Raw genomic sequence first — 230,686 nt, 5'->3', positions numbered from 1 at the left:
GTGATCCGGGCCGCCAGGGCTGGCGCCGGTGCTCCCTGCCATTTTTGCCGGCGCCAGCGTCCATCAACGGCTGACAGGCGCAAAGCCATCCGCGACTGTCGTTGGACTGCTGGATTCGGACCCGGGATCCGGTTCACGCGCGCGGGTCGCGGGCTGGATCTGCGTTGTCCGGCCAGTTCGACGTGAAGATCCAGTCGAGGCCGTCCTCCCCAGCGGTGTCCAGGTGGGGAGCGCGGCGCAGGCCGGCGCGTACGGCGACCTTGAGCGACGCCGTGTTGTCGGGTCGCACTCTTGCGACGAGGGGCCGGTCGGGCAGGTGCGTGGTTGCCCAGTCGACGACCGCGGTGGCGGCCTCGGTGGCGATCCGGTTTCCCCAGGCCGAGGGGTCGAGGCGGTAGAACAGGTTCAGGATGGTGAGGCCGTGTAGCTCCATCAGCTTGATGCCGCAGAAGCCGAGCGGCTGGTCGCTCGGCACGTGGCCACGGACCGTCCAGTAGCCGAAGCCATTCCGGTGCCAGTGTCCGTCCCACCTCTGGTAGAGCTGCTCAGCTTCGGTGCGGCTGGCGAGCGCGTCGCCAGGGTTGTGCGCGCAAGCCCGCGGATCGCTGTGGACCCGGTGGATGGCGTCGATGTCGGCGGGCGTTGGGCGGCGCAGCGACAGCCGCGCGGTCCGCAGCTCCTCGCTGTTGGCAAGGTCGGCGTGGCCCATGTCTGGATCCTTTCCTTCCGGCGTTGCCGCGTCGGGGTTCCACGCCGGACGGGCTCTGCCTGTTCCAGGGCCTCGGCGGGCGGGGACCTGGCCGTGGGCGAGCCCATCGTGGCCTTCTCCGGCTCCCACCCCATGATCGCCGATGGCGCCCCCGGCGGCGGGTTCGGCGGCCTTCAGGCCGGGTATCGACGCCACCGGTGAGTCGTACCCGGGCCTGCAATGGTGACATGGATTCGTGAAATATTCCGTCTGAGCTGCGGATATAAGCGTGCGGCGCGCAAGGGTTCGAAACCTGAATGGGATTCATGAACGAGGGTCGTTAGGTTGAATCCCGTACCCGCTGGAACGGAAATGCCAGGTCGAAGCCCGTCTGCTCCAAATCGATGAGGCGGCCTTCCGCTTTTCGGGTGAGAAATGCGCCGAGGTGGCGTAGCGGTCCACCGGATTGGGTGGGTCGAGATGCGGAGTTCCATCACCGCCGTCGGTACGGGCCGGGACACCGGATCCCATCCCGGTGACCTGAATCGCCCGTGGATCGGGGTGTTGGCCCGGTACACGGGTTTACCGAAAGTCGTCCCGTCCGTTCCGAATTCGCTGATCTGTCCGTCGCCGGCAACCCGCCAAGCCCGAGATGTCGATCAACAAGGCGGCGGCCAATGCGTGTCCGCTCCGCTCGCCGGACGCCGACGCGGTGCAGGTCCAGCCATGATCCCCTCGATGCCCGTCGTCTTGGCGTTGTCGCAGAGGTGACGGGCAACCAGGGGTCCGGGTGTGCCGGCGCCCTCGGCGTGACATGTCGGCCCCGACGGCGCCGAGCGAATCGCCACGTGGGCCGGGACGTGACCATAAACCACGCCTTGGGATGAGCCTCCGGCCCGTTGGGGGCGGTCGATGTGCCCGGAGCCGAGGCGAGCGCGTCACGGGCCCGCGCGGGGACGTCGTCCGGCCATGCCCGCCACCCTCTCGTGGTCGGGCGGTGATCCCATATTCTGTCGACCATCCGGTAGGCTCGCAGGTGTCGGAAGTGTCTCTCCCTAGGGGATTCTGGCAGCTGTCGCAATCACGATTTTCCTTTGCGTGGCAGGCGCTTCGGTCCTAATTTAGGTTTCACAATTCGGTTACAAGATTACGCTCCGGTAAATGTCCGGGGTCTGGTATGGACACTGAAACGCGGGATTCCGAGGGTCGCGACCCGATCGCGGTGGCCGAGCAGAAAGACGGGCCACCGCGTCGTCGATCGCATCCTTTGTCAGGCGTGGGCGGCCGCTGGGGGGTGGTGGCCGGCCGATGCGACCTGCGGGCCCGACGCACCGGTGCAGGCGCAACCCCGGGGGGGAAAGTCAAGGGATGCCATGGAACCGCTGATCGAACGTGAAGTGGAGCTGGCGACGCTGAACGCGTACCACGCCGACGCGGCGGGCGGCGGCGGGTCCGTCGTGCTCGTCACCGGGGCCGCGGGCACCGGCAAAACCACACTGTTGCAGGCGTTCACCGAGCAGGTGGCCCGAGCGGGCGGCCTGGTTCTGACCGCCGCCGGGGTGCGGGCGGAAAGCACCCTGCCGATGGGATTGCTCACCGAACTGTTCGCGGCGCTGCCCGCGTCGGCGGCCGGGCGGTTCGCCGGGCTTCTCGACCAGGCGGCGGCCGTACCGGGGCCGGTCAGCAGCCGCACCATGCGCGGTGTCTGGGAGGCGCTGCGGGAGCTGTCCGACGAGACCCCGGTGCTGGTGGCGATCGACGACATCCAGCACGCCGACGCCGCGTCGCTACAGGTCCTGCTGTCCATCGTGCGGCGGGTACGCGGCGCACGGGCGCTGGTCGTGCTCGCCGAAACCGAGTACTCGCACCGGGCCAGCCCGCTGTTCCGGGCCGAACTGCTGCGGGAGCCCGCGTGCCGGCACATCCACCTGGCCCGGCTCAGTCCCGACGGGGTCGGTCGCCTCGCCGGACCGGGGCTCGACTCGGCGACAACCACCGAACTGGCCGAGCTGAGCGGCGGCAACCCGCTGCTGGCGCACGCGCTGCTGTCCGACCACGGTCGGGTGCGGCGGGAGGCGGACCAGCACACGCCGGGGCTGGTGGTCGGGGACGCGTACGGGCAGGCGGTGCTGTCGTGCGTGCACCGGTTCGAGCCGGTGATGCTGACCGTGGTCAGCGGCCTGGCGGTACTGGGGGAGCCGGCGACGCCGGGGACGCTGGCGCGGATGCTGGAGGTGGACGCGGCCGACGCGGCCTGGGCGCTACAGGGGTTGCAGGAGATCGGGCTGGTGGACGCGGGCCGGTTCCGGCACCAGGCGGCGGCGGCCGCCGTACTGGACAGCATGACCGGTGCGGAGCGCGCCCGGTGGCACCGGCGGATCGCCCGGGTGCTGCACGACGACGGCGAACCGGCGGCCGTGGTGGCCCGGCACCTGATCGCCGCCTCGCACGTGGCCGAGGAGTGGGCCCTGGCCGAGCTGCGGGAGGCGGCCGAACAGGCCGACCTCGGCGACGACGTGGACTTCGCGGTGCAGTGCCTGGAGTTGGCGATGACCGCTGCGCGTACCGAGCCGGAGCGTGCGGCGATCACGATGCGGCTGCTGCGGGTGCAGTGGCGGGTGAACCCGGCGACGGCCGCGCGGCACCTGGAGCCGCTGACCGAGAACCTGCTCGAAGGGCTGCTGCCGCCCGGCGACGCCTCGGTGATCCTCCGGGCGCTGTGCTGGCACGGCAACCTGGCCGCGGTCGAGCGGGTGCTCGGGGTGGCGGCGGCGTCGGAGGCGTGCTTCGACCCGGAGGTGCTGGCCCGGTTGCGGATCGCGCAGCAGTGGCTGCGGGTGTTCTGCCCGTCGCTGCTGGCGAGTACGCCGGCCGTTCCCGCCGCGGAGGTGTCGCCGATCTTCAGTCAACTCGTGCAGGCGGCGACGGCGCTGGCCGAGGGGCTGACCCGGGACCCGGACGCCGACACCGTGACGGTGGCCGAGCAGATGCTCCAGGGCGGCCGGCTCGACGACGACAGCTTCGACTGGATCGAGGCGGCGATGCTGACGCTGGTCCACGCCGACCGGGCCGACCGGGCCGCGCTGTGGTGCGGGCCGCTGTTCGAGCAGGCCGCGGCCCGGGGTGCGGCGACCTGGCAGGCCCGGCTCGCCGCGGTGCAGGGCGAGATCGCGCTGCACCAGGGCGACCTGGCGGCGGCGGAGCGGTGGGCGCACGCCGCGCTGACCCTGATCCCGGCGCGCGGCTGGGGGGTCGCGATCGGCGGGCCGCTGGCCACGCTGATTCTCGCCGCGACCGAGTCCGGCCGGTTCGAGCAGGCCGCGCGACAGCTGCGCCGGGCCACCCCGCCGACCATGTTCCAGACCCGGTACGGGCTGCTGTACCTGCACGCGCGGGCGCAGTACCACCTGGCGACGGGGCGGCTGCACGACGCGCTGGTCGACTTCCTCAACTGCGGTGAGCAGATGGAGCAGTCGGGTCAGCAGCCGACCGGTGCCGCGCCGTGGCGGATCGGGGCGGCCACGGTCTACCTGCGGATGGGCGAGGACGACCTGGCCCGGCAGCTGGTGGGAGAGCTGATGCACCAGCCGAGTACGGCCAGTTCCCGGGCGGCGGCCCGGCGGCTCCTGGAGGCCGCGGGTGACCTGCCGCAGCGGCCGGGCACGTTGTGGGCGTCGGCCCAGCTGGCGCCGCCGGCGGCCCGGATCCCGGCGCAGCGCCAGGATGGCTCCGCCGGGTGGGTACGCCCGCAGCAGGCGCTGCTGCACCACACCGGGACCGTCCTGACCGGTCCGGACACCCCCTTACCGGAGTCGGACGAGAACGCCGACCCGCCGCCGGACGGATCGGGCGACGGGACCGTACTGCTCAGTGACGCCGAACGCCGGGTCGCCGAGCTGGTCGCCGTCGGTCATACCAACCGGGAGGTGGCGCAGGCGCTGTTCATCACCGTCAGCACGGTCGAGCAGCACCTGACCCGGGTCTACCGCAAACTCAACCTCAACGGCCGTTCGGACCTGTCGGTACGGTTCCGGCTCGATCCACCCGAACCGTCGTGAGCTTGTCGGCAGGGGGGATGCCCGCGCCGGTTTAGGGGGTGCCCCAACGGCCTTTAGGGGCCGTGTGCCCTGGCGATGGCCACATCGCCGTGACTTAGATGAGTTTCGGCCCGGCCGCCCGCGCCGTCCCCCGTGGACCGTGCCGGAAATGCGGTCGGCACAACGAAGGGACAGCGAGTCGATGGCGGGACCGACCGACGGCGGTGCGTGGATCCGGCGGTTCCACCCGGCCCCACAGGCGAGCACCCGGCTGATCTGCCTGCCGCACGCGGGTGGTTCGGCGTCGTACTACTTTCCGGTGTCGCGGGCGTTGTCGCCACTGCTGGACGTGCTGGCGATCCAGTACCCGGGGCGGCAGGACCGGCGCGGCGAGCCGTGCGTTGACGATCTGCGTACGCTGGCCGACCTGCTGGTGCCGCTGCTGCTGCCCTGGACGGACCGGCCGTTCGTCCTGTTCGGCCACAGCATGGGCGCGACCCTGGCGTTCGAGGTCGCCGTCCGGCTGGCGCAGCGCGGGATCACCCCGCACGGGCTGTTCGCGTCGGGGCGGCGCGCGCCGTCGTGCTTCCGTGACGAGCGGGTGCACCTGTACAGCGACGCCGAGTTCATCGCCGACCTCAAGGGGCTCAGCGGCACCGATCCGCAGATGTTCGACGACGAGCAGGTCGTGAGCATGATCCTGCCGGCGCTGCGCAGCGACTACCGGGCCGCGGAGACCTACCGCTACCGGCCGACGCCGCCGCTGGCCTGCCCGGTCGTGGCGCTCACCGGTGACACCGACCCGCAGGTCACCATCGACGAGGCGGGTACCTGGGCCGAGCACACCACCGGCCCGTTCGCGCTGGGCGTCTACCCCGGCGGGCACTTCTTCCTGAACGAGCACGCCCCGGCGGTGCTGGACGTGATCCGCGACCACGTCGCCAGGCGCCCGCTGAGCCTGCCTCGGTCGGCCACCGCCGGTTGACCGTCGGCACCCCTACTCCGGGCCCCGCGGCACCCCCCTAACCATCGGCCGGCTGCAACAACCAGGGAGAAGTCCGGTGAGTGAGAACGAGCGGCTGTTGCAGTACCTGCGCCGAGCCACCGCCGACCTGCGCGAGAGCCGCGCCCGGGTGGCCGAGTTGGAACAGCGGGTCTCCGAGGAGCCCGTCGCGATCGTCGGCATGGCCTGCCGGTACCCGGGCGGCGTCACCGCCCCGGAGGACCTGTGGCGGCTGGTGCAGCGGGGCGTGGACGCGGTCGGGCCGTTCCCGGCCGACCGGGGCTGGCCCGGCGGCATCCACGATCCCGAGCCGGGTACGGCGGGGCGCACCTGCGCCGTCGAGGGCGGTTTCCTCTACGACGCGGGCGACTTCGACCCCGACTTCTTCGGGATGAGCCCGAACGAGGCGCTGGGCACCGACCCGCAGCAGCGCCTGCTGCTGGAGGTGTGCTGGGAGGCGGTCGAGCGGGCCGGTATCGACCCGGCGACGTTGCGCGGCAGCGCCACCGGCGTGTTCTGCGGGCTGATGTACCACGACTACGCGCTGGGCAACGGTGCCGCCGGCACCAGCAGCGGCAGCCTCGCCAGCGGTCGGGTTGCGTACACGATGGGTCTGGAGGGTCCGGCGGTCACCGTCGACACGGCCTGCTCGTCGTCGCTGGTCGCGACGCACTGGGCGGTGCAGGCGCTGCGCCGGGGCGAGTGCTCGCTCGCGTTGGCGGGCGGCGCCACGGTGATGTCCAGCCCGGACATGTTCGTCTACTTCAGCGAGCAGCGCGGCCTCGCCCTCGACGGGCGGTGCAAGTCGTTCGCGGCCGCCGCCGACGGCGTCGGGTGCAGCGAGGGAGCCGGGGTGCTGCTGCTGGAACGGCTCGGCGACGCGATCGCCAACGGGCACCCGGTGCTGGCGCTGATCCGTGGCTCGGCGGTCAACCAGGACGGCGCGTCGAGCAGCCTGACCGCACCCAACGGCCCGTCGCAGCAGCGCGTCATCCGGCAGGCACTGGCCGACGCGCGGCTGGGCTTCGCCGACGTCGACGTGGTCGAGGCGCACGGCACCGGGACCCGGCTCGGCGACCCGATCGAGGCGCAGGCGCTGCTGGCGACGTACGGGCAGGACCGGCCCGCCGACCGCCCGGTGCTGCTCGGGTCGGTGAAGTCGAACATCGGGCACACCCAGGCCGCCGCCGGGGTGGCCGGTGTGATCAAGATGGTCGTCGCGATGCGCCACGGCGAGGTGCCCCGCACGCTGCACGTGGACGAGCCGAGCCCGTATGTCGACTGGGCCGCCGGGAACGCCGCCCTGGTCACCGAGACGGTGCCGTGGCCGGGCACCGGCCGGGCGCGTCGCGCCGGGGTGTCCGCGTTCGGCATCAGCGGCACCAACGCGCACCTGATCCTCGAACAGGCACCGCCCGCCGAACCGGCGGGCCGGGAGCCGGCACCCGCCGCGCCGGTGGCCGGGACGCCGCTGGTGCTGTCGGCGCGTACCGAGCAGGCGTTGCGGGCGCAGGCCGGACGGTTGCACGAGCACCTGGCGGCCACGCCCGGGGCGTCGCTGCACGACGTCGGCCTGACGCTGGGCGGCCGGTCGGCGTTCGTACACCGGGCGGTTGTGCTCGCCGCGGACCGCGCCGACGCGCTGGCGGGCCTCGCGGCCGTCGCGGCCGCGATGCCCGTCGCGCAGGTCAGCACCGGTGCCGCCGGCACCGGCGGCACCGCTTTCCTGTTCGGCGGGCAGGGCGCGCAACGCGTGGGCATGGGCCGCGGCCTGCATGCGGCGTTCCCGGCGTACGCGGCCGCGCTGGACGCCGCCGTCGCGCACCTGGACCAGCATCTCGACCGGCCATTGCGCGACGTGTTCTGGGGCGACGACCAGGAGCTGCTGAACCGCACCGGGTACGCCCAGTGCGCCCTGTTCGCCATCGAGGTGGCCCTGTTCCGGCTCCTCGAAAGCTGGGGCGTACGCCCCGACCACCTGGCCGGGCACTCGATCGGCGAACTGGCCGCCGCACACGTCGCCGGGGTGTGGTCGCTGGCCGACGCGGCCCGCCTGGTCGCCGCGCGGGGGCGACTGATGCAGGCCCTGCCGCCCGGCGGCGCCATGATCGCCATCGCCGCCACCGAGGCGGAGGTCACGCCGCTGCTGTCGGAGGCTGCCGGCCTCGCCGCCGTCAACGGCCCCGCCTCGGTGGTGGTGTCCGGTACGGACGACGCCGTCACCGCCGTCGCCGCGCACTTCGCGGCACTGGGCCGGCAGACCACCCGGCTGCGGGTGTCGCACGCGTTCCACTCGCCGCTCGTGGAGCCGATGCTCGCCGAGTTCGCCGCCGTCGCCGCCACCCTCGAATACCACCCGCCGACCATCCCCGTCGTGTCGACCATGACCGGTCGGCCGGCGAGCACGGCCGAACTCTGCGACCCCGACTACTGGGTGTCGCACGTACGTCGCCCGGTCCGGTTCGCCGACGCGGTACGCGCCCTGCACGACGACGGCGTCACCAGCTTCGTCGAACTCGGCCCCGACGGGGTGCTGACCGCGCTCGGCACACAGGTCGGCGTCGAAGCCGTGTTCACGGCGCTGCTGCACCGTAGCGCCGACGAGCCGAGGTCGCTGGTGGCGGGGCTGGCCCACGCGTACGCGCACGGCGTCGGGGTGACCTGGCCGGCGCTGTTCACCGGACACGGGGCGCGACTGGTGGACCTGCCCACGTACGCGTTCCAGCGTCGCCGGTTCTGGCTGCCGATCCGGTCCGGCGGCGCGGACCTGGGCGCGCTCGGGGTCCGGGACACCGGACACCCGCTGCTCGGCGCCGCCGTCGAGCTGCCGGACGGCGGTGTGCTGCTCACCGGCCGGATCGGGATCGACGAACAGCCGTGGCTCGCCGACCACGAACTCGACGGCGTCACCGTGCTGCCCGCCGCCGCGCTGCCCGGCCTGGCCCTCTCGGCCGGGGCACTCGTCGGCTGCGACACCCTGCGCGAGCTGCGGTTGGACGCCCTCCTCGGGCTGCCCGCGCAGGGCGGCCTGGCGCTGCGCGTACAGGTTGGGGCGCCGGACCCCGACGGACAGCGCATCGTCACGATCCACAGCGCACCCGAGGCCGGCACCGGCGACTGGACCCGGCACGCGGCCGGCACCCTCACCGGGGCGGCCGGGCCGGCGCCCTCGGCGCTGCCGTGGCCACCGGCGCACGCCACGCCGATCGACGTCACCGCCGCCTACGCCGCACTCGCCGGACGCGGCCACCGGCACGGCCCGGCGTTCCGGGCGGTCACCGCCGCCTGGCGGCGCGACGGCGACCGGTACGCCGAACTCACCCTGCCGCACGACGTCACCGCCGACGGGTACGGCGTCCACCCGGTGCTGCTCGACGCCGCCCTGCACTGCCGCCTGGCCGACGGCGACACCATCCGCCAACCGGTCATCTGGCACAACCTCACCCTGCACGCCGACGGCGCCACCCGGCTACGGGTACGGCTGACCGGCGACGGCGTCCTGCGGGTCACCGACGCCACGGGTGCGCCGGTGCTGTCCGGCACGGTGACCCTCGGCGTCGCCGAGCTGCCGCCACCGCCCGCACCACGGACCGGTGACGCGATGTTCGACCTGCACTGGCCGACCGTCGAACTGCCCGAAGCCGGTGCGCCGCTGCCGCCCTGGACCCGGCCGTCCACGGACGAACCAGCCCCGGCGGCGCTGCTGTTCACCTGCCCGCCCGAGCCGGGCGACGTGCCCACCGGGGTCCGTGCGGCCACCGGCCGGGTGCTCGCCGGGTTGCAGGACTTCCTCACCGAGGACCGATACGCCGCCTCCCGGCTGGTGGTGCTGACCCACGGCGCGGTGCCGGTCGACGGGGCCGACGTCACCGACCTCGCCGGTGCGGCCGTCTGGGGCCTGGTCCGCGCCGCGCAGGCCGAACACCCCGACCGGTTCGTGCTGGTCGACTCCGACGGCACCGCCGAGTCGTCGGCGCCGCTGCTGGCAGCCGTTGCCGCCGCCGGCGAACCGGAGGTGGCGCTGCGCAGAGGGATCGCGCGGGTACCGCGCCTGACCGGAGCGGCACCCGACGCCACCCCCGCCATCCGGTCCGGACCGGCGACAACGTTCTCCGAGCGGGGAACCGTGCTGGTCACCGGCGGCACCGGCGGACTGGGCGCGCTGGTGGCCCGGCACCTGGTCACCGCGTACGGGGTGCGGTCGGTGGTGCTGACCTCCCGGCGCGGACCCGACGCACCCGGCGCGGACGAACTGGAGAAGGAACTCACCGGCCTCGGCGCGCAGACCCGGATCCTGGCCTGCGACGTCGCCGACCGGGCCTCGGTCGACACCCTGGTCGCCGGCATTCCCGACCTGACCGGGATCGTCCACGCGGCCGGTGTCCTCGACGACGGGGTGATCGGGGCGCTCACCCCGGACCGGCTGGCCGACGTACTCGCCCCGAAGGCCGACGCCGCCTGGCACCTGCACCGGGCCACCCGCGACCGGGACCTGACCGCGTTCGTGCTGTTCTCGTCCGTGTCCGGCACCCTCGGCGGCCCCGGACAGGGCGCGTACGCGGCCGCCAACACGTTCCTCGACGCGCTCGCCGCACACCGACGCGCCGCAGGTCTGGCGGGCCAGTCCCTGGCCTGGGGCCTGTGGGCGGGCGCGGGCATGGGCGGCGAACTCGGCGACGCCGACCGGGCGCGGCTGCGCCGCCAGGGCATCCCGCCGCTGTCCGTCGACACCGGCATCGCCCTGTTCGACCACGCGATTGCCACCGACCGGGCGTACCTGGCCCTGGTCGACCTCGACCTGCGTACCCTCGCCGAGGCGGGGCAGTTGCCCGCTACCCTGCGCGGCCTCGTCCGTACCCGGCCCCGGCGGGCCGGCGAAACCGCCGATCGGCTGCGCGCCGAACTGGCCGGACGACCCCCGGCCGAGCGGCTGACCGTCCTGCTCGACCTCGTCCGCACCCACGCCGCCGTGGTGCTCGGACACCCGGGCCCGGCGGCGGTCGCACCCGAACGCGCCTTCAAGGACCTCGGGTTCGACTCGCTCAGCGCGGTGCAGTTCCGCAACGGACTCACCGACGCCAGCGGGATCTCGCTGCCGACCACCCTGGTCTTCGACCACCCGACCGCCCGCGCCGTCGCCGAGCACCTCGACGGCGTACTCGCCCCCACCGGGGCGGGCGCCGTCGACACCCTGCTGTCCGAGGTGGACCGGCTCGAAGCCGCGCTCGCCGCGTACGGCCCACAGGCCGACGCACACACCCGCGTCACCGCCCGCCTGGAGGCGCTGCTGCGCGGCTGGCAGGACAGCCACGGTGGTGACCCGGCCGACCCGGCGGCACCGGCTCTCGACGAGGCCACCGACGACGAACTCTTCGCCGCGCTCGACAGCGAGCTGGGCGTCTCCTGACACGGCACACCGCCCGGCGCCCGGCGCCGGCAGGCTCGACAAGCGGATGAGGTTGGACATGTCTCAAGACGACAAGCTGCGGGACTACCTGCGGCGGGCCACGGCCGACCTGCAACAGTCCAAGCGCAGGCTGCGCCAGGCCGAGGCCAAGGACCACGAGCCCATCGCGATCGTCGCCATGGCCTGCCGCTACCCGGGCGGCGTCAGCACCCCCGAACAGCTGTGGGACCTCGTCGCCCAGGGCCGCGACGCGATCACCGAGTTCCCGACCGACCGGGGCTGGCACCTCGACGGACTGCTCGCCGGGGACGGCGAGCAGTCCGGCACCAGCTACGTCAACCAGGGCGGGTTCGTCTCCGGCGTCGCCGACTTCGACGCCGAGTTCTTCGGCATCAGCCCCCGCGAGGCGATCGCCACCGACCCGCAGCAGCGGCTCATGCTCGAAGTCTGCTGGGAGGCCGTCGAACGGGCCGGGATCGACCCGGACTCGCTGCGTGGCGAGCCCGTCGGCGTCTTCGCCGGCTCCGGCGTACAGGACTACCAGCACCTGGTGGCGGTCCTGCCGGAGTTCGCCGAGGCGTACATGAGCACCGCCAGCGTTGCCGCCGTCATCTCCGGCCGGGTGTCGTACGCCCTCGGCCTGGAGGGCCCGGCGCTGACCGTCGACACCGCCTGCTCGTCGTCGCTGGTCGCACTGCACCTGGCCATGCAGTCCCTGCGCCAGCGGGAATGTCGCCTCGCCCTGGCCGGCGGCGTCATGGTCATGTCCACGCCGTCGCCGTTCGTCGCCTTCAGCCGCCAGCGTGGGCTGGCGCCCGACGGCCGGTGCAAGGCGTTCTCCGACGCCGCCGACGGCACCGGATGGTCCGAGGGCATCGGCATGCTGCTGCTGGAACGGCTCTCCGACGCCCGGCGCAACGGCCACCGGGTGCTCGCCGTGCTGCGCGGCTCCGCCGTCAACCAGGACGGCGCCAGCAACGGCCTCACCGCCCCCAACGGCCCCGCACAGCAGCGCGTCATCCGCCAGGCACTGGCCAACGCCCAGGTCACCGCCGACCAGATCGACGTCGTGGAGGCCCACGGCACCGGCACCACCCTCGGCGACCCGATCGAGGCACAGGCACTGCTCGCCACGTACGGGCAGGACCGGCCCGCGGACCAGCCACTGCTGCTCGGCTCGATCAAGTCGAACATCGGCCACGCCCAGGCCGCCGCCGGGGTCGGCGGTGTGATCAAGATGGTCCAGGCGATGCGCCACGGCCTGGTGCCCAAAACGCTGCACGTCACCGAGCCGTCCCGGCACGTCGACTGGTCCGCCGGCCACGTCGAACTGCTCACCGAGGCTGTGAGTTGGCCCGAACACGGCCGCCCGCGCCGGGCCGCGGTGTCGTCGTTCGGCATCAGCGGCACGAACGCGCACATCATCATCGAGCAGGCGACCGCCGACGTACCGGCCGAGGAGGGCGACGAGCCGCCGGCCGAGCAGACGCTCACGGCCACCTGGCCCGCCGGGGTTCCGCTGCCACTGCCGGTGTCCGGCCGGGGCCCGGACGCGCTGCGGGCGCAGGCCGCCCGCCTCGCGTCCTTCATTACCGGTACGCCGGACGGGGCGCTGCCGGACGTCGCGTTCTCCCTCGGCACCACCCGATCGGCGCTGGACCACCGCGCCGTCGTCCTGGCCGCCGACCGGGCGTCGGCATTGGCCGGACTGGCGATCCTGACCGGCGACGCGGACGCCCCCGCGGTGACGGTCGTCCAGGGCCAGGTCCGTCCCGGTGCGACGGCGTTGTTGTTCACGGGTCAGGGTGCGCAGCGTCTCGGTATGGGTCGTGAGCTGTACGCGTCGTTCCCGGTGTTCGCGTCGTCGTTTGACGAGGTGTTGGCGGAGTTCGATCAGTATTTGGATCGTCCGCTGCGGGAGGTGGTGTGGGGCGACGACCAGGAGTTGTTGAATCGGACCGGGTACGCCCAGTGTGCGTTGTTCGCGGTGGAGGTGGCCCTGTTCCGGCTGCTGGAGTCGTGGGGTGTGCGGCCGGATTTTGTGGCTGGGCATTCGATTGGTGAGTTGGCGGCTGCGTTTGTGGCGGGTGTGTGGTCGTTGGCGGATGCGGTGCGGTTGGTGGCGGCGCGTGGTCGGTTGATGCAGGCGTTGCCGTCGGGTGGGGTGATGGCGTCGATCCGGGCGACCGAGGCGGAGGTGCTTGCTCGGCTCGGGGACGTGCCGGTCGGTGTCGCTGCGGTGAACGGTCCCGAGTCGGTGGTGGTGTCCGGAGCCGAGGATGCCGTGGCGGCGGTGGTGGCTCACTTCGAGGGCCTCGGCCGGCGGGTCTCGTGGCTGAAGGTGAGCCACGCGTTCCATTCGCCGTTGATGGATCCGATGTTGGCGGACTTTGCGGAGGTGGCGCGGGGGTTGTCGTACGCGGCTCCGAGGATCCCGTTCGTGTCGAATCTGACCGGTGCTCTGGCGACGGTGGATGAGTTGACGTCGCCTGATTACTGGGTGCGGCATGTTCGTGAGGTGGTGCGGTTCGCCGATGGTGTGGGTGCGTTGCGGGATCTTGGTGTGTCGCGGTTCGTTGAGGTGGGTCCGGACGGGGTGTTGACCGGGCTGGTGTCGCGCCTGCTCGATGACGCGGCGGTGGTGGCGACCGTACGGGCCGGGCGGGTCGAGTCGGAAACCGCTGTTGCCGCATTGGCTCAGTTGCACGTGTGGGGTGGGACGGTGGACTGGGCGGGGTTGTTCGCCGGGTCCGGTGGGTCGCGGGTGGACCTGCCGACGTACGCGTTCCAGCGGCAGCGGTACTGGTTGCAGGGCGAGCAGGTGACCGGCGACGTGACCGCCGCCGGCCTCGAAACCGCCGACCATCCACTGCTCGGTGCGGCCGTCATGCTCGCCGAGTCCGACAGCGTCGTCCTCACCGCGCGGCTGTCCGCACAGACCCACCCGTGGCTGGCCGATCACCGGGTCGGCGGCGCGATCCTGTTCCCCGGCACCGGTTTCGTGGAACTGGCCGTACGCGCCGGTGACCAGGTGCGCTGCGGCCTGCTGGACGAGCTGACCATCGAGGCGCCGCTGGTGTTGCCCGCTCATGGTGCGGTCCAGGTGCAGGTCGCCGTCGGCGCCGCCGACGACCGGGGAACCCGGCCCGTCACCGTCTACTCCCGGCGCCACGACCTGCTTGACGACCAGTCCTGGACCCGCAACGCCACCGGCGTGCTGTCCACCGGCGAGCAGCAGCCCGAGCCGATCGGCGCCTGGCCGCCGCCCGGAGCCCAGCCCGTCGACCTGACCGGGATGTACCAGCGGTTCACCGACGCCGGGATGGCGTACGGGCCCGTCTTCCAGGGCCTGACCGCCGCATGGACGCTGAACGGGCAGGTGTACGCCGAGGTCGAACTGCCCGACGCCGCGCACGCCGACGCGGAGCGGTTCGGGCTGCACCCCGCCGCGCTCGACGCCTGCCTGCACGCCGCCACCCTCACCGACACGATCGGCGAGCAGGTCGTGCTGCCGTTCGCCTGGTCCGGTACGACCCTGCACGCGACCGGTGCGACCCGGTTGCGCCTGCGGCTGACCCCGAACGGATCCGGGGCGCTCCGGCTCGACATCGCCGACGGCGCGGGTGACCCGGTCGCCACCGTCGCCGCGCTGACCCTGCGGCCCGTCGCGATCGAACAGCTCACCGCCGTCGGCGCCGGGGTGCACGACGCGCTGTACCGGATGTCCTGGACACCCGTGCCCACGGCCGGGGCGGTGCCCGCCGCCCGGTGGGTCGACTGGCACGACCTCGACACCACCCGGTCGGTGCCCACCACCGTCGCCTACCGCTGCCCCGAACCCGCCGGCCCCGCAACCATTGCCGGCGGTGACACCGGACCCGTCGCCGACGGCGACACCGGAACCATTGCCGACGGCGACACCGGAATCGTCGCCGATGCGCACCGGATCACGGCCGACGTGCTTGCCGTCGTGCGGGACTGGCTCGCCGACGAGCGCTACGCCGCCGCCCGCCTGGTGGTGCTCACCCGGCACGCGATCGGCGCCAGGGACGGCGAGGACGTCGACCCGCGTCACGCCGCCGTCTGGGGCCTGCTGCGCTCGGCGCAGTCCGAGCACCCGGGACGGTTCGCGCTCGTGGACACCGACGCCACGCCCGCCACCGAACACGCCCTCGCCGGACTCGCCCTGACCGGCGACCCGCAACTCGCGGTGCGCGACGGGGTCGCGTACGCGGGCACGCTGGCCCGGCTGCCGCGTACGATCGCCACCGCAGCGGTGTTCACCGGCGGCGGGACGGTGCTGGTCACCGGCGGCACCGGTGGCCTGGGCGCGCAGGTCGCCCGGCACCTGGTCGAACACCACGGGGTACGCCGGCTGCTGCTGGCCAGCCGCCGGGGCGACCGGGCACCGGACGCCGGACGGCTGCGCGCCGACCTCACCGCACTCGGCGCCCACGTCACCATCGCCGCCTGCGACGTCGCCGACCGCGAAGCGCTGACCGGGCTGCTCGCCACGATCCCGGCCGACCAGCCGCTCACCGCGGTCGTACACACCGCCGGTGTGCTGGATGACGGTGTGCTCGACGGGCTCACCCCGCAGCGGCTGGCCGCGGTACTGCGGCCCAAGCTCGACGCCGCCTGGCACCTGCACGAGCTGACCGCCGCGCTGCGGCTCGACGCGTTCGTGCTGTTCTCCGCATTCGCGGGCCTGCTCGGTGCCCCCGGACAGGGCAGCTACAGCGCCGCCAACACGTTCCTCGACGCGCTTGCCGCGCACCGGCGCGCCACCGGGCTACCCGCGCACTCCCTGGCCTGGGGTCTGTGGTCGGACGAGGCCGGGATGGCCGTGAACCTGCGCGGAGCCGATCGCTCCCGTATCTCGCGTGGCGGCGTGTACTCCATGTCGTCGGCCGAGGCGCTCGCACTGCTCGACGACTGCCTGCGTACGCCGGAAGCCGTTCTTGTGCCGGTCAAGCTGGACCTGGCCGCGCTGCGCGAGCGCGGCGGCGACCTGCCCGGCCTGCTCCGGGGCCTCGTCCCGGTGAGCCGCCGACGCAGCACCGGCGCCGCCGTCGGCGGTAGCACGCTGCAACGGCAGCTCTCCGCACTGCCCGCCGACGAGCGCGAACCGATGCTGCTGGACCTGGTACGCGAACGCGTCGCGCAGGTGCTCGCGTTCGGATCACCGCGCGCCGTCGCCGCCGACCGTGCCTTCACCGAACTCGGCTTCGACTCGCTGACCGCCGTCGAACTGCGCAACGCCCTGCACGAGGTCACCGGGCTACGGCTGCCCGCGACGCTGGTGTTCGACTATCCGACCCCGCAGGCGCTGGCCCGGCACCTGCTTGACGAGGTCGTCGGCGCGGCCCCCGCGACGGTCGTGACGTCGGTGGCAGCCGCCGCCGACGAGCCGATAGCGATCGTCGGCATGGCCTGCCGCTATCCGGGTGGGGTGAGCAGCCCGGAGGAGCTGTGGCGGCTGGTCGCCGACGGTGTCGACGCGATCTCGGAGTTTCCCGCCGACCGGGGCTGGGACCTGGACCGCCTCTACGACCCGTCGGGGGAGCGGCCGAACACGTCGTACACCCGCGAGGGCGGCTTCCTGCACGACGCCGCCCTGTTCGACCCCGGTTTCTTCGGGATCAGCCCGAACGAGGCGCTGACCATGGACCCGCAGCAGCGGCTGCTGCTGGAGTGCGTGTCCGAGGTGTTCGAGCGCGCCGGTGTCGACCCGTCGTCACTGCATGGCAGTGCGACCGGTGTCTACGCCGGCATGATGTACCACGACTACGCCGCCAACAGCAGCACCGGCGCGATCGCCTCCGGCCGGGTCTCGTACGTCTACGGCCTGGAGGGCCCGTCGGTCACCGTCGACACGGCCTGCTCGTCGTCGCTGGTGGCGCTGCACCTGGCCGCGCAGGCACTGCGGTCGGGGGAGTGCTCCCTCGCGCTGGTCGGTGGGGTGGCGGTGATGGCGACGCCGGAGGTCTTTGTCGAGTTCAGCCGCCAACGCGGCCTGGCCGCCGACGGCCGGGCCCGTTCGTTCGCCGACGGCACCAGCGGTACCAGCTGGGGCGAGGGCGCCGGTGTGCTGCTGGTCGAGCGGTTGTCCGACGCCGTTGCCAACGGTCACGAGGTGTTGGCGATCGTTCGTGGTACGGCGGTCAACCAGGACGGTGCGAGCAACGGTCTGACCGCTCCGAACGGTCCTTCGCAGCAGCGGGTGATTCGTCAGGCGCTCGCGAACGCGGGCCTGTCGGCCGCCGACGTGGACGCGGTGGAGGCGCACGGCACGGGTACGACCCTGGGTGATCCGATCGAGGCGCAGGCGTTGATCGCGACGTATGGGCAGGACCGGTCGCCGGACAGTCCGCTGTGGTTGGGGTCGATCAAGTCAAACCTGGGTCATACGCAGGCTGCCGCCGGTGTGGCGGGTGTGATCAAGATGGTGCAGGCGATGCGCCACGGGGTGCTGCCCAGAACCCTGCACGTGGACGAGCCGTCGCACAACGTGGACTGGTCGGCGGGTGCGGTTGAGTTGTTGACCGAGTCGCGGGACTGGGTGGTGAACGGTCGTCCCAGGCGAGCGGGGGTGTCGTCGTTCGGGATCAGCGGCACCAACGCGCACGTCATCCTCGAACAGGCGCCCGCGACGGGCGTGAGCACATCCGCCGGGACAACTCCGCCGTACGCCGTACCGCTGCTGCTGTCGGCCAAGACCGCCGCCGCGCTCCCCGATCAGGCAGCCCGCCTGCTGGCACACCTACGGGCCCGCTCCGAGCAGGAACTGCTCGACACCGGCCACACACTCGCCGGCCGCCCCGGCTACGAGTACCGCGCCGCCGTGCTCGCCGGTGACCGTACGAGCGCACTGGCCGGACTCGCGGGACTCGCGGGCGTGGCCGGCGACGCGGACGCCCCCGCGGTATCGGTCGTCCAGGGCCAGGTCCGTCCCGGTGCGACGGCGTTGTTGTTCACGGGTCAGGGTGCGCAGCGTCTCGGTATGGGTCGTGAGCTGTACGCGTCGTTCCCGGTGTTCGCGTCGTCGTTTGACGAGGTGTTGACGGAGTTCGATCAGTATTTGGATCGTCCGCTGCGGGAGGTGGTCTGGGGCGACGACCAGGAACTGCTGAACCGGACCGGGTACGCCCAGTGTGCGTTGTTCGCGGTGGAGGTGGCCCTGTTCCGGCTGCTGGAGTCGTGGGGTGTGCGGCCGGATTTTCTGGCTGGGCATTCGATTGGCGAGTTGGCGGCTGCGTTTGTGGCGGGTGTGTGGTCGTTGGCGGATGCGGTGCGGTTGGTGGCGGCGCGGGGTCGGTTGATGCAGGCGTTGCCGGCCGGCGGGGTGATGGCCTCGGTGCAGGCGACCGAGGCGGAGGTGCTTGCCCGGCTCGGGGATGTGCCGGTGGGGATCGCGGCGGTGAACGGTCCGGAGTCGGTGGTGGTGTCCGGGGCGGAAGATGCCGTGGCGGCGGTGGTCGCGTACTTCGAGGGTCTGGGTCGGCGTGTTGGCCGGTTGCGGGTGTCGCACGCGTTCCATTCGCCGTTGATGGATCCGATGTTGGCGGACTTTGCGGAGGTGGCGCGGGGGTTGGCTTTCTCGGCTCCGAGGATCCCGATCGTGTCGAATCTGACCGGTGCGCTGGCGGCGGCGGATGAGTTGACGTCGCCTGATTACTGGGTGCGGCACGTTCGTGAGGCGGTGCGGTTCGCCGATGGTGTGGGCGCGTTGCGGGATCTTGGTGTGTCGCGGTTCGTTGAGGTGGGTCCGGACGGGGTGTTGACCGGTCTGGTGTCGCGCATCCTGGACGACGCCCCGGTCGCGGCGATCATGCGGGCCGGTAGGGCCGAGTCGGAGACGGTTGTCGCTGCTCTGGCTCAGTTGCATGTGTGGGGTGGGGTGGTGGACTGGGCGGGGTTGTTCGCCGGGTCCGGTGGGTCGCGGGTGGACCTGCCGACGTACGCGTTCCAACGGCAGCGGTACTGGCTCGACACCCGCGACTACCTGCTCGGATTCTGGCCCACCGGCGGTGACCTCGCCTCCGCCGGCCTGGGCGAACTGGACCATCCGCTGCTCGGCGCACTCGTCGCCGCGCCGACCTCCGACGGGCTCGTGCTCACCGGCCGACTCTCGCTGGCCGCCCAGCCGTGGCTCGCCGACCACGCCGTCCTCGGCACCGTGCTGCTGCCCGGCTCCGGCCTGGTCGAACTCGCCGTGCAGGCCGGTGACCGCATCGGCTGCGACCTGCTGGAGGAACTCACCCTGCAAGCCCCGTGCGTACTGCCCGAGCACGGTGGGGTTGCCGTACAGGTTGTCGTCGGGGCTCGCGACGAGACGGGCCGCCGCCCGCTCGCCGTGTACGGCCGGATCGACGATGCCGGCCAGGACACGCCGTGGACCCAGCATGCCGCTGGCGTACTCACCACCGGTGCACCCGAGGCCGGCTTCGACCTGGCACAGTGGCCGCCGGCCGGGGCCGTACCGGTCGACACCGCCGACGCCTACCCCCGGCTGCTGGACCGGGGTTACGCGTACGGGCCCGTGTTCCGGGGGCTCACCGCGGCGTGGCGGGCCGGTGACGACGTGTACGCCGAGGTGAACCTGCCCGAGCAGGCGCACGACGACGCCGACCGGTTCGCGCTGCACCCGGCGCTGCTCGACGCCGCCATGCACGCGGCGCTGCTCGATGACGGTGCCGACGCCGTGCTGCCGTTCGCGTGGACCGGTGTCGTCCTGCACTCCGGCGGCGCGCGGTCGCTGCGCGTACACCTGACCACCTCGTCCCGCAACGCGCTCGTGTTGCGACTCGCGGACGCCGCGGGACGGCCGGTCGCCACCGTCGGATCGGTGGCGGGCCGTCCGGTCTCCGCCGAGCAGCTCGGCAGCACCGCCCCGGAGCCGCTCTACGCGATCGAGTGGACCCCGCTCGCCGTGCCGGCGACCGCCACGGTCCTCACCGGCTGGCCGGAGGACGAGACGACCGAGGTCGGCGGGGACATCGTCCACAGCTGCCCGCAGGTGCCGGGCGAGCCGCCGCACGCCGCGTACGAGAGCACCACGGGAACGCTGGGTGTCCTGCGGTCCTTCCTGGCACAGGACCGGTTCAGCGGATCACGGCTGGTCGTCGTGACCCGGAACGCGGTGCCGGTGGACGGCACCGACGTCGACCTCGCGCAGGCCCCGGTGTGGGGCCTGGTGCGCGCGGCCCAGGCGGAGAACCCCGACCGGTTCCTACTGATCGACTCCGACGGCACCGACGCGTCGACCGTGCTGCTGGGAGCCGCCGTCGCCACCGGGGAACCCGAGATGGTGCTCCGGGACGGCCTGGCCCGGGCGCCTCGCCTGGCCCGCGTCGTGACCACGCCCACGCCCCCGCTCGCGACCACGCCCCCGCTCGCGACCACGCCCCCGCCCGCGAGCACGCCCGCGACTGCGCTGGCGGGCACCTCCGCGAGCACACCCGCCGCCCCGGTGTTCTCCGGGGAGGGCACGGTGCTGGTCACCGGTGGCACCGGCGGGCTCGGCGCGCTCGTCGCCCGGCACCTGGTGACCGCGTACGGCGTGCGCTCGCTGATGTTGACCTCCCGTCGGGGCGCTGCCGCGCCCGGTGCCGTGGAGCTGCGGCGGGAGCTGGAGGCGCTTGGCGCACGGGTGCAGGTAGCCGCCTGCGACGTGTCCGTCCGGGCCGCCGTCTCCGACCTGCTCGCGGGCATCCCCGATCTGTCCGGTGTGGTGCACGCGGCCGGAGCCATGCACAACGGCCTCGTCGGCACGATGACCGACGAGCAGGTACGGGACGTGTTCGCGCCCAAGGCCGACGCTGCCTGGCACCTGCACGAGCTGACCTTGGGCCGGGACCTGTCCGCGTTCGTCCTGTTCTCCTCGGCCGGCGGACTGGTGCTCGCCGCCGGGCAGGCCAACTACGCCGCCGCCAACGTGTTCCTCGACGCGCTCGCCGCGTACCGCCGCGCCGCCGGGCTGGCCGCGACGTCGCTCGCGTTCGGCCTGTGGAGCGTCGACTCCGGTCTCGGCCACACCGACAGCCCCGGCGGCTCGCTCGCCGACACCGAGCAGCGCATGCGCCGCCTCGGCCTGCCCGCGCTGACCGTGGCCGAGGGCCTGGCCGGGTTCGATGCCGGGCTGGCGTCGGGCCGGGCGGCGGTCGCGCCGCTGCGGGTGGACGTGCCCGCGCTGCGGGCCCGCGCCGACACACTGCCGGCGCTGCTACGCGGCCTGTCGGGCCCGCGCCCGCGCCGCGGCACCGCCGTGGTGGGGGATACGGGTACGTCCAACGCCCTCGCGGCCCGCCTGGCCGGGGTGGCGGAGGCGGATCGTGCGGGTGTGGTTCTTGATGTTGTGCGGGTGCATGCGGCTGCGGTGTTGGGTCATTCGGGTGCGGGTGCGATTGAGCCTGGTCGGGCGTTTGGTGAGTTGGGTTTTGATTCGTTGAGTGCGGTGGAGTTGCGGAACCGTTTGCAGGACGCCGTCGGGGTGCGGTTGCCGGCGACGTTGGTGTTCGATTTCCCGTCGGCGTCTGCCGTGGCGGCGCATGTGTTGGGTTTGGTCGCGGGTGTGGTGCGGGCGGTGGCCCCGGTCGCGGTCACGGGTGTCAACGCGGATGAGCCGGTCGCGATTGTGGGTATGGCGTGTAGGTATCCGGGTGGTGTGGACAGTCCGGAGAGTTTGTGGGGTTTGGTTGCGAACGGCATTGACGCCGTCGGTGATTTTCCGGTGGATCGGGGTTGGGATCTGGCCGGAATTTATGACCCTTCCGGGGTGCGGCCGAATACGTCGTATACGCGGCGGGGTGGGTTTCTTTATGATGCGGCGGGGTTTGATGCTGGTTTCTTCGGGATTAGTCCGAATGAGGCGTTGGTGATGGATCCGCAGCAGCGGTTGTTGTTGGAGTGTTCGTGGGAGGCGTTGGAGGGGGCGGGTGTTGATCCGGGGTTGTTGCGGGGGTCGGGGACGGGTGTGTATGTGGGGGTGATGTATCACGATTATGGGTTGGGTGTGTTTGCGGGTTCGTCGGCGGGTGGGAGTTTGGTGTCGGGGCGGGTGTCGTATTCGTTGGGGTTGGAGGGGCCGTCGGTGACGGTGGATACGGCGTGTTCGTCGTCGTTGGTGGCGTTGCATTTGGCGGTGCAGGCGTTGCGGTCGGGTGAGTGTTCGTTGGCGTTGGCTGGTGGTGTGGCGGTGATGGGTTCGGCGGATATGTTTGTGGAGTTTTCCCGTCAGCGGGGGTTGGCGCCGGATGGTCGGTGTAAGTCGTTTTCGGCGTCGGCTGATGGTGCGGGTTGGGCCGAGGGCGTTGGGGTGTTGTTGGTTGAACGGTTGTCGGACGCGATCGCGAACGGACACGAGGTCCTGGCGATTGTTCGTGGTACGGCGGTGAATCAGGATGGGGCGAGTAATGGTTTTTCGGCGCCGAATGGTCCGTCGCAGCAGCGGGTGATCCGGCAGGCGCTCGCGAACGCCGGGTTGACCTCCTCCGATGTGGACGCGGTGGAGGCGCATGGTACCGGCACCACGCTCGGTGATCCGATCGAGGCGCAGGCGGTCATCGCGACGTACGGTCAGGACCGGCCTGCGGACCGGCCGTTGTGGTTGGGGTCGATCAAGTCGAACATGGGTCACGCGCAGGCGGCGGCTGGTGTCGCGGGTGTGATCAAGATGGTCCAGGCGATGCGTCACGGGGTCCTACCGAAGACGTTGCACGTCGACGCCCCGTCACCGAACGTGGACTGGACCGCCGGCGCGGTGGAGTTGCTGACCGAGGCCCAGCCCTGGCCGAGCAACGGGCACCCCCGGTGTGCGGGCATCTCCTCCTTCGGCATCAGCGGCACCAACGCCCACATCGTCATGGAGGAGGCACCCGCCGCACCCGTCGTGGCGCAGCCGGTGGTGACTGAACTCCCGCTCGCGCTTCTGCCGCTGTCCGCCAAGACAGAGCCCGCCCTCGCGGCACAGGCAGCGTCGCTGCACCACCATTTGACCGGACACCCCGACCTGCGCCCACTGGACCTCGGTTACGCCACCGCGACCACCCGGGCCACCTTCGAACACCGAGCGGTCGTACTCGCCCCGGACCGTACGTCCGCGCTGGCCGGGCTCGCGTCACTGGCCGGTCTCCCACCGGTAGCCGCGCCGGACGCGCTCGTCCACGCGACGGCGCCGGGTGACACCGCGCCGGCCGTCGTCAGCGGATCACCGCGTCCGGGATCCACCGCGCTGTTGTTCACGGGTCAGGGCGCGCAGCGGATCGGCATGGGCCGTGAGCTGTACCCGTCGTTCCCCGTCTTCGCGTCGTCGTTTGACGAGGTCCTGTCCAGTTTCGATCAGTACCTGGACCGTCCGCTCCGGGAGGTGGTGTGGGGTGACGACCAGGGGTTGTTGAACCGGACCGGCTACGCGCAGTGTGCGTTGTTCGCCGTTGAGGTGGCCCTGTTCCGGCTGCTGGAGAGCTGGGGTGTGCGGGCGGACTACCTGGCCGGGCACTCGATCGGTGAGTTGTCCGCCGCGTACGTGGCGGGGGTGTGGTCGTTGGCGGATGCGGTGCGGTTGGTGGCGGCGCGCGGCCGGCTGATGCAGGCGCTGCCGGACGGTGGGGTGATGGTCTCGATCCAGGCGACCGAGGCCGAGGTTGTCGAGGCGCTGCTCCGGGTGCCCGGCACCGAGGTCGGCATCGCCGCCGTCAACGGTCCGCAGGCGGTCGTCGTCTCCGGGCAGGGCGACGCGGTCGCCGTACTGGCCGCGCAGTTCGAGGCATCGGGTCGGCGGGTGTCCCGGCTGAAGGTGTCGCACGCGTTTCACTCGCCGCTGATGGACCCGATGCTCGCCGAGTTCGAGCAGGTCGCACAGAGCTTGACCTACCACTCTCCGACGATCGCCATGGTGTCGAACCTGACCGGTCGGCCCGCCGATCCCGACGACCTCACGTCGGCGCGCTACTGGGTCCGGCACGTACGGGAAGCGGTGCGCTTCGCCGACGGCGTCGACGCGCTGCGGGAACTCGGCGTGTCCCGGTTCGTGGAGATCGGGCCGGACGCCGTGCTGACCGGACTCGTGTCGCGGATGCTGGACGACGCTTCGGCGGTCGCCACCATCCGGGCCGGACGCGCCGAATCCGGCACCACCCTCACGGCGCTGGCCCAGCTGCACGTCTGGGGCGCGACCGTGGACTGGGCCAGGCTGTACGCCGGCACCGGCGCGACCAGGGTCGGCCTGCCGACGTACCCGTTCCAGCGGGAGCGGTACTGGCTGTACGCCGACCGTACGGCCGGCGACGTCACCGCGGCGGGCCTGGAGGAAACCGATCATCCCCTGCTGGGCGCGGCCGTCGTGCTCGCCGAGTCCGACACCGCGCTGCTGACCGGCCGCCTGTCGACCGCGTCGCACGGTTGGCTCGCCGACCACGCCGTGCTGGGCAGCGTGCTGCTGCCGGGGACCGGGTTCGTCGAACTCGCCCTGCACGCCGGTGACCGGGTCGGCTGCGACCTGCTGGAGGAACTCACCCTGCACGCACCGCTGGTGCTGCCCGACCAGGACGCACGCGCGATCCAGGTCAGCGTCGGCGCGGCGAGCCCGGACGGGCGGCGTACGGTGACCGTCCACTCCGGGACCCGGGACACCGCGTCACCGTGGACCCTGCACGCCGAGGGGGTGCTGGCCCCGACCGCCCCGACGCCCGGTTTCGACCTGGCCCAGTGGCCACCCGCCGGAGCGGTGCCGGTGCCGCTGGACGACGCGTACCAGCAGCTTGCCGAGCGCGGTTACGGCTACGGGCCGGTGTTCCGGGGGCTCACCGCGCTGTGGCGTACCGGCGAGCAGTTGTTCGCCGAGGTCACGCTGCCGGAACAGGCACACGGGGACGCCGCCCGGTTCGGGCTGCACCCGGCTCTGCTCGACGCGACCATGCACGCGCTCGCGCTCGGCGGCCTGGAGGACGGCGCCGACGCCGCGCGTACCGTGCTGCCGTTCTCCTGGGCCGGGGTGTCGCTGCACGCCGTCGGAGCGACCGCGCTGCGGGTGCGGCTCACCCCGACCGGCCGGGACGCGCTGCGTCTGGAACTCGCCGACCGGTCCGGCCTGCCGGTGGCGTCGGTGCGGGCACTGACCCTGCGACCGGTCTCCACCGAGCAACTCCTGGCCCGTGGGACGTACCACGAATCGGTGTTCGAGACCCACTGGCGGCCGTGTCCGCTGCCCGAGTCGACCGGCGCGACGGTCCCCGCCCGGGACACCGTCGGCGCCGGCCCGGTCCCGCCGGTCGTGGTCTTCGAGGCGTACGGTCTCGGGGTCGACGTCCCGGCGGCGCTGCGGGACGTGACGTCGCAGACCCTCGCGGTCCTGCGTGACTGGTTGTCGCAGGACCGCTTCGCCGGTGCCCGGCTGGTCGTGCTGACCAGGGACGCGGTGTCGGTCGACGGGTCCCCGGTGACCGACCCGGCCGGCGCTGCCGTGTGGGGCCTGGTGCGTTCCGCCCAGGCCGAGAACCCGGACAGGTTCACGCTGGTCGACACCGACGGTACGACCGCGTCCACGGCGGTACTCGCCGCCGCGGCGGCCACCGGCGAACCGGAACTCGCACTGCGCGACGGTAGCGCCGCCGTACCGCGCCTGGACCGTGTCCCGGTGCACACCGGCGAACCGGCCCGGCCCGCGTTCTCCGACCGGGGCACGGTGCTGGTCACCGGCGGCACCGGTGGCCTGGGCGCGCTCGTGGCCCGGCACCTGGTGACCGCGTACGGGGTGCGTTCGCTGGTGTTGACCTCCCGCCGGGGGCCGGCCGCGCCGGGCGCCGGGGACCTGCGCGGGGAACTGGAGTCGCTCGGCGCCCGGGTACGCGTGGTCGCCTGCGACGTCGCCGACCGCGCGGCCGTACGGGAGCTGGTCGACGGGATCCCGGACCTGTCCGGCGTGGTGCACGCCGCCGGGGCGCCGGGCAACGGCCTCATTCCCGACCTCACCGCCGAACTGGTAGACGAGGCACTGCGGCCCAAGGCCGACGCCGCCTGGCACCTGCACGAGGCCACCCGCGAGCACGAACTCTCCGCGTTCGTGCTGTTCTCCTCGGCGGGCGGCCTCGTCCTCGCCGCCGGCCAGGGCGGCTACGCCGCCGCGAACACGTTCCTGACCGGCCTCGCCGAGCACCGGCACGCCAACGGCCTGCCGGCGACCGCGATGGCGTTCGGCCTGTGGGACACCGAAACCGGCCTCAGTGGCCTGCTCACGGCGGCCGACCGGGCCCGGATGCGGCGACTGGGCCTGCCGGCCCTGTCCGTCGCCGACGGCCTGGCCGGGTTCGACGCGGGGCTTGTCTCCGGGCGGGCGGTCGTGGTCCCGATGGGGGTCGACGTGGCCGTGCTGCGTGGACGCGGCGACGTCCTGCCCGCGCTGCTGCGCGGACTCGGCGGGACGCGTACGCGCCGGAGCGCGGCGGCGGCGGTGGGCGCACCCGGCGGGCCGGCGGCCCGGTTCGCGGCGCTGCCCGAGACGGAACGCGAGGGTGCCGTGCTCGACGTGATCCGGGCGCAGGCCGCGGCGGTGCTCGGGCACGCCGGGCCGGCGGCCATCGAACCCGACCGGGCGTTCGGCGACCTCGGCTTCGACTCGCTGAGCGCGGTCGAGCTGCGCAACCGGCTACAGGAGGCGGTCGGGGTACGGCTGCCCGCGACGCTGGTCTTCGACTACCCGTCCGCGGTCGCGGTGGCCCGGCACGTGCTGTCCCTGCTGTCCGGCGTACGCGTCGACCTGCCGGCCGTGTCGGCGACGGTCGGTTCCGACGACGCGATAGCGATCGTCGGGATGGCCTGCCGCTATCCGGGCGGGGTGAGCAGCCCGGAGGAGCTGTGGCGGCTGGTCGCCGGTGGGGTGGACGCGGTCGGGGACTTCCCGGCCGACCGGGGCTGGGACGTCGGCCGCCTGCACGACCCCTCCGGTGAGCGCCCCGGCAGCTCCTACACCCGGCACGGCGGTTTCCTCTACGACGCCGCCGACTTCGAGCCCGGTTTCTTCGGGATCAGCCCGAACGAGGCGTTGTCGATGGATCCGCAGCAGCGGTTGCTGCTGGAGTGTTCGTGGGAGGCGCTGGAGCGGGCCGGGATCGATCCGCCGTCGCTGCGTGGCAGTGCGACCGGTGTCTACGCCGGCATGATGTACCACGACTACGCGTACAACAGCAGCACCGGTGCGATCGCCTCCGGCCGGGTGTCGTACACGTTCGGCTTCGAGGGCCCGTCGGTCACCGTCGACACCGCGTGCTCGTCGTCGCTGGTGGCGCTGCACCTGGCCGCGCAGGCGTTGCGGTCGGGGGAGTGCTCGCTCGCGCTGGTCGGCGGGGTGGCGGTGATGGCGACGCCGGAGGTTTTCGTCGAGTTCAGCCGCCAGCGTGGTCTGTCGGCCGACGGGCGCTGCAAGTCGTTCGCGGCGTCCGCCGACGGCACCGGCTGGGCCGAGGGTGCGGGGGTCCTCCTGGTCGAGCGGCTGTCGGATGCGATCACCAACGGTCACGAGGTGTTGGCGATCGTGCGTGGTACGGCGGTCAACCAGGACGGTGCGAGCAACGGTCTGACCGCTCCGAATGGTCCTTCGCAGCAGCGGGTGATCCGTCAGGCGCTCGCGAACGCGGGCCTGAGCGCCGCCGACGTGGACGCGGTCGAGGCGCACGGCACGGGTACGACGTTGGGTGATCCGATCGAGGCGCAGGCGTTGATCGCGACGTACGGGCAGGACCGCTCGTCGGACAATCCGCTCTGGTTGGGGTCGATCAAGTCGAACATGGGTCACGCGCAGGCCGCCGCCGGTGTGGCCGGTGTGATCAAGATGGTGCAGGCGATGCGCCACGGGGTGTTGCCGAAGACGTTGCACGTGGACGAGCCGTCGCACAACGTGGACTGGTCCGCCGGTGCGGTTGAGTTGTTGACCGAGTCGCGGGACTGGACGGTCAACGGTCATCCCCGGCGAGCGGGGGTGTCGTCGTTCGGGATCAGCGGCACCAACTCGCACGTCATCCTCGAAGAGGCCGCGCCACGGCCCATGCAGCCCGTCGCGGCGCCCCTGCCGTCGGTGCCGCTGCTGCTCAGCGCGCGTGGCGTGGACGCGCTGCGCGAGCAGGCCGGGCGACTGCGTGAACACCTCGTCGTACTGCCCGAGTGGCGTGGTGACGACGTCGCCCGTACGCTCGCCGGCCGGCCGCTGTTCGACCACCGGGCCGTCGTGTGGGCCGCTGACCGGCACACCGCGCTCGCCGAGCTGGCCGCGCTGGCGACCGGTCAGGGCAGCGGCGCGGTCGCCACCGGCATCGCGAAGACCGGCGCCACCGCCTTCCTGTTCACCGGCCAGGGCGCGCAGCGGATCGGCATGGGCCGTGAGCTGTACGCCGCGTTCCCGGTGTTCGCGTCCGCGTTCGACCAGCTCCTCACCGAGTTCGACACTCACCTCGACCTCCCCCTGCGTGACGTGATCTGGGGCGACGACCAGGAGCTGCTGAACCGGACCGGGTACGCCCAGTGCGCCCTGTTCGCCATCGAGGTGGCGCTGTTCCGGCTCCTCGAAAACTGGGGTGTGCGGCCGGACTTCCTGGCCGGTCACTCGATTGGTGAGCTGGCCGCCGCGTACCTGGCGGGTGTCTGGTCACTGCCGGACGCGGTTCGGTTGGTGGCGGCGCGGGGCCGGTTGATGCAGGCGCTGCCGGACGGCGGGGTGATGGCGTCGATTCAGGCGACCGAGGCCGAGGTCGGCGAGCTGCTGTCGACGGTCGCGGCCGAGCCCCGACCCGTACGCAAGCGGGCAGCCGGCGGCCGGCGTGCCGCCCCGGCGGGCGGTGCGACAGTGGACCTGGTGGGGGTCGCGGCCGTCAACGGGCCGGAGTCCGTGGTGGTGTCCGGGGCGGAACAGGCCGTCGCGGCGGTGGTCGCCCACTTCGAGGGGCTCAACCGGCGGGTCTCGTGGCTGAAGGTGAGCCACGCGTTCCACTCGCCGCTGATGGAGCCGATGCTCGCCGAGTTCCGCAAGGTCACGCAGGAGCTGTCCTACCGGGAGCCGACACTGCCGGTGGTGTCCAACGTGTCCGGCCGCCTCGCCGAGCCCGACGAGCTGACCGACGCCGAGTACTGGGTGCGCCACGTGCGGGAGGCGGTGCGCTTCGCCGACGGCGTGAGCACGCTGCGGGAACTGGGCGCCGCCCGGTACGTCGAGATCGGTCCGGACGCCGTACTGGCCGGACTGGTCACCAGGATGCTCGGCGACGTCGGCGCGGTCGCGACCGTACGGGCCGGACGTGCCGAGGTCGACACCACCCTCGCCGTGGTGGCGCAACTGCACCTCCGGGGCGGGGCGGTGGACTGGGCCAGGCTGCTCGGTACGCCCACCACCCGGCTGGACCTGCCGACGTACCCGTTCCAGCGGCAGCGGTTCTGGTTGCAGGTCGACCGGGGTGCCGCCGACGCCGGCTCGTCCGGGCTCGACCCGGCCGAGCACCCACTGCTGAGCGTCGTGGTCCCCGAACCCGACGGCGAAGGGGTGGTGCTGACCGGGCGGCTGTCCACCGAAGCCGTTCCGTGGCTGGCCGACCACGCCGTACTCGGCACCGTCATGGTGCCCGGCACCGGCCTGGTCGAGCTGGCCCTGCACGCCGGCCGCCAGGTCGGCGCCGGGACCCTGGAGGAGCTGACCCTCCAGGCCCCGCTGCTGCTGCCGGCGCACGCCCCGGTCGCGGTGCAGGTGCGCGTCGGCACGCCGGACGCCGCCGGTCGGCGCCCGGTCACCGTCCACTCCCGGCCGCAGGGCGCGGCCGCCGAGGTGCCGTGGACCAGGCACGCCGACGGGACGCTGGCGATCGACACCGGTACGCCCGGCACCGACGACCTGACCTCGTGGCCGCCGCCGGGTGCCGACGGGATCGACGTCACCGGCGCGTACGAGCTGCTGGCCGAGCACGGCTACCGCTACGGGCCGGCGTTCCGGGGACTGCGCGCCGCCTGGCGACGCGGCGACGAGATCTTCGCCGAGGTCGCGCTGCCCGCCCCGGCCGCCGACGAGGCGCACCTGTTCGGGGTGCACCCGGCGCTGCTCGACGCGGCCCTGCACGCGCCGATGCTGACCGCCGACGCGGGCGGGCAGGCGATGCTGCCGTTCTCCTGGACGGGCGTGACCCTGCACGCCGCCGGGGCGGCCGTGGCTCGGGTCCGGCTGACCCCGACCGGGCCGCACGCGTACGTCGTCACGCTCGCCGACCGGGCCGGCCGCCCGGTGCTGACCGTCACCTCGCTGGTCTCCCGCCCGGTCGCCGCCGAGCAGCTCACCGGCCCGGTCGACGGCGCGAACGCGATGTTCCGCCTGGACTGGGCACCGCTCGCGGTGACGACCGCCGCCGGCCCGGAGCCGGTGGCGTGGGCGGACCTGCCCGCCGCCGGGGCCGTTGCGCCGCTGGTGCGCTACGACTGCGCCCGCCGCACACCCGGCCCGGCCGCCGCCCGCCGGACCACCTCGGAGGTGCTGGTGGTGCTGCAACGCTGGGCCGCCGAACCCCGCTTCGCGCAGTCCCAACTCGTCGTCGTGACCAGCGGTGCGGTGCCGGTGGGGAGCGTCGACGTGGACGTCACGCAGGCGCCGGTGTGGGGCCTGGTACGCGCCGCGCAGGCCGAGCACCCGGGCCGGTTCACCCTGGTGGACACCGACGACCCCGCCGGGAGCGCCGGCCCGGTCGCCGCCGTGCTCGCCGCCGGTGAACCCGAGGCAGCCGTACGCGGCGGCGCGGTGTGGGTGCCCCGGCTGGTCCGGGCCACCGGCTCGGGTGAGCCGGTCCCGCTGGACGGTGGGACCGTCCTGGTCACCGGCGGCACCGGCGGGCTCGGCGCGCTGGTGGCCCGGCACCTGGTCGGCGCGTACGGGGTGCGGCGGCTGCTGTTGACCGGTCGCCGTGGACCCGACGCGCCCGGTGCGGCCGAGTTGCGGGCCGAACTGGAGGCGCTCGGCGCCGACGTCACGATCGCGGCCTGCGACGTGTCCGACCGGGCCGCGCTCGCCGCCCTGCTCGACACCGTGCCCGCCGACCAGCCGTTGACCGCGGTGGTGCACGCGGCGGGGGTGTTGGACGACGGCGTGCTCGGCTCACTGACCCCGGACCGGATCGGTACGGTGTTCGCGCCGAAGGCCGACGCGGCGTGGCACCTGCACGAGCTGACCGGCGACCTGACCGCGTTTGTCATGTTCTCCTCGGTCGCCGGCACGCTCGGCGGCCCCGGTCAGGGCAATTACGCCTCGGCGAACGGGTTCCTCGACGGGCTGGCCGCGCACCGCCGGGCGGCCGGGCTGCCCACCTGGTCACTGGCCTGGGGGCTGTGGAGCGGCGTCGGCATGGGCGGCGAACTGGACGACGCCGACCTGGCCCGGATGGCCCGGCAGGGCTTCCCCGCACTGACCGCCGACGCCGGGCTCGCGCTGCTCGACGCCGCCCTGTGCACCGACGACGCCTGCCTCACGCTGACACCGCTGGACCTCGGGGTGCTGCGGGGGAGGGCGGCCGCCGTACCGACGGTGTTGCGTGGGCTGGTCCGCGCCGGCCGACCGGCCCGGTCGGAGGCGGCGGCCGGGGATGGTGCCGCGCTGTTGCGCCGCCTCGCCGGACTGACCGAGCCGGAACGCCGCGACCTGCTGCTCGACCTGGTACGCGCCCAGGCGGCGGTCGTACTTGGGCACAGCGGCCCGGCCGCGATCGACCCCGAGCGGGCGTTCAGCGAGCTGGGATTCGACTCGCTGAGCGCGGTCGAGTTCCGCAACAGCCTCAACCAGGCCGTCGGGCTGCGGTTGCCCGCGACGCTGGTGTTCGACTATCCGACCGCCGGGGTGCTGGCCGAGCACCTGGCGACCGAACTGGACCCCGGCGCCGGTGATCCGGCCGGGGCCCAGGAGGAGCAGGTACGCCGCATCCTGCAAGCCATCCCGCTGCATCGGCTGCGCGACGCGGGCCTGCTCGACAGCCTGCTCGAACTGGGCGGGGCACGGGCCGGCCGGGCGACCGAGCCGGACACCGTGGCCGAGGGCGGATCCATTGACGACATGGACGTGGAGAGCCTGATCAGCATGGCGTTGGACGGCTCCGACCGTGACGAGACAGGGGAGTGATGGCGGGCATGTCCGGCTCGGACCAGAAACTACTGGAGGCGCTGCGCGCCTCGCTGAAGGAGACCGAGCGGCTGCGTACGCAGCAGCGCAAGCAGGCTGCGGCGGCCCGTGAACCGATAGCGATCGTCGGGATGGCCTGCCGCTACCCGGGCGGGGTGAGCACGCCCGACGAGCTGTGGCGGCTCGTCGCCGACGGCGTGGACGCGGTCGGCGCGTTCCCGGACGACCGTGGCTGGGACCTTGCCGACCTGTACGACCCGACGTCGCAGCGCCCGAACACGACGTACACCAACGAGGGCGGGTTCCTGTACGACGCCGCCCTGTTCGACCCGGCGTTCTTCGGCATCAGCCCGAACGAGGCGATGTCGATGGACCCGCAGCAACGGCTGCTGCTCGAATGCTCGTGGGAGGCGCTGGAGCGGGCCGGGATCGACCCGGCGACGATCAGGGGCAGCGCCACCGGCGTGTACGCCGGGATGATGTACCACGACTACGTGCACAACAGCAGCACCGGCGCGATCGCGTCCGGGCGGGTGTCGTACACCCTGGGCCTGGAGGGTCCGTCGGTGACGGTCGACACGGCCTGCTCGTCGTCGCTGGTCGCGCTGCACCTGGCCACCCAGGCGCTGCGCTCGGGAGAGTGCGACCTGGCGCTGGTCGGCGGTGTCGCGGTGATGGCCACCCCCGAGACGATCATCGAGTTCAGCCGCCAGCGGGGCCTGTCGCCACGGGGACGGTGCAGGTCGTTCGCTGCCGCCGCCGACGGCACCGGCTGGGCCGAGGGCGCGGGCATGCTGCTGGTCGAGCGCCTGTCCGACGCGGTCGCCCACGGACGCGAGATCCTCGCCGTGGTACGCGGCACGGCCGTCAACTCCGACGGCGCGAGCAACGGCCTGACCGCCCCGAACGGCCCCTCGCAGCAGCGGGTCATCCGCCAGGCGCTGGCCAACGCGCAGGTCGGCGCCGACCAGGTCGACGTCGTGGAGGCGCACGGCACCGGCACCACGCTCGGTGACCCGATCGAGGCGCAGGCGGTGATCGCAACCTACGGGCAGGACCGGTCGACCGACCATCCACTCTGGCTCGGCTCGATCAAGTCGAACCTGGGCCACACCCAGGCCGCCGCCGGTGTGGCCGGTGTGATCAAGATGGTGCAGGCGATGCACCACGGGGTGCTGCCGAAGACGTTGCACGTGGACGAGCCGTCACGCAACGTGGACTGGACCGCCGGGGCGGTCGAACTGCTCACCGAGGCCCGGCAGTGGCCGGTCAACGGGCATCCCCGGCGCGCCGGCATCTCGTCGTTCGGCATCAGCGGCACCAACGCGCACGTCATCGTCGAGCAGGCACCCGAGGCGGCGCCTGCCGATCACGCACCCGAGGCGGCCGTGACACCGCTGCTGCTGTCGGGGCGTAGCCCACAGGCGCTCGCCGGGCAGGCCGGGCGGCTGCTGGCGTACCTGCGGGAACGGCCGGGGGTGCCGCTGCCGCGGGTCGCGCGGGCGCTGGCGACCTCGCGGGCCGCGTTCGAGTTCCGTGCCGCCGTCGTCGGTCGGGACCGCGATCACCTGATGACCGGACTCGCCACGCTGGCCGGGGACGAGCCGCCGGCCGACGCCGCACCGACCGCGACCGTGATCCGGGGTCAGGCCCGCCAGGGCGCGACCGCCTTCCTCTTCACCGGCCAGGGCGCGCAGCGTCTCGGCATGGGTCGCCAGTTGTACGCGTCGTTCCCGGTGTTCGCGTCCGCGTTCGACCAGATCCTCACCGAGTTCGACACCCACCTCGACCTCCCCCTGCGTGACGTGATCTGGGGCGACGACCAGGAGTTGTTGAACCGGACCGGTTACGCCCAGTGCGCCCTGTTCGCCGTCGAGGTGGCCCTGTTCCGTCTCCTGGACGACTGGGGTGTACGCCCGGACTACCTGGCCGGTCACTCGATCGGTGAGTTGTCCGCCGCGTACGTGGCGGGTGTCTGGTCGTTGCCGGACGCGGTCCGGTTGGTGGCGGCGCGCGGTCGGCTGATGCAGGCGTTGCCGCCCGGTGGGGTGATGGCGTCGATTCAGGCGACCGAGGCCGAGGTGCTTGCCCGGCTCGGGGACGGAACGGTCGGGATCGCCGCCGTCAACGGCCCGGAGTCGGTCGTCGTCTCCGGGGCGGGGGACGCGGTCGCGGAGGTGGTCGCGTACTTCGAGGCGCTGGGTCGTCGGGTGAGGCCGCTGGCGGTGAGCCACGCCTTCCACTCGCCGCTGATGGACCCGATGCTCGCCGGGTTCGCCGAGGTCGCCGGCCGGCTGTCGTACGCCGAACCGGCGATCCCGATCGTGTCGCACCTGACCGGCCGGCTCGCCGCGCCGGGCGAACTGACGGCCCCGGACCACTGGGTGCGGCACGTACGCGAACCAGTGCGCTTCGCCGACGGTGTCACCACCCTGCTCGGGCTGGGTGTGCTGCGGTTCGTGGAGGTCGGACCGGACGCGGTGCTGAGCGGGCTGGTCGCCCGGATGCTCGACGACACCCCGGCGGTCCCGACCGTCCGAGCCGGACGCGACGAAGCCGAGACGGCCGTCGCCGCCGTCGCCCAGCTGCACGCCTGGGGCGGCGGCGTGGACCGGGCGAAGCTGTTCGGCCCGGCCGGCGGTGGGCACGTGGACCTGCCGACGTACGCCTTCCAGCGGGAACGGTTCTGGCTGACGGCCGAGCCCGACACCGGTGACGTACGCGCGGCGGGCCTGGAGTCGGCCGACCACCCGCTGCTGGGGGCGGTGGTGCCGTCCGCCGAGACGGACACCGTACTGCTGACCGGTCGGCTGTCGCCCACGTCGCCCGGCTGGCTGGCCGACCACGTCGTGCAGGGCAGTGTGCTGCTGCCCGGCACCGGGTTCGTGGAGCTGGCCCTCCAGGCCGGTGACCGGGTCGGCTGCGACCTGCTGGAGGAACTGACCCTGCACGCCCCACTCGTGCTTGACGGCGACGCACCGGTACGGGTACGCGTCGAGACCGGTACGTCCGACGCCGACGGCCGCCGGTCGGTGACCATCCGTTCGGCCGGCGACGGTGGCTCGTGGACCGTGAACGCCGAGGGCCTGCTCGGCACCCGCGCACCCGCTCCGGCCGACGACCTCGGGCAGTGGCCGCCGCCCGGCGCGACCCCGGTCGAGCTCGACGGCGCGTACCAGGCCCTCGCCGAGCACGGCTACGCGTACGGGCCGGTGTTCCGGGGGCTGCGCGCGGTGTGGCAGTCCGGTGCCGAGGTCTTCGCGGAGGTGACCCTGCCCGCCGGGGAGGAGTCCGACGCGGCCCGCTGCGGACTGCACCCGGCGCTGCTCGACGCGGCCCTGCAAGCGCTCGCGCTGGTCCGCGGCTCCGAGGGCGGTCCGGCCGTGCTGCCGTTCGCCTGGTCGGGGGTGACCCTGCACGCGACCGGCGCGACGGCGCTGCGGGTGCGGATCGCCTCGACCGGCCCGGACAGCGTCACCATCTCCGCCGCCGACGGTACGGGCGCCCCGGTGCTCTCGGTCGGCGCGCTGGTGTCCCGCGCGGTACGGCCAGGACAGCTTGCCGCCGCGTCCGGGGTGGACGCCCTGTACCGGGTCGACTGGGTGCCCACGGAACTGCCCGCCGCGACCGGCCCCGCGCCGGTTCACCACGGCGAGTCCGGCCGTGCCGCCACCGCTGCGGAGGTGGTCCTGTTCACCTGCGACGTGCCCGACGCGCCGGTCCCCGAGGCGACCCGCGTCGTCACCGCCGGGGTCCTCGCGGTGCTACAGGGCTGGCTGCTCGACCCGAGGTTCGCCGCGTCGCGGCTGGTGGTGGTGACCCGTGGCGCGGTGGCTCTGCCCGACGAGGACGGCGTCGACCCGGCCGCGGCGGCGGTGTGGGGTCTCGTACGTTCGGCTCGGGCGGAGAACCCGGACCGGTTCCTGCTGGTCGACACGGACGGCTCAGCGGACGCGACGGCGCTGCTCGCCGCGGTGGCCGCGTCCGGCGAGCCGGAGTTGGCGCTGCGCGGGGCGATCGCGCGGGTGCCGCGACTGACCCGCGTCGCGACCGAGCCGCGCACCGACCGGGGCACCGCCAGAGGCAGCGACCCGGACGCCGGGACGGCGCCGGCCGACCCCGGTCCGGGGTCGCCGCGTTCGACCGTCTCGGGCCGGTCCGCACCCGACTCCGAGCCCGCCGCCGGCCCGGTTTTCTCCGGCGCCGGGACGGTGCTGGTCACCGGCGGCACCGGCGGTCTGGGTGCGCTGGTCGCGCGGCACCTGGTCACCGCGCACGGGGTACGGTCGCTGGTGCTGACCTCGCGCCGGGGGCTGGCCGCTCCGGGCGCGGCCGAGCTGTCCCGGGAGCTGTCGGCGCTCGGCGCACGGGTGCGGATCACCGCCTGCGACGTGGCCGACCGGGTCGCCGTACGCGATCTCGTGGTGGAGATCCCGGACCTGTCCGGGGTGGTGCACGTCGCCGGGGTGCTCGACGACGGCGTCGTCGGGGCGCTGACCGGGCCCCGGCTGGCCGGGGTGTTCGGCCCCAAGGCCGACGCCGCCTGGCACCTGCACGACGCCACCCGAGGTCGGGACCTGACGGCGTTCGTGCTGTTCTCGTCGGTCGCGGGCACGCTCGGCGGCCCCGGCCAGGGTGCGTACGCGGCCGCGAACGTGTTCCTCGACGCGCTCGCCGTACAGCGGCGGGCGGCCGGGTTGCCGGGCCTGTCCCTGGCCTGGGGGCCGTGGAACACCGGCATGGCGGGCACGCTCGCCGACGCCCACCGGTCTCGGCTGAGTCGCTCCGGGCTGGTCGCGTTCACCCCGGAACAGGGCCTGGCGCTGTTCGACACCGCCCTCGCCGCCGATTCGGCGGTGCTGGTCGCGGCCCGGTTCGAGCTGGCCGGGGCGGAGGCCGGGGAGGTGCCGCCGCTGCTGCGCGGCCTGGTCCGGCGTACCGTCCGCCGGGCCACGGCCGGGTCGGGCCCCGGCGACCTGGTGCGGCGAATGGCAGGCCGCGACGACGCGGAGCGCCTGAGCATCCTGGTCGACCTGGTACGCGGCCACGCCGCCGCGGTCCTCGGCCACACCGGCCCGGATGCGGTGGCGCCCGAGCGGGCCTTCAACGAGCTGGGCTTCGACTCGCTCAGCGCGATGGAACTGCGCAACAGCCTCGGTACGGCGACCGGGCTGCGGCTGTCGCCGATGGTCGTCTTCGACCACAAGCACCCGACGCAGCTCGCCGAACACCTGCTGGCCGAACTCGGCGCCCCGACCGGCCCCGAGCCGCAGCGCGCGGGGCGGCAGTCCGACACGGTGACCGACTGGTTCCGGGCGGGGGCCCGCTCCGGGAACCTGGAGGGCAGTTGGGAGCTGCTGCGCGCGGTGGCCCGGCTGCGGCCGGCGTTCGACGCCGACGAGCCGCCGCCGGTCCCGGCACCGGCGGTGCTCGCCACCGGCACCGGCGGGCCACGGTTGATCTTCGTCAACACGCCGATGGCGACCACCGGCGTGCACCAGCACGCCCGGCTCGTCGCCGCGATGACCGGCGGGCGACCGGTGTCGGCGATCCCGCTGACCGGGTTCGCCGAGCACGAGCCGCTGCCGGCGACCACGGACGCGGCCCTGGCCGTACTGGCCGCCAGCGTCCGCCGGGCCGCCGACGGGGAACCGTACGTGCTGGTCGGCTACTCCTCCGGCGGCCTGCTCGCGTACGCCGTCGCGGCCCGACTCGAAGCCGAGGACGACGGCTCCGGACCCGTCGGGGTGGCGTTGCTGGACACGTTCCGGGTCAGCCAGGACGACGTCGGGCCGCTCCAGGAGCTGGTCTTCGGGCTGCTGGAACGGGAGCAGAGCTTCGGCGGCTTCGACAGCGCCCGACTGTCCGCGATGATCCGCTACGGCGAGCTGCTGGCCGGGATAGCGCTGCCGCCGGTCGCCGCGCCGGTGCTGTTCGTGCAGTGCACCGAGTCGTTCTTCGCCGAGGTCGGTGCCGAGCACGCCGGTGCCGAACAGGTCGGTGCCGGACAGGCCGGTTCGGACGGCTGGCGTACGGCGCCCTGGGAGCCCACGCACACCCTGTGCCCGGTGCCGGCCAGCCACTTCACCCTCGTCGAGGAACGCGCCGAGGTCGCCGCCGGGGCCGTCGAGACCTGGCTCGCCACGATCGGAGAACAGTGATGAGCTTGCCCCCGAACGCCAAGGGCGTGATCCCCTTCGGCGAGTACCGGACCTGGTACCGGATCACCGGCACGCCCGGCGGTGACCGGCCCGCCGTCGTGGTGGTGCACGGCGGGCCGGGCAGCACCCACGACTACCTGCTGAACCTGTCCGGCCTGGCCGAGCGGGGCTGGCCGGTGGTGCACTACGACCAAATCGGCAACGGCGGCTCCACCCACCTGCCCGACAACGGCCCGGACTTCTGGACCGTACGGCTGTTCCTCGACGAGCTGGACAACCTGCTGCACCGGGTCGGCGTCGCGGACAACTACGTCCTGTACGGACAGTCCTGGGGTGGCATGCTCGCCGCCGCGCACGCCGCGACCCGCCCGGCCGGGCTGCGTGGACTGGTCGTCGCGAACTCGCCGGCGTCGTACCCGCTGTGGTTGGAGGAGATGAAGGTCCTGCGCGACGCGCTGCCCGACGGGACCAACGACACCCTGCTGCGGCTGGAGGCGGCCGGGCAGACCAGCTCCGACGAGTACTTCCAGGCGCTGCTGCCGTTCTACCAACGACACGTGTGCCGGCTGGACCCGTGGCCGCGCGACTACATGGCCTCGTTCTACGAGATCTACAACGACCCGACGGTCTACTACACGATGAACGGGCCGAGCGAGTTCCACGTCATCGGGACCCTGCGGGACTGGGGGGTGGAGGACCTGTGCCCGGACATCGCCGTACCGACGCTGCTGATCTCCGGCCGGTACGACGAGGCCACCCCGCGTACGGTGCAGCCGTTCGCCGACCTGATCCCCGACGTGCGCTGGGAGATCTTCGAGGAGTCCAGCCACCTGCCGCACCTGGAGGAGCCGGAACGGTTCGTACGGGTGCTCACCGGGTTCCTCGACGGCCTGCCCGACCGGGCGGGTTAGGGGCCGGTAGGGGTTCATCCGATGGTATCGATCCAGCCACACTCGGTGTCAATTCCGCGAACAGGGAGAAGCTGATGGAAACCACCCGGACGACAGGGCTCAGCGCGATGGTCTTCCCGGGGATGGGGCCCACCCCGTTCGCGACCGTCGCCAAGTTCCTCCTGGTCAACAAGCATGCGCGGGCACTGCTGACGACCGCCGACGACGTGCTGGGCTACTCGGTGTTCGACCGGCTCCGGGAGACCGACGGCGACTACTCCGAGGCCGCCCAGGTCGCCTTCCTGGTCACCTGTCTGGGCATGGCGCAGTGGGCCGAGGCCGAACTGGGGGTGACCCCTGCCGTCTGCACCGGGCCCAGCTTCGGCGCGAAGGCCGCGACGGCGTACTCGGGTTCGCTGAGCTTCGCCGAGGTGGTGCGGCTGACCGCCGACCTGGCCCGGTGCGAGCACGACTACTTCGCCCAGCACCACAGCGACGTGGTCACCCACTCGTTCCTGCGTACGCCGCCGCGGCTGCTCGCCGAGGTGCTGCGCGAGCTGGAGGAGCTGGGCGAGCCGTACGAGATCTCGTGTTACGTCGACGAGGACTTCTACATGGTCTCGCTGCGGGAGGCGCGGCTGGAGTGGTTGCAGCAGCGGCTGCGGTCGGCCGGCGGGCTGCCGCTCTACACGATGCGTCCGCCGATGCACTCGGCGGCGTTCGCGCCGCTGCGTGAGCGGGTCGAGCGGGAGATCATGCGGGACGTCGTGTTCGCCGATCCGGCCCTGCCGATCGTCGCCGACCAGGACGGCGCGGTGCTCACCACCGCCGCCGAGGTGCGCAAGCTGCTGCTGGACGGGATCGTGCGGCCGGTGCGCTGGCCGGAGGTGGTGGCGTCGCTACAGCGCCAGGGGGTGGACACGGTCCACATCGCCGGGCCGGACAGCATGTTCGGCCGGGTGCGGGCCACCAAGCGGGCGTTCACGACGGTCGACCTGCACCCGCGGCTGGCGTTGCGCCCCCGGCCGCGGGCGGCGGCTGCCTGACCGGGCGGGCCCGGCCGGGCGGTTCAGATCGCCGGGGCCAGGAGTTTGGACAGCTCGCCCCAGAGCACGGCCGGGGTCGCGAACGTCTCCAGGCTCAGTGCCTCGTCCATGAACCGCACGTCGTAGTGGCTCTCCAGGGCGGTCATCAGCTCGACCACGCCCATCGAGTCCAGACCCAGATCGCGCAGATTGGTGTCGGCGGAGAGCGCCCGACCGGCCGGCTGGAACGGCAGGAACGAGCTGACGAGTTCCTCGAACTGTTCATCCCACATGAGACACCCGCATTCGTCGGTGACGGCTGGCCTCGACATAAGCCCATCGCCGCGCGGCCACACAACCCCAGGTGACCCCCTATTCCCTCGGAGGACCCCCGATGACCGGCGACGCCGATCCCGCGCTGCACGCGCGTTTCCTGCGCGGGCTCGCCAGCTCACCCGACCGCGACGCGCTGCGGGTCGGCGGGCGTGCTGTCACCTACCGTGAGCTGCACGAGTTGGCGTCGCGGTGGGCCGGGACACTGCTGACCGCACTGCCGGTGACCGCACTGCCGGGTCCGCGGCCGGCGGTCGGGGTGCTGGCCACCAAGGACATCATCGCGTACGCGGGTGTGCTGGCCGGCCTCTACACCGGTGCGGCCGTGGTGCCGCTGCACCCCGACTTCCCGCCCGCCCGTACCGGGGCCATGCTGGCGGCGGCCGGGGTGTCCGTGGTGCTCGCCGACGACCGGGGCCTGGCCGTGCTTGAGGAGTTGGCCTCCACCGGTGTCGACGTGGCGGTGTACGCGCCGGACCTGCCCGATCCCGACCCGGCCACGGCGGTACGGCGGATCGTCGCCCACCCCGGCGACCGGCTGGCCGAGCCCCGGCCGGTGAGCGGTTCCGATACCGCGTACGTCCTGTTCACGTCGGGGTCGACGGGGCGGCCGAAGGGGGTGCCGATCAGCCACGCCAGCACCCGCCACTACTTCGACCTGATGTCCACCCGGTACGGGTTCACCTCGTCCGACGTGTTCTCGCAGACGTTCGACCTGAACTTCGACTGCGCCATGTTCGACCTGTTCTGCGCCTGGGACGCGGGTGCGGTGGTGCAGGCGGTGCCGGCGGCGGCGTACCGGTCGCTGCCCCGGTTCGCCGCCGACACCGGCCTGACCGTGTGGTTCTCCACCCCCAGCGCCATCGCCCTGATCCGCCGGATGGGCGGCCTGGCCCCCGGCGGGCTGCCCGGCCTGCGCTGGAGCCTGTTCGCCGGTGAGGCGCTCAAGGCCGCCGACGTCGCCGACTGGTTGGCGGCGGCCGACGCGTCCACGGTGGAGAACATCTACGGGCCGACCGAGCTGACGGTGACCGTGTCCGGGCACCGCTGGGACCCGCGACGCTCGCCCGACCTGTGCGTCAACGGGCTCGTGCCGATCGGCGCGGTGCATCCGGGGCACGACCACCTGCTGCTGGCACCGGACGGCGGGATCGCGGCCGACGAGGGTGAGCTGTGTGTCACCGGGCCGCAGATGACCGCCGGATACCTCGACCCGGCCGACGACGAGGGCCGGTTCCTGAAGCGCGACGGCAGGCTGTGGTACCGCACCGGGGACCGGGTCCGGCGGCTGCCCGGCGACGAGCTGATCTACCTGGGGCGGCTGGACGCGCAGGTGCAGGTCGGCGGCGTACGGGTCGAGCTGGCCGAGATCGAGCACGCGTTGCGCGGCTGCGACGGCGTACAGGATGCGGCGACCGTCACCCGGTCGGGTGAGCGCGGCACCGAGCTGGTGGCGTTCTACACCGGGCGGCCGGTGCCCCCGGTGGACCTGGCCCGCCGGCTGCGGCAGACCCTGCCCGCCGCGATGGTGCCCCGCCAATACCGGCATCTCGACGAGTTCCCGCTCAACCCCAACCGCAAGATCGACCGGTCGCGGCTGGCCGCCGAGGCCGCCGAGCCGGGGACGGACTAGGGGTACGCGGCCCAACTTAGGGGTGTGAGCGGCGCGGACCGGCTGGATAGCTTCTCGACGGACGGGTGTCGGTGTCGACCGTCGCGCGTCGGTCCTGCTGCGAACGGAGAGCGTCATCGTGGATCCCCGGGACGGCCGGTCAGCCGGAGCCGCAGCCCCACCGAGCCTGGTGCACGAGCTGCTGGACGACACCGCGACGCGTACGCCCGACGCCGTCGCCGTGGTCGACGCGGTCGGCGAGCTGACCTACCGCGAGTTGGCCCGGCTGAGCGTGGGCTTCGCGCACTGGCTGCGCGGGCGCGGTGTCGCGGCCGGGGAGCGGCTGGTGACGCAGCTGCCCAGCGACCGCCGGCTGGTAGCGATGTTCTACGGGGCGTCGCGGGCCGGCGTGGTGTTCGTGCCGCTAAACCCGGCGATGAAGGAGTTCCACCTGGTGTCGGTGTTCGCCAACGCGCAACCGGCGCTGGTGCTCGCCGACGCGCCCTCGGTCGGGCGGCTGGGGCGGATCAGCCCGGCGCCGGTGCACGACCTGGCCGAGATCTGGGACGAGGTGCGGTCGCTGGCCGACCGGCCGGCGGAGCCGGTCGAGGTGCGCCCCGACGACGTCGCCGTACTGATCTACACCTCGGGCAGCACCGCCGCGCCGAAGGCGGTCATCGGCCCGCACGCGCAGGTCGTCTTCGCCTGCCGCGCCATCCAGCAGGTGCTCGGCTACCGGCCCGACGACGTGGTGTTCTGCCGCTTCCCGCTGTCCTGGGACTACGGCCTCTACAAGGTGCTGCTGTGCTGCCTCGGCGGCAGTCGGATCGTGCTGGCCGGCGAGGAGTCCGACCTGGTGCTGCTCAGCCGGATGCGGGAGACCGGTGCGACGGTGGTGCCGATCGTCCCGTCGCTCGCCACCATGATCACCACGATGGCGCCCCGGCACCGCGAGCTGCCCCGGGTACGGATGTTCACCAACACCGGCGCCGCGTTGCCGGCCACCACCATCGCCGCGCTGCGAGAGTTCTTCCCCGGCACGCGGGTGGTGCGCCAGTTCGGGCAGACCGAGTGCAAGCGGGTGTCCATCATGCCGCCCGAGCGCGACGGCGAGTTGCCGCTGTCGGTCGGTCTGCCGCTGCCCGGCACCACCGTGCACATCCTGGACGACGACGGTGCCCCGGTGCCCACCGGCGACGTCGGCGAGATAGTGGTCAGTGGCCCGCACGTCATGCCCGGCTACTGGCGCATGCCGGAGCTGTCGGCGCGTACGTTCCGTCCCGACCCGGACGGCGCCGGCCCGCGCCTGCACACCGGTGACTACGGATGCCTCGACGCCGACGGCTACCTCTACTTCGAGGGGCGCCGCGACGACATGTTCAAACGCAAGGGCATCCGGATGGGCACGCTGGAGATCGAGGCGGCGGCCATGGACATCCTCGGCGTACGCGCGGCGGCGGTGCTGCCCCCCGACGGCGACCGCGACCTGGTGATCTTCGTGGAGAGCGACGACCTCGCGCCGCACGTCGTACTGAAGGAGCTGGCCCAGCGGCTGGAACTGGCCAAGGTCCCGGCGATCTGCCGGGTGCTGCCACAGCTGCCGATGACGCTGCACGGCAAGAACGCGCGCGACGCGCTGACCCGACTGCTGGACGGAGAGCCGGCATGACCCGCCACGCCGCCCTCGCTGCCCGTTACGGCACCCCGCTCTACGTCTACGACCTCGACGAGGTCGCCCTGGCCCGGCACGAGCTGTTCACGGCACTGCCGGACGGCGCCGAGCTGTTCTACGCGTTCAAGGCCAACCCGCATCCGGAACTGGCCCGAGCGCTGCGCGAGGGCGGCGAGCGCGGCTGCCGCGCCGAGATCAGCTCCACCGGTGAACTGGCCGCCGCGCTGACCGCCGGTTACCGCGCCGAGGAGTGCCTCTACACCGGACCCGGCAAGACCATCGGCGAGTTGCACGAGGCGATCGGTCGCGGCGTACGGGTGTTCTCCACCGACTCGGTGACCGACGTACGGCGGGTCGGCGCGGTCGCGGCGGCCCACGGCGTCGTCGCCGACTGCCTGCTGCGGATCAACAGCGCCGACGCCAGCGCCACCACCAGCATCCGGATGACCGGCACCCCGTCACAGTTTGGCTTCGACAGCGAGACCCTGGCCGAGGCGATGCCGTCGCTGCGCCGGGCCGACGGGGTACGGCTGGCCGGCATGCACCTGTTCCCGCTGAGCAACGCCCGCGACGAGGACGCCCTGATCGGCGAGTTCGAGCACACCATCGAGCTGGCCGCGCGCCTGTCCGCCGCGCTGGAGCTGCCGCTGCGGCTGCTGGACATCGGCGGCGGATTCACCGCCCCGTACGGTGTGCCCGGTCGTCGTGGGTCGTACCCGAACCTGCGCGACCGGCTGGAGACCGCGCTGGACCGGCACCTGCCGGGCTGGCGGTCCGGTGCGCCCCGGATCGCGTTCGAGTCCGGGCGGTTCCTCGTCGGCGCCGCCGGCACCCTGGTCACCGAGGTCAGCAACGTCAAGATCAGCCGGGGACGTCGTTACGTCATCGTGGACGCGGGCATCAACACCTTCGGCGGCATGTCCGGCCTGGGCCGGCTGATGCCGGTCGCGGTGGCGCTGGAGCTGGAGCCGGACGGCCCGACCGAGCGGGGCACCCTCGTTGGCCCGCTGTGCACCCCCGGCGACCTGCTCGGCCGGGAGATCGCGCTGCCCGCCGACCTGGAACCCGGCGACCTGGTCGAGATTCCCAACACCGGCGCGTACGGGGTGACCGCCAGCCTGCTGATGTTCCTGGGCCGCCCGGCGCCGCTGGAGGTGCTGCTGCGGTCCGGCGAGGTGGTGTCGGCGTCGCGGATCGAGCACCACCGCTCCCACCAGCCGGTGCCGTACGCGCGAACGGTGGTCGAGGCCGGTGCCCTCGGCTGAGCCCGCCGCCGCCCGCGGCACCGTGATCGTCAGCGGCCTGGTCTCCGACGCGCACACCTGGAACCTGGTGTTCCTGCAACTGCTGCTGGAGGAACAGGGCTACCGGGTGGTGAACCTGGGCCCGTGCGTACCCGAGCAACTGCTGGTCGACGAGTGCGCCCGGCTGGCCCCGACGCTGGTGGTGCTCAGCAGCGTCAACGGACACGGCTACGCCGACGGCCTGCGCGCGATCGCCGCCCTGCGGGCCGCACCGGAGCTGGCCGGGCTGCCGGTTGTCATCGGGGGCAAGCTCGGCGTGTCCGACGACGACTCCGGGCGGGCCCGCGAGCTGGCCGAGGCCGGCTTCGACTCGGTGTTCACCGGCGGGCCCGACGAGCTGACGCAGTTCGCGGGCTACCTGACCCGGCTGCGGCCGGGGTCGGCGCCGGCCGACGCGCCCGCGGTCGCGGCGTGAGCGGACTCCGGTCGCCCCGCGCCGACGTGCCGGCGCCGGGCGGTACGCCGGTCGACTTCGGCGCGTTCGTCCGGGCCGCCGCCGCGCGCGGGGAACTGGTCGTCCAACCCCGGATGGGGTTCGGCGCCCCGGCCCGGATGCGGTTCGGTCTGGCCGCGACGAAGGCCGCCCGAGCCACCTCCGTCGGCACGATCACGCTGGACAGCTACACCCGGGTCGGCGACCTCGCCGCGGCCTCGGCCGCGCTGCGCGACGGTACGCCGCTCAACGGGTACCCGATCGTCACCCACGATCCGGCGGTCACCGGGCAGGTGCTCGCCGGGATCCGGGACGAGACGTTCCCGGTGCAGGTGCGGCACGGGTCGGCGGTGCCCGGTGACATCTTCGCGGCGCTGACCGCCCTGCGGATCAACGCGACCGAGGGCGGCCCGGTGTCGTACTGCCTGCCGTACGGGCGTACGCCGCTGGCGGTGTCGGTGCGCAACTGGGCCGACTGCGCGGCGCGGTTCGCCGGGCTGCGCGAGTTGGGTGTCGAACCGCACCTGGAGACGTTCGGCGGGTGCATGCTGGGCCAGCTCGCCCCGCCCGCGCTGCTGGTGGCGCTGAGCGTGCTGGAGGCGCTCTTCTTCCACCAGCACGGGGTGCGCAGCGTCTCGGTCAGCTACGCCCAGCAGGTCAACCAGGACCAGGACGTCGAAGCCGTGTACGCGCTGCGCCGGCTCTGCGCCCAGCTGCTGCCCACCCCGAACTGGCACGTGGTGATCTACGCGTACATGGGTGTCTACCCGCAGACCGACGAGGGCTGCTACCGGCTGCTGGGTAAGGCGGCCGAGCTGGCCCGCGCCACCGGATCCGAGCGCCTGATCGTCAAGACCGTCGCCGAGGCGCGGCGCATCCCGACCACCCAGGAGAACGTCGCCGCCCTGGAGTACGCCGCCGCGGTCGCCGCCCGTACCGCCCCCGACACCGGTCGCGACGGCGGCGAGGCGGCACCGGTGTACCGGCAGGCGCGGGCCCTGATCGACGCGGTGCTCGAACTCGACTCCGACATCGGCCGGGCACTGCTGGCCGCGTTCGCGCGGGGCTACCTGGATGTGCCGTACTGCGTGCACCCCGACAACGCCGGGCGGGCCCGCAGCTACCTGGACGAGCAGGGCCGACTGGACTGGGCCGACCTCGGCGCGCTGCCGCTGGCCGGGCTCGTCGACACCGCCGGGCGGCGCGGCCGGGTCACCTCGGCGGGCCTGCTGGCCGACCTGTCGTACGTGCGTCGCCGCTACGACGGGGAGCCGGCCCCGCCCCGCTGAACCGGGGTCACCCCTCACTGTGGCGGGTCGACCTTTCAGGGGTCGGCTAGGGGTGGAGCGGGTCACGGCGGCCTGCTTACCGTGCCGCGTACGTGCGTGTTCGCCAGTTCCGGCCGAGGCCCGTCCGCGTTCTCGCGGCGGGTCGGGGAGAGTGTGGGTGCTTGCAGTGAGCGACTCCAACAGCTTCGTGACGGGGCCGGACGCCGACGGAACCGCCCGGCGGGCCGCACTGGCCGCCCGGCTCGCCGGGCTCGCCGCACCGGACCAGAATCGCGAACTGGTGGCGCTGGTCTGCGCGCAGACCGACGCCGCGCTGCGCCACTCCCGGCCCGACGAACAGCCCCGGGTCGAGGCGTACACCTCGTTCCGCGACCTCGGGGTGGACTCGCTGGCCCTGGTCGACCTCCAGGCGCGGCTGAACGAGGCGACCGGGCTGGCCATGCCGCCGACGGTCGCGTTCGACCATCCCACCCCGGCGCTGCTCGCCGAGTACCTGCGTACCCGGTTGTTGGGCCGGTCCGCCGAGGTGGCGCAACCGGCACCCCGGCCGGCGGACGCCTCCGCCGCCGACGACCCGGTGGTGGTCGTCGGCATCGGCTGCCGCTTCCCGGGTGAGATCTACTCCCCGGAGGACCTGTGGCGGTTGGTGGCCGAGGAACGCGAGGTGCTGGCGCCGTTCCCCACCGACCGGGGCTGGGACCTGGACAACATGTTCGACGCCGACCCCGGCGCGACCGGCCGCAGCTACGTCGACCGGGGCGGCTTCCTGTCCACCGGCACCGGGTTCGACGCCGACTTCTTCGGCATCAGCCCGCGTGAGGCGCTGGCCATGGACCCGCAGCAGCGGGTGGTGCTGGAGACGGCGTGGGAGGCCCTGGAACGGGCCGGTATCGACCCGCTGCGCCTCAACGGCAGCCTGACCGGCGTCTTCGTCGGCGCCGAGGTGCACGAGTACGGCCCGCGCGTGCACGAGGCCCCGGAGGGGCTCGACGGCTACCTGATGACCGGCAACGCCCCGAGCCTGGCCTCCGGCCGGGTCGCGTACGTGCTGGGCCTGGAGGGGCCGGCGGTCACCGTGGACACCGCCTGCTCCGGCTCGATCGTGTCGCTGCACCTGGCCGTGCAGGCGCTGCGCCGGGGCGAGTGCGATCTGGCGCTGGTCGGCGGTGTCGCGGTGATGGGCAGCCCCGGCATGTTCACCGCGTTCAGCCGCCAGCGGGGCCTGGCCCCGGACGGGCGGGTCAAGGCGTTCGCGGCCGCCGCCGACGGCACCGGCTTCGCCGAGGGCGTGGGCCTGCTGGTGGTGGAGCGGCTGTCGGCGGCCCGCCGCCGGGGGCACCGGGTGCTGGCCGTGGTCCGTGGCTCGGCGGTCAACTCCGACGGCGCCAGCAACGGCCTCACCGCCCCCAGCGGCACCGCCCAGCAGCGCCTGATCCGTCAGGCCCTGGCCGACGCCGGGTTGCGCCCGGCCGACGTGGACGTGGTCGAGGCGCACGGCACCGGCACCACGCTGGGCGACCCGATCGAGGCGCAGGCGATCATCGCCACGTACGGGCAGGACCGTCCGGCCGGCAGCCCGCTCTGGCTCGGCTCGGTCAAGTCGAACCTGGGCCACACCCAGGCGGCCGGTGGGGTCGCCAGTGTGATCAAGATGATCATGGCGATGGCGCACGAGACCCTGCCCACCACCCTGCACGTTGACGCCCCGTCGCCCAACGTGGACTGGACCGCCGGCAACGTACGGCTGCTCACCGGCCCGGTGGACTGGACCGCCGTCGGGGACCGCCCGCGTCGGGCGGGGGTGTCCGCGTTCGGCATCAGCGGCACCAACGCCCACGTCATCCTGGAACAGCCCCCGGCCGAGCCGGAGCAGCCGGCCACCGCCACGTACCCGGCCGCGCCCGCCGCCGTGGTGCTGTCCGCCCGGCACCCCGACGCGCTCCGCGCCCAGGCAGGGCGGGTGCTGTCCCTGCTGGACACCACCGCCCCGGACCTTACCGACCTCGGCTACTCCCTCGGCGCGACCCGGGCGGCGCTGCCGCACCGCGCCGTCCTCGTCGCCGACGACGCCGACGAGCTGCGCCGCGCGCTGACCGCCCTGGCGGCGGGCGAACCCGCCGGGCACACCGGTACGGCCACCAGCGGCGGCACCGCGTTCCTGTTCACCGGCCAGGGCAGCCAGCGGCCCGGCATGGGCCGGCGCCTCTACGAGACCCACCCCGTCTTCGCCGACGCGCTCGCCGAAGCCATCGGCTACCTCGACCTGCAACTCGACGTCTCCCTGTGGGATGTGCTGTTCGCCGCCGAGGACACCGCGCCGGCGCGGCTGCTGGAGCAGACCCGTTACGCCCAGCCCGCCCTGTTCGCCGTCGAGGTCGCCCTCTACCGGCTGCTCGAATCCTGGGGCGTACGACCCGACTACCTCGCCGGACACTCGATCGGCGAGATCGCCGCCGCGCACGTCGCCGGGGTGCTGTCCCTGGACGACGCCGCCACCCTCGTCGCCGCCCGTGGCCGCCTGATGTGGCAGCTACCCGAGGGCGGCGCCATGGTCGCGGTGCAGGCCACCGAGGACGAGGTCACGCCGCTGCTCACCGACGGCGTCACCGTGGCCGCGGTCAACGGCGACAACTCCGTGGTGCTTTCCGGCGTACGGGAGCAGGTGCTGCGGCTGGCCGACCGGTTCGCCGAACAGGGCCGGCGGACCAATCGGTTGCGGGTCAGTCACGCCTTCCACTCCCCGCTGATGGAACCGATGCTGGCCGAGTTCCGCCGCGTCGCGCAGGTCCTCACGTACCACCCGGCCCGGCTGCCGATCGTCTCCACCGTCACCGGCCTGCCCGCCACCGACGACCAGCTCGGCTCACCCGAATACTGGGTCGAGCACGTGCGCGCGGCAGTACGCTTCCGCGACGCCGTACGCCGCCTCGCCGACCAGGGCGTGGACACGTTCCTCGAACTCGGACCCGACGCGGTCCTGTCCGGCCTGGGACCCGGCTGCCTGCCCGCCGACACCTCCGCGATCTTCGTCCCGGTGCTGCGCCGCGACCGCGACGAGCCGCGCGCCCTGGTCGACGCGGTCGCCGCCGTACACGTGCGCGGCGGCGCCGTCGACTGGGCCGGCTTCTACACCGGGCGCGGTGCCCGGCGCCTCGACCTGCCGCCGTACCCGTTCCAGCGCAGGCGGTTCTGGCTCACCCCGGTCACCGGCGGCGACGCCACCGGACTCGGCCAGTCCGCCGCCGAGCATCCGCTGCTCGGTGCGCTGGTCGGGCTGGCCGGCGACGACGGGCTGGTGCTGACCGGACGGCTGTCGCTGCGTACCCACCCGTGGCTGGCCGACCACGTGATCGGCGGCGCGGTGCTGCTGCCGGGCACCTGCTACCTGGAGTTGGCGATCCACGCCGGTGACCGGGCCGGCTGCGGCACAGTCGAGGAACTGACCATGGCCGCCCCGCTGGAACTGCCCGCCGCCGGCGGTGTCGCGGTGCAGGTCGCGGTCGGTGCGGCGGGGGCGGACGGTCGACGTACCGTCGAGATCTGGTCTCGACCGGACGCGGACCCGGACGGCTGGACCCGGCACGCCGGCGGCGTGCTCGCCCCGGCCCCGACCGGCGTCGCCGCCGATTTGACCGCGTGGCCGCCGCCCGGCGCGCAGCCGATCGACGTCGGCGGGCTCTACCCCGGCCTCGCCGGGCAGGGCTACGGGTACGGGCCCGTGTTCCAGGGCGTGCGCGCCGCCTGGCGGCTCGGCGGCGAGGTGTACGCCGAGGTCGCGCTGCCCGAGGCAACCCGGAGTCAGGCCGCCTCGTACGGTCTGCACCCGGCGCTGCTCGACGCGGCCCTGCACCTCACCGACCTCGCCACCGGCCCCGACGCCGGCACCGCCCGCGATGGGCGCACCCGGTTGCCGTTCGCCTGGACCGGCGCGACCCTGCACGCCGGTGGCGCGAACGCGCTGCGGGTCCGGATCACCGCCACCGGGCCCGACGAGGTGAGCCTGCACCTGGCCGACCCGACCGGCGGGCCCGTCGCGACCATCGACTCCTACCTGGTCCGTCCCGTCGCCGCCGACCGCACCGGCACCGGCCCGGTCCGGCGCGGCAACCTGCACGCGGTCCGGTGGACCGACCTGACCCTGCCGGCGGTCCCGGCCACGACACCCGTCGAGATCGGACACCTCGGCGACGGCCCGGTGCCGGCCTTCGTGCTGGCCCGGATCGACCCGCCGGCCACCTCCGGCCATGTTGCCGCCGTCGACCCCGCTGCCGCCGACGCGGCGAACGCCGTCCACGCGGCCCCCGACGACCTGCCGGCGGCGGTGCGCGCGGCGACGGCGCGGACGTTGACGCTGATCCGGTCGTGGCTGGCCGACGAACGTTACGCGCGGGCCACCCTCGTCATCGCGACCCGCGCCGCCGTCCCGGCCGCCGGCGCCGCCGTCGACCTGGCCCAGGCCCCGGTCTGGGGCCTGGTGCGCGCCGCGCAGGCCGAGCACCCCGGCCGGTTCGTGCTGGCCGACCTCGACACCGACACCATCCCGCCGGTGCTGGCCGCCGCGTTGGCCACCGGCGAGCCCGAACTCGCCGTACGCGGCACCGCCGCCTACGCGCCCCGCCTGACCCCGCTCGAAGCCACCGCCACCCCGTGGCGGCACGGCGACGGCACCGTCCTGATCACCGGCGGCACCGGCGGCATCGCCAGCCACCTGGCCCGGCACCTGGTGACCGTGCACGGCGTACGCCACCTGCTGCTGGCCGGTCGCCGAGGCCCGGCCGCCCCCGGCGCGACCGACCTGCGCGCCGAACTCGAACGGCTCGGCGCGTCGGTGACCGTCGCCGCCTGCGACACCGCCGACCCGGTCGCGCTGCGCGCCCTGCTCGACCGGATCGACCCGGCGCACCCGCTCACCGGCGTCGTGCACGCCGCCGGGGTGCTCGACGACGGCCTGCTCGGCACGCTCACCCCGGACCGCCTGGACGCGGTGCTCCGGCCGAAGGTGGACGCCGCCTGGCACCTGCACCAACTCACCCGCGAACACCCACTGCGGATGTTCGCCCTGTTCTCCTCGACCGCCACCCTGTTCGACAACGCCGGCCAGGCCGGCTACGCCGCCGCCAACGTGTTCCTCGACGCGCTCGCCGCGCACCGGCACGCGGCGGGGCTGCCCGCCACGTCGCTGGCCTGGGGCCTGTGGAGCGACGCGGGCGGCATGGGCGCCGGGTTGGACGACGCCGCCCGGCGCCGGCTGGACCGCTCCGGTGTGCTGTCCCTGACCGCCGCCGACAGCCTGCCGCTGTTCGACGACGCCCTCGGCTGCGGCGAACCGGCGGTGGCCCCGGTCCGCCTCGACCTGCCCGCCGTACGCCGTCGCACCGACGGTGTCCCGGCGCTGCTGCGCGGCCTGGTCCGCCCGCCGGCCCGCCGCGCCGCCCAGGCCGCGCCGCCGGCCGCCGGGGACGCCTTCGCCGGGCTCGACGCCGGACAGCGCCGGGACGCGCTGCTCACGCTGGTCCGGCGGCACGTCGCCGAGGTGCTCGGCCACGACGGCGCCACGGCGATCGGCCCGAGCCGCCCGTTCACCGAGATCGGCTTCGACTCGCTGGCCGCGGTGGAGCTGCGGAACCGGCTCAACGCGGCAACCGGCCTGCGGCTGACCGCCACCCTCACGTTCGACTACCCGACCCCGGCCGCGCTGACCGCGTACCTCGACGGGGTCCTGCGCGGGGCGTCGGCCGTACCGGCGCGGGCCGTGGCCGCCGCGCCGCGCGACACCGACGACCCGATAGCGATCGTGGGCATGGCCTGCCGCTACCCCGGTGGGGTCAGCTCGCCCGAGGACCTGTGGCGGCTCGTCGCCGACGGCGTCGACGCGGTGTCGCCGTTCCCGGCCGACCGTGGCTGGCCCGCCGACCTGTACGACCCGACCCGCACCGTCGCGGGCCGCAGCCACACCCGCGAGGGCGGCTTCCTGCACGACGCCGCCGAGTTCGACGCCGCGTTCTTCGACATCAGCCCCCGTGAGGCGCAGGCCATGGACCCGCAGCAGCGGCTGCTGCTGGAGGTCGCCTGGGAGACTCTCGAACGCGCCGGGATCGACCCGCACACGCTGCGCGGCAGCGACACCGGTGTCTTCGCCGGCGTCATGTACCACGACTGGGGCCTGCGGCTGGGCCCGATGCCCGAGGAGGTCGCCGGTTACCTCGGCAACGGCAGCCTGGCCAGCGTCGTGTCCGGCCGGGTCGCGTACGCGCTGGGCCTGGAGGGGCCCGCCGTCACCGTCGACACCGCCTGCTCGTCGTCGCTGGTCGCGCTGCACTGGGCGGCTCAGGCGCTGCGCGGCGGCGAGTGCTCGCTCGCCCTGGCCGGTGGCGTCACCGTCATGTCCACCCCGGACACCTTCGTCGACATGAGCCGCCAGGGCGGGCAGGCCCCCGATGGGCGCTGCAAGTCCTTCGGCGCCGGGGCCGACGGCACCGGCTGGGCCGAGGGCGTCGGCGTACTGCTGCTGGAACGGCTCTCCGACGCGCGGCGCCACGGCCACCGGGTGCTGGCCCTGGTACGCGGCTCGGCCGTCAACTCCGACGGCGCCTCGAACGGGCTCACCGCCCCCAATGGGCCGTCCCAGCAGCGGGTCATCCGGCAGGCGCTGGCCTCGGCCGGGCTCGACACCGGCGACGTCGACGCGGTCGACGGCCACGGCACCGGCACCACCCTCGGTGACCCGATCGAGGCGCAGGCGCTGCTGGCCACGTACGGCCAGGGCCGTGCCGAGGGCAGCCCGCTCTGGCTGGGCTCGGTGAAGTCGAACCTCGGCCACGCCCAGGCCGCCGCCGGCGTCGCCGGTGTGATCAAGATGGTCCAGGCGATGCGGCACGGCGTACTGCCCCGCACCCTGCACGCCGACGAACCGTCGCCCGAGGTGGACTGGTCCACCGGTGCGGTCGCGCTGCTGAGCGACCGGGTCGACTGGCCGCGGACCGGCAGGCCGCGCCGGGCCGGGGTGTCGTCGTTCGGCATCAGCGGCACCAACGCCCACGTGATCCTGGAACAGGCTCCCGCCGCCGACCCCGTGCCCGCGACGGCCGCCCCCACCGGCCCGCTGCCGTGGGTGCTGTCGGCCCGCTCCCGGCAGGCCCTCGCCGCGCAGGCGGCCCGACTGCGCGAGGCACTGCCCGGCACCGACGCCGCCCCGGCCGCCATCGCGGCGGCGCTGGCCACCACCCGCGCCGCCCTCGAACACCGGGCCGTTGTCGTGGGCGCCGACCTCTTCGAGGCCGTGTCCGGGCTGGACCGCCTCGCGGGCGGCGAGGGCATCGCCGACGAGGCGGGTCCGGGCCGCCTGGCCATGCTGTTCACCGGTCAGGGCGCGCAGCGTCTCGGCATGGGCCGCGAGCTGTACGCCGCGTACCCGGTCTTCGCGTCGGTGTTCGACGAGGTCCTCACCGAGTTCGACACCCACCTCGATCGCCCGTTGCGTGACGTGATCTGGGGCGAGGACCAGGAGTTGTTGAACCGGACCGGTTACGCCCAGTGCGCCCTGTTCGCGGTGGAGGTGGCCCTGTTCCGACTCCTCGACGACTGGGGTGTGCGGCCGGACTACCTGGCCGGTCATTCGATCGGTGAGTTGTCCGCCGCGTACGTGGCGGGGGTGTGGTCGTTGCCGGACGCGGTCCGGTTGGTGGCGGCGCGCGGTCGGCTGATGCAGGCGTTGCCGTCCGGTGGGGTGATGGCGTCGATCCAGGCGACCGAGGCCGAGGTCGCCGAGGTGCTTGCCGGGGTCGGGGACGAGACGGTCGGCATCGCGGCGATCAACGGTCCGGAGTCGATAGTGGTCTCCGGGGCCGGCGACGCGGTTCTCGCGGTGGTGACGCACTTCGAGGGCCTGGGTCGACGGGTCGGCTGGCTCAGGGTGTCGCACGCCTTCCACTCGCCGCTGATGGACCCGATGCTGGCCGAGTTTGCCGAGGTCGCCGCCGGCCTGGACTACGCGCCGCCGACGATCCCGATCGTGTCGAACCGGACCGGTGCCCCGGTCACGGCCGACGAGCTGACCTCACCGGACCACTGGGTCCGGCACGTACGCGAGCCGGTGCGGTTCTCCGACGGCGTACGCGAACTGGCGGCGCACGGCGTCACCACCATGATCGAGATCGGCCCCGACGCGGTGCTGTCCACGCTCGGCCGGCACACGGTCGACGACGACGTGGCCTTCGTCAGCCTGCAACGGCGCGGCCGCCCCGAGGCCGGGGAACTGCTCGCCGGGGTCGGCCGGGCCTATGCCCGGGGGCATCACGTCGACTGGGCCGCCTACTTCGCCGGGCAGCACACCGGCACGGTCGACCTGCCGACGTACGCCTTCCAGCGCCGTCGCTACTGGCTCGACAGCGGACTCGCCACCGCCCGCGACGTCACCTCCGCCGGCATCGACAGCGTCGAGCATCCGCTGCTCAGCGCCGTCATCGCCACCCCGGACAGTGGGGGAGTGGTGCTCACCGGGCGGCTGTCGCGCGACAGCCACGGCTGGCTGTCCGACCACGAGGTGCTCGGCGCCGTACTGCTGCCCGGCACCGGTTTCGTGGAGCTGGCCCTGCGGGCCGGGCAGGAGGCCGGCTGCGCCCGGATCGAGGAGCTGACCATCGAGGCGCCGCTGCTGCTGCCGGCCACCGGCGGGGTGTCGGTGCGGGTGGTGGTCGGTCCCGACGGCGACGGCTCGCGGCGGCCGGTGCACATCCACTCGCGCGCCGAGCACGGCGACCGCTCCTGGCTGCGCCACGCCACCGGAACCCTCAGCCCGGCACCCGGCAGCACACCCACCGCGCCGCCGACCGCCTGGCCGCCCGCCGGCGCCACCCCGATCGGCGACGACGCCTACCGGCGGCTGGCCGCACGCGGCTACCGCTACGGTCCGGTCTTCCAGGGACTCCAGCGGGCCTGGCGGCACGGCGACGACCTCTGGGCCGAGGTCGCGCTGCCGCAGTCCGCCCGGGCCGACGCCGCCCGGTGCGCGCTGCACCCGGCGCTGCTCGACGCGGCGATGCACGCCGACCTGCTGGACGACCAGGACAGCACGCTGCTGCCGTTCGCCTGGACCGGCGTCAGCCTGCACGCCACCGGCGCCACCACACTGCGGGTGCACCTGCGCCGGCTGCGCGGCGACGAGCTGACCGCGATCACCGTCACCGACGACGCGGGACACCCGGTCCTGTCCGTGGACGCGCTGGCCTCCCGGCCGGTGTCCGCCGCCCAACTCGACCGGGCCGGGCAGGCCGCCGCCCTGTGGCGGCTCGACTGGCAGCCCGCCGCGACCCCGGCCACCGTCGACGGTGACCTGGCCACCCTCGCCGACGCACCGCCCGCCACGGCGGCGGTGCTCGCCGTCGGCACGCCCGCCGGGGACGTGCCCACGGCGGTGCGTACGGTCACCCACCAGGTGCTGGGCTCGCTGCACGCGTGGCTCGCCGACGAGCGTCACGCCACCGCCACCCTGCTCGTGCTCACCACCGGTGCCGTCGCCGCGACCGGCGCCGACACCGTCGACCCCGTCCAGGCCCCGGTCTGGGGACTGGTACGCGCCGCCCAGGCCGAACACCCCGGCCGGTTCGTGCTCGCCGACACCGACGGCACCGACGCCTCGACCGCGCTCGCCCCGGCCGTCGCCGCCGGCACCGAACCGGAGGTGGCACTGCGCGCCGGGAAGGTGCTCACCCCCGGGCTGAACCGGATCGAACCGGCCCCCGTCGCCGGCCCGTGGGCGGGCGACGGCACGGTGCTGATCACCGGTGGGCTCACCGGCATCGGCGCGCTGATCGCCCGACACCTGGCCGCCGAGCACGGCGTACGCCACCTGCTGCTCACCGGGCGGCGCGGCCCGTACACCCCCGGTGCCGCCGAGCTGCGCGCCGACCTGGCCGCGCTCGGTGCCGACGTCACCATCGCCGCCTGCGACGTCGCCGACCGGTCGGCGCTGGTACGGCTGCTCGCCGACGTGTCGGCCGAGCACCCGCTCACCGCCGTCGTGCACGCCGCCGGCACCGCCGACAGCGCCCTGGTCGACGCGCTCACCCCGCAGCGCCTGGACACCGTGCTCGCCCCGAAGGTCGACGGTGCCTGGCACCTGCACGAACTCACCCGCGACCTGGACCTGCGCGCCTTCGTGCTGCTCTCCTCGGCCGGCGGCACCGTGCTCGCCGCCGGCCAGGGCAACTACGCCGCCGCCAACGTGTTCCTCGACGCCCTCGCCGCGCTCCGGCACGCCGAGGGACTGCCCGCGGTCGCGCTCGGCTACGGCATGTGGGCGCTGGACAGCGGTCTCGGCGCCGAAATCACCGACGCCGACCTGGACCGGGTGGCCCGGCTCGGCCTGCCCGCGCTGACCGCCCCGCAAGCCCTGGCGCTGCTCGACGCCGCCCTGTGCGGTACGGACCCGGTGGTGCTGCCGCTGCGCGTCGACCACGACGCGTTGCGCGCCCGTACCGGTGAACCGCCCGCCGCGCTGCGCGGCCTGGTCCGGCCCCCGGCCCGGCGCGCCAACCCGGCCGGCACCGCCCCGGGCAGCGGTGCGTTGCGCGGCCGGCTGACCGGTCAGGGTGCGGCACAGCGGCGACGTACGCTGCTCGAACTTGTCCGTGGCGCGGTGGCCGGGGTGCTCGGCCACCCCGACCTCGACGCCGTCGGCCCCGACCGGGCGTTGCGCGAACTCGGCTTCGACTCGCTCGCCGCGGTCGAACTGCGCAACGCCCTCAATTCGAGCACCGGCCTGCGGCTGCCCGCCACCCTCGCGTTCGACCATCCGACCGCCCGCGCCATCGCCGAGCTGATCGACACCACCTTCGGCGGGTCGGCGACCGGCCCGGCCGCGCCCACCGCCGTTCCCGTCACCGCCGCCGACGACCCGATCGCGATCGTCGCGGTGAGCTGCCGGTTCCCGGGCGGTGTCCGCTCCGCCGAGGACCTGTGGCGGCTCGTCGCCGAGGGCCGCGACGCCGTCGGCGAGTTCCCCGGCGACCGTGGTTGGGACATCGATTCCCTGTACGACCCGGAGCCGGGCCGCGCCGGGCACACCTACGTACGCGAGGGCGGGTTCCTGTCCGGCGCGACCGAGTTCGACCCCGAGTTCTTCGGCATCATGCCCCGCGAGGCGCTGGCCATGGACCCGCAGCAGCGGCTGCTGCTCCAGGGCTCGTGGGAGGCGTTCGAGTCGGCCGGGATCGACCCGACCACCATGCGCGGCAGCAACACCGGCGTGTACGTCGGCGTCATGTACCACGACTACGGCAGCCGCCTGCCCGAGCCGCCCGAGGACCTCGCCGGTTACCTCGGCAACGGCAGCGCCGGCAGCATCGCCTCCGGCCGGGTCGCGTACGCCCTCGGGCTGGAGGGGCCCGCCGTCACCGTCGACACCGCCTGCTCGTCGTCGCTGGTCGCGCTGCACATGGCCTGCCAGGCGCTGCGGTCGGGCGAGGTGTCGATGGCGCTGGCCGGTGGCGTCACCGTGATGCCGACCCCGGACATCTTCGTCGACTTCAGCCAGCAGCGCGGCCTGTCCGCCGACGGCCGCTGCCGCGCGTTCGCCGGGGCGGCCGACGGCACCGGCTGGGCCGAGGGCATCGGCCTGCTGCTGGTCGAGCGCCTGTCCGACGCCCGCCGGCTGGGTCACCCCGTGCTCGCCGTGGTGCGCGGTTCGGCGATCAACCAGGACGGGGCGTCGAACGGGCTCACCGCCCCCAACGGGCCGTCCCAGCAGCGTGTCATCCAACGGGCGCTGGCCGGCGCCGGGCTGTCCGTCACCGACGTGGACGCCGTCGAGGGCCACGGCACCGGCACCCGACTCGGCGACCCGATCGAGGCGCAGGCACTGCTGGCGACGTACGGGCAGGGGCGGGCCGGGGGCAGCCCGCTGTGGCTCGGCTCGATCAAGTCGAACATCGGTCACGCCCAGGCCGCCGCCGGGGTCAGCGGTGTGATCAAGATGGTGATGGCGCTGCGCCACGAGCTGCTGCCCCGTACGTTGCACGTCGATGAGCCCTCGCCGCAGGTCGACTGGGCCACCGGAGACGTACGGCTGCTCACCGAACCGGTGCCGTGGCGGCGCGACGGCCGGCCCCGCCGTGCCGGCGTCTCCTCGTTCGGGCTCAGCGGCACCAACGCCCACGTCATCATCGAGGAGGCCCCGGCCGACCCGGACGCGGCGCCGGCCCCGACGCCGCGACCCGCCGGCCCGGCCGTGCCGCTGACCGTGTCGGCCCGCACCGCCGCGACCCTGGCCGAACAGGCCGACCGCCTGCACGAGCACCTGCTCGGCAACCCGGCCCTGGACCTCGCCGACGTCGGCTACTCGCTGGCCGCCGGACGCGCCATGCTGGAGCACCGGGCCGTCCTGCTGGCCACCGACCGCGCCGCCGCGCTCGCCGCGCTGCACGACCTGGCCCGGGGCCAGGAGAGCACGGCGGCGACCGTCGTCACCGGCACCGCCGTCGGTGACGGGCTGACCGCGTACGCGTTCTCCGGTCAGGGTGCGCAGCGCGCCGGCATGGGCCGCGGCCTGTACGCCGCCTACCCGCCGTTCGCCGCCGCGCTGGACGAGGTCTGCAAGCACCTCGACCCGCTGCTCGGGCGCTCGCTGCGGGACCTGATGTTCGCTGACGCCGACGACCCGCAGGCCGAGTTGCTGCACCAGACCGCCTACACGCAGAGCGCGCTGTTCGCCTACGAGGTGGCCCTGCACCGGCTGCTCGTCGCCTGGGGCCTGGCCCCGGACGTCGTGCTCGGGCACTCCGTCGGTGAGATCGCCGCCGCGCACGTGGCGGGCGTGTTCACCCTCGCCGACGCGTGCGCGCTCGTCGCCGCGCGCGGCCGGCTCATGGGGGCCCTGCCGGCCGGTGGCGCGATGGTCGCCGTACAGGCCACCGAGGACGAGGTGACCGGCCTGCTCACCGGTCGGGTCGGGGTCGCCGCCGTCAACGGCCCGCACTCGGTGGTGCTCTCCGGTGAGGAGGGTGGCGTCGCCGAGGTGGCCGCCCGGTTGGAGGCGATGGGCCGACGCACCACCCGCCTGCGCGTCTCGCACGCGTTCCACTCGCCGCTGATGGAACCGATGCTGGCCGGGTTGGGCGAGGTCGCTCGCACCCTGTCCTATCACGAGCCGCTGCTGCCCGTGGTGTCGAACGTGACCGGGGCGCTCGCCGCACCCGGCGAGCTGTCCGCACCCGGTTACTGGGTGCGCCACGTACGCGACGCGGTCCGCTTCGCCGACGGCGTCGCCGCCCTCGACGGGCTCGGGGTGACCCGGGTGCTGGAGATCGGCCCCGACGCGGTGCTCACCGCACTCGTGGCGAGCGTGCCGACCAGCCTGGACCGGCTCGTCGTGCCGACCGCCCGGCGCGGCGTCGACCCGACCGAGGTGCTGCTCACCTCCCTGGCCCGGCTGCACTGCGCGGGTGTCACCCCGGACTGGGCGGCGCTGTTCGCCGGCGCCCGCCGCGTCGAGCTGCCCACGTACGCCTTCGAACGGCGCCGGTTCTGGCTCGCGGCGCCCGCCGGCCGCACCGCCGACGTGGTCGACCTCGGCCAGGCACCCGCCCGTCACCCGCTGCTCAGCGCCGTGATCGCCGATCCGGAGACCGACGGGGTGGTGCTCACCGGCCGGCTCAGCCTGCACACCCAGCCGTGGCTCGCCGACCACGACGTGCTCGGCACCGTGCTGCTGCCCGGCACCGGCTACGTCGAACTGGCCGTACGCGCCGGGGAGGAGGTCGGCTGCCCCGTGATCGACGAGCTGACCATCGAGGCGCTGATGCCGCTGCCGCGTACCGGGGGAACCGCCGTGCAGGTGACCGTGGGTGGGGCCGACGCGTCCGGGCGCCGGTCGGTGACCGTCCACTCCCGCGTCGAGGACGCCGCCGCGCACGTGCCGTGGACCCGCCACGCCTCCGGCGTGCTCGGACCGGTCGGTGACCGGGTGCCCACCCCGTCGACCGAGGCGTGGCCGCCGCCGGGCGCGCAGAGCGTCGACATCACCGATGTCTACGACTACCTGACCAGCCAGGGCTACCACTACGGCCCGATGTTCCGGGGCCTGAAGGCGGTCTGGCGCCGGGACCGGGAGATCTTCGCCGAGGTCGCGCTGCCCGACGACGCCGCCGACCAGGCCGCCGGGTTCCGGGTGCACCCGTCGCTGCTCGACGCCGCGCTCAGCGCCACCGACTTCCTCGGCGGCCGCAAACCGCAGGACATCGGCGCGTCGCAGCTGCCGTTCGCGTGGACCGGCGTCTCCGTACATCACGGCGGCCTGGCCCGGTTGCGGGTCCGGATCAACTGGGTCGGTTCGGACAGTTCCGTCGGCTCCGACGCCGTACGCCTCGACCTGTCCGACACCGCCGGCAACCCCGTCGCCACCGTCGAGTCGCTGGTCGTACGCGCGGTCACCCCGGACCGGGTCGCCGCCGCGGCCGCCGCGTCCACCGGCACCCGGCTGCACGAGTCGCTGTTCCGGGTCGGCTGGACCAGCCTGCCCACCGGCACCGCACAGGACGCCGTCGCCGGGGACTGGGCGGTGCTCGGTACCGACACGTTCGGCCTCGGCCTGCCCGTACACGCCGACCTCGGCGCGCTGGCCGCCGCGATCCCCGTACCGCAGCTCGTGTTGCACGACGTCAGCGCGGCGCTCGCCGGGTCCGGGCCGGTACCGCCGCCCACGGCCGGTGTCCGGGCGGCGCTCGACCACGTGCTCACCCTGGTCCGGGCCTGGTTGGCCGACAACCGCTGGCAGCGTTCGCGGCTGATGCTGGTCACCCGTGGCGCGGTCAGCGTCGACGGGATTCCCGCCGACCTGGCCCAGGCGCCGGTGGCTGGCCTGATCCGGGCCGTCCAGCAGGAACACCCGGACCGGATCCTGCTCGTCGACCTCGACGACGGCGCCCGGATCACCCCGCCGCTCGCCGCTCTCGGCGAACCCGAACTCGCCGTACGCGGCGCCGACGTGCGGGTGCCCCGGCTCACCCCGGTGCCCGCCGTCGACACCGAACGCAGCACCGCGCCCTGGGACCCGTCCGGCACCGTGCTGGTCACCGGTGGCACCAGCGGCCTCGGTGCCCTGGTGGCGCGGCACCTGGCGACCGTCCACGGCGTACGCCAGCTGCTGCTGACCAGCCGCAGCGGCGCGGCGGCCCCGGCTGCCGCGGGCCTCGTCGCCGAACTGACCGCGCTCGGCGTGCACGTGCGGGTCGCCGCCTGCGACGTCGCGGACCGCGCCGACCTGGCCGAGCTGCTCGCGGCCGTGCCCGCCGCGCACCCGCTGCGCGGGGTCGTCCACGCCGCCGGGGTGATGGACAACGCGCTCACCGAGCAGATCACCGCCGAGCAGGTCGACCGGGTCCTGCGACCCAAGGTCGACGGTGCCTGGCACCTGCACGAGCTGACCGCCGGGCTCGACCTGACCGCGTTCGTGCTGTTCTCCTCGATCTCCGGGCTTGCCCTGGGCGCCGGGCAGGGCAGTTACGCGGCGGCCAACCGGTTCGCCGACGCGCTGGCCGCGCACCGCCGCGCCGAGGGCCTGCCCGCCACCGCCCTGGTGTTCGGGCTGTGGACCACCCAGACCGGCCTCGGCGGCCCCGGCCTCGACGTCGGGCAGGAGGAGCAGCGCCTCGTCCGCCTCGGCATGCCGCCGATGTCGTCGGCCGAGGGGCTGGTGCTGTTCGACGAGGCCGTGGCGATGGACGAACCGGTGCTGGTGCCGATGCGGGTCGACCCGCCCGCGCTGGCCGCGAATGCGTCGGCCGTCTCGGCGATCTTCCGTGAACTCGCCGGCCGCGCCGTTACCCGGCCGGTCCGGGCCGGCACGCCGGCCCCGGCCCGCCCCGCCGCCGCCCCGGCGGCCAACACCGCCAGCCTGGAGCAGCGCCTGGCCGGTCTGTCACCCGCCGAGCGCGACCAGGTCCTGCTTGATCTGGTACGCACCCACGTCGCCGCCGTACGCCACGACGAACCGCACGCCATCGACGTGCAGCGCGGCTTCACCGAGATGGGACTGGACTCGCTGGCCGCGATCGAGCTGCGTAACCGGTTGCAGGCCGCCGCCGGTATCCGACTGCCCGCCACCCTGATGTTCGACTACCCGAATCCGGTGACGCTGGCGGCTTTCCTGCTCACCGAACTGCTGCCGGGCCTGCCCGCGCCGGCCGCACCGCTGGACGACGACGCGGTCCGGGCCCTGCTGGCGTCGCTGACCCCGGCCGCGCTGCGCGCCTCCGGCCTGCTCGACAGCCTCGTCGCGCTGGCCGGCCCGTTGGCCACGCCCGACCCGGCCGCGCGAGCGACCACCGACAACAGCGACGCGATCCAGAACATGGCCGTCGACGACCTGGTACGGGCCGCGCTGGCCGGCACCGACGCCGACTGAGCCGGGGAGGCTGAGTAACCGTGAGCACTTCCGTCGACCAGATCGTCGAGGCGCTGCGTAAGCAGATGCTCGAAAACGAGCGCCTCAAGCAGCAGAACGCCCGGTTGACCGCGGCCGCCAGCGAACCGATAGCGATCGTCGGCATGGCCTGCCGCTACCCGGGCGGGGTCAGCTCGCCGGAGGGCCTCTGGCAGCTCGTACGCGACGGCGACGACGGCGTCAGCGGGTTCCCCACCGACCGGGGCTGGGATCTGGCCGGCCTGTACGACCCGGAGGCCGGCGCGCTCGGGCGCAGCATCGCCCGCGAGGGCGGCTTCCTCTACGACGCGATGGACTTCGACGCCGACTTCTTCGGCATCTCGCCCCGCGAGGCGATCGGCCTCGACCCGCAGCAGCGCCTGCTGTTGGAGGCGTCCTGGGCGGCGATCGAGCACGCGGGCCTCGACCCGCTGACCCTCAAGGGCAGCCGCACCGGCGTCTTCGCCGGTGTCATGTACCACGACTACGGCTTCGGTACCAGCGACGGCAGCCTGGTCACCGGCCGGGTGGCGTTCACCCTCGGGCTGGAGGGGCCCGCCGTCACCGTCGACACCGCCTGCTCGTCGTCGCTGGTCGCGATGCACTGGGCGGCCGAGGCGCTGCGTCGGGGCGAGTGCACCATGGCGCTGGCCGGCGGCGTCACCGTGATGACCACCCCCGACATGTTCGTGTACTTCAACGAGCAGCGTGGCCTGGCCCGCGACGGGCGCTGCAAGTCCTTCTCCGCCGAGGCCGACGGCACCGGTTGCTCCGAGGGCGTCGGCATGCTGCTGCTGGAACGCCTCTCCGACGCCCAGCGCAACGGCCACCCCGTACTCGCCGTGATCCGGGGCTCCGCGATCAACTCCGACGGCGCGTCCAGCGGCATGACCACCCCGAACGGCCCCGCCCAGCAGCGCGTCATCCGCCAGGCGCTGGCCAACGCCGGGCTCTCCGCCGCCGATGTCGACGCGGTCGAGGCGCACGGCACCGGCACCCGCCTCGGCGACCCGATCGAGGCGCAGGCGCTGCTGGCCACGTACGGGCGGGAGCGGCCCCCGTCGGGCACACCGCTGCTGCTCGGCGCGCTGAAGTCCAACCTCGGCCACACCCAGGCCGCCGCCGGTGTGGGCGGTGTGATCAAGATGGTGCAGGCGATCCGGCACGGCGCGCTGCCGCGCATCCTGCACCTGGATGAGCTGTCGCCGCACGTGGACTGGAGCGCGGGGGCGGTCGAGCCGCTGCGGCAGAATCGCGACTGGCCGCAGACCGGCAAGCCGCGCCGCGCCGGGGTGTCGTCGTTCGGCATGAGCGGCACCAACGCCCACGTCATCATCGAGCAGGCGCCGGCCCCGGCCGACGCCGAGGCCGCGCCGACTCCGGTCGTGGCGCTGCCCGTCGTACCGCTGCCGCTGTCCGCGCGTACCGGTGTGGCGTTGCGGGGCCAGGCGACCCGGCTGCTGGCGCACCTGCGCGACGGCACCTTCGAGCTGGCCGACGTCGGCGCCTCGCTGACCGCCCGTACCCCGTTCGAGCACCGCGCGGTGGTGCTGGGCACCGACCGGGCGTCGGCACTGGCCGGACTGGCGGCATTGTCGGGGGCGGAAACCGCCGGCCCGGTCTCGCTGGTACGCGGCCAAATCCGCCCCGGTGCGACGGCGTTGTTGTTCACGGGTCAGGGTGCACAGCGTCTCGGCATGGGTCGTGAGCTGTACGCGTCGTTCCCGGTGTTCGCGTCCGCGTTCGACCAGATCCTGACCGGGTTCGATTCCCACCTCGACCTCCCCCTGCGGGAGGTGGTCTGGGGCGACGACCAGGAACTGCTGAACCGGACCGGGTACGCCCAGTGCGGGTTGTTCGCGGTCGAGGTGGCCCTGTTCCGGCTCCTCGAAAGCTGGGGTGTGCGGCCGGACTATCTGGCCGGTCACTCGATTGGTGAGTTGGCGGCTGCCTATCTGGCGGGTGTGTGGTCGTTGGCGGATGCGGTGCGGTTGGTTGCCGCGCGGGGCCGTCTGATGCAGGCGTTGCCGTCGGGTGGGGTGATGGCGTCGATCCGGGCGACCGAGGCGGAGGTGCTCGCCCGGCTCGGAGACGTGCCGGTCGGTGTCGCTGCGGTGAATGGTCCCGAGTCGGTGGTGGTGTCCGGAGCCGAGGATGCCGTGGCGGCGGTGGTCGCGTACTTCGAGGGTCTGGGTCGGCGTGTCAGCCGGTTGCGGGTGTCGCACGCGTTCCATTCGCCGTTGATGGATCCGATGTTGGCCGAGTTCGCGCAGGTCGCGCGGGGGTTGACCTTCTCGGCTCCGAGGATCCCGATCGTGTCGAACCTGACCGGTGCGCTGGCGACGGCGGATGAGCTGACGTCGCCTGACTACTGGGTGCGGCACGTACGTGAGGCGGTGCGGTTCGCCGATGGTGTGGGCGCGTTGCGGGATCTTGGTGTGTCGCGGTTCGTTGAGGTGGGTCCGGACGGGGTGTTGACCGGTCTGGTGTCGCGCATCCTGGACGACGCCCCGGTCGCGGCGATCATGCGGGCCGGTAGGGCCGAGTCGGAGACGGCGGTCGCTGCTCTGGCTCAGTTGCACGTGTGGGGTGGGACGGTGGACTGGGCGGGGTTGTTCGCCGGGTCCGGCGGGTCGCGGGTGGACCTGCCGACGTACGCGTTCCAACGGCAGCGGTACTGGCAGGAGTGGGGGCCGGCGGGCCTCGACGTCGGCTCCGCCGGGCTGGAGGCCGCCGACCATCCGCTGCTCGGCGCGACCGTGGTGCTCGCCGAATCCGACGGTCTCGTGCTCACCGGCCGGCTGTCGGTGTCGGCGCAGCCGTGGCTCGCCGACCACGCCGTGTTCGGCAACGTGCTGCTCCCCGGTACGGCGTTCGTGGAGCTGGCGCTGCACGCCGGTGACCGCGTCGGCTGCGACCTACTGGAGGAGCTGGCGCTGCACGCGCCGCTGCTGCTCACCGAGCGCGGCGCGGTCCAGGTGCAGGTGGTCGTCGGGCCCGCCGGCGACGACGGGCAGCGTACGGTGCGCGTGCACTCGCGTACGCAGGACGACGCCTTTGTCGGGCCGTGGACCCTGCACGCCGAGGGGGTGTTGACCTCCGGCTCGCCCGGCTCGCCCGCCGACCTGACGCAGTGGCCGCCGGTGGGCGCCGTACCCGTGGATCTGGACGGCGGTTACGAGCGGCTGCTGGCACGCGGTTACGCCTACGGGCCGGTGTTCCGGGGTCTGCGTGCCGTGTGGCGGCGCGGCGAGGAGATCTTCGCCGAGGTCGCGCTGCCGGAGCAGGCGCAGTCCGACAGCGGGCGCTTCGGCATGCACCCGGCCCTGCTCGACGCGACCATGCACGCCGAACTGGTCGCCGCCGACGGCGACGGTTCGACCGTGTTGCCGTTCGTGTGGCGCGGGGTGTCACTGCGCGCCTCGGGCGCCTCGGCGGTGCGCGTACGCCTCGCGCCGACCGGCCCCGACAGCGTCTCCCTGACGGTGGCCGACCCGACCGGTGCGCCGGTCATGTCGGTGGCGTCGATGGTCGGTCGGCCGGTCACCGCGGCCCAGCTCGCCGCCGGTGCCGACGCGGACCTCACCTACGCGGTCGAGTGGACCACGGCACCGGCGGTCGACGCCGCGCCGCCGCCGATGGTGGACTGGTCGCGGCTGCCCGACGGCGACGACGTGCCGCAGACGTCCGTGGACCGGTCGCGGCTGCCCGACGGGGGCGACGTGCCCGAACTGGTCCGCTACCCGGTCCCGGTGACGACGGCGGACGTGCTCGACGGCATGCGTGCCGCGCTGGCCGCGACCCTCGACGTGCTGCGGCAGTGGCTCGCCCAGGATCGGTTCGCGGGCTCCCGACTGGTGGTGGAGACCCGGAACGCGGTGCCGGTGGACGGCTCCGACGTGGACTTGGCACAGGCCCCGGTGTGGGGTCTGGTGCGCGCCGCCCAGGCGGAGAATCCGGGCAGGATCGTGCTGGTCGACTCCGACGGCACCGCCGAGTCGTCGGCGCTCGTCGCGGCCGTGGCCGCCGCCGGTGAGCCGGAGGTGGCGTTGCGCGCGGGCGTGGCCCGGCTGCCCCGCCTCACCAGGGCCACCACCCCGACCGCGACGGCACGCACCGGGGCGCACCGGGACGCCCCGGTCGAGGCCGAAGGGCCGTCCCTGGATGCTGCGGTCGAGGCCGAACCGGTACGGGCCGGCACGGTGTTCACCGCCGAGGGCACGGTTCTGGTCACCGGCGGCACCGGCGGTCTGGGCGCGTTCGTGGCCCGGCACCTGGTCACGGCGCACGGCGTACGGTCGCTGGTGCTGACCTCCCGACGCGGTCCCGCCACCCCCGGTGCGTCCGGCCTCGCCGACGAGCTGACCACGCTCGGCGCCGACGTGCGGATCGTCGCCTGCGACGCGGCGGAACGCGACGCCGTACGTGCGCTGGTCGACGGCATCGCGGACCTGTCCGGCGTCGTGCACGCCGCCGCCACCGCCGAGAACGCGCTGATCACCGACCTGACCACGGGTGCGCTCGACGCCACCCTGGCGCCCAAGGCCGACGGTGCGTGGTACCTGCACGAGGCGACCCGGGATCGGGAGTTGTCGGCGTTCGTGCTGTTCTCGTCGGCCGGTGGGCTGGTGCTGGCGGCCGGTCAGGGCGGGTACGCCGCCGCGAACGTGTTCCTCGACGGCCTCGCCGCGCATCGACGGGCTGCCGGACTGCCCGCGACCGCGCTCGCGTTCGGCCTGTGGGCGGGCGTCGGCCTCGGTGCCGGCCTGTCCGAAGCCGACGTCGCCCGTACGGCCAGGTCGGGTCTGCCCCCGCTGTCGCCGGCCGACGGCCTGCGCTCCTTCGACGCGGCCCTGGCCTCCGATCTCGCGCTGGCGGTGCCGTTGCGGGTGGACCTAGCGGCATTGCACGGCCGCTCGGATGCCGTACCGGCGCTGCTGCGTGGCCTGGCCGGACCGCGTTCGCGCCGGACCGCCGCCTCCGTCTCGGGTGCCGGGGCGACGACCGGCCTGGCCGCCCGCCTGGCCGGGGTGGCGGAGGTGGATCGTGCGGGTGTGGTTCTTGATGTTGTGCGGGTGCATGCGGCTGCGGTGTTGGGTCATTCGGGTGCGGGTGCGATTGAGCCTGGTCGGGCGTTTGGTGAGTTGGGTTTTGATTCGTTGAGTGCGGTGGAGTTGCGGAACCGTTTGCAGGATGCGGTGGGGGTGCGGTTGCCGGCGACGTTGGTGTTCGATTTCCCGTCCGCCTCTGCCGTGGCGGCGCATGTGTTGGGTTTGGTCGCGGGTGTGGTGCGGGCGGTGGCCCCGGTCGCGGTCACGGGTGTCAACGCGGATGAGCCGGTCGCGATTGTGGGTATGGCGTGCCGGTATCCGGGTGGTGTGGACAGTCCGGAGAGTCTGTGGGGTTTGGTCGCGAACGGCATTGACGCCGTCGGTGATTTTCCGGTGGATCGGGGTTGGGATCTGGCCGGGATTTATGATCCTTCGGGGGTGCGGCCGAATACGTCGTATACGCGGCGGGGTGGGTTTCTTTATGATGCGGCGGGGTTTGATGCTGGTTTCTTCGGGATTAGTCCGAATGAGGCCCTAGTCATGGATCCGCAGCAGCGGTTGTTGTTGGAGTGTTCGTGGGAGGCGTTGGAGGGGGCGGGTGTTGATCCGGGGTTGTTGCGGGGGTCGGGGACGGGTGTGTATGCGGGGGTGATGTATCACGATTATGGGTTGGGTGTGTTTGCGGGTTCGTCGGCGGGTGGGAGTTTGGTGTCGGGGCGGGTGTCGTATTCGTTGGGGTTGGAGGGGCCGTCGGTGACGGTGGATACGGCGTGTTCGTCGTCGTTGGTGGCGTTGCATTTGGCGGTGCAGGCGTTGCGGTCGGGTGAGTGTTCGTTGGCGTTGGCTGGTGGTGTGGCGGTGATGGGTTCGGCGGATATGTTTGTGGAGTTTTCCCGTCAGCGGGGGTTGGCGCCGGATGGTCGGTGTAAGTCGTTTTCGGCGTCGGCTGATGGTGCGGGTTGGGCCGAGGGCGTTGGGGTGTTGTTGGTTGAACGGTTGTCGGACGCGATCGCGAACGGACACGAGGTCCTGGCGATTGTTCGTGGTACGGCGGTGAATCAGGACGGTGCGAGTAATGGTTTCTCGGCGCCGAATGGTCCGTCGCAGCAGCGGGTGATCCGCCAGGCGCTCGCGAACGCCGGGTTGACCTCCTCCGACGTGGACGCGGTGGAGGCGCATGGCACCGGCACCACGCTCGGTGATCCGATCGAGGCGCAGGCGGTCATCGCGACGTACGGTCAGGACCGGCCTGCGGACCGGCCGTTGTGGTTGGGGTCGATCAAGTCGAACATGGGTCACGCGCAGGCGGCGGCTGGTGTCGCGGGTGTGATCAAGATGGTCCAGGCGATGCGCCACGGGGTCCTACCGAAGACGTTGCACGTCGACGCCCCGTCACCGAACGTGGACTGGACCGCCGGCGCGGTGGAGTTGCTGACCGAGGCCCAGCCCTGGCCGAGCAACGGGCACCCCCGGCGTGCGGGCATCTCCTCCTTCGGCATCAGCGGCACCAACGCCCACGTCATCGTCGAACAGCCGCCGGCCGGGTCCGCCGAACCCACCCCCGACCCGGACGAGCGGGTCACGCCACTCACCGTGTCAGGGCGTACGCCCGAGGCACTGTCCGCCCAGGCCGCACGCCTGCTGTCGGTCTTGCAGCAGCAGCCCGAGCCCCGGCTAGTCGACATCGGATACGCGCTGGCCACCACCCGTGCCGCGTTCGAGCACCGGGCGGTGGTCGTCGCCGAGGACCATGCCGCCGCCGTACGCGGCCTCGCCGCCCTGGCCGCCGGCGACCCCAGCGTCAGCGCCGTACGCGACACGGCTCGCTTCGGCGCGGTGGCGTTCCTGTTCACCGGCCAGGGTGCGCAGCGCATCGGCATGGGGCGCGAACTGCACGCCGCGTACCCCGTCTTCGCGGCCGAATTCGACCGGGTCCTCGCCGCGTTCGACCCGCACCTGGACCTGCCCCTGCGCGACGTGGTGTGGGGCGATGACCAGGAGCTGTTGAACCGGACCGGGTACGCCCAGTGCGCCCTGTTCGCCGTCGAGGTGGCCCTGTTCCGGCTCCTCGACAGCTGGGGTGTGCGGCCGGACTACCTCGCCGGCCACTCCATCGGTGAAGTCGCCGCCGCACACGTCGCGGGCGTCTGGTCGCTGGCCGACGCGGTACGTCTCGTCGCCGGGCGCGGCCGGTTGATGCAGGCCCTGCCCACGGGCGGGGTGATGGCCTCGGTCCAGGCATCCGAGGCCGAGGTCGCCCGGTGCCTGGCGGACCTGCCCACCGGGACCGCCGACCTGGCCGGCATCGCCGCGATCAACGGACCCGAGTCCGTCGTGGTCTCCGGCGCCGAGGCGGCGGTCGACCTGATCGGCGCCCACTTCGTCGCGCTCGACCGACGGGTGACCCGGCTGAAGGTCAGCCACGCGTTCCACTCGCCGCTGATGGAACCGATGCTCGCGGACTTCCGCAAGATCGTCGAAGGTCTGTCCTACCGCGAGCCGGCGCTGCCCGTCGTGTCCAACCTGACCGGCGGTCTCGCCGAGCCCGGCGAGCTGACCTCGGCCGAATACTGGGTGCGCCACGTCCGGCAGGCGGTCCGGTTCGCCGACGGGATCCGTGCCCTCGCCGACCGGGGCGTCACCAACTTTGTCGAACTCGGCCCCGACTCCACCCTGTCCGGCCTCGGCGAACGCACCGTACGCGGCGAGGCGGTGGCGTTCGTCCCGCTGCTGCGTCGCGGCAACGCCGAGGAACGCGAACTGGTCGCGGCGATCGCCCGCTGCCACACCCGAGGCGTGACCGTCGACTGGTCGGCGCTGTTCGCCGGGCGCGGCGCCCGCCGCGTCGACCTGCCGACGTACGCCTTCCAGCGGCAGCGTTACTGGATCGGCGCGGCGCCGACCGGCGCGGTCGGCGCGGCCGGGCTGCAAGCGGCCGACCACCCGCTGCTGGGCGCGACGGTGCATCTGGCCGAGTCCGGCGGCGCGGTGCTGACCGGTCGCCTGTCCACCTCGGCGCAACCGTGGCTGGCCGACCACGCCGTGCTCGGTACGGTGCTGCTGCCCGGCTCGGCCTTCGTGGAGCTGAGCATCCAGGCCGGCGACCAGGTCGGCTCCCCGGTGCTGGAGGAGCTGACCCTGCGGGCGCCGCTGACCCTGTCCGCTCACGACAGCGCGCAGACACAGGTCACCGTCACCGCCGTGGACGCCGACGGGCGGCGTTCGGTGACCGTGCACTCCCGTCCGGCGGCCGGTGACCCCTGGACCCTGCACGCCGAGGGTGTGCTGTCCGCGCGGCCCCCGGCGGTGGACGGCGACCTGACGCAGTGGCCACCGGCCGGCGCGACCGCCCTCGACGTCGGCACCGCGTACGAGCTGCTGGCGCAGCGCGGGTACGCGTACGGGCCGGCGTTCCGGGGGCTGACCGCTGCCTGGCGCCGCGACGCCGAGGTGTACGCCGAGGTGACCCTGCCGGAGTCGGCCCGCCCCGAGGCGGCCCGGTTCGGGCTGCACCCGGCGCTGCTCGACGCCGCCATGCACGCCTCGTTGCTCGCGGACGACACCGAACCGGTGCTCCCGTTCGTGTGGCGGGGCGTGACCCTGCACGCGTCCGGCGCGTCCACGGCCCGCGTCCGCATCGCGCCGACCGGTCCCGGCAGCGTGGCACTGACCATCGCCGACCCGGCCGGCGCGCTCGTCATGTCGGTCGGGTCGATGGTCGGCCGGCCGGTCGCCGCCGGGCAGCTCGCCCCCGACAGCACCGCCCCGCTGCTCGGCCTGGACTGGGTCACGTCCCCGGCACCGGCCGCCGGTGCACCACCGGCCCGCTGGGAGGACCTGTCCGCCGACGGCCCGGTGCCACCGATCGTGTGGTACGTCGTACCGACCTCGCCGGAACCGGTGCCGGTGGCCGTACGCGCGGTGTCGGCGCGGGTTCTCGCGACGCTTCGCGACTGGCTGACCGGTGCGCGTTACGCGGGTTCGCGGCTGGTCGTACAGACCCGTGGTGCGGTGCCGGTCGACGGTGCCGACGTGGACCTGGCACAGGTCGCGGTGTGGGGGCTGGTCCGGGCCGCCCAGGCGGAGCACCCCGGCCGGTTCGCGCTGGTGGACTCCGACGGCGTACCGGAATCGACGGCGCTGCTCACGGCCCTGTCCGGCGAGCCGGAGGCCGCGCTGCGCGCGGGCCGCCCGCTCTTGCCACGCCTGGTCCCGCTGCCCACCCCGGCCGCCACCCCGCTCGTCACCCCGGTCACCCCGGCCACCGCGGCCAACCAGGTCAACCAGGTCGTCACCTCGGTCCCGGCGTTCTCCGGGGACGGTACGGTCCTCGTCACCGGCGGGACCGGCGGCCTCGGCGCGCTGGCCGCCCGGCACCTGGTCGAGGCGCACGGCGTGCGCTCGCTGGTGCTCACGTCACGCCGTGGGCCCGCCGCCCCCGGCGCCGCCGAGCTGCGTGACGAACTGTCCGCGTCCGGCGCCCACGTCCGCGTCGTCGCGTGCGACGTCGCCGACCCGGCCTCGGTGCGTGACCTGGTCGACGGCATCCCCGACCTGTCCGCCGTCGTGCACGCCGCGGGCGTGCCCGGCACCGGCCTGATCACCGACCTCGGCGCGGACGCGCTCGACGCCACCCTGGCACCGAAGGCCGATGGCGCCTGGTACCTGCACGAGGCGACCCGGGACCGGAAACTGTCGGCGTTCGTGCTGTTCTCGTCGGCCGGTGGGCTGGTGCTGGCGGCCGGTCAGGGCGCGTACGCCGCCGCGAACGTGTTCCTCGACGGGCTCGCCGCCCATCGGCGGGCCACCGGGCTGCCCGCCACCGCGCTCGCGTTCGGGCTCTGGGACGGCCAGGGCCTCGGCGCCGCACTGTCCACGACCGACCTCGCCCGGCTGGCCCGGTCCGGGCTGCCCGCGCTGACCGTGGCCGAGGGGCTGGCCGGGTTCGACGCCGGCCTGGTCTCGGAGCGCGCCGTCCTGGTCCCGCTCCGGTTGGACCTCCCGGCGTTGCGTGGCCGCGCCGACGACGTACCCGCGCTGCTGCGCGCACTGACCGGCCCGGCTCGGCGTACCGCCGCCACCGTGGCCACGAACCCGGTGTCGGGTCTGGCCGCACGGCTCACCGACCGGTCCGAGGCCGAGCGCGAGGCCCTGGTCCTCGACCTGGTACGCGGCCACGCCGCCGCCGTGCTCGGGCACCCCGGACCGGACGCGATCGACCCCGACCGGGCCTTCGGCGAGTTGGGCTTCGATTCGCTCAGTGCGGTGGAGCTGCGCAACCGGCTCCAGGAGGCGGCCGGCGTACGCCTGCCCGCCACCCTCGTCTTCGACTACCCGTCCGCCGTCGACGTGGCCCGGCACGTACTGGCCCTGGTCGCGGGGGTGGTGCGGGCGATCACACCGGTGGTGGCGGCGACGACGGGCTCCGGCGAGCCGATAGCGATCGTCGGGATGGCCTGCCGCTATCCGGGCGGGGTGAGCAGCCCGGAGGAGCTGTGGCGGCTGGTCGCCGACGGGGTGGACGCGGTCGGGGACTTCCCGGCCGATCGGGGCTGGGACGTGGGCCGGCTCTACGACCCGTCGGGGGAGCGGCCGAACACCACGTACACCCGGCACGGCGGGTTCCTCTACGACGCCGCCGCCTTCGACCCCGGTTTCTTCGGGATCAGCCCGAACGAGGCCCTGGTCATGGACCCGCAACAGCGCCTGCTGCTGGAGTGCTCCTGGGAGGCGCTGGAGCGGGCCGGGATCGACCCGGCGGCGCTGAAAACGTCGGCGACCGGCGTCTACACCGGCGCCATGTACCACGACTACGGCACCGGCAGCAGCGGCGGCAGCCTGGTTTCCGGCCGGATCTCGTACACCCTCGGGCTGGAGGGTCCGTCGGTCACGGTCGACACGGCCTGTTCGTCGTCGTTGGTCGCGTTGCACCTGGCGGCGCAGGCACTGCGGTCGGGGGAGTGCTCCCTCGCCCTGGTGGGCGGCGTGGCGGTGATGGCGACACCGGAGATGTTCACCTACTTCAGCACCCAGAAGGGCCTGGCCCCGGACGGGCGCTGCAAGTCGTTCGCCGCGTCCGCCGACGGCGCCGGCTGGGCCGAGGGCGCGGGCGTCCTCCTGGTCGAGCGGCTGTCCGACGCCGTCGCCCAGCGTCACGAGGTGTTGGCGATCGTGCGCGGTACGGCGGTCAACCAGGACGGTGCGAGCAACGGTCTGACCGCTCCGAACGGTCCTTCGCAGCAGCGGGTGATCCGGCAGGCGCTCGCGAACGCGGGTCTGACCGCCGCCGACGTGGACGCGGTCGAGGCGCACGGCACGGGTACGACACTGGGTGATCCGATCGAGGCCCAGGCGTTGATCGCGACGTACGGGCAGGACCGGCCTGTCGACAGTCCGCTGTGGCTCGGTTCGATCAAGTCGAACATGGGTCACACCCAGGCCGCAGCGGGTGTGGCCGGTGTGATCAAGATGGTGCAGGCGATGCGCCACGGGGTGCTGCCCAGAACCCTGCACGTGGACGAGCCGTCGCACAACGTGGACTGGTCGGCCGGCGCGGTTGAGTTGTTGACCGAGTCGCGGGACTGGACGGTCAACGGTCATCCGCGCCGCGCGGGGGTGTCGTCGTTCGGGCTCAGCGGCACCAACGCACACGTCATCGTGGAACAGGCCCCGTCGGTCACCACCGAGCCGACCGAGCCGGACAGCGCCGAAGGCGGCGGCTGGCCACCCGGTGTGCCCGTACCGCTGGTGTTGTCCGGGCGTGGCGCCGCAGGGCTGCGCGGCCAGGCGGCCCGCCTGGCGACGGCCCTCGCCGCCACGAACGGTGAGCGGCTGCTCGACACCGCGTACTCGCTGGCACTGACGCGTTCACCGCTCGAACACCGCGCGGTGCTGCTCGCCGCCGACCCCGCCGCGGCGGCGGCCGGGCTCGCGGCGTTCGCCGCCACCGACGAGACGCGGCGGTCGGTGCCGTCCGGCGTGCCGGTGGTCGACGGCCAGGTCCGCCAGGGCGCGACCGCCTTCCTCTTCACCGGCCAGGGCGCGCAGCGTCTCGGCATGGGTCGCCAGTTGTACGCGTCGTTCCCGGTGTTCGCATCCGCGTTCGACCAGATCCTCACCGAGTTCGACCTGCACCTCGATCGCCCGTTGCGTGACGTGGTCTGGGGCGATGACCAGGAGTTGTTGAACCGGACGGGTTACGCCCAGTGCGCCCTGTTCGCCGTCGAAGTGGCCCTGTGCCGTCTCCTCGAAAACTGGGGTGTACGCCCGGACTACCTCGCCGGTCACTCGATCGGCGAGTTGTCCGCCGCGTACGTGGCGGGGGTGTGGTCGTTGCCGGACGCGGTCCGGCTGGTGGCGGCGCGCGGTCGCCTGATGCAGGCCCTTCCGCCCGGCGGGGTGATGACGTCGATTCAGGCGACCGAGGCCGAGGTGCTCGCCCGGCTCGGGGACGGAACGGTCGGGATCGCCGCCGTCAACGGCCCGGAGTCGGTCGTCGTCTCCGGGTCGGGGGACGCGGTCGCCGAGGTGGTCGCGTACTTCGAGGCGTTGGGTCGTCGGGTGAGGCCGCTGGCGGTGAGCCACGCCTTCCACTCGCCGCTGATGGACCCGATGCTGGCCGAGTTCGCCGAGGTCGCGCGGACCCTGACCTTCACCGCACCGGTGATCCCGATCGTCTCCAACCTGAGCGGCGCGGTGGCGACGGCCGAGGAGCTGTGCTCGGCGGACTACTGGGTGCGCCACGTCCGCGAGGCGGTACGTTTCGCCGACGGTGTCGACGCGCTGCGCGAGTTGGGCGTGTCCCGGTTCGTGGAGATCGGCCCGGACGCGGTCCTCACCGGTCTGGTGTCCCGCCTGCTCGATGACGCGCCCGTGGTCGCGACCATCCGGGCCGGTCGCGACGAGCCCGAGACGACCCTCGCGGCACTCGGCCGCCTGCACACCTGGGGTGCCGCCGTCGACTGGGCGAAACTGTTCGCCGGTTCCGGTGCCCGCCGGGTGGAGCTGCCGACGTACGCGTTCCAGCGGCAACGCTTCTGGCAGGAGTCCGGTACGGAGCCCACCGACGCCACCGCGCTGGGCATGCAGACCGTCGAGCACCCGATACTGCGTGCTCTGGCGTCCGCCCACGGCGACGGCGTGGTGCTGACCGGTCGACTGTCCCGTACCGCCCCACCGTGGCTGGCCGACCACGCCGTACGGGACACCGTGCTGCTGCCCGGCACCGGGCTGGTGGAACTGGTGCTCCAGGCCGGCGCCCAGGTCGGCTGCGACCACCTGGCCGAGCTGACACTGCGCGAGCCGCTGGTCCTGCCCGCCGCCGTCGGGCTCGCCGTGCGGGTCACCGTTGGCGCGGCCGATGACGCCGGGCGGCGTGGCGTCGCCGTGCACTCCCGGTCCGGGGACGACCCGTGGACCACCCACGCCGAGGGTCTGCTGACCGGCGACCGGGTGATCGCCGGCCCGGAGTTCGCGCAGGCGTTCGCCGTCTGGCCGCCGCCGGACGCCACCGCGGTGGACCTGTCCGGCGGCTACGCCCGGCTGGCCGAGCGCGGCCTCGGCTACGGTCCCGCGTTCCAGGGGCTCACCGCCGCCTGGCAGCGCGGATCGGAGATCTTCGCCGAGGTCACCCTGCCGGCCAGGGAGGCGGCCGAGGCCGGCGGGTACGGCCTGCACCCTGCCCTGCTGGACGCGGCGCTGCACTCCGCCATGCTCATCGGTGCGCCCACCGAAGCCATGCTCGGCGGTGCGTCCACCGAAGCCATGCTCGGCGGTGCGTCCACCGAAGCCATGCTCGGCGGTGCGGCCACGGAACCCGTCCGGCTGCCGTTCGCCTGGACCGGCGTCACCCTGCACGCCACCGGCGCGACCGTGCTGCGGGTCCGAATCGTCCAGACCGGGGACGAGACGATCACCCTGATCGCCGCTGACCCGGCCGGTGGGCCCGTACTGACCGTGGATGCCCTGGCGACCCGGCCCGTTGCCGCCGACAACCTCCTCGCGGCCGAGCGCCGCACCGACGACCTGTACGAGCTGCGCTGGTCGCCACTGACAGCACCGCTCGGGGATGGCGGTCCCGCCGTACGACACTGGGCGGATCTCGGTGAGGGTGCCGACGTACCGCCGATCGTGCTGCTCCCGGTCGTGCCGCTCCCCGGCGACGGCACGCCGGACGTGGTGACCGCAGCGCTGCACGACGTGCTCGGCGTGGTGCAGCGTTGGCTGTCCGAACCGCGCTTCACCGGTTCGCGGCTGGCCGTGCTGACCTCGGGTGCCGTCGCGGTGGGGAGCACCACACCGGAGCCGGTGGATCTGGCCTCGGCCGCGATCTGGGGTCTGGTGCGTTCGGCCCAGTCGGAGCATCCCGACCGGTTCCTGCTCGTGGACGCCGACGCGTCGGTGGACCCGACCCTGCTGTCCGCACTGGCGGCCAGCGGCGAGACCCAGGTGGCGGTGCGCGACGGTGCCGCGTACGGGGGTCGGCTGGTCCGGGCGTCGGCAACGGACGGACAGCCGGCGTTCGGTCCGTCCGGCACGGTGCTGGTCACCGGTGGCACGGGTGGGCTGGGCGCACTGGTCGCCCAACACCTGGTGACCGCGCACGGCGTACGCCGGCTGTTGTTGACCAGCCGGCGCGGCCCGGACGCGCCCGGCGCGGCGGACCTGCACGCGGAGCTGGCGGCGCTCGGAGCCGAGGTGACGATCACCGCGTGCGACGTGTCCGACCGCGACGCGCTCGCCCGGCTGCTGGCCGGGGTGTCGGGCCGGCACCCGCTGACCGCCGTCGTGCACACCGCCGGCGTCCTCGACGACGGTGTGCTGGACGCGTTGACCCCGCAGCGGATGGACGCGGTGTTCGGGCCGAAGGCCACGGCGGCGTGGCACCTGCACGAGCTGACCCGCGACCTCGGGCTGTCCGCGTTCGTGCTGTTCTCCTCGGTGGCGGGGGTGCTCGGCGCCCCCGGCCAGGGCAGCTACGCGGCCGCCAACGCGTTCCTCGACGCGCTGGCGGCGCACCGCCGGGGCGCAGGGCTGCCCGCGCAGTCGCTGGCCTGGGGCCCGTGGGCCGCCCCCGGCGGGATGGCCGGCGCGTTGACCACCGCCGACCAGACCCGGATGCGCCGCACCGGTATCGCGGCGCTCACCGCCGAGCAGGGCCTCGCCCTGCTGGACGCGGCCACCGCCTCGGGCACGCCGATGCTGGTCGCGGCCAGGTTCGTGCGGCCGGTGCTGGAGCGGCTCGCCACCGAACCCGGCGGCCTGCCGTCGCCGCTGCTCGGCCTGGTCCGCCGCCGCCCGCAGCGCGCGGCCGCGTCCGCCGGGACCGCCGCCGGACGCCTGGCCGCGCTGCCCGCCGGGCAGCGCCGACCGGCCCTGCTCGATCTGGTACGCGAGCACGCCGCCGTGGTGCTCGGGCACCCCGGCCCGGCCGCGATCACGCCCGGTCTGGCGTTCGGGCAGCTCGGCTTCGACTCGCTGAGCGCGGTCGAGTTCCGCAACCAGGTGCAGGCGGTGCTCGGGCTGCGCCTGCCCGCGACGCTGACCTTCGACCACCCCACGCCGGAGGCGCTGGCCGGTCGGCTGCACGACGAGCTGTTCGGCGCCGCCGAGCAGGACGTCGCGGTGTCGGCGACGGTGGCGTCCGGTGAACCGGTGGCGATCGTCGGGATGGCCTGCCGCTATCCGGGCGGGGTGAGCAGCCCGGAGGACCTGTGGCGGCTCGTCGCCGACGGCGTGGACGCGGTGTCGCCGTTCCCGGCCGACCGGGGCTGGGACGTGTCCCGGCTCTACGACCCGGTGCCCGGCCGCCCCGGCCGCTCGTACGTCGACTCGGGCGGATTCCTGCACGACGCGGCCCTGTTCGACCCCGGTTTCTTCGGGATCAGCCCGAACGAGGCGTTGTCGATGGACCCGCAGCAGCGATTGCTGCTCGAATGCTCGTGGGAGGCGTTGGAGCGGGCCGGTGTCGACCCGTCGTCGTTGCGCGGCACTGCGACCGGTGTCTACGCCGGCATGATGTACCACGACTACGCGGGCAGCAGCAGCACCGGCTCGATCGCCTCGGGTCGGGTGTCGTACACCCTCGGGCTGGAGGGTCCGTCGGTCACCGTCGACACGGCCTGTTCGTCGTCGCTGGTGGCGCTGCACCTGGCCGCGCAGGCACTGCGGTCGGGGGAGTGCTCCCTCGCCCTCGTCGGTGGTGTCGCGGTGATGGCAACCCCGGAGACGTTTGTCGAGTTCAGCCAGCAGCGTGGCCTGTCCGCCGACGGCCGTTGCAAATCGTTCGCGGCGTCCGCCGACGGCACCGGCTGGGCCGAGGGCGCGGGCGTTCTCCTGGTCGAGCGCCTGTCCGACGCCGTCGCCAACGGCCACCAGATCCTCGCGATCGTGCGCGGTACGGCGGTCAACCAGGACGGTGCGAGCAACGGTCTGACCGCTCCGAATGGTCCGTCGCAGCAGCGGGTGATCCGTCAGGCGCTCGCGAACGCGGGCCTGACCGCCGCCGACGTGGACGCGGTCGAGGCACACGGCACGGGTACGACCCTGGGTGACCCGATCGAGGCGCAGGCGTTGATCGCGACGTACGGGCAGGACCGCTCGCCGGACAGTCCGCTGTGGCTCGGTTCGATCAAGTCGAACCTGGGTCACACCCAGGCCGCCGCCGGTGTGGCTGGTGTGATCAAGATGGTCCAGGCGATGCGCCACGGTGTCCTGCCCAGAACCCTGCACGTGGACGAGCCGTCGCACAACGTGGACTGGTCGGCCGGCTCGGTTGAGTTGTTGACCGAGTCGCGGGACTGGACGGTCAACGGTCATCCCCGGCGAGCGGGGGTGTCGTCATTCGGGATCAGCGGCACCAACTCACACGTCATCCTCGAACAGGCCCCGCAGGTCAGCGCGCCGGACCGCCCGACCGCGCCCGAGGACGTACTTCCGCTGGTGCTCAGCGCACGTACGCCACAGGCCCTGCGGGAGAACGCCGCCGCACTGCTGGCGTATTTGCGTGAACGGCCGGAGCAACCGCTTGCCGACGTCGGGGCGACGCTGGCCGCCGGCCGTGCCGTATTCGAGTACCGAACCGTCATCGCCGCCCGTGATCGCGACGAGGCCCTGTTCGAACTGGCCGAACTGGCCGCGCTCGCCGACCCGGCCACCACCGTCGCCGGAGCCACCGCGTTCCTGTTCACCGGCCAGGGCGCGCAGCGCCTCGGCATGGGCCGCGAGCTGTACGCATCCTTCCCGGTGTTCGCGTCGTCATTCGACCAGATCCTCACCGAGTTCGATCCCCATCTCGACCTCCCCCTGCGTGACGTGATCTGGGGCGACGACCAGGAGTTGCTCAACCGGACCGGCTACGCCCAGTGCGCCCTGTTCGCCGTCGAGGTGGCCCTGTTCCGGCTACTGGAGTCGTGGGGCGTACGCCCGGACTTTCTGGCCGGTCATTCGATCGGTGAGTTGTCCGCCGCGTACGTGGCGGGGGTGTGGTCGTTGCCGGACGCGGTGCGGTTGGTGGCGGCGCGCGGTCGGCTGATGCAGGCGCTGCCGTCCGGTGGGGTGATGGCGTCGATTCAGGCGACCGAGGCCGAGGTGCTTGCCCGGCTCGGGGACGGAACGGTCGGCATCGCCGCCGTCAACGGTCCCGAGTCGATAGTGGTGTCCGGGGCCGACGACGCCGTTCTCGCGGTGCTGACGCACTTCGAGGGCCTGGGTCGGCGGGTCAGTCGGCTCAGGGTGTCGCACGCGTTCCACTCGCCGCTGATGGATCCGATGCTCGCCGAGTTTGCCGAGGTCGCCGCCGGCCTGGACTACGCACCGCCGACGATCCCGATCGTGTCGAACCGGACAGGTGCCCCGGCCACGGCCGACGAGCTGACCTCACCGGACCACTGGGTCCGGCACGTACGCGAGCCGGTGCGGTTCGCCGACGGTGTGCGGGCCCTGTCCGAGCTGGGCGTGACCCGGTTCGTCGAGGTCGGACCCGACGCCGTACTGACCGGGCTGGTCACGGCGATCAATGCCGACACCGAGCCGCCGGTACGCGCGTTCGGGCTCCAGCGGCGCGACGGCTCCCCACGGCACCGCCTGGCGACCGGGCTCGGCGCCGCCTTCGCCGCCGGGCTGCCCGTCGACTGGACGGCCTGGTACGCCGGGCGCGGCACCCGCCTGGTGACCCTGCCGACGTACGCCTTCCAGCGCGAGCACTACTGGTCCGACGCCGCCCCGCTGGCCGGTGGGGAGGCCGCCGGGCTGGGCCAGGACGCGGCCGAGCACCCGATGCTCGGGGCGGTGGTGGCGCTGCCGGACACCGGCGGTGCGGTGCTGACCGGACGGATCTCCCGCAGCACCCAGCCGTGGCTGACCGACCACACCGTGCTCGGGGTGGTACTGGCACCCGGTACGGCCCTGGTCGAGTTGGCCGTCCGCGCCGGTGACCAGGTCGGCTGCGACGTACTGGAGGAACTGGCGCTGCGGGCGCCGCTGCTGTTGCCCGAGACCGGGGCGGTGCAGGTGCAGGTCGGTGTCGGCGGCCCGGACGACTCGGGCCGACGGACGGTGCGGGTGCACTCCCGGCGACAGGATGCCGGACCGGCCGAGCCGTGGACGCTGCACGCCGAGGGGGTGCTCGCCACCGGCGCCGAGGTGCCCGACGTCGACCCGGAGCCGTGGCCGCCCACCGGTGCGGACCGGGTGGACGTGTCCGGCGCGTACCGGGAGCTGGCCGCGCGCGGCTATGCGTACGGGCCGGTCTTCCAGGGCCTGCGGGCGATGTGGCGGCGCGGTCCGGAGCTGTTCGCCGAGGTGGAGCTGCCCGAGCAGGCGCGGGCGGACGCGGCCCGGTTCGGGCTGCACCCGGCCCTGCTCGACGCCGCGATGCACCCGGCGCTGCTCGGTGACGGCGCGGAGGTGCTGCTGCCGTTCGTGTGGAGCGGGGTGTCGCTGCACGCGGCGGGCGCGTCCGCGCTGCGCGTACGGATGACGCCGACCTCGGCCGACGCGGTCGCCGTAGCGGTCGCCGACGGCGCCGGACGTCCGGTGCTGACTGTGTCGTCGCTGGTCTCCCGCCCGGTGACGCCCGACCAACTGGGCGTCGTCGGCGGCGGTGAACCACTGCTGCGGGTCGAGTGGACCCCGCTGACCGTGCCGCAGGATGGCCCGCCCACCGTGGACCGGGCGAGCCTGCCCGCCACCGGGCCGGTGCCGCCGCTGGTGCTGTTCACCGTGCCCGCAGCCGCCACGATGCCGGACGACCTGCCCGCCGCCGTACGCGAGGTGGCGGCCCGGACGCTGGACGTGGTCCGGTCGTGGCTGGCCGAACCGCGTCACGCCGACGCGCGGCTGGTCGTGGTGACCCGGGGCGCGGTGGCCGTCGACGGCGAGCCGGTCCGGCTCGACCAGGCGCCGGTCTGGGGTCTGGTACGCGCCGCCCAGGCCGAGAACCCCGGCCGCCTCACACTGATCGACACCGACGGCACGCCCGCGTCCACGGCCGTACTCGCGGCGGTGGCCGGCACCGGCGAGCCGGAGGCACTGCTGCGCCACGGTGTGGGCCGGGTGCCCCGGCTGGTCCGGGTCCCGGCGTCGACGTCCACCCCGGACGGTTCGCCACTGGGCGACGGCACGGTGCTGGTCACCGGTGGCACCGGCGGGCTGGGCGCGGCCCTGGCCCGACACCTGGTGACCGCGTACGGCGTGCGGAGTCTGGTGCTGACCAGCCGCAACGGCCTGCGGGCGCCCGGTGCGGGCGCGCTGCGCGACGAACTCGCCGGGCTCGGCGCCGACGTACGCGTGCACGCCTGCGACGTGTCCGACCGGGACGCCGTGGCGCGGCTGCTCGACACCGTCCCGGACCTGTCGGCGGTGGTGCACGCGGCCGGCGCGGCGGACAACGGTGTCATCGCCTCGGTCACCGCGCAGGCCCTGGACACCGCACTGGCGGGCAAGGCCGATGGTGCCTGGCACCTGCACGAGCTGACCGCCGACCGCAAGCTGGCCGCGTTCGTGCTGGTCTCCTCGGCGGGCGGGTTGGTGCTGGCCGCCGGCCAGGCCGGGTACGCCGCCGCGAACGTGTTCTGCGACGCGCTCGCCGCGCACCGGCGGGCCGGCGGCCTGCCCGCCACGTCGGTGGCGTTCGGCCTGTGGGCCGGCACCGGCATGGGCGAGCGGCTGTCCCCGGCGGACCTGGCCCGGATGCGGCGGCAGGGCCTGCCCGCGCTGACCCCGGCCCAGGGACTCGCGCTGTGGGACGCCGCGCTGGCCTACGGCGCCGATCCGGATGCGGGTCGGGCGCTGGCGGTGGCGCTGCGGGTGGACCCGTCCGCGCTGCACACCCGTGGGGGTGAGCTGCCCGCGCTGTTGCGCGGCCTGGCCCCGGCCACCCGGCAGGCGGCCGGCGACGGTGACGCGGGGGCGCTGCGCCGCCGACTGGCCGAGCTGACCGCCGACCAGCGGGTACGGGCGCTGACGGACCTGGTCCGGGCGCATGCGGCGGCGGTGCTCGGGCACGGGCGGGCCGAGCAGATCCCGGCCGACCGGGGCTTTGTGGACCTGGGCTTCGACTCGCTGGCGGCGCTGGAGTTGCGGGGGCGGCTCGCGGCGGCGACCGGGCTGCGGCTGCCGCCGATGCTGATGTTCGACTACCCGACCCTGGACGCGGTCGCCGAGCACCTGCGCGGCGAGCTGTTCGGGCACCAGGCGCCGGCGACCGACCTCAGCGAGGCGACCGCGGACGAGCTGTTCGACCTGCTCGATCGCGAGCTGGGCGGCGACCGGTGACGCGGCGCTCAGCCGGCCCGGCGGGTGGCGATTCGGGTGGCGACCCCGTCGAGCACCAGGTCCAGCCCGAATTCGAAGATCTGGTCGACGCTGAAGTGGAAGTTGTCCTGGCTGGTGGTGCGTTCCAGCATCGGGAACGAGCCGGACGCCAGCATCCCGGCGAGGGTGTCGTCCTGGGACTTCAGCCACTGTTCGTCGGTGATGCCGGTGTTCTGCAACGCCTCGGCCTCCAGCTCGAAGTTCACCGCGAAGCCGCGTACGTAGCTGAACGTGGTGATGTGCACGTACAGGATCGTCATCGGGTCGAGGCCGACGCCGTCGAGTGCGCGCAGCGCCCATTCGGTGTGCGCGAGCGCGTGCGGGGACGGTTGCGGGCGGGTCAGCGACATGACGTGTACCAGCCACGGGTGCCGTCGGTGGATCGACCATTGCAGCTGGGAGATCAGCTTCAGTCGGGAGCGCCAGTCGGCGGGTGGCGGATCGGGCAGCGCGGTTTCACCGAACGCCGCCTCGGCCATCAGCAGGACCAGGTCGTCCTTGCTGTCGACGTACCGGTAGAGGCTCATGGTGGCGACGTCGAGCTCGGCGGAGATGCGCCGCAGCGACAGCGCGGCCAGGCCCTCCCGGTCGGCGATGTCGACGGCCCGCGCCACTATGCGCTCGGTGCTGAGTTCCTGTTCGGTCTCGCGGGCGCGGCGGTGGCGTACGGTGCGCGCCGGGGCGTCGGGCGGCGCGCTCGCGCTGACCACGGTGCCGGAGCCGGCCGAGGTGGACACCAGTCCCTCCTGGCGCAGCGCGGCCAGCACCTTGCTGGCGGTGGCCATGGCCACGCCGTGTTCGGCCATGATCTGACGGGTCGAGGGCACCCGGTCACCGGGCCGCAGTTGCCCGGACGTGATCCGGTCGCGCAGCCGCGCGACGATCCGCAGGTACGGCGGGTCGGGAGGGCTCGCGGCGTTCGGCGCCATGTTTACCTCTTTGCGGCTGCGCGGGCGCGCGTGCACTAGTGCACGCTCCGCCGAGACTAACCGACGTCCCACCCCCCGCCCCCAACCGACAGGCCCTCACCAACCCCCACCCCCCGTGCAGTTTCCGGTTAATGCACTAGTGCAGGGAAAGGATTAAGTCGTGTATTTGCAGCACATTGCACGGATGAGCGGCTAAGTTTACCCTGTACGTGAACCTGGGCATCGTAGCTTGGCGATCTGGCCTGACGCGCTGCCGCGGCCTGCTGCCGCACGATCCGGCGAGCTGAAAATCCTTGCGCCGCCGAATCGACTTTCGACTTTTTCTGTAGGAGTAGATCGTTGAAGACCGTGAACCTGTCGCTCGGCCGGAGAATGGAGCCAGGCAAGTGACGACCCTCAGCCACAACGGAAAGGCCGGCAGCCGCGAGTGGATCGGTTTCACCGCGCTGCTACTGCCGCTGCTGTTGGTGTCGATGGACGTGTCGGTGCTCTACTTCGCCGTCCCGTACATCGCGCAGGATCTTGAGCCGACCAGTGTGCAGCAACTGTGGATCTTCGACATCTACGGGTTCGTGCTCGCCGGTCTGCTGATCACCATGGGTGCCGTCGGTGACCGCATCGGACGGCGCAAACTGCTGCTGATCGGTGCCGCCGCGTTCGGAGCGGCGTCACTGCTGGCCGCGTACTCCACATCGCCGGAAATGCTCATCACGGCTCGGGCCCTGCTCGGGGTCGGCGGCGCGACCCTGATGCCGTCCACTCTGGCGCTGATCCGCAACATGTTCCACGACGAGAAGCAGCGCAACACCGCCGTCGCGGTGTGGACCGCGGCGCTGTCCGGTGGGGTGGCGCTGGGGCCGGTCATCAGCGGCCTGCTGCTGGAGCACTTCTGGTGGGGCTCGGTGCTGCTCATCAACGTGCCCTTCATGGTGCTACTGCTGGTGCTCGCCCCGATCCTGGTGCCGGAGTTCAAGAACCCCGACCCGGTGCGGTTCGACTTCCTCAGCGCCCTGCTGTCGCTCGGCGCGCTCCTGCCGATCATCTACGGCATCAAGGAACTGGCCGCCGACGGCTTCGACCAGGTCCCGCTCTACTACATCGGCGCCGGGGTGCTGCTCGCCGTGCTGTTCGTGTGGCGCCAGATCGTCAAGCCCGGCTCGCTGATCGACATCGACCTGTTCAAGCGCCCTGCGTTCAGCGGCTCCATCGCGGTGAACCTGCTGGCCATGTTCGCGATCGTCGGCTTCGCGGTGTTCCTCACCCAGTATCTCCAGCTCGTCCGGGGGATGAGCACGCTGGAGGCGGCGCTGTGGAGCCTGGTGCCGTCGCTGGGCACCGGCGGTTTCGCACCGGCCGCGGCGGCGATCGCCCGCAAGGTCAACCGGGCGTTCGTGATGGCCGGTGGGTTCGTCATCGCGGCGATCGGCTTCGCGGTGCTCACCCAGACCGAGGTCGACTCGCCGCTGTGGATCGTGCTGGTCGGCGCGGCCTGCTACGCGGGCGGTCTGGTCGCCGTGATCGCCCTGGTCACCGGCATCGTGCTCGGTGTCGCCCCGCCGGAACGGGCCGGTTCCGCCTCGGCGCTGCTGGAGTCGGGCACCGAACTCGGCGGCGCGCTCGGCATCGCCATCCTCGGCAGCGTCGGCACGGCCGTGTTCCGCGACGAGATCGTCGGAACGCTGCCGACCGGCCTGCCCGCCGAGGCGGCCGCGGCGGCGGAGGAAACCCTCGCCGGGGCCACGGTCGTCGCCGGGCAGCTACCCGGCGAGGTCGGCGAGACGGTGCTCGCGGCGGCCCGCGCGGCGTTCGTGTCAGGTATGGACACCGTCGCGTTCACCGCCGCCGGTGTCATGCTCGCCTCGGCCGTCGTCGCCATCGTCGTGCTCAAGAGCGTCGGCGCCATCCCGGCCGCGCCGCCCGTGCCGGCCGACGAGCCGGAGCCGGAAGCGGCGCAGCCGGTCAGGGTGGACTGACCGACGACCCCTACCCGCGATGCACGGGCCGGCTCGCCGGCCCGTGCATCGCCGCGTCCGGCCGGACCGAGCCGCCCCGGCGGGAGTGAGCCGCGTCAATCCGGACTGACCGGCACCGGCCGACGATGGAGAATGACGACATGACCGCCGGGACCCTGTACGCGATCAGCGACCTCCACATCGCCTACGCCGAGAACCGCGACCTGCTCGCCCGGATCCAGCCGCCCTCGCCCGACGACTGGCTGATCGTGGCCGGTGACGTCGCCGAGGTGTTCGCCGACGTCGTCGGTGCGCTCGCGCTGCTGCGTGAACGGTTCGCGAAGGTGATCTGGGCACCGGGCAACCACGAGCTGTGGACGGTCGCCCACGATCCGGTGCAGACCCGGGGCGAGCAGCGCTACCTCGACCTGGTCGACCGGTGCCGCCGGATCGACGTACTGACCCCCGAGGACGAGTACGCGGTGTGGGACGGCACCGGTGGACCGATCGCCATCGCGCCACTGTTCCTGCTGTACGACTACTCGTTCCGGATGCCCGGCATGACGACCAAGGCGCAGTCCCTGGCGTACGCGTACGAGACCGGGGTCGTGTGCAACGACGAGATGCTGCTGCACCCGGACCCGTACCCGAGTCGGGAGCAGTGGTGCTGGGCCCGGGTCGAATATTCCCGTGCCCGGCTGGAGGCGCGTGACCCGGCGGTGCCGACCATCCTGGTCAACCACTTCCCGATGGTCCGCCACCCCACGGACATCCTGCGCTACCCGGAGTTCGCGCAGTGGTGCGGCACCGAGCTGACCGCCGACTGGCACCGGCGCTACGGCGCGGTCGCCTCGGTCTACGGCCACCTGCACATCCCACGCACCACCTGGCATGACGGCGTGCCGTTCCAGGAGGTGTCGCTGGGCTACCCGCGCGAGTGGAAGCCCCGTCCGGCCCCGCCGTCGCTGCTGCGTCCGGTGCTGACCTCGGCGACGCCCGGCTGAGCGTCGCCGTCGGCCGCCACCGTCACGCCCGCAGGTAGGTGAGCACCGCCAGTACCCGCCGGTGCTGGTCGGTGTCCTCCACGAGCAGGCCCAGCTTGGCGAAGATGTTGCGTACGTGCTTTTCCACCGCGCCCTCGCCGATCAGCAGTTCCCGGCTGATCGCCTGGTTGGACCGGCCCTGCGCCATCAGCGCCAGCACTTCCCGTTCCCGGTTGGTGAGCGTCTCCAGCGGGTCGCGCGGACGGCGGACCATCAGCTGTGCCACCACCTGCGGGTCGAACACCGTCCCGCCCGACGCCACCGTACGCAGCCCGGCGAGGAAGTCGTCCACGTCGATCACCCGGTCCTTGAGCAGGTAGCCGACCCCGCCGGCCCCGTCGGCGAGCAGGTCGTGGGCGTAGGACAGCTCGACGTACTGGGACAGGACCAGGATCGGCGTGCCCGGCTGCTGGCGGCGGGCCTCGACCGCGGCGCGCAGCCCCTCGTCGGTGAACGTCGGCGGCATCCGCACGTCCACCACGGACACGTCGGGGCGGTGTGCCGCTATCGCCCGGAGCAGGCTCGGCCCGTCGCCGACCTGCGCGACGACCTCGTGGCCGAACTCCTCCATCAGCCGGACCAGACCCGAGCGGATCAGCACCGCGTCGTCGGCGACAACTACGCGCATGGCACCCGCGCGCCGATCACGGTCGGTCCGCCGTCGGGCGACTGTACGGTCAGCATCCCGTCCACCGCCCGCAGCCGGTCGTGGAGCCCGGCCAGCCCGTGGCCCTTCGCCACGTGGGCGCCGCCCCGACCGTCGTCGGCGACGAGCAGCAGCAGGATGTCGCCGTCCTGGCGCAGGCTGACCACTATCCGGTCGGCCTGGCTGTGCTTGGCGCTGTTGGCCAGCGCCTCGGCGACCACGAAGTAGACGGTGTTCTCCACCGCGGCCGGGTACCGCTGGTCGACGGTGACGTCCAGCTCGACCGGGATGATGGCCCGCGCGGCCAGCGCCGCCAGCGCCGGTGCCAGCCCGCGGTCGGTCAGGATCGGTGGGGCGATGCCACGGGAGAGGGTACGCAGCTCGTCCAGCGTCTCGCGGGTCTGCGTGATTGCCTCCTTCAGCGACGCGTCGGCGGCCTTTGGGTCACGGGCCAGTTCACGGCGTACCCGGGACAGGTCCATGGCGAGGCTGACCAGCCGCTGTTGGGGCCCGTCGTGGATGTCGCGCTCCAGCCGGCGCAGCGCGGACGCCTCGGCCGACACCGCCGCCGCCCGGCCCTCGGTCAGGTCGTCGATGCGCTCCTCGTATTCGGACAGTCCGGTGAGCAGTAGCCGGCTGATGCCGCCCTGCAACGCGGTGGTGCCGCGCAGCACCAGCGGCAGGGTCACCACGGCCACCACGCCGACGGTCAGGTGGAACAGGATGCGGGTGCCGATCCCGTCGCCGAGACCGATCAGGTCGGGTACGTCGGTGTAGTCCGGGATCCGGTCGAGGATCCACCCGAACAGCGGGTACGCCAGACCGTAGAGGGCTATCGACCACCACGCCACCGCGAGCGAGAACGTCACCACCGCTATCGGTAGCACCAGGATGCCGTGCAGCAGGTCCAGCCAGCTCTGCAACTGGGTGGTGGGGTGCCACAGCCGCTGGAACCAGTTCGCGGTGGGCCGGTGCCGGCGGTAGCGGACCGGCGCGAGCGGCCGGTTGACCGCGTCGGCCAGGGCCCGGCGCTGCAACTGGGCGAATGTCCTGGCCACGGCGAAGGTGCCGAACATGATTCCGACGCTGACCACCCCGAGGATGGCCGTGCCGATGCCCAGCGCGAGGCCGGTCACCAGCAGCACGCTGCCGACGAGCGCGAGCGGGAAGGTCAGCAGCAGGTAGCGGGTGTCGCGGCCGAGCCGCCCCACAATGGATCGCATGGACAAGAAGCTACGGCCCGTGTGCGGGCCGGTCCATCTGGTGAACTGTCCGCCGATGGTAGGGCCAGCCCTACCATCGCCGGGCTGCTCCGATTAGCGTCCGGATCGGCGGGTAGTCGGCCGTGTGGGTAACAGCGAGATCCAGGATCATGGGCTGCTGGCCGACGGCCGGGCCGCCGCGCTGGTGGACCGTACGGGTTCGGTGAACTGGTGGTGTCCGTCCCGGTTCGACGGACCATCGGTGTTCTGCCGGCTGTTGGACGAGGACGGCGGGCACTGGTCGATTCGCCCCCGTGACCCGTTCCGGGTGAGCCGTGCGTATCTGGAGGGCAGCCTGGTCCTGCGTACGGTTTTCACCACCGAACACGGTTCGGTGGCGGTGACCGACCTGCTCGCGCTGGAGCCCGGGGTCCGGGGACATCAGATCGGCCGGCGATCCCCCGGTGTTCTGGTCCGGGTGGTGGAGGGCCTTTCCGGCGTGGTGCCGCTGGAAATGTCATATTCGCCCCGCTTTCAATATGGTCGGGTACACGGGTACCTGGTGCGGCGGGACGAGGCGCTCGTCGCGACCGCCGGTGCTACCACGTTGACCATGACCGGCAGCGTGCCGATGAAGAACGACAACGACGACGCCACCGCCCGGTTCCGGGTGGGGACGGGCCAGCGGGAAACCTTCATGCTCGCCTACACCCCGACCTACGGCGAAGCGCGACCGCTGACGCTCGGCGCCCCGCAGGCGGTCGACGAGACGGTGGAGTCGTGGCGGTCCTGGGCGCGGCTGCACGAGTACCAGGGGCGCTACCGGGAGCAGGTTCGGCAGCACGCACTGGTCCTGCAAGGGCTCACCTACCAGCCGAGCGGGGCGATCGTCGCCGCCGCGACCACCTCCCTGCCCGAGCAGATCGGCGGCGACCGCAACTACGACTACCGGTACGCCTGGCTGCGCGACTTCAGCATGACGCTGCACGCGCTCTGGGTGGCCGCCTGCCCCGACGAGGCGAACCGGCTGTTCAGCTGGGTGGCCTCGGCGGTCGGCCAGGTCGGCGACCGCCCCGTACCGATCATGTCCGATGTCCAGGGCGAGCGGGACATCTCGGAGCGAAAGGTCGACACTCTGCGTGGCTATGCGCAGAGCAGGCCGGTCTGGATCGGCAACGAAGCCTGGCGGCAGCGCCAGCTCGACGTACTCGGTGAGGTGTTGGACGCGGCCTGGCTGCTGCGCGACTACCTCGACCCCATGCCGGACGAGGTACGCGACCTGCTCCGCAGTCTCGCCGACCGGGCGGCCACCGCCTGGCGTGAGCCGGACGCCGGCATGTGGGAGGCGCGCGACGCGCAGCGGCACTACCTCTCGTCGAAGGTGTTCTGCTGGGTGGCGCTGGACCGGGCGGTGCGGTTCGGTGAGCGGATCGGTGACACCGGTGACCTGGCCCGGTGGAGTCGGGCGCGGGACGAGGCGCGGGAGACGATCCTGCGTGACGGCTGGAACGACGAGGTGGGTGCGTACACCGGCGCCTTCGGTTCCGATCAGCTCGACGCGAGCGTGCTGGTCATGCCGATCGTCGGGTTCCTACCGGCGACCGACCCCCGGATGCGAGCCACGATGGGGCTGATAGTGGATCGGCTCTCGCACGGGGGCCTGATCCGGCGGTGGGACGGTGACCCGGCGGCCTTCTTCCTCTGTTCGTTCTGGATGGTCACCTGCCTGGCGCTGGCGGGGGAGCGGGACCGGGCCGCCGCGCTGTTCGAGAACCTGGCCGACAGTGCCAACGACCTGGGGCTTTTCGCGGAGCAGATCGACCCGTTCACGGGCGCGCAGTTGGGGAACTTTCCGCAGGCGTTTTCGCACATCGGACTCGTCCTCGCGGCCTGGCAGATCGACACCGCGTCAACCGGCGCGATGACCGCCGAAGGAGGCAACTGATGACTGGACGGCTCGACGGAATGACCGCGCTGATCACCGGCTCCGACTCGGGAATCGGACAGGCCACCGCCATCGAGTTCGGCAAGGAGGGTGCCGACGTGGTGGTGCATTACCTCAACGACCACGACGGCGCGGAACACACCCGGCAGCAGGTGGAGCAGTCCGGCCGGCGGGCGATCGTCGTGCAGGGCGACATCAGCGACGAGCACCAGGTGGGGTCGATGTTCGACGACGCGCTGGCCGAGTTCGGCACGCTGGACGTGCTGATGAACGACGCCGGGGTCGACGCCTCCGGTATCCCGGTGATCGATCTGGACACCGAGACCTGGGACCGGGCGATCCGGACCAACGTGTACGGCGCGTTCTTCTGCTCCCGGCGGTTCGCCCAGCACCGACGCGACCAGGGCGGCAAGGGGAAGATCATCAACATCACCTCGGTGCACCAGGAGGTGGCCCGCGCCGGTGGCTCCGACTACGACACTAGCAAGGGCGCCCTGCTCAACCTCTCGAAGAGCATGGCCCTGGAACTTGCCCCGATGCAGATCAACGTCAACAACATCGGCCCCGGAATGGTCCTCACGCCGTTCAACCAGAAGGCGATCGACGACCCGGCGTATCTGGCGGAGCAGGTGAAGAGCATTCCGTGGGGGCGGGCCGCGCAACCCTCCGAGATCGCCCGACTCGCGGTCTTCCTGGCCAGCGGCGACGCGGAGTACGTCACCGGCTCGACCTACTTCATGGACGGCGGGCTGATGCAGAACCAGGGCCAGGGTGCCTGACCGCTCACCGGACCCGTAGGCGCCTCGTCGCCTGCGGGTCACGCCTCGACAGGGCTCTCCGGCGTTGTCCGGGCCGGGTCCGGGCGTCTCTGCGCTCGGCCGGTCCGGGTCCGGGTCTGACGCCGGCCGTGGGGCGGGGTTGCCGGACCGTACGCAGGTAGGAGTATCCCTGCACGGCGAGCGAGATCACGCAGCCGGGAATGAAGCCCTGCTGGGCGGTCAGGACCGCGTACGTCACCCAGCACACCTGCACACTCGCGCCGATCAGCCAGCCGATCCCGTGTCCCCGGCCGACGGCCAGGAGGGCGCTGACCTGAAATCCGGTGAGTATCCACGCCCAGCCGGGACCCAGTCCGAGACCGCTCTCGTGGCGGGTCGCGGTCATCGCCATCGAGAGCGCGACGCAACCGCAGAGAGCTATGAGTACGGTTCCGACCACAGATTTGCGCACAGTCGCGTCACCTCACCCAGACCAACGAAGGACGGGCCATCCCGACCACGTACGTCGCTCGTCACGGCTGGCCGTTCAGTCCTGCCGGTTCAGTCCTGCCGGTCGGGGACCTCCTCGTAGGCGTCCGGTACGCCGTCGGCGTCGGTGTCGCGTTCCTCGATCTCGCGTACCCGCTGGTAGTGGCGGTTGCGAGCACGCAGCACCACGGTCGCCAGCAGCGCGGCGGCCAGCGAGCCGAGCAGTACGCCGATCTTGGTGTGTTCGTCGCGCTCGGTCCCCGACCCGAACGCCAGTTCGCCGATGAGCAGGGACACGGTGAAGCCGACCCCGGCGAGCAGGGCGAGGCCGACAACGTCCCACCAGCTCAGCCCCTCGGCCAGGCGGGCCCGGGTGAACCGCTGCACCAGCCAGGTCGCGCCGGACACCCCGATCGCCTTGCCGGCGACGAGGCCCACGGCAACGCCGAGGGCGACCGGGTCGGTGAGGGTGGTGCCGAGTCCGCCGGCGCCGCCGACGGACACTCCGGCGGCGAAAAACGCGAATACGGGTACGGCGATCCCGGCCGACAGCGGGCGGAACCGGTGTTCGAAGTGTTCGGCGAGTCCCGGCCCCGGTCCCTCGGCCCGACGGATCACCGGCACGGTGAAGGCGAGCAGCACACCGGCGACGGTGGCGTGGATCCCGGAGGCGTGGACCAGCCCCCAGGTGAGCGCGGCCAGCGGCAGCAACAGCCACCACGAACGCACCCGCCGCCGCACCAGGTAACCGAACAGGGCCAGCGGCAGCAGGGCCAGCACCAGCGGGATCGGTTGCAGTGAGCCGGTGTAGAACAGCGCGATGATCAGGATCGCGATCAGGTCGTCGACCACGGCGAGGGTGAGCAGGAAGGTCCGCATCGCCGCCGGGAGATGGGTGCTGATCACGCCGAGGACGGCGAGGGCGAACGCGATGTCGGTGGCGGTCGGGATCGCCCAGCCCGCTAGGTCACCGTCCGGGCCGGCATTGAACCCGACGTAGATCAGGGCGGGGACGGTCATCCCGCCGATCGCGGCGGCGACCGGCAGTGCCGCGCGGCGAGGGTCCCGCAGGTCACCGGCGACGAACTCACGTTTCAGTTCCAGGCCGGCGACGAAAAAGAAGATCGCGAGCAGCCCGTCGGCGGCCCACTGGCCGAGGCTGAGATCCAGGTGCAGGGCGGCGGGTCCGAGACGGGTCGCGCCCAGCTCCCGGTAGGCGTCGCCCCACGGGGAGTTCGCCCAGGCCAGCGCGAGGATCGCCGCCGCGAGCAGCAGCACGCCGCCGACCGTCTCGGTACGCAGGATGTCGCCGACCCGGCGTACCTCCGGCCAGCTGCCGCGCCCGAACAGGCTGCGGTTGGGACGGCCGGGGTGCGTGGACATGCGGCTCCTCGAAAAGGGGTCGGCGAAGTGACCGCCGACCAGACTTCCCGGCACACCTGCCCCGTACCCTACCGGTCCCGACGTCGACGCCGGGACGATCCCGGTCCCCGGTCCCCGGCCGCTGGTCGGTGCCCGCGTCGACCCGGCCAGCATGACGGCGCACCCCCGCCATCGACGCCGTCGGGGCACCGCAGGCGAACGCATAATGCATCAATCTCGTACACCATCTTTGATGTACGCACGCAAAAGAAGATGTACGAGTCAAAAGCGTTAGTTTCCCTGGCGGCGCCGGGCTGCTGTCCCACCGACGAAAAACGTCATTCTCTATTTCTCTCCCAAGGGTCCGCTTCTTGAGAAAGAAAAGAGAATGACGTTCTTTCGTCACCGCCGTCGGCGGGTGGTGCCCGCTACGAGTGTTTACTGCTGCTTTGCCAGCCCGACGAACGCGCGCCACGCCTCCGGCCCGAAGGTCAGCGCGGGCCCGGTGACGTCCTTGCTGTCTCGCACACCCACGACGCCGGGGAGGTTCTTCGCTACCTCGACGCAGGTGGACCCGCCGTTGCCGCTACGGGTCGACTTGCGCCAGATGGCGCCGGTCAGGTCTGCCATGTCGCTCCCACTTCCTTGATCAGGGCGAGGGTCTGCTGAGTGGGCAGGGCAACCGCCCTGAGGGCCTCCCACGCCGCTTCGAGGGTATCAATGTCGTCCTGCTTGCTCGCAACGTCCGCGCGAACCAGATTGTCCAGGTGTCCCGCCGCGCCGAACGGGCCCTTCGTCAGGATGAAGCCACCGGCGAGTCCGATGTGTCCCCCGACGCTCAGCGGCACCACCTGAATATGGATGTGGGGTCGCTCGGCAAGCTGAGCGAGATGGCGGCTCTGTTCGGCCATCACCGCATGACCACCGACATTGCGGCGTAGAGCCGCCTCGTCCAGCATCGCGAAGAACTGCGGCGGGCGAGGCCCGGACAGGATGGCCTGCCGCTCGATCCGGGACTCGGTCCGTTGCTCCACCTCGTCAGCAGGCATCAACCCGCCCCATTCGAGAATCGCCCGGGCGTACGCCTCGGTTTGCAGGAGGCCGGGTACGAGATTGGGTTCGAACCACCGGAGCAGCCGCGTCTCGCGCTCATGTTCGATCCACTCACGTAACCAGGTCGGATCGCGGCGTTTCAGTACGTCCGGCCAAAGGTCCTCTACGTTCCGATTGACGAGCGCCGCGACCTGGGTGCGGTGCCGCGTCTGCGGAATCCGACCGGGGGTCACCCATTTGGCCGCAGTTTTCGGATCTACTCCTATCTGATCTGCGAGGGACTGTGCGGTGACGCCAGCCTCGATCATGGCCAGCTTGAAGGCTTGGTTCATTCCAGCTCCCAATTGGATGGACCAATCATTGTGAGAACCTACCGCAACGTTGTGTATTGATTCCACCACGGGAGGCAGGGTGTTTGTAGAACTGGCGTGGTCGGTGGAGGTTCGAGCCCGGCGGTTGCGTCAGCGGGGGCGCTCCCGAGGGGAGGTGGGAGCGCCCCTTCCCACAGCTCATAGGAGGTGTCGAGAGTGTTTCTGGTTCGCCGTTGGTGGGGCTCTGTCCGGCTGTGGTCCCTCGGGTCTGCCGCCGCACCGCAGCCACCTTTACCACCGCCATCCGCCCGCCCGCTGTGGGCTGGTCCGACGCTGTTTCTGGGGCCGTTGCTGACGTTCGGGCAGCGCACGATCTACCGCCTGCCCCGCAACGGGGGCCGTCATGTTGGATGAGCCGTTGGTCAAGGTCGGTGATGTGTTCACGATCGATCCGACGTCGTACCTGCTTGGTCATGGGCCGTTTGAGTGGCCCGAGGGTTGGCAGGACCTGCGTCTGCGGGTGACGCACTACCCGGTGGACGTGGAGTTGGGTCGTACGGATTGGGTTGCCCTGGTGGGGATCGAGTTGGGTCCGGACGGTGAGCGGGTGGCGGGTTGGGTTGGTGTTGTGCGAACGACTGCGCTTCCGGGTTATCGCCGGCCTCCGTGTCCGTTCGGGTGTGTGCGGTGTCCGACCGCGAGCGACCCGAGTCGGTGGTCATGACGCGACGACGTGCCGGCCCCGCGTACTACCGCGCCTGCCGCGCGACATTCACCCCGCCGTTCGAAATGGAGGCACACCCCGTGAGTAACGACGAGACCAACCCGACCCCCGACCCGGAGATCTCCGGCGAGGGGCTACCTGACCTGCCCCCGGCTCCCGGTACGCGGCGGCGCTTGCCCGACGAGGGCAGGTACGACGAGAAGCGTCGGACCGTTCCGATGGAGTTGTTCTCGATCGGGATGTCCGGGCGTATCCGGCGCAACCCGACGGGGTGACCGGTGGGCGGGGAATTGAGTATCGAGACGTTGAAGTGGATCGCTCGGAGTGAGGTCATGCGGCACCGTAATTCGCGCCTCTGGCGGCCGGTCTGCCTCCATTGCACCCAGTACGGATGTCCGTATATGGATCGTGCGATCGAGTTTCTCCAGGCTCTCGCGCGGGACGTGTGCACCGGTACGCAGGACGGTGCAGAGGAGGGCGAATTGTGAGTCGGCAGGATGAGCCGTTGACGAGGGCCGGGATCTGGTGGGCGGTCGGTATGACGCTTCGGGGGCATGTCAATGGGCGGCGGTGTCCGCAGTGTCGGGCGGATGGGTGCGCGCAGTTGGCCTGGGCGCAACGCGAGCGCCAAACAATGGCCCCGGTGGCAGCAGTGGCGCCGGTGGCCCGGTGACGGACGGGCCGCTTACCCCGGCGGCGGAGGAGCCGCTTACCCCGCCGCCGGATGGGCCGCTGTGCATGAACTGCGGCGGCGACCGCACCAAGTGTGACCGGTGCCGGGGCTGGGTCAAGCCGGGGTCGAAGTCGTGGCTGCCGTGGGCGCCGTGCTCGTGCCCGTGCTGGTCACGAAAGACACGGCCGCCGGCCCCGACGGTACCGATGATCGAGATCGGTAAGCGTCGTGGCTGAGCCGGACCGGTCGACGCTGACGAAGGTGACGGTCAACCTGGCGCCGCGCGCGGTCGACGCACTCGCCTCGGCGTGCGCCCGCACGAGGGACACGAAGACCGACACGATCAACCGGGCCCTGGTCGTCTTCGACCTGGTCCTCGACCTGACGGAACAGAGCAGGGGAAGCCTCACCGTGCGGAACCCCGATGGCGGCACCGAGCGGGTTCACCTGCTCTGATCGGAGAAAACGAACGTGGAACACGACTCGAACGACGTCCCGATGGGCGCCCCGCACCGCCCCGGTGCCGACTGGCACTGCCGCGACGACAGCGAAGAATGGCCCTGCCAAGTCTTCAAGCGCCGCATGTGGTCCCTCTACCAGGGAAATCGGCCCCGGCTGACCGAGGTGATGGGCGGCTTCCGCGACAAGGCAACAGCCGACCTGAACAACCTGACCGCCGAACAGGCCGAAACCCGCTTCACCGGATGGGTCCACGACCCACCGATCAGATACACCCGACGCTCGATCTAGCCGAATAATTCCTACCCCTGGCTGGCTGTCGTCCCCCGCCGCCCTCAAAAGCCACAGAACCCGCAGATCGAACCACTCCCATCCGCCACACACCAGACGGCGCGACGATCTTGCAGTTGTGGTGGCGAACAAATCCGGATGAGGCCCCTAATCCGGGCACCACAAGTGCAAGATCGTCGACGAGGTCGCGGCCGCCCCGACGCCAGAGCTGCCTAACGCCCCACCCGGTAGACGTCACGGGCACCGTACCGGGGGGCTGGGTATCGGTACCCAGCCCCCGGGTCAGCGCGGGCTAGGAATGCGCCTTGTCGACGTACCCGATCTCCTCCAGCTTGTCGCCAATGAGCCGGTAGGTGGCCGTCCGCTCGATCACCAACTCGATCATCGAGGCGTCGTCGGGTCGGGTCAGGTAGACCACCTGCGCCTGGCCGGCACTGATGGTGACCTTCTCGATCGGGGTGCGGTCGCCGAGATCGACCGTGCCGACATAGGCCGGGGCGCCCTTGACGTTGCGCCAGAGCACGATGCCCCAGAACTTGCCCGTCCCGCCGCCGTCGAGCATGATCGCGCGCAGCGCGTCGGCGGCGCCGTCGCCGGTCAGGTCACCGATCGCGCACGGCGGTTGCAGGGCGACCACCACGCCGTCCTCACCGGCCCAGCGCCCCTCGGTCAGCGGGATCGGGTCGGCGTAGTTGTTGTACGGCACCTTGGTGCTGCCCAGCTCCGATTCGGCCACCTGGTCGCAGGTCAGCGCGGGGACCTTCGCGGGCGGCGCGGCGGGCGGCGAGACGTTGTCGTTCGCGCTGCTGCCGTCGCCGAACGGCGGGTCGGCCACCGGCGAGTCCGACGGCATGGTCGCGCCGTCGGGGCCCGGTGCGGCGCCGCCGTCGATCTCGATTGTGCACCCGCCCGCCACGAGGACCAGGGCGAGCGCGGCCAGCGGCAGCAGCGTCCTGCGCATGGTTGTTCCTTTCGATGAAGTGGGCCGCAGCGTAGTGCGCCCCCGCCACTGCCGGACCGCCACCGCGTTTTTGTCGCGCGGGCCGGCGTCGAGGCCCCACAACGCCGCGACCTGGTCGAGGGTGAGTGCCCTGGCGGTGTCCACGGCGACGGCGTCCAGATGAGACGACAGCCAAGCTCCGCGCGGCGATGCCCGGCATCGTCAGGGCGTGAGCCATTCGGTCATCTTGTCGGTGAGGTCCACCTTATAGGGAAGACCTCGCAGGTCCTCTGCGGTCGCATCCAGGCCGCGAGCCCGAGCTCGCTCGGCCAGCCATGACCAGGGCTGTTCCTGCTCCATCGCGGATTCTTCGTCGTCGGGAAGCACGGCGTTCAAAATATACTGGGTGATGCTTTCCCGAGTCTCGACGAGCGGAACGACACCACCCGGGGCACGCGCCGACCGTCCTCCACCATCGCGAACTCACTGACTATGAGGCTCCGGGCGTCACGACCGGCCCCGCTTGCGGCGGTGGTCGCGGCGGTCGGCTCGCGGCGTGGACCCGAGGTCGGGCGTCTTGTAGGTGACCACGGGAATTGTGCTGGCCACCGGCGTGGCCAGGTCGTGGTCGACCAGGTCGGTGATCACCTGCTCGATGCGCTTGTAGGCCGTCGGGGCCTCCTCGAAGAGCAGTTGCCGGTCGCCGCACACCACGAGCGACCCCACCGGCGTACGGCGCAGTTCCTCGATTGTGTGCTTCGCCCGACCCCGGCGCAGGGCGTCGGCGCGGGACATCTTGCGGCCGGCGCCGTGCGCCACGGAATGGTTGGCCTCCGGTCCGGCATGCGCGGCCACCAGGTAGGAGGGGGTGCCGCGCGTACCGGCGATGAGCACGTCCCGGCCGTCACCCGGTGCCGCGCCCTTGCGGTGCAGGTAGACCCCGTCACGGATCTCGACCAGGTTGTGGCACTGGTCGACGATCGGGGCGGTGGGCTCGGCCCCCAGGGCGTGGGCGACCCTGGCCGCCATCAGTCGCCGGTTGAGTGACCCCCACCGTACGGCGTCGTCGTGCATCGCCAGGTAGGCGGCCGGGTCGGGGGCGGGGCCCGCGCCGTGGACCGAGGTGTGCGCCCGCAGGATCTGCTCGCCCAGCCCTCGGGAGCCGCTGTGGACGATGAGGACCAGGTCGCCGGGGGCGAGCCCGAGCCGGGTCGCGTGGTCCGGCTCGAAGACGGTTTCGATCCGGGCCAGCTCCACGAAGTGGTTGCCCCGGCCGACCGTTCCGAGGCCGTCGAGGTGGCCGGCGGGAACCTCGCCCGCCACGGGGAGCGGCGAGCCGGGCGAACACAGCACGTCCCAGGCCGGGTCGTCGGCGTCCTCCTTGGGGCTCAGCGCGCGGTCGAGGTCGGGGAACCGGGCGGCGAGCCGCGCGGGTACGGGGCGCTTCAGCCTGATCGGGAACACCGCGATACCGCAACCGATGTCGGAGCCCACCAGGAACGGGTACAGCACGGTCGACGCCATGGCGGCGCCGATCGGGGCGCCCTTGCCGGGGTGCAGGTCCGGCATGGCGGCGACGTGGATCATGCCGTCGAGGGCGGCCACCCGGTGACACTGGTCGACCGCGTCAGACTCGATCCAGCTCGTCGGGGAGGCGAACACCCTGACGGTGGCCAAACCCGTGGTCGGCGTGGACTGGGGCAGAAAGTGTTGCTGAGACAAGGACGTTCCACTTCTCGGAGAAGAGGGTACTGGGGCCTCCGGAGTGGTCACGGGGCCCGGAGGCTACGGGGAGCGGTCCGTCAGAACGTCATGGCGATCACGGTGCCCGAGCCCGTCGCGCCCGGCAAGCGGTTTTCCGCCGGGGGGAGGAGGGTCAGCGGGAGGCTGCTCGGTCGCGTTCCGCAGGCCGATTCCGTACCGTCGGACGAGGTCGACCGGGTCGCGCCGCTGGTGGGCGGCGGAGGTCGGCTGGGTTCGGACCGGGTCTGAGCGCGTCCTCGGCGTCGGCAGCGGGTTCGGCGGCGGGGCCGGTGTGGACGGGGTCGAGTTGTTCCCGGTCGGCCGCCTCGCGCCAGCGTCGGCGCCAATCCTGCTGGTCGCCGCCGCACGCCTGGACCAGGGCCAGGGTCACCGGGAGCGAGGGCAGGCTGAATCCGCTCGTCGCGGCGGACAGCACCGAGGGGGAGAAGCCGGCTCGTTTGGCGAGTTCGCGGTAGGACGGGCTGCCGGCCCGGAGCCGAAGCTGCCGCAGGCTCACCGCGAACTCCGCGACGGGTCCGTCGGCCGGATCCAGCGGGCGCTCGGGTCGGCCCATCACAAAATCCCCCTGTCGTTCTGGTTCTCCGCCCCGGACAACGCATCGATACTGACAGATGTATTGGGCTCGGTGGTCCAACCGAGACCCAACTCACAGGACCGGCGGCGCCAGTGCCGGCAGCGGCACCCGCAGGAACACCGCGCCGCGCAGGTCCAGCCAGCCGCTCGTCGGGGTACGGACCAGGCGCAGCACCACCTCCTCGCAGTCCGGGCAGCGGGCGACCAGGCCCGGCGCGTGCGAGTAGACCCGCAGTGCGGCGAATGGTCTGGTCGAGCCGCAGGTGGCGCACTGCTCACTGGCGGCGCTGAGGTCGACGGCGAAGATCTCGCGCAGCGGGCCGGCGAGCATGTTCCCGTCGATGTACTGGTCCGTCATCTCAACCTCCGGTAGGGCCGAACCGTTCGGTCTTGACCCGCTGGGCGTCGTGACCGACGGCCACCAGGGAGTCGGCGACGGCCTCCACGAGGCCGGTCGGTCCGCAGACGAAACACTGCGGTTCGCGCTCGGGTGGCCAGCCGCGTTCGCGGATGTCCTCGGGCCCGATCCGGTGCGGTTGTCCGGGCCAGCCGTCCGGTGCCTGTCGGGTGTAGACGTAGCTGATCTCCAGCCCCTGGTCGTCGGCGGCCCGGTGGCGCAACTCGTCGGCGAAGTAGACGTCCCGGTCCGTCCGGACCGAGTAGATCAGCCGGAACGGCACCCCACTGCCGGTCGCCCGCCGGGCCCGGACCATCGCCATCAGCGGCGCGATGCCCGAGCCACCGGCGACCAGCAGCACCGGCGCCGGTTCCGTCGGTCGCCAGACAAACCAGCCGCCGACCGGTCCGCGGATCTCCACCGGGTCGCCGACGGAGAAAACATCGATAAGGTACGGCGACACCTCGCCGTCGGGCACCCGCTGCACGGTCAACTCGACCGTGTTCCCGTCCGGGGCCGACGAGATCGAGTACGAACGCTCGGCCTGATAGCCGTCCGGTGCGGTGAGGCGTACGTCGACGTGTTGACCGGGTACGTGTCCGGGCCAGTCGTCCACCGCCAGCACCAGCGTGCAGGCGGTGGCGGTTTCCCGGCGCCGTTGCACCAGGTGGGCCACGTGCCACATGGCCATCGTCAGTCGCCCTGGTAGCGCTGCTCGCGCCACGGGTCGCCGTAGTCGTGGTAGCCGGCCGTCTCCCAGAAACCCGGCTCGTCGGTCGACAACAACTCGATCCCCCGCACCCACTTCGCCGACTTCCAGAAATACAGGTGCGGCACCAGCAGTCGGGCCGGACCGCCATGCTCGGCCGGCAACCCACCGCCCTCGAACTCGTGCACGATCCACGCCTGACCGCCGAGCAGGTCCGCCAGCGGCAGGTTCGTCGAGTAACCCCCGTACGAGTGGACCAACGCGAACTTCGCGGCCGTCTCCACCCCGCCCAGCAGGACGTCCAGCGACACACCCCGCCAGTTGGTGCCCAACTTCGACCACCGGGTCACACAGTGGATGTCGACCGTCGGCGTCTCCTGCGGCAACGCCAGCATCTCCGCCCACGACCACCGATGCTCGACCCCGCCCTCCGAGGTCACCGCGAACTCCCAGGTATCCAACGACACCCGAGGCGTCGGTCCCGCCGACAACACCGGGAAATCCTCGGTCAGGTACTGCCCCGGCGGCAACGCCGGCTGCGACGACCTCGGCCGACCCTGGAAACCCGGCGAAACAATACCCATTACCTACTTCTACCCTCCCCACTCCCTCCACCCCGCCCCAACGCCGCGACGATCTTGCAGTTGTGGTGGTGAACAAATCCGGATGAAGGCTCTATTTCGGGCGCCACAAGTGCAAGATCGTCGGGGAAGTCGGGGAGCGGGTGCTGCTGGTGGCTCTTCGAGGTCGAGCAGCATTCGTTTGCGGGGTAGGCCACCGGCGTATCCGGTGAGTTTGCCGTCCCTGCCGACCACTCGGTGACACGGCACCAGTACGGACACCGGGTTGTGGCCGACGGCCTGCCCGACCATCTGTGCCAGCGACCTGTTGCCCAACTCGTCGGCGAGCGCGCCGTACGTGGTGGTGGCGCCGTACGGGATCTCCCGCAGCATCGCCCACACCCGCTGCTGGAAGGCGTTGCCGACGAGCGCGAGCGGGATGTCGAAGCCGGTACGCCCGCCGACGAGGTACTCGTGGAGTTGTCCGGCGGTCGCGGTGAACAGGGCGTCCGAGTCGGCGTCCACGTACCCGCCGAGCATTTCCGCTGTCGGCGGGTACCAGTGGTGCGGGAAGTAGAGGCCGACGAGGTTCTCGTCGTCGGCGACGAGCGTGATCTGTCCCAGGCCGGTCTCGACCAGCGTGTGTCGCGTCGCCATCGTCCGCTCCTTCGCTCCCTGTCCTCCGGTAAGTCTTTCCACCTCCGCCGCGGGGCGGCTCGGCGGCCCCCGCGACGCTTCCGGGATATTGACGTGTTTGGTTCGTCTGATTACTATCCTGTTTCAGGAAAGCGCTTTCCTGTGCTTCTCCGTCTGCCGGAACTCCGTCCCCAGCCCCGGGACCCGGACTGTCCGGCACCCCTCAGGGAGGTCCCTCATGGGCGTACGCGTCCCCACGCGCCCGAAGTTACGTTCCACCTGGCCCCTGGTTGCCGGCGCGGTCGCGGCGATCACCGCCGGCGCGGTGCTCTTCGCACCGGTGGCCAGCGCCGCTACCGTCTTCAGCGCGGGATTCGAGGACGGCAGCATCAGCGGCTGGTCGAAATCCGGCGGCACCTGGGCGGTGGTCACCGACGGCTCACGGGCCGCCCAGCAGTCCAAGGCCGACGCCGAGAACGCCCGGCTGTTCAACGCACCCACCACCCTGACCGACTACACCGTCCAGGCCAGGGTCAAGCCGCTGAGCATCGGCTCGAACGGCTTCGTCGGCCTGCTGTCCCGGGCCAACGGCTCGACCGTCTTCTACCGACTGGCGCTGCTGCCCGGCCGGGTCGAACTACAGGCGGTGCAGGGCAGCTCGGTCACGGTCATCGGCGGCTCGACCCGTACGGTGTCGAACGGCACCTGGTACACGCTCTCGATCACCACCGCCGGCTCGACCGTCAGCGGCTCGATCGACGGTGCCCAGGTCGCCTCCGGCTCCAGTTCCGTGTCGGCCTCCGGCCGGATCGGCTTCCAGACCTCGTACGCCTCCGCGTCCTTCGACGACGTCGTGGTCACCACCGGCGGCACCACCCCGCCGACCAGCCCCACCCCCACCCCCACCCGCCCGAGCGCCACCCCCACCGGTCCCGGCACGCCCACCCCCACACCACCGGCCACCGGGACCCCGACACCGCCGCCCACGGGCCCGCCGGGCAGCGCGAACGGCCTGGTCGGCTTCGCCACCCTGAGCGGCTACGGCCGTACCGGCACGAACGGTGGGACCGGCGGTGCCACGGTGACGGTCGGCAACTACGCGCAGCTCGCGGCGGCCGTGGCCGACGACGTACCCCGGATCGTGCGGGTGTCGGGCACCATCACCGGCGGCGGCGACGCGATGCTCGACGTCGGCTCGAACAAGACCATCATCGGGGTCGGTTCGACCGCGACGATCAGCGGTTTCGGGCTCGACGTCAACGGCTGGGGGCCGGAGGAGGTGGCCTGGGGTGGTGACCTCTGCGACCCCGCCGAGCGGGACCGCTTCACCCCCGTCCAGAACGTCATCATCCGGAACCTGTCGTTCCGGAACTCGGCCGACGACTCGGTGAACGTGCAGTGCTACTCCCACCACGTGTGGATCGACCACAACACGTTCTATCCGGCCAACGACGGGTCGGTGGACATCAAGCGCGGCTCCGACCTCGCCACCGTCTCCTACAACCGGTACGCCGGCACGGACAAGTCGATGCTGCTCGGTCACAGCGACAGCAACGCCGCCCAGGACACCGGCTACCTGCGGGTCACGTACCACCACAACTGGTTCGACGGGTCCAACACCCGCCACCCCCGGGTCCGGTTCGGCTACGCCCACGTGTACGCCAACTACGTGAGCGTCGACGACTACTTCATCGGCCTCGGTGTCGAGGGCAGGATCTACGCCGAGAGCAACTACGTCGAGGGTGCGAAGACCATCACCGAGGACTTCGGCAACGCCCGGCTCACCTGGACCGGCAGTAACTTCTACGACCCGGCCACGATCACCCGGGCCAACGACAGCGGCAAGACGATGGAGGACTGGCTGCGCGCCGACGGCAGCGTCGCCGCACCGCCGTACAGCTATTCGGCCGGATCAGCGTCCTCCACCCCGCCGTCGGCGGGCGCCGGCGTCGGCGGCGCGGACATCGTCCCGTAGGAACCGGCCCGTCGGCCGCGGACGGGTGTGGTGGCTGGTGGCTATTCCACCGGCTGGCCGGCCACCACCACCCGGCCGGTGGTCGTCACCCCGGACATCGCCCAGGTGTTGTTCTGCGTGGTCTGGCCCGACGCGGTGTGGATCGGCCCGTAGGTATGGTGCAGCCCGAAGGTGTTGCCGGTGAGCACGACGTCGGTCGGCAGCGGGCCGTCCGGCGGGGCGGTGTCGAGGGTGTAGTTGCCCCCGTCGAGGTAGGAGTCGACCAGGTGTACCCGCCGGATCTGGTCCGGGACGCTCGACTGGTAGGTCAGGATGAGCCCGCCGGACGCCCGCGAGTCGACCGACGCCTGCGCGGTTGTCGGGTCCTCCCCGGTCTGGAGACTGAAGCTGTTGATCGAGCAGCGGTCGAGCAGCACGCCGCCGATGCCGCCGTCGACCTGGACGCAGTCGGAGTGGCTGCCCGGATACCGCTGCACGTCGCCGAACCAGCAGCGGGTGAAGGTGTGCGCGAACCCGGTCGCGGGCGCGGTGCCCGGTTTGAGGTAGACGTTGTCCGTGCCGCCGAGGAAGAGGGTGTCGGTCGCGTCGGTCTGACCGTTGCCCCAGGACGCCAGGCTCTTCGTGTTCGGCGAGCGGGTGATGATCCGGCAGTTGCGCAGGGTCAGCTTCCGGCCCAGATCCCGCTGGTGCTTGATGGTGTACGCGGCGTTGCCCTGGTCGAGGCTGCCGACGATCTGGCAGTTGCTCAGCGTCACGTCGTGGCGTACGTCCAGGTAGCCGGCGATGTCGAGGTTCTCGAACACCTGGCCGTCACGGGTGGTGACGATCGGGCCCGAGGCGACCAGTGGACCGGTCGGGCCGATGTTGGTCCGGGTGAGCTGCTGCCCGTGAGTGATGCCGATCTCGTACTGCACGGTGACCGGTGCCGAGAGCACACCGGAGGCCGTGTTCCGCAGCCGTACGGTGACGCTGGCCATCACGCGACGCTGGTGAGGACGAAGGTGGCACCCGTACGGGCGATCTGGGTCCAGGTGCGGGTGCCGGAGTCGGTGGCGACCGTCTGCAACTCGTCCAGGATGGTCGGCACCACCACCGGTACCGAGGTGGCGCCGGTGGCCCGGCTGCGTACGGACAGGGTGATCTCGATCATTTCCTCGTCGGCGTCGGCACCCACCACGGTCAGGATCATGATCTCGCCCGGGGCGTAGGCGCTCTTGTTCAACGTGGCGCTGGTGATGGTCGGAGCAGCCATGGTGGTTCCCTTCGACGGTCGGTCCGGGTCTGGCGATCTGCCCAGCCCCAGCCAACGCCCGATATGTAGCTGTCCGGAAGCACTCTGTATAGATCGCGACGATCCGTGCCTGTTTTGTGACCAAGTCAGGCATCATGAGCTGCGCAAACGTGCTCGTAGGGGTGTCCGGCGAGTTGGCCCGGTGGGTGGTCACCGTCGCGGTCGGCCGCCCGCACCCCGCCAGGAGACCCGGCCACCGGTACGGCGAGAATCGGCGGGTGCCTGTCCACGAGATCATCGACCCCGACGACGAGCGGATCGCCGACTACCGGGCGCTCACCGACGTCGAGTTGCGTACCCGCTGGGAACCGCCGCACGGACTGTTCATCGCCGAAGGTGAACTGGTCCTGCGCCGGGCGATACGGGCCGGCTACCCGCCGCGCTCGTTCCTGGTGGACGCCAAGCGGGTCGACCAGCTCGGTGACCTGGACACCGGGGAGGCCCCGGTCTACGCCGCCAGCCCCGACGTGCTGGAACGGGCGACCGGCTTCCACGTGCACCGGGGCGTGCTCGCCTCGTTCCACCGACGGGAGCTGCCGACCGTGGCCGAGGTGCTCGCCGCCGCCCGCCGGGTGGTGATCCTCGAAGACGTGAACAACCACACCAACCTCGGCGCGATCTACCGGGGCGCGGCGGCGCTCGGCATAGACGCCGTCCTGCTGTCACCGACCTGCGCCGATCCGCTCTACCGGCGCAGCGTACGGGTCAGCATGGGGGAGGTCTTCGCGGTCCCGTACGCCAAGTTCGAGCGGTGGCCGGCGGGCCTGGACCAGGTCAGGGAGGCGGGCTTCACCGTGCTCGCCATGACGCCGGCGCCGGACGCCGTACCGATGCAGCGGCTCACCCCGGCGCAGCGGGAGCGGGCGGCGCTGCTGCTGGGCGCGGAGGGCCCCGGCCTCACGGCGGCGGCGCAGGCCGCCAGCGACGTGAAGGTGTCCATCCCCATGCGCCGTGGGGTCGACTCGTTGAACGTGGCCGCGGCTGCCGCCGTCGCCTTCTGGGAACTGGGCCGCGACGACCCGCTCTGATCGCGGTTGCCCGGCCGGGCGGTAAAGTGGGCGAGCGCCCACCGTTGATTCGGGTGGGCCGGATGTCACGAAAGCGGGGGACGCGCGGTGCCGACCGGGGTGGCCATCCGCGACGTACGCGAGCAGCTGTTCGACGCCGCCGAGCGGGTGCTGCTGCGGGACGGCCGCAACGCCCTGACCAGTCGGGCGGTCACCACGGAGGCGGGCTGCGCCAAGGGCGTCCTGCACCGGCACTTCGCCGACTTCGACGCCTTCCTCACCGACTTCGTACTGGACCGGATCGGCCGGATCGACGCGCGGACCGGCGCTCTGCGCGGGTCCGCCGGAACCGGCACCGTCGCCGACAACCTCACCGCCGCGCTGACCGCCCTGTTCGAGTCGGCCGCCGTGGCGATCGTCGGTCTGATCACCGCCCGCGACGAACTGCGGGCCCGACTGCGCCGGGACCTGCCGGCCGGTGTCCCGGTGCTGACCGAGGCCGCGGAGCTGGTCGCCGCCTACCTGGTCGAGGAACGGGACCTGGGTCGCATCACGGCCGATGCCGACGTCGACACGCTCGCGGCGATGCTGATCGGAACCGCACACCTGCTCTTCGCCGACCGGTTCGGCACCCCGCCGGAGGCCGAGGGCGTACGCAGAATCGTGACCACCGTCCTCGTCGGCGTCGGGCCGCGACCGTAGTCGGACCGGCGGCCGGCGGTGGCCCGGCCCGATCGAGCGGGACCGCCCCGACGGCGTGCCCGGCCACGTCCCGGTGCGTCCGTGGCGCAGGGCCGCAAAATCGTTGGACAACACGTACACCCATGGCAGACGTTGACGGGATGAACCAGGACGAGATCTGGGACGTCTACGCCGCCCGCCGCTACGACACGCCGGAGACCGGCATGTTCGCGCCCGAGGTCCTCGGGCCGACCGTGGACCGCCTCGCCGAACTCGCGGGCGGGGGACGGGCGCTTGAGTTCGCCGTCGGAACCGGCCGGGTGGCCGTCCCGCTCGCCGGACGGGGGGTCTCCGTCACCGGCATCGACCTGTCCGGTCCCATGATCGACCGGTTGCGGACGAAGGCGGACGAGGCGACGATCCCGGTGATCGTCGGCGACATGGCGACCACCACCGCGCCGGGGACGTACGCGCTCGTCTATCTCGTCTACAACACGATCGCCAACCTGCTCACCCAGGCCGAGCAGGTCGAGTGCTTCCGCAACGCTGCCCGCCACCTCGGCCCCGGCGGCCGGTTCGTGATCGAGCTGTGGGTGCCCGAGCTGCGCAAGCTCCCACCCGGGCAACAGGCCACGGTCTGGCACTGCGAGCCCGGCTACATCGGCCTGGACACCTACGACGTCCTGCGCCAACACGTCGTGTCGCACCATTTCACGTTCGACCGGAGCAGGCGGGCCGAGCTGTCCCGTACCCCGCACCGCTACATCTGGCCGGCCGAACTCGACCTGATGGGCCAGCTCGCCGGGTTCGAGCTGGAAAGCAGGCACGCGGACTGGGCCGGGGCCGAGTTCACCGCCGAGTCCCGTTCCCACGTCTCGGTGTACCGCGTACCGCCGGTGGCGTAGCCGGGTCGGCGGGTGTGCCGTTCGGCGCGGCGGTTAGCCTGTGCGGGTGCAGGCGGCGGTGTTCCGGAGGAACCTCGATGGCTGACGCCGACGACGTCCGCCGGCTGGCGCTGGCCCTGCCCCACGTGGTCGAGATCGACAGCGACGGCTTCGACTTCCGGGTCGCCAACAAGGGGTTCGTGTGGTCCTATCCCGAGCGGCGGCCCGGTAGGCCGCGCCTGATCCGGACCGACATCGCGGTGCTGTACGTTGGCGACGAGGCCGAGAAGCAGGCGCTGCTCCTCGGTGAGCCCGAGGTATTCTTCACGACCCCCGCGTACGACGGGTTTTCCCTGGTCATGCTGTGGCTTGAACGGGTGGACGTCGACCGTCTGACGGAACTCGTCACCGACGCGTGGCGGATGTGTGCCCCGGCCCCGCTCGTCGGCGACCTCGACGCCGGCCGTTCCTGATCTTCGGCCTCGTCCAAGATCCACCGTTTCACCAGTTTTCCACCCGTCGACTCGTCGTTGCCACGCCGCAGACAACGGCGACGACCATTTCCGCTCTTGACACACAATGACGTTGAGGGCAAAGTCCCGCCCACCAAAGAAGCGCGTTTTTGCAAATTGTTTGCGCAAACCTGTTTGCATACCTGGCGAGACAGGTGGGTGACCGTGTACGACCCACTGAGGTCCTACTCCGGCAACGGCTGTGCCGACCTCGCTTGCCGTGCCTGCCGCGCGGGGACGATCGCGTGACGACGGGACGGCCGCGCTTCCACATCACCGCGCCACGCAACTGGATGAACGATCCGTGCGGTCCTGTCTACCGGGGCCCCTGAACGTGGAGATGGCTCGTTCGCCACGAGCACGGATGCTCCCGCGCGCGCCTCGATCGGGGCGGGGTGCTTGTGCTGGCCTGCGTCGTACTGCTCCAGTGGACCCGTGGCCTCGGGGGGCCGGAAAGCGTCGTGCCCCTGTTCTATCTTTCTCCGGTGAATCCCCGAAATGTGAAGATCCTCGATCAGATTCGCGCCGAAGCGCTTGAACGGAGCATCCCGGTCGCCGACGTGGAGCGGTGGATGGAGCTGGCCCGGCCGTGCGCGCTCCTGACCGAGGACGGCGACGGGCCGGTCGTGGGCCGGTTCGGCGGTCCCACGATGCTGCCCGCCGACGCCGAGGCACCCCGGTTCCCCCTCCTCGTCACGATCGACTGCGCGGCCCTTCCGGCGGACGTGACGGATCTTCCGCTGCCGTCCGACGGCCGGCTGCTGTTCTTCGGCTATCCCGAGTCGAACGGCATGGGCGAGGTGAGGTACGTCCCGGCCGGCGCGGCAGTCGTGGAACGAGAGCGGCACCCTTCCTTCTTCCCACCCGACGACGAGGAGTTCGCCTGGGTTCACCGCGACCTCCCGTACGGCGAACTGCACCTCACGGCCGACGTCTCGCTGCCCTTCGTCGGCACGGTCGAGCTCTCGGAGTCTCCCTGGTCCGCACCACTGCCGGGGCATCCCCACGCCGAGGAACTGGCCCGGGTGTGGGAGGACCAGTGGAGCAGGGCGCCACTGCTGGTCGGCGGCTACGGCACGGACTACAACGGCGGGGACGCGGTTGCGGTGGCTGCCACAGCCGCGTCCGAGGCCGAGCGGGGAGGCTACCGGCCGGGCCGCGCGATCTCGTCCAACGTGGATCACTGGGTGCTGCTGGCCCAGTGCAACGTCAGCCGGCCCGGCGCCGGCGCGGCCGTCTTCTGGGCCATCCAACGCGACGACCTGATCGCACGACGCTTCGACCATGCGGAGGTCGTCGTGGACTGGAATCCCTGAACCGGGCTCGGAGAATCCGGCCCGGACGGCTTCGGACGGTGCGAGCGGCAGGCGGTGGGACATGCGGGTGACGATGACGAGCGTCGCGGCACGGACCGGTCGGGTGAACGAGGACTTCGCCGGCGCCGTGACCACGGCGGCGGTGCTGGTCGACGGTGCCGGAATCCCCGGCACCGAGTCGATCTGCCGGCACGGCGTGGCCTGGTACGCGAGCCGCCTCGGCGGAAACCTGCTCGGCCTCCTGTCGCTCGTGCCGGAGCGCAGCCTCTCCGCGCTGCTCGCCGAGGCCATCGAGCGGGTGACCGACGATCACCGGAGCACCTGCGACGTCGCCGACCCGATCAGCCCGTCGGCGGCCGTGGCGATCCTGCGCCTGTCCGACGGCCACGTCGACCACCTGGTGCTCGGTGACGCGGTCCTCGTGCTCGACCGGACGGACGGGGTGCCGTTCGTCGTCTCCGACCCCCGAGAGGTGATCATCAGCCGGTCGTACGAGCCCGCGCTGGCGGCCGCCCCCGAGGGTGGCGACGAGTACCACCGGATCCTGCGGAGGCTGCGCGCCAATCGGAACCGGTCGGGTGGCTTCTGGGTGGCCAAGGACGAGCCCCGGGCGGCGGACGAGGCGGTCACCGGCAGGTGTTCGATCTCCGAGCTGACCGGTGCCGTCCTGCTCAGCAACGGAGCCAGCCGCATGGTGGACCGGTTCCGGCTCGCCGACTGGCCGGCGGTCATGGCCGTGCTGGCGTCGAGCGGGCCTGCCGAGGTCATCCGTCGGGTCCGGCAGGCGGAGGCGTACCACGCGGTGGCGGCCGACGACGCGACGATCGCGCACTGCACCGACCTCGGCGAGACCTGATCCGTCCTAGCCGAGCCCGCCGGGCCGACCCCGCCCGACCGCCCGCGCCGCGTGTGGTCGCCCGAACCCCGGACGGTACGGTGACCAGCGTGTTCCCTACCGTCCGTGAGGTGCTCGCCCTCGACCCGGTGCGACACGGCGGACCCCGGCTGGTGGCCGGGCAGGACGGTCTGGACCGCCTCGTCCGCTGGGTGCACGCGGCCGAGGTGCCCGACATCGCCGCGCTGCTCAACGGTGGTGAGTTGGTGCTCACCACCGGGATCGGCCTGCCCGGAGACGACGCCGGGCTGCGCGCCTTCATCGGCGAGCTGGCCGACGTCGGGGTCTCCGGGTTGCTGGTCGAACTCGGCCGGCGGTACCCGACCAGCGTGCCCAGGGTCATGATCGCGGCGGCCGAACGGCGCGGGTTGCCACTGGTGGAATTACGCAGAGTGACGCCGTTCGTCCGGATCACCGAGGCGGTGCACGCCCTGATCGTCGACGCCCAGCTCACCGAGCTGCGTGCCACCGAGGAGATCCACCAGCGGTTCACCGACCTGTCGGTGGAGGGGGCCGAGCCGGCCGAGGTGGTCCACCAGGCGGCCCGGCTGGCCGGGTGCCCGGTGGTGCTGGAGAACCTGTCCCGGCAGGTGCTGGCCTACGACACGGCGGGGGAGCGGGCCGAGCTGCTGCTCGGGAGCTGGGAGCAGCAGTCCCGGCGGATCCAGCCGGCCGGACGGACCGCGTACGACCAGGATGCCGGGTGGCTGGTGACCACGGTGGGTGCGCGCGGGCAGGACTGGGGGCGGCTGCTGCTGCGCTGGCCCGGCGCCGACCTGGCACCGGGCACGGCGTCCCCGGCAACCCCGGCCGCGCCGCCGACCCGGCTGACGATCCTGATCGAGCGGGCCGCCTCGACGCTGGCGCTGGGCCGGCTGATCCGGCGCGACGCCGAGGGCCTGGAACGGCAGATCCACCGTAACCTGCTCACCGCCCTGCTCGACCATGCCCGCCCGGTGGACGAGGTGGCGCTGCGGGCGCGGGCGCTCGGGGTGACGCTGGACCGCCGGCACCTGGTCGGGGTGGTGGTCCGGCACCGGGCCGACGAGGCCGGCACGCCGCTGGCCCAGGCCCGGCTGCGCGACCTGGCCGACGCGGTCGGCCAGGCGCTGCGCGAGGCCGAGCTGACCGGGCTGGCCAGCGCGTTGGACGACCAGGCGGTGGGGGCGCTGCTGGCCCTGCGCGACCCGGCGGCCGAGGACCGGTCACTGGCCGCGTTCGCCGCCGCGTTGCACCGGGTACGCCGGGACGCCGCCCCGCCCGGACCGGGCGGCACCGCCCCGGACGCGGTGATCGTGGCGGCCGGTTCGGGCGTCGACTCGCTCCGCGAGGCACGCCGGTCACTGGTGGAGGCCCGCCAGGTCGCCGACGCGGCCCGTCGCGGACGGCACGACCTGACCGTCTTCCGGTTGCCGCACGTCGGGCTCGCCGGCCTGCTGCACCTGCTGCGCGACGAGCCCCGGCTACAGACCTTCGTCGAGCGGGAACTCGGCCCACTGCTGGCCCACGACGCCGAGCACCCGAGGGAACGGCTGCTCGGCACGCTGCGGGCGTACCTGGACCATGGGCGGAACAAGTCGGCGGCGGCGACCGCCGCACACCTGTCCCGGCCGGCTTTCTACGAGCGGCTGGCCCGGATCGCCCGGATCCTCGACGTCGATCTCGACGCGGTGGACGACTGCCTGTCGCTGCACGTGGCCCTGCTCGCCCTGGACGCGGTCCGAGACACCTGAAACCGGGCGCCGGGGTCCGCCGCTACTCCTCCAGGGCGGCGCGGGCCTTCGCGTACGCCGGGGGGACGAAGTGCGGTCCGCCGGGGGTGAACACGTCCGAGGTCGCCGCCGTCGCCCACGCGGCCGACGGCACCGCCGCGACCAGCGCCCGTACGACCGGCGCGTCCCGCCACTGCTCCTGCTCGGCGATCAGCCCCAACGCGACCACCGACTCCTCGACCTCACCGACGCACTCGAACGGCTTGTGCGCGTCGATGCCGAGCAGCTCCAGGTAACCCGGCACCTGCAACGGGTCGGCGAGCAGATCCACCCCGAAGATGTGGACCAGCCGCTCACGGCCGACGAACGGGGCCAGCGCCAGGAAGACGAACCGGCACTTGGGGCAGTCGCCGCACCAGCGGGCGGTCGGGTCGTGCAGCCGGAACGCCTTGTTGCAGCTCGTCACCACGTCGTCGTACCGGTCGAACTGGGCGAACAGCCTGGCGATGTGCAGCTCCGACAGCGGGCGCAGCAGCGAGAAGTACGGCTCGGTCAGGCCGGCGTGACCGGCCAGGGCCGCCCGCAGCAGTCCCTCGGCCTCGACGCCCTTGGACCACTGGTGGTTGATCTCGTGACCGTTCCAGATCAGGTTCGGGTCGGACGCGGAGCGCTCGTTGGACATCACCACCGGTCCGAGACCGTGCAGCACGGCCGTGGCCACCGCGATCAGCGAGTTGATCGCGGTCACCGGGATGTGCCCGTTGCGGGCCCCGGCGGCGTTGAGTTCGAACAGTGCCGGGTCGATCCGGCGGCGGGCGGCCAGCGCGCCGAGCCCGGACGCCCGGTTCACCGAGACGATCACCGGATTCGGGTTGACCGAGAACGGGACCGGATCGAAGCCACCCCGACGCAGCGCCTCCAGGCTCACGATCGAGTCCTTGCCGCCGCCGACCGCACAGAGCGGACGACCGTCGGAGTTGTCCAGCGGGGTCGGCTCCGGCACCCGCCCGGCCGGCACCTCCGGCGCCAGCTCCAGCACGTACGGCAGGTCGTTACGGTAGGCGTACTCTGCGAGGCCCTTTGTGTAGACGGCGGTGACCAGCGCGACGGCGGCCTCGCCCAGCGGCGCCGGCGCCAGCAGCCGGGGCGGCGCGGCGGCCTTGTAGTAGCTCACCCCGGCGACCAGGTGCAGCAGCTCCAGCACCCGGCGGAAGGTGGCCTCGGTGGCGGCCGTCGGCGCGATCGCCGGCACCGGGAAGGTGATCACCTCGGTGAACCGCTGCTCGCCGTCCGGGCCGGACAGGGCGTAGTCGAACGATGCGGTACCGGTGGCGAGATCGACCGAGTACGACGGGAACGAGAAGTCGGTCATCTGCCTGAGTTGTCCGTTGCGCACAGGCCATAGTAGTCCCGCCCGGCGGGCCCGTGGATCATAGCCGGGCGATCCGTCCACCGGTCGGGCCGGCCGCTGTTGCCGGCACCGCCTACCCTCGGCCCTGCTGTGACAAAGGGCGCTTTTGTACCGGGCGGGTGGTCGATGACGGAATACCGGGTGCCGCGACGAGTCGCTCGGGCGGGTCGGTCGACCCGCCGGCTGACCCGGCTGGTGGCCCACACCGACCCGGTCGCGCTGGCCGGCATCGGACTGTCGGTGGCACTGTCCGTCGCCCTCGACCTCACCGGTGCCGCCTCCGGCGTCGAGTCGCTGTTCGCCGCCCTGCTGGGCATCACGATCTCGCTGCTGGTCGACTCGATCGCCCGCGCCGAACGCCGGTTCGAGCTGCGCGCGCTCACCACCGGGGCGCCCTGGCTGACCGAGGCGCTCGCGTCGATCGTGACCGGCACCCGCGAGGCGGTCGACCACTACCCGGACAGCCGGGTCGCCGCCGAGGCACGCCGACGGTTCGACCGGCTCCGGGTCGAGACCGAGCAGTTGCGCGCCGGCCGGATCGTCCGTCCGGGCAGGGACTACGAGGACCTGATCGAGGCGACCCGGGACTGTACCGGGCGGCTCGACGCGATGACCAACGTGACACCCTGGGCCGGCGGCGAGCCGGACTGGTGGGGCAGCGACATCGGGCGCCACTACTGGACCCTCAACCTGGAGGCGCTCGCCCGCGGGGTCCGGATCAGCCGGATCTTCGGCTACCACCGGCTCACCGACGAACTGCGCGAACTGGTCGACGAACAACGCCGGGCCGGCGTACGGGTCGGTCTGCTGCCCTGGCGCTCGGTGGACCGGAGCCGGAACCTCAACCTGGCACTCTGGGACGGTACGAGTGCCTGGGAGGGCCGGATGACCCCGCACGGCGAGATCGCCGAGAACGTCTTCTCGGTCAACACCGACGACCTGGACCGGCTGTACACCGCCTACCGGACCTGTGCCCGGGTCGCGACCTTCACCGACTGACATGCCCGGCCGACGACCGAGCCTCCCGCCGCCGGTGCGCCGGTCATGAGCTGGACCACGGTGCTCGTCGTCGCCGCCGTCGTGTGGCTGGTCAGCCTCATCCGCTCGGTACGCTGGCGCGCGTTCGTCTACAGCCTGCCGCTGCCGATGACGATCGCGCTGGCCGGCAGCGACTTCCCGGTGGACGGCACCCAACTGCTCGGCGTGGTCGCCCTGAACCTCTTCTTCCTCACCGTCACCGTGTGCCACCACCGGCTCCGGGTGCCGATCCTGCTGGCCGACCTGCTCGGGCTGGCCGTCTACCTGGGGCTGAGCGCGGCACTGCTGCGGGTCGCGCCGCTGCCGTTCGTACCCGTCCTGGTCGGGGTCGTCGGGCTGTGGCTGGTGGTGATGCTGCTGCTGCGCCGGTGGGCCGGACCGCTGCCACCGGCTCCGCGACGGCACCCGCTGCCGGCGCTGCTGCGACTGCCGGTCATCCTCGCCGGCTCGACCGTGGCCGTGCTGCTCGGTCAGCAACTGCGCGGCATGGTCGTCACCTTCCCGTACTCCGGGGTCCTGGTCGCCGTCGAGAGCCGGCGTGACCTGGTCGAGTTCAGCCGCCACTTCGTCGGCAACAGCCTCGCCCTGGTCGGGTTCCTCGCCGGATACCACTGGCTGGCCGCGAACCCACAGCCGGTGGCGCTGGCCGGGGGCTGGGCCGGTTACGCGCTGACCGCGCTCCTGCTGCGACTGCCGCGCTGGTCGACGGCGCGGTCGACTGCGCGGTCGACTGCGCGGTCGGCGGTTTCCGGTTCCACAGCGGACGGGATGCGGCCGGGCTGACGGAGTGTCAGTGCCGGGTCCGGTACGCGCTACAGGGTGGCAGTTGCCGGGGACGGTGGATCGATGAAAGCGTGCAGTCATCCGCGTACCCGGGTGAAGGGTGTGATGACGATGGCCACCGACGACCTGCTGGCGCGGCACCGAGCCGTGCTGCCGTCCTGGATGCCGCTCTACTACGAGGAGCCGATCGAGCTGGTCTCGGGCTCGGGGCGCCGGGTCACCGACTCGACCGGACGCAGCTACCTGGACTTCTTCGGCGGTGTACTGACCAACATGATCGGCTACGACATCGCCGAGGTCCGCGACGCGGTCGCCGGCCAGCTCGGCACCGGCCTGGTGCACACCTCCACCCTCTACCTGATCCGTCAGCAGGTCGAGCTGGCCGAGAAGATCGCCCGGCTCTCCGGCATCCCGGACGCGCGGGTCTTCTTCACCAACTCCGGCACCGAGGCGAACGAGGCGGCGCTGCTCGTCGCCACCAACTTCCGCCGGTCGCACCAGATCCTCGCCGTGCGCAACAGCTACCACGGCCGGTCGTACGCGACCATGGGCATCACCGGCCACCGGAGCTGGTCGGCGAGTTCGCTGAACCCGTTGCAGGTGAGCTGGCTGCACTCCGGCGACCGGATGCGCGGGCTGCTTGCCCGGCTGGACCCGGACGAGCGCCTCGACGCGGCAGTGGACGACCTGCGCGAGGTGCTGGCCACCCAGACCAGTGGGGACGTGGCCTGCCTGATCGCCGAGCCGATCCAGGGCGTGGGCGGGTTCGTCCACCCACCGGACGGTCTGCTGGGCGCGTACAAGAAGGTGCTCGACGAGTCGGGCATCCTGCTCATCTCCGACGAGGTGCAGACCGGCTGGGGGCGTACCGGGGAACACTTCTGGGGCTACCAGGCGCACGACGTCGTGCCCGACCTGCTCACCTTCGCCAAGGGCATCGGCAACGGGTTCGCCCTGGCCGGGGTGGTCGGGCGGGCGCCGGTGCTGGAGGCGGTCCAGGGGATCAGCTTCTCCACCTTCGGCGGCAACCCGATCTCCACCGCCGCCGGCAACGCGGTGCTGGACTACCTGCTCGACCACGACCTACAGGGCAACGCCGAGCGGGTCGGCGCGATCCTGCGCGAGGGCCTGGTCGAGGTGGCCCGCGGGTACGACATCGTCGGCGAGGTACGCGGCAAGGGCCTGATGCTGGCGATCGAGTTCGTCCGGCCGGGTAGCCGAGAACCCGACCCGGCAAACGCCGTACGGGTCTTCGAGGAGTGCCGCCGAGGCGGACTACTCGTCGGCAAGGGCGGCCTCTACGGCAACGTACTCCGAATGGGCCCACCCCTCACCCTCACCGAAGCAGAGGCCCGAGAGGGCCTGGAAATCCTCCACACCGCCATCACCACCGCCTCCACCCACTAACCGCCCGCCCCCCGCGCCCCGCCCCCGCCCCGCCCCCGCGCCCCGCCCTCCCGCCCCCGCCTCGTCGATCTAGGGCAAATGGTGGTGATTGGAGATCCACTAACACGTATTTGCCCTAGATCGGCGGGGGTCTGGGGGCGGGGGGCGTGGGGGTGGCGGGGGGCGTGGGGGTGGGGCGGGTGGGGGGGATTTGAGGCGGCGGAGGGTGGCGGATCCGGTTAGGTAGCTGATCAGGGCGGCGGTGGGTAGGCCGAGTGGTTCCGGTGAGTCCTTCGCGGTCAGGCTGTTTTGCAGCAGGGCGGCGACTACGGCGGCCAGCGCGGCACCGGTGAGTACGGACCGTGGTGTCGTGCGGCTCAGTACGGCGTCGATCCGGTGCGTCGGCCGTCCAGCTCGGGGGAGGGGCGCGGCGGGTCGTCGCAGGGGTACGGCAGGTCGTCGCGGGGGTACGGCGGGTCGTCGCCGGATCGGTCTGAGGGGTAGGAACCGGGAGCGGGGGCCACCGGTCTCGATCGGGCTGAAGATCGCCACCAGCAGGGCCAGCAGCATGGTCAGCGCGACCAGCCAGGGCAGCCGCCAGAGCCACCAGGTGCCACTGCCCACGGTCGGGGTGGGCAGCGTGTCCAGCGCGTCCAGCGCCCCGACCAGCAGCACCGCCGCGGTGATGTGCCAGAGGAAGATCGTCAGCACGACCGCGTTCGCCGCCACCACGGCCAGCCACGGTCGGGGTCGGCGCAGCCAGCGTTCCGCCGGGGCGCGCAGCAGCAGGATGAGGCCGAGTTGCCAGGTCGCGTTGGCCAGCAGGGCGAGGCTCGGCGGGGACATGTTGTGCAGGCGCTCGCCCGGAATGTTGACCATGCTGATCGGGTACGGCCCGGCCAGCGTCAGCGCCAGCAGCACGGCGAAGCCGCCGAGCAGCAGCCGGACGCCGACGCCGGGGCCCATCGGCAGCCGGGTGCGCGACAGCTCGCGCCCGGCCCGTCCGGCGCCGGTCCGCGTGTCCCGCCAGGCATAACCGAGCTGGTGTACGGCGAGCCAGCCGAACAGGAAGTTGCCGCTGCCGTACCACTCCGGACCGGACAGCCGGGCCAGGTCGCCCCCGACCACCAGCACCAGCAGCAGCAGCGGTACGGCGAGCCCGAAGCGCCGGTGCAGCGCGTACGTCACCGGGGCCAGTGCCACCACGGTCAGGTACGCGGCCAGGAACCAGAGCGGGATGGTGGCGAACCAGATCACCGGGCGTACCTGATCGGCGTCCGCCCCGATCACCTGCGAGCCCAGCGCCGAGGCGGCCAGCACGACGATCAGTGCCGTGGTCGGCCGCAGCAGTCGCCCGCACCGGTCCAGCAGCCAGTCGACCGCCCGATCGCCCTGCCGCTGGTGGCTGCTCAGCGAGGCGGCGTTGGCGTACCCGCCGACCAGGAAGAAGATCGGCATGACCTGGAACAGCCAGGTCCCCGGCCGGGCGGCGGGGAGGTCGACCAGGGCCGAGTGGCCGGTGAGCCGGCCCGACCGGTCGTAGTCGATCACGATGATCAGCCAGTGGCCGATCACCACGGCGGCGATCGCCAGGGCGCGTAGCAGGTCGAGGTAGCGCTCGCGTTCGGCGGGGGTGTTCGCGGCGAGTCGGTTCAGGCCGCGCCACGGGTGAGCCGGCCGACGCCGCATATGACCAGGCTAGTACCGCTACGTCAGGTTTACCGGGGCTTGGTGGCGCGAATCGGCCGGCGGGGCACCGCCGCCTGACTCGTCGGCCCGGACCACCCGCGACCTCGGTCCGAGATTTGTCGCGTCCGAGCACCGCCACCTCTTCGGGACGCAGATCGTCAGGTCGCCGAGTTTCGCGATCGAGTCGTTCCGGCCATTCCTGTGCGGCCCGACGTGCCGCGCCGCCCGGTGACTCGTCGATGCCGTCCACCAGGATCAATGTTCGGCCATTGTGCGGCAACTGGCGTACCCGCCCGTCCGGCATCACGTCGGCGGCGGGCGGGTCGATGGCGCGGGGAAATTCGGCAGGGTGACAAGAAGACGATCGGCGGAGCGGGATGAAACAGCACGTGGTCGTTCCACCGGACCATACTGCCGGCAAAACACCCGGGAACTGCGCACGGGCAGCCAGCCCGGCAGCGCTGTCCCACCGCTGCCGGGCTCGCCGATGGGAATGGTCGGGCGAGGTCGAGTGTCTCCCGTACGGCATCGATGGCGGCAATCATCTCCTGTTTCGGTAGCCGTATGGTTTTCCCGCCCATCAGGGTGGCGAGTTTTCGACACAACCGTCGAAGAAGGGTTCGATCGATCGCTGTTCGAGGCGGTTGTCGAGGCGTACCCGGTCGGTGGGTGGTCGCGGTTTTGACCACCGCACCGGCGAGGCCGACGGGGTCCGTGGACCTCGGCACCTCGGGCATCCGCGGCTCGAACGGGGTCGGCCCGACGGGCGGGCGGCGCCCTCGTGAGCGGGGTGGTGACGGAGGGCTGGAGGGTCGACGGGCGGGAAGCGGTGGGCCGTGTGAACGATCGTGACCGATGCGATCGAGGTCGATGCGGGACCCGGCACGGGAGGGTCGGACCGACCCGACAGGTGCCTTCGGACGCCGTACCCCGATGCTGTTCTTGCTGGTCGGCGGCGTGCGGGCGGGTACGGACCGGGCCGTTCGAGTCGATCATGAGCGAGGTAACGGTTTGAAAACTTCGCCCACAGTCTTGACACGGAGGGGGTGTTAGTAAGAACTTTTACCACTAACAGTTAACACTCTTTCCGGAAGGCGTTCACATGGTCGATCACGAGGTGGACACCGCCGCGCGCACTGCGGTGGTCGACGCCGAGGCGTTCGACCGGCGACTTGCCGCCGGACTCTCCCCGAGCGACAGCGTCCTGGTCCGGGTCCGCTCCCGGCTGCCGGAGTTCACCGGCGCCCTGCAACGGGTCGCCGAACAGGTGCTCGCCGACCCGGAGGCCGCCGCCCGCGCCACCATCGTCGAACTGGCCGAACGCAGCGGCACCTCGCCGGCCACGGTCACCCGGTTCTGCCGGGCGATGGGCTTCGAGGGCTACGCCGACCTGCGGCTGGGCATCGCCGCCGAGACCGGTCGGGCGCGCTCGGCCGGCTGGACGGTCGACATCGGCCGGGAGATCCAGCCCGGCGACCCGCTGGAGCGGGTGCTCGGCCAGATCATGGCCGCCGACACCCAGGCCATGCACGACACCGCCACGCTGCTCGACCTGCGCGAGGTCGAGCGGGCCGCCGAGGCGATCGCCGCCGCCACCCGGGTGAACATCTTCGGCGCGAGCGGCAGTGCCCTGGTCGGCGCCGAGATGCAGTTCAGCCTGCACCGCATCGGGGTGGCCGCTTGGTCCTGGCACGACGTGCACGAGGGGCTGGCCAGTGCCGCCCTGCTGCGCGACGGCGACGTCGCGCTGGGCATCTCGCACACCGGTGAGACCCGGGAGACGATCGAGATGCTGGCCGAGGCGGGCAGCCACGGCGCGACCACCGTCGCGCTGACCAGCTTCCCCCGCTCGCCGCTGGCGGAGCTGGCCGACATCGTGCTGCTCACCGCCAGCCAGGCCACCACCTTCCGCCCGGACGCGCTCTCCGCACGGCACCCGCAGCTGGTCGTCCTCGACCTGCTCTACATAGCGGTCGCCCAGCGGACCCACGACCGTGCCCACTCGGCGTTCCAGCGGACCGCGCGGGCGGTCGGCGGGCACAAGGCGGCAAAGGAGGTACGGGGATGAGCGACCACGGCCACCCCGGCGGACCGATCGGGGCGAACGAATGATCAGCATGCAGGGGTACGCCGACGCGTTCCGCCCGGTGCTCGACCGGCTGCTGGACACGCAGGTCGACGGGGTGGGTCGGGCGGCCGACCTGATCGCCGACAGCCTGCGCGGCGACGGCGTGCTCCAGGCGTTCGGCGCCGGCCACTCCGAGGCGTTCGCGGCCGAACTGGTCGCCCGCGCCGGCGGTCTGGTGCCGACCAACCAGCTCTCGCTGAGCGACCTGGTCCTGTTCGGGGACGCGGCACCGGAGGTGCTGGTCGACCCGAAACTCGAACGCGACCCCACCATCGCCCACCAGATCTACGCGCTCGCGGCGCCCCAGCCGCGCGACGTGTTCGTGGTGGCGTCCCAGTCCGGCATCAACGGCTCGGTCGTCGAGCTGGCGAGGCTGGTGAAAGAACGCGGTCACGACCTGATCGCGGTCACCTCGGTCGAGCACACGGCACGGGTCGCTCCACGGCACCCATCCGGTCAACGGCTCGCCGACATCGCCGACGTCGTGCTGGACAATGGCGCGCCGTACGGTGACGCACTGCTGCCGCTTGACGGCGGCGGCGCGGTCTGTGCGGTCTCCTCGGTCACCACCGCGCTGCTGGCGCAGATGTTGACCGCGGAGGTCGTACGACGGTTCCACGTCGTGGGAGAGGTACCCCCAATTTACCGATCCGCGAACGTCCCCGGCGGGGACGAGCACAACACCGCCCTGGAGTCGCGGTACGCCGGACGTATCCGGCGAACCGCCTGACCCTGACATTTTGTGGCGACGACGAAACCTAACCGAGGAGACGAAGATGTCTGTAACCCCCGACAGTCCGTCGGATCTCAGCCGCCGCGTCGTACTACAGCGGGCGGCGGCGGCTGGCCTGCTCGCCGTTCCGGCGGCCGGCCTGCTCAGCGCCTGCGCCACCGGCGGTGACGACGAGACGCAGGAGCAGAGCGAGGGCACCAAGAGCGCCGAGAACCCCTTCGGCGTCAAGGAGGACGCCGCGCTTGAGGTGGTCATCTTCAACGGTGGCTATGGCGACAAGTACGCCACCGACGTGCACGAGCCGCTCTACAAGGCGAAGTTCCCGAAGGCGACCATCAAGCACGAGGCCAGCCAGGCCATCTCCACCGTGCTCCAGCCCCGGTTCGCCGCCGGCAACCCGCCGGAGTTCGTCAACAACTCCGGTGAGAAGTCGCTGGACTTCGGCGCCCTGGTCGCCGACGGTCAGCTCCAGGACCTGACCGAGCTGTGGGACGCCCCGTCGGTGGACGACCCGTCGAAGAAGGTCCGGGACACGGTCGTTCCCGGCACCATCGACGTCGGTACGTTCAACGGCAAGCCGTACGTGCTCAACTACGTCTCCACCGTGTTCGGCCTCTGGTACTCCGGCAAGCTGTTCAAGGACAACGGTTGGGCTCCCGCCAAGACCTGGGAGGAGTTCACCGCGCTGCTCGACAAGATCAAGGCCAAGGGCATCACCCCGTTCGGCTACGCCGGTGCGAACGCGCCGTACTACGTCTGGAACGTGATCCTCACCCACGCCGCCAAGATCGGCGGGCCGGACGTACTGAAGAACATCGACAACCTTGAGGACGGCGCCTGGACGGCCGAGCCGGTCAAGCAGGCCGCGGCGGCCTGGGCCGAGATCGGCGCCAAGTACCTGGACAAGAGCTTCGAGGGGCTCAAGCACACCGACGTGCAGCTGCTCCAGAACCAGTACAAGGTCGGCTTCTACCCCAGCGGTGACTGGCTGGAGAACGAGCAGGCCAAGGACACCCCGCCCGGCTTCGAGTACCAGATGATGCCGTTGCCGAGCCTGACCGCGTCGGACAAGCTGCCGGCCGGTGCGGTCCGGGCCACCGCGGCCGAGGGCTACTTCGTCTCGGCCAAGAGCGCGAACCCGCGCGGCGCGCTGGAGTACATGCGTCAGATGCTCTCCACCGCCGGTGCCAAGGGCTTCACCGAGGTGGTCAAGTCCGCTACGGTCGTGACCTCCGGCTCCGCCGGTTACGCGTTCCCGCCCGGCGTGGCCAGCTCGCAGGCCGCGCTCGCCGCCGCCGGCCCGAACGTGGTGAACCTGTTCTTCGACGGCTGGTACAAGGAGCTGGACACCGAAGCCCGGACCGCGACCAACGAGCTGATGTTCGGTCGGATCAAGGCCGACGCGTTCTGCGACCGGATCCAGAAGAAGGCGGACGCGATCAAGAAGGACGCTTCCGTCACCAAGTTCAAGCGCTGATCGGAGCGTAGGTCATGCGGCACGGCAAGTATCCATTCGTGATCGGCTTCCTGGCCGCTCCGGTGCTGTTGTACTCGGTCTTCGTGATCGCCCCGTACGCCCAGGCGTTCCAGATCTCGATGACCAGCTGGAGGGGATTCTCTGCCCCGAAGTGGGTGGGCTTCGACAACTATCGACTGTTGGCCGAGGACAACCGCTTCTGGCAGGCGATCCAGCATCACCTGGTACTACTGCTCGCCCTGCCGCTGATCACCATCGCCATCGCCCTGTTCTTCTCGTTCATGCTCAACGTGGCGGGAAAGAGCAGCGGAGGCAAGCGGTCGGGGGTCTGGGGATCGAAGTTCTACCGGGTGGTGTTCTTCTTTCCCCAGGTCCTCGCCGTGGCGATCATCGCGGTGCTGTTCCAGACGGTCTACCGGCCGAACGAGTCCGGTCTGATCAACGGCGTACTGATGAAGATCGGCCTGGATCCCATCCTGTTCCTGGTCAACCCCAACATCGCGCTCTGGTCGATCCTCGGGGTGCTGGTCTGGCAGGCGGTCGGCTTCTACGTGGTGCTCTTCTCGGCCGGCATCGCGTCGATTCCGGGTGAGATCTACGAGGCCGCCGAGATGGACGGGGCCACGCGGGTCACGCTCTTCTTCCGGGTGACCCTGCCGTTGCTCTGGGACACCCTCCAGGTCGCCTGGGTCTACCTGGGCATCGCGGCGTTCGACGCGTTCGCGATCGTGTCGGTGCTCTCGGTCGACAACGGCGGTCCGGACGGGGCGACCACCGTCCTGGGGCTGGAGATCTACCGCAACGCCTTCACCTACTCCAAGTTCGGGTACGCCTCGGCGATGGGTGTGGCGCTGTTCTTCCTGACCATCACCTTCGCAGTGTTCACGCTGCGGGTAACCAAGCGGGAAAGCGTCGAGTACTGATGGGTACACAGCTGACCACGACCAGGACCGACCAGCCGGACGGTCCCGGCTCCCGACCCCTCCCGCCGGTGGAGAAGCCCCGACGAGGCAAGGGGACCGACCGGAGCGGGGCGAGCCTGCTCAACGGCGTGGGCCACCTGGCGCTGTTCTTCTGGGCAGTGATCGTGGTGGTGCCGATCATCTGGGTCTTCCTTGCCTCGTTCAAGAACACCACGGAGATCTTCAGTAGCCCCTGGACCCTGCCGGCGGAACTGCGCTGGGAGAACTGGGGGCGGGCCTGGACCAAGGCGCACGTCGGCCGTTACTTCCTGAACAGCGTGCTCGTGGTCAGCTGCGCCACCTTCCTGACCATGCTGCTCGGTTCGATGGCCGCGTACGTGCTGGCCCGGTACAAGTTCTGGGGCAACCGGTTCATCTACTACCTGTTCGTCTCCGGCCTGGCCTTCCCGGTCTTCCTGGCCCTGGTGCCGCTCTTCTTCGTGGTGCGCAACCTGGGGCTGCTGGACACGTACACCGGTCTGGTGCTGGTGTACACCGCGTACTCGTTGCCGTTCACCGTCTTCTTCCTGGTCGCCTTCTTCCGTACCCTGCCGAACTCGGTGGCCGAGGCGGCGATGATCGACGGCGCGTCGCACACCCGGCTGTTCTTCCAAGTCATGATGCCGATGGCGAAACCCGGTCTGATCAGCGTGACGATCTTCAACATCATCGGTCAGTGGGCGCAGTACCAGCTACCGCTGGTGCTCGTCTCCAGTGCCAAGGACAAGTGGGTGCTCACCCAGGGCATCGCCGACATCTCGGTCAACGCCGGGTACGAGGCTGACTGGTCCGGCCTGTTCGCCGCGCTCACCATCGCCATCCTGCCCATGATCATCGTGTACGCGATCTTCCAGCGACAGATCCAGTCCGGCCTGACCGCCGGCACGGGCAAGTAGCGGCCCCGCGTACCCGCGTTTTTGCTCTCAGGTCCGCAAGCCCCCTGAGACAACGAACCCCCGGCCACACCTCGCGGTGTGCCCGGGGGCTTTCGTCGTTGTGGGGCTACTTCACCAGCCGGGCGAACCGGGCCCAGTCCGCCGGAGCGAACGTCAGCGCGGGGCCGTCCGGGTCCTTGCTGTCCCGGACGCCAACGACGCCGGGGAGGTTGGTGGCGACTTCATAAGTGGGTACGTCGATGCCGAGTTCGTCGGTCTGACCCTGTGCCGTGTCGTTGGAGACAAAGCAGCGGCCCTAATCGTTGTCCAGACATCGATGAAGCCTGTCCAGGCCTTGGTCGATGCGGTGCGTGTCGATCATGCCGTACCCGAAAGCGATGCCCGGCGCATCGGCGGCCGCCATAGCGATTTCCGGGAAGCTCGCTACACCGACCCCGGCCGCCCTGGCCCGGATGACCGCGTCAGAGGCGGAGGCTCCCCGCACTATCGCGCTGAGGTGCAGGCCGACCGAAGACGGCACGGCCGTGAGGTGCGCCGACAGGGGGCCGGCGAGCGCCGCCGTGATGCGTTCGTGGCGCTGGCGGTAAACGCGGCGGACCCGACGCAGGTGCTGGGCGTACATGCCTTGCTTGATGAATTCCGCCATGGCGGCCTGAATGGGCAGGTTGGTGTGCCAGTCGGTGACGAATTTGGCGGCGTGCAGGGCGTGGCGTATCGACGGCGGATGAAGCAGGAAGCCTAGCCGCAGGGTGGGGAGCAGGACTTTGGAGAAAGAACCGACGTAGAGGACCCGGCCGCTGCGGTCGAGGCTGTGCAGCGGCTCAAGCTGCTGTTCGGTGTAGCGGAACTCGCTGTCGTAGTCGTCCTCGACGATGGCTGCGTCGTGTCGTCGCGCCCACGCGAGCAGTTCGATGCGGCGCTGTAGCGACAAGGCCACGCCGGTCGGGTACTGGTGGGACGGCGTCACGTAGACGAGCCGCGCGTCCGTGGGCAGCGCATCGACAATCAGGCCCTGGTCGTCGACCGGGACGCCGGTCACTCGGATGCCCTGGGACTCCCACACGAGTCTCGGCGGTGCGTAGCCGGGTTCCTCGACCGCTGCTGTGGCGCCAGGTTCGAGCAGCACTCGCCCGATCAGGTCGAGCGCCTGCTGCGCGCCGGAGGTGACCAGCACATCCTGCGGATGCGCCTCGATGGTCCGGGCCGTGCGCAGGTGATGGGCGATCAGGGTACGGAGTCCGACGTGGCCGGCCGGCTCGGCGGGCAATCCGGTGCCCACGGCCGACGGCTGAAACTGGTTGGTCAGCAGCCGGCGCCAGGCTGCGTACGGGAACAGCCGCGCGTCGGGCGCGCCGACCCGGAAGTCGAACTCTGGTACTTCGGCGAAGTCGGGCGGGACCGGCAGCGGCGACCAAACCGCGCGCGGAGTGAGAGGGCCGAACGGCGACCGAGGCACCGCCGACTCCCCGAGGGGCAGAGCATTGACGAAGGTCCCGGCACCGGCCCGCCCGGTCAGAAAGCCCTCGGCGACCAGCCGCTCATAGGCGGTCGTCACCGTGTTGCGTGAAACCTTGAGCTGCTCGGCCAGTGCCCGGCTGGATGGCAGCGCCTCGGCCGGACGCAGCCGCCCGTCCAACACGGCGTCGCGCAGCTGCGCATAGACCTGTCGCGTCAGACCTTCTGTGCGGTCCAGCCGGATAGCTACCTCCATGTCCCAAGATCCTAAGTGGCACCGTCAAGCCGCCATCGAATTGGCTCTGGGAAGAGAACGGCGGGACTTCTACGGTGGTCGGTAGGCAATGTGAGCGCATCGGCCACCCGGCTCGTCGGTCCCGTGTGTGCGCCACGATCAGTGCAGGACAGATCACGCCCATAACAAACGCAAACGACAGGATCGGGGAGAGCAATGGAGAAGGTTGTCATCCGGGGCTTAGCGCTCTCGGTACTAATTGGCGGGGCTCTGGTGGCAGGGAGCCCCGCTTGCGGCATCGATGCAAAGGAGGAGCTGTGCGCCTAGCAAACATCTCACGCCGGGTCGTCACCATCTTGTCGGCGATGATTGTGCTCTTAAGCGGAACCGCGACGGCCGCGGCCGCTCACGCGACGGCCGATGGCGCTACGGTTCTGGCGGCCTGGGACTGCCCTGCCGGCAATCTTTGCGTCTGGAACGGATATGACGGCACGGGATCCCGTTGTAGCTGGTCGGACGCGGACAACGACTGGGGTGCCGCCCCGGTTACCTGTTCGTGGGCGCCGTACAACAAAGTAAAGTCCATCTACAACCGTGGGCAGAGCACCTCCTTCCTGGGGGTGATGCTTTACACAAGTGCCAATTACCCCTCTGCCGGTATCTGGGGTTGCGAAGCCCAAGGCAGTTCGTTCTCCTTCATTTCGGGCATTAGCGACGGGGTCTGGTTGGCGTCACATCGTTGGACCAATAGTTTCCCGTACTGTACCTGACGCTGCACGCGTCTCACGTCGTATGCGTGTTGCGCGCTTGACGTGCGGCCCAGACGGAAAGGAGCCCCGGCGCAGACGTGCCGGGGCTTCCATCCGAACGTCAAAGGTGAGGAGATGTGACGCACTGCGGCGTGAATCATCATCGCGGTCATCTCAGGGCGACAAAGTGACCCCCCGGCCCTGGAGGCCCATGGTCCCACTCCGCGTTGACCATACAGTGGACCAGGGCCTGTTTCTTAAGCCGGCTAGTGCCTCGTCTTGCAACGTTGAATGGGTAATCCGCTGGTTCCGGTGGGATGTCGGGCAAGCTGTGCCTTCCAGGTTGTGGGAGGTGGTGGCGGATGGGCAGACGCCCGGAAGTGTTCGTGCGGGATCTGTCGATGGCCGAGGGTCAGCGGTTGCAGCGGATCACTCGGACGGCGAAGGACCCGGTCAGGCTGCGCCGGGCGATCGTGGTGCTGATGTCGGCGCAGGGCCAGCCAGCCCCGGACATCGCGCATCTGCTCAAGGCCACCGATGACTACGTACGCCAGGTGATCCACGCGTTCAACGAGCGGGGGTTCGACGCGCTGAACCCAAAACGGAGCGGGGGCACACCGAACAAGATCGATGAGCAGACCCGAGCCTGGATCTGCGCGATCGCCCGGTGTGACCCCCGTTTCCTGGGCCAGCCGTTCTCCTGCTGGTCACTGCCCAAGCTGCGCGACTACCTCATCACCGCCGGGCGGGTCACGACGATCAGCGTCGAGACGGTACGGCGGATCCTGCACGAGCGCGGTGTGTCGTGGCAGACGACGAAGACCTGGAAGGCCAGCACCGACCCCGAGTTCACGGCCAAGATGCGCCGGATCCTGGACCTCTACGACCACCCGCCACCCGGAAGCCGGGTGATCTGCGTAGACGAGTTCGGAGCGCTGAACCTGCAACCACGCCCGGGCAGGGCCTGGCAGCCGCGGGGTCAGCCGGTCCGGCTGCGCGCCACCTACCACCGTGACCACGGCGTCCGACACATGATCGCCAGCCTCGACCTGACCACCGGGAAGATCCACTACCGGATCCGGGACCGGAAACGGTCGATCGAGTTCCTCGACTTCCTCAAGACCCTGCGCCGCCGCTGGCCCGGCCAGACACTGCACCTGATCCTCGACCACTTCTCACCGCACAAGCATCCGAGCGTGCGCGCCTGGTGCCAGGACAACGACGTCGACCTGGCGTTTCTACCGACCTACAGTTCCTGGCTGAACTGGATCGAGGCCGAGTTCGCAGCCCTGCGCTACTTCGCGCTCAACGGCACCGACCACCGCACCCACACCGAGCAGGACACCGCGATCGGCGACTACATCCGCTGGCGTAACCACCACGCCAAACCGAAGACCGGATACGCCATCAACTCCAAGATCCGGCACCCCGATTACCCCTTCAAGGCCGCATGACGAGGCACTAGCCCACGAAAACGGGACCGCCCACCGCCGCGCCGTTACCCACGTCGCACTGCCCGGCCCAGCCGACCGAACATGTCGGAGGGGCCGGGCAGAATCGCCTCCGTGCTGGTGGCGGTGATACCCGACGAGGGCGGCGGGGGCGAGTGGCAGCCCCTGCGTGCGGACGGCAGCCCGGCCGGGGCGGCCGAGCCGGTGGCCGACCTGGCCGCCGCGATCGCCGAGCGCGAGGCCGGGGAACGTCCGCGCTGGGTCTGGCCGTCGACCGCCGCGAGCTATCCGGCGCTGCGGCGGGCCGGCGTACGCGTCGACCGCTGTCACGACATCGAGCTGACCGAGGCGCTGCTGCTGGGTCACGCCGGCCGGTGGGGCGAGCCGCGCTCGCTCGCCGCCGCTCGGGCCCGGCTGTCCGGGGCACCGGTGCCCGCCGACCCGGCGCCGAGGGCGGCCACCCCGCCGGGCAACGCACAGGCCGCGCTCTTCGAGCCGGTTTCGCAGACCCCGGCGATGGGCCTGGACGCGCTGGTCGCGGTCTACGCCGACCAGCATGCGCGGATCGAGGCGACCGCCGAACCGGGCCGGTTCCGCCTGCTTGTCGCGGCCGAGTCGGCCGGGGCGCTGATCGCGGTCGAGATGGCCGCCGACGGGCTGCCGTGGCGCGGCGACGTGCACGACGAACTGCTGCTGGAGCTGCTCGGTGAGCCGTCGCCGGTCGGTGGGCCGCCGCGCCGGTTGGTCGAGCTGTCGGCCGGGATCGCCGCGGCGTTCGGGGTCCGGCAGCTGCACGCCGAGTCCCCGGCCGAGGTGCAACGCGCCTTCGCCCGCGCCGGGATCGAGCTGCCGAACACCCGGGCCTGGGTGCTGCGCGGGGTGGACCACCCGGCCGTGCCGCTGCTGTTGGAGTACAAGGAGCTGTACCGGATCTGGACCGCGCACGGCTGGGCCTGGCGGGACACCTGGGTGCACGGCGGGCGGTTCCGGCCGGAGTACGTTCCGGCCGGTGTCGTCTCCGGCCGCTGGGCCACCCGGGGCGGGGGAGCGTTGCAGATCCCCAAGGTGGTCCGGCGGGCGGTGCGGGCCGATCCGGGCTGGCGGTTCGTGGTCGCCGACGCCGGCCAGCTGGAGCCGAGGGTGCTTGCCGCGGTCTCCGGTGACGCCCGGCTGGCCGCCGCCGGTGGCGCCGGTGACCTCTACGCCGCGCTGGCCCAGGACTCGTTCGACGGTGACCGGGCCAGGGCGAAGCTCGCCCTGCTCGGCGCCATGTACGGCCAGACCGGTGGGTCCGCCATCCCGGCGTTGGCGGTGCTGCGGCGCAGCTACCCGACCGCCTTCGAGTATGTGGAGAGCGCGGCGCGCACCGGGGAGGCGGGTGGGCTGGTGCGGTCGTGGCTCGGCCGGACCTGCCCGCCGTCGTCGATCGGGCTGCGCGAGGACGGCGAGGGCGCGGACTTCGAGGTGCGGGCCGAGGCCGACCCGTTCGGCCCCCGGGCCCGGGCCGCCGCCCGCTCGCGGGGCCGGTTCACCCGCAACTTCGTCATCCAGGCGACCGCCGCCGAGTGGGCGCTGACCCTGCTCGCGATCCTGCGTGGGGGGCTCGCCGGCACCGCCGCCCAACTGGTCTTCTTCCAGCATGACGAGGTGCTGGTGCACTGTCCCGAGGAGCAGGCGGCCGAGGTGGTGGAGCTGGTCCGGGCGGCGTCGGACCGGGCCGGGCGGTTGCTGTTCGGGGACACCCGGGTCCGCTTCCCGGTCGACGTTTCGGTGGTTGATTGCTACGCTGACGCGGCGTAGTTCCGAATTTGCCCTTTTGGTGCCGATACCTCAGCCCGAGCCGGTCGTTGGGCCCGGTGTGCGTACGACGTCGTCGTAGGCCGGGTGGAAGGGTGACGCAGCTGAGTCGGATCGCAGGAATGATCATCGCCGCGGGCGGGGGACGCCGGATCGGTGGCCCGGAGGCGTTGCTGCACCAGGGTGAGCGGCCGCTGGTGAATCAGGTGCTCGACAGCGTACGGGACGCCGGGTGCGACCCGGTCGTGGTCGTGCTCGGTGCCGCCGCCGACCAGGTACGCGCAACCGCCGACCTGTCCGACGCGACGGTCGTGGTGAACCGGTCCTGGGGGACCGGGATCGGCTCCTCGATGCGGATGGGGCTGGACGCCCTGACCGCCCCGGACATCGAGGCGGTGGTGGTGGTGCCGGTGGACATGCCCGGCCTGACCAGCGCGGCGATCCGCCGGGTGACCGCGTTGCCCTATCCGGACGTGCTGGTCTGCGCCACCTACGCGGGGCTGCGCGGCTATCCGATGCTCTTCGGCCGGCGGCATTGGGCCGGGATCGCCACCCTGGCCAACGCCGACGTCGGCGCCCGGCCGTACCTGCTCGCGCACAAGCACCAGATCGTCGACATCGCCTGCGACGCGGTCGCCGACGGGAGCAGGGTGGACTCGCCCGAGTTGATGGCGCACTGGGGGCTGACCGTACCGGTGCCGGCCCAGCGGGTCGCGGTCTGACCCGTACCGAAGTCGAGCGGTCTGACCCGTACCGACGCCGGTCGGTCCGACCCGGACCGACCGGAGCGGTCCGATCAGGACCGCTCCACGTCGGGACCGAGGCGGGTTCGGGTCAGACCTCGATGTTGAACCGGGACAGCACCGTCGGCGCGACCAGACCCAGGGCGGCCAGCAGCGACACCACCGTGAAGGCGGTACGCAGCACCACCGTCTCGACCTTGCCGCCGACCTCGACCGCGATCTTGTTCGGCAGGCCGATCATCCACCACATCCGCCGCTTGATCGGGATCGGCCAGAGGATCGGTACGCCCGCGCTGGTGATGAAATCGCCCATGATGTGGACGAAGCAGCCGACGCCGACCGCCAACCCGATCATGGGATAGCCCCGGTCACCGGGCAGGTGCAGGAAGGTGAAGTACGCCGCCGCCGCCGACACCAGGGTCACGATCACCCAGCCGGCCTTCTTGGCCCACTCGTCGAACAGTCCGCGCAGCGCCAGCCCGATCATGAAGAACAGGATGCCGATGACGGCCCACTTGCCGTACGCGGTGCACAGGGCGGTGGTGCCCCAGCCGACCAGGAAGGTGAACGGCAGCGTGTGGGTCAGCGTACGGTGCCCGTTCTTGCGATCGGGGTCCTTGCTCAGCTTGGTGGCATGGTAGACACCGAGTGAGATCTTCTCCATCACCTCGGCGAAGAAGAGCGACACCACGCCGAAGGTGCGGGCCACCGTCGCGCCACCCTGGTTGCGGGTGACCTTGCCGGACATGTCGAGGTCGGGGAAGAGCGCCCCGCCGGCACAGACCGCGGTGCCGACCGCGATCGCCAGCGGCGACTGCTCGTAGTCGGCGAACTGGTACAACCCCCAGGAACCGGCGAGCCAGACGGCGGCGCCGGACAGTGCATGGGACGGTCCCATCATGATGTGCGTCCTCCCCAGGATCACCCCACGTAGCGCGATCACTTTGCCAAACGCGACGTCCACAGGCAATCACCGGGACCCGGCAATCTGTCGACAACGTCGGGATGACGACGCGGGACCGGTCCAACTTGACCGGTGGGGCGGGACCGGCTACCCGGCCGGGCGGAAACTGAGCCGCAGCATCGGCAGGTAGACCCGATTGACCTGCCAGTCGAACTCGGGCGTCAGCCAGGCGATGGTGTACGCGCGCGACGGCGAGGTGTGGAACAGCATCCGGTTGGTGTGCACCTGCTTGCCGGCGGCGTTGGTCCATCGACACTCCCACTCGGCCCCACCCCCGTGGAAGTCGAGCGGTCCGATGTTGACCAGGGAGTAACCGGGCAGCGCGCCCCGGTCGGTGAGCCGCGCCTCCTCCGCCCGCCAGTACGCCTGCGCGTCCGAGGTCGGATCGGTGGACGGGTCCACACTGAGCACCCGTGGGCCGTCCGGTTCCTGGAAGCAGACCACCGGCCCGTCGTTGAAGACCCGCCAGCCGATCGGGGCCGCGATCCGGAACCCGGACGGGTCGCCGTACCAGGTCCAGCCCGGCACCAGCGCGTACCGTTCACCGGACGGCGGTGGGCCCTCGGTGACCCGGGTGGTGACGTCGGACCGCGCCGAGCAGGGAAACGCCGGTGCCGGTGGTGGCGGTGACGGGGGAGTCGGGCTCGCACCCGGCACGACCGCGCTCATCCGGTCCGCGTCCTGTCTGGCCTGCACGGTCAGTGCGGTACCCAGGGCGGCGAGCAGGACCAGGCCGGCGGTGACGGCGGTCGCCGCCCGCCAGCCGGGCCGACGCCGTACGCCGGGCGGGGTGCTGAAGGCGATGCTGGTGGCCGAGCCGGCCGATGGTGGTGTCTCCACCGGCACGACCGGTGCCGCCGGTGCCGGCTCGCGGGCGGGTTCGGGGCGACGCGGGCGGGCGAGCGGGTGGCGCGGCGTCCTCGGCCCGGCGTCGGTGATCCGGCGCAGCAGGCGGTCGACCTCGTCGGCGGTGAGCCGCTGCCGGGGGTCGCGGCGGAGCAGGCCGTTCAGCACCGGACGGAGTGGACCGGCCCGCCGCGCCCGGTCCGGTGGGGCCACCGCCAGTGCGGTCAGGGTCGCCATCGCGGTCGAACGGGCGTACGGCGAGCGGCCCTCCACCGCGGCGTAGAGGGTGGCGCCCAGGGACCAGAGGTCGGCCTCGACGCTGGACCTGCCCTCGGCGGCGCGCTCCGGTGCGACGTACTGCGGGGAGCCGAGCACGATGCCGGCCCGGGTCATCGCGCCGTCGCCACCGTCGACGGTGGCCAGTCCGAAGTCGGTGAGCACCACCCGGCCCTCGTCGGAGATGAGCACGTTGTGCGGCTTGACGTCGCGGTGCAGCACCCCGGCGTGGTGCGCGGCCCGCAGCGCGGCCAGCACCTCCCGGCCGATCTCGGCGGCGCGCAGCGGCGGGAACGGTCCCTCGGTCTGGAGCACCTCCTGCACCGACCGGGACGCGACGTACTCCATCACTATCCACGGGGTGTCGCCGGTGTGGATGACGTCGTAGACGCGTACGACGTTGGGGTGGTTCAGTCGGGCGGCCGTGCGCGCCTCCCGGAGCGTGCGTCTGCGCAGGTCCTCGCGTTCGGACTCGGTCATCCAGTCCGGTGGCACGATCTCCTTGACCGCCACGTCCCGGTGCAGCATCTCGTCGCGGGCGAGCCAGACCCGACCCATCCCGCCCCGGCCGACGGTGTGCAGCAGGCGGTAGCGCCCAGCGATAAGCACCTGCTGCACGTCACGATCCCCCATCCGCCACCCGCCGTAAACGATAGCCAGCCGTGGGGCGGTTGGACATCCTCCGGACCAGTGAACCGACCGCCGGTCAGCGGATTGTCGCTGGTGGACGGGGGTGCGACCGGGCGGGGGGTGGGCTCAGCAGGCGGCTCCGTTGAGGGCGAGCAGGTTGCCCTCGGGGACCACCATCCGTCGGGGAACCTCGACCGGTCGGCCGGCGGTGGCGCCCGCCTCGCGTACGGCGCTCGCGTAGGTGGCGGCGGTCCGGGCAGCGATCGCCGACCAGCCGTACCGTTCGCTGACCATGGTCCGGGCCCGCCGGGCCACCCGGCGGGCGAAGACCCCGTCGGCGAGCAGGGTGTCGACGGCGCCGGCCAGTGCCTCCGGGTCGCTGTGCGGGAAGGTCACGCCGGTGACGCCGGGTTCGACGATCTCGGCCAGCCCGCCGGTGGCGGCGACGGCGAGCGGGGCACCGGCCGCGGCGGCCTCCAGCGCCACCATGCCGAACGGTTCGTAGAGGCTGGGCACCACGGTCGCGTCGGTGGCACCGAGCACCGCCGGCAGTTGGCTCTCGTTCATGAAGCCGACGAAGTTGACCGCCTGGTCGAGCCGGAGCCGGTCCGCCTCGTGCTGCAACTCGTTCCGGTACGGTCCGTCGCCGGCGATCACCAGGCGCAGTCCGGGGTGCCGCTCGCGCAGCCGGGGGATGGCGTGCACCAGGTGCTGGACGCCCTTCTCGTAGACCAGCCGGCCGGCGAATCCGATCAGCGGCCCGTCCCCGGCGAACCTGGCCCGAGCCGAGGCGACCGCCCTCGGCTTGGCGTGCCAGGCCCGGTCGTCCACCCCGTTGGGTACGACGTCGATTTGGGTGGTGGGGAGGTTGAAGAGGTTGTTGACCTGGTCGCGCATGTAGCCGGAGCAGGTGATGACGCGGTCGGATTCGTGGCTGAGCCACCATTCCATGGAGTGGATGGAGCGGTTCATGTCGCCGGGGAGCCAGCCTTGGTGTCGGCCGGCTTCGGTGGCGTGGATGGTGGTGACGAGGGGGATGTCGAGGTGTTCTTTGAGGTTGATGGCGGTGTGGGCGACGAGCCAGTCGTGGGCGTGGATGACGTCGTAGCCGGTGCTGGTGTTGTTGGCGCGGAGGGCGGCGCGGGTGAGGGTGTGGTTGAAGGCCATGGTCCAGGCGAGGAGGGAGTCGGTGGCGAGGGGGAAGGTGACGGGGTCTTCGGGGGCGCGGATGATGCGGACGCCGTCGGCGTATTCCTCGTAGGGGGTGTTGTCGGCGTGGCGGGTGATGACGGTGACGTCGTGGCCGGCGGCGGCGAGGGCGACGGAGAGGGCGTGGACGTGTCGGCCGAGTCCGCCGACGAGGACGGGTGGGTATTCCCAGGAGAGCATCAGAATCCGCTGCCGACGAGCCGACCGGATGTCTATTACCTCGGCGTTCGGTGACATGGACCGGCCCTCCAAGTCTGTTTGAGTGCATGCGCCAGTAGGCACCTGAGCGGGTGCCACGACGCGTCCTTTGGGTTGGCCCAATCCTGCCGGTACGGAGATAACCAGCGAAGACGCGGCCGTTGCCGTCATGTAACGGCGGTCGGTCAGTTTTGTCCAGCGCACGAATCGGGTTTTGCTTCGAGGTACGAAATATGTGCGTAGCGACGTGGAAGATGCGTGTCGACCGGAAGACGCGGGCGTAACTGTCGGGTGACGTGGTGTGTAACTAAGCGGTGCGGTCAGTCTCGGCGGATCCGCAGCACCTCGGCCACCGACCAGGCCTGGAACGGGCAGCCGGTGGCGGTGTGCGGTGCGAGGCCGTCCGCCGTCTCACTGACCGAGCCTAGGCCAAACTCGGGCAAATGTGAATCTATGCCGATCAACATGTCATCAGTTGGCATACCCGCGCGACGGGCGGCGTCCACGTACGGGCCGAGCAGCCACGGCCAGACCGTGCCCTGGTGGTAGGCCCCGTCCCGCTCGGCCGGTCCACCCCGGTGCCGGCCGAGGAAGCCGGGCCCGTCCGGGGCCAGACTGCGCGGGCCGAGCGGGGTCAGCAGCGCCGCCCCGAGCAGCCGCAGCGTCGCCGGGTCCGGTTCGAGCGGCGCGTACGGCAGCGACCAGGCCAGCAGTTGGTTGGGCCGGACCAGGTCGTCGTCGTGCTGGGTGGCACCGCCCAGCGGGTACGTCGGCGCGGGTGCGTCGACCACGTCGTAGAGCCAGCCGGCCGGGGTCGGGAACCGGTCCCGGAACGAGGCCAGCGCCCGGCTGTGGGCCCGTGGTGCCGCCCCCGGATCCCCGCCGACCAGACCGGCCAGCTCACCGACGGCGGCCAGCGCGTTGATCCAGAGCGCGTTCACCTCGACCGGCTTGCCCGCCCGAGGGGTCACCGCGATGCCGTACACCCGGGCGTCCATCCAGGTCAGCGCCTCACCGGTGGCACCCTGGGTGAGTAGCCCGTCGACCGGGTCGACACCGATGCCGTACCGGGTGCCGGCGAGGTGGCCGTCGACCACCGCGCGCAGCGCCGGCAGCAGCTCGTCGGCGAGGTCGGTGTCCGAGGTCAGCTCCACGTGCCGGGCCACCGCGTGCAGGAACCACAGCGTGGCGTCGGCGGTGTTGTACTCCACCCGACCGGTGTCGGCGGTGTTCGCCAGCATTCCCTCCGAGAGCGTCGCCGCGTACGACCGCAGCAGTTCGCGTCCCTCGTCGGCCCGCCCGGTGTGCAGGAACAGCCCCTCGTACGCGGTCATCGTGTCCCGCGACCAGGCGCCGAACCACGGGTACCCGGCCACCACGTCCGGCCCGTTGGCGGTCTGGACCACGAACGCGTCGGCGGCCAACGCCAGGGTCGCGTCGACCGGGTCGGCCGGCTTGGCCGCCGCCACCACGGCACGGTTGCGCCGCCGGGCCTCGGTGACGATCTCCGTCGCGGGCGGCGGCTGCTCGCCCAGCTCGCCCGCCCAGGCGAGCACCGACACCGTGTCGCCGGGGCCGAACAGCTCGGCGGAGAAGGTGCCGGCGTGCCAGAGGTCCTCCTCCGGGTGCAGTCCCCGGACGGCCTCCTCACGGTGGTGTACGCCGTGCCACCACTGCCCGGCCGGCTGCCAACCCGGCCCGGACAGCCGGTACGCCCCCTCGACGACCGCCCCGTCGGCGACCTGTTCGGTCCGGGGCGCGGGTCCGTCCGCCCGCCGTTCGCCGTGCGCGTCGCGCCAGGTGCAGGCGGCGGCCAGGTTCAGCCGTACCGGGCCACCGGAGATCAGCCGGTGCACGACCGCGACGCAGGACCGCCCGTACGTCATGGCCAGCTCGCGTTCGATCACCAGGTCGCCGACCCGCCACCGCCACCGGGGCAGCCCGTCGACCAGGTCGAAGCGTTCCAGCAGCTCGAAGCCGCGCGGGTCGACCACGCCGGACTGCCACTCGTGGGTGGCCAGCCGGACCTGGGCGCCGGTCGGGAAGGTGATCGCCGCGTCCAGGCTGGCCAGGCCGAGTCGCCGGCTGGCCGGGGTGTCCCCGGCGACCACCAGCAGCCCGTGGTAGCGCCGGGTACGCAGTCCACTGACGGTGCCCATGGCGTATCCGCCGCGGCCGTCCGGCACCAGCCATTCCCGGCTGGCACCCGTGCTCAGCTGGCCGCAGACCTGCGGACCGAAGCCGATCTCGATCAATCTTCCTCCCGAGAGACGCCCCACGAGGGTGCCTGTAACACGCCCCAGGAACAATGACGAGTGTGGTCAAGTTCGTGCGAGGGATCTTCCAGCGGAAGATCGACAAGGTGGAGGTGATCAGCGACGTGCCGGCCGCCGCAGAACCGGGCAACGACGCGGAGCGGGCCCGGTTGGCCCAGGCCGACTCGGGGGAGCAGCCCTGGCGACAATGGGGTCCCTATCTGTCGGAGCGGGCCTGGGGAACGGTACGCGAGGACTACAGCGAGCACGGTACGGCGTGGGACTACTTTCCGCACGATCATGCGCGCTCCCGTGCCTACCGGTGGAACGAGGACGGCATGGCCGGCGTCTGCGACGACCGGCAGACGTTCTGCTTCGCCCTCGCGCTGTGGAACGGCGCTGATCCTATCCTCAAGGAACGGATGTTCGGGCTCGGCAGCGACGGCGGAAACCACGGCGAGGACGTCAAGGAATACTGGTGGTACCAGGACTCCACGCCGACCCACTCCTTCATGCGCTGGCGCTACCACTACCCGCAGGCGCGCTATCCGTACGACGACCTGGTCTCGGTCAACGGCCTGCGCGGTCGGGACGAAACCGAGTACGAACTGGTCGACACCGGTATTTTCGACGACGACCGTTACTGGGCGGTGACCGTCGACTACGCCAAGGCGTCGCCGACCGACATGTGCGTCCTGATCACCGTGGCGAACCGTGGTGACCGGGCGGCCCAGTTGCACGTGTTACCCACCCTGTGGTTCCGCAACACCTGGTCCTGGGGACTGCCCGGCCGCGACGCCGTACCGACCATCACCGGCGCCGACGCCCGGCTGGTCGGCCAGCACGGCATCCTCGGCCAGCTCGTGCTCCAGGGCGACGGCGACCCGACCGCGCTGTTCTGCGACAACGAGACCAACGCCGAGCGGCTCTGGGACCTGCCCGGCCGCAGCCGCTACCCGAAGGACGGGATCAACGACCACGTGGTTTCCGGCGCGGCCACCGTCAACCCGGCCGGCACCGGCACCAAGGGCGCGTTGCACTACGTGCTCGACGTACCCGCCGGTGGGCAGGCGGAGATCCGGATCCGACTGAGCCTGACCGCCCCGCCGCCGGGCACGGCCCCGGCACCGGAACTCGACCTCGGCGCCGATTTCGCCACCACCCTGGCCGCCCGTCGGGCCGAGGCGGACGACTTCTTCGCCCGGGTCATCCCGGCCGACGTGCCGCCGCACGAGGCCGACGTGGCCCGGCAGGCCATCGCCGGACTGATGTGGGGCAAGCAGTTCTACCACTTCGACGTGCAGCAGTGGCTCGACGGCGACCCCGCCTCGCCGCCGCCGCCGCCCGGTCGCCGCCACGGCCGCAACAGCGCCTGGTGGCACATGAACAGCTTCGACGTCATCTCCATGCCCGACCCCTGGGAATACCCCTGGTACGCGGCCTGGGACCTGGCCTTCCACTGCGTCACCATCGCCCGGGTCGACCCCGGTTTCGCCAAGGCCCAGCTCGTGCTCCTGCTGCGCGAGTGGTACCTGCACCCCAACGGGCAGATCCCGGCGTACGAGTGGGCGTTCGCGGACGTCAACCCGCCGGTGCACGCCTGGGCCGCGCTGCGGGTGTTCGAGATCGACGGCGGACGGGACCACGACTTCCTCGCCCGGGTGATGCACAAGCTGCTGCTGAACTTCACCTGGTGGGTCAACCGCAAGGACATCGACGGCAACAACGTGTTCGAGGGCGGCTTCCTCGGGCTGGACAACGTGGGGCCGTTCGACCGTTCGGCGGCGCTGCCGGTGGCCGGGGTGCTGGAGCAGTCCGACGGCACCGGCTGGATGGCCATGTACGCGCTCAACCTGCTCGACATGGCGCTCGCCCTGGCCCAGCACGACCCCACGTACGCCGACATCGCCACCAAGTTCTTCGAGCACTTCGCGTACATCGCGGCGGCGGCGTACAAGCAGGGGCTCTGGGACGACGAGGACTCGTTCTTCTACGACCAGCTCCGGCTGCCCGACGGCAGCAAGGTCCCGCTGAAGGTCCGCTCGGTGGTCGGCCTGCTGCCGTTGGCCGCCACCACCCGGCTCACCGCGAAGACCCTGCACCGGCTGCCCGAGCTGGCCGCCCGGCTGCGCTGGTTCCTCACCCACAAACCCGAGTACGCCGACGTGCTCGGCGCCCGTCGGCTGGCCCCGGACGGGCGCCAGCAGCGGCTGCTGTCCATGGTCGGCCCGGACCAGATCGTCCGGCTGCTCGCCCGGATGCTCGACGAGGAGGAGTTCCTCTCCCCGTACGGGCTGCGCACGCTGTCCCGGCAGCACCTGGACAAGCCGTTCACGGTGTCGCTGGGTGGGCAGGACTTCACCGTCGGGTACGAGCCGGCCGAGTCGACCAGCGGGCTGTTCGGCGGCAACTCCAACTGGCGCGGCCCGATCTGGATGCCGACCAACTACCTGCTGATCCACGCGCTGCGCGACTACGCCGCGTTCTTCGGCGACGACCTGCTGATCGAGTACCCGACCCGGTCCGGTACCAAGCGCACCCTGGCCGAGATCGCCGACGACCTCTCCAACCGGTTGATCTCGCTGTTCGTGCCGGACGACTGGGGTCGGCGGCCGATCTACGGGGCCTGCGACCTGTTCCAGCGCCACCCGGACTGGCGAGACCTGATCTCGTTCCCGGAGTACTTCCACGGCGACAACGGGGCCGGGCTGGGCGCCTGGCACCAGACCGGCTGGACCGCCCTGGTCGCCGACCTCATCCTCACCACCCGCCGCCCACCGACCGGCTGATCCTCACGTTCGGGCGGTTGCCGCGCCGGCCCCGGATCCGGGGCCGGCGCGTCCGTTCTCCGGTCAGGCGTACGCGATCAGCATCGCCGGCCGCTCGACACAGTCGGCCACGTGCCGCAGGAAGCCCCCGGCCACGCCACCGTCACAGACCCGGTGGTCGAAGGTGAGACTGAGCTGGGTCACCTTGCGCACCGCGAGCGCGCCGTCGACCACCCAGGGCTTGTCGACGATGCGACCGATGCCGAGCAGCGCCGCCTCCGGGTGGTTGATGATCGGCGTCGACCCGTCGACACCGAACACGCCGTAGTTGTTCAACGTGAAGGTGCCACCGGTCAGCCGGGCCGGCGGCAGGGTGCCGGCGCGGGCCGCCGCCGTCGTCTCGGCCAGCGCGGTCGCGAGTTCGCTGGTGGTGAGCTGCTGGGCGTCGCGCAGCACCGGGACGACCAGGCCCCGGTCGGTCTGCGCGGCGATGCCCAGGTGCACCCCGGCGGACTGGATGATCCGCTGGCCCTCGGTGTCGACCCGCGAGTTGAGCTGCGGGTAGTGGCGTAGCCCGCTGAGGCAGATCCGGGCCAGCAGGGCGAGGATGCTGACCGGCTGCTCGGGCCGGGCGGCGTTGATCGCCGCCCGGGTCTCCAGCAGCGCGGTGGCGTCCACGTCGACCCAGATGGTGACCTCGGGGATCTCCCGCCGGCTGCGCGAGAGCTTCTCCGCGATCACCTTCCGGACACCGGTCAACGGGATGATCACGTCCGAGCCGGCGGGAGGGTCGACGGGTCGGGGTGTGTTCGCCGCCTCGGGCCGCGGTGCCACCGGTGCGGGGAGCGCCACGGCGGCCTCGACGTCGGCCCGTCGGATCACCCCGCCGGGTCCGGTGCCGCGCAGCCCGGCCAACTCCAGGCCGTGCTCCCGGGCCAACCGCCGCACGATCGGCGAGAGGACCAGCGGCGCCCCGGCCGCCGGTGCGGCTGCCATAGCCGGAGCGGCGGCCACTGCCTGCCGCTCGGGTGCGGCTGTGGCCGGCTGTTCGGATCCTGGGCGGGACTGCTGGTCGGACGTCAGGCGGGGACGTCGGCGGCGCCGGCCGGAGGTGCCATGCCCGGTGCCGTACCCGATGAGCACATTGCCCGAGCCGGCCCGCTCCTCCTCCCGGTAGCTGGCGTGCGCGGCGGACTCGGCCGGGGCGTCCGCCCCGGCGCCCAGCGCGGCCACGGTGATCAGTGGCTGACCCACCGGGCGCACCTCACCCACCGCGCCGTGCAGGGCGACCACCCGACCCGCGTACGGGCAGGGCACGTCGACAACCGCCTTGGCGGTCTCCACCTCCACCACGCTCTGGTCCACCGTCACCACGTCACCGACCGCTACCCGCCAGGCGACGATCTCCGCCTCGGTGAGCCCCTCGCCCAGATCGGGCAGCAGGAAGACCTGCGCGGCGGCCACGGCACTCATGCCGCACTGCCTTCGAGCGCCGGCAACCAGCGCCGGTCGGGCTGGTCGTCCCACTGGAGCCGGGCCACCGCGTCGAGCACCCGGTCGACGCTCGGCAGGTGGGTGTGCTCCAGCATCGGTGCCGGGTACGGGATGTCCAGTCCGCTGACCCGCAGCACCGGAGCGTGCAGCGAGTGGAAGCAGCGCTCCTGGACCCGGGCGGCGATCTCGGCGCCCACCCCGGCGAAGCCCTGCGCCTCCTGGATCACCACGCACCGCCCGGTACGGCGGACCGACGCGCTGATCGTCTCGTCGTCGAACGGCACGATAGTGCGGCAGTCGATCACCTCCAGGTCCCAGCCCTCCGCGCGGGCGGCCTCGGCGGCCTCCAGCGCCACCGGCACCGACGGCCCGTACGCGATGAGGGTGGCGTCCCGGCCGGGTCGGCGGACCACGGCCCGGCCGAACGGCTCGGCGGCCACCGGCAGGCTGGCCTCGTCACTTGCGAAGTAGAGCTTCTTCGGCTCCATGAACACCACCGGGTCCGGATCGGCGATCGCCTCCCGCAGCAGCGAGTACGCGTCCACGACGGTGGCCGGGGTGACCACCTTCAGCCCCGGCGTGTGCGCGTAGTACGCCTCGCTGGAGTCGCAGTGGTGTTCGACCCCGCCGATGCCACCGGCGTACGGCACCCGGATCACGATCGGCACGCTCAGCGCGCCCCGGGTCCGGTTGCGCAGCTTCGCCACGTGCGAGGCGATCTGTTCGAACGCCGGGTAGGCGAACGCGTCGAACTGCATCTCGACCACCGGCCGCAGCCCGGACATCGCCATCCCGACCGCGAAGCCGACGATGCCGGCCTCGGCCAGCGGGGTGTCGAAGCAGCGTCGGTCCCCGAACCGGGCGAGCAGCCCGTCGGTGATCCGGAAGACGCCGCCGAGCTGGCCGACGTCCTCACCGAAGACCACCACCCGCTCGTCGGCGGCCATCGCGTCGGCCAGCGCCGCGTTCAGCGCCTTCGCCATCGTGGTGCCGGCCATCAGCGTGCCCCCTGCTCGTCGTGTGCGCCCCGCGCGTCTGCGGCCTGCTCGTCGTCTTCGGCCTGCTCGGCGTCCGCGGCCAGTTCGGCGCGGACCTGCTCGCGCTGCTCCACCAGTTGCGGGGTGGGTTCCGCGAAGACGTGGTCGAAGAGGCTGAGCGGGTCGACGGTGGGCTGCACGTTCATCCGGGCCCGCAGGTCGGCCGCGTACGCCTCCGCCTCGGCGGCGACACCCGCCTCGGTCCCGTCGTCCAGGACGCCGAGTTGCCGCAGGTAGGCGGCCAGCCGGGCGATCGGGTCGCGGTCGCGCCAGGCGTCCACCTCGGCGCCGTCGCGGTAACGGCTGGCGTCGTCCGCGTTGGTGTGCGGCTCCATCCGGTACGTGTGCGCCTCGACCAGGAACGGCCCGTTGCCGGCCCGCGCGTGCGCCACCGCCCGGTTCAGTACCGCCAGCACCGCCACCGGGTCGTTCCCGTCGACCTGCTCGCTCGGTACGCCGTACCCGACGCCCTTGTACGCCAGTGACGGCGCGGCGGTCTGCCGGGACAGCGGCACACTGATCGCGTACCGGTTGTTCTGCACGAAGAAGACGACCGGCGCCTTGAACACGGCGGCGAAGTTGACCCCCTCGTGGAAGTCTCCCTCGCTGGTCGCGCCGTCCCCGATGAACGCCAGCGCCACCGTGTCCCGCCCCTGGTACGCCTCGCCGTAGGCGAGTCCCGCGGCGTGCACCGTCTGGGTGGCCAGCGGGGTGCACTGCGGGGCCGTACGCCGGGCGGCCGGGTCGTACCCGCAGTGCCAGTCGCCGCGCAGCAGGGTCAGCACCTCGACCGGGTCGATGTCCCGGGAGACCAGGGCCATCGACTCCCGGTAGGTGGGGAAGACCCAGTCGGTCGGACGGACCGCGAGCATCGCGCCGACCTGGCACGCCTCCTGGCCGCGAGCCGAGGGGTAGACCGCCAGCCGGCCCTGTTTGGTCAGCGTGGTGGCCTGGACGTCGAACCGCCGGCCGATGACCATGCGCCGGTACAGCTCGCGCAGCGCGTCGGCGGGGGGTTCGGGATAGTCGGCCCGTTCGGGCAGCCGGTTGCCCTGGTCGTCGATCATCCGGACCGGCTCGGGACTGGGCAGCAGGGCGCGGGCCGGGTCGGGCGGGGTGGCCGCCCGACGGGTACGCGGGGATGTCCTGCGGACCGCCTGCGGGGTGGTTGTCACGGCGGGGACCTCCTGGACGTGTGGTGCGCCTATGCTCACGCCCTCGGATGATTGACTCAAGATCCTTAGCAAACGCGGGACGATTGGCGACGGAGGCGTACTCGGATGGACCAGGAGGACCAGCAGCAGGGCCCGTTCGGTGCCGGCGCGGGACGATCGGTGCGACCCCTCGACGAGGTCGACCGGCGGATCCTCGACGAACTCGTCCGGGACGGCCGGACCTCGATCCGTACCCTCGCCGAACGCATCCACATCTCCCGGACCAACGCGTACGCGCGGGTCGAGCGGCTGTTGCAGGACGGTGTGATCACCGGCTTCCGAGCACAGGTGGTGCCGGAACGGGCCGGGCTCGGTACGTCCGCGTACATGGCGCTCAAGATCGAGCAGAACAGCTGGCGGGAGGTGTCGGTCGAACTGGGCCGGGTGCGTTACATCGAGCACGCGGCCCTGCTCGGCGGGGACCACGACGTACTGGCGCTGGTCCGGGCGCCGGACAACGCGGCCCTGCGGGACGTGGTGCTCAACCGGGTGCAGGGCATCGCCGGCGTGCTCTCCACCCGTACCTGGCTCGTCTTCGAGGAGTTCGACGGCGCGACGACCCCCTGGGCCTGACCCGGCTCGCCCACCAGGCCGGCTACCCGGTCGTCGCCCCGTCGGCGTCGATGACCGCGCCGACCCGAGCCGGCAGCGGGTACGGGCGCTCGTCGGGCAGCAGCTCGGCCGCCGCCCGCTCGGCACCGTCGCGCAGCAGCGACCGGATCTCGCGTACGACCGGGGTCAGGTCCGTGATCGCGACCGTCCACTCGTCCACGTAGCGGTGGACCGCCTCCCCGGAGAGCCCGACCTGTAGCGACCGGTACGGCAGGGCGCCCAGCCGCAACGACCGCTCGGGATCCCACTGCACCCGTACCGGGCTGGCCTTCAACTGTCGGGACCAGGCGTCCCGGTCGGCGTGCTCGGCGGGGTCGAAGTGACTCAGGCAGGCGCGTGCCAGCGCCCATTCGAAGCCGGCGCGGCTGATCTCGACGGCCAGCACCCGTTCCTGTCCCGGCTTCTCCGCCCACCCGCAGCGGTACATCATCCACAGGAACGACGGCTTGATCCAGGTCATCCGCTCCCGCTTGAACGGGCCGACCAACCGTCCGGCAGCCAGCGCCGGCCCGGCGATCTCCGGCGGATACGCCTGGTAGACGGTGATCGTGTCAGCCGAGTAGCGGGCCCGAATCTGCCGAGCGGAAACAGTCACCGCGACATGCTCCCCCACCCCTCGTTCCCACCGCACCGCAGTTTTCGTGATTCCGAAGAGTTCGGCTCGCGATATCCGGCCGGACTCTTCGAAATCATGCAGGGGATCAGGTGAGCACGGTGAGGGCGGCGGCCAGGTAGAGGCAGCCGCCGATGGCGACCACGACTCCGGCGGCGGCGGGTATCCAGGCGATCACCTTCGCCAGCGGTGACCAGGAGCGGGCCCGGTTGGTCAGCAGCGTGTAGCCCCGGATGGTCAGCACGCCGACGCCGGTCAGGGTGGCGGCCATCCCGATGCCGAACACGATCACCAGGATCACCGCGTCCAGCGCCCGTCCGGTGAGCAGCCCGCTGACCAGCACCAGGAACGCCGACGGTGAAGGGAGCAGCCCACCCGAGAGACCGAGCGCGAGCAGTCCTCGCCGCGACCACGGATCGGTCAGCTCGGCCGGCTCATGGTGATGGTGATGCTCCGACCCGGTCGCCGCCACCGGCTCGGCGGTGATCGTCGCGGTGGCCGTGCCGGACCCCACCTCGACGACCGGCCGACCGTGCTGGTGCGAGTGCTCGGCCGGCTGGACCTGCTCATCCCCGGTCCCGTGTTCGTCACCGGCGCCGGCCGCCGACTCCGAGGCGTGCGAGTGGCCGGGACCGTGCGAGTGGCCGGGACCGTGCGAGTGGCCGGGAGCGTGCCCGTGCCCGTGGGAGTGGCCGTGCGTGTGTGAGTGGCCGTGGCCGCCGCCGCGCAGGTGGCGGTAGGTCAGGTGGACGCCGACGCCGATCACCACCAGCCCGGCGAGCGCCTGGAGCCAGGCGGTGATCGACTTGGTGCCGAGACCGGCGGCCCCGGTCAGACCCACCCAGACCAGGGCGAGAACGAGTACGGAGAAGGTGTGCATCAGCGCGACGATGGCGCCGAGCCGTACCGCGTCCCGATAGCGGCCCCGGGTGCCGACCAGGTACGCCGCCGTCACGCTCTTGCCGTGTCCGGGGGCGACCGCGTGCGCCGCGCCGACGCCGAGCGCCACCAGCAGGGCCAGCCAGAACACCGCCCCGCTGTCGAAGAGCGCGATCAGGTGGTTGTCCAGCCCGTTGATCCAGGTCATGCCGGCTTCCTTCTCGTCCGACGCCGCCGGTTGACCCATACTCCGGCGAGGATGGCCACCGCGGCGATGCCGGTACCGGCGGCGACGGTGCCGACCGCGGCCGGGCGCCCGGAGCCGCCCTCGCCCGTGCCCAACCGGACCCGGTGGCTGCCCTCGGTGGCGGTGAAGAGGGCTTCCGGCGGGGTCATCGGCACGTCGGCGGTCAGAGCCGTGCGGTACGCGGTGTTCAGGTCGGTCAGCGCGCTGACCGTGACGTCCAGGTCGGTGACCGGCTGCGGGCACTCGAAGTCGAGTCGGGCACCCTGCTTGACCAGGCGTTCGAGGGTGTCGAGCCGGCCGGTGCAGGGCTGGCCGGACTGGCTGACGGTGATCCGTTTCAGCAGGTAGTCGCGGACGGCGGGGGAGCGTTGCAGCTTCTTTTCCCCGGTGAGAGCGCCGTCCACCTTGCCCGACGCGGGGTCCTCGAACGCGCCGAGGGACTGGCCGAGGGCCACCCAGTCGTCTTCGGCCGCGAGCCAGGCGATGCTCACTCGCGTACCGTCGGCGCTGATCCGCGCCGTGGCCGGTGGGCCGAACGGGTGGGCGGCGGCCGGGGTGGCCGGGCCGATGACCGCGACCAGCGCGACCAGGGCGCCCAGCAGCGGACCCGCCAGCGCGCGCGTACGGATGGTCACGAAAGCTCCTGTCCGGGCCGGACCGGGTGCGGACCGGCCGACGTGGCCGATCCGCACCCGGGACGGATTACTTGCTGATGGTGATCGCCGGGGTGGTGATCTTCTGGTTCTCGCTCACCAGGTAGACAACCTGGGTGCTGCCCTTCTTGGTGCCCTCCGGCACGGTGAAGGTGTAGTTGAACTGGCCCAGCTCGTCGGCCTTCTTCGACGCGATCAGGACGCCGGGCTTGCCCTCACCGAGGGTGGTCGAGCGCAGGTACACGCTCACCGTCTCGTTCGGGTCGTAGTTGTACGCCTTGACCCCGATCTTCTCGCCCACGGCGACGGTCTTCTGGGCGGTCAGGGCCCGCTCGCCGGTGCTGTTCTCCGGGGTGCGGAACTCGTTGACGGTACGCACACCCGCGTCGTTCTTGCGGATGAGGAAGCCGTCCTGGTGCTCGCCGTTGGCGCTGCGCGCCTCGAACCGGATCGAGTCGCCCTCGACGTCGATCATCTGGTAGAGCTGGATGTTCTCCGACCGGCTGGACAGCTCCGCACCGTTGCCGGTCCAGTTCTCGCCGCCGTTGAGCTCGTACATCTTGCCGCCGGAGACCGACACCACGTAGACGACACCGTTGTGCACGGTGCTCGACTTGCGGGTCGTCGCGACGTTGCCGCGGGCGTACGAGTGGTCGTGGCCCTGGAGCACCAGGTCCACGCCGTACTTCTCCAGCAGCGGGCCCCACTGGTCGCGGACCTGCGGGTTGTTACGGGTGCTCGTGTTCGAGTAGACCGGGTGGTGGAAGGTGACCACGGTCCACTTGTTCGGGTTGTCCTTGAGTACGCCGTCGAGCCACGCGGTCTGCGAGGCCATCAGGGCGGGGACGCTCTGCACGTTGGAGTCCAGGCCGATGAAGCGCACGCCCTGGTAGTCGACGTAGTAGGTGGTCTGCTTCAGCTCCGCGTTGCCCGGACCGTTGTCCGGGTACGGGAACTGCGGCCGCCAGAACCCGGACAGGCCACCGCTGTACTCGTGGTTACCCGGGATCGAGATGTTGTTGACCTGCTGGTTGATGAAGCCGTCGGCCTTGAACCACTGGCCCCACTGCTCGTCGCTGTTGGCGCTGTCGATGAGGTCGCCGGCGTTGACGATCATCTTGGCCTCGGGCCGGTCGGCGAACGCCTGCCGGAAGACCCGGGGAACCGCCGAGTCGATGTAGTTCTGCGCGTCACCGTAGTAGATGAACGAGAACGGGGAGAAGCCCTCGGCCGCGGTGGTGAAGTCGGACCACTCGTTCCAGTTGGTGCCGTCGCCGACCCGGTAGGTGTACCGGGTGTTCGGCTTCAGACCGGAGAACTCGACGGTGTGGTAGCTGGAGGCGTACCCGAGCGAGGTGTTCACCGACGAGTTGGCACTCGCGTTGACGGTGGTCACCGCGCCCGCGGCCGGCGCCACGTCGCCGAGCGCCTTGGGCGCCTCAAGGATCTGGGCCTGGGCCCATTCGGAGGAAGCCTCGGCCCGCCAGGTCACCTTCTGCGAGGTGGCCGGGGTGGTGGTCGGCGTGAGGATCACGCGGTCGGGCATCGGGGAGGGCTTGTGAATCTCGGCCGCCGGGAACTTGGTCGGCGCGGCGTCACCGAACGCCGACGGGCCGAACGCGAAGCCGCCGACGATGAGCGCGGCGGCGCCCACGGCGGCGAGCTTCGCCCGCCGCGAGCCCGTGATCCACGGTCGCTTGTTGTCGTTCAAGGTAGGGGTCACCCCTCAAGAGAAGTGGATTGTCCGCCAGCGGGAGCGCCGCGGACCTCCGCATTGAGTCGGAGTAGGCCGACCACAACCCGACGCCGGGCTTGCTACCAGGTGAACTAAAGATCACCACGACGAAGCCCGGTACGGGCGTCACCTTCCGGTCGCCGGCCGGACAGGTGTGGTCGGCCGCTGGTTCACCGACGCCCGCCTACCATGCGGCGGGGCCCGACCGGTAGCCCGTACCGCCGTCCAGAACAGGCCGCATCGATGACTCTCGCCCTGCCGAATCCCCTGCTGAGGAGCCGTCGTCGCTGGGCCGCGGTGGCCGCCGTCGCGCTGATCGGGGTGTTTCCGAGGGCAGAGCCGCCGCAGCCGATCGCGGTCAAGGGGGACGACTTCATCACCGCGGAGACCACCGGCATCCTCGACATCGAGGGCGGTGAGTGCTTCTCCGACCCGGCGTACCTGGACCGGGCGAACGACGTGGTGGTGCTCTACAAGCCGTGCGAGGAGCGGGCCGACAACGAGTCGTACGGATTCGTGCAGGCCGCCGACGGGGAGTGGCACCGGCCGGCGGTGGCCGCGTACGGCTGGCAGGAGTGTGGTCGGGACTTCGTCCGCCGATGGGGTGGTCAGTCGGAGTCGGGTATGGACTTCTATCCGGTCCTGCCCACCGCGGAGACCTGGGCGGACGGCGACCGGAGCATCATGTGCGTGGTCTACAACCCGGACGGGAAGATCACCCGGAACATGGTGCCGCTGGTGCACTGAGCCGGCCGTCGGTCGGGCCCGTCATAGAGTCGTGCGGCCGGTGACGAACGGGCGACCGGGGGTCGGCGGGATTCGCCGGCCCCCGGTCGTGGTTCCCGCCTCGGGGAGGAGGAGCGGGGAACCAGGTGGGTCGGGAAGGTCAGCCGACCTTGACGGCCGCTGCCGGCCAGCTGTCCTGGAACACCTGGCTGCCGACGTCGGCGCCGATCCGGGTGCCGGCGAAGAGGCTGCTCACCCGGTTCGCCTCGGCGGTGCTCGGGTACGCGTTGGTGCAGCTCGTACCGGCGCTGCCGCCCGACATCAGCAGGGCGCAGTTGCCGTTGTAGTTGTCCGGCAGGCCCAGGATGTGGCCGATCTCGTGCGTCATGATCCGCAGTGGGCTGTACTGCGCGGCCTGCTGGGTGTCGATGTAGACCCGGCCGTTGCCCAGGCTGGTGCGGACGGCGTAGGAGCCGCCGCCGGTGATCTGGTAGATCCGCAGGTTCGACCCGCAGCCGGCGGAGAGGGTGAGGTTGACGGTCGCGTTGTTCCAGATCGTGGCGGCCTGGTTGGCGATGCCGGCGTAGCTGCCGGCCTGGCTGGTGTTGTAGCAGACCGTGGCGTTGATCGACACGTCGGCCGAGGCCGGTGCGCTGGCGATCGTGGCGCCGAGCATGGCGCCCGCCGTCGTCACGAGTGCGACCAGGAGCCGGCTGACTCTTCGTGAGGTCATAGCTCACTCTCCAATGCTTGCCGAGGGGTGCCAGGATCTTAGACATCCAGATCTGTCGATTTCAATATCCCGTTGTGTCCGATGATCTGGTATGCGTACGCGTCCTCGTTGAGCTGCGATGATCCCGGCGGGCGCCCGGCCCGGACCCGGACCCTCGACGGATGGCGCAACTTCCGGGGCGCCGCCCCGGTAAACCCCGGACCGGCGGTACGCGTCAAAGGTGCATGACACGTCAGCGCGTACCATTTCTCGCATTTGTGGTCGTCATGCTCGCCACCGGCTGCACGTCGGCCGACCGGGGCGACCCGGCCACCCCGCAGCCGACGGCCGCCACGCCGCCGGTCGGACCGTCCACCCCGGCCACCGGCCCCGCGACCACGCCGGCCGCCCCGACCCGTGGACCCACCTCCGACCCGCCCGTCGCCGACGAGCGGGTGACCTACGGCTGGGCGGTGCCGAGCCGGGAGGTGCGGATCAGTCACCAGGTCCGGCTGCCGGTCGCGCCGCCACCGGCACCGCCGCTGCCGCTGCTGGTCGAGGTACGGGTGGGTGACCACCCGGCGGAGAACTACACCCGGATCACCTTCGCGTTCCGGGGCGGCCCGCCCTCCTACACCCTGGCCTACGTGCCCCGGGTGCTGGCCGACGGAACCGGCGACCCGGTGCCGCTGCCCGGCAACGCCTTCCTGCTGATCCGGTTCGACCCGGCGCAGGCCCACGACGAGCGCGGACGCAGCTCGCTGACCGGCTCACCCGAGCCCCGGCTGGGCTACCCCACCCTGCGCGGCTACGCCCTCGCCGGTGACTTCGAGGGGCACCTCAGCCACGGCCTGGGCATCCAGGTGGCAGCCGGCAGCGACCAGGCGCCACCGATCCGGGCACTGGAACTCACCCGTCCCGACGGCACCCGGGTCGTCGCCGTCGACGTACGCCGGAGCTGACCGGCGGCCGTCCGGTCAGCCCCGCCACCGGTGTGTCGTACCGGCACGGGCCAGTGGTGCACCCCGTGCCAGCGGAGCGCGATCGCCGCTCAGTGGTGCACCTCGCGCCGGACGATCGCGATCGCCACCCGGCAGAACTCGTCCATGTCCGGCGTGAAGCCGGCGGCGATGTCCGGGTGCAGGCCGGCCCGGGTCTCGTCGAGCAGCCGCCGGCAGACCTCCTCGACCGGCTCGCCGTCGTACCCGGCGCGGACGCGATCGCTCGCCACCCGCAGCGCCGAACTCAGTTGTTCCTCCAGCGGCCCGCGCAGGCTCTCCAGGGCCGGGCTCAGCCCGCCCGGGTCCAGTGTGACGTGTGGCTCCGACATGGGTACTCCCTTCGTCGGGTCCGCGGTACCCAACCGCGGGCGCCGCTCAACCTGCCGCCGGTATCGCGGCGACTCGAACCTCGTACGACGTCGTCTCCGCCGGCTCCTCCCGGTACGACATCCGGCGGATCTGCCGGTTGTCGACGTACAGCTTGACGTCGACCAGGGCGCCGAGGTGAGCCAGACCGATGTTGACCGCGTGCCGCTTGTCCTGGAGCACGGCTCCGACCCCGCCGAGCAGGGTGGCCGCGTCCGCGCCGTGGTGTTCGGGCGGGCAGTGCAGGACCAGATCCAGTTCGATCGGGTCGGTCAGCGCGGTCCAGCCGCTGTCCTGGGCGGCGGCGCAGGCGGCTTCGAGCAGGGCCCGCACCCGGTTCGCCTGGCGGTGCCCGGCCGAGAAGATCGAAAGCGCCTCGGTCCTGATCGGGGGCAGCCCGCTGACCTGGAAAGACAGCGTGCGGGTCCGAGTGTCCTGCACAGCGGCACCTCCTCGTTGATGACGATCCTGCCGAATGGATCGCCGGGACGGGGCACGTTTCGCCGATCGGGCGCGCGAGCCGGGGACGGTTGGTCCGGGGAGCGTGCCGGCGGCGGGTGGGTCCGGAGGTTCCCCGTGGGCGGGGACCCGGTCGCGCCTGGGTTCCGGGTGAGCCGGCCGGCATCGACGACGACCTGCTGTGACCGGAAGTTAACAACCACCGTATCCGACCGGTCGACCGCCCGGAACACCACTGTGGACGCGTCGGATGATCGATATGCCTGGCCGGGGCGGGGACGGACGGCCGGACCCGGCCAATCGATCTTGTCGTCGCCCCTCCCGTGGAAGCGCCGTCGACCCGCCGGCCTCCCCCCGTTGCCGCTCCGCCGACCCGTCCTCGACGGCGGTTCCGGGGTGACACGGTCGGATTCCGGACGGGGTAAATCGATGTTTTTTCGTGAACTGAGCGGGTAGGTCGCGTCGGGACAAAGCGGGCGAGGTCGGGCGAGGGCAGTCGGACGGTACGGGCGAGGGCAGTCGGACGGTACGGGCGAGGCGGGCGACGGTGGTCGGGACGGAACGGGCGAGGGGAGTGACCTGATGGTGAGCCGGACCGGCGCCGCGACGAGCTGGCGTGCTGGCCGCCGTCGGTGGGCCGGCGACCGGTCCGGCACCGGGCCGGTGATCGGGGACCGGCCCGGTGCCGGGCCGGGCATGGCGGCGGAGGCTGGGGTGTCGTGGCGCGGGCCGGCGGACGGCGCCTGACCACGCGGGACGAACCGGTGGTCCGAGCGAGGGCTCTCGACCCGCTCGAACCACCGGCGTACAGAAGCCCTACCCCGGATCCGGGGAGATATGCCGAACCCGCTCGCTCAGCGTGCCGGCGCCGCCGGGGTCGGCAGCAACTCGCCGAGCAGTTCGGCCAGCACCGCCAGGCCGTCCTGGCTGAGCACGGACTCGGGGTGGAACTGCACCCCGGCGAAGGTCCGGCCGCGCAGGGCGTGCACCGCGCCGTCGGCGGCGTCCCGGGCCACCCGGACCGGCCCGTACGCGGTGACCAGTTCGTCGGCGTCGGCGAGCGCGGTGAAGGTGGAGTAGAAGCCGACCCGCCGGACGCTGCCGAACAGCTCGACCTCACGTTGCAGCCCCTGGTACGGCGCGTCCCGCCGGTGCAGGCGAAGCCCGAGCAGCCCGGACAGCAGCTGGTGCCCGAGGCAGATGGCGAGGGTCGGCCGACCCTGGTCGAGCAGGCCGGTGAGCAGCCGCCGCAGGCTGTCCATCTTCGGGTCGTCGACCTGGTTCGGATCACCCGGACCGGGCCCCACCACCACCAGATCGGCGCCGTCGGCGAGTGCGTCGGCGGCGTCCTGCCAGAGGCGCAGCTCGACGGTGAGTCCCAGGGCCCGCAGCTGGTGGGCCAGCATGCCGGTGAAGGTGTCCTCCCCGTCGACGATCAGCACCCGCCGGCCGGCGAGCGCCGGCACCAGAGCGGCGCCGGGAGCGCGCTGCTCCAGCCAGAACCGGGCCAGCCGGTCGTTGCGGGCGGCCAGCGCGGCGCGTACCGCCGGGTCGTCGGCCAGGCGGTCCGGCAGCCCCGCCCCCCGGACCGGGGCGGCCGGGCGCAGCCCGAGCGCGGCGAGCACGCCGGCCGCCTTGGCGTGGGTCTCGGCCACCTCTCCCTCCGGCGTCGAGTGGCGGACCAGGGTCGCGCCGACCGGCACCCGCAGCGCCCCGGCCGGGGAGATCTCGGCGGTACGGATCAGGATCGGCGCGTCGAGGGTCTGCCGCCCCTCGTCGTCGAGGCCGAGCAACGCCAGCACCCCGGCGTAGTAGCCCCGGCCCCGCCCCTGCTCCCGGCGGGCGATCACCCGGCAGGCGTTCTCCATCGGGGAGCCGGTCACCGTGGGGGCGAACATCGTCTCGCGCAGCACGTCGCGTACGTCCAGCGAGCCCCGGCCGGCGAGCAGGTACTCGGTGTGCACCAGATGCGACATCTCCTTCAGGTACGGCCCCACCACCTGCCCGCCCTGCTCGGCCACGGTCGCCATCATCTTCAGTTCCTCGTCGAGCACCATGTACAGCTCGTCGGTCTCCTTCGGGTCGGCGAGGAAACGCAGCAGCGCGTCCCGGTCCGCCGGCCCGTCCGGGTGCCGGAAGGTGCCGCTGATCGGGTTCATCATCGCCAGCCCGTCCTCGACGCTGACGTGCCGCTCCGGGCTCGCCCCGACCAGGGTGCGGGTGCCGGTGTGCACCACGAAGGTCCAGTACGCGCCGCGTTCGGCGGTCAGCAGCCGGCGCAGTGCCGCCAGCGCGGCGGTCAGCGGCTCCCCGACCAGGTTGGCCCGATAACTGCGGTGGATCACGAAGTTGGCGCCCTCGCCCCGGCCGATCTCCTCCCGCAGGACCTGTCGGGTGATCTCCGCGTACTCCTCGTCGGGCAGGTCGAAGGCGCCGCCGTCGGTGCGTACGGGCTGGTCGGGCAGGGCCGCCAGGACCCGCTCCAGCGGGACCCGCTGCTGCGCGCCGATGGTCAGGCACTCCAGCGGGGCGCCGTCGTCGACGCAGGCGAAGCCACGCTCGGCGATCTGCCGGTACGGCACCAGGGCCAGGGTGCGGGCACCGGCCGGGCCGTCCGGCAGCGGGATGTCGGCCAGTCGCTCGACCGTACGCAGCTGCCCGGTGAACACCTCCAGGTCCGGGGCGTCGGCACGCCGGATGATCGCGAACGGACCGGGTCCGGTGCCGGCGGCGATCATGCTGAGCAGGTGCGAGAGCAGGTCCATGGGCGTCTCCTCGGGCCGGGGGCCGTCCGGTGTGGCGGCCGGGGAGCGGGGAGGACGCTGGCGGCCACCGGGTCGGGCGGCCGCGTGAAAGAACTACGCGCGAAGGTCGGCCGCCGGGTTGGCGGGCCACCAGAATTGGCATCGCGCGATCATGTTCCGGAGGCTACGAGGGGCCGCGGCCAGCGTCGGCGACCGCCCCACCCGCCGTCCACCAGGTGGACCGAAATCGATCAGTCAATCGGTACTTGTCGATGCGGTGCGGGCCGTCGGGCCACCGGGCCGCCGCCGGCCGCCGCCACCGTGGGCATACCGGCCGGGCCCGCCGGGTACGGTGGCCGGCGATGAACATTCTCGCGCTCGACCTGGGCACCTCGTCGGTACGGGGGCTGGTCCTCGACGCCGACGCCGTGCCGCTGCCCGGTGCCCTGGCACGCCGGAAGATGACCATCACGATCGGCGACGACGGGGCCGCGACCCTGGACGCGACCGACTACCTGACGGCGCTCGAAGCCTGCCTCGACGAGCTGAGCGAGGCCGGCCACCTCGACAACATCGGCCTGGTCGCCACCGCCGCCCAGTGGCACTCGGTGCTCCCGCTCGACCAGCACGGAAAGCCGCTCGGACCGGTGCTGACCTGGCTCGACAGTCGCTCGTCGCCACCGTCGACCATGCCCGGCCCGGCCGACCCGGACGACTTCCACCACCGTACGGGCACCTGGTGGCACCGGTTCTACTGGAGCGTACGGCTGCCCTGGCTGCGGGAGTCGTCCGACATCCGCCCGGCGCGCTTCGTCGGACTGGTCGAGTACGCCTTCGGCGCCCTGCTCGACCACGCCCCGATGTCGGTCTCCCAGGCATCCGGCACCGGCCTGCTCGACCTGCGCACACTGGACTGGGACCCCGAGGCGTGCGCGCTGGCCGAGGTGGGCCGCGGTGAGCTGCCCGAACTGGCGGCGGTGGACTGGACCGGGCGGCTTCGCCCCGACCTCGCCCGGCGCTGGCCGGGGCTGCGGGACGTACCGTGGTCCTGCCCGACCGGCGACGGCGCCGCGTCCAACGTGGGCTCCGGCTGCGTCGACCCGTACCGGGCGGCGGTCACCGTCGGTACGTCGGCGGCCGTCCGGCTGGTCCAGGCGGCGCCCGCGGGAGCGGTCCTGCCGCCGCTGCCGGACGGGCTCTGGCGGTACCGGGTGGACCACCGGCACATCGTCACCGGGACCGCCTACTCCGCCGGCGGCAACCTGTTCGCCTGGGCGAACAAGGTGCTGCGGCTGCCGTCGGGAGCGGAGCTGGAGCAGGCGCTGGCCGCGATCCGACCCGGTGCCGGCGTGGTCGCCGACCCCCGGTTGGGCGGCGACCGGCCGCCGGGCCTGGCCCCGGCCGGCTCCGGCAAGGTGTACGGGCTGAGCTTCGGGACCAGGGCGGTGGACATCTTCGCCGGCCTGATGGAGGCCCTGTGCCGGCAGGTGGCGGCCGACCTGACCGAGATCGAATCCACCGTGGACTACCCGGTCGAGGTGGTTCTCGGCGGCGGTGCGGTGGCCGCGTCGCAGTGGTGGCGGGACGCCTTCGTCTCGGCGCTGGCACCGCGCCGGGTGAGCCACGTACGCAATCCGGAGATCGGCGCGACCGGTGCGGCATTGATCGCGATCGGTCGGTTCCACGACGGCGTCGTGCTCGAACGTATCAGCCGGACGGATGAGGGTCACTAGGCGAGTCCGGTAGCACCGGCTGGGCCGCAGTATCCTTCCTGTGCCGCGCTGCTGTTCGGATGGTTGACAGGGCTCTCCTACCTGGTTGAGATGAACCCCGCTCCTCGACGTGCCCGGCATCGAGGAAAGTAGGAGGCGTGGTGGCTGCTGCTCTTGACCCCTCGGGCAGCGGGGTGCCCAACCACCGTCGCCGCCGGCTCGACGTGCGCGTCGTGCCACATCGACGACGATCTCCGCTGCGGCTGCGGGACTGGCGCCTGCGGGTGAAGCTCGGCGCGGTGCTGGTCATCCCGTCGGTGGCGTTCCTGGTGCTGGCCACCGTGCAGACCGGCACCCTGCTCGGACAGGCCAACGTGCTGGGCGAGTTCGCCCAGGAGGTCGCCATCGGTCGACAGATCACCGCCCTGGTGCACGAGTTGCAGCAGGAACGGGACCGGACCGCGGGCGAGCTGGCCGGGGCGGGGGCCTCGGCCGACGGGCGCGGCGACCCGGCTCGGATCCAGGGCGCCCTGAAGGCGACGTACGACGCGGCCGACCAGGCGACCACCCGGTTGCAGGAGGCCGCGGCGCCGCTGGCCGACGTGGATGCCTCCTGGCGGGTCTCCTACGCCCGGGTGATGGACGCGCTGCGCCAGCTTCCCGACGTCCGGTCGGCGGTCCCGGCCGGTGTGCTCAACGTCAACACCGTCCTGGGCACCTACAACCGGGCCATCGAGGCGCTGCTCACCCTGCTCGCCGAGCCGTCACCCGGCGACGACGAGCAGGACCTGACCGACCGGGTCCTGCGCTACGTGCAGATGGCCCGGGTCAAGGAGATCGGTTCGCAGATCCGGGGAACGCTCTACAGTGCCGCCCGAGCCGGCCAGTACGGCCTCGACGACTCGGTGGAGCTGACCGACCTGCGGGCCCAGCAGCTCACCGCGCTCGGTGACTTCCGGGTCGCGGCGACCACCCCGCAGATCCAGCTCTACCAGCAGGCCGCCGCCGATCCGGGCTTCAAGACGGCGATCGAGCTGGAGGAGGACACCATCGCGGTCGGCGCCAACGGCGCGCAGGTGCTCGCCCCCGACACCTGGTGGCAGGTCAGCCAGCAGCGGCAGGAACTGCTCCGCCAGGTCGAGGCCGCCGTGCTCGGAGACGCCGTACGCGTCGCCGAGGACCGCAGCTCCGACCAGTTGCGCCGGACCCTGCTGGTCGCCGGCGGGGTGCTGGCCGTACTCCTGGTCGGTCTGGCCACCTCGGTCATCATCGGCCGGTCGCTGAACCGCTCGCTGCGGATGCTGCGGGGTCAGGCCCTCCAGGTGGCCCAGATCGATCTTCCCGAGGCCCTGGAGCGCCTGCGTACGGTCGAATCGGGTGTTCCCCACATCGAGGTACCGCCGGCGATCGTCCGGTCGATGGACGAGATCGGTGAGGTGGCCGAGGCGTTCGTGGCCGTCCACCGCAGCGCGGTCACCGTCGCCGTCGAGCAGGCGGTGATGCGGCGCAACGTCAACGCCATGTTCGTCAACCTGGCCCGCCGCAGCCAGCTGCTGGTCGAACGCCAGCTCGAACTCCTCGACGAGCTGGAACGGGAGGAGGGCGACCCGGACCAGCTGGACAACCTGTTCAAGCTCGACCACCTCGCGGCCAGGATGCGCCGTAACGACGACAGCCTGCTGGTCCTCGCCGGCACCGAGTCCACCCGCCGGTGGAACCGGCCGGTTCCGCTCTCCGCCGTGATGCTCGCCGCCGTCGCCGAGGTGGAGCAGTACCAGCGGGTACGGCACGAGAGCGCCGACCAGCTCTACCTCGTCGGGCACGCGGTCGCGGACCTGGTCCACCTCCTCGCCGAGCTGCTGGAGAACGCGGCGACCTTCTCCCCACCGGACACGGTGGTGCGCATCTCCGGGCGCGCCGAGGCACCGGGCGCGGCGCTGATCGAGATCGTCGACGAGGGGCTGGGCATGAGCCCGACCGCCGTGGACGAGGCCAACGCGCTGCTCGCCGTACCGCCGGCGGCCGACGTGGCCGCGTCGGAACGGATGGGCCTGTTCGTGGTCAGCCACCTGGCCGCCCGCCAGCACGTCAAGATACGGCTGCGGGCGATGGATCACGGGGTGACGGCGTCGGTGCTGCTGCCGCCCGCGCTGCTGGCCGCGCCGCCGAGCCAGGCGGAACTGGAGCAGGCCCCGAACCGGCGGGTCCTGGCCGGGCTGCCGACCAACGCCGGGCCGCCGACGAACCGGGCGCGCAACGGCAACGGCACCGGACCGGCGGCGCAACCGCCGGTCGCCGACGAGTTGCCGGTCGCCGGCCGTCAGCCGGGCCTCGGCGCCTCCCGGCGACCCGTCCGCAGCGTGCCGACCCGGGCCGAGGACGTGCTGACCCCGGCGGCGGGTGGCTCGGCGGAGAACAGCACCTGGTGGTCCCGGCAGGGCCGGGCCGGTGGGCAGCCGGCGGGCCGGGCGACCCCCGCCGCCGCGCCGTCGCCCGCCGAACCGGTCACCCGGGTCACCGTGGCGGTGAACGCCAACGGCCTGCCGGTCCGGGTGCCGATGGCGCAACTGCCGTCGGCCAACGAGCCGACGCCGCAGGTGGTGCGGGTCCAGCGGCACGAGCCGGATCCGGATGCGGTGGGTGGGATGCTGTCCAAGTTCTACGGCGGCGTACGGCGGGCCGAAGCCGAGGAGACCACCGAGATAACCATGGCGCCGGCCGGCGCGGGCAAGGAAGAGGAGCAACAGTGACGACGCTGAGCCAAACGGCACGAGACCTGAACTGGCTGGTCAGTGGATTCGCCGAGCGCGTGCCCGGGGTGGCGCACGCGATCGTGGTCTCGGCCGACGGGCTGCTCGTCGCGGTCTCCGACCACCTGCCGCGCGACCACGCCGACAAGCTGGCGGCGGTCACCTCCGGGTTGATGAGCATCACCGCCGGTGCGGCCCAGATGTTCGACGGGGACATCGTCAAGCAGACCGTGGTGGAGATGGGTCGCGGTTACTTCCTCGTCATGCAGGTACGCGACGGCTCGATCCTGGCCACCCTCGCCGCGACCGACGCCGACATCGGCGTGGTCGGCTACGAGATGGCCCGGCTGGCCAAGCAGGCCGGCGAGATGCTGACCCCGGCGCTGCGCGCCGAGTTGCAGCAGGCACTGCCCCGCTGAATCGGGGACGACTCGGTGGCCGGTGTGCTCAACGGAGCTGGCCGAGCTGGGTGACCAGCAGCTCGGCCAGCCAGCGTTCGAACCCCTCCCGCTCCGGGCCCCGCCACCCCCGGGTGGCCCCCTCGACCAACATGACCAGGTAGAGGTAGCAGGTGTAGAGGGCCAGCCTGCACCGTACGTTCGGGGTCGGCTCGATCGTCGCGTGGCCGGCGGCGGTGTAGGCGGCGAGCAGGTCCGGCAGTTCGGCCGGGTCCCGGAACAGGGTCATCGACACGAACTCGGCCACCGGGTCGCCGTAGAGGGCCCGCTCGCCGTCGATCAGCCCGGTCAGCGTGGCGCCGCCGGTGCCGTCGGGCAGCACGAAGACGTTGCCGTCCCAGAGGTCGAAGTGGACCAGCGCCGGCCGGTCGACCTCGTCCAGCACGTCGCCGTGCCGGCCGAGCAGTGCCCCGATCTCGTCCACCGGGACCGGCAACCGGCTGCCCAGCCGCCGGGCGTCCGCCAGGATCTCCCACACCATCGCCCCGAACGCGGCCCGCCAGGTCGGTTGCCAACTGCGGCTGTTGCGCAGCGGATACCCGTACGCCGGGCCGGTGATCGTGTGCAGGCGGGCCGTCTCTGCGGCGACCTGCGCGCGCACGGCGGCCAGAGCCGCCGGGCCGAGGCCGTCGCGCACGCTGTCCAGGGACACCCCGTCGATCCGGCTGAGGAAGACGAAGTCGCTGCCGACCAGGTCCCGCTCGCCGTCCGCGAAGACCACCTCGGGTACGGCGACACCGGCGGCCCCGGCCCGGCGGAAGAACTCCACCTCGGTACGCATCAGGTCGACCTCGTGGCTGAGCAGCTTCAACCCCGGCGGCGGGGCGATCTTCAGGACGAGTTCGGCACCGTCGGTGAGCCGGATCGCGTAGGCGACGTTGAAGTGCCCGTCAGTCAGCTCCCGGGACCGCTCGATCCGGGCGGCGGCGCCGAAGCCCCGCCGCACCAGCGCGCCGAGTTCGGCCTCGCTGACGCGCAGCTTCGTCATGCTCTCCACGTCGTCCCCCGACTACCCCTCGATGTGCGGATGGAGCGCTCTCCCGATCGGGCTCCACGAGGATATCCGCCGCGCTGTCACGGCTCGACCCGGTACGCGGGCGCGAGGCGGGCGAGTGCTCCCGTCTCCAGCGCTGTCCAGACCGCACCGTCGGCGCCGACCGTGATGCCGTGCGGTTCCGAGGCCGGGCTCGGCAGGTCGTGGTGCCGGAATCCGCCGGTGGGGTCGATCCGCCCGATCCGGTTGGCGGACCATTCGGTGAACCAGCACCCGCCGGCCGGGTCACCGACGATCGCGTGCGGTCTGGCCGCCCGGTCCGGCAGCGGGAACTCCCGGATGCCGCCGTCGGGTGTGATCCGGCCGATCTGGCCGGCGCCGATCTCGACGAACCACAGCGCGTTGTCGGCGCCGGGTGTGATGCCGACCGGTCCGGCGTCGGGAGTGGGCAGTTCGTGCAGGCTGACCGTGCCGTCGAGCCCGATCCGGCCGACCGCGTTCGCCTGGTTCAGGGTGAACCACAGCCCGTCGTCCGGACCCGGGCAGATCATCGACGGGTAACCGCCGCCGACCGGGAGGGGAAACTCGGTGATCACGCCGTCGGTGGTGATCCGACCGATCGCGTCGCCGTTCATCTCGGTGAACCACAGGGCGCCGTCCGGGCCCGAGGTGATACCGAACGGTCCGCTGCCCGGCGTCGGGGTCGGGAACGACACGATCTCGCCGTCGGTGGTGATCCGGCCGATCCGGTGGTCGCGCGAGCGGGTGAACCACAGGGCGCCGTCGTCGCCCGCTGTGATGATCGACGGTCCGCAGGTGGCCGAGTCGAGGGGGTGGACGACCACCTCGCCGGCGAGGTCGAGGCGGCCGATCCGGCCCGCGTGGACCATGGTGAACCACAGTCCCGCGTCCGGGCCGGCGACGATGCCGTACGGGCCGGCCTGCGGGTCCGCCAGCGGGGTCTCGATGATCGACGGGCTGGTGGTTGACACGGGATGGCCGTCCTTCGGGCAGGTGGGACTTGACTGGGCCGCCAGGACACTGTGAACCGCCGACGGGGGCGGTGCAACCGGATTGGTGGGCGCCGGTCGGGGCATCCGCCGAGGCTGGCGCGGTCGTCAGAAGGCTGACGGGACCTGGGTGTAGAACAGGCTCGGGTCGGCCGCGAGGGATGCCTTGACCCGGGCACTCCAGTCGTCGACGAGCACCTCGAACCGGCCCGCCTCGATGCCGTCGAGTCCGGCGCGTGCGACGTCGGCGGGGTCGACCATCGCGCCGTCGTAGCCGGCCATCATGTCGGTGTCGGCGGCGCCCAGGTGCAGCCCGGTGACCAGGGTTCCCTGACCGGCGAGTTCGAGGCGGATGCCGTTGGTCAGGCTCCACTGCGCCGCCTTCGCCGCGCCGTACGCGTTGGCGCCGTCGTACGAGAACCAGGACATGGCGGACAGGATGTTGAGGATCGCGCCGCCGCTGACGCCCAGTACGGGTGCGAAGGCGCGAACCATGTGGAGGGTGCCGTAGAAGTTGGTGTCCATCTCCCGGCGAATGGTGTCGAGGTCGCCGGTGACCAGGTTGGTGTACGTGGAGATGCCGGCGTTGTTGACCAGGAGCGTGACGTCCGGGGCAGCCTCGGCGGCGGCCCGTACCGAGGTCGGGTCGGTGATGTCGAGGCGCAGCACCTCCGCGCCGGGCAGGTCGACGAGTTCGGGGCGGCGTGCGGTCGCGTAGACCTTCTTCGCGCCGCGTTCCAGGAGTTGCCGCGCGAACTGCCGGCCGATTCCGCGGTTGGCGCCGGTGACGAGCGCGATGGAACCAGAGATCTTCATGGGTGTCTCCTCGGATGGGCACATCGACGATTGCGCTGTGCGGTGGTTCGCGGACTACGCTAAAACCTGACGTTGACGTCAAAGGCAAGTGATGTGACCCACGGCATACGTATGAGGAGTGGTCGATGCGCATCGGCGAGCTCGCCGCCAGGTCGGGCGTCAGTACGCGCGCCCTGCGCTACTACGAGGAGCAGAGGCTGCTGGCATCCGAGCGCAGCCCGAGCGGGCAGCGGACCTATCCGGAGAGCGCGGTCGACCGGGTGCGGCTGATCCAGCAGCTCTACTCCGCCGGCCTGGCGAGCAGGTCGATCGTCGAGCTGCTGCCGTGCGTGGTGACCGGGGTGGCGAGCCCCGAACTGCTCGACCGGTTGGCGGCCGAGCGGAAACGCATCGAGGGCCAGATCAACGACCTGATCGATACCCGGGACCGGCTCGACACGGTCCTCGCCTCGGCCGCCGAGAGCATGTTCCGGCCCTGTGCCCCCGGCTGAGCGCGGTTCACCCTCTGTCGTCGTCCCCGCTGAGCAGGAAGTCCGGCCGGTCCGCGCGCCAGCCCGGTACGTCCATCGAGTTCAGTACGGAGATCAGCTTCTTCTCCTCGTAGATGAAGTGGGTCTCCATGATGGCCGACAGGCCGTCCAGTTCCTCCCGTACCCGGGTGGCGGTGGCCGGATCCGGGTTCACCGGCAGGTTGTCCAGCAGCTTCCCCAGGCTGCCCAGGATCCAGTCGATCCGGTTGTGGTCGGTCTTCAGGTCGCCGATCACCTTGCGCAGCTCCGGGAACTCCTCGGCGATCACCGGGAACGCCCCGCCGTCCTCGCCGGTGTGGTGCCGGGCCAGGGCCGAGCAGAAGCTGAGGCAGTGGACCCGCAGGTCGCGCGGGAGCAGGCCCTCGCCCGCGAAGTAGGCGTCGACGTCGTCCCGGAGGTCTTCGAGTCGCTCCCGAAGCCAGAGGTGCACCTGGACCAACTGGTTGCCGAAGGCGGTGAGACGGCTGGCCGCCTCGAAGTCCGAACCCAATGCTCTCCCCAGGATCGGGCGTCACCGTGGCGGGACGCCGTGGACCGAGGGGCCAGTATCCCAAGCGGCACCGGCCGGTGCGGTGCGCGTCCCGGCGACGGGACGCGCACCGCACGACCGGGGATGCTCAGACCTCGTTGTCCTTGATCACCCGTCGGTACCAGTGGGCGCTGCGCTTGAGGATGCGCCGTTGGGTGGGGTAGTCGACGTAGACCAGGCCCCAGCGCTGCTCGTACCCCTCGTTCCACTCGAAGTTGTCCAGCAGCGTCCAGACGTGGAAGCTCTCCAGCCGTACCCCGTCGGCGATGGCCCGGTGGGCGGCGGCGAAGTGGTCGCGCAGGAAGTTGACCCGGCCGGGGTCGTCGACCCGGTCGCCGTCGAGTTTGTCCGGGGTGGGCAGCCCGTTCTCGGTGACGGTGAGCGGTACGTCGCCGTAGTCCCGCCGTACCCGGGTCAGGATGTCGTACATCCCGTCGGGGTAGATCTGCTGCCAGTCCGCCTCCGAGGTGGGCCACTTCCGTTGGCTGCCGCCGGCCGGGGTGACGTAGATCGGGGTGTAGTACTGCACGGCGAGCAGGTCCACCGGCGCGGAGATGATTTTCAGGTCGCCGTCGCGGATCCCCTTGACCATGCGGCTGTCGGGTCCGAGGTCGTCGAGCACGTCGGTGGGGTAGCTGCCCTTGAAGATCGGGTCCAGGTAGAGCCGGTTCTCGTAGCCGTCCCGGAGGCGGGTGGCCGCCTCCGCCTCGGCACCTTCCACGGCGGGGTAGCAGGGGTGCAGGTTCAGCGCGGGGCCGATCCGGGTCTTGCCGCCGGTGGCGCGCAGTGCGGCGACGGCGAGCCCGTGCGCGAGTTGCAGGTGGTGGGCGACCAGGTAGGCGGCGTCGGGGTCGCGGTGGCCGGGGGCGTGGTGGCCGGTCACGTACCCGTTCTGCACGACCGTCTTGGGCTCGTTGACGGTCAGCCAGACCGGCACCCTCTCGCCGAGCGCGCGGAACACGTGGTCGGCGTAGTCGGCGAAGCGGTAGGCGACGTCGCGGTTCTCCCAGCCGCCGGCGTCCTGTAGCGACTGGGGGAGGTCCCAGTGGAAGAGGGTGGCCATCGGGGCGATGTCGCGGGCCAGCAGGCCGTCGACCAGCCGCCGGTAGAAGTCGAGTCCGCGCTGGTTGGGCGTGCCGGTGCCGTCGGCCTGGATCCGGGACCAGGAGATGGAGAACCGGTACGTCTTGAGGCCCAGGTCGCGCATGAGGTCGAGATCGGCCTCGTACCGGTGGTAGTGGTCGGCCGCGACGTCGCCGGTGTCCCCGCCCCGGGTCCGGCCGGGGGTGTGGCTGAAGGTGTCCCAGACGGACTCGCCCCGGCCGTCTTCCTTGGCCGCTCCCTCGACCTGGTACGCCGAGGTGGCCGCGCCCCAGCCGAAGCCGTCCGGGAAGCGGAGGCCGAGCCGGGTCTCCGGGTCCGGGCTGCGGTCCGGACCGGAGTCGGTGTCGGCGTCGCAGGCGGCGGTGACGGCGGCGCTCGCCGCGACGGCGGCCGTCGTCGAGGCGCCCGCGCTCACGCGGGCCGCGGTGGCGGCGCTGGCGGAGAGCGCGGCGCGGCGCAGCAGGTGGCGCCGGGTCAGTACGGACATATGGCTTGTCTCCTCGTGTGTGGGGCCCATCCGCGAATGACGCGTTTCGGGAGCGCTCCCATCAGAAGGTAGCGGCCGCCCGGGTGGTTTGCGTATGGGTTGTTCGGCTGGCGAAGACTTCGGGCTGGGCCTCGTCCTCGCCCGCACCCACGTACCGGTGACCACGCCGTCGGGGCCCCTCGCGGTCGGGGCGGACTGACTCGTTCGGCGCCGGGCACGCAACAGGTCGACCGGGTGGGCGCGACGCGCCTGTCCTGTCGACCTATTTCCCCCTTGCCGAAGGGGGTATAGCGTGGGGACGGGGAGGGCAACCCCCGTCCCCACCATCAGTTACACACACGCACGAACGGAATTGGCGTCCAGGTCGTGCGTGTCGCGCGGGAGCCGGGCCACGCGAGTGGCTCTGGTTCCACCTCCTCTCGACGGTGGTGAGTCGGCTGACGGCGGAGTCCGGGCTGGCCCGTCGTCAGCCCCACGGCTGAGCGGTTGACGCTGCCCGGGGCTACCGGGTAGCGCCTGATCGGAAGGTCGGGGGCGTCGCGTTTCCGGTTCGACCCGTGCTTCCCAGACGTGCTGTAGGTTCAAACCACTTACATCGCTATCGATGGAAGCGCTCCCATCGACGTGATTGGACTGTATCCCGCGTCACGGGTTTGTGAAAGACCCAAAATAAGATCGAAACATCCGACCAACGTCGATGTAACGCCAACGTGCTGGCCTTGATCGGTCATGGATGCAGGTCAATCCCCCTCGGCTCGTCGTGACCATGCCGTCGCTGGGGGGCCGGGGTGGCTTGCGCCTTGCTGCGGGAGCGCTCCCATGCAAGACTGTCGAATTATCGCGGAGCGGGAGCCACGCCGACCGCGGGCCGCCGAGGGCATCCGACTTTTTCGGTACGGCGCCCAGCACCGACCAGAGCCGTCACGTCCGGCGCTCTGCCGTCGATCGCCGACCCCGGTCCGGGACGGGTCGACCACCTTCCCGGCGCCTCCCACCCCATGCGCGGCCCACTCACCACCACATCCGCGTACGGAGGCGCCCAGCCGAGGCGGCAACGCCACGGCCTGGTCCGCGAGGAGAAGTCAGAAAAATGAAGCTCATCGCAAGAAGACGCCGGTTGGCGATCCTCGCCACCGGTGTGCTGGCAGCGCTAGGCGTGGTCGTCGTCCCCGGCGTCGCCCAAGCGGCGCCGGCCTGCGACGTGGTCTACGCGACCAGCGACTGGAACAACGGGTTCAGCGCCAACGTCACCGTCCGCAACACCGGCGACCCGATCAACGGCTGGACGCTGCGGTTCACCTTCCCCGGCAACCAGCGGGTGACGCAGGGCTGGTCGGCCAACTGGACCCAGTCGGGCAACCAGGTGACCGCCACCAACCTGTCCTGGAACGGCAACCTGGCCACCGGCGCGTCCACCGGGATCGGCTTCAACGGTTCCTTCACCGGCACCAACGCCAAGCCGACCTCGTTCTCGGTCAACGGGGTGACCTGCGGCGGCACCACCACACCGCAGCCGCCCACGGTGACCCTCAGCATCCCGGCCGGCCCGTTCGTGGCCCCGGCCGACGTACCGCTGACGGCCACCGCGAGCGACCCCGACGGCACCATCGCGAAGGTCGAGTTCTACCGCAACGGGCTGCTGCTCAACACCGACACCACCGCGCCGTACAGCTATCTGCTGGAGGACCAGCCGGCCGGCAGCTACACCGTGCAGGCCCGCGCGTACGACAACGCGAACCTGACCGCGACCGCCGAACGCGCCTTCACCGTCACGCCGGGCTCGGGACCGGTCCTGGTGGCCACCCCGTCCTCGGTGAACGTGACCGAGGGCGGCAGCTCCTCGGTGAACCTGAAGCTCAGCGCCGCGCCGACCGGCAGCGTGCCGGTCACCCTGGCCCGTACCGGTGACACCGACGTCACCGTGACGCCCACCACGGCGACGCTGACCACGGCAAACTGGAACACCGGGGTGAACCTCACCGTCGCGGCGGCCGAGGACGCCGACACCGCCGGTGGCACCGCCACCATCACCGCCTCGGCCACCGGTTACGCGCCGCTGGCGATCGTCGCCACCGAGATCGACAACGACAGCCCCGGCGGCAACAACGTCTACACCGCGCGCTTCCTGGAGCAGTACGGCAAGATCAAGAACTCCGGCTACTTCAGCCCGGAGGGCGTGCCGTACCACTCCATCGAGACGCTCATCGTGGAGGCGCCCGACCACGGGCACGAGACCACCTCCGAGGCGTTCAGCTTCTGGATCTGGCTGGAGGCCCAGTACGGCAGGGTGACCCAGAACTGGGCCCCGTTCAACAACTCCTGGACGGTGATGGAGCGCTACATCATCCCGTCGCACAACGACCAGCCCACCGCCGGCGTCGCCGGCACCCCGCAGTACGCGGCCGAGTACAACCTGCCCAGCCAGTACCCGTCCCAGTTGCAGCCCTCGGTCCCGGTGGGCGTCGACCCGCTGCGCAACGAGTTGCAGTCGACATACGGCACCGGCGACATCTACGGCATGCACTGGCTGCTCGACGTCGACAACACGTACGGCTTCGGCCGCTGCGGTGACGGGACCACCCGGCCGGCGTACATCAACACCTTCCAGCGGGGTCCGCAGGAGTCGGTGTGGGAGACCGTGCCGCAGCCGTCCTGCGACACCTTCGCCCACGGTGGCCCCAACGGCTTCCTGGACATCTCCATCGGCGACCCGAACAGCCCGGCCAAGCAGTGGAAGTACACCAACGCCCCGGACGCCGACGCGCGCGCCATCCAGGCCGCGTACTGGGCGCTGACCTGGGCGAAGGAGCAGAACAAGCAGGCCGACGTGGCGGCCACCGTGGCCAAGGCGGCCAAGATGGGCGACTACCTGCGGTACGCCATGTTCGACAAGTACTTCAAGCGGATCGGCAACTGCGTCGGGGCGACCGCCTGCCCGGCCGGTACCGGCAAGGACTCCGCGCACTACCTGATGTCCTGGTACTACGCCTGGGGCGGCGCCACCGACCCGGCCGCCGGCTGGTCGTGGCGGATCGGTTCCAGCCACAACCACTTCGGCTACCAGAACCCGTTCACCGCCTGGGCGTTGACCAACGTCCCGGAGCTGCGGCCGCGTTCGGCGACCGCGGTGACCGACTGGACCAACAGCATGAACCGGCAGCTGGAGTTCTACCAGTGGCTCCAGTCCGCCGAGGGCGCCATCGCCGGTGGGGCGACGAACAGCTGGGACGGCTCCTACGCCCAGCCGCCGGCGGGCAAGCCGACCTTCTACGGCATGTTCTACGACGACCACCCGGTCTACGAGGACCCGGGCAGCAACGGTTGGTTCGGCATGCAGGTCTGGTCGCTGCACCGGGTCGCCGAGCTGTACTACGTGACCGGCAACGCCAAGGCCAAGGCCATCCTGGACAAGTGGGTGCCGTGGGCGATCGCCAACACCACGATCGGCACCGGCGGGAACTTCCAGATCCCGTCCGACATGTCGTGGACCGGTGCCCCGGCGACCTGGAACCCCACCACCCCGGCGGCGAACACCAACCTGCACGTCACGGTGACCGCCAAGGGCACCGACGTCGGCGTCGGCGCGGCGTACGCCCGGACCCTGATGTGGTACGCGGCGAAGTCCGGCAACACGGCGGCGAAGACCACCGCCAAGGGCCTGCTCGACGCGATGTACGCGCACGCCGAGTCGAAGGGCATCTCGACCACCGAGACCCGGACCGACTACCAGCGGTTCGACGACGTGTACAACGCCTCCACCGGGCAGGGCCTCTACCTGCCGCCGAACTGGACCGGCGACATGCCCAACGGTGACGCGATCGCCGCGGGCAAGAGCTTCGTCGACATCCGGTCGTTCTACCGCAACGACCCGGACTGGCCGAAGGTGCAGGCGTACCTCGACGGCGGTGCGGCACCGACGTTCAACTACCACCGGTTCTGGGCCCAGTCCGACATCGCGATGGCGTTCGCCGACTTCGGCAACCTCTTCCCGAACGGCTGACCCTCCCCGAGCGGCCTGATTCCCACGGTCAGGCCAATCAGTGGTGGGCTGGCCGGCTTGGTCAACGCAGCGGGCCGGCCGGCCCACCACCCCGGCGAAAGCGCCGGCGTACGACCCCCGGGCGGGTGGCACCACGGTGTCACCCGCCCGGTTCCACCTCCCGTACGGATAAATTCCTTGCGCGGCACGCTTTCTCGACTCGCGCCGGGCTCCGGTGCGGGGTACCGTTCTCGGACGGAGAGGCCGCTCCCCCCGTGGCGGCCTCTCCGCCTTCGTTCTGCTCCATCGGTTGCTTCGTCCGCGCCGGCGCCGCTCCTACCGTGGTGCAGGGGCCGGCGCCGGGTCGACCGGGTGCCGCAGCCCGGGGTGGCCGGCCGGCAGGGTCCGCCGGATCACCCACCAGCTCACCGCCACGCACCCGGCCACCAGCGGCCAGGTCAGCGCCACCCGGGCGCCGACCAGCGCCACCACCTGGTCGGCGGCGTAGAGCGGGACGAAGACCAACAGCCGGACCAGGTACTGGCAGACCCACACCCAACTGCCCCGGCGGTAGGCGCGCAGCAGGTCCGGGTCGCGCCGCCACCGTCCACGTTGGCCGAGCAGGGTGCCGACCACCACGCCGAGCAGCGGCCAGCGCAGCAAAATGCTGACCAACCAGGCCAGTGCGCTGGCCGCGTTCGAGACGAGTTGCAGCAGGAAGAAGTCGCTGGCCCGTCCGGTGCGCAGGACGACGAGGGCGGCGAGGCAGACGGCGAGCAGGCCGACCAGCACCGAGGCGGGCCGGTCGCCCCGGCGCAGCCGCCAGCCGGCGACCGCGACCCCGACGACGAGCGCGGCGAGGGTGCCGTACCAGACCGAGCCGTCGGCGAGCAGCCAGCCGACGCCGAAGGCAACCGGCGGCACGGTGGCATCCCAGCCGCCGCGTCGGCCGCCGAGCAGGTCGGCGAGGGATTCGGGCCGGTCCCGGTCGAGCGCCATCGACCACCTCCGCATGTCTTAGGGGAGCCTAACTTATGGCCTCGCGCAGACTCCCCGGACGCGGCCCCGACGGCTCGGTACGCGGGGATCCGACCGCCGATTTGCTGTACCGGGGGAGTTCGTTACGGTGGCCGGGTGCATGGGCGGAGAACGGCGTTGACGGTGGCGTGGCTGGTCCTGCTGACCGCCGTCCAGGTGGCTGCGTTCCTCCTGATCTGGCGGTTCGCCGTACGCACCGAGCACGGTCAACTACTCGACACCATCGCGTTGACCGGCAACCAGATCGGCCAGGATCACATCGACGAGCTGGTCGGCACCGTACTCAACGCGATGTCGGTGGTCTCCCTGGTCGCCGCGACCGCGGTGATCGGCTTCATCGCGCTGATCCGGGGCCGGGTGGCGCTGGCCGTGGTCGCGACCCTGCTCGTCGTCGGGGCCAACGTCACCACCCAGGTGCTGAAATACCTCATCCACCGGCCGGACTTCGGCGTCGACCCGGAACGGGCCGGTGCCGGCAACAGCCTGCCCAGCGGGCACACCACGATCGCCGCCGCGGTCGCCGTGGCGCTGGTCCTGGTGCTGCCGCCCAAGGTCCGCGCCTGGGGGGCGCTGGTCGCCGTGGCGTACACGGCGCTGGCCGGGGTGGCCACCCTGTCGGCCGGCTGGCACCGGCCCAGCGACGCTGTGGCCTCGCTGCTGATCGTCGGTGCGTGGGCCGCGGTCGCCGGCATCCTGCTGCTGCTGTTCCAGCGGGAGGACGCCCAGGTGGAGTCGCAGGACGCGCACTGGCGGGCGGTGACCCTGTTCGGGCTGGCCGGGCTGGTGCTGCTGGCCGTCGCCGGGTACGCGTTGTACTCGACCGACGAGGTGCTGTCCATTCCGGTCGAGGAGCTGAACCGCCCGAGGCTGTTCGACGCCTACCTGGGCGGCGCCTCGGCGATCGCCGGCACGGCCAGCGTGATGATGGCGTTGCTGCTGGTCAGCGTCTACCGGGTGGTGCCCCGACACCGGGGCTGACCGGGCCCGGCGTCGCCCACCGGCCGGACCGGTCCGGGTCCGACCGGCGGGCGACGCCGCGAGAAAACATCGGGCGGTACGTCCTCAGCCGCGGCGCCACTTCTGGTTGGCCGTGCCGGCGCAGTCCCAGATGACCAGTCGCGCCCCGTCACCGGAGTTCCAGCCCTCGATGTCGACGCACTTGTTGGCCTGCGGATTGACCAGGTCCCCGGCGGCGGAGAGCACGAACTGCTGGGCCGGGTTGCCGCTGCACGTGACGATCTGGATCACGGCGCCGTTCGCGACGGAGCCCCACGCGACGTCCATGCACTTGTTGTTCGAGGTCTGCAACGTGCCGTTGACGAAGGTCCACCGCTGCGCGTTGGTGGAGTTGCAGCCCCACATCTGGAGCAGGACCCCGTCGGAGAAGTTCGAGTTCGGTACGTCGATGCACTTGTTGTTCCAGTTGCTGACCAGGGAACTGGCGCTGCCCCCGCCGCCCGAGGTGGTCAGCGAGAGCCCGTACGCGCCGAGGATCTCGTTCACCGGCTGGAACCACATCGTGCCGCCGGTGGAACAGTTGCCCGTACCGCCGGAGGTGACGCCCTGGGCCTGGTTGCCCGAGATCCAGGCGCCGCCGGAGTCGCCCGGCTCGGCGCACGCGTTGCTGCGGGACATGCCGGAGACGGCACCCTGGGCGTAGACGATGGTCTCGTTGCGGCCCAGGATCGTGCCGCAGCGCCAACCCGTCGTACGGCCGGAGCGGCAGACCGAACTGCCGATCGCCGCGTCCTGCGAGCCGGCCACGACGGCGTTGCCGCCGGAGTAGTTGTTGACCCACGGCTGCGGGGTCCACGAGCCGTTGGTCCGGATCCACGCGTAGTCGTTGCCGGGGAACGACGAGCCGGCGAAGGTGCCCTGCGAGACGTTGTTGTAGCCGAGCGTCGGGCTGCCGGTGCCGCCGCAGTGGCCGGCGCTGACGAATCCACCGGCGACGGCGAAGCCGACCGAGCAGAGGGTGTTGCCGTTGATGACGTACTGGTCGCCGCCGCGGATGTCGTACATCGGTTTGGGTGCCTCGGCGGTCTCGACCACGGTGACCGCGCCCGCGCCGCTGTCGTGCGCGAACGCCGTCGCCGCCGGTGTGCCGCCGGGTCCGGCGGTCACGACGACCCGGTTGTGCTCGACGTCGACGTACCAGCCGTGGATCGTGCCGCCGGTGGCCTTGGCCGCGTTGCGGTCCAGGGACCGGAACGCGGCGTCGAGGTGGGCCGCGCCGCGGGCGACAACCGTCGCGTTCGCGCCCGCCGCGCGGACGACGGTGGCGGCGGCCGGGTCGGTGACCGCGACGGTGAGCCGGTCGGCGCCGGCGGGGATCCAGGCGCCGCCGAACACCGGGCCGAGCCGGTCGCGCAGCCGTTTCTCGACGGCCGGGGCAGCCGCCTCGGTGGCGAGGCGGGACGCGATCTGGTCGTCGGTGAGCCCCAGGTCGCGGCGCATCGCCGCGACCATGCCGGGGGCCATGTCGAACCGGGCCGCCGCGGCGGGTGTGCCGACTGTGGGGGTGGTCTCGGCGAAACTCGTCGAGGGCAGCAGGGTGGTCGCGGTGAGTGCCACCGCGGCGATCCCGAGCCCCTTGACGGTACGGATCATCGGAGTCCTTCCGTGCACGCCGACGGCACGCCTCCGGTGTGGACTCCGGGGCGGCTCGGTCGTGCTGGCTGGTGTCGAGGGGGAAGGAGAGCGCTCTCTGCATCGGAGTCTTTCGATAAATGGGGGTCTGTGTCAAGGTTTCATTAAGTTTGTTAAATGTGGTCTTGGGTCGCCGCTGACAGCACGAGCGGCGGGAACGGATAGACCGATGCCCTCCCGGCAGGGCGTCTGGAAGCTGTCCGAGCTTCCGTACCACCGAGCCGAGAGGGCATCCCGCGGGTGCGGTCGTTGTCCGATCTATCGGGTGGACTCGCGGTTGAACAGCTTCTTCGACCAGAGGTAGCTGCCGAGGGTGATGACGACACACCAGCCGATGGCGATGACGGCGCTGTTCCCGATCGGAGTGCCCATCAGGAGCCCGCGGATGGTCTCGATGAGCGGGGTGAACGGCTGGTACTCGGCGAACCAGCGCAGCGCGGTGGGCATCGAGTCGGTCGGGACGAACCCGCTGCCGAGGAACGGCAGCAGGACCAGCGGCAGGCCGACGTTGCTCGACGACTCGACGGTCTTGCTGACCAGACCGAGCGCGACCGACAGCCAGACGAAGGCGAAGGTCATCATCAGCAGTACGCCGACGAGGGCGAGCCAGTCGACGGGACCCGCCGACGGCCGGAAGCCGATGAGCAGTGCGACCCCGATGACCACCGCAACGCTGAGCATCGTCTGGACGAGGCTGCCGATGACGTGTCCGGTCAGGACCGAAACCCGGGCGATGGCCATGGTGCGGAACCGGTCGACGATGCCCTCGGTCATGTCCATGGCGACCGAGATGCTGGTGCCCTGAACCGCGGCGGTGATCGCCATCAGGATGATCGCGGGGGTGACGTAGTTGACGTACTCCGCCCGTCCGCCGGAGGGGCCGCCGAGCCCGGCGCCGAGTGTGCCGCCGAAGACGTAGACGAACAGCAGCAGGAAGACGATCGGCATGCCGACGAGCGTCACCGTCATCGACGGATAGCGCGCCATTCGCCTGAGGTTGCGGCGCAGCATCGTCGCCGAGTCGGTCAGTGCGTACGACACGGTGCTCATCGCGTGGCCACCTTCTGGTTGTCGGGGTTGCCGGTGAGGGCGAGGAAGACGTCGTCGAGGTCGGGGGTGTGCATGCTCAGCGAGTCGACCTCGACGGCGTTCTCGTCGAGTCGGTCGAGCAGGGCCTTCAGTGCACGGAGGCTGCCGTCGTGCGGCACCCGCAGGGCGAGCGTGTCGCTGTCACGGGACGCCTGACCGACGGCGGGAGCGGCGGATTCGAGGTCGCCGAGGCTGGCGAACCGGAGCAGGATGTGACCGCCGGGGATGCGGCGCTTGAGCTCGTCGGCGGTGCCCTCGGCGACGATCTTGCCATGGTCCAGTACCGCTATCCGGTCGGCGAGCTCGTCGGCCTCCTCCAGGTACTGCGTGGTGAGGAAGATGGTGACGCCGCCCGCGACCAGCTCCCGCACGATCTGCCACATGCCACGGCGACTGCGCGGGTCCAGCCCGGTGGTCGGCTCGTCGAGGAAGATCACCCGGGGGGTGCCGACCAGGGTCATCGCCAGGTCGAGCCGCCTGCGCATGCCGCCGGAGTACGTGACGGCCGGTTTCCCGGCCGCGTCGACCAGGTCGAACTGGTCGAGCAGTTCGGCGACCCTGCGCCTGCCCGCCGCCCGGCCCAGGTGATGCAGGTCGGCCATCAGGGTCAGGTTCTCCCGGCCGGTCAGCAGGTTGTCGACCGCGGAGAACTGGCCGGTGACCCCGATCGCGGCGCGGACCGCCTCGGGCTCGGTGGCCAGGTCGTGGCCGGCGATCCGCGCGCTGCCCCCGTCGGCTCGGATCAGGGTGGACAAGATCTTGACCATGGTGGTCTTGCCGGCTCCGTTCGCGCCGAGCAGCGAGAAGACGGTGCCCCGTGGGACGTCCAGGTCGATTCCGTCGAGTACGACGTGGTCGCCGAACGACCGGTGCAGTCCGGTCGCCGTGATCGCCGACTGGGATGGCGTGGTCATGGGGGTCCCCTTCGAGAGGTGTCTGGTCAGGAACAGCGGACGGGGGTCTGCTCAGGAACGACGGACGGTGATGTCGCCGAAGGAGGTGTGGGCACGGACTTCGACGGTCTCCTCGGACTTCTCGGGCTCGTGTCCGATGTCGTCCAGCGCGTTGTGCACCCGGCCGTGCCCGGTCTTCAGATCGAGCCATGCGGCGGCGCCCGCGGCGATACCGACCTCCAGGTCGCCGGCCGCGGTGTGCAGCGTGACCGAACCGCGGGCGACCTCGCCGATGCGAACGGTTCCGTTGGAGGTCTTGGCCTCCACCGCGGCATCGGCCCGGTCGACGGAGATGTCGCCGTTGGCCGCACGCGCACGCAGTTCACCGGTGACGGTGCCGATGTCGGTGTTGCCGTTGGAGTTCTTGACGACCGCGGCACCGTCGATGTCGCCGATCTGAATGCGCCCGGTGCCGGTGGCGACGTCGGCGTTTCCGGCGATCGCGTCGACCGCGATGTGGCCGGCGGAGGTGTTCAGGCGGAGCGGGCCGGTCCGGTCGAGCCGGAGGTGCCCGACGGACGTCTTGAACCGGCACTCACCCAGTACGCCGGTGCTGTGGAAGTCCCCGAGCGCCAGGTCACCGTTCACCGCCGAACCGGTGGGAAGTTCGACGAGCACGGAGACCGACCTGGTCTTCTTGGAGAAGTCGAATGCGCGGGACTTCGGCCCGCGTACGGTCAACGTGCCGTTGGCGTACTCGACGCGGGTCTGCTGCGCGGCCTTCACGTCGGACTCGTCGGACTGGTCGCTCGGCCGTACCTCGACGACGGTGTCGGTGCGGTCGCTCGCGACGAGCCGTACGTCGCCGACGGAGAGTTCGATCGTGACGGAAATCGGTTCCGGGGTGGCGAAAACAGGCATGGTTGTCCCCTCAGAATGAGTCGGAAGAACATCCCCGCTGGTAGGGGACGTGGAAGGAAAGGGGCCGGGCTCGGCTATCGCGCCCAGCCGGTGTAGCGCTGCGCGCCGGGCTTGCCGCGCCGGTCGGATCCGTGGTCGCGCTCCCCGGCCCGCAGTGCGATCGAGGCGGCCCGCACCAGCCACGCGTTGACCGACCGGCCCTCCTTGCCGGCCGCTTCCTCGACCGCGGTCTTGAGCTGTTCCGGCAGGCGGACGTTGATGCGCGCGGTGGCACCGTCCTCGAAGCCCGTCGCGGCATCGTCGGTCGGCCCGGCACCCCGGTCGGTGGCGGCGTCCCGGGACTGCTCCACCAGGTGCGGTGTCACGACGAATTCCGGGTCACGGCCACGCAGGCGAACCTGGACCGAGCCGGGAGCCAGTTCCCTGGTGATCTCGTCGGCGGCGTCCGACAGCGCTTCGAGCAGGGCGAGCCGGATCGCCGACTCCATCGACACGGTCAACCGCTCGATCAACGCGGTGTCGTCGTCAGCGCCGGTCTCCGCGGCTGTCAGCAGCTCGCGCCCGAGAGAGGCCACGTACGGGTTCAGGTCCATGGCATTACTATGGCACACGATGGTGCCACTGGCAACACAATCTGGCTCAACATGGCTCAGTGTGGCTCAGGAAGGCGCCATGCTGGTGCCAGCGCTTCTCTCGCGTCCCCGGCCGCCGGAGATTCCTGCTCGGTGGGGAGCCCCGGTCGGCAGGGGGATCCCCGGTCAGGCGCGGGTGCGCAGATGGGCCAGGACCACCGGGTCGATCCGGCCGGACACCATCCGCTCCTCCAGGTTCTCCACCCCGGCCCAGTCCACCAGCGCCGCGTCGACCGCGACGTCCCCGCCGTCCGCCGGGGCGTGCCCCGCCGCCGTGAGCAGGGCCGCGACCTCGGCGGCCAGCTCACCGGTCAGGTCGAGCAGGGTCGCCGGATCAGGCCGTTCGAAGAGCATGACGTGTACGTCCAACAGCCGGGCCAGTTCCGTCACCGGATCCGGGTGGTCGTCCACCCGCAGGTCCACCACCACGTCGCTGCCGCCGCCGTACCCGCCCCGGCGGGCGACCACCAGCAGCCCGGCGCTCTGCCGACCCCGCCGGTCGCCGCCGGCCCGGTCACCGGCGCGTAACGCGTCGACCAGCCGTTCGGCGAACCGCCGCCGGGCATCGCCACCCAGCCAGGCATCCCGGATCGCGTCCACCACCTCCGGGCCGACCAGGATGTTGCCCTGCGCGGCCCAGCCGTCGCCGGCCTGCCCGCCGGCCCAGTCGTGACAGTCCTCGCCGGTGTACGTGGCGGCCCCACCGTCGGCGTCGACGACGCCGAGTTGCCGGGCGGCGCGACCGGAGTCGGCGGCGACCAGACCGGCGATCACGTCGGCCGCCCCGAGCCCGGTACGCAGCAGGGCCAGCCCCTGCGGCCCGTACGCGAGATTGGCGTGCGCCTGGGTGGCCAGCGCGCCGACCTCGGCCTCGGCGGCCGGCACCACCGCACCGGCGGCGAGAAACTTGCTGGCCACGGCGACACCGTGCAGCCGCCCGTCGTCCGAACGCGCCACGATCGAGAAAGTCACGCGGTGAGGCTACAACCCGACGGGCTCCGCCACGGACCTGCCTTTTGCCACAGCAGGCCCGGCCCGGCCACCGAGCCGGTGGCCGCGCGGAACGTGGGCTGTCGGAACCCGGCCCGACCGGGGGGCGGAACGTGGGCTGTCGGAACCCGGCCCGACCGGGGCGGAACGTGGGCTGCCCCGGCCGGGCCCGACCGGGGCGGAACGTGGGCTGTCGCGGCCGGGCCCGACCAGGATGGACACCGGTGGGATATTGCCCGTACCCCCGGTCACCGGGCACGATCGATCGGTGACGAAACGTTGGGGTATGACGGTGCCGTTCGGTGGCGTGCCGCTGGCCGACCACGCCGCGACCTACACCGCGCTCGCCGAGGCCGGCTTCACCGATCTGTGGTCGGCGGAGGTGAACGGTGCGGACGCGTTCACCCCGCTCGCCCTGGCCGCCGCCTGGCGTCCCGACCTGCGCCTCGGTACGGCCATCGCGTCGGTCTACACCCGTGGCCCGGGGCTGCTGGCGATGACCGCTGCGGCGCTGGCCGAGGCCGCGCCGGGGCGGTTCGCGCTCGGCATCGGCGCGTCGTCGCCGGTGGTGGTGGGGGACTGGAACGCGGTCGACTTCGTCGAACCGTACCGGCGTACCCGGGACATGCTCCGGTTCCTGCGGGCGGCGCTGCGCGGTGAGGCGGTCGACGAGCGGTACGAGACCTTCGCCGTGCGCCGGTTCCGGTTGGAGCGACCGCCGGCCGTACCGCCGCCGATCCTGCTCGCCGCCCTGCGCCCCCGGATGCTGCGGCTGGCCAGCGCCGAGGCGGACGGGGTGATCCTCAACTGGCTGGCCGCCACGGACGTGCCGAGGGTGCTCGCCGAACTCGGTGACCGGCGGCCCGGCTTCGAGGTCGCCGCCCGGATCTTCGTCTGCCCGACCGAGGACGTCGGGTACGCCCGCAACCTGGGCCGACGGATGATCACGAGCTATCTGACCGTGCCGGCGTACGCGGAGTTCCACCGCTGGCTGGGCCGGGAGTCGGTCCTCGGGCCGGTCTGGGAGGCGTGGCACGCCGGGGACCGCCGCGCGGCGAGTGCGGCGGTGCCGGACGAACTCGTCGACGCGCTGGTGCTGCACGGGTCGCCGGAGGAGTGCCGCGCCCAGGTCGGCGCCTACGCCGACGCCGGGGTGGACGTACCGGTGATGGCCCTGCTGCCCACCCCCGAACTCGCCACCCCCGAACTCGCGACCGGCGGGATCGCCCCGCTGGCCAACCTGATCGCCCAACTCGGCCCGGCGCAGTCCGCGGAGCGGCCCACGGCGGGGACCCCCGGCCCGGTGTACGCCCCGGAGCAGATCGCGGCGGTCGTCGACGGAGGCTGAGCATGGAACTGGGCGGGCAGGTGGCGGTGGTGACCGGCGGCGCGGGCGGGATCGGGTCCGCACTGGCCCGCCGGTTCGCCGCCGAGGGGGCCCGCGCGGTGGTGGTCGCCGACCTGGACGCCGACGCGGCGACCCGGACCGCCGCCGGCATCGGGCCGGTCGCCCTCGGCGTCGGGGTCGACGTCACCGTCGAGGAGCAGGTCCGCGCCCTGGTCGCGTTGACCGAGCAACGGTACGGCCGGATCGACCTGTTCTGCGCCAACGCCGGGATCACCACCGGGGCGGGGCTCGACGCGCCGGACACCGACTGGGCACGTGCCTGGGAGGTGAACCTGCTCGCGCACGTCTACGCCGCCCGTGCCGTCCTGCCGGGGATGCTGGCCCGCGGCGGCGGCTACCTGTTGCAGACCTGCTCGGCCGCCGGGCTGCTGACCGCGGTCGGTGACGCCCCGTACACGGTCACCAAGCACGCGGCGGTGGGGTTGGCGGAGTGGCTCGCGGTCACCTACCGGGACCGGGGCATCCGGGTCAGCGCGCTGTGCCCACAGGGGGTTGCGACCCCGATGCTCACCGACGGGCTCGACGCGGGGCATGCCGGCGCCCTGATGACCGCCGCCGCCGGCCCGGTGCTCAGCCCGGACGAGGTGGCGCGGTCGGTGGTCGAAGGGTTGGCCGACGAACGCTTCCTCATCCTGCCGCACCCGGAGGTGGGCCGGTTCGCCCGGCGCAAGGCGGCCGACCCCGACGGCTGGCTGGCCGGAATGCGTGCCGCCGTCGCCCGGCTGCGTCCCGCACCCCACCGACCACCGACGTAACCGCGCGGGCCGGCGATGCCGGCGGCACGGTCAGCCGCACCGCCAGATCCGGTCAGTGGCTGCCGGCGCCGCCGGTCGGGGTTCAGTTCGGCGATGCCGGCGCCGCCGGTCGGGGTTCAGTTCAGCGGCGCCAGCGCAGCGGGCCGGGATGCAGCGACCAGAGCACCCGTCGCCACCAGGGTCGTACCGCCCGCAGCGCGGTGGCGAACCCGACGGCGAGGCTGCCCGCGCGCCGGGCCTGCTCGTCGCTGGCCGTACCGGGGGCGAACGTCGCCACGTTCACCAGCGTCGCCAGCTCGCCGATCGGCGGCACCACCGGCTGCCCGGTCCGGGTCCGCTCGGTCCCGGTCCGCTCGGTTCCGGACCGGTCAGGGGTCGGCGCCGGGGTCGGGCGGGGTCTCGGCGACGGGCGCGGCTTCGGCGCCGCGCCGGTTCCGCCCGGCGCGCCGGGTCCGGTGACGACGGAGGTGCCCGCGATCTCGGCCGCGTACGCCGCCACCTCGGTCGCGTCCAGCGAGGCGGCGACCGGGTGACCGGCCAGCCGCAGCGCGTCGGTCACCTCCCGCCACGCCCCGGCGATCCGGTCCGCCGGGCTGCCCTCGTCGAGCCGGCGCCGCCGCAGCCCGCGCCGCATCATCGTCACCGCGAGTACGAACCCGGCGAGCACCAGCAGCAACGCGCCCGATCCGCCACCGGCCAGCACCGGCAGCGAGGCACCGGAGCCGGTCTGCGGTGCGGCGGCCGGGCCGGCACTGGCCTGCGGGGTCGGCGTTGCGGCCGGCGCCGGTTCGTCCTGCACCGGCGGTGGTTCCTGCGGCTTCGGGGTGAAGTCCTCCTCGACCGGCCGTGGTTCGGTGTCCGGCCGGGGCAGCGGGTCGAACGCCACCCAGCCGAGTTCGTCGAACAGCACCTCCGGCCAGGCGTACGCGTCGCCGCCGGTGACCGGGCCCTCGCCGGTTGCCGAGTGGAAGCCGACCACCACCCGGGTCGGCAGGCCCATCAGCCGGCCGAGCACCGCGAACCCGGCCGCGAACTGCTCCGACGTGCCGCGTTGGCCGCCGCCGTCGCGGGGGCCGAACAGGAAGAAGTTCAGGTTCGGGTACGCGTGGCCGCTGGGCGCGTCCGCGACGAGGCGGTAGTGCTCGGCGAGGAACTCCTCGATCGCCACCGCCCGCGAGTACGGGGCACCGTTGTCGGTGGCCAACTGGTCGGCGAGGCGGCGGACCGGGTCGGGCACCCCCTCGGCGACCCGCAGCACCCGGGCCACCTGGTCACCAGCGGGTACGTTCGCCGAGGCGAGCAGGTTCACGTCCGGCGTTTCGCTGGCGGAGGTGACCGCGTACCGCAACCCCGGTGTCAGGCCCTCCGGTCGGATCAGCGTCCCGCTGCCCTGGTCGTACGCGACCCGGGCCCCGGCGACCTCCCGTGGCGTCGGCACCGCCGGCAGCAGCCGGCCGGCCAGTTCACCGATGGTGATCTCCTGCTGGATCCGTCGCACGGTCACGTTCGGCGCCGGCTCAACCGTGGGCAGGATCCGGCCGGCGTTGCGGTAGGTGGCGCCGACCCGCCAGGTGACCCCGTCGTAGTCGCTGAGCACGGCGAGCCGGACCCGTACGCCGCCGGCGCGGGCGGAGGTTTCGGCCGAGCCCGGATCACCGACCCGTCCGCCGGTGTCCCCGCCCTCGTCGTCGGGCTGTGCGTCCCCGTCCGCCGGGGTCCCGCCGTCCCCGGCGGGCGGCGCGTTGTCGCCGGCCGGGGCCGCCGCACCGGTGGTGCGCAGGTCGAGCAGCTTCTGGTCGGGATTGAGCGCCCAACCGGAGATCCGGATCAGCGGGTTCTCGTCCAGACTGTCCACCCGGGGTGGTTGCACGTACCGGCGGGGGTCGACCGGGGTGCTGCCGACCCGACCGGCGACCACGGGTGCCAGCAGCGCGGCGAGGCCGACGACCAGGACCACCCCGGCGGCGGTGCCGGCGAGCATCCGGACCCGGATAGCGGCCCGTACGGTCGGCGGGACCGTCGCCTCGGCGTCGGCCGCAACCGCAACAGGTGTGGTCGACGCAGCCGGTACGGCCAGCCCGATCGCGGCGGCGGCGGCGAACGCCACCGTCCACCAGATCGCCGGCTCGGCGTTCGGGCCGACCACGTACAGGGCACCGGCGTAGAGCAGGGCCGGTGCGGCGTAGCCGAGCAGCACCCGGCCGGCGCGCACCGCCACCTCCGCCCCGGCGAGCCCGGCCAGCCAGGTCGCCACCAGCGGCACGATCACGGTGTCCGGCACCGGCTCGACCGGGATCATCGCGGTGAGCAGCCGGGGGATGCCGTTGCGGCCGGCTTCGGCGACGAGGTCGGCGAAGCCGCCGGGCAGTTCGGCCCGCTGCGCCGCCAGCCGCAGCGCGAACCCGACATAGCCGGCCATCGCCAGCACCGACACCGGTGCGACCAGCCAGGACGGCAGCCGCCGGGCGGCGACGCTGACGCCGACCGAGCCGACCGCCGCGCCGAGCACCAGTTGGCTGAGCAGTCCTCCGGCGTAGACCCGGCCGAGAACCGCACCGGCCAGGCCGATCATGGCGATCAGGGCCAGCGGCACCGGGACCGCCCGCAGCAGCGAGGTGACGCGGGCGCGGCTCACCATCGGCGTACCCCGTCCCACTCGGCGGCGAACTCGACCCCGTCGGCCACGTCGAGCACCCGCACCCCGGCCGGTTCGGCCGGGGTGCGCACCGGGTCACCGAAGACCCCGGCGAGCACCGACGGGTACGTCGCCCGCAACGTCCCGAGCTGTCCCAGGTCGTCGCGGCCACCCGGCCCGGTGAGGAAGATCAGGGTGTCACCGAGCCGCTGCTGACGCAGCCGGTTGAGTACGGCCCGCAGCGGCTCCCCGCCGACATCGGCCCGCAGCGGCTCTCCGCCGACATCCGCCCGCGGCGGCTTCTCCCCACCGTCGGCCCGCCCGCCGTCGGCCCGCGGCGGCTGTTCGGCGCCGTCGGCCCGCTCCCGCGCCTCGCCGGTGATCCGCGAGGTGGTGCGCAGTTCGGCGGCGGCGAGCCGGTCCAGGAAGTCGTCGCCCGTCCCCGGATCGGCGACCAGGACCAGGGTCACCGGCAGTTCCTCCCGACGGGCGGCGGCGACCACCGAGGCGGCGGCCTCGCAGGCAGACTCGAAGGTCTCCGCGACCCCGTCGACCACCACCGGGTGCGCGGCGGCCCGGTCGTCGAGCAGCACCACCAACTGCGGCAGGCTGGTGTCGAGGTTCTCCCGGACCATCAGCTCGCCGATCCGGGCACTGGTCCGCCAGTGCACCCGGCGCAGTTCGTCGCCGACGACGTACTCGCGCAGTGAGTCGAAGGTGATCGAGCCGTGCGGCACCCGGTCCACCCGGCCGTCCATGCTCCGCGCCACCCCGGTCGGTACGGCGGTCAGCGGGTGGATCCGTGGGTGCACCCACACCCGGGCCACGTCGCCGTGCGCGCGGGCCACCACCACCAGCCCGAGGGCGTCGCGGCCGGTGACCCGCAGCGGGCCGACCGGCACCACGCCTCGGCGGTGGGTCGGCACCGGGTAGCTGACCGTGGTGTCCCGCCCCGGACGCAGCCGGAGCAGGGGCACCGGCACCGGGCGGTTGCCGCACCGGTCCTCGGCGATCAGGTTCGCCGACCGGACCCGGCCACCGTTGCGTACGGTCAGGGTCATCGTCGCCGACTCGCCGCGCCCGACCCGGTCCGGGTCGGCGTGCCGGTCCACGCCCAGCCTCGGGCGCCAGGCGGCGGCGGCCACCGCGCAACCGAGCGCGATCGCCGCGGCGGTGCCGAGCAGGGTCAGCTCGGGGTAGCCGAACCGGAATCCGAGCAGCAGGAGGAGGCAGGCGCCGACGAGCAGGCCGATGCCCCGGGAGGTGATCGTCATGGGCGTGTCGGGTCAGACCCCGGTCCGGCTGGGCTGACCGGAGGGCAGCGGCACCGGCACCGACGCCACCGCCTGGCGGAGTACGTCGGCGGCCGTCACCCCGCGCACCTGGGCGTCGGGGGAGAGCAGGATCCGGTGCGCGAAGACCGGTTCGACCAGCGCCTTCAGGTCCTCCGGCTGGATCCACGCCCGCCCGTCGATCAGCGCGTACGCGCACGCAGCGCGGGTCAGGGCGATCACCCCGCGCGGGCTCACCCCGACCCGGACCTGCGCGTGGGTACGGGTCGCGGCGGCCAGCCGGACCGCGTACGCGTAGAGCGGGTCGGCGATGTGCACCCGCTGGGCCATCCGCACCATCTCGCCGACCGTGGCGGTGTCGGTGACCGGTTCGAGCGCCTCCGGCGACCGGACCGTCGCCCCGCGCAGCACCTCGATCTCGACCGCCTCGTCCGGGTAGCCGATGGTCAGCTTCACCAGGAACCGGTCGAGTTGCGCCTCCGGCAGCCGGTAGGTGCCGTCCATCTCGACCGGGTTCTGGGTCGCGACGACCAGGAACGGCTGCGGCACCGGGTGGCGTACGCCGTCGACGGTGACGGTGCGTTCCTCCATCACCTCCAGCAGCGCCGACTGGGTCTTCGGCGACGCCCGGTTGATCTCGTCGGCGATGACGATGTTGGCGAACACCGGTCCCGGATGGAACTCGAAGCCACGGGTCGCCTGGTTGAAGATCGTCACCCCGGACACGTCGGAGGGGAGCAGGTCCGGGGTGAACTGGATCCGCCGCCACTGCCCGCGTACGGTCGCCGCGATCGCCCGCGCCAGGGTCGTCTTACCCACCCCGGGTACGTCCTCCAGCAGCACGTGACCCTGCGCGAAGAGCGCGGTCAGCGCCAACCGGACCACCTCCGGCTTGCCGAGCACCACCGAACTGACGGCGTCGGCGAGCCGGGCGGCCAGCGCGGCGAAGCCCTGCACATGCTGCGGGCTGAGCGGCTCGTGGCTGTTCATCGGCGGACGGTGCTCCTCGTGCGGTCGGTCCGGTTCGGTGGCGGTCGGGTCCTCGGCGGCCCGTTGGTCGGTCAGCAGTTCGGCAGCACGTTGATGTTGTCCCCGCCCTCCAGGTTCAACCACGCCCACGGGATGTACGGCCGGCGCCCCTCGAATTCCACCTGCACCCACCAGGTGCTGCGCTTCTGGTTGTTGTAGATGTACGAGTCGACGTCCTCACCCTGCGCCTTGCAGTACGCCTGCAACCGGGTGCCGGGCCTGGCCCAACCGGCCTGCTGGTTGTTGTCCTGCCGGGGCACCCGGAAGATCTCGTTGCCGTTGCGGGCGTCGGGCCGCTCCCGGTTGCAGTAGGTGGCGGTGTCGCCGTTCTCGCCGTTGTTGCAGGTCGCGATCCCGAACTGGTCGTTGGTCTGGCGGGTGCCGGTGGCCTCGCCGGCACCGGCGGCGTTGCTCGCCCGGACGGTGAAGGTGTAGCTCGTGCCGGGGGTCAGCCCGGTGGCCCGGATGCTGGAGCAGGCGCCGTTGACCGCCGGCCGCCCGGCCGGCGTCACCGAACAGGTGGCCTGCCCGCCACCGGCGTCCACGGTGAAGTTGACCGTGATCGAAGACGCGTCGGCGGAGCTGCCGGTGACCGTCACCCGTGGCAGCGCCACCGTACGGGCGGTGTCGGTCGCGTCGGCGCCGGCACCGGCCTCGCTGACCGCGTGCACCTTCACCGTGATCGTCTGGCTGTTGCCGAGTCCGGTCAGCTTCACCCGAGGCTCGGTCACCTCAGTGGTCTTGCCGCCGGCCGTGACCACGTACTTCGTCACCGGTCGGCCGTTGTCGCGGGCGTCGGCCCAGATCACCGAGATCGCCCCGGCCTCGCCCGCCACCGTGGTCGCGGCGAGATTCGTCGGCGCGTCCGGCTTGGCGAACGGCACCACCGAGTTGCTCACCGGGGACGGGGTCGAACCCGCGCCCTTCTGGTTCACCGCGACGACCTGGAACGCGTACTGGTTGCCGTAGTCGAGTTCACCGGCCGGGATGACCAGTTCGGTCTTGGTCGACTCGCCGGCCAGGGAGGTGGCGCCGGCCGAGATCGCGGTCACCGCGTACCGGGTGATCTTGTAGCCCTGGCCGTTCGCCGCCGGCCATTTCACCAACACCGTGCCGTCCGGACGCTCCTGCGCGGTCACGCTCGCCGGTGGGTCCGGCACCTCCGACGTCGGCACCACCGCGTTGCTCGTCCGCGCCGGCCCGGTGCCCTTCGCGTTCACCGCCCGGACCGAGAACCGGTACGACTGTCCGTTGGTCAGCCCGGTGACCTCCAACGACCGCTGGTTCGCACCGACCTGGAACTCCTTGCCGGCACCCTCCACCACGTACCGGGTGATCGCCGAGCCGTTGGCCGGCGCCGCCCGCCAGGTCACCCGTGCCTGCGAGTTACCGGCCGCGGCCGTCACGCTCCTCGGCGCACCGGGCTTGCCGACCAGCGGCTTCTGCGGCGGGGCCGGCGGCGGAGCGACCGGCGGCGGGTCCCCACCGAGAATGTCGTTCGCGTACTTGTTCACCGGCCGGGCCGCGTTCTTGTCGTCGACCACCTGCGCGTTCGCCGAGTTCGGCGCGTTGATGAACAGGTGGTTCTCCCGCACCTCCAACTCCAGTGGCCCGTTCGCCCCGGCAACCTCGATCTTGTCGACCTGCTTGCCGGAGGAGTCGAACGAGTAGACCGTCCCGGTCTGCTCGTCGGCGCAGTAGAACCGGCCCGCCCAGGCGACCGCCGGGCTCAGCGGACCCGCACCGGGGACCGCGAACCGCTGCTGCACCGCGCCGTCACCGACCACGTAGACGTTCCGGTCGTCCGACACCGTCACCGCCACCTGCGACCCGCCGGACCGCAACGGCATGCTGGCGGGACCGCTGGTGTCCAGCTTGACCGTACGCGGCTGCTCCTCGCCCCGGACCGTGGTCAGCACCCCGGCGGTCCGGTCCAGCACCGCGACCCCGTCATCCAGGGTGGAGAGGGCCAGGTCGTGACTGGGCTCGGCGACCGTGAGGCTGCGTACCTCCTTCGGGCTCAACCCGGCGGCCGACCCACCGCCCGGCGACGCGGCGGCCGACGGCAGCACCGCCGGGGTGATCGCCGAGACCGTGCCCTCGCTCGGCACCCCGATCCAGAGCCGGCCCTTGCCGTCGAACGCACCGCCGGTGATCCCCGGCAGGAACCGCACCGGCTCGCCGACCGGCGTCAGCGAACGGGGGTCGAGCTGCCGCACGATGCCCTGGACCGCGTCGACCACGAACGCCGAGTCCTCGTGCAGGGCCACGTTGACCCCGAGCCCCGAGGTCGTCTGGGTACGGGCGACGACCTGCAACGTGGCCAGATCGAGGGAGCTGACCTGGCCGGTGGTGAGATCGCGCAGCACCAGCATCTTGTCCGTCTGGGTCACCTGCATCGGATGGCTGCGGCCCTGCGGCAACTGCATCCGGGTGTCCACCCGCGCGGTGATCCCGTTGACCCGGGCCAACTCGCTGCGCGCCGTGCTCCACAGCCAGGAACTGGCGTCGAAGCTGGCGACCGCGTTGTCGGCCGCGCCGAGCCCGAGCACGGTCAGCCCCATCGCCGCGACCAGCGCACCCACCGTACCGATGGTGACCAGGCCGCCCCGCATCCTCCGCGAGCGCCGCGCCGGGCCGGTAGTCGTCGACGGGTCGCTGCCGTCGGGGTCGTTGGTGCTCGTGGTGCCGTTGTCTGTGGTGACCACAGCCGGCCGCCTCTCGCCTGATCGCGGCCGGATCCGACCGCGCGCCTCCCAGAAACCGGGTGCCATCATATGGCCTGGTCAATCCGGGTGGGAACCCGCCGGGTGCGGCTGTGGACACAGCCGGTGCCGACAGTGGACCCTACCGCCACGTCTATCCCCGGTCGGTACACACCTGCTCGGCGGTGGCGACCACCTCGGTCGAGTAGACGGCGACCACGGTGAAGCAGTAGTCGACCTTGGCGCTCATCCCGTTGACCGTGTGACTCGTACTGCCCGGGTCGACGGTCGCCATCGGACCCAGCGGCTGGCCGCGCCGACCACCGGCCACGATGAACGACACCGTACCGGCGCTCGGGTCGGTCCAGGTGATCGTGATCGCCGTACCGTCGTCGCGCAGGGCGAGCCGGCTCGGCGGATCCCCACCGGCGTCCGGCTGCGCCTCGGTCCCCGTACTCGCCCCGGCGTTCGGCCCGGCCGGCGTGACCGGCTGGTCGAGCAGCGTGACGACCACCACCACGATCGCGGCCAGCACCGCCACCGCGGCCGCGATCCCGGCCGCGATCACCGCACCGACAGCCCGGTTCGGCGGGGCGGGCGCCACCGTGGTCGGCGTCGAGATCACCTGGTACGGCGTACCCGGCGCCGCCGCCACCGACGGGTACGCCAGCTGTGCCGTTGCCGGTCCCGCCGGTTGGGCTGTTGCCGGTCCCTGTGGTTGGGCTGTTGCCGGTCCCGCCGGTTGGGCCGTTGTCGGCCGTGCTGGTTGGGCTGCTGTTGGGCCGGGCAGCGGCCACGTCTGCTGCGTCGGAACGGGCTGCGTCGGGGGCTCGTACGCCGCCAGGCTCCGGGGCGGCGTGGATTGAATTGACGTGGTCGGGGGCGGCCCGGATGGGAGCGGCGGCGACGGGACCGGGCCCGGCTGGATCGGTCCAGCCTGGATCGGTCCGGGCTGGGTTGGTCCGGGCTGGAGCGGTCCGGCCTGAGCCGATCTGAGCGGGATCGGTCCGGGCTGGATCGGTCCGGGTTGGATCGGTCCGGGTTGGGTTGATGCAGCCTGGGTCGGGGACGGCTGGGTTGGGCCGGGTTGGGTTGGCGCGGCCCGGGTCGGGGACGGGGTGAACCGGGGCGCGACCGGTGCCGGTGCGGCCGATGGCGGCTGTGCCGACGCGGCTGGGGTCGGTGCCGATGCGGCCGTGGTCGGCGCTGGCGCGATCGGCGGGTAGGGGCCGGCGGTCCCGAGGGCCGGTGGTGGGAGCGGAGCGCTCGGCGCGGCGACCCCGGTGCTGCCGGCGGGCGGGGCAGCAGCGATCGGCGCCACGATCCCGGGGGCGGTCGACGGGAGCACGGCGGTGGCCGGCTCCGGGATCGTCCCCGAGCCACTCGCCGAGGGCGACCCGCCGAGGTACTCACGCGCTGCCCGTACCGTCCAGTGGTCGACGCCGAGCGCCGCGGGCCCGGCGGTCGCCACCCGGCTGAAGTTGCGGCGGGCCTCGTGCCGGTTGCCGAGTTCCTCGGCGACCGTGCCCAGATCGAACGAGATCGCCAGCAGCAGCGGATCGCCGTCACCCCAGCGACGCAGCCCGGCGGCCAGCGCCTCCTCCAGCACCCGCCGCGCAGCGGCCGGATCATCCGCCTGTACGTGCAACCGGGCCAGCAGGTGCGCGGTGGTCAGCACCTCCCGGTCATCCTCCCCGTACGCCGGCCGCCCCGCCTCGATCGCCTGGCCGAGCAGGCGGCGGGCGGCGGGGGAGTCACCGGCGTCGGAGAGCGCCTGCGCGTTGCGTCGGACGGCGGGTAGGGGCGGCGGCTGGGACACGTCCGTCATCGTGCCCGCCGTCCCGGTCGGCACGCCACCCGGGAGGGTCCCGTTCCGCGGCGATCCGGTCGAACCGGCGATCTTCCGGGTGTCGGGTTCCGGACAGCGGGGTCGCAGGGGTCGTGGGCTAGGGCAGAGCGGCGGTGACGTCGAGTTCCACCAGTTGGTCCGGGAAACCCAGCTGGGCGACGCCGAGCAGGGTGCTGGCGGTGGTGAACGCGACGGCGAGTGGCGACTCGCGCAAGCGTGACCAGACGCTGGCCAGCACCTCCCGGTCGGCGCTGACCACATAGATCACCGTCCGTACGACGTGCTCGGGTCCGGCACCGACCGAGCTCAGTGCGGCCAGGGTGTTCGCGACCACCTGGTCGACCTGGGCGCCCACGTCCGCCCGACCCACCAACGCCCCGGTCGAATCGAGCGGGCACTGCCCGGCGAGAAAAGCAGTACGCCCAGCGGCCACCACCGTCACGTGGTGGTACCCCGGAGTCGAGTGCAGCCCGGGCGGGTTCGTACGCGTGATCATCATCCCGTCATCGTCCGTCGGGACGCCGTGCGGGACGATCGAATTTCGCTCGATTGGACATATGTCCTGGTCAAGAGGGTGGTCGGTGGGCGTTGTGCATGATCCACGCTTGCCGTGTACAGTAATCCACCGTGCGGCCCGCCGGGCAGCCGAGGGACGGTTTACCGCTCCAAGGTCAACGGCGGAAAGAGCATGTAAGTCCGGGTGGCGGAATGGCAGACGCGCTAGCTTGAGGTGCTAGTGCCCGTATAGGGCGTGGGGGTTCAAGTCCCCCCTCGGACACCACTTCTGGTGGATTTTCACCAGGCATGAAACAGATTCGATTCCGTACTGGTTCTTGCCCCGCATATCTGCGATAAGACGTGATCGTGGGCGGGCCGTACGTAGCCGTCGGCACGTTGCGCTGTTTCCGCGGTTGGGTCGGTCATGACACCAACTCGCCGCCGCGACCGCGAGCGACTCATCGGCGTGCTCATTCCGGCTCCGCTTCCCGACAGACCGCGCCCCGGTCCGGCGCCGCTGCCGGTGCTGCCCGCACCCCGTTCGTTGGCGACCGCCGCAGCGGACGAGGTCGTGATCGGTGTGGCGCGTCCGGACCGATCCGGCCGGGTGACCGAACGCGGCCTGCTGGACGCGTTGCGCTGGCCGGCGGGCCACCGTATCGACATCCATCCGCACAGCGGAATGCTCGTTGTCGCGTCAGCGCCAGCCGGACAACACGTGGTCGGCAGTCGAGGGGAACTGCCGTTACCGGCGAGCGTTCGGCAGATGTGCGCGATCGTTCCCGGGCAGCCGCTGCTGCTCGCCGCTCTGGTCGCCCACGATCTGCTGGTGATTCATCCGGCCAGCACCGTCGTGCGGTTGCTGGCTGATCTTCACGCGCAGGTGGTCGGTGGTCGTGGTGTCGGCTGATCCCGCCCGCGTCGCTACTGCGCGGCAGTTGCTGGCCCATCTGGGCGTCACCCTCGCCGATCTGCAGGCCGAGCCCGGTCCGGGCCTGCCGACGCTGGCCGAGTACCTGCCCCAGGTTGTCGCCGCGGCCGGTCCGGGCACCCGACGCACGTATGGCACCTACTGGAACCGGATGGCCGCCGTCTGGGGCGACCGTCCCTTGGACGCGGTCGCGGCCAGCGACATCGAGGCCATGCAGCGACAGGCTGCGGCGACTGCCCGGTCGCGGCGTAACAGCCGCAGCGGTCGCCACGCGGGCGAGCTCGTGATCGCCGCTGCGCGCGCCATTTACAACCGGGCAATCGCCGACGGGCTCATCGATCCCGGCGCCAGCCCCGCCCACCGGGTGGTCAAGCCCCGCCGACTACCGAGCACCCGCCGCGCACTGACCCCCGACGAACTCGAAGAGATCAACCTTGCCGCTCGTACCAGTGGCAACGACGTCATCCTCGACGCCCTGCTGCTGCGTCTGCACACCGAGACCGCCTGCCGCCGCGGCGGCGCCCTCGGGCTACGGCTGACCGACCTGAACACCGACCGCGGGCTGGTGCGGCTGACCGAGAAGGGCGCCACCCTGCGCTGGCAACCCATCACCCTCGACCTGGCCGCCCACCTCGACGAACACGCCCGCATCCGCAGCGCGGTACTGCCCACCGACCAACTGCTTCGCTACCGCAACGGTCGGCCGATCACCAGCCGCCGTTACGACCACCTGTGGAAACGCATCGGCGAGCGACTGCCGTGGGTGGCCGCCCAGGGCATCTCCACCCACTGGCTACGCCACACCACCCTGACCTGGGTCGAGCGCCACTACGGCTACGGCGTCGCCCGCGCCTACGCCGGACACACCGACTCCACCGGCCCAGCCACCACCACCTACATCAAAGCCGACCTACAAGCCGTCGCCACCGCACTGGCCGCCATGACCGGCCAACCACACCCGCTGTCCGGGGCACGGCTTAGGACGATCTAGTGGTTGTGGTGCTGGCCCCCCGCCCTCAGCGCTGCCGGTCGGTCGGGCGACCCCTGGTAAAGAAGGAACAGGCTAGGTCCCAGTCGTTCCTTCCGGAGGCGTCCAGTCCGGGCGAGATGAACAAGTAATTCGCGCTGTTCGTTACCTACGCGAACCAACGTGTCCCGTGCCGGCGAGCGGTGAGGTTTGGATGTACCCGGCGTCAGGTGGCCGATGACTGGTCTGGTAATCCTCGCCTTCGGGCCGACCCGCCTGCCGACAACGCCGGGCATCACGAAGTCCGGGGGTTTGCGAACCGGGGGAGTGCTCGCATGTTGTTAGCGGTGATCGCGGCAGCTCATGTGCTCAACCATGCCTTCGGATCTACTCAGCTCGCCGGGCTGCTTGCGAGAGGCTCGGTGCGTGTGCGTCGGATAGCCGAGCAGGCGGTCGTCCGACATGCATGCGAGACTGTGGAGGGTGGCCAAAGCCCGTGGACTGAGCGATGGGAGTTGCGGATGGACGGCGCGGACGGTGAGTGGACGTCTGGTGACGTCGCTGCCATGATTGGCAACCCGTACTATGCGGTGAATATCAGCCCTGATCTGGCTGTTCCGCATGATCCGATGATCTCCGAGGAAGAATGGGTTGCGGCGAACGCAAGGTTGATCAAAGAGCTTGGTCCCGAACCCTACCTACGTAACCTTCTGACGGTTCTGAAGGGCGCGTACCCGCGGGGCTGACAGCTCCTGCCGCCTCGTGGACCTGGTTTCCCTGCGACCCATCCGCTCATGCCAGGGGTCGCACAGCTACGTCCGTCCGCCGTGCCAACGCCGGCGGACGGATGTCACGTTCCACAGTCCGTTCGTCACGAAGTGGTTCAACGCCGGTCATGAATGTCCGGGCAGAGCCGGCCAGTTATCGGTCGGACCGACCTACGTCGCCCGTCACGATCATCAGCCCTTGCAGGTATCACACCTGCCCGGTCCCGCCAACCACCTCTGGCTCATCCTGACCGCGTCCGGAGGTGTCGGACCGAGCCCCGATTCGCCCCAGGCCGGTCGTGCGGTTGCAGGTCTTCATTGTTTCTAGCGATCCAGACCGCCCTCCAACCTCCTGTTCCCCGCTCGCTGTTCTCATCCTGGTCGTGGCTCAGGGAAAGAACAGCCGAGGTCCTGGCCGATCTCTCCCTGCGGAGTGCACATCCCGGGCGCGGTGAACAAGCAGTCACTTGTCCGTACCGGGACGAACACATTCTGCGCCGGTGAGCGGCGCGATGGGACCTAAATGTCCGTGCCGTCGAAATCGGCGGATGGTAGCGGTTGGTAACGGTCGCCCTGGAGGCGACCGTTACCAACCGACAGCACCGGGCCTCAGGAGGTTCGTGGCCGGCGACCTCGCGGTGGGAGTTCCTGACCGTAACGACCAGACGGGGCCATACCACGGACGCCCTCCTTCACGCGGCGGTGCTGGATGGTCACCCAGCTGTCGGCTACCTTGAGGGCACGATGAACACGCCGCCTGGGAAGCCGGACAGCACGACCGATTTCCTGGACGCCGGTGGCGCGCAGGGCCTGCAGGTCGGCTCCTACAACGTGCAACACAATCAATTCGGTTACATTCCGCCGGTCGTGCGATCGGCGTACCTGGAGCAGGTGCGTCGGATCGCGCCGTCGGAGCTGAAGGATCGCGACACCGAGCTGGTTGAGTTGGCAGCCTTCTGCACCGGTGCCCAGGAGTATGCGTACGCGTGGTGGCGCGCACCAGCGTGGGCAGGCAAGTCGGCGCTGATGTCGTGGTTCGCCCTGCACCCACCGCTCGGGGTTCGGATCGTCTCGTTCTTTGTCACCGCACGGCATGACCGGCAGAACGATCGAAAGGCGTTCGTCGACAACGTCCTCGAACAACTTGCGGAACTGCTTGAACACCGTGGTCTTCCCGCCGGTCTGACCGAGTCGACGCAGGATGCTCACCTGGCCAGCATGCTGGCTGCGGCTGCGGCGGAGTGCCAGCAATCGGGTGAGCGACTGGTCCTGCTGGTGGACGGGCTCGACGAGGACCGCGGTGTGACGGTCGGGCCCGCGTCCTACAGCATTGCAGCGACCCTGCCTCGCCACCCACCTACCGGACTGAGGATCGTTGTGACGAGCCGGTCAGACCCGCCCCTTCCGCCGGACATGCTGCCGGATCATCCGCTGCGTGGCCAATGCCTCGTGCGGGAACTCACGGCGTCGTCGTATGCCACGGTGGTCCGGGCCGACGCCGAGCGGGAGTTGAAGAGGATCCTCCTCAGCGGTGGCGTCGAGCGGGAGATCCTCGGGTTCGTCACCGCTGCCCGTAGCGGCCTGTCCGTGCGGGACCTGGCCGAGCTGGTCGATGAAGACGAGTGGCTGGTCGAGGACTACCTGACCAGCTTCACCGGACGTACCTTCGCCAACGTCGACGCCGCCTACGTGCTCGCCCACGAGGAACTGCAGTCGACCGCGACGAGGCTACTCGGCCCCGCCCGCCTGAGCGACTACCGGCAGCGCCTGCATGAGTGGGCTGACCGCTACCGCGAGCGCGCTTGGCCCGCCGGGACACCCGACTATCTTCTGCGCGGCTACTTCCGGATGCTGTCCGAGCAGGGCGACACCGCCCGTATGGTGCGGTACGCCGCCGACACGGCACGGCACGACCGCATGCTCGACCAAACAGGCGGCGATGCCGTGGCCCTCGAAGAAATCACGCTGGCGCAGGACGCACTCCTCTCACACTTTGAAACTGATTTACCGGCGATGTGCGAGCTGGCTCTGCGGCGCACAGACCTTGAGGAACGCAACACGAACGTTCCGCTCGCCCTGCCGCGCTTGTGGGCCGCCGTGGGCAACATCGCACGCGCCGAGGCGCTGGTCCGATCGATCCCGGAGGAGGGGAACCGACGCGCGGTGGCGCTGACGTTGCTGGCGCCCGAGGTAGCCGAAGCGGGTCACCACGCCCGGGCGGAGCTGCTCGCCGGCCTGCTTCCGGCCAACATGTTCGTCGACGAGAATCAGCCTGCAAAGACGATCTGCGAAATCGCTCGCATGATCGCCAGAGGTGGCGATCATGACCGGGCGACCGCGTTAGCGGGGAGCATCGATGCCCCGTTCTGGCACTCCCGCGCACACGGTGAGGTCGCCATAGCCATCGCGTCCACAGGCGGCGATCTAGAAGAGGCGGAGGCACTCGCCCTGCAGATCCCGATGCCCTATTGGCGGGCACAGGCGTTGGCTGTCCTGGCTCAGAAAGCCGCTACCCGTGGCCAAAGCGACCTGGCAGAACGCATGGCCGGCAGGGCAGAGAACGAGGCGGGCAGTTTACCCAGCGACAGCGACAAGGCATTCATTCACGCATTCCTAGCCCAAGAGATCGAGTCCTGGGGCGGCCGGGACCAGGCAAGACGACTAGCAGCCCTCGCCGTTACGGGAGCATCGACTGTCGAAGGGCCACACCACCGGGTCGACAGCCTGACGAAGATTTTGCCGTTTCTCGACAAGATCCTCGACCCTGCGGAACTGGCGCACCTGGCTGGCCTAGCTGAGTCGACGCTAATCACGGCTCGGGACGAGGACCAAATCCCCTCCAATTACTCGGTTCCCCGATTGATCAGCGCGACAGCGGTGGCTTGGTACACGGCGGGCGACGTCGACCGCGCGGTAGCGGCCGCCACCTCCATCACCGACCCATCTGAACGCGACGACGCCATACTCAGGGTGACCGGAGCCGCCGCCGCAGCCGGTGACCTCGTTAGCGCCCGGCAACTCGCCGATTCCCTCTCCGATCCCGCCCAGACAGACCGGGCACTCGTCAGGATCGTCAACAACCTGGCCGGCGAGAACGATGAGGACCACCTCGCCGACCTGGTGAACGCCGTCCGGGATCGCGCAGATCACGCTGCTGCATTGACCGAGTGGGGATATCGCGTGGCCAAACGCGGCAATCTCGAGACCGCGACCGATCTCGCGAAACGCGCCGAGGCGATCGGCCGATCCACCGGCGCCCCGGATGCCAAAGCCAAGCTGCTGACTCCACTGATAACCGCGCTCGTCTCGGTCGGCGACACCGAACGCGCCCGAGCAGCTGCTCGGCAGGCCACAGCGGCATACCACTCCGTGCCTGAGAAGCACCGCCTCGACTCGGAGCTTGCCGCCCTCGTCCGGGCCACCGTCGCAACGGGTGACTACGAAACTGCCGCCGACGCGACTCGGCTGATCCAGACTCCGAAGGCCCGCGTAGGGGTACAGGCCGAGCTGGCCTCCTCGATCACCCGGCGGGAAAGCCGCGACATCGCGGTGGGCCTGCTGGAGACCGCAGAGATGGCCGCCATGTCTATGCCCGGCCAGTACGAACGCCTCAAGGCACTAGGAAAGATCCTGACCGCCCTCTGGACCCTCGGGGAGGATGCACGCGCTGAGACCCTGGGAAGCCGCATGGTCGCGCGCGACGACATCAGCGAACCATCGCAACCGGCCCGGACACCAGTGTTCCCGGTCTTCCATGCCCCTGGCGAGAGGGTGCCGTCCCCCGCGTCAGAGCAGCGCGACCAAGCCCTCGCCAAGGCCGTCGAGGACGTGGCCGAGGCGAGGGACTTCACACGTGCCGAGACACTGAGCGGCTTTATCGCCACGCCTCGACTGCAAGCCGAGGCGCGAACCAGCCTGGTGTTGGCGCTGGCCCGCGCCGGCCAGCATGACCGCGCCCACGCACTGGCCCTATCGGACGGCGGCTCCCACTACCGCGATCGGCGGCTCAGCCAGCTAGCCGACACCCTCACCGATCAGGGCGACATTGATTCGGCCGAGAAGGTCGCAAGGTCCATCACCGACCACTTCTATCGCGTCAAAGCGTTGATCACTCTGGCGCGGAGGGTCGACCCAGCCAAGGCCCAGCTTCTCCTGCTTGTCCCCATACGGCACGGAAGGTTAGCGGATGTCATGGACTTGATCACCGAGATCTGCCCTCAGGCTATCCGTGTCCTCACCGACCATCTACTCAGCGAGGAACGCGCCGAGCAGGCCACGTAGCGCTGGGCCACCATCAGCGGCACCACCACGTATCACTGCTCACGGCCTGTTCCCGTGGATCGTTGCCGGCGTGCGCGCCTGGCAGGTGGGTTAGTCAGCTCGGGGGACAAGGTGGTCGTCAGAGGCTGCTAGCTGCCGCAACTCGTCTTCGCGATCTTGACTGGCTAGCAGGTCAGTCAGCGCTCTTCGGGCCGCCATGTCCCCTGCTGCGGCCATTTCCTGCAAGTCGCCCTCGCGTTCCTGATCGGCTAACAAGGCGGCCAGTAGGCGCCGGGCTGGCGCTACGCCTTCACCTGCCATCTTCCGAAGCTCGCTCTCGACTTTGTGGCCACGAAGCAGTTTCCGGAACTCGGCCGTGTTGCTACCGGCGGCCGAATCCGACGGAGTCGTCTCGTGTCTTTCTCGGGACAGCAACTCGGCCGCAAGCGCGTTCATCGCCGTTACCTCCCGAGATTCTCGCATGGCTTTTCTTGGTCGTTCTAGCAAACTGGCCAGATCGCAACGAAGGGCGAGGCCCGGCACTCGCATTTCCTCCATTCGCCCTTCCCGGTTCAGCATCAGCGCGAGTTGCCAACCGGCGTGGCTGTCGCCAGCAGTTGCCAAGGCGCGCAGCCTGTCCTCATTCCCTTGCTCGGCCAACAGTTCGGCCAGCAGGCGGCGGGCAACGGGAACGGTACTGTCTGTGGTGAGCTCCTGAAGCTCTTCCGTCGCACCCTGTGAAGCGAGCAGTTCAGCCAGCCGCCACCTGGCGGTTGAACTGCGGGGATAGGCTCGGCGGTAGAGGATTGCGGCATGACTGGGCAGGCATCGAAGCTCGGCAGCCTGAGCCAAGCTTATCAATTCCTCTGGTTCGCCGACGAAGGACGGCAGTACTGTCCAGAAGTCGCTGGGGATCACCTTATAGTAGCGGTGCACAGTCCCGTACTGCTGCAAGAAGTCGGCAACCTCGTAGCTCGAAACTGTACCGATCGTAGGCCCAGGAATCGGATGTAGCGCCCGCACTCCACCATGCAACTTCCTCGTGGCATATGACAGGGCGGTATCGAACCACGTACTGGATGCGTCAGCGGCGTGAAGGTCACTGAGATATGTCGGTGCGATTGCGGTGAGCAGCTCAACGGTTATTGGAGCCCTGACGCCCAGGCGGCGGACGTCGATCGCCGCAGTGAGTAATGCCCAGCCATAAGCCTGACTGGTTGCCCCGAGTTCCCAATGCTTGATCAGTTGCGGAGCCCCAGCCAGGTGCTGTGTCACACCGTACCGGGTGTCTGCCAAAGCGTCGGCCAGGCGACTGTCACCCGTGACGCTGGCCGCCTCGGCTACCCGATCGCGTTCGGCCCCACTGAACTGCTCCGGTACCTCGACCACGGGGCCGAGGGCGAGAGCAAGGACCTCGCGAGCGTCCCGCCACGAATCAACTGCCCGGCCATCCGGGTCATCGCCAGTCTGCGGCAGCGCGGTTAGTTGCTGATAGGGGGCTGGCCACAACATATCGACCACCACGACGGGACCCGACCTGCGATCGTTAGTGATCAGCGCCATCACATCCGTGCGCGTCAAACCACCGGGCGCCAAGTAGCGAGCGGTTGGAGTGTCATCCAGCCACACAACGGTCCGGCCAGGCAAACCAGCATCTGTCGCCTGGCGGACCGCGTTGGCATCATCCGCCAACAGTAGATGCCAGTCGTGACAGACGTCGTGAATCGCTTCGAACAGGCTTCGCGATTTCCCGGTCGAAGATCCGCCGACCACGATCAGCAAACCCCCATCTTTCGCTGCCTGCCCCAACCCCGCCCTCAACGACTCGTCATGGTCTCGCTCCACGTAGACCGGAAGCGTCAGATCTTCTCTCGCCTCCGAACTAGCACCCGCCGCGTGGACGCCAACCTGCTCAGGACGACAGTCAGCAACCGGAATCAGTCGCCACGGCTGCCGCGGCAGACCGGCCCCGACGGCCACAGACCGCCTCCCCCTGCCCTGACGTAACGCAGGCACGCCGAAGACCACGCCGGCCACCAAGCTGAGCAGCCCGGCCACCCAGCTAATCCGCTCCAACCAGACCCAGGAAGCTGCCACGCGAACGCCAGCTAGAACTTCCCCCCAGCCCAGCCAAGTGCCCGCAGATGCAGCTGCCACCGCAGCAGCGGACACAGATAACCCCCAGCCTCGTCGGCCCATCCCGACATCATCCCTGGGCACCGCTACCTCAGAGTCTCTAGCACCCGGGTCCGTAAATTGCTCGCGGCGACGGTCATGGCGCTCGTGACCGAGTTGCGCAAGCGCTTTGGGGTCGAGCTCCACGAACATCACACTGCCCGCTCTGACCAATGGGGCTGCGGCACCGTGTCGCGGTGCAGGTCCTCACCGATTTGCCGAGAAGTCGGCCGGCGAGGACCGGGCGAACGCCGGCCATGTTGCGGTAGATCGGTGCCTGTGGATGCCGGTCGATGAGCTACTCGACCTGTTCGAGCGGGCCGCCGGTCTCGCGATGCTGAGGTCGAGTTGGCGACGAGGGTCGTGGTCGGGCGTTGACGCGTTCCAGCAACTTCCCCCGTCCCATCGCGCCCTCAAACACCGGTGTCGGCGTACGGGCTACGGTGCAGAGCCAGGTACGCCGACACCGGGCGAGGATCGCAACAGCATGGTGTGCTGCTGTCTGGCCTTACGGGGTACGACGCTGCGCCCGGTCGACCGACCGGGCGAGGATCGCAACCCGTGGACGGCCGCGTACGACCTGACCAACAGCGTCGCTGCGCCCGGTCCCCGGACGGGGCGAGGATCGCAACGTGTACTGCGTATCGGTGCGTAGCGGTGACGCAGTGTTTCGTTCCAGCGAGCTGGGATCTGGCCGGAAGGTTGATCACGTATCCGGCGTTGTTGTCCCAGGCGCGGCTGAGCGGGTGCTTTTAGGGGTTTCGGGTATTGCTGTCGAATTCCGGGTTCGTTGGGGTGGGACGAGTCTGGCATGGTGCTGGTCTATGGCTGGTCAGGTGATCGTGGTGCGCGTAGACGACGTCGAGGTGCTGGTGGAGACGGCGCGGGTGGTGGGCACAGAGCCGACGTCGATGGGGGATCGGGCGCAGCAACAGGTGATGGACGCGTTTGAGCGGGCGCAGGATGCGATCATCGCTGTGTCGACGAAGGTGGCGGGGACGGTACGGCAGTTGACCGCGAGGGGAGCCCGGCCGGACAAGGTCGAAGTGGAGTTCGGGCTGAAGTTCACCGCGAAGGGCGACGTCATCGTTGCGAGCGGTGCGGGCGAGGTGGCGTTGAAGGTGATTGTGGGATACGACCCGAGGCGCGGCGCCGCTGATGCCGGGTCGCGCCGGGCTGACGACGATGAGGCCGACGACGAGGCGGGCGGGGTGTCGTGAGCGGCGACTCGCGTGTGCCGGGCTATCTGGGCAGGGTCCTCGACGCCGGTGGGGTACCGATCGGTACTTGTTTCCAGGTGTCGCCCGGCGTGCTGGTGACAGCGTGGCACGTGCTCGATGCGCTCAGGGCCGGCGACGTCGACGCGACAGTGGCGGTCGATGCGCTGGACGGCGGTACCGCTGCCCGTGATGCGCGGGTGGTGCGGGTCGCTCCAGTTAGTGACCTGGCGGTCCTGGTCACCGATGTGCCGCTGCCTGGGTCTGTTGGCGGCATGATCGCAACCGATGTGGTGCCGCTGCTAGCCGACGTAGTAGTGGCCGGGGTGGTACACGTTGATGACGGTCCGCGGCAGTACCGGTGGCTCGCGGCGGCTGGGCAGTGGAAGTCCGGGACGACCCGCGATGACGCGGTGCAGCTGGGACGGTTCACGTCGACGGACGTCCTGCCTGGCATGAGTGGCGGCCCGGTGCGGCGGTTGGTCGATGATGTGGTGGTCGGGGTGGTGTCAGGCCGGTACAACACCGCTGACGGCTGGCTGACAGGCACGGTGTGGGTTGCGCGCGTCGAGGAACTGCTGCCGCTGGTGGACGGGCTGGCACGGCCGGTTCTTCACAATCGGTGGGAGGACGCGGTCGTCTTAGACATGGCCGCGACACAAAGGCGTCACGCGTGGAGCGTAATCGCTGAACATCGAAAGCTGGCCGTTGCCGGTGTGCGGACAACCATTGGCGACGAGACGTCCGGTGGACTCAAGCTCGCGTTCGCCGACCGGCGCGAGCAGCTCGCTCCGGCCTTGCTCGAAGCGGGTACTCAGGGGTCTGCTCTGCTGATATCTGGTGAGTCCGGCGTCGGTAAGAGCGCGTTGACACTATCGGCCGTCGTAGACCTTGAAGCCATGGACCCCGCAGGGTTCGAGGCAGTGGTGGTGAACCTCCGCGGCCTGCCGCAGTCGAACTTGGAGCTTCGTACCGCGCTAGGTATGCCGATGGAGGACGTGCTCGCCGAACTATCGGCACCAAGCCGGGTCCTGGTTGTCGACGCCGCTGATGCTGCGCTGGAGCGATCCGCTCGTCTGTTGGGCGACCTGGTGCTTGCTGCGGCTGCCGCAGGTGTCGGGGTTGTCGCGGTCGCGTCTGAGCTGGCGTCCAGCTTTGTGCGGGAGCAGCTGGAACTGGGCTTCGGGAAGTTCGTTTCATCCTTCACGATGAAGCCGCTGGGTGATGAGGAAGTCTCGGTCGTCTCGGATCACTTCCCGCTTCTGCGTGCGGTACTGCGAGACCTGTCTGCGAACTCGCTGATGCGACGGCCCGTCGTGTTGGACTTGCTGGCACGGACCGGGCTGGAGCCGGATAGCTCACTGGGTGAGTGGGAGTGTCTGCAGTTGGTGTGGAGCAGGGTTGTTCGGGGCGACGGTCGCCCGGGCATCGGCTCGGCTGAGGCGCGTGAACAGACGTTGCTCGCGGTGGCCGCGTCGACAATGCAACTGCCTAGGGACCGACGACCTAGTGCCGGCGTCGACGCTACGGCGGTCGATGCGTTGCGCCGGGACCATCTGCTCGGGCCGGCCAGCCCGTATCACGACCAGCCGGAGTTCGCGCACGACGAAGTCCGGCGGTATGCGACCGCGATCCTTCTGGTCCGCGCCCAGAGCCCGAGCGAGTTGCTGGAAGCAGCTGGCGGGCCCCGGTGGACGCTGTCAGCCGCCACGCTCGCATGCAAGGGACTGCTTAAAGCACCAGGCGTTCGACCCGCCCGCGTGTTCGTCCAATTACTCTCGCAGATCAAGCCGTTCGTGGCGGCGTATGGCCCTCGGTGGGCTGACGTCCCCGTCGAGGCTGTTCTGGACACGCCGTTCGCGTACGAGTGCCTGAAGGCAGCGTTCGCGGATGAGTCCGTTGGCCTGGCGCTCGGTGACGTGGTTCGGGTGGTTCAGCAGAGGCACAAGGTCAACTCGCTAGTTGACCCCGTCATCTCAGCCCCCGTCGTGCAGATTCTTCTCGATGAGAGAGAGCCGTGGAACGTCTCGAAGGCGGCGTTCGAGCTGCTCGCGGATTGGTTGCAGGCCCTGTCCTTGGCGGACGTACCGGCAGGAGACGGTTTGCGCATCAGGCTGCGGGGCCGCCTCCTTGTCTACTGGGAGTCGTTCTCTCCGCGCAACACCAGCGGTGACCACCTGCCCAACCGGATGTCCGGGCGGCGACGTCGACGTGAGCTGGACTATCACCTCACCAAGGAAGAGTTCGTCGAGTCCTTAGCGCTGCTCGGGCCCGACATCGACGAAGCCGCCGAAGCCTGCCTTCGGGCTCTCGCAGACGACGCGCCGGCGTTCCTGGCCCCGGCTGCCGACTCGCCGTTGAGCGCCCGGGCCTTGGCTCAGAAGGACCCAGAGCTGTTGGCGACGTTGATGGAGTCTTACTACATCGACGACGAGCACAGCTGGCACCGCGATGAGGGCGTCCGAAGGCATCAAGGCCGCTGGACCGGTATTGGAGCACCGTTCTTTCAGTATTACTTCGGTGGATTCTGGCAGCTTTTCCAGGCCGCACCGTTGCGGACGTCGGTGCGGGTGCTGAACAATATTTTGAACAGCGGTGCACGGGTGCGAGTTGAAACGCTCTCGCGGCTCCACGCGCCCGAAGTCATCGCAGCGCCCGTCGCCAGATCTGGCGAAGGCTCCGATGACGAGACCGAAGGCACAGGTAAAGAGGGTGAGGACCGAGGTGCCGTCCTGAATCTTGACGGCACCGCCCGTCTGTACGTTGGCGACAGTCATGTGTGGAGTTGGTATCGGGGCACCTCGGTCGGTCCGTACTCGGCGATGAGCGGGCTCCTGGCAATGGAACGCTTCGCTGACAAATGGTTGAGCCAGGGTGCGTCGCCGACAAGGGTCGTCGAGGTACTCCTGAACGGCTGCGAGAATCTGGCCGTCCCGGGGATGCTCTTCGGGCTTCTGGTACGCCATGTGGAGAACGTCGACACCGAGCTCGACCCGTTCCTCGCCGAGCCGGTCGTCTGGGAACTGGAGTTCAGTCGCCGAACGAGTGAGTTCTCGGGGCTGCGTGCGACAACTGAAGGGCTTGCGAACCTGGAACGCCGCCAGTGGACACCGCGTGAGGTGGCCGTATGGCTGGTGACTAACGGCGGGGAGGCGCGCGCCGAGGCGTTGAAGAAGGTTGCCGAGCAACTGGTCGAGAACGGCGGCCGGCACGGCATCAGCCAGGAGCTTACGAAGAATTGGGCTGCAAGCCTGGACTCCGATCGGCACCGAATCACGCAGCATGGCGATGGGTACTACATCGAGGTCGTTCCGCCACCTGAAGTTCAGGCCGCGCAAGAGACGCGCGGGGCGTACCAGGAGGTCGTGCAGACCGTTTTGGGACTTGAGAACCGGTACTGGGGCTCGGCCAAGCACGATGCCGACTACGTGCCCCCCTCGTCGGAGGAGACCGCCGCGGACCTGGCTGTCGGCCGTTCGTTGCTCGAGTCCGATGGAAACCTGATGCCGTCCCGGCCTGTTGGCGCGGTGGCTCACGTCGTCCGTGCAGCGGTCGAACGAGCTGCGGCCGGTGACATGAGTGCGTTGGGCGACGAGGCGAGCTTCGTGACCGAGTTCGTTCTCGGGGTTGCGTTGTCGTTTCAGGATGCCGAGGACCAGCGCCATGAGGGTCAGTACTTCGACCTAGGCGCCGACCGGGCGGTGGCCCAGGCACTGCCGGCCTTCATCACATCTGCGATGAGCGCACCCCTGGAGGCGGCGGGAGCCTCGACCGATGATGTTGCCGAGGCCGGCCTTGCGATCGGAGGCAAGGCATCCCTGGAGACGCGGCTGTACTTGGCGCGCGGATGCGATGTCGTCTGGACGGCGCCGTGCCAAGGTGACCTTTGCGTTCACCGGATCGCGTTGAGTTGGTTGGTCGAGACTGCTCGTAGTGCAGAGATCGGGCCATGGGACCAGCAGAGCCAGCGGCGGTCGAACATCCAGATTGCCGGCGATGTCGCCGAACGCCTTCAGGAGTTGGCCGGTGATTCCATCGACATCGCCGTGCTCGACGCAGCCATCCGCGGACTCGGCGCAGCCGCAACCTCGGACCACTGCTGCACCGACGACTCAGCCACGCTGCTCGCGAGCCTACTCGACGTCGAGCGACGTGCCATGGTCACTCAGGAAGAGAAGGGCTGGACAGCAGACCACCGAGGGACACATACCCTCGTCGCGGCGCGAGCCCTGCTCGAAGGCTTTGCAAAGAACGGTGACGTCGGGCCGGTGCTAGGACACCTCGATGTTTTTCGCGCAAATGCAGGACTGATGTCGAACTTCCTTCACGGTCTTGCGGCAGCCGGCGCGGAGAACGAACGCCTGGCTGAGGCTGCCCGAGGTGTTTGGCCATCGTTGCTGCGCCACGCCACCGGCTACGTGATCGACGACCCGAACCCCTACCAGGACCACCATTGGGGGGACTGGGCCGCCGCTGCTCTCCTGCCCGACCCACTTCCGTGGACGCAGGGCCTGTACAACGAGGTCATTGGGGCACCCATCGACTGGGTTCGCGCTGAAGACCTCGTCGAGCTGATCGACGACTGGTTACCCGCAGCCCACGGAGAGGCCAAATGCGTCGACGGACTCATCGGCATCCTGCAGAAGCTGCCGGTGGAGGTGCAGGTCACTCGCGGCCTGCGCTGGGTGTCCGACCTGTGTATCCAAGACGGTCGTGTCACAGTCAAGCAGTCGTGGCTGTCGAACAACTGGCTCAAGGAAATCCGCAGCACGGCGGAGGAACTCGACCACCTTGCCGAGTGGCAGTTGCTCGTCGATTCCTTGGTCGTAGCCGGGAACGAAGGACTAGCGCCGTACAGCAGGTGATGTCTCAGGTTCCCAATCCGAACCCGTTTGAAAGGTTCCCGGAGTCGCACATGCAGTAGCGCGCTGCGGCTATCCGGATCTGCCGCGAAGCGCTCGCTAAGCAGCGCGACGGACGAAGGCGTGCGAATCGTGCCCGTGGGTCGTCCGTGGCGAGACGGTCGATGACCGTCCCTACGGCGAAGGCGGACGAGTGAACTGCCCACATGAGGTTGCGCCCGCATACGGATGACCGCGAGCCGCCATGGATGCGCGAACTTACCGTTGAGCTCGGTGAGCTTTGGGCGGCACTGCGGTGCGGGAATCGTAGTCAGCGTGGCTCGGCGGTTAGCGTCGGTTGCTGGTCGTGGATCGGTGTGCGCTGCGCCGGGGTCGTGGGGCGGGTCAGTTTCTGCCAGAGGAATTCCAGGGTCAGGGCCCAGAGGAAGGCGTGTTGCTCGTTGTTCGAGGCTCCGCCGTGGCCGCCCTCGATGTTCTCGTAGTAGTAGGCGTTATGGTGGTGCTCGTGCAGTCGGGCTGTCATCTTGCGGGCGTGTCCGGGGTGTACCCGGTCGTCTCGGGTCGAGGTGGTGAGCAGTATCGGCGGGTACTGTCGGCCGGCGTGGACATTGTGGTACGGGGAGTACGTCTTCAGATAGGCCCAGTCCTGTGGGCTGTCCGGGTCGCCGTACTCGGCCATCCATGAGGCGCCGGCGAGCAGCCGGTGGTAGCGACGCATGTCGAGCAGTGGCACCTGCGCGACGACCGCGCCGAATAGCTCCGGGTAGCGGGTCAGCATCACCCCCATCAGGAGTCCGCCGTTGCTGCCGCCCTCGATGCCGAGCTGTGCCGGCGTGGTGAGGCCCCGGGTCGTCAGGTCGGTGGCGACTGCGGCGAAGTCCTCGTAGGCCCGGGGCCGGTTCTCCCGTAGCGCGGCGCGGTGCCACTGTGGGCCGTACTCGCTGCCGCCCCGGATGTTCGCCACCACGTACCGGCCGCCCCGTGCCAGCCAGCCCCGGCCGATGACCCCGCTGTAGTACGGAAGCTGATCGAGTTCGAAGCCGCCGTACCCGGTCAGTAGAGCCGGGCCGGCCGCACCGGTCGTCTGCCCGACGACGAAGTACGGCACCCGGGTGCCGTCCTCGGAGGTGGCGAAGTGTTGGCGCACCGTCAGGGTGCTGGCGTCGAAGGACGCTGGCTCCCGCTTGAGTGTCTCGACCGCGCCGCCGATCCGGCCGAGTCGCAGCGTCGCGGGTTGCAGGAATCCCTCCGACGCGAGCAGGTAGTCGTCGCCGAGGTCGGGATCCGTTGCCACGATCCCGTTCTGCTCGTCCGGTCGTGCTCCGGGCAGCGGTTCACGCCGCCATACCGTCGGGCCGGGCGTCAACACCTCCAGCCGGCTGTGCACGTCGACCAGAGTGGCCAGGATCAGGTGGTTGCGGGTCCAGACGTGGCCGCGCAGCGCGCTGCGCTCGTCCGGGTGGAAGATCACCGTCAGCTCCCGCCCGCCGGCGACGAAATCGTCGAACCGGATCGCCAGCAGGCTACCGGCGGGATACTCCACCTCGCCGACCTGCCACGGCGTACGCGGTTGGATCGTCAACCACTCCCGGTACACGCCCCACGACGCGTCCTCCGGAACAGCGATACGAACCCGCTCGCCGCCCGGCGTCAGCAGATAACTCTCGGTGCGGTAGAAGTCGATCGAGCGGCCGACGAAGTCGCGTTCGAAGCCCGGGGTCGGGTCGTGTGAGGCGTACACCGAGACGTCGTCGGCCCGCGCCTCGTGAACCACCTCGGCAGCCGACAACGGCGTCCCGCGCCGCCACCGCTTCACCACGCGCGGGTATCCGGAGTTGGTCAGCGACCCCGGTCCGAAGTCGGTGGCAACATAGATCTCCTCGGCGTTGATCCAGTCGACATCGCTCTTCGCCTCCGGCAGCGAGAACCCGTCCGCGACGAAGGCCCGGCGGCCCAGGTCGAACTCGCGGACGACGACGGCGTCAGCGCCGCCTCGGGAGAGGCTGATCAGGCAGCGCTGATAGCTGGGGCGGAGCACCGTCACCCCGCTCCAGACCCAGTTTCCTTCCTCCGTGATCGCGAGCGCGTCGAGGTCGAGCAGTACGTCCCACTCCGGCTCAGGCCGCCGGTACTGGTCCAGGGTTGTCCTCCGCCACAGCCCACGCGGATGCGCCGCGTCCTGCCAGAAGTCGTAGTAGAAGCTGTCACCACGCCACCCCGGGTAGGGAATCCGGTTGTCGTCGTCGAGCACCTGCCGAATCTCGGCCTGCAGGGCGGCGAACCGCTCGCTGCCGGTCAGCGTGGCAAGGGTCGTGGCGTTGCGCTCCCGTACCCAATCGGTGGTTTCCGCCGTGTCCAGATCTTCCAACCAGAGGTAGGGATCATCAACCTCATCGCTCAGCGTCGCCATCCGAGCCATTCTTGCCCACGAACGGCCCGTCTGGTGGTATCGGCCCGACGGAGATGAGAACCGCGAACCGCTGGCTGGTGCTCCGTTCCTCAGCCTTGGCGAGCGTCGACCGCGGCCTTGCCATCCGCATCGCGCAACTGGCTATATCGATCACGCTGTCTAGTGGCAGCCGAGGACCGCCAGGTTTCCCAGGTGCAGGGCATTGAGCATGCGCAGGTCGCCGTGCTGGTGCCCGTGGGCGACGAAATTCCTGCACGCGTTCAGAGCGGATGGGGTTCCTCAGTCGGGGCACGTGAAGAAGTCCCGATCGCCGCCTGAGCAGGGCTCATAGCTCAGGCTACTGCCATGGTCGGGCGCCTCCCAGCGAGTCAACCGCTACGCGTCGCGACGACTCCTGCTTTCGCCTCCGGCCTATTACGGCGGAAGGCGGTCAGGGCTGCCGAGCATGGGTAAGCAGGTCGAGCAGGCCATGTCCGTCGGCGATGACGACATCCGCGGCGACGCCCGGCATGGGCTGCTCGCGGGTGGTACGCGCCGAACACATCAAGACCAATGCGTCGATTTCGGTGGATCCAGCAGGGTCGCGATGCCGATGGCATCCATAACATCGGTCAGCTATCCAGGTTGCCGAGGACGATGGTCACCAGCACGGGCGCGAGTATCGCGAGGCCGTAACCGACTGCAGCATCCTTGAATGTAACCAGCGGCCAACGAACACTCAACAAAGCAACCGGAATGTCGAACTTGTGCTGGAAGCGCCGGCTACGCCTTTCGGAGTGCATCGATGGGCAAATGGCACGATGAGGTCATGGGACGTGTACGGCGTTGGACGGTCTTCGCTGTCGGCGGCATCGCGACGCTGGGCTCGGCGGTGGCCGCCGTGCTGTTCGGCGTGCGGGGTATCGAGGTCGCGAGCTGGTTGGCTGCGCTCGCGAGCTTCGTGGTCGCGGTCGCGGCGCTGCTGCTGGCGCGTGCTGGCGGTGCGAGTGTCGACCGCGGATCTGGGCTAGAGCCGGGCTTGTCCGTTCACTCTGCCGGTGTGCGGTCGATCGCGGTAGGCGGCGATATCGGCGGGATCGCGTCCACCGGCGATAGCTCGACGGTCGGTCAGCACCGATGAGTCTTCGGACGCGTCGGCAGCAGTCGGAGCCGGCGGCTACGGCCGGAGCGTGGTCGTCGGTGGAGGCTGCCGGCGCGCAGTCGGTTGCGATCGGCGGCGATCTCCAAGGGATAGTCTCGACCGGTTCCGGTGCGACCAACGTACAGGTGCGGGCGACACAGGCCGTGGTGATGCCTCCGGGCGCGATGCTGCCGCCCTCGCAGGTCGAGGCGCCACCCGCCCTGGTGAATCTACCGATACGCCCAGGGGTCTTCGTCGGCCGCGGTGATTCACTGGATCGCCTCGATACTCACCTGGCGGCACCGGGCGGAGTCGTGGTCCAGGCCGTTCATGGTCTCGGCGGGATCGGCAAGAGCACCCTGGCCGCGCGATGGGCCGCAGGCCGAACGGGCGACTTCAACCCGGTCTGGTGGATAACGGCCGACACCCCGGCGGCGATCAACGCCGGCCTCGTCGGTCTGGCGGTGGCCTTGCAGCCGGAACTGATCGGGCTGCTGCCGTCCGAGGCACTGCGCGAACGCGCCGTGCAGTGGCTGACCTGCCACCAGGGCTGGCTGCTGGTCCTCGACAACGTCACCGATCCCGCGGACATCACCAATCTGCTCGCACGCGCGCCGAATGGCCGCTACCTCATCACCAGCCGGCGGGCAGCCGGCTGGACCGGCATTGCCGCCACAATCCGCCTGAACGTGCTGGACCTCGACGAGGCGGTACAGGTAGTCGCCGCCATCATGCGGGACCACTCGGATGAATTGGACCTAGCTGGCATAGCCGAGGTCTGCGTCGAGCTGGGGTACCTTCCACTCGCGGTCGAACAGGCCGGCAGCTTCATGGCGCAGGCCGGCGTGCCGCCCCGCGAGTACCTGTCGATGCTCGCCGTCTACCCGGCAGCAATGTATTCAGCAGCCGGCGAGGGAGCAGACGCCGAACGAACCATTGCCCGAATCTGGCGCGTCACCCTCGATCGTTTCGTCGACGAGCCGCTCACCGCCGACACGCTGCGGGTGCTGGCCTGGTACTCCTCCGAAGCGATTCCTCGGACGTTGCTTGACGGGCTGGCCGAGCCGCCGGCCGTCGCGCAAGCGATCCGTCGACTCGCCGTCTACAACCTGCTCACCACCGACCTCGACGCGGGGACCGTGACCCTGCACCGACTGGTCCAAGCGGTCGCCCGTACGGCCGACCCGGCCGACCCGCACCGCCAAGCAGACGACATCGAGGCGGCACGGCAGTTCGCTGCCCACGCCCTCATCGCCGCTCTTCCTCTCGACCGGCACGATCCGGAATCGTGGCCGACTTACCGCTTCGTGCTGCCTCACCTCGAAGCGTTCGCCCGGAACTCGCCCGAGCACCCCGACTCAGTCACTGGCCTTCTGCTCGCCGGGCTCGGAGCGTTTCTGCACGAGCAGGGTGCCGTGCACCAGGCCATCCGGCATCTTGAACGAGGCGTGGCCGCCCTGCGCGATGACGAGGAGAATGACCATCTACGAGTGCTGGCCGTCCAGACGCTGCTGGCCAATGCCTACTTGTCCGCGGGCGACCTGAGACGCGCGATCACGCTTCACGAGCAGATCCTCGCCGAGACCCAGCGGATCGCTGGTGACGACGACAAACGGACCATGGCTGCTGCCACCAACCTCGCGGCTGCATACAACAAGGCGGGCAGCCTCAAGCGGGCGATTCCGCTGCTCGAACAGACCCTCGCTGACAGCCGTCGGCTTCATGGTGACAAGGATCCCGGGACGCTGGTCGTGGCCAGTAACCTTGCTTCCGTTCTTCAAGCGAAGGGCGATCTGAGGCGTGCGATCGAATTCCAGCAACAGATCGTCACTGGAAGCATCGAATTGCTCGGCCCCGACCACCCGAACACCCTGACCGTTCAGAACAACTTAGCCTGCTCCCTGGCGAGGGCCGGCGAACTACAGCTGGCGATGTCCCTTCACGAGGAGGTACTTGAGGGGCGTCGCCGGGTACTCGGCAAGGATCACCCGGCCACGCTCGCGTCCGCAAATGCACTGGCCGGAGTTTACGAGGCCGCCGGAGACAAGGTGCGAGGCTTCAAGCTCTACCGGCGTACGTACGACAACCGTCGCCGCGTTCTCGGTGATGACCACCCCGACACCTTGACCTCCGCCGGCGACCTCGCCGACACGTACCTCCAAGCCGGCAATTATGGTCGCGCCATCTCCTTGAACGAGAAGACACTGGCAGCGCGTCGCCGGGTACTCGGCGACGACCACCCGGATACGTTGCAGTCCGCGAGCAACCTCGCCGAAGCCTACGGCGTAGGCAGGCGACTGGACGACGCTGTTCCCTTGGCGGAGCGCACCCTGGCCGACCGTCGCCGAGTCCTCGGCGAGCATCATCCGCAGACCCTGATATCGGCGATCAACGTGGCCTGCTCCTACTTCCTCGCCGGCCGTTTGAGCGAAGCGGTGACCCTGGCCAAGCGGACGCACTTGAGTGCCCGGCGCGTTCTCGGGGCGGATCACCGACAGACGCAGCGGATCGCAGAGTTGCTTGCTGCGTTGGCCACACTCCGACGCTGACTATTCGCCGAGCCAGCCAGGGGCTGGGGGCCTGGGGATCTACGGCTCTGGGAGCGCTTTCGGTGGTGACATTCCGTACCGGCCTCGCGTGTGTACGCGTGATGCCGCTTGCCACTTGTGACCTGTACCGTTCGGAACTCGGGCCTCGGAGCGTTGGCGTGTGGTTTTGTGCGACGTCGAGTGCGCGTTGGTGGCCATGCTGACGCCCATGACCCTGTCGTCTGGCTACCTGTTCCTATGCCAGGTCATGCAGTTGATCCTGCTCGGCCTGCGCGGCGAGCGGTTCAAAGAGGTCGAGATCCTTGCGCTGCGTCGGCAGTTGCGGTCCTGCGTCGGCAGGTCAGCCGTTCGGGTTTATACCGCTCCAGCTCGTCGTACGGGTCGCTCCGCAGCAAAGCGATTCGTCAGGGGCGCGTGTGCGCTGCTACTCGGAGCGCCAAGGGGCAGGGTGTCTCTGATTGACCGTTGGGCGCCGAGACTCTACTGTGCAACGCATGAACACCTGTTTCCGGCAGGTGTGCTGGGTACGTGTGGCCGAATCCCCCCTCGGACACGTACAGTTACCCCACGGTGCGCATTGAGATCAATCTCGGTGCGCACCGTTTGTGTGTCCGGGTAGTAGATCAACCGGAGTCCGAGTTGTCGGTAGACCTCGGCCTTGTCGACGGGGTCGGCGTCCTGTAGCACGGTGACCATGTCGCCGAGTGCATGCACGAGGGTCGTGATTTCGCTCCGTGTCATGCGACCGGAACTGGTATTCGCTTGTGCTTGTAGGTCGGCTTCGGCGCGGGCGCGTTCGGCCTGGGTCTGGGTGATCCAGGCGGTGACGACCGTGGGGTCGGCCCCGGCGTCGAGGGTGGCCCGGTAGCGATCGAGCTTGGCGTCACACTCGGCGATGATTGCCTTGGCTGCCGCGATGAGGGCGGGTGGGTGTTCGGCGGGTTGGGCGTCGGTGAGCGCGGTGATGGTTCGTTCGAGGCGGTGTGGGGTGAAGGCGGAGGCCAGCCAGGTGTCGAGCGCGTCGGTGAGGGCGTCTTCGCGGAGGTAGACGTTGCGCGGGTGCTTGATCCGGTTGGCGAGCGCGTACTCCTGGGCGAAGCGGCAGCGGTAGTAGGCGACGCCGTGGTTGTACTGCCCTTGCATCCGCCGGTCGCAGGCGGCGCAGTAAATCTTGCCGCGGAACATGTAGGGGTTTCGGGTGCGGTGCGTGACGTGTTGTCCGCCGGTTCCTCGGCCGCGTCGCTGTAGGAGGGCCTGAGCCTGTTCGAAGGTGCTGTCGTCGACGAGTGGCTCATGGATGATCTCTTTCGAGATGATCCACTTGTCGGTCGGGTTCCAACGAAGGACACCAGTGTGGCCCATGGCCACGTCATCGACGTCGAGGAGCACTTCGTCGGTGCGCTGCTTGTTCCATACCTGCCGACCGGTGTAGCGGGGGTTGGTCAGGATGACGCGGACGGCGCTCTTGGACCAGGCGATGCCGCTCCGGTGCCGGTTACGGGCACGGTCGTAGGCCGAGGGACAAGGGTGCCGGTCAGCGGTGAGCCCTTCGGCGATCGCGAAGATTCCGCTGCCGGTGAGGAACTCGGTGAAGATTCTCTGGACGATCGGTGCGGTTTGCTCGTCGGGGGTAAGGCCACGTAGCCGTTTACCGTCGGCGGCCTTCGCCGGATTGGGGTGGGGGCCGAGATCGCGCAGGGTGTAGCCGTATGGTGGGCGCCCGCCCAGGTATCGGCCTTCGAGAAGGGTTTGGGCGGCCATGGCGGTGCGGACGCGTAGCTTGATCCGGTTGCGTTCGCCTTTACTCATGCCACCGAACACGGACATGACCAGTTCATGAGCTTCGTTGTCGGGATCGATGGGGCCGCCGATCTCAGGCACCCATAGCTCGACACCGTAGTGAGTGAAGAGTGGCACGGTCAGTCCGAACTGGTTGCCGTAGAAGGCGCGGTGAGGCTCGCCCACGACGACGGCCGAGAAGCCACGTGATGGGTTACGTAGGGCGGTGAGAAGCAGACTTGCCTGGGTGCGACGTTGCCAGGGAAGAGATCGGCTCTGACCCACGTCGAAGAACTCCATCGCGATGCGACCCCCGTGTGGCTGGATCAGGGCGTTCGCGCGGCTGAGCTGCCAGCCGCGTGACGACTCGGGGTCCTGGTTGTCTTCCGTTGATACCCGGCCGTAGAAGGCGAAGGGTTTCTGCTGAGGGGTGTTCACTGCTACTCCTGTTCCTGGATGTTCCGTCGTTTGTCGTTCACGTGTTTGAGGAGGGCCAGTAAGGCGTTGGCCGCCCCTGGACGTAGGTCGGGTGGTTCCTCCGGAGGGGTTACGACTTTGGGTGCGCTGGGCGGTAGGCGTCTGTCGTTGTCGACCGTCCATGAAGGGTCAACCTGGCCCACCGGGTCAAGTGGTGCGCTGGCAAGGGGAGGAACTGGTGGGGGCTTGGTGTGTTGCTCTCCTCGGTTCTTTGCGCGTTCGGTTGGCGACGTCATGTGCCCCCGCCCGAGGTCCGATCTAGCTGAGGGTGGCGGCTCAGGTACTTTGGAGTGCGGTTGGAGACGACCGTGGCGGGGTGTCTCGCATGTGTGGTGGTTGTCGGATTAGTCGTGGCTGTGGCTGATCGCAGGGCGGGGTTAGCGGGTCGCTGAGTGCCAGATGCCGTAGGCATTGCAGAGGTCTCCTTGGCGGTGTCTGTGCGGGCCACATGGGTTGCGACCGGCGCCCTGTTCGGGTACCGGCCGTGGGTGGTTGGCTTGCTGATTACAGGTTGGGTGACGGCTGTAGGCTTCGTGGGTGAGGGCGCCTCGTACGGGGCCATCCACGCTTCTGGCGCTGGTGAGGCGGGCCGCGGAGTCAGTTGATCGTGTTTACCTGGTCGCGGCACATCTACAGCTCGACGAGATCCAGGGGCGGCGAGGGATCGAGTCGGATGCTTACCGGCACAGGCAGCCAGGAATCTGTGCTCGCCCATCAGGCGTCGGACCTCCCGGTGTATGCGCGGCCGGATGGATGGAGCGACCCGAAGCCACCGCAGTCCCGTCGCCCTTCGAGAGGGCATCGGACTACGGATCAGAAGGTTAGGGGTTCGAGTCCCTTCGGGCGCACAAGATCAAGAGGGGTCTGACCTGCCGGAACGGTGGTCGGGCCCCTTGGCTTGTCCGTCCCTTGTGGATGTTTGGGCGCTCGTGCGACGAGCATCCCTCACGTCCTGGCCCGTCCAGCGGTGGCCCGTCCTGTCCGGGTGGGTTTTGATCATGGTTCCCCGGGTCGGCCTGGAAGCCCAGATAGTGGGACGGGCTTCCGTGGGTGAGGCGCTGCTCCCTGGCCGGCTTCCTGGTGCTGGCGTGCGGCCTTGCCGCCGGATCTGGTGCGCGGGGCAGGATGCCCGCTGTCGCTGGTATCCGATAATGTCAGCTTGCCGTTAGGGGAACGTAGCAAGCGGTGATCACTTTCCTCCGACAATTGCGGTGGAGGGCCACCGTAAGGAGCTCGGGGACCAGGCGGATGGTTCGGGGCCTCTTGGGCGACGGCGACGGTTGGTCGTAGCGGCTGTACTTGGCGTGGTAGGCCAGGTCGATGACGTCTTGGACGTCGGCCGTCGTGTTGCCGGAAGCGAGGTCGGGCTCCACATCATCGGCCCGGATCCGTCCGATGCCCGATGGCTTTGCTGCAGTCGGAACGGCGCCGGGAACCATCAGAGGTCATGTGACGACTATCTGTATGCCGGTCGTACGGATCTTGCCCTGTGGGTATAAGCGCCCGGCGCCCGCGCTTCGGGATTCTCCGAGGTGGACCGATGACAGAAGGGCAAGCTCCCAATGGCACGAACCGGTGAGCCGGTTGTCCGTACCTCCGATTTCCGTTCTATCCGCATGGCACTGGTCGCTTGCATCGTGTTGGCCCTCGGCGCCTGTTCCGGGACGAAGGTGCCGGATGCGCCGACGGCGTCGTCAGGCGCTTCTGCGGGCGCCGGGCCGCAGACCACGTATCCGCTGACGATCGACAACTGCGGCCGCGTGGTCACGTTCACTCAGGCGCCGCGCCGGATCGTGCTGCTCAACGGTGCGTCGGTCGCGGAGGTTGAGTCCATGATCGCGCTCGGTGTGCAGGAGCACATCGTGGCGAACAGTCAGCGTTACGGCGTGTCCGACGATCCGACGATGGTCGCGAAGATCGACGCCGTCCCGACCGGTGGGGTGAAGCTCAACGAGAGCTTCGAGGTGCCCCGCGAGCAGGTGCTGGCCCAGTCGCCGGATTTGGTGATCTCGACGTGGGCGGGCGGGTTCGACGACAAGATCGGGTCGATCACCCGGGATGAGCTGGCCAAGTCCGGTATCAACAGCTTCGTGACGCCTTCCAACTGCGCCAACGGCGCGACATCGCCGCGGCCGGAGGATGTGACAACGTACGCGAAGCGGTCGGTTGAGTCGTCCTTCGACTTGCTGACCCAGCTCGGGTTGATCTTCGACGTCCAGGGTCGGGCGGCGCAGGTCGTGCAGCAGGCACGCGCTTCGCTGGCCGCGCTCCCGGCGCCGTCAGGCCCCCGTAAGCGGGTACTGGTCGCGTACCCGAGCATGACGATGATGACCACCACCGGGGCGCCGGCGGTGTTCGGAGGCGGGATTTTCGACGACATCATCGACCGGGCTGGCGGCGTCAACGCGTTCGGCGGCCTGACCGACCAGCAGCTCGTCGAGATCAACGCCGAGGCGCTGGCTGCGGCGAACGTCGATGTTCTGGTGGTCGGCCTGTATCAGCCGGACGACGACGCCAAGAAATATGCTGAGAAGTTGTTCGCGCAGTTCCCGCAATGGCCGGCATCGAAGACGAAGACCTACACCTCGGTGTCGGACAGTTTCTATCTCGGGCCCCTGAACGCGGTGGCAGTCGAGCGGATCAGCGATGCCGTTCACGCGGCCGGCTGAGCGCTCGCGGGCGGCCGACCGTGTTCCGGGCCGCCGCGAGGCTCGCGCCTACCTCGTGCCTGACCGTGCCTTTCCGCTGTTGGTCATGCTCCTCGTCGGCGCGGCCGTCCTCGCGGCGGCAGTCGCGATCGCTGTCGGTACGGTGCCGGTTCCCCTCGGCGACGTGGTCGCGGTGACCTGGGCTCATCTCACTCCCGGGGACACGGAGCGCAGCCTGCTGTACGACCAGATCGTGTGGGAGTTCCGCGCGCCCCGGGTGCTGCTGGCCGGAGTGAGTGGTGCTGGTCTGAGTATCGCCGGGGTGTGCTTGCAGGCGTTGGTCCGCAACCCGCTCGCCGACCCCTACCTGCTCGGCATCTCCTCGGGTGCCTCGGTCGGTGCGGTTCTGGCCCTGACCTTCGCCTCTGCGGTGACCGCTGGGCTGGGGGTGGCCGGTGCGGCTTTCGTCGGGGCGCTGGCCAGCGTGGCGTTGGTTGTCGGCCTGGCTCAGCGCGCCGGCCGGGTCGCCCCCGGCCGGCTGATCCTCGCCGGTGTGGCGGTCGGTTACCTCGGCGCCGCCGTGACCAGCTACATCCAGTTGCAGGCCAATCCGACCGCGCTGCGGGGCATCATGTTCTGGCTGCTCGGCTCGGTCGCCGGAGCGTCCTGGCACGACCTGCCAGCGCCGACCGTCGCCCTGGTGTGCTGCCTGCTCTGGCTCTTGGTCGTCGGCCGACGGCTGAACGCGCTGACGATGGGTGAGACGTCAGCCGCAGGGCTCGGGATCGACGTCAATCGGCTGCGGCTCGGGCTGCTCGTCGCCGCGTCGCTGCTGACCGCGACGATCGTCAGTGTCGCCGGGGGGATCGGCTTCGTCGGGCTTCTGGTGCCGCACGCGGTCCGTCTGCTGGTCGGCCCGGACCATCGGCGGGTGGTGCCGGTGTCGCTACTGGTGGGTACGGTCTTCCTGATCTTGGTCGACCTGCTGTCGCGGACCCTGGACCGGCCGAATGAGATGCCGATCGGCATTTTCACCGCTGCGCTTGGCGCCCCGTTCTTCCTGTGGCTGCTGCGCAGCCAGTCCGGTGCGGTGCGGTGAGGGTCACCGCGAGCGCCGTGTCGGTGAGCATCGACGGTACGCCGATCCTGGACGAGGTGACGCTGACCGCTGCCTCCGGCTCCGTGACCGGCCTGATCGGGCCGAATGGTTCCGGCAAGAGCACCCTGCTGCGCTGTCTCTACCGGATCATCCGTCCGCGGCAGGGCGCGGTGCTCATCGGTGAGCACGACGTCTGGCAGGTCCCGGCACGCCGGGCCGGTCAGTTGCGGGCGGTGGTGGCGCAGGATCAAGAGCTGGACAACGACTACAGCGTCCGGGACATCGTCGCCATGGGCCGGATACCGCATCAGCGACTGCTCGAGCGAGAGAGTTCCACCGACCGCACCATCGTGGACGAGGCGCTGGCGCGGGTCGGCATCGAGTGGGCGGAGAACCGTCGGTTCGCCACGCTCTCTGGTGGCGAACGCCAACGCGTCCTGCTCGCCCGCGCACTGGCCCAGGACGCCCCGGTGCTGCTGCTCGACGAGCCGACCAACCACCTGGACATCGGTGCGCAGTTGGAACTGCTCGAACTGATCCGCGAGCTCGGGCTCACCACCGTGGCCGCTCTGCACGACCTCGACCACGCGATGGCCTACTGCGACGCCGTTGTGCTGCTGCACCACGGCCGGGTCGTCGCGGCCGGCGATCCCGTCGCCGTACTCACCCCGGAACGCCTCGCCGAGGTTTTCGGCGTGCGCGGAGCAGTGACCGTCCATCCTCTTACCGGTCGGCCGCACCTGGTGTTCGCGGCGACCGCGCCGCCGCCCGACCGGACAGCCGACCGCGATGATCCCGTTGGCTGGAACGGTACCTCTGAGCGGGCTGTTGCTCGAAAGTCGCCGGGTCGTTCAACCTGACTATCGAGGAGATTTTCACCAAGATGGATGACGCGCTAATGGAAGCGCGCTATCCGTTTCTGCCGTTGGGGAAGAACGGACTCGGGCGCCGACAACCGGCGCCGCAGTCCAGTTCTGAGAGGAGAATTCACCATGAGTACTCACACCACGCTGGACGAACCCGGACGGGCCGGTCAGCAGCCCGTCCCCGATGCCCGGCGCACCGCGCCGCTCGACCCTCCCGCGACCGGCGACATCACAGTCGCCTTTCTCATCTCGCCCGATGCGGAACTCGTTGACTTCGCCGGGCCCTGGGGCGTCTTCGAGTACGCCTACCTCGGCGACGGGCGCAACCCGTTCACGCTGTACACGGTGGCGGCCACGACTCAGCCCGTCCGTATCTCCGGAGGCATGGTCCTCGTGCCCGCTCACGATTTCGAGAGCGCTCCCGCGCCGGACATCGTGGTCGTCCCCGCTATGGACACCGAGAAGGTCGCCCCCGAGGCGCTGGACTGGCTGCGGCGGGTACATCACCACACCGCAGTGACCATGTCGGTCTGTAACGGCTCCTTCGTGCTCGGAAAGGCAGGCCTCCTCGACGGCAAAACCGCGACCGCCCACCACGGCGGCTACGGCGCACTTCGAGCGACCTTCCCCAACATCACCGTCGTCCGCGGTCTCCGCTACGTCGAAGACGGCAAGATCGCCACCTCCGGCGGACTCACCTCCGGCATCGACCTCGCTCTGCGGATCGTCGAGCGCTACTTTGGTCGAGCCGTGGCGCGGCAGACTGCCACCCAACTCGAATACCAGGGCACGGGCTGGATGCACCCAGACAGCAACGGCCAGTTCGTCGAGCGCGCGGCGGGCTCATCGGAGCGACCGGTATGCCCGATCTGCGAGATGTCGGTCTCACCCGATACCCCGCTCACCCTCGAACACGAGGGCGTCACCTGGTACTTCTGTGGCACATGGTGCCAGGAGCAGTTCAAGGCGGCGCCAGAACGGTTCATTGACGTCGGCTGACTTGAAGTACGGTACCCAAGCCGGACAGGACGGTCGAGCCCTGCGCAAGGGGCGTGGGGCAGGTCAGTGGCAACTGTCCCCGGGGGCTTTGGGACGCGAATCGGGCCACGGTCCGTCCGGCGACAGTGGTCGGCTCCAGCGAACCGAGGCCGGTCGGGAAAAGTTGCCGGGAACCAGCCGTGCTGGGCCGCCGACTATTCATGCAAGTACGTCCCCGCCGTCCGCTGTGTCCTCAGCGACCGCCCCACCAGGAGAATCCGGTGCCGCGATCACGTTCGCTCGTTGCCGCCCTTGTCGTATCGATCGCGCTGACCAGCGCGTGTAGTTCCGACTCTGACAGCTCCGGAGCGTCCACGACGCTGCGCGTCGGGTTGGGTAGTGAGTCAGGCGCGGTGGACCCGCACGCGTTCACCGGGAACTTTCTGCTCCTCGATGCCATCTACGAGCCGCTGGTCAGCTACGGCGAGGATGGGCGGCTGGAGCCGGGACTGGCGGAGTCATGGTCGGTCGCCGAGGACGGCCGGCGGGTGACCTTCGATCTGCGGGACGGGGTGCGTTTCACCGACGGATCGCCGGTCGACGCGGCCGCGGTCAAGTGGAACTTCGATCGGTGGGTGGGCAACAAACGCTTCTCGTTCTTCCGGGCGTCCCAGGTCATCTCCTCGGTCCAGGCCCCGGATCCGGACACGGTCGTGTTGACCCTGTCCGAGGCGTACGAGCCGCTGTTGCAGGAGATGTCGATCGTCCGTCCGGTCCGGCTGCTCAGCCCCAAGTCCGCAGCCGCCGACGGGGCGTTCCAGAACGCGGTCGGTACGGGTGCCTGGAAGCTCGTGTCCAACGCCGCCACCGGCGCCGTGTTGGAACGCAACGACGACTACTGGGGGACAAAACCACGCCTGGAACGTGTCGAGTTCAAGGTCATCCCGGACTCCCAGGCGCGCGTCGACGCACTGAGCAACGGTGAGATCGACCTGATCGGCGGCGCCTATCTCGCCCCGATCACACCGGTGGAGGCGAAGTCCCTCGACGGGCGAGACGACATCAAGCTGCTCACCGGCGCGCCGGATGTCTCGATCATGCTCGGTTTCAATCCGGACGGCCCGGCCGGCGACAAGGCGGTACGGGAAGCCGTGATCCGGGCGATCGACACCGCCTCGCTGGCGAAGGCGCTGCTCCTGGGCTATGCCGAGCCGGCCCGGCGGGTGTTCCCGGCGGACGTGCCGGACTCCGGCACCGATCTACCGCTGGGCTTCGACAAGGCCGGTGCGAACAGCGTGCTGGACGCCGCCGGATACGCCCGCGCCGGAAACACCCGGGCTAAGGACGGAAAGCCGCTCGCCCTGCGGCTGCTCATTCCCGCTACCCCGGCCGAGGGCCAGCTCGATCCCCGTACCATGGCCACGGCGATCGCCGCGGCGCTCGGCGAGGTGGGTATCGCGGTCGAGATCGCCCCGGTCGACGCTGCGGCCTACTACGACGAACGGGCCGAGGGCACGTACGACATCACGTTCTTCGAAACCCTCGGGGCGCCCTACGACCCGTCCAGTTCGATCGTTTCCCTGTTCACCGCCGACGCGCGGGCGCCGCTGTGGGTGACACCGGCAACCGAGAGCCTGGTCGACAGGGCGCTGTTCGCCCGTGACCCCGCTGCCCGGGGTGCGGCCTACCAGGCGCTCTACGACGCGGTGGCAGCCGACGCCGGGTTCGTGCCGCTGGTCTACCGGCCGCGGGTCTGGGCCGTACGGGACGAGGTGAACGGCTTCGCGGTGCCGCCCAGCGATGTCGACCTCGAACTGACCGGGGTCAGCGTCGGGTGAGGACACCAGGGCGGTTGCGCTCCGTCGGCGGCTACGTCACACGGTGGACCGTCGACACCGTCGGGGTGCTCTTCGCGCTTTCCGCCGGTACCTTCGCCCTCGTCCTGCTCGCGCGTGGTGATCCGGCGGCGATGCTGGCGGCGACCCGGGCGGGTCGTCCGGCCACGCCCGAGCAGGTGGAGGCCGTCCGCGCCGAGTTGGGCCTGGACGCTCCCGCTCCGGTGCGGTACCTGAGGTGGCTTGCCGATGTGGGCACCGGCGATTTCGGGCTGTCGCTGCGGACGAACACGCCGATCGGACCCGAGATCGGCGACCGGATCGGCGTGACGCTGGGGTTGGTGGCCGGTTCCGCGGTGGTGGCCATCCTGGTGGGGGTGACCGTCGGCGTCGCGGGGGCGGTGCTCGATCGTGGCCTGTCGCGCGGTGCCCTGCGCATCGGGGCGCTGCTCGCCACCTCGGTGCCGGCATTCTGGCTGAGTTACCTCCTCGTGCTGGTGCTGGCCCTGCGCTTGGGCCTGGTACCGACCTCCGGAATGGCAGGTCCCGCGACGTGGGTAATGCCGATGGCGGTGCTCGGACTGCCGGCCGCCGGTGCCCTCAGCCGAGTCGTGGCCGTGACACTGCGCGAAGCGCTCGACCAGCCATACGTTCTCGCCGCGCAGGCCCGTGGCAGCGGGCCGCTGTCGATCGTGCTCCGCGACGGTCTGCCGAACACCGCCGGCCCCGTGCTGTCCGTCGCCGGATTCACCATCGGCACCCTGCTGGTGGGGACGGTCGTCGTGGAGCAGATCTTCGGCTGGCCCGGCCTCGGTGCCTACTTCGTACGCGCTGCCGCGGCCCGGGACGTCCCGGCGCTCCAGGCGAGCGCACTTCTCCTGGGCGGTGGGTTCATCCTCGCCAACCGCCTCGCCGACGCCCTACAGGTCCTCATCGATCCGCGATCCCGCCGTGGCCCCGGTACCCACCCGCTCGTGCCTCGGCTCTGGTCGAGGCGGTTGAGCCGCAGCGGCACCGACGAGCGCACAACGTGTCCCCGGGCGGAGACAACATGAACGGATACCGCCGTCTGAACATTCCGCCTATCGTGCGTACGACGCTGGTCGCCCTGCCCCTGATCGGGTTCACGACCGTGGGGATACTGGCACCGGTGCTCGCCCCGGCCGATCCCACGGCCACCGACCTCGCCGCCAGTCTGCTGCCACCATCGGCGGACCACCTGCTCGGCACCGACCAGCTTGGCCGCGATCAGCTCAGCCGGATCCTCTACGGGGCACAGATCTCGCTCGTGGTCACCGCAGCTGTCCTGACGATCTCACTGACCGTCGGCGTCGTCACCGGCACGGTGGCCGGCTATCTCGGCGGCTGGGTCGACCGGTTCATCTCCCGGGTCGTCGACATAGCTGTCTCCCTACCCGGGATGCTCGTGGCCTTGGCGGTCATCGGCCTACGGGGCCCCGGGGTGGAGAACCTCGTCATCGCGATGTCCCTGTGGGCGTGGGCACCGTACGCCCGCATCGCCCGCGCCCGCGTCGCGGGCCTGCGCGACAGTCCTCACCTGGACGCCCTCCGGCTGCTCGGAGCCGGACCCGGACGGATCCTCGGTCGACACCTGGTACCGCCGGCCCTCGCACCGTGCCTGGTCTACGCCAGTACCGACGTCGGTGCCATCGTCCTCGGCGTCGCCACCCTGAGCTTCCTCGGCCTCGGTATCCCCCCGCCCCAGGCGGAGTGGGGCCAGATGCTCATCGAAGGGCGGCCCTACCTGGCCTCCGCCTGGTGGCTGGCCTACCCGCCCGGCATCGCCATCACCGCGGTCGTCTTCGCGAGCAACCTGCTCGGAGAGCGTCTGGCAGCCGGTGAGGAGCGGCCATCGATCCTGCGGTGGGTACTCCCGTCGCGCCTGCGTAGACCGTCGGCCGATCGGGCGACTGCCGTGCCGATGGCAACGGTTCTCCCAGCGGCGATGTCGGCCGAGGACAACAACTTGCTGCGTGTGCGGGATCTGTCCGTCACCTATCCGTACGAGGGCGGACGCCGCCGCGTCGTTGCCGACATCTCCTATGACGTCCAGCGGGGGCAGATTCTGGCGATTGTCGGTGAGACCGGCAGTGGGAAGACCACCTCCGCGTTGGCTCCCTTTGGACTGCTCGACCCCAGCGCGGTGGTCACCGGTTCGGCGCTGCTGGGGGCCGAGACCGAGGCTCGGCAACTCGTCGGACTCGCACCGCGCGAACGTCGCCAGGTCAACGGTCGCCGCGTGGGCGTGGTCTTCCAGGACAGCCTCGTCGTGCTGAACCCGCTGCGGAGCGTCGGCGCACACGTCGACGAGGCCGTCCGCAACGCGGGCCGCGGCGGCCGCCGCGGTGCCACTCGGCGGGTCACCGAGGAGTTACTGCACCTGGTTGGTCTGCCCGATCCCGCCGGGATCGCCCGCGACCTGCCCCACCAGCTTTCCGGCGGGATGCGTCAACGTGTGCAGATAGCTGTTGCCCTGGCCGGCGAGCCGGAGCTGCTCGTCGCCGACGAACCGACCTCCGCGCTCGACGTGACGGTGCAGGCGCAACTGCTCGACCTGCTGGCCAGGCTTCGCGACGAACTGGGCATGGCCATGATCGTCGTCAGTCACGACCTGGCGGTAGTCACACGGTTGGCAGACAACGTGGCCGTCATGTACGCCGGCCGGATCGTCGAGTCGGGACCGCTCGCCACCATAATCAAGAACCCGGACCACCCCTACACCCGCGGACTGCTCGACGCCGTACCGCGTCCCGGCGCGGCACCGGGAACCCGATTCCGGACCATGCCGGGACGCTCCGGTGCCGGTCCGGACGATGCCAGCGGCTGTGCCTTCGCCCCTCGGTGCACCGCTGCCGTGCCGGTGTGCACGCGTGACCAGCCGGCGCTGGTGGCGCTGAGTCCGGCGCACCGGTCGGCGTGTCCGTTGCCGCACGGTGAGACCGCGCTCGCACCCGGAGCCCTCCCCGAGTGGAACGGCGGCTGACCGATGCTCGAAATCGAACGGGTCACCGCCGGTTACCCCCGCCGCCGAGGCTGGGAGCACCTGAACGTCGTCGAGGAGGTGACGATGCGCGTCGACAAGGGCGAGATCGTCGGGCTCGTCGGCGAGTCCGGTTGTGGCAAGACGACGCTGGCGCGGGTGGTCACCGGGCTCAACCGTCCCAGTGCGGGCGTGGTTCGTTTTGCCGGCGTCGACGTGCACGCCCTGCGCGGCGGAGCGCTGCGGGCACACCGACGGCACGTCCAGATGGTGTTCCAGGACCCGTACCTCACCCTCAGCCCCCGGCTGACGGTACGACAGTCCATCGCCGAGCCGCTGCTCATCCACCGCGTCGGCGATACCCGGTCCCGGTCCGCGCGGGTGGACGAACTGTTGGACCTCGTCGGCCTCGATCCTCAGGTGGGCGAGCGTCGGCCCCGACAACTGTCCGGGGGACAGCAACAGCGTGTGGCGATAGCCCGTGCGATAGCCCTGGGACCCCGCCTGTTGGTGTGTGACGAACCCGTCACCGCGCTGGACGTGTCGGTACAGGCGAAGATACTCAACCTGCTCTGCGACCTACGCGACCGACTCGGTCTGGCCTGCCTGTTCATCTCCCACGACCTCGCCGTCGTCCGGCAACTCGCGAACCGGGTCGCGGTGATGCGTAACGGCAGGATCGTCGAGCAGGGCCCGACCGTGGAGGTCACCTCCGACCCGCGTCACCCGTACACCCGGGCGCTGCTCGTGGCGACTCCCACGATCGACCTTGGTGTCGGTCAGGCCGGCGGCTCGGCCGGCTTCTCGTAGACGGTGACGTGGGTGCCGGTGCCGAGGTAGGGCTCGTTGCGCCAGCCGCCCCACCGGTGGACGCGGTCCAGCCCGGCGAGGCGGGCCATCAGATCGAGTTCGGACGGCCAGGCGTACCGCATCGACACCGGGGCCAGGCGGATTCCCTCGTTGGTGATGAGGATGTGCTGGCCGTCGAAGCGTTGGTCGATCGGGTCGTGGCGGACCGCGACCAGGCGTACGTGGTCCTGGTCGACCCGGTGGGCGTCGACGCTCTGGTTGCGTTGGTAGCGGGCGAGGTCCGGCACCAGGCACTCCAGGACGAACCGTCCACCCGGTAGGAGGCGGCGGGCGACGTTGGCGAAGCAGCGCACCTGATCCTCCTGGGTCATCAGGAAGAAGAAGGTGGTGAAGACGACGAAGATCATGGCGAATCGGTCGTCGGTGCCCGGGTCGACGTCGACCATGTCGCCGATGGTGACGGGGATCCGCTCGCCGCCGGGTTTGGCCCGGAGCAGGGCGACCATGGCCTCGGAGGCATCCACACCCCTCAGGTCGATTCCCCGCTCGGCCAGCGGAATGGTGACCCGGCCGGTGCCTACGGCCAGTTCGAGGACTGGTCCCGTCGGCCCCTTGGCGATCAGGTCGGCGAGATATTCCACGGCGTCGGTCGGGTCGAGGTCGGCGTGCCACTCGTCGTAGACGTCGGCGTTTCGCTCGCCGTAGGTCTCCGGTCCGTACGTACTCATGGGGCTCCTGTCGGGGTCAGTCCAGCGGTCGCATGTCGTGAGCGATGGTGCCGGCGGCGGCGAGTGAGTGATACAGGCCCAGTTCGGCGGTAGGCCCCTCGGCCATCACCAGGGCGGTGCAGCCCCGCTGGTCGGCGAGGTGGACGATCCGGTCCCCGAGTTGGGCGGTCGGGAAGAACTCGGGGGAGCCGGGAAAGAGCGGCAGCCGTTCGGGTCCGCGCCAGCCGACGAGCCGGCCCGGGGCCGGCGGATGAAGGAAAATCATGCCGTAGCCGCGATCGGGGGTCAGCGGCGTGTCCAGCAGCCGGGGTCGCCGGCCGAGTGCGGTGTCAACGACCGCGTCGTACACGTTCACCTGTAGGGAGCGGCACATCATCTCCCCGATGACCGCTCCGGCGATCCGCCCGTTGACCTCCACGACCTCCGGGCCGTCGGGGGTGTGGGCGAACTCGGTGTGCGCGATGCCGGCGGAGAATCCGACCGTGGCGAGGACCTCTCCGATCCAGGTCTCCAGGCGGTCCAACTCGTGTTGCGGAAACGCGACGGGGAAGGAGACGGCCTCCTCCCGCCGGACCGGCTCGGGTGTGTGGATGTGCACGGCGATCCCGAGCAGTTTCGTGCGCCCCTGCCAGCTCACCGTCTCGGCGCTGTAGACAGGCCCCGGGAAGTACGGTTCGGCCACGAGGTGCCGGCCCATCAGGGTTGCGTCGGTGATCTGCCGGGCGGCCCGGTCGCGTTCGGCGTCGTCGCGGATCAGCCACACCGACCGGGAGGAGGTGCCCGCCGAGTCCTTCACGATCGCGGGGTAGCCGATCGCCGACACCGCTTCGACGACCGCGTCGGCCGTGGGCTCCACCCGGATCGCGCCGGCGCGGCTCAAACCGGCCCGGTGCAGCCGGGTGCGGACCTCCGCCTTGTCCCGCAGGACGCGTGCGGTGTCCAGACCGAGGGTGGTCAGGCCGTACCGTTGCGCCAGTTCCGCCCCGGGCAGCATCCAGGTGTCGGTGGAGTTGACCAGTCCGGCGAGGTCGGGAATCCGGTCGAGGACCTTGGCGCAGGCGGCTATGTCGGTGGTGTCGACGTCGATCACCTCCAGGTCCTCCGGCCGCAGGCGGTCGAGTTCGTACGAGTAGATCGACCGGTTGCCGGTCAGCAGGCACAGCCGGTGACCTGCCTCGGTGGCGGCGTCCCGCAGCCTGGCGAGACCGAAGGTCAGTGCCTCAAGTAACACGAGCGTCACGGTTGGCTCTCCTCTGCCTGGTGAAGTGGGCGGGCCGCCTGGACGACCAGCCGCTTCGCGTGGTTGTCGTACGGTTCCTCGGCGAAGCCTCCATAGCAGCGGATCCCGGTGAACCCGGCGGCGGTCAGCATGGTGCGGATCTCGGCGGCGCTGTAGACGAACTGTTCGAAGAACCCGTGCCGGGCGGTGTCGCCCCGTACCAGGGTCCAGTCGCTGCGGAACCGGGTCCAGTCGTCCAGGATGGTGTCCCGCATGAACAGCCGGCCACCGTCGTGCACCTCGACCACCTTCGGTGTGCCGGCCCACCGGGCGAAAATCTCCTTGCTGAACAGGTCCATCAGCAGCCGGCCGCCCGGCACCAGGCTCCGCCAGGCGTTGCGCAGCACGAGTTGGTTCTGCGCCGGGTCGGCGAAGTAGCCGAAGGAGGTGTACATGCTGATGACCAGGTCGTAGGAGGAAGGCTCGACGAACTCCCGCATGTCGGCGCGGACCAGGCGCACCGTCAGGCCGGCCTGCCCGGTCGTCTCGCGGGCGCGATCCAGCATCGCCACACTGAGATCCACCCCGGTGACCAGGGCGCCGCGCTCGGCGAGAGGAACGGCGTACGTGCCCGGACCACAGCCCAGGTCGAGCACCCGGCTGCCGGCCGGCAGGTCCAGTAGCGGGGATGTCGCCACCCAATTTTGCGCCTCGCGTCGGCGTTTCGGGGCGAACAGCGCCCCTGCGAAGTCCATCCAGAACGTGTCGTCCTCATACCACTCCACCGGTAGCTCCGAATCATGCGACGACGGACGTACTACAGGTCGCACGGCGGTGCGAAAAAGTTCCGGACGTTGGAAGAAGAAAATCGACTTCCGTTCGGCCCGATTGGTGGAGGTGGCCACCTTGACCCATCGACAGCAGACATAGTCCAAGGCAGGCTCTCCGGTCTGCTGGAGAACCCCCGGAACTAAACCATCAACCGGTACGACCAATGTCTTGGCCGAGGAAGCCGGAGCCTAGGTCATCGAGGCGGGAACATCAATGCCGGATCCTCGTCGCCATCCACCAGTGGCAATGCATGTTTTCGCCGGTCCGGACCCCGCACCATCGTCTCTACCGCCATCGCGGCCTTCCCGCCACCCGACCCACCACGCCGAGGAGCGATCCGACCATGCCGTTCACGGGTACATCGACGACCACGCCCCTGCTGCACCCCCATGCCACCGACGCGATCAAGGCGCCGAGCTTCATCCAACTGTCGGAGAACATGGTCCTCGCCCGCTTCGAGACCCTGAAGGTCTACGCCGCCCTGGGAGCAGTACGGTCACTCCTGGCAGCGGGGACCGTACGTCCCGGTGACACGCTCGTCGACAGCTCCAGTGGCATCTACGCCCTCGCCCTGGCGATGGTCTGCCACCGCTACGGGCTGCGTTGCCACATCGTGGCCTCGACCACGGTGACCCCGACCATCCGGTCGCAACTGGAGATCCTCGGCGCCACCGTGGACCAGATGCCTCCCGAGAAGGACCTACGGCTCGATCAGCACCGACGGGTGGCCCGGGTCCAGGAACTCCTGCGAAGCAACCCCGGCATGCACTGGATGCGTCAGTACCACGACCCGGTGCACTGCCTGGGGTACAGGGAACTGGCCGAACTGGTGCGCGCCGCCCTACCCGACCGGCCGCTGGCCGTCGTCGCCAGCGTCGGCACGGGCGCGTCGAGCGCGGGTCTGATCCTGCCGATCCGGGAACACGACCCCTTGACCCGGCTGATCGGTGTGCAACCGTTCGGCAGCGTGAGCTTCGGCAGCGAGGGCTTCCAGGACCCGGAGGCCATCATCGCCGGCATCGGCAGCGCCATCCCCTTCGACAACGTCCGCCACGAACTCTACGACCAGGTGCACTGGGTGACCTTCCGGTACGCCATGGCCGGCACGGTGGAGCTGATGCGCGCGCACGCGGTCTTCGCCGGGCTCTCCACCGGCGCGGCGTACCTCGCCGCCCGCTGGGAGGCCCAGCATCACCCGGAACGGGTGCACCTTCTGGTCGGAGCCGACACCGGACACCGTTACGTCGACAAGGTCTTCGCCCGCCATCGTGAGGCCCTGGACGCGGGCACGCTCGAACCAGTCCAGATCGCTGCCCTCGACGACCTGACCCCACCCTGGTCGACCATGCCCTGGGCACGGCGCGGGTACCCACCCAACTCCGGCCAGGAACCTCCGACCTTGACCGCGCCGATCGTCAGCTCTGCGGGTTCCCACCCGGGACCGGCCGACCGATGACGGGGCAGAAACACAGGAAACGGTCAGCGCCCGTACCGCGATGGAATGGGTCTGTCGGCCGAACTCCTGCCGGTCCGGCTGCGACGGGCTACGAGAGCGTCGCAGCAGGGGTACTGCCGTGCAGCCGCCTCACCGCCAGCACGACAACCGGGAACAGGAGGCACTGGGCAGCCACGACCAGCCAGAACCCCGGCAGGTACCCACCACGCTCGAACAACCCGTACACGGCGCCGCCGACCACGCCGCTGAGGAAGGAACCGACGCCGACGGCCAGCCGCTGCTGACCGAAGACGACGGTCGCTGACCGCCTCGACCTCGCGAGCGCTTCGAGGTCGTTCTTGAGAAACAGTACGGCGCTGCCGACGCTGATCGACGCGACTCCGACCACGACCGTGAACCCGTTGGCACCGGCGAAGGCGACCATTCC

132 protein-coding genes, 1 tRNA gene and 2 pseudogenes (1 of these 135 running past the window's edge) are annotated in these 230,686 nt (G+C 71.3%); 72 read left to right on the top strand and 63 right to left on the bottom strand.

Going from position 1 to position 230,686, the window contains the following annotated elements; translation table 11 throughout:
* Positions 1-133 precede the first annotated feature (133 nt).
* Positions 134-709: a GNAT family N-acetyltransferase gene (locus tag OG792_RS21800; RefSeq protein WP_329101708.1), complete on the bottom strand. Its 576-nt coding sequence runs from the start codon at positions 707-709 to the stop codon at positions 134-136.
* 1,352 nt (positions 710-2,061) lie between these two features.
* Between OG792_RS21800 and OG792_RS21795 the strand changes: the two genes are divergently transcribed.
* The 7 genes and pseudogenes from OG792_RS21795 to OG792_RS21765 all read left to right on the top strand — a co-directional run bounded on the left by OG792_RS21795 (position 2,062) and on the right by OG792_RS21765 (position 40,359).
* On the top strand, positions 2,062-4,746 hold the full coding sequence (locus OG792_RS21795; protein WP_329101706.1) for an ATP-binding protein: 2,685 nt from the start codon (positions 2,062-2,064) through the stop codon (positions 4,744-4,746).
* 181 nt (positions 4,747-4,927) lie between these two features.
* The gene (locus OG792_RS21790; RefSeq protein ID WP_329101704.1) at positions 4,928-5,710 is read left to right on the top strand and encodes a thioesterase II family protein; all 783 of its coding nucleotides are present in this window, start codon (positions 4,928-4,930) and stop codon (positions 5,708-5,710) included.
* Between the two features lie 76 nt (positions 5,711-5,786).
* Positions 5,787-11,135, top strand: coding sequence for a type I polyketide synthase (locus OG792_RS21785; protein WP_329101702.1), 5,349 nt, complete (start codon positions 5,787-5,789; stop codon positions 11,133-11,135).
* 58 nt (positions 11,136-11,193) lie between these two features.
* The gene (locus OG792_RS21780; RefSeq protein WP_329101700.1) at positions 11,194-32,262 is read left to right on the top strand and encodes a type I polyketide synthase; all 21,069 of its coding nucleotides are present in this window, start codon (positions 11,194-11,196) and stop codon (positions 32,260-32,262) included.
* A gap of 20 nt (positions 32,263-32,282) precedes the next feature.
* A pseudogene (locus OG792_RS21775) lies at positions 32,283-38,423 on the top strand (type I polyketide synthase); the annotation flags it as partial.
* The gene (locus OG792_RS21770; RefSeq protein ID WP_329101697.1) at positions 38,423-39,334 is read left to right on the top strand and encodes a proline iminopeptidase-family hydrolase; all 912 of its coding nucleotides are present in this window, start codon (positions 38,423-38,425) and stop codon (positions 39,332-39,334) included. The pseudogene OG792_RS21775 and the gene OG792_RS21770, both read left to right, overlap by 1 nt.
* A gap of 74 nt (positions 39,335-39,408) precedes the next feature.
* Positions 39,409-40,359, top strand: a complete 951-nt coding sequence (locus OG792_RS21765; RefSeq protein ID WP_329101695.1) for an ACP S-malonyltransferase — start codon at positions 39,409-39,411, stop codon at positions 40,357-40,359.
* A gap of 23 nt (positions 40,360-40,382) precedes the next feature.
* Here OG792_RS21765 and OG792_RS21760 read toward each other — a convergent pair whose 3' ends face one another.
* Positions 40,383-40,631, bottom strand: a complete 249-nt coding sequence (locus tag OG792_RS21760) for an acyl carrier protein (RefSeq protein WP_329101693.1) — start codon at positions 40,629-40,631, stop codon at positions 40,383-40,385.
* 101 nt (positions 40,632-40,732) lie between these two features.
* Here OG792_RS21760 and OG792_RS21755 point away from each other — a divergent pair, with 101 nt between their 5' ends.
* From OG792_RS21755 to OG792_RS21725, 7 genes are all read left to right on the top strand, one after another.
* Positions 40,733-42,304, top strand: coding sequence for an AMP-binding protein (locus tag OG792_RS21755; RefSeq protein ID WP_329101691.1), 1,572 nt, complete (start codon positions 40,733-40,735; stop codon positions 42,302-42,304).
* Between the two features lie 118 nt (positions 42,305-42,422).
* A complete protein-coding gene (locus tag OG792_RS21750; protein WP_329101689.1) occupies positions 42,423-43,952 on the top strand; it encodes an AMP-binding protein in 1,530 nt (509 codons plus the stop codon).
* The gene (locus OG792_RS21745; RefSeq protein WP_329101688.1) at positions 43,949-45,220 is read left to right on the top strand and encodes a type III PLP-dependent enzyme; all 1,272 of its coding nucleotides are present in this window, start codon (positions 43,949-43,951) and stop codon (positions 45,218-45,220) included. Before OG792_RS21750 ends, OG792_RS21745 begins: the two co-directional genes overlap by 4 nt.
* Entirely contained in the window at positions 45,207-45,674 is a 468-nt protein-coding gene (locus OG792_RS21740; RefSeq protein WP_329101686.1) for a cobalamin B12-binding domain-containing protein, read from the top strand. The genes OG792_RS21745 and OG792_RS21740 overlap by 14 nt, the downstream gene beginning before the upstream one ends.
* A 26-nt stretch (positions 45,675-45,700) precedes the next feature.
* Entirely contained in the window at positions 45,701-46,981 is a 1,281-nt protein-coding gene (locus tag OG792_RS21735) for a methylaspartate mutase (protein WP_442932492.1), read from the top strand.
* Positions 46,982-47,138: 157 nt separating this feature from the next.
* Positions 47,139-63,380 carry a type I polyketide synthase gene (locus tag OG792_RS21730; RefSeq protein WP_329101682.1) on the top strand — a complete coding sequence of 5,414 codons (16,242 nt, stop codon included), beginning with the start codon at positions 47,139-47,141 and terminating at the stop codon, positions 63,378-63,380.
* A gap of 20 nt (positions 63,381-63,400) precedes the next feature.
* Positions 63,401-84,223, top strand: a complete 20,823-nt coding sequence (locus tag OG792_RS21725) for a type I polyketide synthase (RefSeq protein WP_329101680.1) — start codon at positions 63,401-63,403, stop codon at positions 84,221-84,223.
* 8 nt (positions 84,224-84,231) lie between these two features.
* Here OG792_RS21725 and OG792_RS21720 read toward each other — a convergent pair whose 3' ends face one another.
* On the bottom strand, positions 84,232-85,191 hold the full coding sequence (locus OG792_RS21720) for a TetR/AcrR family transcriptional regulator C-terminal domain-containing protein (protein WP_329101679.1): 960 nt from the start codon (positions 85,189-85,191) through the stop codon (positions 84,232-84,234).
* 386 nt (positions 85,192-85,577) lie between these two features.
* Between OG792_RS21720 and OG792_RS21715 the strand changes: the two genes are divergently transcribed.
* Complete coding sequence (locus OG792_RS21715; protein WP_329101677.1) at positions 85,578-87,164, top strand: MFS transporter; 1,587 nt, start codon at positions 85,578-85,580, stop codon at positions 87,162-87,164.
* A gap of 140 nt (positions 87,165-87,304) precedes the next feature.
* Complete coding sequence (locus OG792_RS21710; RefSeq protein WP_329101676.1) at positions 87,305-88,147, top strand: metallophosphoesterase family protein; 843 nt, start codon at positions 87,305-87,307, stop codon at positions 88,145-88,147.
* Positions 88,148-88,169: 22 nt separating this feature from the next.
* On the opposite strand, the gene OG792_RS21705 is transcribed toward OG792_RS21710, so the two are convergent.
* Together OG792_RS21705 and OG792_RS21700 are read right to left on the bottom strand one after the other, a co-directional pair.
* Complete coding sequence (locus tag OG792_RS21705) at positions 88,170-88,814, bottom strand: response regulator transcription factor (protein ID WP_329101674.1); 645 nt, start codon at positions 88,812-88,814, stop codon at positions 88,170-88,172.
* A complete protein-coding gene (locus OG792_RS21700) occupies positions 88,805-90,055 on the bottom strand; it encodes a sensor histidine kinase (RefSeq protein WP_329101672.1) in 1,251 nt (416 codons plus the stop codon). Before OG792_RS21700 ends, OG792_RS21705 begins: the two co-directional genes overlap by 10 nt.
* A gap of 124 nt (positions 90,056-90,179) precedes the next feature.
* Between OG792_RS21700 and OG792_RS21695 the strand changes: the two genes are divergently transcribed.
* Together OG792_RS21695 and OG792_RS21690 are read left to right on the top strand one after the other, a co-directional pair.
* Positions 90,180-91,979: a glycoside hydrolase family 15 protein gene (locus OG792_RS21695; protein WP_329101670.1), complete on the top strand. Its 1,800-nt coding sequence runs from the start codon at positions 90,180-90,182 to the stop codon at positions 91,977-91,979.
* Positions 91,979-92,758, top strand: coding sequence for a glucose 1-dehydrogenase (locus OG792_RS21690; RefSeq protein WP_329101668.1), 780 nt, complete (start codon positions 91,979-91,981; stop codon positions 92,756-92,758). Before OG792_RS21695 ends, OG792_RS21690 begins: the two co-directional genes overlap by 1 nt.
* Positions 92,759-92,762: 4 nt before the next feature.
* On the opposite strand, the gene OG792_RS21685 is transcribed toward OG792_RS21690, so the two are convergent.
* From OG792_RS21685 to OG792_RS21670, 4 genes are all read right to left on the bottom strand, one after another.
* A complete protein-coding gene (locus tag OG792_RS21685; protein WP_329101666.1) occupies positions 92,763-93,209 on the bottom strand; it encodes a hypothetical protein in 447 nt (148 codons plus the stop codon).
* 89 nt (positions 93,210-93,298) lie between these two features.
* Positions 93,299-94,609, bottom strand: coding sequence for a Na+/H+ antiporter NhaA (nhaA, locus tag OG792_RS21680; RefSeq protein ID WP_329101664.1), 1,311 nt, complete (start codon positions 94,607-94,609; stop codon positions 93,299-93,301).
* Positions 94,610-95,026: 417 nt separating this feature from the next.
* On the bottom strand, positions 95,027-95,218 hold the full coding sequence (locus OG792_RS21675) for a DUF397 domain-containing protein (RefSeq protein WP_329101662.1): 192 nt from the start codon (positions 95,216-95,218) through the stop codon (positions 95,027-95,029).
* Positions 95,206-95,973, bottom strand: coding sequence for a DUF5753 domain-containing protein (locus OG792_RS21670; RefSeq protein WP_329101660.1), 768 nt, complete (start codon positions 95,971-95,973; stop codon positions 95,206-95,208). The genes OG792_RS21675 and OG792_RS21670 overlap by 13 nt, the downstream gene beginning before the upstream one ends.
* 783 nt (positions 95,974-96,756) lie before the next feature.
* On the opposite strand from OG792_RS21670, the gene OG792_RS21665 reads away from it, so the two are divergent.
* The 3 genes from OG792_RS21665 (at position 96,757) to OG792_RS21655 (ending at position 98,099) form a co-directional block, all read left to right on the top strand.
* Positions 96,757-96,951 (top strand): hypothetical protein, encoded by a 195-nt coding sequence (locus OG792_RS21665; protein WP_329101658.1) that lies wholly within the window; start codon positions 96,757-96,759, stop codon positions 96,949-96,951.
* A gap of 626 nt (positions 96,952-97,577) precedes the next feature.
* On the top strand, positions 97,578-97,805 hold the full coding sequence (locus OG792_RS21660; RefSeq protein ID WP_329101656.1) for a hypothetical protein: 228 nt from the start codon (positions 97,578-97,580) through the stop codon (positions 97,803-97,805).
* 15 nt (positions 97,806-97,820) lie between these two features.
* Positions 97,821-98,099 (top strand): hypothetical protein, encoded by a 279-nt coding sequence (locus tag OG792_RS21655; protein ID WP_329101655.1) that lies wholly within the window; start codon positions 97,821-97,823, stop codon positions 98,097-98,099.
* A 292-nt stretch (positions 98,100-98,391) separates the two neighbouring features.
* Here OG792_RS21655 and OG792_RS21650 read toward each other — a convergent pair whose 3' ends face one another.
* From OG792_RS21650 to OG792_RS21615, 8 genes are all read right to left on the bottom strand, one after another.
* Positions 98,392-99,060, bottom strand: coding sequence for a hypothetical protein (locus OG792_RS21650; protein ID WP_329101652.1), 669 nt, complete (start codon positions 99,058-99,060; stop codon positions 98,392-98,394).
* A gap of 201 nt (positions 99,061-99,261) precedes the next feature.
* Positions 99,262-99,426 (bottom strand): hypothetical protein, encoded by a 165-nt coding sequence (locus OG792_RS21645; RefSeq protein ID WP_329101650.1) that lies wholly within the window; start codon positions 99,424-99,426, stop codon positions 99,262-99,264.
* 120 nt (positions 99,427-99,546) lie between these two features.
* The gene (locus tag OG792_RS21640) at positions 99,547-100,761 is read right to left on the bottom strand and encodes an RNA ligase RtcB family protein (protein WP_329101648.1); all 1,215 of its coding nucleotides are present in this window, start codon (positions 100,759-100,761) and stop codon (positions 99,547-99,549) included.
* 154 nt (positions 100,762-100,915) lie between these two features.
* Positions 100,916-101,356, bottom strand: coding sequence for a helix-turn-helix domain-containing protein (locus OG792_RS21635; protein ID WP_329101646.1), 441 nt, complete (start codon positions 101,354-101,356; stop codon positions 100,916-100,918).
* 93 nt (positions 101,357-101,449) lie between these two features.
* Entirely contained in the window at positions 101,450-101,734 is a 285-nt protein-coding gene (locus OG792_RS21630; RefSeq protein WP_329101644.1) for a DUF6510 family protein, read from the bottom strand.
* A gap of 1 nt (position 101,735) precedes the next feature.
* Positions 101,736-102,464: a ferredoxin reductase gene (locus OG792_RS21625; RefSeq protein WP_329101642.1), complete on the bottom strand. Its 729-nt coding sequence runs from the start codon at positions 102,462-102,464 to the stop codon at positions 101,736-101,738.
* A 2-nt stretch (positions 102,465-102,466) separates the two neighbouring features.
* Positions 102,467-103,066 carry a sulfite oxidase-like oxidoreductase gene (locus OG792_RS21620; protein ID WP_329101641.1) on the bottom strand — a complete coding sequence of 200 codons (600 nt, stop codon included), beginning with the start codon at positions 103,064-103,066 and terminating at the stop codon, positions 102,467-102,469.
* A 9-nt stretch (positions 103,067-103,075) separates the two neighbouring features.
* Positions 103,076-103,699 carry a methylated-DNA--[protein]-cysteine S-methyltransferase gene (locus OG792_RS21615; RefSeq protein ID WP_329101639.1) on the bottom strand — a complete coding sequence of 208 codons (624 nt, stop codon included), beginning with the start codon at positions 103,697-103,699 and terminating at the stop codon, positions 103,076-103,078.
* A 217-nt stretch (positions 103,700-103,916) separates the two neighbouring features.
* Here OG792_RS21615 and OG792_RS21610 point away from each other — a divergent pair, with 217 nt between their 5' ends.
* Positions 103,917-105,653, top strand: coding sequence for a pectate lyase family protein (locus OG792_RS21610; RefSeq protein ID WP_329101637.1), 1,737 nt, complete (start codon positions 103,917-103,919; stop codon positions 105,651-105,653).
* Between the two features lie 41 nt (positions 105,654-105,694).
* On the opposite strand, the gene OG792_RS21605 is transcribed toward OG792_RS21610, so the two are convergent.
* Both OG792_RS21605 and OG792_RS21600 read right to left on the bottom strand, forming a co-directional pair.
* Complete coding sequence (locus tag OG792_RS21605; protein ID WP_329101635.1) at positions 105,695-106,630, bottom strand: hypothetical protein; 936 nt, start codon at positions 106,628-106,630, stop codon at positions 105,695-105,697.
* Positions 106,630-106,905, bottom strand: a complete 276-nt coding sequence (locus OG792_RS21600) for a hypothetical protein (protein ID WP_329101633.1) — start codon at positions 106,903-106,905, stop codon at positions 106,630-106,632. The genes OG792_RS21605 and OG792_RS21600 overlap by 1 nt, the downstream gene beginning before the upstream one ends.
* 134 nt (positions 106,906-107,039) lie before the next feature.
* Here OG792_RS21600 and OG792_RS21595 point away from each other — a divergent pair, with 134 nt between their 5' ends.
* The 7 genes from OG792_RS21595 to OG792_RS21565 all read left to right on the top strand — a co-directional run bounded on the left by OG792_RS21595 (position 107,040) and on the right by OG792_RS21565 (position 113,972).
* Positions 107,040-107,972 (top strand): TrmH family RNA methyltransferase, encoded by a 933-nt coding sequence (locus OG792_RS21595; protein WP_442932276.1) that lies wholly within the window; start codon positions 107,040-107,042, stop codon positions 107,970-107,972.
* Positions 107,973-108,059: 87 nt separating this feature from the next.
* Positions 108,060-108,653 carry a TetR/AcrR family transcriptional regulator gene (locus tag OG792_RS21590; RefSeq protein ID WP_329101631.1) on the top strand — a complete coding sequence of 198 codons (594 nt, stop codon included), beginning with the start codon at positions 108,060-108,062 and terminating at the stop codon, positions 108,651-108,653.
* A gap of 122 nt (positions 108,654-108,775) precedes the next feature.
* Complete coding sequence (locus OG792_RS21585; RefSeq protein ID WP_329101629.1) at positions 108,776-109,537, top strand: class I SAM-dependent DNA methyltransferase; 762 nt, start codon at positions 108,776-108,778, stop codon at positions 109,535-109,537.
* A 77-nt stretch (positions 109,538-109,614) separates the two neighbouring features.
* Positions 109,615-109,989 (top strand): MmcQ/YjbR family DNA-binding protein, encoded by a 375-nt coding sequence (locus OG792_RS21580; RefSeq protein WP_329101627.1) that lies wholly within the window; start codon positions 109,615-109,617, stop codon positions 109,987-109,989.
* Positions 109,990-110,513: 524 nt separating this feature from the next.
* Positions 110,514-111,344: a DUF1963 domain-containing protein gene (locus OG792_RS21575; protein WP_329101625.1), complete on the top strand. Its 831-nt coding sequence runs from the start codon at positions 110,514-110,516 to the stop codon at positions 111,342-111,344.
* A 61-nt stretch (positions 111,345-111,405) separates the two neighbouring features.
* Positions 111,406-112,200, top strand: coding sequence for a hypothetical protein (locus tag OG792_RS21570; RefSeq protein ID WP_329101623.1), 795 nt, complete (start codon positions 111,406-111,408; stop codon positions 112,198-112,200).
* Between the two features lie 89 nt (positions 112,201-112,289).
* The gene (locus OG792_RS21565) at positions 112,290-113,972 is read left to right on the top strand and encodes a PucR family transcriptional regulator (RefSeq protein WP_442932275.1); all 1,683 of its coding nucleotides are present in this window, start codon (positions 112,290-112,292) and stop codon (positions 113,970-113,972) included.
* A gap of 22 nt (positions 113,973-113,994) precedes the next feature.
* Here OG792_RS21565 and OG792_RS21560 read toward each other — a convergent pair whose 3' ends face one another.
* Positions 113,995-115,347, bottom strand: a complete 1,353-nt coding sequence (locus OG792_RS21560) for a hypothetical protein (RefSeq protein WP_329101619.1) — start codon at positions 115,345-115,347, stop codon at positions 113,995-113,997.
* Positions 115,348-115,503: 156 nt separating this feature from the next.
* On the opposite strand from OG792_RS21560, the gene OG792_RS21555 reads away from it, so the two are divergent.
* The 3 genes from OG792_RS21555 (at position 115,504) to OG792_RS21545 (ending at position 118,590) form a co-directional block, all read left to right on the top strand.
* Positions 115,504-116,361 carry a hypothetical protein gene (locus OG792_RS21555; RefSeq protein WP_329101617.1) on the top strand — a complete coding sequence of 286 codons (858 nt, stop codon included), beginning with the start codon at positions 115,504-115,506 and terminating at the stop codon, positions 116,359-116,361.
* Between the two features lie 45 nt (positions 116,362-116,406).
* On the top strand, positions 116,407-117,183 hold the full coding sequence (locus OG792_RS21550) for a hypothetical protein (protein ID WP_329101615.1): 777 nt from the start codon (positions 116,407-116,409) through the stop codon (positions 117,181-117,183).
* Positions 117,184-117,294: 111 nt separating this feature from the next.
* A complete protein-coding gene (locus OG792_RS21545; RefSeq protein WP_329111358.1) occupies positions 117,295-118,590 on the top strand; it encodes an aspartate aminotransferase family protein in 1,296 nt (431 codons plus the stop codon).
* A 99-nt stretch (positions 118,591-118,689) separates the two neighbouring features.
* On the opposite strand, the gene OG792_RS21540 is transcribed toward OG792_RS21545, so the two are convergent.
* Positions 118,690-120,258 carry an acyltransferase family protein gene (locus OG792_RS21540; RefSeq protein ID WP_329101614.1) on the bottom strand — a complete coding sequence of 523 codons (1,569 nt, stop codon included), beginning with the start codon at positions 120,256-120,258 and terminating at the stop codon, positions 118,690-118,692.
* A 1,102-nt stretch (positions 120,259-121,360) separates the two neighbouring features.
* Between OG792_RS21540 and OG792_RS21535 the strand changes: the two genes are divergently transcribed.
* The 5 genes from OG792_RS21535 to OG792_RS21515 are packed head-to-tail and all read left to right on the top strand — an operon-like array spanning position 121,361 to position 126,454.
* Positions 121,361-122,326 (top strand): MurR/RpiR family transcriptional regulator, encoded by a 966-nt coding sequence (locus tag OG792_RS21535; protein ID WP_329101612.1) that lies wholly within the window; start codon positions 121,361-121,363, stop codon positions 122,324-122,326.
* A gap of 40 nt (positions 122,327-122,366) precedes the next feature.
* Positions 122,367-123,116 carry an SIS domain-containing protein gene (locus tag OG792_RS21530; protein WP_329101610.1) on the top strand — a complete coding sequence of 250 codons (750 nt, stop codon included), beginning with the start codon at positions 122,367-122,369 and terminating at the stop codon, positions 123,114-123,116.
* A 46-nt stretch (positions 123,117-123,162) separates the two neighbouring features.
* A complete protein-coding gene (ngcE, locus tag OG792_RS21525; protein WP_329101608.1) occupies positions 123,163-124,596 on the top strand; it encodes an N-acetylglucosamine/diacetylchitobiose ABC transporter substrate-binding protein in 1,434 nt (477 codons plus the stop codon).
* A 14-nt stretch (positions 124,597-124,610) separates the two neighbouring features.
* Entirely contained in the window at positions 124,611-125,519 is a 909-nt protein-coding gene (locus OG792_RS21520; protein WP_329101606.1) for a carbohydrate ABC transporter permease, read from the top strand.
* On the top strand, positions 125,519-126,454 hold the full coding sequence (locus tag OG792_RS21515) for a carbohydrate ABC transporter permease (RefSeq protein WP_329101604.1): 936 nt from the start codon (positions 125,519-125,521) through the stop codon (positions 126,452-126,454). Before OG792_RS21520 ends, OG792_RS21515 begins: the two co-directional genes overlap by 1 nt.
* 106 nt (positions 126,455-126,560) lie before the next feature.
* Here the strand turns inward: OG792_RS21515 and OG792_RS21510 are convergent, their stop codons facing one another.
* Together OG792_RS21510 and pdxR are read right to left on the bottom strand one after the other, a co-directional pair.
* Positions 126,561-126,695 carry a DUF397 domain-containing protein gene (locus OG792_RS21510; RefSeq protein WP_329111356.1) on the bottom strand — a complete coding sequence of 45 codons (135 nt, stop codon included), beginning with the start codon at positions 126,693-126,695 and terminating at the stop codon, positions 126,561-126,563.
* A gap of 54 nt (positions 126,696-126,749) precedes the next feature.
* Positions 126,750-128,165 carry a MocR-like pyridoxine biosynthesis transcription factor PdxR gene (pdxR, locus tag OG792_RS21505; protein WP_329101602.1) on the bottom strand — a complete coding sequence of 472 codons (1,416 nt, stop codon included), beginning with the start codon at positions 128,163-128,165 and terminating at the stop codon, positions 126,750-126,752.
* Positions 128,166-128,509: 344 nt separating this feature from the next.
* Here pdxR and OG792_RS34770 point away from each other — a divergent pair, with 344 nt between their 5' ends.
* The 4 genes from OG792_RS34770 (at position 128,510) to OG792_RS21490 (ending at position 132,863) form a co-directional block, all read left to right on the top strand.
* A complete protein-coding gene (locus OG792_RS34770) occupies positions 128,510-128,914 on the top strand; it encodes a peptidase inhibitor family I36 protein (protein WP_442932491.1) in 405 nt (134 codons plus the stop codon).
* A gap of 341 nt (positions 128,915-129,255) precedes the next feature.
* Positions 129,256-130,347, top strand: coding sequence for an IS630 family transposase (locus tag OG792_RS21500; RefSeq protein ID WP_329101600.1), 1,092 nt, complete (start codon positions 129,256-129,258; stop codon positions 130,345-130,347).
* Positions 130,348-130,428: 81 nt separating this feature from the next.
* Positions 130,429-132,144: a bifunctional 3'-5' exonuclease/DNA polymerase gene (locus OG792_RS21495; RefSeq protein WP_329101599.1), complete on the top strand. Its 1,716-nt coding sequence runs from the start codon at positions 130,429-130,431 to the stop codon at positions 132,142-132,144.
* Positions 132,145-132,263: 119 nt separating this feature from the next.
* Positions 132,264-132,863, top strand: coding sequence for a nucleotidyltransferase family protein (locus tag OG792_RS21490; protein WP_329111355.1), 600 nt, complete (start codon positions 132,264-132,266; stop codon positions 132,861-132,863).
* 112 nt (positions 132,864-132,975) lie between these two features.
* Here the strand turns inward: OG792_RS21490 and OG792_RS21485 are convergent, their stop codons facing one another.
* The 4 genes from OG792_RS21485 to OG792_RS21470 all read right to left on the bottom strand — a co-directional run bounded on the left by OG792_RS21485 (position 132,976) and on the right by OG792_RS21470 (position 139,262).
* Entirely contained in the window at positions 132,976-133,785 is an 810-nt protein-coding gene (locus tag OG792_RS21485) for a metal-dependent hydrolase (protein WP_329101597.1), read from the bottom strand.
* Between the two features lie 150 nt (positions 133,786-133,935).
* A complete protein-coding gene (locus OG792_RS21480) occupies positions 133,936-135,588 on the bottom strand; it encodes a serine/threonine-protein kinase (protein WP_329101595.1) in 1,653 nt (550 codons plus the stop codon).
* Between the two features lie 138 nt (positions 135,589-135,726).
* Complete coding sequence (locus OG792_RS21475) at positions 135,727-137,046, bottom strand: glycosyltransferase family 4 protein (protein ID WP_329101593.1); 1,320 nt, start codon at positions 137,044-137,046, stop codon at positions 135,727-135,729.
* Positions 137,047-137,327: 281 nt separating this feature from the next.
* The gene (locus OG792_RS21470) at positions 137,328-139,262 is read right to left on the bottom strand and encodes an amylo-alpha-1,6-glucosidase (protein WP_329101591.1); all 1,935 of its coding nucleotides are present in this window, start codon (positions 139,260-139,262) and stop codon (positions 137,328-137,330) included.
* A 53-nt stretch (positions 139,263-139,315) separates the two neighbouring features.
* On the opposite strand from OG792_RS21470, the gene OG792_RS21465 reads away from it, so the two are divergent.
* Complete coding sequence (locus tag OG792_RS21465) at positions 139,316-142,051, top strand: MGH1-like glycoside hydrolase domain-containing protein (RefSeq protein ID WP_329101588.1); 2,736 nt, start codon at positions 139,316-139,318, stop codon at positions 142,049-142,051.
* A 63-nt stretch (positions 142,052-142,114) separates the two neighbouring features.
* On the opposite strand, the gene OG792_RS21460 is transcribed toward OG792_RS21465, so the two are convergent.
* The 3 genes from OG792_RS21460 to pdhA are packed head-to-tail and all read right to left on the bottom strand — an operon-like array spanning position 142,115 to position 145,769.
* Positions 142,115-143,503, bottom strand: a complete 1,389-nt coding sequence (locus tag OG792_RS21460; RefSeq protein WP_329101585.1) for a dihydrolipoamide acetyltransferase family protein — start codon at positions 143,501-143,503, stop codon at positions 142,115-142,117.
* Positions 143,500-144,522 (bottom strand): alpha-ketoacid dehydrogenase subunit beta, encoded by a 1,023-nt coding sequence (locus OG792_RS21455; protein WP_329101583.1) that lies wholly within the window; start codon positions 144,520-144,522, stop codon positions 143,500-143,502. The genes OG792_RS21460 and OG792_RS21455 overlap by 4 nt, the downstream gene beginning before the upstream one ends.
* The gene (gene pdhA / locus OG792_RS21450) at positions 144,522-145,769 is read right to left on the bottom strand and encodes a pyruvate dehydrogenase (acetyl-transferring) E1 component subunit alpha (RefSeq protein ID WP_329111353.1); all 1,248 of its coding nucleotides are present in this window, start codon (positions 145,767-145,769) and stop codon (positions 144,522-144,524) included. The genes OG792_RS21455 and pdhA overlap by 1 nt, the downstream gene beginning before the upstream one ends.
* A 72-nt stretch (positions 145,770-145,841) precedes the next feature.
* Here pdhA and OG792_RS21445 point away from each other — a divergent pair, with 72 nt between their 5' ends.
* Positions 145,842-146,348, top strand: a complete 507-nt coding sequence (locus OG792_RS21445; protein WP_329101582.1) for an Lrp/AsnC family transcriptional regulator — start codon at positions 145,842-145,844, stop codon at positions 146,346-146,348.
* Between the two features lie 22 nt (positions 146,349-146,370).
* Here OG792_RS21445 and OG792_RS21440 read toward each other — a convergent pair whose 3' ends face one another.
* The 4 genes from OG792_RS21440 to OG792_RS21425 all read right to left on the bottom strand — a co-directional run bounded on the left by OG792_RS21440 (position 146,371) and on the right by OG792_RS21425 (position 150,502).
* Positions 146,371-146,982, bottom strand: coding sequence for a DUF4291 domain-containing protein (locus OG792_RS21440; RefSeq protein ID WP_329101580.1), 612 nt, complete (start codon positions 146,980-146,982; stop codon positions 146,371-146,373).
* 106 nt (positions 146,983-147,088) lie between these two features.
* A complete protein-coding gene (locus OG792_RS21435; protein WP_329101576.1) occupies positions 147,089-148,087 on the bottom strand; it encodes a HoxN/HupN/NixA family nickel/cobalt transporter in 999 nt (332 codons plus the stop codon).
* Positions 148,084-148,761, bottom strand: a complete 678-nt coding sequence (locus OG792_RS21430; RefSeq protein ID WP_329101574.1) for a hypothetical protein — start codon at positions 148,759-148,761, stop codon at positions 148,084-148,086. Before OG792_RS21430 ends, OG792_RS21435 begins: the two co-directional genes overlap by 4 nt.
* A 67-nt stretch (positions 148,762-148,828) precedes the next feature.
* Positions 148,829-150,502, bottom strand: a complete 1,674-nt coding sequence (locus OG792_RS21425; RefSeq protein WP_329101572.1) for a metallophosphoesterase family protein — start codon at positions 150,500-150,502, stop codon at positions 148,829-148,831.
* A 255-nt stretch (positions 150,503-150,757) separates the two neighbouring features.
* On the opposite strand from OG792_RS21425, the gene OG792_RS21420 reads away from it, so the two are divergent.
* A complete protein-coding gene (locus tag OG792_RS21420; protein WP_329101570.1) occupies positions 150,758-151,261 on the top strand; it encodes a hypothetical protein in 504 nt (167 codons plus the stop codon).
* A 139-nt stretch (positions 151,262-151,400) separates the two neighbouring features.
* Here the strand turns inward: OG792_RS21420 and OG792_RS21415 are convergent, their stop codons facing one another.
* On the bottom strand, positions 151,401-151,973 hold the full coding sequence (locus OG792_RS21415; RefSeq protein WP_329101568.1) for a snapalysin family zinc-dependent metalloprotease: 573 nt from the start codon (positions 151,971-151,973) through the stop codon (positions 151,401-151,403).
* A 224-nt stretch (positions 151,974-152,197) separates the two neighbouring features.
* On the opposite strand from OG792_RS21415, the gene OG792_RS21410 reads away from it, so the two are divergent.
* Positions 152,198-152,914: an AMIN-like domain-containing (lipo)protein gene (locus OG792_RS21410; RefSeq protein ID WP_329101567.1), complete on the top strand. Its 717-nt coding sequence runs from the start codon at positions 152,198-152,200 to the stop codon at positions 152,912-152,914.
* Positions 152,915-153,003: 89 nt separating this feature from the next.
* Here the strand turns inward: OG792_RS21410 and OG792_RS21405 are convergent, their stop codons facing one another.
* On the bottom strand, positions 153,004-153,282 hold the full coding sequence (locus tag OG792_RS21405; RefSeq protein ID WP_329101565.1) for a hypothetical protein: 279 nt from the start codon (positions 153,280-153,282) through the stop codon (positions 153,004-153,006).
* Between the two features lie 46 nt (positions 153,283-153,328).
* Positions 153,329-153,760, bottom strand: a complete 432-nt coding sequence (locus tag OG792_RS21400; protein ID WP_329101563.1) for a hypothetical protein — start codon at positions 153,758-153,760, stop codon at positions 153,329-153,331.
* A gap of 600 nt (positions 153,761-154,360) precedes the next feature.
* Here OG792_RS21400 and OG792_RS21395 point away from each other — a divergent pair.
* Positions 154,361-154,525 carry a hypothetical protein gene (locus OG792_RS21395; RefSeq protein ID WP_329101561.1) on the top strand — a complete coding sequence of 55 codons (165 nt, stop codon included), beginning with the start codon at positions 154,361-154,363 and terminating at the stop codon, positions 154,523-154,525.
* 107 nt (positions 154,526-154,632) lie between these two features.
* Here the strand turns inward: OG792_RS21395 and OG792_RS21390 are convergent, their stop codons facing one another.
* On the bottom strand, positions 154,633-156,543 hold the full coding sequence (locus tag OG792_RS21390) for a chorismate-binding protein (RefSeq protein WP_329101560.1): 1,911 nt from the start codon (positions 156,541-156,543) through the stop codon (positions 154,633-154,635).
* Positions 156,544-156,884: 341 nt separating this feature from the next.
* On the opposite strand from OG792_RS21390, the gene OG792_RS21385 reads away from it, so the two are divergent.
* The 3 genes from OG792_RS21385 to OG792_RS21375 all read left to right on the top strand — a co-directional run bounded on the left by OG792_RS21385 (position 156,885) and on the right by OG792_RS21375 (position 161,403).
* Complete coding sequence (locus OG792_RS21385; RefSeq protein WP_329101558.1) at positions 156,885-158,255, top strand: FGGY family carbohydrate kinase; 1,371 nt, start codon at positions 156,885-156,887, stop codon at positions 158,253-158,255.
* Between the two features lie 140 nt (positions 158,256-158,395).
* A complete protein-coding gene (locus tag OG792_RS21380; RefSeq protein ID WP_329101556.1) occupies positions 158,396-160,984 on the top strand; it encodes a sensor histidine kinase in 2,589 nt (862 codons plus the stop codon).
* Positions 160,981-161,403: a roadblock/LC7 domain-containing protein gene (locus OG792_RS21375; RefSeq protein WP_442932271.1), complete on the top strand. Its 423-nt coding sequence runs from the start codon at positions 160,981-160,983 to the stop codon at positions 161,401-161,403. Before OG792_RS21380 ends, OG792_RS21375 begins: the two co-directional genes overlap by 4 nt.
* 28 nt (positions 161,404-161,431) lie before the next feature.
* Here the strand turns inward: OG792_RS21375 and OG792_RS21370 are convergent, their stop codons facing one another.
* The 3 genes from OG792_RS21370 to OG792_RS21360 form a co-directional block, all read right to left on the bottom strand.
* Positions 161,432-162,430, bottom strand: a complete 999-nt coding sequence (locus OG792_RS21370; RefSeq protein ID WP_329101554.1) for a phosphotransferase family protein — start codon at positions 162,428-162,430, stop codon at positions 161,432-161,434.
* A gap of 86 nt (positions 162,431-162,516) precedes the next feature.
* Entirely contained in the window at positions 162,517-163,428 is a 912-nt protein-coding gene (locus tag OG792_RS21365; RefSeq protein ID WP_329101552.1) for a Vgb family protein, read from the bottom strand.
* A gap of 126 nt (positions 163,429-163,554) precedes the next feature.
* Complete coding sequence (locus OG792_RS21360; protein WP_329101550.1) at positions 163,555-164,262, bottom strand: SDR family oxidoreductase; 708 nt, start codon at positions 164,260-164,262, stop codon at positions 163,555-163,557.
* A 125-nt stretch (positions 164,263-164,387) separates the two neighbouring features.
* Between OG792_RS21360 and OG792_RS21355 the strand changes: the two genes are divergently transcribed.
* Positions 164,388-164,753, top strand: coding sequence for a MerR family transcriptional regulator (locus OG792_RS21355; RefSeq protein ID WP_329101547.1), 366 nt, complete (start codon positions 164,388-164,390; stop codon positions 164,751-164,753).
* Positions 164,754-164,760: 7 nt separating this feature from the next.
* On the opposite strand, the gene OG792_RS21350 is transcribed toward OG792_RS21355, so the two are convergent.
* Both OG792_RS21350 and OG792_RS21345 read right to left on the bottom strand, forming a co-directional pair.
* Positions 164,761-165,282: a hemerythrin domain-containing protein gene (locus tag OG792_RS21350; protein ID WP_329101545.1), complete on the bottom strand. Its 522-nt coding sequence runs from the start codon at positions 165,280-165,282 to the stop codon at positions 164,761-164,763.
* A 127-nt stretch (positions 165,283-165,409) separates the two neighbouring features.
* On the bottom strand, positions 165,410-166,912 hold the full coding sequence (locus OG792_RS21345; RefSeq protein ID WP_329101543.1) for a GH1 family beta-glucosidase: 1,503 nt from the start codon (positions 166,910-166,912) through the stop codon (positions 165,410-165,412).
* A gap of 1,099 nt (positions 166,913-168,011) precedes the next feature.
* Between OG792_RS21345 and OG792_RS21340 the strand changes: the two genes are divergently transcribed.
* A complete protein-coding gene (locus tag OG792_RS21340) occupies positions 168,012-170,912 on the top strand; it encodes a glycoside hydrolase family 48 protein (protein WP_329111349.1) in 2,901 nt (966 codons plus the stop codon).
* Between the two features lie 315 nt (positions 170,913-171,227).
* On the opposite strand, the gene OG792_RS21335 is transcribed toward OG792_RS21340, so the two are convergent.
* Positions 171,228-171,890 (bottom strand): DUF3159 domain-containing protein, encoded by a 663-nt coding sequence (locus OG792_RS21335; RefSeq protein WP_329101541.1) that lies wholly within the window; start codon positions 171,888-171,890, stop codon positions 171,228-171,230.
* Between the two features lie 135 nt (positions 171,891-172,025).
* On the opposite strand from OG792_RS21335, the gene OG792_RS21330 reads away from it, so the two are divergent.
* Positions 172,026-172,907, top strand: coding sequence for a phosphatase PAP2 family protein (locus OG792_RS21330; RefSeq protein ID WP_329101539.1), 882 nt, complete (start codon positions 172,026-172,028; stop codon positions 172,905-172,907).
* Between the two features lie 84 nt (positions 172,908-172,991).
* On the opposite strand, the gene OG792_RS21325 is transcribed toward OG792_RS21330, so the two are convergent.
* The 6 genes from OG792_RS21325 to OG792_RS21300 all read right to left on the bottom strand — a co-directional run bounded on the left by OG792_RS21325 (position 172,992) and on the right by OG792_RS21300 (position 179,085).
* The gene (locus OG792_RS21325) at positions 172,992-174,539 is read right to left on the bottom strand and encodes a ricin-type beta-trefoil lectin domain protein (protein WP_329101537.1); all 1,548 of its coding nucleotides are present in this window, start codon (positions 174,537-174,539) and stop codon (positions 172,992-172,994) included.
* A 297-nt stretch (positions 174,540-174,836) separates the two neighbouring features.
* Positions 174,837-175,628: an ABC transporter permease gene (locus OG792_RS21320; RefSeq protein ID WP_329101536.1), complete on the bottom strand. Its 792-nt coding sequence runs from the start codon at positions 175,626-175,628 to the stop codon at positions 174,837-174,839.
* Complete coding sequence (locus OG792_RS21315) at positions 175,625-176,581, bottom strand: ATP-binding cassette domain-containing protein (RefSeq protein ID WP_329101535.1); 957 nt, start codon at positions 176,579-176,581, stop codon at positions 175,625-175,627. Before OG792_RS21315 ends, OG792_RS21320 begins: the two co-directional genes overlap by 4 nt.
* A 51-nt stretch (positions 176,582-176,632) precedes the next feature.
* Positions 176,633-177,481 carry a DUF4097 family beta strand repeat-containing protein gene (locus tag OG792_RS21310; protein WP_329101534.1) on the bottom strand — a complete coding sequence of 283 codons (849 nt, stop codon included), beginning with the start codon at positions 177,479-177,481 and terminating at the stop codon, positions 176,633-176,635.
* A gap of 74 nt (positions 177,482-177,555) precedes the next feature.
* Positions 177,556-178,074, bottom strand: a complete 519-nt coding sequence (locus OG792_RS21305) for a hypothetical protein (protein WP_329101532.1) — start codon at positions 178,072-178,074, stop codon at positions 177,556-177,558.
* A gap of 165 nt (positions 178,075-178,239) precedes the next feature.
* A complete protein-coding gene (locus tag OG792_RS21300; RefSeq protein WP_329101530.1) occupies positions 178,240-179,085 on the bottom strand; it encodes a DUF1028 domain-containing protein in 846 nt (281 codons plus the stop codon).
* A 304-nt stretch (positions 179,086-179,389) separates the two neighbouring features.
* Here OG792_RS21300 and OG792_RS21295 point away from each other — a divergent pair.
* Positions 179,390-180,361 (top strand): annotated as a pseudogene (locus OG792_RS21295) (LLM class F420-dependent oxidoreductase); the annotation flags it as partial.
* Between the two features lie 92 nt (positions 180,362-180,453).
* A complete protein-coding gene (locus tag OG792_RS21290) occupies positions 180,454-181,266 on the top strand; it encodes an SDR family oxidoreductase (RefSeq protein WP_329101528.1) in 813 nt (270 codons plus the stop codon).
* 121 nt (positions 181,267-181,387) lie between these two features.
* Here OG792_RS21290 and OG792_RS21285 read toward each other — a convergent pair whose 3' ends face one another.
* The 6 genes from OG792_RS21285 to OG792_RS21260 form a co-directional block, all read right to left on the bottom strand.
* Positions 181,388-183,904 carry a transglutaminaseTgpA domain-containing protein gene (locus OG792_RS21285; RefSeq protein WP_329101526.1) on the bottom strand — a complete coding sequence of 839 codons (2,517 nt, stop codon included), beginning with the start codon at positions 183,902-183,904 and terminating at the stop codon, positions 181,388-181,390.
* On the bottom strand, positions 183,898-185,175 hold the full coding sequence (locus tag OG792_RS21280; RefSeq protein ID WP_329101524.1) for a DUF58 domain-containing protein: 1,278 nt from the start codon (positions 185,173-185,175) through the stop codon (positions 183,898-183,900). Before OG792_RS21280 ends, OG792_RS21285 begins: the two co-directional genes overlap by 7 nt.
* 12 nt (positions 185,176-185,187) lie before the next feature.
* Entirely contained in the window at positions 185,188-186,183 is a 996-nt protein-coding gene (locus OG792_RS21275; RefSeq protein ID WP_329101522.1) for an AAA family ATPase, read from the bottom strand.
* A 71-nt stretch (positions 186,184-186,254) separates the two neighbouring features.
* The gene (locus tag OG792_RS21270) at positions 186,255-188,837 is read right to left on the bottom strand and encodes a fibronectin type III domain-containing protein (RefSeq protein ID WP_329111348.1); all 2,583 of its coding nucleotides are present in this window, start codon (positions 188,835-188,837) and stop codon (positions 186,255-186,257) included.
* A 244-nt stretch (positions 188,838-189,081) separates the two neighbouring features.
* The gene (locus OG792_RS21265; protein WP_329101520.1) at positions 189,082-190,746 is read right to left on the bottom strand and encodes a tetratricopeptide repeat protein; all 1,665 of its coding nucleotides are present in this window, start codon (positions 190,744-190,746) and stop codon (positions 189,082-189,084) included.
* Between the two features lie 127 nt (positions 190,747-190,873).
* A complete protein-coding gene (locus tag OG792_RS21260) occupies positions 190,874-191,275 on the bottom strand; it encodes a RidA family protein (RefSeq protein WP_329101518.1) in 402 nt (133 codons plus the stop codon).
* 195 nt (positions 191,276-191,470) lie between these two features.
* Here OG792_RS21260 and OG792_RS21255 point away from each other — a divergent pair.
* The 5 genes from OG792_RS21255 (at position 191,471) to OG792_RS21235 (ending at position 198,220) form a co-directional block, all read left to right on the top strand.
* Positions 191,471-191,557, top strand: a tRNA-Leu gene (locus OG792_RS21255).
* 288 nt (positions 191,558-191,845) lie between these two features.
* A complete protein-coding gene (locus OG792_RS21250) occupies positions 191,846-192,184 on the top strand; it encodes a hypothetical protein (protein WP_329101516.1) in 339 nt (112 codons plus the stop codon).
* Entirely contained in the window at positions 192,174-193,196 is a 1,023-nt protein-coding gene (locus OG792_RS21245) for a tyrosine-type recombinase/integrase (protein ID WP_329101514.1), read from the top strand. Before OG792_RS21250 ends, OG792_RS21245 begins: the two co-directional genes overlap by 11 nt.
* 311 nt (positions 193,197-193,507) lie before the next feature.
* A complete protein-coding gene (locus OG792_RS21240) occupies positions 193,508-193,918 on the top strand; it encodes a hypothetical protein (RefSeq protein ID WP_329101511.1) in 411 nt (136 codons plus the stop codon).
* A gap of 765 nt (positions 193,919-194,683) precedes the next feature.
* A complete protein-coding gene (locus OG792_RS21235; RefSeq protein WP_329101509.1) occupies positions 194,684-198,220 on the top strand; it encodes a hypothetical protein in 3,537 nt (1,178 codons plus the stop codon).
* 90 nt (positions 198,221-198,310) lie between these two features.
* Here OG792_RS21235 and OG792_RS21230 read toward each other — a convergent pair whose 3' ends face one another.
* Positions 198,311-199,981 (bottom strand): hypothetical protein, encoded by a 1,671-nt coding sequence (locus OG792_RS21230; protein WP_329101508.1) that lies wholly within the window; start codon positions 199,979-199,981, stop codon positions 198,311-198,313.
* 1,217 nt (positions 199,982-201,198) lie between these two features.
* On the opposite strand from OG792_RS21230, the gene OG792_RS21225 reads away from it, so the two are divergent.
* Together OG792_RS21225 and OG792_RS21220 are read left to right on the top strand one after the other, a co-directional pair.
* Positions 201,199-201,594: a CU044_2847 family protein gene (locus OG792_RS21225; protein WP_329101507.1), complete on the top strand. Its 396-nt coding sequence runs from the start codon at positions 201,199-201,201 to the stop codon at positions 201,592-201,594.
* A complete protein-coding gene (locus OG792_RS21220; RefSeq protein WP_329101505.1) occupies positions 201,591-206,456 on the top strand; it encodes a trypsin-like peptidase domain-containing protein in 4,866 nt (1,621 codons plus the stop codon). Before OG792_RS21225 ends, OG792_RS21220 begins: the two co-directional genes overlap by 4 nt.
* 307 nt (positions 206,457-206,763) lie before the next feature.
* On the opposite strand, the gene OG792_RS21215 is transcribed toward OG792_RS21220, so the two are convergent.
* Positions 206,764-208,863, bottom strand: a complete 2,100-nt coding sequence (locus OG792_RS21215) for a prolyl oligopeptidase family serine peptidase (RefSeq protein ID WP_329101503.1) — start codon at positions 208,861-208,863, stop codon at positions 206,764-206,766.
* A gap of 784 nt (positions 208,864-209,647) precedes the next feature.
* On the opposite strand from OG792_RS21215, the gene OG792_RS21210 reads away from it, so the two are divergent.
* Positions 209,648-209,983, top strand: coding sequence for a hypothetical protein (locus tag OG792_RS21210; RefSeq protein WP_329101502.1), 336 nt, complete (start codon positions 209,648-209,650; stop codon positions 209,981-209,983).
* Positions 209,984-210,042: 59 nt separating this feature from the next.
* A complete protein-coding gene (locus OG792_RS21205; protein ID WP_329101500.1) occupies positions 210,043-212,532 on the top strand; it encodes a tetratricopeptide repeat protein in 2,490 nt (829 codons plus the stop codon).
* Positions 212,533-213,012: 480 nt separating this feature from the next.
* On the opposite strand, the gene OG792_RS21200 is transcribed toward OG792_RS21205, so the two are convergent.
* Positions 213,013-214,749 (bottom strand): recombinase family protein, encoded by a 1,737-nt coding sequence (locus tag OG792_RS21200; RefSeq protein ID WP_329101498.1) that lies wholly within the window; start codon positions 214,747-214,749, stop codon positions 213,013-213,015.
* A gap of 1,655 nt (positions 214,750-216,404) precedes the next feature.
* On the opposite strand from OG792_RS21200, the gene OG792_RS21195 reads away from it, so the two are divergent.
* The 8 genes from OG792_RS21195 (at position 216,405) to OG792_RS21160 (ending at position 226,025) form a co-directional block, all read left to right on the top strand.
* Positions 216,405-217,457 carry an ABC transporter substrate-binding protein gene (locus OG792_RS21195; protein ID WP_329101496.1) on the top strand — a complete coding sequence of 351 codons (1,053 nt, stop codon included), beginning with the start codon at positions 216,405-216,407 and terminating at the stop codon, positions 217,455-217,457.
* Between the two features lie 85 nt (positions 217,458-217,542).
* Positions 217,543-218,535, top strand: a complete 993-nt coding sequence (locus tag OG792_RS21190; RefSeq protein ID WP_329101494.1) for a FecCD family ABC transporter permease — start codon at positions 217,543-217,545, stop codon at positions 218,533-218,535.
* Entirely contained in the window at positions 218,532-219,395 is an 864-nt protein-coding gene (locus OG792_RS21185; RefSeq protein WP_329101492.1) for an ABC transporter ATP-binding protein, read from the top strand. Before OG792_RS21190 ends, OG792_RS21185 begins: the two co-directional genes overlap by 4 nt.
* Positions 219,396-219,527: 132 nt before the next feature.
* Positions 219,528-220,400, top strand: a complete 873-nt coding sequence (locus OG792_RS21180; protein ID WP_329101490.1) for a DJ-1/PfpI family protein — start codon at positions 219,528-219,530, stop codon at positions 220,398-220,400.
* A 371-nt stretch (positions 220,401-220,771) separates the two neighbouring features.
* Entirely contained in the window at positions 220,772-222,217 is a 1,446-nt protein-coding gene (locus OG792_RS21175) for an ABC transporter substrate-binding protein (RefSeq protein ID WP_329101488.1), read from the top strand.
* On the top strand, positions 222,214-223,269 hold the full coding sequence (locus tag OG792_RS21170) for an ABC transporter permease (RefSeq protein WP_329101487.1): 1,056 nt from the start codon (positions 222,214-222,216) through the stop codon (positions 223,267-223,269). The genes OG792_RS21175 and OG792_RS21170 overlap by 4 nt, the downstream gene beginning before the upstream one ends.
* A gap of 32 nt (positions 223,270-223,301) precedes the next feature.
* On the top strand, positions 223,302-225,218 hold the full coding sequence (locus OG792_RS21165; protein WP_329101485.1) for a dipeptide/oligopeptide/nickel ABC transporter permease/ATP-binding protein: 1,917 nt from the start codon (positions 223,302-223,304) through the stop codon (positions 225,216-225,218).
* 3 nt (positions 225,219-225,221) lie between these two features.
* Positions 225,222-226,025: an ATP-binding cassette domain-containing protein gene (locus OG792_RS21160; RefSeq protein ID WP_329101483.1), complete on the top strand. Its 804-nt coding sequence runs from the start codon at positions 225,222-225,224 to the stop codon at positions 226,023-226,025.
* On the opposite strand, the gene OG792_RS21155 is transcribed toward OG792_RS21160, so the two are convergent.
* From OG792_RS21155 to OG792_RS21145, 3 genes are read right to left on the bottom strand one after another with little or no spacing between them, the layout of a single operon-like run.
* A complete protein-coding gene (locus OG792_RS21155) occupies positions 225,995-226,753 on the bottom strand; it encodes a class I SAM-dependent DNA methyltransferase (RefSeq protein WP_329101481.1) in 759 nt (252 codons plus the stop codon). The genes OG792_RS21160 and OG792_RS21155 overlap by 31 nt on opposite strands.
* A gap of 16 nt (positions 226,754-226,769) precedes the next feature.
* Positions 226,770-227,993, bottom strand: coding sequence for an ATP-grasp domain-containing protein (locus OG792_RS21150; RefSeq protein WP_329101479.1), 1,224 nt, complete (start codon positions 227,991-227,993; stop codon positions 226,770-226,772).
* The gene (locus tag OG792_RS21145) at positions 227,990-228,757 is read right to left on the bottom strand and encodes a class I SAM-dependent methyltransferase (protein WP_329101475.1); all 768 of its coding nucleotides are present in this window, start codon (positions 228,755-228,757) and stop codon (positions 227,990-227,992) included. Before OG792_RS21145 ends, OG792_RS21150 begins: the two co-directional genes overlap by 4 nt.
* Before the next feature lie 389 nt (positions 228,758-229,146).
* Here OG792_RS21145 and OG792_RS21140 point away from each other — a divergent pair, with 389 nt between their 5' ends.
* Positions 229,147-230,259: a cysteine synthase family protein gene (locus tag OG792_RS21140; RefSeq protein WP_329101473.1), complete on the top strand. Its 1,113-nt coding sequence runs from the start codon at positions 229,147-229,149 to the stop codon at positions 230,257-230,259.
* Positions 230,260-230,347: 88 nt separating this feature from the next.
* Here the strand turns inward: OG792_RS21140 and OG792_RS21135 are convergent, their stop codons facing one another.
* On the bottom strand, positions 230,348-230,686 hold the final stretch of the coding sequence (locus OG792_RS21135; RefSeq protein ID WP_329101471.1) for an MFS transporter. It continues 891 nt past the right edge of the window; the window shows 339 of its 1,230 coding nt (coding positions 892-1,230); the start codon falls outside the window, past its right edge; its stop codon occupies positions 230,348-230,350.

Origin of the sequence: Micromonospora sp. NBC_01699, from assembly GCF_036250065.1 — a bacterium.
GTDB lineage: Bacteria > Actinomycetota > Actinomycetes > Mycobacteriales > Micromonosporaceae > Micromonospora_G.
The sequence above is the reverse complement of the archived record's forward strand: the minus strand, read 5'-3'. Positions and strand labels throughout refer to the sequence as shown.

Coding starts and splice junctions, on each gene's coding strand:
- OG792_RS21800 (WP_329101708.1), bottom strand. CDS start 709: ATGGGCCACGCCGACCTTGCCAACAGCGAGGAGCTGCGGACCGCGCGG.
- OG792_RS21795 (WP_329101706.1), top strand. CDS start 2,062: ATGGAACCGCTGATCGAACGTGAAGTGGAGCTGGCGACGCTGAACGCG.
- OG792_RS21790 (WP_329101704.1), top strand. CDS start 4,928: ATGGCGGGACCGACCGACGGCGGTGCGTGGATCCGGCGGTTCCACCCG.
- OG792_RS21780 (WP_329101700.1), top strand. CDS start 11,194: ATGTCTCAAGACGACAAGCTGCGGGACTACCTGCGGCGGGCCACGGCC.
- OG792_RS21770 (WP_329101697.1), top strand. CDS start 38,423: ATGAGCTTGCCCCCGAACGCCAAGGGCGTGATCCCCTTCGGCGAGTAC.
- OG792_RS21765 (WP_329101695.1), top strand. CDS start 39,409: ATGGAAACCACCCGGACGACAGGGCTCAGCGCGATGGTCTTCCCGGGG.
- OG792_RS21760 (WP_329101693.1), bottom strand. CDS start 40,631: ATGTGGGATGAACAGTTCGAGGAACTCGTCAGCTCGTTCCTGCCGTTC.
- OG792_RS21755 (WP_329101691.1), top strand. CDS start 40,733: ATGACCGGCGACGCCGATCCCGCGCTGCACGCGCGTTTCCTGCGCGGG.
- OG792_RS21745 (WP_329101688.1), top strand. CDS start 43,949: ATGACCCGCCACGCCGCCCTCGCTGCCCGTTACGGCACCCCGCTCTAC.
- OG792_RS21720 (WP_329101679.1), bottom strand. CDS start 85,191: ATGGCGCCGAACGCCGCGAGCCCTCCCGACCCGCCGTACCTGCGGATC.
- OG792_RS21710 (WP_329101676.1), top strand. CDS start 87,305: ATGACCGCCGGGACCCTGTACGCGATCAGCGACCTCCACATCGCCTAC.
- OG792_RS21705 (WP_329101674.1), bottom strand. CDS start 88,814: ATGCGCGTAGTTGTCGCCGACGACGCGGTGCTGATCCGCTCGGGTCTG.
- OG792_RS21700 (WP_329101672.1), bottom strand. CDS start 90,055: ATGCGATCCATTGTGGGGCGGCTCGGCCGCGACACCCGCTACCTGCTG.
- OG792_RS21690 (WP_329101668.1), top strand. CDS start 91,979: ATGACTGGACGGCTCGACGGAATGACCGCGCTGATCACCGGCTCCGAC.
- nhaA (WP_329101664.1), bottom strand. CDS start 94,609: ATGTCCACGCACCCCGGCCGTCCCAACCGCAGCCTGTTCGGGCGCGGC.
- OG792_RS21675 (WP_329101662.1), bottom strand. CDS start 95,218: ATGGCAGACCTGACCGGCGCCATCTGGCGCAAGTCGACCCGTAGCGGC.
- OG792_RS21670 (WP_329101660.1), bottom strand. CDS start 95,973: ATGAACCAAGCCTTCAAGCTGGCCATGATCGAGGCTGGCGTCACCGCA.
- OG792_RS21650 (WP_329101652.1), bottom strand. CDS start 99,060: ATGCGCAGGACGCTGCTGCCGCTGGCCGCGCTCGCCCTGGTCCTCGTG.
- OG792_RS21635 (WP_329101646.1), bottom strand. CDS start 101,356: ATGGGCCGACCCGAGCGCCCGCTGGATCCGGCCGACGGACCCGTCGCG.
- OG792_RS21630 (WP_329101644.1), bottom strand. CDS start 101,734: ATGACGGACCAGTACATCGACGGGAACATGCTCGCCGGCCCGCTGCGC.
- OG792_RS21625 (WP_329101642.1), bottom strand. CDS start 102,464: ATGGCCATGTGGCACGTGGCCCACCTGGTGCAACGGCGCCGGGAAACC.
- OG792_RS21620 (WP_329101641.1), bottom strand. CDS start 103,066: ATGGGTATTGTTTCGCCGGGTTTCCAGGGTCGGCCGAGGTCGTCGCAG.
- OG792_RS21615 (WP_329101639.1), bottom strand. CDS start 103,699: ATGGCGACGCGACACACGCTGGTCGAGACCGGCCTGGGACAGATCACG.
- OG792_RS21610 (WP_329101637.1), top strand. CDS start 103,917: ATGGGCGTACGCGTCCCCACGCGCCCGAAGTTACGTTCCACCTGGCCC.
- OG792_RS21605 (WP_329101635.1), bottom strand. CDS start 106,630: ATGGCCAGCGTCACCGTACGGCTGCGGAACACGGCCTCCGGTGTGCTC.
- OG792_RS21600 (WP_329101633.1), bottom strand. CDS start 106,905: ATGGCTGCTCCGACCATCACCAGCGCCACGTTGAACAAGAGCGCCTAC.
- OG792_RS21595 (WP_442932276.1), top strand. CDS start 107,040: ATGAGCTGCGCAAACGTGCTCGTAGGGGTGTCCGGCGAGTTGGCCCGG.
- OG792_RS21585 (WP_329101629.1), top strand. CDS start 108,776: ATGGCAGACGTTGACGGGATGAACCAGGACGAGATCTGGGACGTCTAC.
- OG792_RS21580 (WP_329101627.1), top strand. CDS start 109,615: ATGGCTGACGCCGACGACGTCCGCCGGCTGGCGCTGGCCCTGCCCCAC.
- OG792_RS21570 (WP_329101623.1), top strand. CDS start 111,406: ATGCGGGTGACGATGACGAGCGTCGCGGCACGGACCGGTCGGGTGAAC.
- OG792_RS21550 (WP_329101615.1), top strand. CDS start 116,407: ATGAGCTGGACCACGGTGCTCGTCGTCGCCGCCGTCGTGTGGCTGGTC.
- OG792_RS21545 (WP_329111358.1), top strand. CDS start 117,295: ATGGCCACCGACGACCTGCTGGCGCGGCACCGAGCCGTGCTGCCGTCC.
- OG792_RS21540 (WP_329101614.1), bottom strand. CDS start 120,258: ATGCGGCGTCGGCCGGCTCACCCGTGGCGCGGCCTGAACCGACTCGCC.
- OG792_RS21535 (WP_329101612.1), top strand. CDS start 121,361: ATGGTCGATCACGAGGTGGACACCGCCGCGCGCACTGCGGTGGTCGAC.
- OG792_RS21530 (WP_329101610.1), top strand. CDS start 122,367: ATGATCAGCATGCAGGGGTACGCCGACGCGTTCCGCCCGGTGCTCGAC.
- ngcE (WP_329101608.1), top strand. CDS start 123,163: ATGTCTGTAACCCCCGACAGTCCGTCGGATCTCAGCCGCCGCGTCGTA.
- OG792_RS21520 (WP_329101606.1), top strand. CDS start 124,611: ATGCGGCACGGCAAGTATCCATTCGTGATCGGCTTCCTGGCCGCTCCG.
- OG792_RS21515 (WP_329101604.1), top strand. CDS start 125,519: ATGGGTACACAGCTGACCACGACCAGGACCGACCAGCCGGACGGTCCC.
- pdxR (WP_329101602.1), bottom strand. CDS start 128,165: ATGGAGGTAGCTATCCGGCTGGACCGCACAGAAGGTCTGACGCGACAG.
- OG792_RS34770 (WP_442932491.1), top strand. CDS start 128,510: ATGATTGTGCTCTTAAGCGGAACCGCGACGGCCGCGGCCGCTCACGCG.
- OG792_RS21500 (WP_329101600.1), top strand. CDS start 129,256: ATGGGCAGACGCCCGGAAGTGTTCGTGCGGGATCTGTCGATGGCCGAG.
- OG792_RS21495 (WP_329101599.1), top strand. CDS start 130,429: ATGTCGGAGGGGCCGGGCAGAATCGCCTCCGTGCTGGTGGCGGTGATA.
- OG792_RS21490 (WP_329111355.1), top strand. CDS start 132,264: ATGATCATCGCCGCGGGCGGGGGACGCCGGATCGGTGGCCCGGAGGCG.
- OG792_RS21485 (WP_329101597.1), bottom strand. CDS start 133,785: ATGATGGGACCGTCCCATGCACTGTCCGGCGCCGCCGTCTGGCTCGCC.
- OG792_RS21475 (WP_329101593.1), bottom strand. CDS start 137,046: ATGTCACCGAACGCCGAGGTAATAGACATCCGGTCGGCTCGTCGGCAG.
- OG792_RS21465 (WP_329101588.1), top strand. CDS start 139,316: ATGACGAGTGTGGTCAAGTTCGTGCGAGGGATCTTCCAGCGGAAGATC.
- OG792_RS21460 (WP_329101585.1), bottom strand. CDS start 143,503: ATGAGTGCCGTGGCCGCCGCGCAGGTCTTCCTGCTGCCCGATCTGGGC.
- OG792_RS21455 (WP_329101583.1), bottom strand. CDS start 144,522: ATGGCCGGCACCACGATGGCGAAGGCGCTGAACGCGGCGCTGGCCGAC.
- OG792_RS21445 (WP_329101582.1), top strand. CDS start 145,842: ATGGACCAGGAGGACCAGCAGCAGGGCCCGTTCGGTGCCGGCGCGGGA.
- OG792_RS21435 (WP_329101576.1), bottom strand. CDS start 148,087: ATGACCTGGATCAACGGGCTGGACAACCACCTGATCGCGCTCTTCGAC.
- OG792_RS21420 (WP_329101570.1), top strand. CDS start 150,758: ATGACTCTCGCCCTGCCGAATCCCCTGCTGAGGAGCCGTCGTCGCTGG.
- OG792_RS21415 (WP_329101568.1), bottom strand. CDS start 151,973: ATGACCTCACGAAGAGTCAGCCGGCTCCTGGTCGCACTCGTGACGACG.
- OG792_RS21410 (WP_329101567.1), top strand. CDS start 152,198: ATGACACGTCAGCGCGTACCATTTCTCGCATTTGTGGTCGTCATGCTC.
- OG792_RS21405 (WP_329101565.1), bottom strand. CDS start 153,282: ATGTCGGAGCCACACGTCACACTGGACCCGGGCGGGCTGAGCCCGGCC.
- OG792_RS21395 (WP_329101561.1), top strand. CDS start 154,361: ATGGTGAGCCGGACCGGCGCCGCGACGAGCTGGCGTGCTGGCCGCCGT.
- OG792_RS21390 (WP_329101560.1), bottom strand. CDS start 156,543: ATGGACCTGCTCTCGCACCTGCTCAGCATGATCGCCGCCGGCACCGGA.
- OG792_RS21385 (WP_329101558.1), top strand. CDS start 156,885: ATGAACATTCTCGCGCTCGACCTGGGCACCTCGTCGGTACGGGGGCTG.
- OG792_RS21370 (WP_329101554.1), bottom strand. CDS start 162,430: ATGACGAAGCTGCGCGTCAGCGAGGCCGAACTCGGCGCGCTGGTGCGG.
- OG792_RS21360 (WP_329101550.1), bottom strand. CDS start 164,262: ATGAAGATCTCTGGTTCCATCGCGCTCGTCACCGGCGCCAACCGCGGA.
- OG792_RS21355 (WP_329101547.1), top strand. CDS start 164,388: ATGCGCATCGGCGAGCTCGCCGCCAGGTCGGGCGTCAGTACGCGCGCC.
- OG792_RS21345 (WP_329101543.1), bottom strand. CDS start 166,912: ATGTCCGTACTGACCCGGCGCCACCTGCTGCGCCGCGCCGCGCTCTCC.
- OG792_RS21335 (WP_329101541.1), bottom strand. CDS start 171,890: ATGGCGCTCGACCGGGACCGGCCCGAATCCCTCGCCGACCTGCTCGGC.
- OG792_RS21325 (WP_329101537.1), bottom strand. CDS start 174,539: ATGATCCGTACCGTCAAGGGGCTCGGGATCGCCGCGGTGGCACTCACC.
- OG792_RS21320 (WP_329101536.1), bottom strand. CDS start 175,628: ATGAGCACCGTGTCGTACGCACTGACCGACTCGGCGACGATGCTGCGC.
- OG792_RS21315 (WP_329101535.1), bottom strand. CDS start 176,581: ATGACCACGCCATCCCAGTCGGCGATCACGGCGACCGGACTGCACCGG.
- OG792_RS21310 (WP_329101534.1), bottom strand. CDS start 177,481: ATGCCTGTTTTCGCCACCCCGGAACCGATTTCCGTCACGATCGAACTC.
- OG792_RS21305 (WP_329101532.1), bottom strand. CDS start 178,074: ATGGACCTGAACCCGTACGTGGCCTCTCTCGGGCGCGAGCTGCTGACA.
- OG792_RS21290 (WP_329101528.1), top strand. CDS start 180,454: ATGGAACTGGGCGGGCAGGTGGCGGTGGTGACCGGCGGCGCGGGCGGG.
- OG792_RS21285 (WP_329101526.1), bottom strand. CDS start 183,904: ATGGTGAGCCGCGCCCGCGTCACCTCGCTGCTGCGGGCGGTCCCGGTG.
- OG792_RS21280 (WP_329101524.1), bottom strand. CDS start 185,175: ATGACGATCACCTCCCGGGGCATCGGCCTGCTCGTCGGCGCCTGCCTC.
- OG792_RS21275 (WP_329101522.1), bottom strand. CDS start 186,183: ATGAACAGCCACGAGCCGCTCAGCCCGCAGCATGTGCAGGGCTTCGCC.
- OG792_RS21270 (WP_329111348.1), bottom strand. CDS start 188,837: ATGCGGGGCGGCCTGGTCACCATCGGTACGGTGGGTGCGCTGGTCGCG.
- OG792_RS21260 (WP_329101518.1), bottom strand. CDS start 191,275: ATGATGATCACGCGTACGAACCCGCCCGGGCTGCACTCGACTCCGGGG.
- OG792_RS21240 (WP_329101511.1), top strand. CDS start 193,508: ATGTTGTTAGCGGTGATCGCGGCAGCTCATGTGCTCAACCATGCCTTC.
- OG792_RS21235 (WP_329101509.1), top strand. CDS start 194,684: ATGAACACGCCGCCTGGGAAGCCGGACAGCACGACCGATTTCCTGGAC.
- OG792_RS21225 (WP_329101507.1), top strand. CDS start 201,199: ATGGCTGGTCAGGTGATCGTGGTGCGCGTAGACGACGTCGAGGTGCTG.
- OG792_RS21215 (WP_329101503.1), bottom strand. CDS start 208,863: ATGGCGACGCTGAGCGATGAGGTTGATGATCCCTACCTCTGGTTGGAA.
- OG792_RS21210 (WP_329101502.1), top strand. CDS start 209,648: ATGGGCAAATGGCACGATGAGGTCATGGGACGTGTACGGCGTTGGACG.
- OG792_RS21195 (WP_329101496.1), top strand. CDS start 216,405: ATGGCACTGGTCGCTTGCATCGTGTTGGCCCTCGGCGCCTGTTCCGGG.
- OG792_RS21190 (WP_329101494.1), top strand. CDS start 217,543: ATGCTCCTCGTCGGCGCGGCCGTCCTCGCGGCGGCAGTCGCGATCGCT.
- OG792_RS21180 (WP_329101490.1), top strand. CDS start 219,528: ATGAGTACTCACACCACGCTGGACGAACCCGGACGGGCCGGTCAGCAG.
- OG792_RS21160 (WP_329101483.1), top strand. CDS start 225,222: ATGCTCGAAATCGAACGGGTCACCGCCGGTTACCCCCGCCGCCGAGGC.
- OG792_RS21155 (WP_329101481.1), bottom strand. CDS start 226,753: ATGAGTACGTACGGACCGGAGACCTACGGCGAGCGAAACGCCGACGTC.
- OG792_RS21140 (WP_329101473.1), top strand. CDS start 229,147: ATGCCGTTCACGGGTACATCGACGACCACGCCCCTGCTGCACCCCCAT.